Raw genomic sequence first — 226,986 nt, 5'->3', positions numbered from 1 at the left:
CGCGCGCCGCACCCAGCTTCGGCGTGCCCGGAGACCTGTGACAGCGCTTGCGCGAGCATGCAGGGCCACCGGAGAAACACTGAGTGACATCGCGCCCCGTTACACGGGCATCGTGAATACACTGCGGGATCACGGATCCGCGCGGCACCGTCGACACAGACATCGCCTTCGCACGTCCGATTCGCCAGCCCCAGGCTGCCAATCGATCCCGCTTTCTCTCATCGGACCATGCTCAATCGCATTTCGCTGCGCCAGATGGAGTACTTCGTCGCCACTGCCAAGCACGGCAGCATCGCGTCGGCCTCCGCCCAGATCCATATCTCCCCGCCCTCCATCTCGGCAGCGATCGCGCACATCGAAACAGAACTGGGCGTGCAGTTGTTCGTGCGCCATCCCTCCAAGGGGCTCGCGCTGACGACGCTCGGCACGCAGGTCATGCAGGAATGCGAAGACCTGCTGGAACGGGCCTCGCGCCTGTACGAAGTCGCCTCGGTGTCCAGCGACACCATCCAGGGCGTGCTGCGCGTGGGATGCTTTCACCCGCTCGCGGCCATGATCGCGCCCGAGGTCATCTTCGGTTTCTCGCGCGCCTTCGACAAAGTGGAACTGCACATGATCGAGGGCGACCAGCAGGAGCTGATCGGCAAGCTGCAAACGCTCGAGATCGACGTCGCCCTCACCTATGACCTGCAGCTGGGCGACGAGATCGGCTTCGAGATGCTGGCGCACCTGCCTCCGCACGTGCTGGTCAGCGAGCTGCATCCACTTGCCCAGCAGCTTGCCGTCACGCTGGACGAACTGGCGCCGCAGCCCATGGTGCTGCTCGATCTGCCGATGAGCCGCGAATACTTCATGTCGATCTATGCCAAGGCCGGGGTGGAACCCAACGTCGTGGCACGCTCGCGCTCCGAGGACGTCGTGCGATCCATGGTGGCCAACGGCATCGGCTACACACTCTTCAACGTGCGGCCGAAATCCAATCAGTCGCTGGACGGCAAGCGGGTGGTGCGCCTGAGACTGGCCGGCGAACACCGCCCCATGCTGCTGGGCATCGCCACGTACAAGCCCATGAAACCCTCACGCCTGGCCCAGGCATTCATGCAGCGCTGCCGCGCCTATATCTCGGATCAATACATCCCGGGCATGAGCGCCGCCAGCTTCTTCGACCCCTACATGGCCGGCATGTCGGCCGATTCCTCGTCCTGACTGCAGCCCTCCCGAGTCCTCATGAGCCAAGCCTGTCCTTCGTCCAGTCTCGACCTGCTGCGCGAGCTGATCGCCTTTCCCTCGGTCACGCTGAAGCCCAACGCCGGCCTGATGGCCCGCGTGCAAGAGCTGCTGGAACACGCCGGCATCGCTTCCATGCTGGTTCCCGATCCGCAGGACGCGTCGCGCTGCAACCTCCACGCCTCGGTCGGCCCGACAGATGTGCCCGGAGTGATGCTGTCGGGCCACACCGACGTGGTGCCCGTCGAAGGCCAACCCTGGACCGTTCCGCCCTTCGAGGCCACCGAACGCGACGGCCGCATCTACGGCCGCGGCAGTTCGGACATGAAGGGCTTCGTGGCCTGCGCCGTCATGGCCATGATCCGCGCGGCGCGCCAGCCGCTGAGGCGGCCGCTGCAACTGGCGCTGTCGTTCGACGAAGAGATCGGCTGCGTGGGCGTGCGTCACCTGATCCGCGCGCTGGCGGACATGCGGCCCGCACCGTCGCTGTGCCTGGTGGGTGAACCCACCCTGATGAAGATCGGCACCGGCCACAAGGGCAAGGCGGCCTATCGCGCCCTATGCTGCGGCCAGGCCGGGCACTCGGGCCTGGCGCCCCGCTATGTGAACGCCATCCACACGGCGTCCGACCTGATCGACGCGCTGCGCGACGTGCAGCAGGACCTGGCCAGCCACGGCGCGCGCGAAGAAGGCTATGCCGTGCCTTACACCACGGTGCATGCCGGCACCATACGCGGCGGCACGGCGCTGAATATCGTGCCGTCCGACTGCGAGGTGAACTTCGAGATCCGCAACGTGGCCGGAGACGAGCCCGCGCAGATCCTGGACCGCATTCTCGAACTGACCAGGGCGCGCATGCGCGATGCGCAGGCGCTGCCCGACGCCGTCCCGCCCCAGGTGCAGCTGGTCAATGCGTATCCGGGTCTGGCCACGCCGGAAGACTCCCCGGCCGTCAGCCTGCTTGCGTCGCTGCTGCCGGCCGACACGCCCCTGACCAAAGTGGCCTTCGGCACCGAGGGCGGGCTGTTTCGCCAGCAATGGAACCAGACCGCCGTTCTGGTGTGCGGGCCGGGCAGCATCGAAGTGGCGCACAAGGCGGACGAATATGTCGAGGTGTCGCAGATAGAGGCCTGCGACCTGATGCTGGCGCGGCTGACGGAGTATCTCTGCCAAGTCTGAGCGCCTCGCGCGCGGCCCGCGCCGGGCAAGCGACTCGGCCCAACAGCCTACACCTCTCCATCGTCCTTTTTAGGCCCCTGGACGCCGTCGCCTTCGACGTATGATCACTCCGCAGCAGACCTCGTATTCCAATAGTCGTCACCCACCGACCCCGCGAGCGGAAAGATCATGGACACTTCTCCGATATCGGCAGGCGACGCGGCAACCGTACTGTCCGCCATTGCCGCGACCATCGCCATCGTCGTGGCATACCAGGTATACCTGGGCCAGAAGCAGCTGCTGCAGCGGCAGCTTCTGGTTCCCTTGTGGGACCACGTGGCCGCCTTGAAATCGATCGATCCCGTCCGGCCTGTCACCTACGACATCATCAAGACCGTCAACACGCTCGAGCTGGTGGCGCGATGCTGCGAACGCGAGATGATCGACGCCAACATCATCAAGCGCACGTTCGGAGACCAGTTCGTCACGCATTATGAAGACGTGCAGCGATGTCACCGCATACCAGGGCTGCTGCAGGACGGCAACACGCTGCTCAAGCAGAACAAGGCGGCCACGGACTTCTACAACGCCCTGCTGAACGAACGGGTGTCGTACCGTCGCGCTGCGTGAGCCTCATGGAAATCGCGCCTCACTGGATGTGGAGGCCGGGCATTTCAGTTCTTCTTGCCAGCGGCACGGATTGCCGCCTCTGCGCCATGCATGGGCCGACGCTCGCCACTCACCAGTTGCGCGGCGGGCGCCATCCAGGGATGGGCAAATGCCACCACGTCAGCCCCGTGTTCATAGGCGTCTTGCGCGGCCTGCGCACACGCTTGAAGGCATGCCTGGGCTTGGCCGCGCTGAAACAGGTCCCAAGCCTCGGGAACCAGTAGCACCGTCACGCGGGATCCGGTCTGGGCGGCGTAGCGTCCGAACAGCGCTTCATTGGCCTCGATGGTCGACTCGACAGCGCAGAGGACGACAATGTCCTTGCCCCCGCGGGCTGCCGCGTCGGCCAGCGCGATATCGGCCCGGATGACAGGAGTTGGAAAATCCTGGATGGCATCGACCGCGGGACCCAGGATGGCGCACGAGACGATCACAGCGTCGGCGTCCATCGCCAGCGCCCCCAGCGCATCTTGAATCTGGCGCCGTATGTCGGCGCTCGGCGTTGACTGTTGAACGATGGCCTGCCGCAAGTCAGCGCGCACGGCATGGCGCGTCGCAGTCAATCCCTCTTGCAAGGCCACGGCGTCGAATACGGCCTGATTGCTTTCGATTGTGTGCAGAAACGAAATTCGCATGGACGTGCTCCTGTCGGGATGAATGCAGGCCGCATTGTTGTGCTGCCCTGGCGCCCCAACAAGTCCACTGCGGATACGGGTACTGGCGATACCATGAAGTCGCGCCTGTCGTTCGGGGCGACAGGCCGCTGTTCCACAACGTATCAAGTCATGTTCCTCCGAGGGCGTTTATCGCCCGCGCGCCGCCTCCTATAGTTCGTCTCACTGTCTGAGCGCGCAGGCAACCCCCAAATGCCAAACCGGAGAATTGAAATGTCGAACAAGACTGTAGTGATCACGGGCGCGTCCAGCGGAATCGGATTTGCCCTGGCGCAGGCCTACCTGCGCCGCGGCGACAACGTCGTGGGCAATGCCCGCAGCCAGCAAGGCCTCGATGCGGCGGCCGGGCGCTTGCGCCAGGACGACCTCGGCCTTCCCGACCGCTTCCTTGCGGTTGCCGGCGACATCGCCCTGGCCAGCACCGCCCGCGAGATCGTGCGCCAGGCCACCGAGCGTTTCGGCCGCATCGATGTGCTGATCAACAACGCCGGCATCTTCATCCCGAAGCCCCTGGGCGAGTACACCGGCGATGACCTGGACCGCATCATCGACACCAACCTGAAGGGCTTTTTCCACATCACCCAACAGGCCGCCGCACATATGGCGGACCATCGCGACGGCCATATCGTGAACATCACCGCCAGCATCGCCATGCAGCCCAGCAGCCGCGTGCCGGCGCTGCTGCCCGTGCTGATCAAGGGTGGCCTGAATCACGCCACGCGGGCGCTGGCCATCGAACTGTCGGACAAGAACATCCGCGTCAATGCGGTGGCGCCCGGCATCATCGAGACGCCGATGCACGATCCCGCCACGTTCGGCTTCCTGAATTCCCTGCAGCCGGCGGGACGCATGGGCAAGGTGGAAGACATTGTCGGTGCGGTCACCTACCTGACCGATTCGGCCTATACCACCGGCGCGATCCTTCCGGTCGACGGCGGCGCCGCCGCCGGCCATTGGTAGCGCCCAGACGGAACGCCCCCCGCGGCGTTCCGCGCACCGGGATACCCATCATGTCCATTGAAGCCAAATTGGCCGAACTCGGCCTCAGCCTGCCGTCCGCGCCCCAGCCCCTGGGGCAGTACACCGCCGCGAGCCAGGCGGGCGATCTGCTGTTCATCTCGGGCCAGTTGCCGCTGCGCGACGGGCGGGTCGTCTGGCAGGGCCGCGTCGGCGCGGAGCTGACCGTCGACCAGGGCCGGCAGGCCGCGGAACTGGCCGCGCTGAACGTGTTGGCGCAGATCCGCCAGCACGCCGGCGGCTTCGACCGGCTGGATCACCTCGTCCGCGTCGAAGGCTACGTCGCCAGCGCGCCTGGCTTCCTGGACCAGCCCGCGGTCCTGGACGGCGCATCGGGCCTGTTTGCCCGTGTGCTCGGCGACAAGGCCGGCCATGCGCGCACCGCCAATTCGGTCGCGCAACAGCCGGGCAATGCGGCGGTCATCCTGGTGGCGATCGCGCAGCTCAAAGGCGTCTGAGCGCGCGCTCAGTCCCCCAACTGGTCGACCAGGAAATCGACGAACGCCCGCACGCGGCGCGACACGTGCCGGGCGTGCGGGTACAGCAGCACGAACGGCCGGGTACTGCCGCCATGCTGCTGCAGCACCTCGGTCAGCCCGCCCTCGCGCAGATCGGCCTCGACCACGAAGCGATACGTCTGGAAGAGCCCCGCGCCCGCCCGCGCCAGCGTGACGCCGCCCAGCACGTCCTCGCCCGTGCCATAAGGCCCGTCGGTCAGGATGTCGGCGGATTCGCCATCGACCCGGAAGGTCCACGGAATGCGGCGCCCGCTGCTCGGCCGGTCGAACTGGATGCAGTCGTGCGCGGCCAGATCCTCGAGCGTCTGCGGCGTGCCGCGTCTGCGCAGATAGTCCGGAGCCCCGACCACCACCAGTTCCGCATCCTCCAGCTTGCGCGCGATCAGCGCCGAATCGTCGGGCGCTCGCCCGCGCACCGAGAGGTCATAGCCGTCGTCGGCGAAATCGACATTGCGGTTGCTGATATGGACATGGACGTCAACGTTGGGGTGCTTGTCCCGAAACGCCGGCAACAGCGGCAGGACGCGGTAATGCGCGTAGGGCGTAGGCAAGCTGATGCGCAGCCTTCCGGCCGCGTCCTGCCCGCCCACCTGCCGCTCGGCGTCGACCAGCTGCGCGATGGCGGGTCGTACCTGATCGAAGTAGGCGCGCCCTTCGTCGCTCAACCGGATATGCCGCGTGCTGCGCACGAAAAGCCGTATGCCCAGCCGCGCCTCCAGCCGCGACACGCTGCGGCTGACGGCCGCCGGCGTGACACCTGCCGCGTTCGCGGCCGCGGTGAAGCTGCTGAGTTCCGCGGCCAGGCAGAACATCTCGATGCTGCCCAGTTGCAGATCGTCAAAGTGGCGGGTCATGCGGGCTCCTGCGTGAAAGGCCGGATGGCCGGCCTCGGTCGCAGCCATCCAGCCCCCGGTCAAGAACTCAAAAGAATTGAACCTGGGCACCTCAGTTGCTTAGATCGTGCTGCTCCTCACCGCAGTGCCGGGACAAGGGCAGCCACAACTTGAACAGGGTACCGCCAGACAGCGGCTGCCAGGCGCACCGCGCGCCCAGTACCGCCACGCGATTACGTATATTGGCCACGCCCCGGCGGCCTGGCAATGCCACCTCCGGAGGCGGCGGCATGAACGGTCGGCCATTGTCCTGTACGCACACCCACACACCGGTCACCACGCCACTCGTGGCCGCCTTAGCTTCGGCGGCGGTCACGGTGATATCCGTCGCATCGCTGTGCTTGACGATATTGGTCAGCACCTCCTGCAGGATACGCAGCACATGCAGGGCGCTTTGCGCGTCGAGCCACTGCAGCGGCGGCAGGTCGCTCATCCGCCAACGCAGCGCGATCCCGGCTCCTGTCAGCCTAGGTCCCATTCGAAAGCGCAAGGCCCCCAACAAGGCCAACAGGTCGGCATCGGTGCTTTCCAAGGAATCGATGGCGATCTTCAGATCGTCGATGCATTCCCGCAGAACCTGAGCGATATCGAGCGGCGTGCGCCCCAGCTCCACCTGGCGCAGCGCGCTCATCAGAGAAGACCCCACGCCATCATGCATCTCGCGCATCAGGCGTTGACGCTCGTTCAATAGTGTCTGCTCGCGCTCGGCGACGCGCAGCCGCTCATGCGCCTGGACCAGTTCGCGCTCCTGCGCGGCCAATTGCTCGGCCAGCACGGCGCGGGCGCGCGCAGCCACGGCCAGCGCACGGGTGTAGCGCGTGAACGCGACATACACGAACAGGGTGAGCAAGCCGAGATTCACATAAGGCGTCAGGTAAATGCCTTCCACGTCCGCCTTGTAGCTCTGCATGCGCAGGTCATGCCACGCCATCAGCAACGACACGGGCCCCCATGCGGCCAGCAGCATATTGGCGCGGCTGCGTTCATGCCAGGCGTTGGCCATGGCTGCATAAATCTGCGCCAGCACCGGCGGCAAAATTGCCAGGCGCTGCACCGCCAGAATCCCAGGACGCTCTGTCCACCAATAGGGCAGCGTCGCGACTACGACAATGGCCCAGTACACCACCAAAGCGCGGCCCAAGCGCGGGCGCGGACGATGCTGCACCATGCCAAGAAAATGAAACCCGCAGACGGGTACGGTGAGCATGCCCACCAACGTCATCCAGGAGAACCAGGCGAAGCTCATGGCCAGGCCCGCGTCGTCCACCAGGAACAGGAATGCCGCCAGCGCCTGCGCGACCGCCATGCAGAAGAAAAGCGCGAACGGCCACGCGCCGCCGGCCGGCGCCAGGCTGGCATCGCGACGGCGGTTCGTGCGCAGCCAGACGGCGATGCCCAAGGCAAAGAATCCCAGCAGCAGGAAAGAGCCACGCCAATAGGTCGGCAGCGCCGTCTGCAGAAAAGTGCGCCAGCGCCAGGACGGCAACAAGTCGGCCGTCGGTCCGACCCACATCGACGACAACGCGCCGCCCGTGTTCGGCTGGTTGGCCATGCGCACATACACCCACGCATCCTTGCCCGGCTGCAGCAAGCCGCCCACATCGACCCATAAAGGATGATTGAAATTGTTCCAGGCGCGGTCGCCACGCGATTGCCAGGCGCGCTGTCCGTTCACGTATACCGCCAGCGTGCCGGTCGCCTGCCAGCGTGCTGCGTATAGCCGCAGCTGCGGCGTCATGAAGGCCGTGGCAGGAATGTGCATGCGGTACCACTGCACCTCGGCACGGTGCGCCAATCCCTGCGCAGCCCGCGGCCACGACGCTCGCGGCCGGGCATGCGGCAGCCGTATCGGCTGCCAATCGGCGTCGGCAGCATTCATGGCGCTGTCCCCGGCGTCCAGTTCAGCCATCGAAGCCGGCTGCATCCAGGTGGTGCTCGATGACGACCACATCTGCGCTTCGGTGATATGGAGCACGGGCGACTGGGCTCGCGCCAGTCCGCAGACAGCGAGCAGAAAAAAGCCAAGCATGGCCTTGAGCACGGCGCCCCAACTGCCAATGGCCAGCCCAGGCCACGCCGCCCTAGTCAGCTCAATCCTCACTCAGCCACCCGTGTCGCGCGCCCTCGCGCACCGCTTCGGCCCGCGATTTCACTTGCAGCTTGGTATAGATACGCCGGACAAAGGTCTGCACGGTGTGCGGCGAGACGCCCAAAGCGCTGGCGACTTCGTCCACCGTATAGCCGCGCGAGACCAGGCGCAGCGTCTCGGCTTCGCGCGCCGACGGCGATACAACGGGCGCGCAAGCCGGGACGGCGACGGCCTCGACGGCCTCGACGGTTTCGACGGGCGACGCCTGCGCGCTGTGTCGCAACAGCAGCTTCCTGGCCACCATCGGGTTGATCGGGCTGCCTCCCGCATGCAGGCTGCGGATTTCCGCGACCAGTTCCTGCGCGCTCAAGTCCTTCAGCACATAGCCCATCGCGCCCGCTTCGATGGCGCGCAGAACGTGCGTCTCATCCCCGAAAATCGTGCTTACCATCACCGCGCAGTCAGGCCACGCTTGCCGCGCCGCGGCAATCACATCCAGGCCGGAGCCATCCGGCAAGCCCAGGTCCACCAGAAGCACGTCGAGCGGCTGGCGTGGCAGCAGGGACAACGCCTGGCGCCGGTTGGCTGCCATCCACACCATGCTCAATCCCTGCGCGGTCTCCACGGCGTGCGCCAACGCCTGCAGGCAAACCGCATCGTCTTCGACCGTCGCTACACGTATAGGCTTGCCTTCGGCTGCCGGTGCGCTGCTCGCAAGCGGCGACGCTTCGTTCGTGTCGGGAGTTCGCGCCGCCGGTTCAGACCTTTGTTGAGTGTCTTTTTTTCGCATCGAATGATCGTCGGACGGCTTCGGTCCATATCCAACATGGCGCACCGGCTCTCTGGAATGAGGCCCGCTGCGGGCATGAGCGGGGAGTCTGCCTTCATCGGCCCGCTCCGTCATGTCCTCAGTTCTGGGGACATACAGTGTTGCACAAGTTTTTTATGCTGCGTCAGCCTACCTCAACGCTCTCTTGATAACCGGAAGACTGCATGACCAACCGCCGGGCTTACCTTCGCGTGACCACTCTCTCAGCCGCGATTGCCGGCGCCTTTCTGGGAGCCGCGGCGTCTGGCCAGACATACAACTGCGGCGGCAGCAGTGGCGGGTTGTCCTGCAGCACGTCAGGCACATCCCAGGAAACGGTCATATTCCAAGCCGGATCCTACAATCCCGTGCCGCCCATGAACGCAAGTTCCAGCGCGGACATCACGGTGACGGTCGGGTCTTCAACGAAGGCCGCGCTGGAGGTCTTGTCGATAGGCGGCAGCGGCAATCCGGACGGCACGCTGACCGGTATCGATACGCAAGGCCTGACCGTGCTCAACACGGGCAACCTGACGCTGCAGTCCGCGGGCGGTTCGATCGTCAGCGGCGGCAGCCTGTACGGGCTTTTCGCCCAGATGCAGGGCGGCAATGCCGCCAGCAGCAGCAACGGCGACTATGGCGGCAACGGCGGCGTGGCTGGCCGATCGCAGACCGAGATCCTGTCGGTGACCAATCATGGCGACGTCAGCATCAATCTGGCCAACGTCACGGTTGCGGGCGGCGCGGCCGTGGCCGCGCTAAGCCAGGGCGGCGCCGGTGGTGGCACCACGGACGACCATAACCCTGGCGGGGCCGGCGGCCAGTCGGCGGGGGCATCCATCGTCAATACGGGAAACATCAAGGTCAACCTCGCTGGAACGGGACGCTACGCAGGCATCCTGGCGTCCAGCAGCGGCGGCAATGGCGCCGATCAATACGACGGCGGCAACAACATGGGCGGCGGCGGCGGCAATGTGTCAGTCACGAATTCCGGCAATGTCGCATTGGATTGGACCTGGGCCGACGGCTCGACCGCCTCGTCCGCGCTGTATGGCGTCCTGGCCCAGTCCACGTCGGGCAAAGGCGGCGATTCGACTGAAAAGGGCCTAGGTAATGGCGGTGCGGCCGGTATCGGCGCCGCGAGGGACCTCACCGCCAGGGTCACTTTGCTGAGCGGCGGCAACATCACCGTCACCCAGGGCGGCACGCCGCCAGCTCCCGGGGCAGGCGTCGCAGCCATCATCCTGGCAGGCAATGGCGGCAATGGCCTGGCCGACGAAGACGACACCTTGGGCGGCAATGGCGGCAACGCGGGCAGCATCAACGGCTCGCAGGTTCCCTTGCAGATCAACGTGACGGACGCGAGCGTTTCAACGGCGGGAAGCCAGTTGCCGGCGTTGCTGGTTTCAGCGCGCGGCGGCGCCGGCGGCGGCACGTTCAACAGCGGCAGTTATCACGATCGTAATGGCGGCCTTGGAGGTCAGGCCGGCGACGCGGGCGTATGGGTCACCACGGACAATGTCCCCATCACCTTGTCCACCACAGGCGACCATGCTTCGGGCATCCAGACCTCGCAAGTCGGCGGTGCGGGCGGCGCGGGCGGTTACTACGGCGGCGATGCGTTGGGGTTGGGCAGCAGCAACGCGGGCAATGGCGGCAGCGGTGGCGATGCCGGCAGCTTGACGGTCAAGTTGACGGGCAGCAAGGCCCTGCCCATTGCCATCACCACCACGGCGAACGACTCCCATGGCATCTATGCGGTGTTGCAAGGCGGACTGGGGGCCGACGGCGGCACGCTCACCGGAACGATCGGCGGCGGTTCGGGAGGCGATGGCGGCGCCGGCGGCTCCACCGGAACGATGAACGTGACCCTCGCCGGAACATCGATCTCCACGCGGGGCGCAAACGCCTTCGGCATCCTTGCGCAGAACCTGGGCAATGATGGCGGCACAGCCGCGTCCGCTACAGGGACGGACGTCAAGGGGGGCAACGGCGGCAATGGCGGCTCGACGGGCGCGGTGACGATATCGACGGACTCGAACACGTCCATATCGACGCAGGGGCAAGGCTCCGTCGGCATCCTGGCACAAACCGCCAGCGGCGCCGGCGCCAACGGCGGCAATGGCAACGGCCAGTTGAGCGGCGTCGACGGCAGTGGCGGCAACGGTGGCTCGGCAGGCTCGATAACGGTGGCCAACGCCGGCACGATAACGACCGCCGGCACGGACTCGGTGGGCATCATGGCGCAGTCCCTGGCGGGCGCGGGCGGCGCCGGGGCGGTCGATTACGGCATTTTCTACAGCAAAGGCGGCACGGGCGGCGCCGCCGGTTCATCCGGCGTCATTACCGTGACGAACACCGGCGCCATTCGCACCAGCGGCACCATGGCGATGGGCATCCTGGCACAGTCCATAGGCGGCAGCGGCGGCGCGGCGGGAAGCGCCGGCGGCCTGGGCGTTTCGCTGGGTGGCGATGCCGACACCAATCCGTTCCAGTCCAATGCCAACAACGTGAACATCAATGCATCCGGGGCCATCACCACCACGGGGCTGTCCGCGATAGGCGTCCTGGCGCAATCGATCGGTGGCGGCGGCGGCGCGGGCGGCGCTACGCAAGGGTTGATCAGCGTCGGCGGCACCGGCGGCAAAGGCGGCTCAGGCGGCGAAGTGATCGGTACGCCCACCAACATGGCCCTTACTACCGGCGGCGACAACGCGCACGGCTTCGTCGGCCAATCCATCGGCGGTGGCGGCGGCAATGGCGGCAATGCCAGCAGCCTTGGCATTTTCCATTCGGTCGCCATTGGCGCAACGGGCGGCGACGGTGGCACGGGCGGGTCCGTCGTGCTGAACCTGGACAATTCCAATATCGTCACGCAGGGAACGAAGGCGGCAGGCCTGGTCGGCCAGTCCATCGGCGGTGGCGGCGGCACGGGCGGGCAGGCGTTCGCTTACAGTGTCGGCCCGCTGGAAACGGTCGCCGTCGCGGTGGGCGGACAAGGCGGCAGCGGGGGCCACGGCGGCATCGTCAGCTCTCAAATGTTGGGCGGCAGCATCAGGACTGGCCAGACCTCGCGGCTGGTCAACGGCACCTGCGCCGACCCGTGCCTGGCGGCGAACGCGCAGCCCATCGATTCGTTCGGCGCCCTCATCCAAAGCATAGGCGGCGGCGGGGGGTTAGGCGGTAATGCCACGGCGAAGGCGGCGGCAATCGGGATCCCGGTGAATGAAGCCGGCACACAGGTTTCGATTCCTGTTTCGGTCGCGGTCGGCGGCACTGGCGGTATCGCCGGTGATGGCAACTACGTGACCTTTGCCGCCGCGGATGGCGCACAGATCGAAACCCGGGGCCAGGGCGCGCATGGTGTGTTGATCCAGAGCATCGGCGGCGGCGGCGGCGCGGGCGGCGACTCGTCGTCGCTGGCCGCTGCGCTGGATTACGGCGGTACGGTGCCCGAAGGAGCGAGTTCCTTATCCCTCAATGTGGCCGTGGCCGTGGGCGCGGACGGCGGCGCCGGCGGCAACGGCAATTCCGTCTGGAGCGCCCTTGGGGGATTGATCAATGTATCCGGCGGGCAAGCCACGTTCATGGCTGATGCGGCCGGCACCCCGAACAGCACTATCGCGACCTACGGCGATTATGCCAACGGGATAACCGCGCAATCGATCGGTGGCGGGGGCGGCAACGCCGGCTTCGGCAGTGCAAACACACAGGATTTCGGCACCGGCTCCATCCTGACGGTGGGCATCGGCTTGGGCGCTACGGGCGCCGCAGGCGGTGATGGGGGCCTGGTTCAGGTGAAGGTCTTGCCCACGGGACAGATCCAGACCGCGGGATCCGGCGCCATGGGCGTGCTGGCGCAGAGTATCGGCGGCGGCGGAGGTGCGTCACAAGGCGGCTCGTATAACTTCGTTGGCATAGCGAAGCACGTGTCGCCCTCGATCGACATCAAAGTGGGCAAGACGGGCGGAGCCGGCGGCGCGGGAGGCGCCGTTGGCGTGACGGTCGGCGGCGCCATCGCCACTTACGGCGGCGACGCCGCGGGCGTGCAGGCACAATCCATCGGCGGTGGCGGCGGGCAGGGTGGATCGGCCGGGTCGGATGGCTCTGCGGACAATCCCATCGTGTCCATCCTCGATGGGCGGGTCGACGCCAATGACGTGCTCCAGGATGTTTACCAAAAACTCCTGGGTGAGACGCCGCCCAACTATCAGCTCAACCTCAATCTTGACGTATCGGTCGGGGGGGCGGGCGGCCCCGGCAATACCGGTGGCTCGGTGACGGTGAACCTGGATCCCACGGGCACGATCACCACCGCGGGCGATTGGTCCACGGGAATATTTGCCCAAAGCATCGGCGGCGGCGGCGGTAAAGGAGGCGGAGCCTTCGCCACCGGCTCGGGCTGGGCCGATCCGACAAAAGTCGACCTGAATGCCAACTACAGCGTAGGCGGCGATGGTGGCGAGGGCTCGACCGGCGGCAGCGTGACGACGGCGCTCAATGGCGGATCGATTGCCACCAGCGGATATGGCGCGGCCGGCATCTACGCGCAGAGCGTGGGCGGTGGTGGCGGCCATGCCGCGGATGGCTCAGACGGCTTTTTCGGCACCCTCGCCGTCGGCGTCGGCTACGGTGGATCGGGCGGGGGCGCCGGCAATGGCGGCTCGGTCCTCCTCTCCACCGCTGCAGGCTCCCCGGCCAATATCACGACCATCGGCACGCGGGGCGAAGCGGCGTTCGGCACGGTGCTGCAATCGGTGGGCGGTGGCGGCGGCTTCGCGGGTGCGGGAACCAGCGTGCGGGTCGCCGTTGCCGACGATCCCATACCGGCCATCAAGCTGTCGACCGGCCAAGCCCGGAATACGAGCCAAGGCAACGGCGGCGCCGTGACGCTGCAAGACAACGGCGCCCTGCGCATCACGACGCAGGGCAATAACGCCTTCGGGGTGCTCGCGCAAAGCGTGGGCGGCGGCGGCGGGATCGTGATCAACTCGCAAAATCAACAGGCGACCGCCGGGATCGACACCAGCATTTTCGGCAGTACACCGGAGCCCGGCGCGCAGGCTGACGGCGGCACGGTGACCGCGAGTCTTGGCGCACAAAGCTGGATCAAGACAACCGGAACCGGATCGCATGGCCTGGTCGCCCAATCGGTGGGCGGAGGCGGCGGCCTGGTCGGCCTGCCAGGCACCTCGCCCACCCTCACCGTCGATGCGAGCCAGGCCGGTTCCATATCCCGGGGCAACGGGCAAGGCGGCAACGTCTCGGTGACCAACAACGGCATCATCGCCGTTTCGGGCGCCGGCGCGATCGGCATCCTGGCGCAAAGCGTCAGCGGCGCCGGCGGCCTGAAGCTGGCGGCGGATGGGAATACCGTCTATGCGGGATCAGGCGTTTCGGAATTCCTCAGCTACGCCACTGTCGATGTCACTGTCGGCGCCAATGCGATCGTCTCGTCAACGGCGGTCAATGGCATCGGCATCTTCGCGCAGAGCGCGAACGGAAACGGTGTGACCCTCGCCATCGACGGCAGCGTCACCGGCGGATCCGCCACCGAGGCAGGAACCGCCATATGGACGGACAGCGCGGCCGATAGCATGATGACCATCGCCAGCACCGGCTCGGTGACCGGCGACACCGCGGTCTGGGCCACCACCGGCCTGCTCAATATCGACAACGCCGGCCTGTTGATGGGCAACGTCTACCAGAACGGCGGCGGGATGACGAATACCGGCACCTTTTCGTCCGGCCGGGAATACGTAGGGGCATCGCTGCAGAACAACGGCCTGGTTGCGCTGGGCGGACGCGAAGGCACTCACTGGGGTTATGACCGTACCCGTTTCATCGCGACGACCTTCGACACGACTTACACGCAATCCGCGCAAGGCACCCTCAAGGTGGGGGCGGACTTCGACAAGATGGCATCCGATTTCCTCACCATCGACGGACCTGCCGCCCTGGATGGAAAGTTGCTCGTGGCGCCGCTCGCGCTGTTGCCGAATCGGGAGCTGGCCGTAATGAACGTCAACGGCGTCCAGACCGGCGCCCTGGTCGCATCGGACTCCCCCGTGGTCGACTACGAGACGCGCCAGGATGGCGGCACGACCTATGTGCGCTCCGTCGGCGCCGACTTCAACGCGGATTCGATGCAGTTGAAGCGCAACGCGACGAACCTGGCGAGCCACCTGCAACGCGACTGGGATCAAGGCGGGTCCGCCGAGCTTGCCAAGCTGTACGCGGTGCTGGACGCGGCCTCGCGGCAAGGGGCTCGCTCGTACCAGGATCGCCTGTCGGACCTGTCGCCCGGCGTCGCGCTGGCGCCCGCCGCGCAAATGCAGCTGGGCATGGCGCGCTTCACCGGCGCGATGATGTCCTGCCCGACGTTCGTGGGCGACGGCCCGATGACCAAGGAGCAAGATTGCGTCTGGGGGCAGATCACAGCGCGCAATTCGAATCAAGACGGCGGCAACGGGGCGTCGGGATTCTCGCTGGACAGCGTCACGTACCAGCTGGGCGGCCAGCGGCGGATTGCGCCGGACTGGTATCTGGGCGGCTCATTCGCCTACCAGAACTCGCATCTTCGTGGCGACGATCGTCGCGTCACCGGTTCTGGCGACACGGGGTATGCCGGTCTGGTGCTCAAGCGCGAAGCCGGACCCTGGACGATTTCGGGCGCGCTGGGCGGCGGCTATGGGTCGTACGACCTGAATCGCAATCTGGCGATTCCCAATTTCAAGTCGCGAGCCACGAGCAAGCCCGATGTGTACAGCTTCGGCGCGCGTATACGCGTGGCCAGGACCTTCACCGACGGCAACGTCTACGTGAAGCCCTATGTGGATCTGGACGCGGCTTACTCGAGGATGTCGAGCTATGAGGAGTCGGGTGACGCCCTGCATCTCAAGGTCGCCAGCAGCGATCAGATGGTGTTCGGCCTTGCCCCCACTTTGGAAGTCGGCGGACGCAGCGAGCTGCCGCGCGGCGCCGTGTTGCGGCCGTTTGCCTACGCAGGCGTGTCTCTGCTTTCGGAGGATGGCTGGAAAACCAGGTCCAGACTCGCGGGCGCCCCGGACAGCGCGGGAAGCTTCACCACCACGATGCCCACCGACAATGTGGTCGGACGCATCGGCGCGGGCTTCCAGGTGACGCACGCCAATAGGCTGGACTTCAGGCTGCAGTACGACGGCGAGTTGGCGTCCCGAGGCAGCAGTCATTCGGGATCGCTGAAGATGGCCTATCGGTTCTAGGGGCCGGTGACCTGCTCCACCTGATAGTTAATTGACCCAGCAGAACCTGCTCTCGAAGCGGTGCCGATGCACGCATTGGCGTTCGTACTGTTCGCGCACATCGAGAGCAGTCGTATTGCGGCAGCAACGAGTTTCGCGACTTGACCATCCACCGTGCCCGCCGTGCTAGTGCCGGGACGGCAGCGGGCCGGCTACTTCGCCAGCGCCCCCATCGCCTGCCGCATGAACGCCAGCGTCGCGTCGTCCGCCCATGTGCCGGCGGCCAATTCGGGCTCTGCCATCAGTGCCTGCCGGAACTTGGCGTGTGTCGCCGGGTTCTTGCCCGCATACGAACTGAACAGTTCCAGCCACTGCCGCGCCAGCGCCCGGCCGGTTTCCGAGTCGGGCGCCACGCCCGCATCAATGGCGTTCCGGACCTCTGCGATCAACGGCGGCCATTCCGAGATCCGGTCGCCGTAATGCTCGCGCATGAACCGGACTTCGTCCGGCGTCAGATACTTTTCGTAGATAAGCAGTTTGCTTTCCGAGAAGGCGCGCAGCACATAATCGCGCATGGCTTTGGAAATGCCGACGTGCTTCTGCATGCCGGGCTCCTGCTCGTGCATGTGATTCAGCTTCACCAACAAGCGCGGATCGCCGTTGGTATCGCGCAGCAGCAGTTCCATCCAGCGCTGGGCGAGCTGGCGCGGCTTGATCTCCTCGGGCGCCACGCCCTGCTCCATCTGCTGTCCCACTTCGTGAACCAACGCAAGCCAGTCCGGGTCGCCGTCCGGCCCACGGGTGTATAGGGGCAAACGTGACAGTTCTTCTGGCGAAAAATATTTATCGTACATAGTCATCATTTCCAAAGCGTTCAGCCAATCGGCCAGCTCAGGCTCCGTGCCGTCCGCCAGTTGCTCGTGCAGTTGCGCCAAGCGTTCGCGCAGGCGCGCGGCCTGCTGCATCTGGCGGTCCAGCATCGCGATCTGCCGGGCGATCACGTCCGCCAAGCGAGCGCCGGGCTGGTCCAGGTAAGCGCCAATTTCCGCCAACGCCAGTCCGAAACGACGCAATGCCTGGATCTGATGCAGACGGGCAATCTCGTCGCGACCGTACAGGCGATAGCCGTTTTCGGCGCGCGCTGAAGGGGTCAACAAACCAATCGCGTGATAGTGGTGAAGCGTGCGGACGGTCAGCCCGGTACGCTTTGCCAGTTCTCCTACGGTCAGTCGCATGTTTCCTCCTTCGAATACGCTGGCCAAACTTTGGGCCATCACGTTACGTGAGGGTCAAGCGGTGCTACAAGCCCTGTGGGCGGCCAGAGTTCAATGCGATGTCGGCCGCCGAAGCGGGCTGGAAGTGACACACGTGGGTTGACCGCTCAAACCGTTGTCCGAGCGCAGCAGAAACGGCATCGGCACGCGACCCAGCGTTCCGAAGCGAGGGGTCGAGCTGCGCGCCCTAAAGGCCGATGCGTGCAGCGCACCGCGCCCGACCCGCTTGCGCGTTGATGTCCAGACCCTGATCAGCAAGGTGCTGGTCCCCGTCCCATGTCCCCGCCCACCTCTTCGAGCTTATCGAACACGAGTTGTTTCGCGGCTTTGGGTGGCAGTCGCGCGCTCTGGGTCCTTGTGCCACAAGTTGGCCAGCGCCTGATGCTGTGGAGGGACGATGCCACATCGCTTACGTTATGTTATAACATTGCGCTTTCTCTAGGGATCGAGACATGTGGGCGGTACGGCGAGAGGCGTGGGCAGGCTACCTTGCGTTGCTGGCAACGATCGGTGACTTCGGCATCGCGGAGGCGGCAGAGGGTTCGGAAACAGTCAGGGCGGCCCGCGATGGCGCGCATACCTTGCCGGCCGTCGTGGTGACCGCCACGGCATCCGAGCGCAGCGAGGCAGATGCCCCGGCCAGCGTATCGGTCATCGATGGCGAGGCACTGCGCAACCGTCCCGTGAACGATCTGGCCGACGCGGTGCGCGGCACGCCGGGCATCGGGCTCGACGACAGCGTCGGGCTGGGCCGGCGCGGCATATCGGTGCGCGGCATGAGCCCCGAACACACCTTGATCCTGGTCGACGGCCAGCGCATCAATGCCTCGTCATCGGCCATTGCGCACTCTGACTTCGAATTGGGTTGGGTGCCAACGGAGGCCATCGAGCGGGTGGAAGTGGTGCGCGGACCGATGTCGTCGCTTTACGGCTCCGAGGCGCTGGGCGGCGTGGTGAACGTCATCACCCGCAGCGCGACGGAAAACTGGCAGGGGTCGTTCAGCAGCTACGGCATGTTCAACGATCACGGCCTGGACGGCGACCAGTACAAGACAGGCTTTTACGTGGGCGGGCCGCTGTTGCCCGGCATACTGGGCATGAATGCCTGGGGCGAATTCAGGCGCCGCGATGCGCTGCGCGACGCGGGCAATACTGCGTTGACGGCATTGGACGACCAGCGCGCATTCAGCGGCCACGTCGGCCTGAGCTGGACGCCGGATGCGCGCCAGCGCATCGATTTCGCGGTGGATGCCGGCAACGAGGACCAGGAAGGCTGGCGCGGCGGCACGGGCAATGCCATCTATCGCGCCGAGTACTTTGCGCAGCGACGCCGCTACTCGCTGTCGCATGCTGGAAACTGGGATTGGGGCACGAGCCAGGTACGGGTCTATCGCAGCACCTTCAATCGCGAGTCATACCGCAGCGACGGCGGGGACGCAGCGGGCCCGAACCGCTTCATCGACACGGTGGTGGACGGCAAGGTGAGTTTCGCCGTCGGGCGGATGCACAAGCTCACCGTAGGCGCCGAGACGCGCCGCGAGACCCTGGAAGATCCGACGGTGAACCTGGAAGGCAAGAAATCGCAGGATCACTACGCGCTGTTCGCGCAGGACGAGATCGTGCTGGGCGAAAAATGGGAACTGGTGCTCGGCAGCCGCTTCGACCACCACGAGGATTTCGGATGGGAAACCAGCCCGCGCGCCTACCTGCTGTTCCATCCCGCCGAAGCATGGACCCTGAGGGCAGGCGTGGGACGGGGCTTCAAGGCGCCGACACTCAAGCAACTGTCGCCGGAATATGAATCGCGTGCGGCCATGGGCGGCCGGGGCATCATCCGCGGCAATCCCGACCTGGCTCCCGAAACGAACCAGTCGTTCGAGCTGGGCGCGGCCTACGAGAAGGCGGGCTGGTCGGCCGGGGCGACATTCTTCCACAACGACGTCCGCAATCTGATCGAGACGGTGCGGCAATCCACCTGCGACGTGCGCGGCCGTGTCTGCCTGGCCTACGAGAACGTCGCTCGTGCCCGTCTGCAAGGCCTGGAACTGACCGCGGGCGCGCCGCTGGCCGACCGCCTGAGACTGACAGCCAACTACACCTACCTGGACGCACGCGATCGCACGACGGACGAACGCCTCGCAGACCGCTCGCGGCACCGCGCCAATGCGACGCTCACCTGGGACGTCCTGTCGCGCCTGAGCACGCGTCTGCGCGCGGAATACATCGGATCGCAATATCGCTCGGCCACCGAGAGCGAGCGCCCGGGCTACACGCTGCTGCACTGGTACGTCGACTATGACGTGAGCCGGAACCTGAGCCTGCATGCGGGCATCGAGAACTTCACCGACAAGCGTCTGGCCAACGACGACGCGGGCGTGTATGGCCGCGCCGATGAAGGGCGCAGGTTCTTTGCCGGGTTGAATGCGAGGTTCTGATGCGGAAGCGACGTTGGGCCTGGTTGTGGTGGCTGGGCGTGTCGATGTGGGCGATGATGACGGCTGCGCAGGGCGAGCCGGTGGTGCAGGTACTGCACAACAGTTTTGTCTCGGTCGAGAAGTTCCAGCGCCTGCAGGCCTACGCGCAGCATCAGAACCTGCAATTGCGGCACCTAGACGTCGAACGTGCCTCGCCGCAAGCATGGCGACAGGCCCTGCAGGACGCCGCGCTGCTGCTGCTGGATGTGCCCCGCCCGAACGACCGGGCCATGGTCGTGCACGCGCTGGAACAACAGCTTGCACAGGCCACGCCGCAGGCTGGCACGGCGGACGGGCCACCTCGCCTGGTGGTGGGCGGCGGCCGGCCGGAGTGGCAAGGCCTGCATGCGCAACATGGCGCCGCGCTGGCCGCGCTCTATGCCGCGGGTGGCCAGGAGAACTTCGTCCGCTTCTTCGCGCTGTCCAGCGCGATACAGGCGCGGCGCGAGCCGGCGCCAGCGCTGGTGGCGCCGCCCGTCCGCCTGCCTGCCACGGGCTTCTATCATCCCGCGGCGCCACGTGTGTTCGAGACACTGCCCGACTATCTGGCCTGGCACGACAGCCACAGAGGTGCTGCCGGATCGCCGCCGCCCACCGGCCGCATCGCCTTCCTGTCGCACCAGGGCATGGTCGGAGACATGCTGACGCGCGAGCTGGACACGCTGATCGCCCGCAGCGAGGCGGCCGGCCTGACGCCTGTGGTGTTCTGGTTCGATGCCAGCCAGCCTGGCGGGCTGGTGCGGGTCTTGGGCAAGGGGCAGGTGGACGTCCTGGTCAACCTGACGCATATGCAGGACGGTGCGGCGCGAAGCCGCGACTTCCTGGCACTGGACGTCCCCGTGATCCAGACCCTGAACTTTCGGGAAGGCGAGGCGAGCGACTGGCCGCAGGCCGTCAGCGGCGTGTCCGCGCGCACTACAGCGGTCTTCCTGGCGGGCCCGGAAGGATGGGGCATCAGCGATCCGCTGGTGCTGTCGGCATCGACGGCCGGAGTGTCTGACCCGTTGCCGGCCCAGCTCGATGCCTTGTTGGGCAAGCTGCAAAGCCTGGTGGCGCTGCGCAGGACGCCGCCGGACGCGAAGCGACTCGCCCTGATGTTCTGGAACTATCCGGCGGGCGAGACGAACCTCGGGGCCTCGAACCTGAACATTCCCCGCAGCGTCGTATCGATGCAGGCCGCGCTGGCCTCCGAGGGATATGCGGTGGGCGATCCGGTCGATGAGGCACAGGTCATCGCGGCAGGCCAGCGCATGCTGGGCGCCTTGTACGGCAATGAGCCGCTGGAGGCGCTGCTGAAGGAGGACATGGCCGCGCTGTACCCCGTGGCGGACTACGAACGATGGCTGGCGGGGCTGCCTGCCGGACGGCAGGCCGAGTTGCGCCATGGCGGCGCGCCGGAGCGGCACCGTGCCGTTCGGGAAATCGATGGCAAGCGCTATTTCGTAGTGCCGCGCTGGCAGCTGGGCCAACTTCTGGTCATGCCGCAGATGCCGCGATCGAGCGAACCGCACGGGCACTATCACGATACCGCCAGCGCCCCCGATCACCTGTACATGGCAGCATATCTGTATCTGCAGGAACAGTATCGGGCGCACGCCCTGATCCACCTGGGTACGCACGGCACGCAGGAGTGGCTGCCCGGCAAGGACCGCGGACTGGCCGCCACCGATTACCCATGGCTGGCCGTCGGCAGCCTTCCGGTCTTCTATCCATACATACAGGACAACGTGGGCGAGGCCATCCAGGCCAAGCGGCGCGGCCGCGCCGTAACCATCAGCCACCAGACGCCGCCGTTTGCGCCGGCGGGGTTATACGACCAGCTGCGCGATCTGCATCACCTGATCCACGAGTATCAGCAGCTGGAAGAGGGCGGCGTGCGCGAGCGCGTGGCCGGACAGATCCGTGCACAGGCCGTCGCGTCTCACCTCAACGATGACCTGGGCTGGACCGCCGCGCAGGCGGAGCAAGACTTCGACGGTTTCATGCAGGCCATCCACGATCACCTGCACGAGCTGGCGCGAACCGCGATGCCCCTGGGCCTGCATACCTTCGGCCAGCCGGCCACCCCGGAACATCGGGCCAGCACGATCATGCAGCAGCTGGGGGATCCCTTCCAGAAGGCATTGGGCATGAATGAAGAAGCCATGCTGGTGCCCGATCCGCAGGCCTTGTGGAAGAACCCGGCCTATCTCGCGGTGCGGCAGCTGCTGGCGTCCGATGGCAACGGCAATCCGGCTTTGCCGGCCGGCGCCCAGGCCTTTGCCCAGCGCGCGGCAGAGCTGGATCGTCATCTGGTGGATACCCAGGAGAACGAATCATTGCTGGCCGGCCTGGCAGGACGCTTCGTGGCGCCGGGCTCCGGCGGCGATCCGGTCCGCAACCCCGAGGTGCCCAGCGGCCGGAACCTGTACGCCTTCGAGGCCGACAAGATCCCCGCGCGCGCCGCGTATGCGTCGGCGGAAACGGCCTACGCGCAGCTCTTGGAGTCGTTTCGTGCCGCGCACGGGGGACGATGGCCCGAGAAGCTGGCCTTCAGCCTGTGGTCGTCGGAAGCGATCCGTCACCTGGGCGTGACCGAGGCGCAGATCCTGCATGCGCTGGGCCTGCGGCCCGTGTGGGATGCGGGCGGGCGCGTGACGGCGCTGCAGATCATTCCCGCCGCCGAGCTGGGGCGGCCCCGCAGCGACGTGGTAGTCCAGGTTACCGGGGTCTACCGCGACCAGTTCGACAGCTTCATGCGGCTGCTGGACGATGCCATGCAAAGGCTGGCCGCGCTGGACGAGCCGGGCAACCCCATCGGCGCCAACAACCGGCGGATTGCCGCGAGGCTGCAGGCCGAGGGCCTGTCCGCCGACGCGGCAGCCGCCGCTGCCCGCTTGCGCATCTTCAGCAATGCGCCTGGCGAGTACGGCACGGGCGTGCCCGATCTGGCGCTGCGCTCGACGGAATGGGAAGACCCGGCCACGCTGGGACGGCAGTTCCTGTCGAGCAGCCGCTACGCCTACGGCGGCACAGCCCGGGGTGAAAGCCCGACGCAGGCCAACGTGCTGGCCGAGCAGTTGCGCGGCACGCAGGCGGCCATCATGTCGCGTTCCTCCAATCTTCATGGCGTCCTGTCGACCGACCATCCCTTCGAGTTTCTTGGCGGCCTGTCTGCCGCCGTCCGGCATCTCGACGGACAGGCGCCGCAACTGCTGATTTCGGACCTGCGCGGCAGCCAGCCACGCACTGCGGGACTGGAGCGCTTCCTGTCCGACGAGTTGCGCACGCGCTACCTGAATCCGCAATGGATCGGCGCCATGCAGCAGGAGGGCTATGCCGGCACGCTGCAGGTGCTCAATGCCGCCAACAATCTGTTCGGCTGGCAGGCCGTCGATGCGGACACCGTGCGTGCCGATCAGTGGCAGGCGATGTTCGATACCTATGTTGCCGATACCCGCGATCTGGGCACTACTGAATGGTTCGAGCAGCACAACCCGACAGCCCAGGCTCAGGTGATCGCTCGCATGGCCGAGGCCATACGCAAGGGCTACTGGGATGCGCCCGAGCAGACGCGGCGCGTACTCGCGCAGCGCTGGCAGGAACTGGCCCGGCAGCATGGCGTGGAGACCGGCGCGGAGACGACGCGGCGGTTCATCGCAGACATGGCCCAGGGCTACGGGCTGCAGGCTGCCGCCGCGCCGCAGTCCGCCGGCAACCATGCCGCGCCCGGGCAGCCGGCGCAAGGCGAGTCCGCGGCTCGGGCCAATGCGCTGCAGGCTGTGCAGGGCCAGGTCCTGGCCCGCACGCAAGACGCGCCTGCCGAGGACCCCCATCGGGTCTGGGTGCTGGCGTTCATGCTGCTGACGATCGGCGCCGGGGCGCTCGGGCAGGCAGTCGCTTCCCGTCGCCTGCGGCAATAGCGCGACAACTTCATTCCAACTGGATCACATGGCTTTCTTCTCTGAAATCGAAACCCTGCTCTATGCCGTCTCACGGATTTTTCTGGCGCCGGTGATGCTGCTCATCGCCGCCGCACTGGTCTACGCGCTGTTCGTGCTGGGGGCTTTCCTGGTCGAGGCGTGGCAGCGCCGGCGGGACTCGCATGTGTCCGCACTGTTTGCGTATGCGGGCCAGGCAGCCGATCGCCCGGGTGTGCGCAAACCGCCCGCCAGCGACGACCTTGAACTCTGGATCATGAAGCGGCTGGAATGGCTGCGCATCGTATCGCGCACAGCACCCATGCTGGGGTTGATCGCCACGATGATTCCCATGGGGCCCGCGCTGCTGGCCTTGGGCAGCAGCAATGGCGCAGCGGTCGGCAAGAACATGGTGGCGGCTTTCTCGGCGGTGATCCTGGCGCTGCTGGCGGCCAGCATCTGCTTTTTCATCCTGACGGTGCGGCGGCGCTGGCTGTTGCAGGACCTGCGCCGGATTGAACGCCAACGGCAGGAGGTTGCGTGATGCGTTTCCTGGACGAGGACGAAGCCAACGATCCAATGCTGTCGGTCGTCAACCTGATCGATCTATTCCTGGTCATCATCGGCATGCTTATGGTGGTGATCGCCCAGAATCCTCTCAACCCCTTCTCGCAGGACAAAGTCGTGGTGGTGGAGAATCCGGGCGAAGCCGACATGCGCATCACCATCAAGAACGGCCAGGAACTGACCCGTTACGAAGCCAGCGGCGAAGTGGGCGAGGGACAAGGCGCGCGAGCAGGCGTGACCTACAGGCTGGAAGACGGCCGGATGATCTATGTCCCCGAAGACTGATGGTTGCCGCGCAAGCGCGTTGTTCGACGGCGTCGGCATCGGCATGGCGCATCCGACCATGCGCTCGATTATTGGTCGCGTGGGCTCACGCTCAAACGTGGACGCAGACACCGCGAGGTGTCCGAACTAACCCGTCCGCGGAAGTGGGGCGAATCCAGATCCAGTCACCACGTCGAGCATGATCGCGGCCGCATTATTGGCGGCAGGCAGCCCCGCATACAGTTGCACGTACAACAGCACCTCGGCTAGCGCTTCGCGGGACACGCCTTGCTCCAGCGCCACCCGGCTGTGAAAGGCAAGCTGCCTGTGGGCGGTTCCCATGGCGCTCAGCACGGCCACTGTGGCGATCTCGCGCTCGCGCACGGTAAACGACTCGCGACCGAAAGTGCAGCCGAACATGCCCATTACGTGCCGATAGTATTCCGCCGACAAGTCGCTGTAGTAGGCCAGCTGCGCCTGCGCACGTGGCCCGTCCAGCTGCGCATACTGGGCAATGCCCTGCTCGAACCGGTCGGCCAGCGGCATCGACGCCAAGGCGCTGCGCGATGTGCCGATGCCGTCGGCGCGGCCGCGCGCGCGCAGTACGGTATGCAACACCGCCATGGCGTCGAACGCGCGCGCCAGGCCCACATACGAAGCCAGATGAATGATCAGGTCTTCGGCCGCCACCGCGCTCAACCCATCTTGCAGCGCGGCCTCGACGGCTTCCTGGTAAAGCACGCCCGTATGTCCGGCGCCCAGCACTGCCGGGATGCGCATCAACAGCTTGTCCTGGGGCGACACCACCGTTCGGTGGAAGATGTCGTTTTCTCCCAGGCCGGCGTAGATATCGCCCAGTGCCCCGAAATCTGCGGTCTTTTCTCTCATTGCAGTGCCAGGTTGATGTTGCGGCTCAGGCCCATCCAGCGCGCGCGGTCCGATTGCACTCGCTGCTCGAACTGCTCCGGCGTCAGCGGGGTGTCGGCGCGAATGAATTGCTGGGCGAGTTGTTCGGTAAACGCCGGCGAACGCAGCAGTACGCCGATTTCCCGGTTAAGACGAGTCACTACCTCGGCGGGTGTGCCGGCGGGTGCGAACAGGCCGGTCCAGACGGTGACTTCGAAGTCGGCCAGGCTGTCGTCAGCGCTTTCCACCATGGTCGGCACGTCCGGCAGGAAGGGCGAACGTTGAGGCGAAGTGACCGCCAGCGCCTTCACCCGCCCCCCTTTAAGCAAGGCGTTGGACGATGCCACACTGTCGAACATGAAATCGACTCGCCCGCCTATCAGGTCCAGATGAGCAGCGCTTGCGCCCTTGTATGGAGAATGCGTCAAATCCAGTCCCGCAGCGCGCGTGAACAGCTCCATACCCAGGTGCGTGAACGTCCCCTGGCCGACCGAGGCGTACGTAAGGCTGAACTCGTTCTGGCGCGTGTAGCTCAGAAATTCCGCCATCGAATTCACGGGCAGGCTATTGCGCGCGATCAGTACCATGGGAATGGAACCGATGATCGCCACCGGCGCGAAATCCCGCTCGGCGTCGAAAGGCAGATCGCGGTACAGCGCGGGGTTGATCACCAGTGGCGATCCAGTCGTCAATAGCAGCGTATAGCCGTCGCTGGGCGCGCGCGCGACGTTCTGCACGGCGATATTGCCGCCAGCTCCCGGCTTGTTATCCACGATGATGGCTTGCCCCAGCGCCTTGCCCAACGGATCCTGCAGTGCGCGGGCAACCAGGTCCGCCGTGTTGCCAGGTGGGAACGGAATAACCAGGGTTACCGGTTTGGCGGGCCAATCCTGCGCCGGAGCATGCCCGGGCGCCAGCCCGATGGCCAGGCCGAACAAGGCCAGCAGTATGCGGAAGGGATTCGTCATGGCGTGTCTCTCTCGTTGTCTCTCTCGTTATGGGTGCGAAGATCATGCGGGTTTCAGGGTATGGCGCGAAAAGGGCATCGACCGCATCCGCACGCCCGTCGCGGCAAACACCGCATTGGCCACGGCGGGTGCCACGCAGGGCACGCCGGCAGGTTCGCCCACCGACAGTGGCGGCATTTCGCTGGGCATCAAGTGGAACTCCACTACAGGCATCTGGCTCATGCGCAGGGTGGAATACTGGTGAAAATTGCTCTGCTCGACCGCGCCGCCCTTGATGGTGATCGCCTCGCTGAGCGCCGCCGATAAGCCAAACATGATGCCGCCTTCCGCTTGCTGGCGGACGAGATCGGGGCTGGTGACCCAACCGCAGTCCAATCCGGCCACGATGCGGTGTACGACGATCTGGCCATCGCCCGACACCGAGACTTCCGCGACTTGAGCGGCATAGGCTCCGTAGCACTGAACCGCGGCAATCCCTCGATGCCGGCCCGGGGGCAAAGGGGTGCCCCAGCCAGCCTTCTCGGCCACCATGTCCAGCACGGCGCGCAATCGCGCTGCGCCCGGCTTGTCGCCAAGGTGAGAGCGGCGGAATTCCAGCGGATCGCGTCCGGCGGCATGGGCAAGTTCATCGATGAACGACTGCGTAACGAACGTGTTCTGCGAATCGCCGACCGACCGCCAGATGCCCACGGGCACCGGCGATTCGGTTGGAACCCAATCGAATCGGTAGTTGGGAATGTCGTAGAGCAGATTGGCCGCCTCGTGGCCGGCGGTCGCGTCAAGGCCCGTCTTGGGGTTGATGCGCTCGGGCCACAAGCGCTTCAGGATCGAACTGGACACCGCCCGATGGTGCCACGCGGCGATGCGGCCGTCCGCGTCCAGGGCCGCGGAAATCCGGTTGTAGCTGGCGGGCCGGTAGAAGCTGTGGGTCATGTCATCTTCGCGGGTGCGCATGACCTTCACCGGCCGACCCACGGCCTTGCTCACCTCGACCGCCTCATCCACATAGTCGTGATAGAACCGCCTGCCAAAGCCGCCGCCCAGGTAGGTGGTGTTGATGGTGATGCGATCCGCAGGCAGGCCGGTGATGCGCTGTGCCGCACTCAGCGCGCGGGACTGGAACTGGGTGGGAGCCCAGATCTCGCAGCGATCGTCTTGCACCCATGCGGTGCAGTTCATCGGCTCCATGGGAGCAGGGTCGAGGTACTGCGATTCGTAGACCGCATCCAGCCGGGTCGGCAGCTCGGCGAGCGCGCGTTCGACGTCGCCTTCGTCGCGCGCGGAGATGCCAGGCATCGTCGCCAGTTGCTCGAAAGTCCGGGAAAGCTCGTCCGAATCCCAACGTGGATCGGGGGTGGCGTTCCAACTGATCTGCAGCGCGTCGCGGCCCTTTTTGGCATGCCAAAAGGAATCGGCCACGACCGCCACGCCAGAGGTGATCGGCACCACTGCCAGTACGCCAGGCACCTTGCTCGCTGCGTCGGAATCAAGCTGACCAAGCGTGCCGCCAAACACCGGACAGCGCGCGACCAGCGCGACCAATGCGCCAGGCACTTTGACGTCGAGGCCAAACACGGCCTGGCCATTGATCTTGGCCGGAATATCCCGTCGCGGCACGACGGTGCCCAACAGCTTGAACTCTTTCGGTTCCTTCAGGCGAGGCTGATCCGGCAGAGGCAGCCTGGACGCAGCCTGCGCCAGCGCGCCATAACCCACGCGTCGTCCAGATGGCGTGTGGATGACAAAGCCCGCGTCGGTCTGGCACTCTGCTGCCCGAACCTGAAGCTGCTGTGCTCCCGCGCGCAACAAGACGTCGCGAACCGAGGCGCAGGCATGACGGAGCACGGGCGCCAACTGGCTGATCGATGAACTGCCGCCCGTGCCCTGCCCACCATTCGCGCCAATGTAGCGAGGGTTGAAGAACGCATCGGTGACGGGCGCCTGCTCGAAGTGCACCTGGTCATACCGGGCGTCCAGCTCTTCCGCTACGATCATGCTCAGTCCGGTATGAACGCCCTGACCCATTTCGGATTGGCTCATCATGAAGGTCACGCGCCCCTCATTGTCCAGTCTCAGCCATGCAGTGAATGGCGTACCGGCCTCCCGGTGCGGATCGGCCCCAGGAACGCCGTTGCGCGGCGCGGTCACGCCCGTCGCCGAGAGCAGCATGCCGCCGCCTGCGGCTACGGTTAACTTCAGGAATACCCGTCGCGATACGCTGGGCGCGGTTGGCATCATCATCATTAACCTCCCGCGGCAACGCGCTTGACCGCGGCTTTCACTCGCGGATACGTTCCGCAGCGGCAAAGATGGGCGTTCATGACAGCTTCGATCTGTTCATCGCTGGGCTTGGGGGTGTTGCGCAACAGCGCCGCCGCGCCCATGATCTGCCCCGATTGGCAGTAGCCGCACTGCGGCACCTGCTCGGCGATCCAGGCCTGCTGGACCGGGTGGGAATTGTCTTGCGACAAGCCTTCGATGGTCACGATGCGACGCCCGGCAACGGCCGACACCGGCGTGATGCATGCGCGCATGGCCTGGTCATCCACATGGACTGTGCAGGCCCCGCACAGCGCCATGCCGCAGCCGAATTTGGTTCCGGTCAATCCCAGTTCATCCCGCAGCACCCACAGCAAGGGGGTGTCTGCGTCGGATGTCACGCGGACGGGTTGGTTGTTTACGACGATTTCGATCATGCGGCGGCTCCGGGGCGGGTGGAAGCTGTTGCAGGGGCCGCCGCGGGCCGGCGGCCGGGCGAAGGGCTCACTTCAAGAAGCTGAAACCTATCGTCTCGAGCTTGTCCGCGACGTCTGAGCCGAAGCGTTCCTTGAACCTTCTGGATTCTTCGGGGGCAAAGCCGATATCGTTGTAGTCGGCTTCTCCCTTGCCGGTAATAAAGACCAGCAGATGCGCAGTCTGGTCCGTTACGTTGGTGAAGTCGCGGCACACGCCAGGGGGCACACGGATCATGTCGAAGGGCTCGAGCATCAGCTCGTTCTCGCCGGCATCGCCCCAGCGCACCTTGAACCGCCCGTTCAGGCAGAAGAAGTGCTCCACGGTGAAGAAATGCGCATGCAGCATCGGCTTGTCGCCCGGCGGGCACTCGGCAATGATTACCGATAGATTGTCCTGCGACAGCACCGCCGGTGTGGCCGACATCGGGCCGGCAGTATTGGACGGTGCCATCAGCGTGTACAGCGTCTTTGCCGTCACGGTCTCGTAGGCTTCATGCGGAATCCCCTGATCGTGCTTGTAATAGCTGGACTGCGGCTTCAGCTCGCAAAAGCGGGCAAGATTCTTCTGCATCTCGGCGTCCGAAATCGAGACGGTCTTAAGTTGCTTGACGGCACTCATGGTCGTTGGATTCCTAGGAATGAGTTGTTGGTTTATTTCACGGGTGATATGCCGATCGGCAGCAGCATGGTCGATTCCACGTGCTGAAGCAGGGCGGCGTGCTGGCTCAGCCAATCGCGTTGCGGCGCGGCGGTCGTCCGATCCGCCAGCCGGCTGTGAAGATCGGGATATGCAACGATCTCGACGACCTCGTTGGGCTGTGGCGATTCACTGATCCACACTCCGAACAGCGATGCGGCGGGATCGCGGGGTCGACCTTGTACCGCCAGGCCCAGGTCGGTGAACTTGCCTGCCGGGCAGCGATAGATCCGCCGCTCGTAGAACGCGCTATGCGAGGCGATCTGGCCTAGCTGCCCCTGAGGCCGCATGAACCGCACTTCCTGGGTTTGCATGGTGGGCCAGGCGCCCGCAAGAAATTCATCGCACCAGCGGCGGTTCTGCGCCAACTCGTGGCGCAGCTGCTGGCGGTGGTCGACGGACTGGTATTCCCAGATATGGTGCACCTGGTTCAGCACGCCGAATTCGCTGGTCCAGAATGCCGTCAGCAGGCCATAGTCGTCATTGCGGATCGGCACGACTTTGCTTTCGGCCAGCGCCAGATAGGTGTCGAGCTGACCGGGCTCGATGGTGTAGGTACGGTATTCATGAATCATGGGGGCGCCCTCCTTTCCTGGCACGATAGTGGAGGTGCACCCTTACGACAAACGTATAATTCTCATCCCTGATATTCCTGGATTAGATGGGTCGGTATTGCCCTCCACCGCCGATGGACCTTCGCCAGCTACGCTACTTCGTCCACGTCGCGCATACGCGCAGCCTGACCGCTGCCAGCGCCAAGGCCTGGATCACGCAATCCGCGCTAAGCCGGCAGATCAAACTGCTGGAAGAAGAGTTGGGGGTGGACTTGTTCGAACGCCAGGCAAGGGGCGTGAACCTGACCGAGGCCGGCGAAGTCTTGCTGACGCGCGCTTCGATGCTGTTGCACCTGGCCGATGAAATAAAGGGCGCCGTCACGGCCGTTGGCGAGCAGCCGACCGGCCCGCTGCATATCGGGGCACCCCCGTCATTGCGGCAGATGCTGGTTGCGCCCGTCATCGCGCAATACCATGCCCTATACCCGAATGTGCGCCTGTCTGTGCACGAAGGCACGTCTCGCTCGATGCGCGACGCATTGGCTGCAGGCGATATCGATATCGCCGTGGTCTCCAGCCTCGAAGCGCTCGACCCGTTCGAGGTGCACCCCCTTGCCAACGAATGCCTGTGCTGGGTGGGTCCGCCCGAGGCCAGACTGGATCCGCGCCGTGCGGTGGACATCGCCCGGCTGGCAGACCGGCCGCTCATCCTTACCGCTTATCCCAACAGTCTGCGGCTGATCGTCGATCGCGCAATGGCCAAACGCAATCTGTCTGTCGAACCCGTCTTGGAAGCGGACATGATCGCCATGATGTTCGACTTGATCCGCCGTGGCGTCGGCTACACCGTGCTGCCCTATTCGGCGGTGCACGAGCCGCTGATGCAGCGCTACGTATCGGCCTGCCCGATCCGCGACCTGCGCATCGAATGGGTGACGGCGCGCTCGCGCGAGCGCAGCAGCACGGCGGCGGTACTGCATGCCAAAGAGACCTTCGCGGCGATAACCGATCGGATCATCGCCGCGGGAGACTGGAAAACCGCGCGCCGAAAGAATTGAGACGGGACAACGCCTCGAGAACAGACTGAGCCTCCGGCGCTAACCTGCCAGTTTGTCGGCAGCATCTTGGAGGCCGTTGAGGATGCAGTCGGCCACGTGCATGGGGAATCCAGCCGGCAGTAGCGCGCGGACGGTCTTCACGACCCCGGGCGTGCGCGCCACTAGGTCGTCGAGGACATGCTCCACCCCCTGACCGTCGTGATTCACTACGCCATGCTCGGTACCCACGGCAATCCAGTGCCGACGCAGGATGTCGCGCATGACCCAGTGGGGGTTTTTCGAGCGCACGGCCATGGCCATCCTGGCGTCGTACTGAGACAGCTGATTCGCACCCTTGCCGATGATGGGGTAAGCCGACAGCACGTCGTACAGCGGGGCGAGTTCGTAGGTGCCACCCTGGCGCAGGAAAATGCTGAAGTTCTTCGCGTGGCCATCCGTGGCACGCAGCATCCAGAAGAGGACCTGGGCCTGGAAGAACGTGCGGCGGTCGCGGTCAGGAGCGCGCGACGTGCCCAACAGCTTCATGATTTGGCGCACACCCGGTCCGCCGTCGGATTCGTACTTCAAATGCGGCGGAGTTCCCGTCGCCTGGCACATGTCTTCCTGCGGCAGCCGGATGAGCCAGCGCTTGCCCTCGAGGTTCTCCCACCACATCCGGTCGAAGCGCTCGACCGCCAGCACCTTCATGTCCTCGAACGTCAGGGGCTCGGTGCGCGCCACAGGCATTTGGTAGGCGCGCAGGACTTCGGAGCACAGCCACTCGTTTTCGACCGACTCGCTCATGTTGAACTTCATGTTTGCGACCAGGCCCAGTGGCAGCTTGAAGATGTGAGTGGTCGGTGTCGCGCCATGCGGCCGGCACCACCGACCGTCGTACCAGAGCAAGGCCGACTTTTCCTGTGCTCCGGCAATGGAGATGCGGATGTCCTCATCCCCGGCGGCGTCCCGGCCCAGAGGGCCTGGCGCAAGGGTGTTGCGAAGCAGCTGGGCAATCTCGGCGTCGGTCATCGGAACCGCGTTCACCTCTTGAACGCCGTCCGGCGCTTCGGGGCCCGGCACCACCTGCAGCGCGCCGACGCAGTCCCGACCGATTTCAGCCAGCAGGGCGAACGCGTTGGTCGAGCCGGCCTGGTACCGACGTGCGACGCGCTCGCGGATTTCTTTGCTGTCCGGCAGCAGGTTTTCGAAGTAGGTGCGCACGGCTTCGCCACGGTGCGGCGGATTGCCCGGGGTGAAGGGGAGGGACAACGACAGCGGCCGTCCCTGGTCGGAAGCCACCCAGCCGTCGGCATACTGCAGGACTTCTCCGGCATGCGGTTGCACACTCCAGGTGCCAACGAATTCGCCGTTCATCCAGAGATTCTGGGTACGGGTGTGTGAGCGTCGACCCATGCGCTCACCAGTTGGGGCCAGCCGACGCCCTGGGCGACGGCGATTCGCTGCCGGTCTTGCGCAGCACGAGCTCGACGCCCAGGATGCTCAGGAGCTCCAGCAGGCGGTCGGCGCTAACCTTGTCGGCATGGCGCTCAAGATTAGACAAGGCCTGCTGGCTGATGCCCAGGCGCATAGCCGTATCCGCCTGGGTCAGGCCAGCCTGTCTGCGAAAGCCCTGAAGCAGTGCTGGCAGTTGCTCAGCCGTGCGGACGGTGAAGTCGGACATACAAGGCTCACGTTGTTTTTCTGATTTACAAATTATACTTAGTAAAACCGAAATACGCAATGTAGATTGTAAACTCAAACCACAAGTCTGAAGTTGTATTCGAGATCTACAACCTATAACTTGTGAAACGTCCTGCGCACGCCACGCGCGCCGCGCTCCGGGCGGAAGTTGCACGAGCCCTCGGTCTCAATACACCGGAGCGCAAAAAAGGGCCGCTTTGACGGCCCGTTCCATTTCGAAGTTGAAGCAGTGAACTGGGAGACAAAAATCGCGAAAAGCCGGCCGGTAGCGCTGAGACCGACTTTATTCCGCGCGGCCGACTTTATTTCTCGTTTTCAAAGCCTTCTACCGGCGCTCCCTTACTCCACCGTCACGCTCTTCGCCAGATTCCGCGGCTTGTCCACATCGGTCCCCCGCGCGCACGCCGTGTGATAGGAAAGCAACTGCAGCGGGACCGTATGCAGTATCGGCGACAGCAGCCCGTAATGCTCGGGCATGCGGATCACATGCATGCCTTCGCCATTGACGATCTTGCTGTCCGCGTCCGCGAACACATACAGCTCGCCGCCCCGCGCCCGCACTTCCTGCATGTTCGACTTCAGCTTCTCCAGCAATGCATCGTTCGGCGCAATGGTCACCACGGGCATGTGCTCGGTCACCAGCGCCAGCGGCCCGTGCTTCAGCTCGCCGGCGGGATAGGCCTCGGCGTGGATATAGCTGATCTCTTTCAGCTTCAGCGCACCTTCCAGGGCGATGGGGTAATGCATGCCGCGCCCCAGGAACAGCGCGTTTTCCTTGGTGGCGAAGCGGTCCGCCCAGCCCATGATCTGGGGCTCGAGCGCCAGCACCGAACCGATCGCCGCCGGCAGATGGCGCAGCGCCTTCAGGCACGTGGCCTCTTGCTCGTCCGTCAGCAGTCGGCGCGTCTGGGCCAGCGCCAGCGTCAGCAGGAACAGCGCGGTCAGCTGCGTGGTGAATGCCTTGGTGGACGCTACGCCGATCTCCACGCCGGCGCGCGTGATGTAGGCCAGTTCGCATTCGCGCACCATGGCGCTGGTGGCCACGTTGCACACGGTCAGCGTGTGCTTCATGCCCATGGAACGCGCATGCTTCAGCGCGGCCAGCGTATCCGCCGTTTCGCCGGACTGCGAGATGGTCACCACCAGGCTCTTGGGATTGGGCACGCTGTCGCGATAGCGATATTCGCTGGCAATCTCGACCGACACCGGAATGCGGGCCACGGACTCGATCCAGTATTTCGCGGTCAGGCCGGCGTAGTAGCTGGTGCCGCAGGCCAGAATCAGCAGCGAGTCGATTTCCTTGAACACCTTGTAGGCGTTGTCGCCGAACAGTTCGGGCGTAACGGTCTCGATGTCCTGCAGCGTGTCGCCCACGGCGCGCGGCTGCTCGAAGATTTCCTTCTGCATGAAGTGGCGATAGGGGCCGAGTTCGGCCTCGCCGGTGTGCACCTGCACCGAATGCACTTTGCGCTCGACCTGCCTGCCGTCGGCGTCGATGACCCACACGCGCGACAGCTGCAGGTCGACGACGTCGCCGTCTTCCAGGTACAGGATCTGGTCGGTGGTGCCGGCCAGCGCAAGGGCGTCGGAGGCCAGGAAGTTCTCGTTCTGGCCGATGCCCACCACCAGCGGCGAGCCATGGCGCGCGCCCACCACGCGGTGCGGCTCGTCGCGGCAGAAAACGGCAATGGCGTAGGCGCCCTGCAGGCGACGCACGGCCTGCTGCACGGCGTCGAACAGATCGCCCTGGTACAGGTGGTTGACGAGGTGGGCGATCACCTCGGTGTCGGTCTGGCTTTCGAAGACGAAGCCCACGGCTTGCAGTTCGGCACGCAGTTCATCGTGGTTCTCGATGATGCCGTTGTGCACCAGCGCGATACGCGCCTCGTCCTTGCCGATGGCCGAGAAATGGGGATGGGCATTGTGCGTGGCCGGGGCGCCATGCGTGGCCCAGCGCGTGTGGGCGATGCCGGTGAAGCCCGACAGCTTGTCCTGCGCGACCTGTTCGGCCAGTTCCGCCACGCGCTTGGTGCTGCGCGTGCGGCGCAGGTTGCCGTCCATGTAAAGGGCTACGCCGCAGGAGTCGTAGCCGCGATACTCCAGGCGCTTCAGGCCTTCGATGAGGATGGGGGTGATGTCGCGCTGGGCGACGGCGCCGACGATGCCGCACATGGAATATCTCCTGGAAAGGACTTTGCCGGCATTGTGCCTGCACGATTAAGAAATCGGATTTCTTAATCGGCGGATATTTGGAAGTTTATTTTCTTACACAATCGTGATCAAATATTCTTCCATTTCATTGCACATAAATGGATGAATCATGCAGACATCGCCCTCTGTCATCGCCCTCGACGACCTGGACGTGCGCATCCTCGAACTGATGCAGCAGGACTGCTCGTTGACGAATCAGGAACTGGCCGAGCGTGTGCATGCCTCGCCCCCCACCTGTCTGCGCCGCGTGCGACGCCTGGTCGAGTCGGGCGTCATCGCGCGGCAGGTGGCCATTGTGGATCCGGCGCGGCTGGGCAATGCGCTGACGGCCATCGTCGAGATCACGCTGGACGTGCAGGCGGCCGAAGCGCTGGATGTCTTCGAAGAGCTGGTGCAAGCCGAACCGGCGGTCATGCAGTGTTATCGGGTGTCGCCGGGCCCGGACTTCGTGCTGATGGTGCAGGTGGCCGACATGCCGGCCTATCATGCCTTGGCCCACCGGGTATTTGCCAGCCATGCCAACGTGCGCAATGTGCGTACGTTCTTCTCGATTCATCGGGCGAAGTTCGAGACGCGCGTGCCGGTGGGTCCGGGCCCCAGTCCGGCCTAGAACTTCTCGCCCGTCTCGGCGCGCCGCTGCAACGCCATAAGCTTGGCATAGCGAAAGAAGCTGCCCGACGCGCCGGCACACGCCACGATCAGCCCCTGGCGGCCATCCAGAAAGCCGCGGCGCATCACGTAGATGCGCACGAAGGTCCAGAAGCCATGGCCGAACGCGCCCAGCGGCGTGGTGCGCTTGCCGCGCCGGTACATCATCAGCGCGGCGTCCGACGAATACCGGTTCACCTTGGCCAGCAGGGCCTCGATGCTGGCGTACGGATAATGCAGCAGGTGCCCCCGCAGCACGCCGGGCTTTGCGTCCGTCTTCACCTTCTCGTGCACGGCCGCATCGGTGAAGCGCGCACTGCCGCGGCGGAACAGCCGCAGCACGTGATCGGGCCACCAGCCGGAATGGCGCATCTGGCGGCCTTCGAATTCGGACAGGCGCGCCACGTTGTAGGCCTCGCTGTTGGGCGCGGCCATGGTGGCCTGGATCTCCGCCGCCAGTTCCGGCGTGACCCGTTCGTCGGCATCCAGAGACAGCACCCAATCTCCGGTGGCCAGGTCCAGCGCGCGGTTCTTCTGCGGGCCGAAGCCGGGCCAGTCAGCCGTGACGTGCACGTGGACATGCCCGCCGCGCGCCCGCGCGATGTCGCAGGTGCCATCGGTGCTGCCGGAATCGACCACGATGATCTCGTCGGCGAAGGCAACCGAGTCGAGGCAGGCGCCGATGTGGCGGCTTTCGTTCAGGGTGATGATGATGACCGACAGGCGCGGCCGGGTGGTGGACTCAATGTCGGCCATCTTTGCTCTCCAGCAGTTCCTGGTACAGCGACAGATAGCGCCGGCCCATCTCGCGGATGCTGTGCTCGCGCTGCGCGTAATCGCGTGCGCGCAGCGCGGCCTCGCGCCGCAGCGCCTCGTCGCGCAGCATGCGGTCGATGCCCGCCGCCACGGCCTCGTGGTCGCCGATGCGGCACAGGATCCCGCGGCCGTCGGCCAGGCTTTCCTTCTGGCCTCCGGCATCGGTGGAGACCACGGGCACTTCGCGCAGGAACGCATCGAGCACGCTGGTGCTCAGGCCTTCCTCGCGCGAGGTCAGCACGAACACGTCGGCCAGCGGATACAGGCCCTCGGGATGATGCTGGAAGCCGACATAGCGGTAATACGGTTGCACGCCCAGGCTGTCGACCAGGCGTTCGGCGGCCGGACGCAGGGGACCATCGGCCCCCATGTGTACCAGCACGAAGTCCTGCCGCCGCTGCGCCAGCGAAGCCACGGCGCGGATCAGCGTCTCGGGGTCTTTCTCGCGCGTCAGCGAGGCCGCGGTCATGATGACGCGGCGACCCGCCAGCCCATGCTCGGCGGAGAACGCGGACAGCCGCGCGGGATCGGGCGGCAGCGGGTCCGGCACGGCGCTGTGCACGACGATGGGATGCGCGCCCAGGCGCCGCGGCTCTTCGGCGGCGCTTTCGCTGACCGTGGCCAGCAGGTCGGCATGCCGCCATTTGAACGCCGTGGCGGCCTGGCGCCGCACCACGGGCATGGCAGTGCGGCGCGAGAATGCCAGCGGCCGGCGATACAGCCATTTGGCGCCCACGGCCCAGCTCAGCGTGTTGGCCGTCTGGCAGTGCAGGATGTCGTAGCTGCGCCCATGCAGCGCGAGGAAAGCGCCCATGGCGATGGGCTTGCGCCGGGTATGGACGGTGAAGCCATCGGCCGCGGCGCGTTGCGCCAGCGGGAAGCCCTCGCGCGCCAGCAGCTCGACCTGGTGGCCGGCCTCGCGGAAGGCATGCATGCAGAACATGGTCTGGCGCTCGCCGCCGCGCCAGTCGCGCTCGAAGTTGAGCTGCAGGATTCTCATGCGCGGCCGATGCCCCGGTACTCGAAGTCCTGCTCGGCCATGTCCAGCGGTTCGTACAGGTTGCGGCCGTCGAAGATGACGGGGGCTTTCAGCATCGCCTTGATGCGGCCCATGTCGGGCGCGCGGAACACCTTCCACTCTGTGACGATGAGCAGCGCGTCCGCGTCCTGCAGCGCCTGGTACATGTCGTCCACCAGCGTGACCGAGGCGTTGCCGTCCAGCGACCGCGCGGCCTGCGGCATGGCCACGGGGTCGTATGCGCGCACGCGCGCGCCGCGCGCGGTGAGGTCGGCGATGGTGACCAGGCTCGGCGCCTCGCGCATGTCGTCGGTGTTGGGCTTGAACGCCAGGCCCCACAGCGCGAACGTGCGGCCGGACAGGTCTTCGCCGAAACGCGCCACCACCTTGTCGGACAGCCTGTGCTTCTGCACGTCGTTGGCCTGCTCGACCGCGCTGATGACGCGCATGGGCACGTCGTGCTGGGCCGCCATGCGTTCGAGCGCCTGCACGTCCTTGGGGAAGCACGAACCGCCATAGCCCACGCCAGGGTACAGGAAGTGATAGCCGATGCGCGGATCGGCGCCGATGCCGCGGCGCACGTGTTCGATGTCCGCGCCCAACGCTTCGGCAAGGTTCGCCATCTCGTTCATGAAAGAGATGCGGGTGGCCAGCATGGCGTTGGCGGCGTATTTGGTCAGTTCGGCGGAGCGCACGTCCATCACCATCAGCCGCTCGTGGGTGCGCTGGAACGGCGCGTACAGGCGGCGCATGATGCCGATGGTGTATTCGTCATCGGCGCCGACGACGATGCGGTCGGGCCCCATGAAGTCCTTGATCGCCGCGCCTTCCTTCAGGAACTCGGGATTGGACGCGACGCTGAACGGAATGTCGACGCCGCGCGCGGCCAGCTCTTGCGCGACGGCCTCGCGCACCTTGTCGCCCGTGCCCACGGGCACCGTGGACTTGTCGATCACCACCTTGCGGCCGGTCATGTGGCGCCCGATGTTGCGCGCAGCCGCAAGCACATAGCTCAGGTCGGCGGAGCCGTCCTCGCCCGGCGGGGTGCCGACGGCGATGAATTGCAGGTCGCCGAAGGCCACGCTCTCCGCCACGTCGGTCGTGAAGCGCAGCCGGCCGCCCGACGCGTTGCGCGAGACCAGCTCGTCCAGCCCGGGCTCGTAGATAGGGATGGATCCCTGGCGCAGCATTTCGACCTTGGCTGCGTCGGTGTCCAGGCAGAGCACCTGGTTGCCCATTTCGGCCAGGCAGGCGCCGGTGACCAAGCCCACGTAGCCGGTACCGATCACGGTGATTTTCATGCGAGGAACCCTAGAATCGGCAGGCGCGACAGGCGCCGCCGTGGCGCCTGATTATAGAAGGCGGTGCTGACAGCGCCGAGTCATCACCGCGCCTCGGACAGCCGGGCCGACCTTACCGTATTTACCGCCACCGCGGCCGCGGCGCATAGGGCCGCCATCGCCAGCGCGATGGTCGGCCCGTGCGCCGGCAGCACCGCGAAGGCCACCGCCACCATTGCCGTGCCGAAGCTCTGGCCGAACACCCGCGTGGTGGCCTGCAGCCCGCCCGCCGCACCGCTGCGCCGCAGGGGCGCCGAGGAAAGCAGGGCGCGATTGTTGGGCGTCTGGAAAAGACCGAAACCCAGCCCGACCACGAACATGCCGGCCATGATCCAGGCATTGGGCGACTGCAGCGGCAGCATCGCCAGCCACACCAGGCCCACCACCATGGCGGCCGCTCCGGCGCCGCTGAGGTTCGCAGCGGAATAGCGATCGGACAGCCGGCCCGCGATGGGCGCGACCAGGACCGTGCCCGCCGGCCACGCCGCCATCAATATGCCGACTTCGAGGTGCGGCTTGCCCAGCACCTGCTGGAAGTAGAACGGCAGCGAAACGTACGCCGCCATCTGCGCGGCGAAGGTGGAGGCGGAGGCCGCCACCGCGAAGGCGATGGTGCGGATGCGCAGCAGGTCCACCGGCACCAGCGGCGCCTCCTGGCCGCGCGCCCGGCGCAGCAGCAGCAGGCCCGCGGCGATGGAGATGGCGACCAGCCCAATGCCGCCCAGCAGGTCATGGCCCAGGTAGTCGATGCCCAGGATGAAGACGCCCAGCGTCGGCATGACCAGCAGCGCGCTGATCCAGTCCATCGGCGCGCGATTGCGCGGCACCTCGGGCAGGAAGCGCAGGCCGAACATGATGGCGATGCCGATGGGCAGGTTGACCGCGAAGATCCAGCGCCATGGCGCAACGGTCAGTATCAGCGAGCCGATGGTGGGCCCGACGACCGACATGACCGCGACGGTGATGGAATTGAAACTGATGCCCCGCCCCAACATGTGGGCCGGATAGATGTTGCGCACCATGCCGCCGAACATGCACATCAGCGTGGCGGCCCCGATGCCCTGCACGACGCGGGCCAGGCTGAGCTCCCACAGCGAGCCGGCCAGTGCGCAGCCCAGCGAGGCCAGCGTGAACATCACCACGCCGAACGCGTACATGCGGCGGAAGCCGACGCGCTCGGCGATGGCCGACATGGGCAGCAGCAGCATCACGATGGAGACGCTGTAGGCGTTGGAGACCCATACCGCGCGCGACGGCGGCGCATCGAGGTCGACCGCGATGCTGGGCAGCGCGACGTTGACGATGGAGGCGTCCAGCACCGCCAGGCTGAGACTGATCAGGATGGTGGCGGCCGCCCAGTAGCGGCGCGGCGCCGGCAACCCATCGGGCGCCGCGGCGGCGGACGAAGCGGAATCGGAAGAGGCGCTCATTGCCGCGCCCGCCGCCATGCATGGTCGGACCGACCCGATGCCGCGCCCCGGCATGCGCCCCATGGACGCCCCTGCCGCCTCATGACTTCTTCTGCTTGACGGGCCGCTGCCAGCCTTCGATGGTGGTCTGGCGCGCACGCGAGACGGTCAGTTTGCCGGCGGGCGCATCGGTGGTCAGGGTAGTGCCGGCGCCCAGCGTGGCGCCGCGGCCCACGCGCACCGGCGCCACCAGCTGGGTGTCCGAGCCGATGAACGCGTCGTCCTCGATGACGGTGCGATGCTTGTTGGCCCCGTCGTAGTTGCAGGTGATGGTGCCCGCGCCGATATTGACACGCTCGCCCACGTCGGCATCGCCCACGTAGGCCAAGTGGTTGGCCTTGCTGTCCGCGGCCAGCACACTGTTCTTCACTTCGACAAAATTGCCGACGTGCACGCGGTCGTGCAGCTGCGCGCCGGGGCGCAGGCGGGCATACGGGCCGATGCGCGCATCGCCGCCCACCGCGGCTTCCTGCAGATGACTATAGGCCTCGATGTGCGTGCCGGCCTGCACCGTGACGTCGCGCAGCACGCAATGCGGGCCCACGCGCACGCCATCCGCCAGCTCGACCTTGCCCTCGAACACGCAGCCCACGTCGATGAACACGTCGCGGCCGCAGCGCAGCGTGCCGCGCACGTCGAAGCGTTCCGGATCGGCCAGCGTGACGCCGGCCTCGAGTTGTCTGCGCGCCTGTTCGCGCTGCCAGCTGCGCTCAAGCGCGGCCTGCTGCACGCGGCTGTTGACGCCCAGGGTCTCCCACGATGCGGACGGCTGGGCCGCGCCGACCGGCACGCCGTCGGCCACGGCCAGGCCGACCACGTCGGTCAGGTAATACTCGCCCTGCGCGTTCTTGTTGTCGATGCGGCCGAGCCAGTCTTTCAGGCGCGCGGTGGGGGCGGCAAGAATGCCCGTATTGACTTCGCGTATCAGCCGCTCGCCTTCGGTGGCGTCCTTGTGTTCGACGATGCGGTGCACGTTGCCCTGCGCGTCGCGCACGATGCGTCCGTAGCCGGTGGCGTCTTCCAGCACTTCGGTCAGTACGGCCGCGCCCTGGCCGCGCGCCTGCAGCAGGCGCTGCAGCGTGTCGGGCTGGACGAGAGGCACGTCGCCGTAAAGCACCAGCGTGACGTCATCCTGCCCGTCGCCTTCCAGCAATTGGGGCACCGCCTGCTGCACGGCGTGGCCGGTGCCTTGCTGCGGCTGCTGCAAGGCGAAATGCACGCCGGGATGGCCTTCGAAGGCGCCGCGCACGCGATCGGCGCCATGGCCGACCACCACGATGATGCGCGCCGGATCGAGCTGTCGCGCGCTGTCCAGTACGTGGGCCAGCATCGGCTTGCCCGCCAGCGTGTGCAATACCTTGGGAAGATCGGACTGCATGCGTTTGCCCAGTCCGGCGGCGAGGATGACTACGTTGAGCATGGGGATGTAATACCGAGAAAGGAAAGACTGCGGGCGCCCGGGGCGCCCGCTTGCGGAGGATACAGGGTCAGGATTTGTCGGCCGGGGGCTTGGGCGTGGCCGCCTTGCGCGCCGTGGGGGCGCGCTTGGCGGCGGCTTTCTTCGCGGTCTTGGCAGGCTTGGCGGGTGCGCCGGCCGAGCGGCTTTGGGCGGCGCGCGACGGCGCATCCGGCGTGGCGGCATGGCCTGGCGCGGCCGCCTGCGACGGCTCGCCCGCGCGGGCGTCCGCGCCACCCGGCGCCGCACCGGGCATGCCCGGCATGGCCGGCATGCTGGCGGCCGTGGCGGCGGCGATGTTGTTGAACTGCTGCTGCAACAGGCTCCACCATGCCTGGGACGCCGAGAGCGCGGCGTTGTCCAGACCCTCGTGCGCGCCGGGCTCACCGGCCTGCGCGGCTTCGGGTTTGGCCGACGGCGCGTCGGCAGAGGAGTCGCGGGACACCGGGGCGGTACTGTCCTTCGGCGCGGGCTTCAGGCCCAGCGCGATTTCCAGCGGAGTGGGTTGCCCGGCCTCCGGCGCCGCGCCGGTGTCCATGGAAGACACCCTGTCGACGAAGGAGCGCAGCGTAGCGATGGTGGAACGCTGCACCTCCATGCCCTGGATGGTGCTGCTGAGCATGGACAGATTCATGCGCAGCCAGCTTTCGACTGCGCGCAGTTCGGCGATGCGGCGTTCGAACTCTTCGAGGTTCATCGGCAGCGCGGTGGGCAGCGACTGCGCGAGGCCCCCGGGCCCGGCCAGTCCGGCCCAGGCCTGACGCATCATTTCCATGCTGGCCAACAAGGGGTTGCCGGACAGATCGGAGCTTTGGCCCATGCCTGGCAGGACGAACGGATTGGTGGTCGAGTCGGTCATGCGGTCTCCTTCGGCAGGTGCGGGTCAGCGCGGCAACACTTGATCGTTCTCGACGCGCACCGGATCGCCGGATGCATACGGGAAAGGCTGCGCGCTGCGGAACACGCGCCTGCTGCCGTCGCTCATGCGCACAGTCAGCTCGTGGCGCGTCACCGTCTGTTGCGACCTGATATTACGCTCGATTTCATGACCTGCCAAAGCGCCCCCCACGGCTCCCAAGACCGTCAGCGCATCGCGTCCGCTGCCGCCGCCGAACTGGTTGCCCACCACGCCGCCGACCACTCCTCCGGCCACCGTGCCGACGATGTTGCTGCCGCTGCTTTCCGCGGGCACCTGCACCGCGCGCACAGACTCCACCGTGCCGCACGTCGCGCACTGTGCCGGCGCCGCGGACGGCGGCGCGGGTTGCGACACCTGCGCCTGTTGCCGCGGCTTGGCGCCCACCGCCGGAGCCGGCGCCTGCTGCGGCCCTGCCGCCCCTGCGCGCGCCTCGGGCGCGGTCTGTTGCGCATCCTCGCGCTCGGCCAGTGCGGGCGCGGTGTCGGCCGACGTGCCGGGCAGCCAGCCCAGCATGGCGGCCACGGCAACGGCGCAGAGCACGATGACAGAGACCGCCGCGGTGGCGATCAGCGGGTGCAGGCCGCGGCGCGGCGCGGCATTCCGGAGGCTCGTTTGCGAAGGGTTCATGCAAGGGTTCCCACGATACATACGGGAAGGTGGTATAGCACCCACTCGCCATTTCGGCGTGTTGCGATAGTGACCCTTTGCAAGGCTGTCCGGCCGCGCGGCGCATTCTGGGACAATGGGCCATGGACCAGCCCATCACACTGCCCCAGTTGGAAGAGGCCATCAACTATTGGCGGGCGCGCTCGCCGTCGCAGGGCGACGAGCATCGCCTGTGCCCGCAGGCGGCCGCCCTGGCCAAGCCTTATGCGTTGATGATCTTCAGGCGCCGCAAGGAAGTGGCCCCGGGCGAATTGCCGCCCGATGCGCTCGACGCCTACCTGCAGTGGCGCGCGGCTACAGCAGCGCCTTGATGTCGTGCGCCAAGTTGTCGGCGCCGATGTTGTTGTTGGCCAGCACGCGGGCTTCGCCCTTGACGTCCAGCAGATAGAAGGCAGCCGTGTGGTCCATGGTGTAGTCGCCGTCGGGCCGGGGCACCTTGGCGTAGTACGCCTTGAACGAAGCGGCCGCCTGGCGGATCTGGTCGGGCGTGCCGGTCAGCGCCAGGAAACGCGGATCGAACGTGGTGACGTACTGCTTCAGGATCTCGGGCGTGTCGCGCTCGGGATCCACGCTGATCAGCAGCACCTGCACGCGCTCGGCGTCGGCCCCCAGCTTGGTCATGACTTGAGACAACTCGGCCAGCGTCGTGGGGCACACATCGGGACACTGCGTGAACCCGAAGAACACCACCTGCACCTTGCCCGAGAAGTCCTGCAGGGTGCGCGCCTGGCCGTTATGGTCGGTCAGCGCCAGGCCCTTGCCCAGGTGCGTGCCCGTGATGTCGCTGCCCTTGAATTTCGGCGGGCTCTCGCCGCAGGCGGCCAGGGCCACGACGGCCGCGGCGGCGGCGCATCCGCGCAGCAGGCGGCGGCGGGTGAATGACGCAGACATGGAAAACGAACCTCCGGGCAATGGCCGGATCAGCGCAGCAGGCCGATCCAGTGGTCCACCAGCAGGGCGCCGAACAGCAGCGACAGGTAGACGATGGAAAAGCGGAACATGCTGCGGGCCAGCGCGTCGCTGTACTGGCGGTACAGGCGCCACGCATACGACAGGAACACGAGGCCCAGCGCCAACGCGCTGACCAGGTACACCACGCCGCTCATGCGGATGACGTAGGGCAGCATGGTGGTGGCCAGCAGCGCCACGCTGTACAGCAGGATCTGCAGTTGCGTGAAGGCCTGCCCGTGCGTGATCGGCAGCATCGGCAGGCCGGCCTTGGCGTAGTCGTGATTGCGGTAAAGCGCCAGCGCCCAGAAGTGCGGCGGGGTCCAGACGAAGATGATCAGCACCAGCACCCAGGCCTCGGCCGGAACCGAGCCGGCCACGGCCGCCCAGCCCAGCGCCGGCGGCATCGCGCCGGACAGCCCGCCGATGACGATGTTCTGCGGCGTGCGCGGCTTGAGGATGACGGTGTAGACGATGGCGTAGCCCACGAAGGTGGCGAAGGTCAGCCACATGGTCAGCGGGTTGACCAGGTGATACAGCACCAGCATGCCGGCGCCGCCCAGCAGGCCGGACAGGCCCAGCACCTGGGCCGACGAGATGGTGCCCTGCGCGGTGGCGCGGCGGGCCGTGCGCAGCATGCGCGAATCCACTTCCTGCTCGATAAGGCAGTTGATGGCGAAAGCGGCGGCGGCCAGCAGCCAGATGCCCAGCGTGGCGAACGCCACGCGATCCAGCGGCGGCAGGCCCGGCGTGGCCAGGAACATGCCGATGACCGCGCAGAAGACAGCCAGCTGCGTCACCCGCGGCTTGGTCAGCACGAGGTATTGGCGCAGCAGTCCGGGGGAGGAAGCGACAGCGATACTCATAGGCGGCATTTTACCTGCTCACGGATTGCCCGCCGGGGTCGACCCGGCGCGGCGTGAATGCGCCGCGAGGCTGGCCGGCATGGGGCGGCGCTGGCCGGCATGGGCCGGCGCAGGGGCGGCCCGCCCGTCATGCCGCCTCCACCGGCCGGCCTCCGGCCGAGCCCAGGCGCACCAGGATCACCACGCTGGCCAGGGCCAGTCCCGCCGCGCCGCCGTTGTGCAGCACCGCGATCAGCAGCGGCCACTGGAAGAAGATGGTGGTCAGGCCGGTCACCAGTTGCGCCAGCAGCAGCGCCAGCAGCAGGGTCGCGGGCCCGCGCAGGCCGGGCTCCGCCCGCAGGCGCGACGCCAGGATACCCATGTACACGAAGACCACGAACGCGAAATTGCGGTGCACCCAGTGGATGGCCGTCAGCGCGTGCTGCGAGATCATCTCGCCGGAAGGCAGCTCGCCCAGCCCGCGGATGACCGAGAAGCCGCCATGGAAGTCCATCTCGGGAATCCACACGCCATGGCAGGTGGGGAAATCCATGCAGGCCAATGCGGCATAGTTGGTGCTGACCCAGCCGCCCAGCGTGACCTGGATCAGCAGCAGCAACAGGCCGCCCCGCATCCATGGCCGCCAACGGGCGGCGGCGGCGCTGAGGGCGGCGTGCGGCCGTTCGCGCGCGGCCAGCCAGGTCATGAGGCCCAGCACGAGCAGCCCGCCCACCAGGTGCGCCGTCACCACCGCGGGCATCAGGCGGTGCGTGACGGTCCATGCGCCGAAGGCGCCCTGCACGCACACCGCCACCAGCGTGCCGATGGCCAGCGCGGGCGAATGGCCCAGCCGAGCGCGATGCCGCCAGGCCATGTACACGATGGCGATGATCAGCATGCCCAGCGCCGCGCCCACGTAGCGGTGGATCATCTCGATCCAGGCTTTGGACAGCGTGACGGGCCCGAACGGCATGGCCTGCGAGGCTTCGTGGATGTCTCCCATCGCGCCCAACGGCGTGATGCTGCCATAGCAGCCCGGCCAGTCGGGGCAGCCCAGGCCCGAATCGGTGAGGCGCACGAACGCGCCGAACATGATGAGGTCCAGCGTCAGGAACCAGGTAAGGAATACCAGCTTGCGATAACGCAGCGTGATGCGGTCGTGTGACATCTATTCAGCCGATGCGCGAGTTGTACAGAAGCTTGCTCAAGTCCTTGCGAACCTGGACGCCATCGGCATCGGCCGGGAACTGCATCATCAGGTTGCCCAACGGGTCCATCATCCAGATCGGCGCCCGCAAGGCATCTGCGTCGGCCGCCTGGTTGCCCAGCAGAAAGCGGCGCAACTGCTCGGGCTGGCCGCGCACCATCACCGTGCCCTTGTAGGCTTCGAGCACCTTGTCCGGAACCGGAGCGTCGTCGGTGATGAACCACACGCGCGCGACGCGGTCGACGTTCCTGCCCTGGCTGGCGTGGCTGTTGCGCGCCACGAAAAGCTTGCGCGCGCACGACTCGGGACACTGGGCCTGGTCCACGCTCATCAGCACCCATTTGCCGCGCAGGCTGCGCAGGTCGAAGGGCTGGCCGTCCAGCGTGGTCAGCGTCAGTTCGGCCGGCGGCGGCGCGGGCCGTTGCGGCTCGAGCAGCGCGCCGTAATTGCTAGAGTCCTGCGGCCACCACTGCGGGTTGTAGTACACGACGAAGGCCGCGACGATGGGCGCCAGCGCGCACAGGAACACGAGCACGAGCGGCAACAGCGACCGCTTGCCGGCGGGACGGGGAGATTGAGAACTTGTCGTCATCGTTGAAGACCCGGTTTCAGGATTGGGAGCGCCGCGCGGGCCGCCCCGCGCGCCGCCAGGCGCGCACGGCCACCACCAGCCACGCGATCGCCGCGATGGCCGCGAACGAAAACCACTGCATGGCGTAGCCCAGGTTCTTGTCGTAGTCGGTGGAAGGTTGCGGCCAGTCGCGCACCAACGCGTCGTCGCCCCGGGTCTGCATCAGCACGGCCGGCAGCAGCGCCAGGCCCGTGGCTTGCGCATAGGCGTCCAGGTCGAGATTCTGCACCGCGGGCGTGAGGCCGTCCGCCGGCAGCGCGGCGGGCAAGGCGGCGCGCGGCTGGCCGAACGACCACAGTTCGAACAGACGCGGCACGCGGGTCGCCAGTTCGCCGGCGACCTGCTGCACGCCGGCGGGGGTCGCGGGCAACACGGGCGGACTGCCATCCAAGGGGCGCGGCAGCCAGCCGCGCAGCACCAGCACCGCGCGGCGCGAGGCCGGCTCGAGCAGCAGCGGCGTGGCCAGCCAGTAGCCGGGACGCCCGCCCTGGTTGCGGTTTTCCAGCAGCACGTTCAGTCCAGGCAGCCAGGTGCCCCGGGCCTGCGCCGGACGCCACGCAGCCAGTTCTCCGACGGGCGTGTCACCGGCCAGCCGCACCGGCGCGCGGGCCCGGCCGGCCTCGATCGCCGCCAGCGTGGCGCGGCGCTCGTCGGCGCGGTGCAGTTGCCAGCGTCCCAGCGAGGCCAGTATCGCCACGGCGACGCCCAGCAGCACCAGGGCCGCCACGGTCAGCCGGAGAGAATGCGGTCGCGCCATGTCTGCAATAATTTCCGTTCAACGGAGGAGGAGACTAAAAATGCGCATCATCGTCGTGCTGGCCTTCATCGGCATATTGGCAAGCCTGGGCTCGGCCCTGGTGTACCTGATGAAGGACAAGGGCGGCACGAACAGGACGGTCAATGCCTTGACCGTGCGCATCGGGCTGTCGGTCGCCCTGTTCCTGTTCGTGTTGTTTGCCCATCACATGGGCTGGATAGAAAGCACCGGGTTCAGATGAGGCGGGCGGGCCGAAGTTCCGCGCCCGCGCTGCCGACCCACACAAGGCAATGCCCCCGGACGGGGGCATTGTCGCATGGCGCAAGGACGTGCCCCGCGGCGCAGCCGCCCTCCGCGCTACAGCCAGTACACGAACAGGTACAGGCCCAGCCACACCACGTCGACGAAGTGCCAGTACCACGCGGCGCCTTCGAAACCGAAGTGATGGTTGGCGGTGAAGTGGCCGCGCATCAGACGGAACAGGATCACCGTCAGCATGGTGGCGCCCATGATGACGTGAAAACCGTGGAAGCCCGTCAGCATGTAGAACAGCGAGCCGTAGGCGCCTGAGTCGAAGCGCAGGTTCAGTTCGGTATAGGCGTGGATGTATTCGGCGGCCTGGCAGCCCACGAAGATGAAGCCCAGGACGATGGTGGCGGCCAGCCAGATCATCGCCTTGCGGCGATGGTCCTCGCGCAGGGCGTGGTGAGCGATGGTAAGCGTGACGCCCGACGACAGCAGCAGCGCCGTGTTGATGGTGGGCAGCCAGAACGGGCCGACGGTCTGGAAGTGCTCGACGACGCCGGCCGGCCCGAAGTTGGGCCACACGGCCTGGAAGTCGGGCCACAGCAGCAGCCGGTGATCCAGGTCGCCCAGCCACGGCGTGGTGACGGTCCGGGTGTACCACAGCGCACCGAAGAAGCCGGCGAAGAACATGACTTCGGAAAAGATGAACCAGCTCATGGCCCAGCGGTACGACACGTCGATCCGCTTGCTGTTCATGCCGCTTTCGGATTCGCGGATGGCGTCGCCGAACCATTGATAGAGCACGATCACCAGGCCGATCAGGCCCACCAGGACCGACCACTTGCCCCAGCCCACGCCGTTGACCCAGGCCGCCGCGCCGCCGCCCATGAACAGCAGCGCCACCGCGGTGCGCACCGGGTGCTTGGAATCGGCCGGCACGTAGTAGTACGGCGCCTCTTTACCCTGAACCGAGTGGCTTGCACTCATGGTCTTCTCCCTGGTACTTGCGAATTCTGATTTGTCGGATGATCTATGAAAACCGGCCTCAGGAACCTGCCACGACCCACCGCACGATCGTGACCAGCACGATCACGAACACCGCCGCCGCCAGCACGCCCGCCACGATGACGTAGACCGGGTTCAGGCGCGCCGCATCTTCCTGGTAGCCCGCCCCCCGGCGCACGCCGAGAAATGCCCACAACACGGCCTTGAGCGTCTGGAAGAAGCCCGCCTTGCGCGGTGCGGGCTGCGAGGGCCGCGACGGTTCCGCCATGGCCTATCCCAGCTTGCCAGCCAGCAGGACGGCGCCGCGGAAGACGGTCCAGGCAAACACCGCCGCCACGAAGACCAGCAGGATGATGCCGGTCTTGCGGTTGCGGCGTTGTTGCTCGGGCGTCGTCATGGCGGGTGTCCGTATCTGCCGTTGGCGCTTACTTGACCTCGGGCGGCGTCTCGAAAGTGTGGAACGGCGCCGGCGACGGCACGGTCCATTCCAGCCCTTCGGCGCCTTCCCACGGCTTGGCCGCGGCGGGCTCGCCCTTGCCGGCGAAGCTGCGGACCGCGACGTACAGCAGGATGAGCTGCGACAGGCCGAACCAGAAGGCTCCGATGGTGGCGATCTGGTGGAAGGTGGTGAACTGGGCGGCGTAGTCGGCATAGCGGCGCGGCATGCCGGCCAGGCCCAGGAAGTGCATCGGGAAGAACGTGAGGTTGAACGACAGCATCGACGACCAGAAGTGGATCTTGCCGAGCTTCTCGTTGTACATCACGCCCGTCCACTTGGGCAGCCAGTAGTAGGCGCCGGCGAACAGCGCGAACAGCGAGCCCGCCACCAGCACGTAGTGGAAGTGCGCGACCACGTAATACGTGTCGTGGACCTGGATGTCGATGGGCGCCACCGACAGGATCAGGCCCGTGAAGCCGCCCATGGTGAACACGAAGATGAAGCCGATCGCGAACAGCATGGGGGTTTCGAAGGTCATGGAGCCGCGCCACATGGTGGCCACCCAGTTGAAGATCTTCACGCCCGTGGGAATGGAGATCAGCATGGTGGCGTACATGAAGTACAGCTGCGCCGTCACCGGCATGCCGGTGGTGAACATATGGTGCGCCCACACGATGAACGACAGCACGGCGATGGCCGCGGTGGCATACACCATGGACGCGTAGCCGAACAGCTTCTTGCGCGAGAAGGCGGGCACGATCGCCGACACGATGCCGAACGCCGGCAGGATCATGATGTAGACCTCGGGGTGCCCGAAGAACCAGAACACGTGCTGGTACAGCACCGGGTCGCCGCCGGCGGCCGCGTTGAAGAAGCCGGTGCCGAAGTGGCGGTCGGTCAGCACCATGGTGACCGCGGCGGCCAGCACCGGCATCACGGCGATCAGCAGGAAGGCGGTGATGAGCCAGGTCCAGCAGAACAGCGGCATCTTCATCAGCGTCATGCCGGGCGCGCGCATGTTGAGGATGGTGACGATGATGTTGATGGCGCCCATGATGGACGAGGCGCCCATGATGTGGACCGCGAAAATGGCGAGATCCATGCCGGGCCCCATCTGCGCCGACAGGGGCGCGTACAGGGTCCAGCCGGCGGCAGTGGCGCCGCCCGGCACGAAGAACGAGACGGTCAGCAGAAGGCCCGCCACGGGCAGCAGCCAGAAGCTGAAGTTGTTCATGCGCGCGAACGCCATGTCGGACGCGCCGATCTGCAGCGGGATCATCCAGTTGGCGAAGCCCACGAAGGCCGGCATGATGGCGCCGAACACCATGATGAGGCCGTGCATCGTGGTGAACTGGTTGAACAGCTCGGGGCGGAAGAACTGCAGGCCCGGCTCGAAGAGCTCGGTGCGCAGCAGCAGCGCGAGGGTGCCGCCCTCGAGCAGCATGACGAACGAGAAAATGAGGTACATCGTCCCGATGTCTTTGTGGTTGGTCGCGAACAGCCAGCGACGCCAGCCGGTGGGGACGCCGTGATGGTGCTCGTCGTGACCGTGGCCGTGATGGCCGGGCAACGCGTGGTCTGCGGAGACGCTGCTCATGGTGGACTCCTTCCTGCGTTTCGCCGGCCTCGGTCCAGAAGGCCGGCGGAATGTCTCTGTCTCGGGAAACGGTGTTGTATTGCCAGGAAAGCCGGGGCGCTCAGCGCGCCGCCGCGACGTCCTTGGGCGAAACCACCGGATCCTGCCCCTTGCCCGCGTTGCTCCATGCGTGGCGCGTGTAGGTGATGACCGATGCGATCTCGACGTCGTTCAGCTGCGGGCCGAAGGCCGCCATCGCGGTGCCGGGACGGCCCTTGAGCACGGTCTCGATCTGCTTGGCCTTGGGCCCCAGCACGGTGGGGTCGGCATCCAGCGCCGGGAAGGAGCCGGGCACGCCCTTGCCGTTGGCCTGGTGGCAGGCCACGCAGTTGCCCGCGTAGACCTTTTCGCCGCGGGCCATCAGTTCGGCCTGCGTCCACTCTTTGTTGGGATCGTCGGCGTTGGCGGCGAGCTTCTTCTTCTGCTCGGCGACCCAGCCATCGTAGTCGGCCTGGGACTTGACCTCAACCACGATGGGCATGAAGGCGTGGTCCTTGCCGCACAGTTCGGCGCACTGCCCGCGATAGATGCCGGGCTTCTCGGCGCGGAACCAGGTGTCGCGCAGGAAGCCGGGAATGGCGTCCTGCTTGACGCCGAAGTCGGGCACCATCCAGGAGTGGATGACGTCGGCGGCGGTGAGCACGATGCGGACTTTCTTGTCGACCGGCACGACCAGATGGTTGTCGACTTCCATCAGGTAGAACTGGCCCTTGGGCTCGCGGCCCTCGATCTGCGCGCGCGGCGTGGACAGGGTGGAGAGGAACTTGACTCCCGCCGCCTCGCCGTCGAGGTATTCGTAGCCCCACTTCCATTGGTAGCCGGTGACCTTGACGGTAAGGTCGGCGCCCGAGGTGTCTTTCATGGCGACCACCGCGCGCGTGGCGGGCAGGGCCATGGCAATGACGATGACGAAGGGGATGACCGTCCAGGCCACTTCGACGCCGAGGTGCTCGTGGAAGGTGGCCGGCTGGTGCCCGCGCGACTTGCGATGGGCCCAGATGGAATAGAACATGACGCCGAAGACGCCGATGAAGATCACGATACAGATCGTGAGCATCATCCAGTGCAGCCACATCACGTCTCGAGCCATCTGCGTGACGCCTTCGTGCAGATTCAGCTGATTGACCTTGGGACCGCCAGGCATGTCCTGCACCTGGGCGCTTGCCGCAGTGCCGATCAGCATCGCACAGGCGCCCAGTAACCTCCCTCTCCACTTCTTCATGCTTACCTCGAGATACGGCGCACAGATTCCGGAATCTCCTCTTCAGCCGCGTGGCGACTGCCGGACCTGTTGACTGCGCATGTTATTAGACGTCGGGTACTCGCAAAGGGATAGACTACCCCATTACACCCATGCGAGTTCATAAAGAAACCGCGGAATTATAGCGGACACCTCCGTGCCTGGGCCGCAGGGGCGGGATTGCCACACTTTCCGGCTGGCCCGGGCAGATGCCTGAACTAAAATCCGCGGCATGCAGACCATCGCCGTCACGGACCCGACCGAACAGGCCTCGCGCCTGGCTCAACTGTATGACCGCCTGGGCGCGCGCGCCCACGAGCTTCCCCCGCAATTGGCGCGCCCGCTGTATCTGGCCGGCCATTGTTGCGGATGGATGACGCACGCCGCATGCGACGCCCTGCGAGGCACGGGGCTTGCCGAGATCGAACCCGACGCCGTGCGCCTGGCTCCCGGCCTGCAGCCCGGGCCGCGGCTGGACGCCGTTCTGGCCGACGTTGCGCAAATCCTGCGCGATGCCAATTGCCTGCGCGGCTGGCGCGACGAACTGCTCGACGTGATGGCGGGGGACGTGCGACTGGGCGCCATCGAGCGCGCCGCCGTGCGGCCGCTGGGACTGGCCACAAAGGCCGTGCATCTCAATGCCTGGACGCCCGATGGGCGTTTGTGGATCGCGCGCCGGTCGCTCAGCAAGTCGACGGATCCCGGCATGTGGGACACGCTGGTGGGCGGGCTGGCCGGCAGCAACGAAGACCTCGATCTGGCGCTCGAGCGCGAATGCGCGGAAGAAGCCGGCCTGGATCCGCATCATCTGCACGCCCGCGAGCCGCTGCGCACCATTCTGCGCATGCACCGCCGCCTGCCCGAGGGCTATCAGGTGGAAGACCTGCTGGTCAGCACCTGTGTGCTGGACGAAGGCGTGCGGCCGGCCAACCGCGACGGCGAAGTGATGGAGATCGTCGCCCTGCCGGTGGAGGACGTGCTTCGTTGCGTGGAGGCCGAGGAGTTCACGCTCGAGGCCGCGCTGGTCGTGGTCGAGGACATCATCCAGCAGCGCGCGCGCGGCCGCATCCGCTGAACGCCGCGCGGCAGGCCGGCGTTGCCCGCCTGCGCTTGCCAGGCGCGCCGCCGACATGCCGGCGCGCCTTCGGTCTTCAGTGCGAATGCCTGGGATCGCCGCGCGTCTCGACCACGCGCAGGTACAGCGTGGCAGGCTCCAGGCACGCGCCGGTCGACAGCTGGCCCACCATGCTGCGATAGATCTCCTGCCAGGGCGTCTGCGACTCGGGCGGCACCGTGCGCATCTGCTCGCCGCGCCGCTTCAGTTCCTCGTCGTCCACCTGCAGGGTCACGGTGTGCCGCCCGAGGTCCACGCGCAGCCGGTCGCCCGTCTTCAGCAGCGACAACCCGCCGCCCACCGCCGCCTCGGGCGACATGTTGAGTATGGACGGACTGGCCGACGTGCCGCTCTGGCGCCCGTCGCCCAGACAGGGCAGCGAATCGACGCCGCGCTTGATCAGCGCGGCCGGGGGCGCCATGTTCACGACCTCGGCGCTGCCCGGATAGCCCACCGGCCCGCAGCCGCGTATCACCAGGATGCAATGCTCGTCGATCTCGAGCGAAGGATCGTCGATGCGGGCGTGATAGTCCTCGGGACCGTCGAACACCACCGCGCGCGCCTCGAAGGCGTTCTCGTCGCCGGGCTTGCACAGGTAGGCGCGGCGGAACTCTTCGCTGACCACCGACATCTTCATGATGGCGCTGTCGAAGAAATTGCCGGACAGGACCATGAAGCCGGCCCGCGGCATCAGGGGCTGGTCGTGGCTGTACACCACCTTGCGGTCGCCGGTGGGCGAAGCCGCCGCGATCTCGCCGATGCGCTGTCCCGAGACCGTCAGGCAGTCCTCGTGCAGGCGCCCGGCGGCCTGCAGCTCGTGCAGCACGGCCGGCACGCCGCCGGCGCGGTGGAAACTCTCGCCCAGGTACTCGCCGGCCGGCACGCAGTTCACCAGCAGCGGCACATTCTCGCCCAGGCGGTGCCAGTCCTCGAGCGTGAGCTCGACGCCCATGTGCCGCGCAATGGCGATCAGGTGCCACGGCGCGTTGGTGGAAGCGCCCAGCGCGGAGGCCGCGACGATGGCGTTCTCGAACGCCTGCCGCGTCAGGATGTGCGAGGGCCGCACGTCTTCGCGCACCATGTCGCAGATGCGCTTGCCCGTGGCGTAGGCCATCTGGCCGCGCTCGCGGTACGGCGCGGGAATGCTGGCGCAGCCCGGCAGAGACATGCCCAGCGCCTCGGCCAGGCAGTTCATCGACAAGGCCGTGCCCATGGTGTTGCAGTGGCCCACCGACGGCGACGACGCGGTGGCCAGGTCCATGAAGCCCTCGTAGTCCAGCTTGCCCGCCGCCATCAGGTTGCGCGCATGCCAGATCACCGTGCCCGACCCGACGCGCTGGCCCTCGTACCAGCCATCCAGCATGGGCCCGCCCGACAGCACGATGGCGGGCAGGTCGACGGTGGCGGCCGCCATCAGGCATGCGGGCGTGGTCTTGTCGCAGCCGGTGGTCAGCACCACGCCGTCCAGCGGATAACCGTGCAGGATCTCCACCAGGCCCAGGTAGGCCAGGTTGCGGTCCAGCGCGGCGGTGGGGCGGCGGCCTTGCTCGGCGATGGGATGCACGGGAAATTCCATGGGAATCCCGCCTGCGTCGCGTATGCCCTCCTTCACCCGCACAGCCAGCTCGAGATGATGACGGTTGCATGGCGCCAGGTCGCTGCCGGTCTGCGCGATGCCGATGATGGGCCGGCCCGACTGCAGTTCGGCGCGCGTCAGGCCGTAGTTGAGATAACGCTCGACATAGATGGCGGTCATGTCGGCGTGCGAGGGGTCATCGAACCATTTCTGGCTGCGCAGCCGGCGCGGGGTATCTGACATGATGAAGCTCACTGCTGGGTTTCAAGGAATGCCGCCCGCGGCCGCGGCGGCCTGCGGGCATGCCGTCAGCGCCGGGCCTTCTGGATTTCCTGGTTCAGTTCCTGCACCAGTTCGGGCCCCAGGTCTTGCGTGGCCTTGTCGACCACCGGCTGCACCTTCTGGCGCATGCGCTGCAACTCCGCCTCGGGGACGGTATTGATCTTGACGCCGGCCTTCTCGATGATGGCCATGGCCTTGGTGGAGTCGGCCCGGCTGTCCTTGCGTTCGAAATCGCGGGAATTGATGGCGGCCTGCATGATGAGCTTCTGCTCATCCGCGGACAGGGTCGACCACCACTTCTTCGAAGCCAGCACTACCCAGGGAGTGTACACATGCCGCGTCAGCGTCAGGTACGGCTGCACTTCGTAGAACTTGCTGCTCTGGATGGTGGTGACGGGATTCTCCTGGCCATCGACCGTGCGGGTCTCCAGCGCGGTGAAGAGTTCGGAGAACGGCATGGGCACGGCATTGGCGCCCAGCGCGTTGAACACGCCCAGCGCGACCTGGTTCTGCATGACGCGCAGCTTGATGCCTTGCAGGTCGTCGGCGCGCTCGATGGCGCGGCGCGAGTTCGTCATGTTGCGAAAACCGTTCTCCCAGTACACCAGACCGACCAGGCCCTTGTCGTCCAGCTTCTTCAGCAGCTTCTGGCCCAGCGGGCCGTCCAGCACCGCATCGGCTTCCTTTTCGTCGTTGAAGAGGAACGGCAGGTCGAACACGCCGAACTCCTTGACCATGGTCGCCAGCGGCGCGGTGGAGCCCACCATCATCTCCTGCGCGCCGCCGACCAGCGCGTTCTGCATCTGCTCGTCCGAACCCAGGCTGGCCGAACCGAACGTGCGCATCTTCATCTTCCCGCCGCTCAGCTTCTGTACTTCTTCGGCCAGGTACCGCGCGGCGCGGCCTTGCACGCTGTCGTCGTTCAGGCCATAGCCGAAGCGGATGATGCGCGGTTTGATGTCCTGCGCCGCGGCCACGCCGCTGGCCATGCAGGCCGCCACGGCGGCCACGGTCAACAGCGTTTTCTTCCAGGTCTGCATCATGATGTGTCTCCTTCCGGGATAGTCGGGAATCAACCTGCGCGGCTCGTGCCGCGCATGGACCGGGACGCGGCGCCCGCCGCGCCCCCGGGACTTAGTGCATCCAGCTTGCCGGCACGGTGATCAGGCCGGGGAAAATCACCAGCAGCGCCAGCAGCACCGTGTAGGCCACCACATAGCGCCAGGCGCCGCGGCAAACGGACTCGAAACTGATGCGCGCCACGCCGCACACGACGTTCAGCACCGTGCCCACCGGCGGCGTCAACAGCCCCACGCAGCCGGTCATCACGAACATCACGCCGAAGTAGATCGGATCGATGCCGGCCTTGACGACAACGGGCATGAGCACCGGCGCGAGAATCAGGATGGTGGGAGTGAGGTCCATCACCGTGCCGACCAGCGTCAGGATCACCAGCAGCGCGAGCATCAGCAGGCGCGGCTGGTCCATCACCGGCTCGAGCAGGCCAACCAGATCCGCGGGCAGATCGGCCAGCGTGATCATGTAGGACGACACCATGGCCGCCGCCACCAGGAACATCACCACCGCGGTGGTGCGCGCGGCACTGACCATCAGGCGGCCGAGGTCGCGCACCTTCAGCTCGCGGTAGATGCACACGCTGACGAAGATGGCGTATACGGCGGCCACCACCGCGGCCTCGGTGGGCGTGAAGATGCCCCCGCGCAGCCCGCCGATGATGATGACGGGCAGCATCAGCGCCCAGCCTGCCTCGCGCAGCGCCCGCAGGCGCACGCTCCACGGCTGCCGCGGACTGGGCGTGACGGGCCCGTGCCGGCGCGCCACCCAGGTCCACACCGCCACCAGCGTCAGCGCCATCATCAGGCCGGGCGCGATGCCCGCGAAGAACAGCTTGGTGATGGATACGTTGGTCGCCACGCCGAAAATGATGAAGGAGATCGACGGCGGGATGATGGGCGCGATGATGCCGCCCGCGGCAATGAGGCCCGACGCCTGCCCGGCGTCGTAGCCCTTGTCGCGCAGCATCGGAATCAGCAGCGAGCCCAGCGCCGCGGCGTCTGCCACCGCCGAGCCGGACAGCGCCGCCAGCATCACGCTGGCGCAGATCGCCACATAGCCCAGCCCGCCGCGCACGTGGCCGACGAAGGTGGCGGCCAGGTTCACGATGCGCCGCGACAGCCCGCCGGCGTTCATGACCTCGCCCGCCAGCATGAACAGCGGCACGGCCATCAGCGCGAAGCTGTTCGCGCCGGACAGCATGTTCTGGCCGATGATCTGCGAATCGAAGAAATCCAGCTGGAACATCAACGCCACCGCGGAAAGCAGCAGCGAGAAGGCGATGGGCATGCCGAGCATGATCAGGCCCAGCATCACCCCGAGGAATATCGTCAAACTCATGGAAGCTCCGTCCGTGCGAGGTCAGGCGGCGGTCTCGCCGTCCAGGGTGTCGGACGGCAGCGGAGCGCCGGACAGCAGGCGGACCAGCTCCACGCAGGTCAGCAGGCCCATGCCCACCGCCCCATAAAAGGCCGCGGCGTCGAATACCGCGCCGGGCAGGCCGGTGACCGGCAGGCGCGAGCCCAGGCCGATCTGCACCTGCTGCCAGCTGCCGTCGGCCATCAGCCACAAGGCCCACAGCACGAGCGCCTGGCAGACGACGTGCACGGCGCGCCGCGCGCCGGCGCCCAGGCGCGCCACCAGCATGGTCACCGCGATGTGCTGGCGATCGCGCAAGGCCAGCACCGCTCCCAGGAAGATGAGCCACACGAAGGCCAGGCGCGAGACCTCATCGGAGATGTTGATGCCCGAATTGAACAGGTAGCGCAGCGCGACGTTGCCGAACAGCAGCACCACCATGACTGCCAGGCAGCCCGCCATCAGCACGGTCTGCAGGCGGATACAGGCATCGGCGAGGCGGGCCAGCGCGCGCAGGCGCGCCCCGCCCCCGGAGGGCGTATGGGGTGTGGACAAGGGAACGTCTCCGTACTTTCTTGGTGTTTGATGCCGCGTATGTTAGCGATATCATGCGGGGTATGTAAAGATGTCCCGAGCGTCCGGCGACCCGGTACTTCCCCGGGTATGCTTGCGTCGTACTCGGCCCCTCGCCGCCACGCAAGATCTTTCCTTCATGCCCACCAGAAAGCCCCGCAGTACCCGTGACGGCCGTGTGACCATGCAAGACGTCGCCCTGCGGGCCGGGGTGAGCGCCATCACGGTCTCGCGCGCGCTGCGCTCGCCGGAGAAGGTCGCGCCCGCGCTGCGCGCACGCATCGAGCATCTGTGCAGCGAGATGGGCTACGTGATGAACCACGCGGCCAGCGCACTGGCATCGGCCCGGTCGCGCACCATCGTCGTACTGATTCCGTCGCTGTCGAACGTCGTGTTCGTCGACATCATCACCGGCATCAAGGAAGTGCTCGACGCCAGCGGCTATCACATGCTGCTGGGCGTGACGGGGTATTCGCAGGACGCCGAGGAAACGCTGCTGCGCACGTACATGCAGCATGCCCCGGATGGGGCGATTCTTACGGGCGTGGACCACACCGATGGCGTATGGGAGCTGCTGCGCAGCCGTCGCCTGCCGGCTGTCCATACGATCGAGACGCTACCTGCCGAGGACGCGGGCATGAGCGTCGGCTTCTCGCAGTTCGATTCGGGATACGTGGCGGGCCGGCATCTACTGGAACGCGGCCATCGCCGCATCGGCATCGTCTGCGCGCAGCTGGACCCGCGGTCGTTGCGGCGCAGCGAGGGCTGCCGCCACGCCTTGCGGGAGGCCGGCGTGTACGATCCCGCCCTCGAGATCATGACGCCGCAGAAGTCGTCCATCGCCTTGGGCGCCGAGCTGCTCGAAAGCCTGGTCGCGGCGCATGCCGACTGCGATGCGGTGTTCTTCTGCAACGACGACCTGGCGCACGGCGCCGTGTTCCGGTGCGCGCAGCTGGGCATAGCGGTGCCCGGCCGACTGGCGATCATCGGCTTTCACGACCTGTCGGGCAGCGCCTGGACCACCCCGCCGCTCACCTCCATCGCCACGCCGCGCTATCGCATCGGCGTGGCCGCCGCCGACATGCTGATGCGACACCTGGCAGGCGAGCCGGTTGCGCAGCGGCACGTCGACCTGGGCTTCGAGCTGGTGCATCGCGCCACCAGCTGAGCGCGGACCATCAAGGCAGCTGCTGCGCCTGCTGCGAAAACTGCTTCCATACCTCGATGGCGCGCATGCGCTGCTTGGCCACCGTCTGGATGCGGTCGCGCAGGTCCGCGTCGCGAGCCAGCAGCGCATGGAAGTCGCGCGCCGACAGCATCAGCAGCTTGCTGTACCCCAGCGAGGTCACGTCGGGATTGACCTGGCGCTCGCCCAGCAGGGCCAGCTCGCCGAAGAACTCGCCGCTGCCCAGTTCGATGGCGGTGCCGTCGGGCAGGTGCACCGCAACGGCGCCGGACGCCACGATGCACATCTCTTCGCCATGCCGCCCGGCGCCCAGCACGGGCTGGTCGGGCAGCGCCAGTCGCGGCCGGAGCAGGCGGCAGATCGCGCGCAGCGAATCGGCACTGAGGCCCTCGAACAGCGGCACGCGCTTGATCAGGTCGGCAGCGGCCATCTCCATGTCGAGCCCCGGGTGGCGGTCGATATGTTGCCAGCGCCCTTTAAGCTGCCCCATCAGGTCCGCGTAGACCTCGCCGCTGATCAGGAACTGGTCGAGCATGCTGCGATAGCGCATGCGCTCGAGCTCGCGCGCGACGCGGCCCAGATAGCTTTCCTGCAGCCACAGGGCATAGGACGGATACTGCAGGTTCAGCGCCTGCAGCGACGCCTCGATCAGGTCGAGCCTGCGCTGGTGCGCGCCCACGATGCGCTGCGCCGCGTCCTCGCCCAGCAGCGGCCCGATCTGTTCGCTGGCGAACTGGATCAGCCGCTGCGCGACCGAGCGCTTGGTCATCAGATTGGAGAAACGCTGCGCCAGTTCGCGCGCCAGCCACGACTGGAATCCGAAGGTGTAATGCACCCGCAGCGCCATGCGGAAGCCGGGCGAATAGCGCACGTCGGCCTCGATGGCGGCCTCGAATCCCTTCAGCCCGCCCGTGCGCACGGCGTCCTCGAGCCGTTCGGCGCGCGCCAGCAGCGCCTCGGCCATGCGCCAGTCCACGATCTGCGCCTTGAGAATGTCGAAGAACATTTCCTCTTCGCGCCGCGCCACGATGCCCAGCCCCACCGCCACGCGCTGTTCCAGGCTCATCTGGCTGACCTGGCTGTCGTGCACGCTGGCCAGGCTGCCGTCGAACACCGCGTGGATGCGCTTGCTGGCCTCGGGACTGATGTGGTCGGTTTTGGCGATCTCGTCCGTCTTCTCCTGCAGGTCTTCGAGCGCAATGGTCAGGGCCTGGTTGCGGATGGTGCGCTCGACTGGCGACAGCTGGTTCAGCCCCAGCATGCGGATCAGCGGCCGCAGGCTGATGCCGTTGATGAACAGCGTCATCAGCACGAAGCCGGTGGTGGCCACGGCCACGAACTGGCGCGCCTCGGGCGGCACCGAGTCCTGCTCGGTGACGGCCAGCGCCAGCGCGAGCGAAACCGCGCCGCGCAGTCCGCCCCACAGCATCACGGTCTTGTAGGGATTGCTGACCTTCGTGCCCAGCCGCGTCAACCCAAGCAGCGGCAGCAGCCCGAACACCACGATGGCGCGCGCCACCAGCGTGACCACGAACAGCAGCAGCACCAGCAGCAGCTCGGTCCAGTCCGCCTCGTCCATCATGCGCGGAATCAGCATGGAAGCGAACAGGAAGATCAGCGAATTGGCCCAGAAGCCGAACTGTTCCCACGCGCTGGACAGGTGTTCGAAAGTGGCGGGCGACATGCGCGTGCGGCCCGCGGATCCCACGACCAGGCCCGCGATGACGGTGGCCACCACGCCCGACACTCCCAGGTAATGCTCGGAGATGAAGAACGACAGGTAGGCCAGGGTCAGCGTCAGCGTGATCTCGGCGGTGGGAAAGCCGCGCAGCCACGCGAACAGGTAGCACGCGGCGCGGCCCATCAGGTAGCCGGCCAGGCCGCCCCCCAGGAAGGCGTACAGGAAATCGCCCAGCACGCTGCCCGCGCTCAGCCCGTCTCCCACTCCGCCTATGGCCGCCAGCAGCACCGAGTACAGCGCGATGGACGCCGCGTCGTTGAACAGGCTTTCGCCCTCGACCAGCGTGGTCAGCCGCTTGGGCGCGCCCACCTCGCGGAAGATGCCGACCACCGCCACCGGGTCGGTGGTGGCGACGATGGCGCCCAGCAGCAGGCAGACGATGAGGCCATACGATGACACTGCGTTCAGCGAGAAGCCCACCACCACGGTGCAGACCACCACCGCCACGATCGCCATCATGAGAATGGGGCCGATGTCGTCCATCAGGCGCCGCACGTTCATGGACAGCGCCGTCTCGAACAGCAGCACCGGCAGGAACACCATCAGGAAGGTATCGGATGAAATCTCGAAGCGCTCGATGCTGTCCAGCAGGTCGCGCAGCACGGGCGGCGCCCAACCGTGCAGGTGCACCACTATGCCCAGCAGGCACCCCACGATGGCCAGCAGCACCGAGTACGGCAGCTTCAGGCGGCCGGCGAGCGGCGGCATGAAGCACACCAGCGTCAACAAGCCGGACAATCCGAAGACGAGCAGACCGACATCCATGTGTGAATTCTTTTCCGGGTAGCCATGCGCAAGGCACAAGGATAGCGGGTTTTGTCCAGGCGCCGCCCCGCCGGGGCGAATTGCAACTCGCGGACCGCGGCACACTTTGGTTACCGCTGCGCACACCCGGGGAACTCCATTGCCGCGGTTTTTGGCTAAGGTGCGAGGACCGCCTCGAAAACCGCTGGAGAAGGCCATGAGCGCCGCCCATGCATCCCACGCCGACGAGCAGCCCGCGCTGCTGCTGCACCTGACCGACACCCACCTGCTCGACGAACCGCATGCCGAAATGCTGGGCGTCGACACCGAGGCCAGCCTGAAGGCGGTGCTGCGCCAGGCCATGCGAGAGACCCCGGGCGCGCAGGTGCTGCTGGCTACCGGCGATCTCGCCCAGGACGGCAGCCGCGCGGCCTACGCACGGCTGCGAGGCGTGCTGGGACCCGTGGCCTCGGCCGTGCGCTGCCTGCCGGGCAATCATGACGACCCCGCGGCCATGCACGCCGTGCTGCCGGATTGGACCACGCCCATCACCGACGTCGGCGCCTGGCGCATCGTCATGCTGGACTCGACGGTGCCTGGCTCGGATGCGGGCCATCTGGACGAGCGCCAGCTCGAGCTGCTGGAGAGCGCCGCCAAATCGGCAGGCGACCGGCACGTGCTCGTGGCGCTGCATCACAATCCCGTGCAGATCGAAAGTGGGCGCCACGACGCGATGATGGTCGACAACCCTCAGGCGCTGTTCCAACGCTTGGCCGACCTGCCCCAAGTGCGTGTCGTGCTGTGGGGCCACGTGCACCGCCAGTTCGACCGGCGCCGCCACCATCTGCGCCTGCTGGCCACGCCTTCGACGTGCTTCCAGTTCGCGGTGCACAACGGCCGCCATACGCTGGACGGCGCCGCGCCGGGCTATCGCTGGCTGAAGCTGTACCGCGACGGATCGCTGGCGACGAGCGTGCGGCGCTTGAATCCCGCTACGTGGCACGCGCTGTGCGCGGCCGCGCAGCCGCGCGCCGCCTGACGCACAAAAGTTCTCTGAACCGCGCGAGCGCGCAAAAAAATCGGGGCACCGGATTACCGATGCCCCGCAAGCGTTCGTCTCATAGGGGAGGGGAAAGAGGAGAAGCCGAGACGAACGACAAGACAGCAAGCGAAGCGTGCTCCGGGCCTCGCTGTCTACATGAAGTTAGTCCGTACGCCGCGAGTAAAGTTTCCCGCGCCGGGGAAAAAATCGTGGCCGACTTTGTATCAATCCATTAACCCGGATGGGCGGCTTCAAACAGGCTGCAGCGTGCCGCGCATCTTCTTCAGCGCGGCCGATTCGATCTGGCGGATGCGCTCGGCCGACACGCCGAATTCTTGTGCCAGCTCATGCAGGGTGGCGCCGCCGTCGTCCTGCAGCCAGCGCGCCTCGATGATGCGGCGCGAACGCGGATCGAGCGCTTCCAGTGCGCTGGTCAGGCCCGCGCCCTGTTGTTCGTCGCGGGCCATGCGAGCCAGCACGCGCGTGGGTTCCTGGCGACCTTCGTCGGACAGGTAGGCGATGGGCGCGTAGCTGTCGTCGTCCTCGTCCTGGTTCTCGAGCGAGAGGTCGCGGCCGGACAGGCGCACTTCCATTTCGCTGACGTCTTCGCGGCGAACGTTCAGTTCGTTGGCGATATGGTCGACCTGTTCGGGGTCGAGCGTATGCCCGTCGGGACGCATGCTGCGCAGGTTGAAGAACAGCTTGCGCTGGGCCTTGGTGGTAGCCACCTTGACCAGGCGCCAGTTGCGGATGATGTATTCGTGGATCTCAGCCTTGATCCAGTGCACCGCGAACGACACCAGGCGCACACCGCGTTCGGGATCGAAGCGCTTGACGGCTTTCATGAGGCCGACGTTGCCTTCCTGGATCAGGTCGGCGTGCGGCAGGCCATAGCCGAGATACTGGCGTGCGACGGACACGACCAGCCGTAGATGAGACAGCACGAGTTCGCGGGCGGCCTCGAGGTCTTCCTGGTCGCGCAGGCGGCGCGCCAGTTCGGTCTCGCGTTCGGGCGTCAGCACCGGCAGGCGATTGACGGTGGAGATGTACGCGTCGATCGTGCCGAGGGCACCCGGATTGGCCACGGCCAACGCCAGGGCGTTGCCGGAATAGGCCAACGAACTACTGGGTTGTTTCATGATTGCGGCCTCCAGGGACGATGGGACAGTTGCTTTGATGTTAGCACTCTGGTTCATTGAGTGCTAATTCGACCGGGAGCTGTAGTCCAAGTTCCGGACATCCGCCCGCTTTGATGCGTCCCTTTTACCAACCCTGCTGCTTGATCGCTTCCTCGGTGGCCGTGTCGGCCGGCCGGATGAACAGCGCACCACGCGGGTCCAGGAGCACGTCGTAGCGTGCCCCGTCGAGCATCGGCATATAGGCGGCGCTGCCGAACTGCACGTCGACGAAGGGCAGCCAATTGGGGAACGTGCGCTTGAGTTCGCCCAGGTCGGGGGCCGGCCAGTCGTCCAGCCTATGGACCGAGCGCGTGGCGGCACGCTCGCGCTCGACGTCGCGGTAGCGGCCGGACAGGCGCTCGAGCCGGTAAAGGGGCTGCGCACCGGCCAGCAGGGCAGGCAGACGCCAGCGCACCACGCGCGCGTCGATCTGCCACTGGTCGCCGTACAGGGTGAACTCGCGAGGCTCGCCGCCTTGCGGCTGCAGGCTCAGCAGGAAGGTCTGTTCCGACTGCCGCACCATTTTCACAGCCGCGACCGGCTGGTCGGTGGTAAGTCGATAGAACTGCACCAGCGATACGGCCAGCACGCCCGACACGCAGGCCAGCATTACCAGCAGCAGGCCGAACAGCCGCCGCACCGGCCGCAGGCGAAATACTTTGCGGCCCATTTCATCGCGCGGGCCGCCTCGGCCCAGCAGCAGGCCCAGCCCGACCAGCAGGGCGACGATGGCGCCCAGCGCGAACCAGGCAAAAGGAGCGAGCGTATCGATCACAGTGCGGGAACTCCTTATACCGCGACGCGCCCGGAGGCCGCCGCCAGGGCTACACAGTATAAGAAGAGAGCCGGTCGCGAAACGCTATCCCAGCCGTTCGGCGTGAAACCGGATGTGATCTTCGATGAAGGTGGAGATGAAGTAGTAGCCGTGGTCGTAGCCCTCGTGCCGGCGCAGCGTGAGCGGCTGGCCCGCCTTGCGGCATGCCTCCTCGAAGGCCTCGGGATGCAGCTGCTCGGCCAGGAAGCCGTCGGCCAGACCCTGGTCGACCAGGATGCCGTCGGGGAACGGGTTCCGCCGCTCGCTCATCAGGGCCGTGGCGTCATAGGCCGCCCATTGCGCGCGGTCGTCGCCCAGGTAGCCGCCGAAAGCCTTGCGGCCCCACGGGCATTGCGAAGGCGCCGCGATCGGCGCGAAGGCCGAGACCGAGCGGAATTTCGCGGGATTGCGCAGCGCCAGCACCAGCGCGCCGTGCCCGCCCATCGAATGGCCGAAGATGCCGACGTGGCCGGCATCGCCGGGCAGTTCGCCGCAGGCGATGTCGTACAGCTCTTCGACCACGTAGCTGTACATGCGATAGTGCGTCCGCCAGGGCTCGGCGGTGGCGTCCAGGTAGAACCCGGCGCCCGTGCCGAAGTCCCAGTCCGCGTCTTCGCCGGGCACGCCGGCGCCGCGCGGGCTGGTGTCCGGCGCCACCAGCATCATGCCGTGGCGCGCCGCGAACCGCTGCGCGCCGGCCTTGATCATGAAGGTCTCTTCGGTGCAGGTCAGCCCCGCCAGATAGAACAGCACCGGCAGGCGGGCCTGCGGCGCGCTGTCGCCCTGATCCGGCACGAACACCGAGAAGCGCATCGGCAGGCCGATCTGCGTGGACGCGTGACGGTAGTAGCGCTGCCAGCCGCCGAAGCAGCGATGCTGCGACACCAGCTCGAGCGCGCCCATCAGTACATCACCACCGAACGGATGGACTCGCCGCGCTTCATCAGGTCGAAACCTTCGTTGATGCGGTCCAGGGGCAGGGTGTGCGTGATCAGGTCGTCGATGTTGATCTTGCCTTCCATGTACCAGTCGACGATCTTGGGCACGTCGGTGCGGCCGCGCGCGCCGCCGAACGCCGAGCCCTTCCATTCGCGGCCGGTGACCAGCTGGAACGGGCGGGTGCTGATCTCGGCGCCGGCCTCGGCCACGCCGATGATGATGGACTGGCCCCAGCCCTTGTGGCAGCACTCGAGCGCCTGGCGCATCACCTTGGTGTTGCCGATGCACTCGAACGAGTAGTCGGCGCCGCCATCGGTCAGCTGGATGATGTGGTCGACGACGTTCTCGACTTCATTCGGATTGACGAAGTGCGTCATGCCGAACTTGCGGGCCATGGCTTCGCGCGCGGGGTTCAGGTCGACGCCGATGATCTTGTCCGCGCCCACCATTTTCGCGCCCTGGATGACGTTCAGGCCGATGCCGCCCAGGCCGAAAACCACGACGTTGGCGCCCGCCTCGACCTTGGCCGTGAACACCACGGCGCCGATGCCGGTGGTGACGCCGCAGCCGATGTAGCAGATCTTGTCGAAGGGCGCGTCCGAACGCACCTTGGCCAGCGCGATCTCGGGCACCACGATGTGATTGGCGAAGGTGGACGTGCCCATGTAGTGGAAAAGCGGCTTGCCGTCGAGCGAGAAGCGCGAGGTGCCGTCGGGCATCAGGCCCTTGCCCTGCGTCGAGCGGATGGCCTGGCACAGGTTGGTCTTGCGCGACAGGCAGAACTTGCACTGGCGGCATTCCGGCGTGTACAGCGGAATGACGTGGTCGCCGGGGCGCAGCGAGGTGACGCCGGGGCCGACGTCGGTGACCACGCCGGCGCCTTCATGGCCCAGGATCGCCGGGAACAGGCCCTCGGGGTCGGCGCCCGACAGCGTGTAGTAATCGGTGTGGCAGATGCCGGTGGCCTTGACCTCGACCAGGACTTCGCCCGCCTTGGGGCCTTCGAGATCGACCTCCTCGACAGTCAGCGGTGCGCCGGCTTTCCAGGCGATGGCGGCTTTGGTCTTCATGCAAGGCTCCTGTAGGTATATCTGCGGGGTACTGTATCGCTGCTGAGGATGTTAACCTGACCGGCGTGGCGCCTGTGCCCACTGCCGGCGTGGCGCCTGCGCCCAGGCCGTCCCCGTCGTATTTTGCTGCTGCCGCTCGGCCGTCAAAAACGACACTATTTATATATAGCAAGTCCGCGACAACCTATATATAGTCAACGAACAGCAACCGTTCTTGCGTACGCAAGCTCATAGCTCATGGCCCGTCTGCCCCGCCTGTACGCCCCCGGGCTGCCCCAACTGGTGCAGGCCAACTTCGTTCAGCCGCTCGCGGCGCCTTCGCAACCCGCGCCGCAAGACATCCTGAATCAGCTGGCCACCTGGCTGGGCGATTCCGCCCAACGCCACCGCGTGGCCGTGCATGGCTGGGTGCTGGCCAATGACCGCATCCTCCTTTTGGCCACGCCCGTCGACGAAGACGGCCTGCCTCGGCTCATGCAAACGCTGGGCCGCAACCTTGCCGCCCGCCTGCGCGGCGGCCGGGTCTTCGCCGGCCGCTATCGCTCCGCGCTGCTCGAACCGGGCGCTTGGGTGCTGCGCGCCCTGATCTGGCTCGAAACCTATCCCGTTCGCAGCGGCGGCGCATCCGATCCCGATGCCTGGCCGTGGTCCTCAGCCGGCAGCCATACCGGCAACAGTCGGCAGCAGCCGGCCCAATGGCAGTCCGACCACGCCGACTACTGGGCCTGCGGCAACACCCCTTTCGACCGCCAGGCCAACTACCGCCGGCGCCTGCAAGAGGGGCTGTCGCGCGAAGAGGCGCAGCGCATCGAACAGGCTGTGTCCGGCCAATGGGCGCTGGGCGGTCCGTCGTTCATCGCCAGCCTGGCGCACACCGCAAGCCGTCGGGTGGCGCCGGGCCAGCGGGGCCGGCCGCGGAAAAAGCCGGCTTCGCCTGTTTCCGCCACGGGCGCCCCGCCCGACCCCAGCAGTCAGACGCCTTGACGCAACACCGCGCGGCGCCAGGCCGCGCAGGCTGAACACCCCTTTCAAATAATGGGGACAACCCAAAACACACATGCCGCGGGTGGTGACAGGCGCCGTGCGCCTAGCGTAACGGCCGCTGTTTCGCGCCGGCGATATATGTCCCCAATATATTCCAGAGTAGAAATGTACCGTTTTATTTAGGGACGCACCCCTATTGTTTGGCTTGCTCCGCATACCGTCCCGCAGTATCGTCGCTCCCTGCACTGCAACATTCCGACGCAGACCCCTGCGGAGCGCGCTCATGCCCCATACCTCTTCCTCCGATTCTTGTCGCCCCGCCGCCCCGACGGCGCCCATCGATGCCACCCGCATCGGGCTGCCCGCGGCGCAGGGCCTGTACAACCCGGCAAACGAGCACGACGCGTGCGGCGTGGGCTTCGTGGCCCACATCAAGGGGCGCAAGAGCCACTCCATCATCCAGCAGGGCCTGAAGATCCTCGAGAATCTGGATCACCGGGGCGCGGTGGGCGCCGACAAATTGATGGGTGACGGCGCCGGCATCCTCATCCAGATTCCCGATGCCCTGTACCGCGACGAGCTGGCGCAGCAAGGCATCGTGCTGCCGCCTCCGGGCGAGTACGGCGTGGCCATGGTGTTCCTGCCCAAGGAGACCGCCTCCCGCCTGGCCTGCGAACAGGAACTCGAGCGGGCCGTGCGCGCCGAAGGCCAGATCGTGCTGGGCTGGCGCGACGTGCCGGTGGACGTGGACATGCCCATGTCGCCCACCGTGCGCGCCATGGAACCCGTCATCCGCCAGCTGTTCATCGGCCGCGGTCCCGACGTCATGGTGCCCGACGCGCTCGAGCGCAAGCTGTACGTCATCCGCAAGACCGCCAGCCACGCCATCCAGCACATGCAGCTGGCGCACGGCAAAGAATATTTCGTGCCCTCGGCGTCGGTGCGCACCGTGGTGTACAAGGGCCTGCTGCTGGCCGACCAGGTCGGCCGCTACTACCGCGACCTGGCCGATACCCGCACGGTGTCCGCCCTGGCGCTGGTGCACCAGCGCTTTTCCACGAACACGTTCCCGGCTTGGCCGCTGGCCCACCCCTATCGCATGATCGCCCACAACGGCGAGATCAACACGGTGAAGGGAAACTTCAACTGGCTGCGCGCCCGCGAAGGCATGATGCAGTCGGCCGTGCTGGGCGAAGACCTGCAGAAGCTGTACCCCATCGTCTACGAAGGCCAATCCGACACGGCAACCTTCGACAACTGCCTCGAACTGCTGGTCAACTCCGGCTATTCGTTGTCGCACGCCATGATGATGATGATTCCCGAGGCGTGGGAGCAGCACACCGAGATGGATGAAAGCCGCCGCGCTTTCTACGAATACCACGCCGCCATGATGGAGCCGTGGGACGGCCCCGCGGCGGTGGCCTTCACCGACGGCCGCCAGATCGGCGCCACGCTCGACCGCAACGGCCTGCGTCCGGCGCGCTACCTGGTCACCGACGACGACATGGTCATCATGGCGTCCGAGGCCGGCACGCTGCAGATCCCCGAGCACCGCATCGTCAAGAAGTGGCGCCTGCAGCCGGGCAAGATGTTCCTGATCGACCTCGAGCAGGGCCGCATCATCGACGACACCGAGATCAAGGCGCAGCTGGCCAACAGCCGTCCGTACCGCCAGTGGATCACGCGCCTGCAGGTCAAGCTGGAATCGCTGCCGGCGCCGCAGACCGCCTCGCCCGCCGCGCAGTCGCCGGTGCCGCTGCTCGACCGCCAGCAGGCCTTCGGCTGGACCCAGGAAGACTACAAGTTCATCCTCGAGCCCATGGCTTCCAGCGGCGAGGAAATGATCGGCTCGATGGGCAACGACGCCCCGCTGGCGGTGCTGTCCAACCGCCCCAAGCCGTTCTACAACTACTTCCGCCAGCTGTTCGCCCAGGTCACCAACCCGCCGATCGACCCGATCCGCGAGCAGATGGTGATGTCGCTGGTGTCCTTCATCGGGCCCAAGCCCAACCTGCTGGACATCAACAACGTCAACCCGCCGCTGCGCCTTGAAGTCTCGCAGCCCGTGCTCGACTTCGCCGCCATGGCGCAGATCCGCGACATCGAGCAGGTCACCTCGCTGAAGTTCCGCAGCTGCGAACTCGACATCACCTATCCGGCCGCCTGGGGCTCGGAAGGCATCGAGGCGCACGTGGCAGCGCTGTGCGCCCGCGCGGTCGACGCCGTCAAGAGCGGCTACAACATCCTGATCGTGTCCGACCGCCTGGTCGACGCCGAGCGCGTGGCCATTCCCGCGCTGCTGGCCACCTCGGCCGTGCACCAGCACCTGATCCGCGCCGGCCTGCGCACCAACACCGGCCTGGTGGTGGAAACCGGCTCGGCGCGCGAAGTGCACCACTTCGCGCTGCTGGGCGGCTATGGCGCCGAAGCCATCCACCCCTACCTGGCGCTCGAGTCGCTGGGCCGCATGGCCGACCCCGAGAAGGCGGTCAAGAACTACATCAAGGCCATCGGCAAGGGCCTGAACAAGGTCATGTCCAAGATGGGCATCTCGACCTACATGTCGTACTGCGGCGCGCAGATCTTCGAAGCCGTCGGCCTGCAGCGCGAGCTGGTGCAGAAATACTTCACCGGCACGGCCTCCAACATCGAGGGCATCGGCATCTTCCAGGTGGCCGAAGAGGCGCTGCGCCTGCATCGCGCCGCGTTCAGCGCCGACCCGGTGCTGGCTCAAGACCTCGACGCGGGCGGCGAGTACGCGTTCCGCGTCCGCGGCGAAGAGCACATGTGGACGCCCGACTCCATCGCCAAGCTGCAGCACGCGTCGCGCGCCAACAACTACCGCACCTACAAGGAATACGCGCAGATCATCAACGACCAGAGCCGTCGCCACATGACGCTGCGCGGCCTGTTCGAGTTCAAGGTCGATCCCAGCCGCGCCATTCCGCTGGACGAGGTCGAACCGGCCAAGGAAATCGTCAAGCGCTTCGCCACCGGCGCCATGTCGCTCGGCTCCATCTCCACCGAGGCGCACTCGGTGCTGGCCGTGGCCATGAACCGCATCGGCGGCAAGTCGAACACGGGCGAGGGCGGCGAGGACGAACTGCGCTACCGCGCCGAGATGCGCGACGGCGCCAGCGGCATCAAGGACGGCGACACGCTGGCCTCGGTGCTGGGCAGCGAACGCATCGCCGCCGACGTCGAGCTGAAGGCGGGCGACTCGCTGCGCTCCAAGATCAAGCAGGTCGCATCGGGCCGCTTCGGCGTCACCGCCGAATACCTGTCGTCGGCCGACCAGATCCAGATCAAGATGGCCCAGGGCGCCAAGCCCGGCGAGGGCGGCCAGCTGCCCGGCCACAAGGTTTCCGAGTACATCGCCAAGCTGCGCTATTCGGTGCCGGGCGTGGGCCTCATTTCGCCCCCGCCGCACCACGACATCTACTCCATCGAAGACCTGGCCCAGCTCATCCACGACCTGAAGAACGTCAACAGCAAGGCCTCCATCTCGGTCAAGCTGGTGTCGGAAGTGGGCGTGGGCACGGTGGCGGCCGGCGTGGCCAAGGCCAAGGCCGACCACGTCGTCATCGCCGGCCATGACGGCGGCACCGGCGCCTCGCCCGTGTCGTCCATCAAGCACGCCGGCACGCCCTGGGAACTGGGCCTGGCCGAAACGCAGCAGACGCTGGTGCTGAACCGCCTGCGCAGCCGCATCCGCGTGCAGGCCGACGGCCAGATGAAGACCGGCCGCGACGTCGTCATCGGCGCGCTGCTGGGCGCCGACGAGTTCGGCTTCGCCACGGCGCCGCTGGTGGTGGAAGGCTGCATCATGATGCGCAAGTGCCACCTGAACACCTGCCCGGTGGGCGTGGCCACGCAGGATCCGGAACTGCGCAAGAAGTTCCAGGGCAAGCCCGAGCACGTGGTCAACTTCTTCTTCTTCGTCGCCGACGAAGTGCGCGAGATCATGGCCCAGCTGGGCGTGCGCACCTTCGACGAACTGATCGGCCGCACCGACCTGCTGGACATGCGCGCCGGCATCGACCACTGGAAGGCCAGCGGGCTCGACTACTCGCGCATCTTCCATCGCGTGCAGAGCGACGCCGACGTGCGCCAGACCGAAACGCAGGACCACGGCCTGGCCGGCGCGCTCGACCACCAACTGATCGAGCGCAGCAAGCCCGCCATCGAACGCGGCGAGAAGGTCTCGTTCATCACCCCCGTGCGCAACCGCAACCGCACCATCGGCGCCATGCTGTCCGGCGCGGTGGCCGCGCGCTACGGCCATGACGGCCTGCCCGACGACACCATCCACATCCAGTGCAACGGCACGGCCGGGCAGAGCTTCGGCGCCTTCCTGGCGCACGGCATCACGCTCGACCTGGTGGGCGAAGGCAACGACTACGTCGGCAAGGGCCTGTCGGGCGGCCGCATCGTGGTGCGCTCGCCGAACGACTTCCGCGGCTTCGGGCCCGAGCACATCATCGTCGGCAACACCGTGCTGTACGGCGCGCTGTCGGGCGAAGCGTTCTTCAACGGCGTGGCCGGCGAACGCTTCGCCGTGCGCAACTCGGGCGCGGCCACCGTGGTCGAAGGCACCGGCGACCACGGCTGCGAATACATGACCGGCGGCACGGTGGTGGTGCTGGGCGGCACAGGCCGCAACTTCGCGGCCGGCATGTCGGGCGGCGTGGCCTACGTCTGGGACCCCGACCGTACGTTCAAGCATCGCTGCAACCTGTCGATGGTCGAACTCGAAACCATCCTGCCGCATGCCGAGCAGCAGGCGCAGAACGCCATGGACACGTGGCACAGCGCCCAGCGCGGCGGCGAGCGCAACACCGACGAGGCCATCCTGCGCCGCCTGGTCGAGGATCACTTCCGCTACACCGGCAGCTTCCGCGCCCGCGAGATCCTGGGCGACTGGGAGGCCGCGCGCGGCAAGTTCGTGAAAGTCATGCCCACGGAGTACCGCCGTGCCCTGGGCGAAATGTGGCGCGCCGCCAACCCGCAACAACTGGCCGCCTGAGGAAGAACATGGGAAAGATCACTGGCTTCATGGAATACCAGCGCCTGCAGGAAGCCTCCGAGGCTCCGCAGAAGCGGCTGAAGCACTGGCGCGAGTTCGTGGTGCGCCTGAACGACGAGCAGTCCAAGCAGCAGGCCGCGCGCTGCATGGACTGCGGCATTCCGTTCTGCAACAACGGCTGCCCGGTCAACAACATCATCCCGGACTTCAATGATCTGGTGTTCCGCCAGGACTGGCGCCGCGCGCTGGACGTGCTGCATTCCACCAACAACTTCCCCGAGTTCACGGGCCGCATCTGCCCGGCGCCGTGCGAGGCGGCCTGTACCCTCAACATCAACAGTGATGCGGTGGGCATCAAGTCGATCGAGCACGCCATCATCGACAAGGGCTGGTCCGAAGGCTGGGTCACGCCGCAGCTGCCCGCGCGCAAGACCGGCAAGAAGGTCGCCGTGGTGGGCTCCGGCCCCGCGGGCATGGCCTGCGCCCAGCAGCTGGCGCGCGCCGGCCACGCCGTCACCCTGTTCGAGAAGAGCGACCGCATCGGCGGCCTGCTGCGCTACGGCATCCCCGACTTCAAGCTAGAGAAGTCGCAGATCGACCGCCGCATCGCGCAAATGGAAGCCGAAGGCGTGGAGTTCGCTCCTTCCACCTACGTGGGCAAGGCCACCGACGCGGCCGCCGACGGCCTGACCGTGCGCACGCCCGAATCGCTGCAGGCCGAGTTCGACGCCATCGTCATGACCGGCGGCGCCGAAACCCCGCGCGACCTGCCCGTACCCGGCCGCGAACTGGACGGCGTGTATTTCGCCATGGACTTCCTGCGTCCGCAGAACAAGGCCGTGGCGGGCGATCGCCTGAAGGACCAGCCCAATGCCAAGGGCAAGCACGTGGTGGTCATCGGCGGCGGCGACACCGGCTCTGACTGCGTGGGCACCAGCAACCGCCACGGCGCGGCCTCGATCACCCAGTTCGAGCTCATGCCCCAGCCGCCCGAAACCGAGAACAAGCCGATGGTGTGGCCGTACTGGCCGCTGAAGCTGCGCACCTCGTCGTCGCACGACGAAGGCTGCGAGCGCGACTGGTCCGTCACCACCAAGGCCCTGGTCGGCGCCGACGGCAAGGTGCAGAAACTGGTGGCCGCCCGTGTCGAATGGGTCAAGGACGAAGCCACCGGCCAGATGAAGATGCGCGAGGTCGAGGGCTCGGAGTTCGAGATCAAGGCCGACCTGGTGCTGCTGGCCATGGGCTTCGTCTCGCCCACCGCCACCGTGCTGGACGCCTTCGGCGTGGACCGCGACTCGCGCGGCAACGTACGCGCCAACACCGACGACTACCGCACCAGCGTCGACAAGGTCTTTGCCGCCGGCGACATGCGCCGCGGCCAGTCGCTGGTGGTGTGGGCGATCCGCGAGGGGCGCCAGTGCGCCCGCTCGGTGGACGAGTTCCTGATGGGCTCGAGCGACCTGCCGCGCTGACGGCGGAGCGCGATGCACGCGCCGGCCAATGCCGGCCGCGCCTTATCCGGCCAGGGCGGCGATGACCGCCGCATTGAAAGCCGGAATGTCATCGGGCATGCGGCTGGTGATGATGTTGCCGTCCACGACGACGGCTTCATCCACCACGACCGCGCCCGCATTCTCCATATCCTTGCGCACCGAGTACCAGCCGGTGGCCCGGCGGCCGCGCAGCAGGTCCGCCTCGATCAGCAGCCACGGCGCGTGGCAGATGGCCGCCACCGGCTTGCCTTGATCGGCGAACGCCGCGACGATCTCGATCGCCTTGGGCTGCATGCGCATCTTGTCCGGGTTGACCAGCCCGCCCGGCAGGACGATGGCATCGAACTGCGCGGTATCCACGTCGCCCAGCGTCATGTCGGGCGTGATGGACTGCTTCGACTCGGGCGACTTGCCCGTGGCGGCATCGTAGACCACGCCCACGATGGGCTGGGTGTCGACGGAAGCCAGCACCACCTGGGCGCCGGCCTGCAACAGCGCCTCGCGGGGCGCGAACAGTTCCGCTTCCTCGTAGCCATCGGTGGCGATCATCAGCACGCGGACGTTGTCGAGCTTGGTCATGGCGAACTCCTTGCGTATGGGTTGAATGGGCCGCCCGGTACCCGTGCGGACAAGACGGACTCTACGCGTGCGCCCGGCCCCTGGGCAGTCCTGTTTCGCTCCAATCAGTAGCAACCAACGGTTGCTTGTCGACCTCGCCGCCATGTGCGCCGGCGAACATCTCCCAAGCTGGCACACGCAACCTTCAGTTGATACTGATCTCACCTGTTGCTTACTACCGGGCCATCGTGCCGATGCCTAGAGTGGACCCCGTCGACTTCCCGACGCCACCTCACTATCGGAGAAACACGATGTCCCTCGCCTCTACCCAAGCCACCCCCCTCGACAAGAACCTGCAAGGCCGCGTTGCCGTCGTCACCGGCGCATCCAGCGGCATGGGCCGCGCCACGGCGGTGCTGCTGGCCGCGCGCGGCGCGAAGGTCGCCCTGGTGGCCCGCCGCCAGACGCAACTGGAAGCAGTCGCCGCCGAGATCCGCGCGGCGGGCGGCGAAGCGCTGGTGCTCGTCTCGGACGTCACGGACCAGGCCTCCATGCAGGCCGCCGCCGACGCCGTGCGCGACGCCTATGGCGATGCCGACCTGCTGTTCAACAACGCCGGCCTGATGCTGCCGGGCGCCATCGGACTACAGCCGCAGCGCGAGTGGGAGTCGCAGATCGACCTGAACGTCACCGGCGCCATGCGCGTCATCCAGGCCTTCGTCCCGCAGCTGGAGGCGGCCGCCGCGCAAGGCAGGACCGTCGACCTCATCAACACGTCGTCTATCGCCAGCCAGTACGTCTACGGGTATTTCGCGGTCTACTCGGCCACCAAGGCGTTCGTCAGCCACCTGGTGCGCCATCTGCGCCTGGAGCTGGGTCCCAAGAACATCCGCGTGTCCGTGCTGGAGCCCGGCATCACCGAGACCGAGCTGCAGGGGCACTTCACGTTCCAGGGCGCCATCGACTGGATCGCCAACGCCTCGAAGTCCATCGACTTCCTGAAGGCGGAGGACATCGCGGCAACGGTAGGCTTCATCGTCTCCCAGCCGAAGCACGTGAACCTGCAGCAGGTCGTCATCATGCCCACCAAGGAAGGCATCTGACCCCGCGTTGCGGACATTCAGCGCCCCGTGGCCTGCTGCGCGCCCTTCGCCAGGGCGCGCAGTTCCGTCACGGGAACGTGGAAAGCCTGGCTCGATCGCAGCCGCTCCGCCGCGAAATCGATGAAGCGCCGCACCCGCGAGGGCATGTCGCTTCTTTGCGCATAGAACAGGTGCAGGCCCATGCGGTCGCTGGTATGCCGCACCAGCAGCGGCACCAGGACGCCCGACCGTATGGGTTCCGTCGCGTTGATGCTGTCGATCTGGCCGATGCCCATGCCGCTGATCACCGCGTGCATCTCGGCCTCGGGATCGCTGCAGCACACCCGGTAGTTCATGGACCGATACACGGTCTCGCCCTGGACATGGAACTCCCACGGCATGGGCCGGGGTGCGCCGGGCTGCCGATACCCCACGCAGCTGTGCCTGGCCAGATCCTCGATGCTGTCCGGCGCGCCATGTTCGGCGAGATAGCCCGGCGTCGCGCAGACGATGAGCTGGATGGGAAAGAGCTGCCGGGAGACGACCTGGACCGTCGGAGCGTTGCCTGCCTTGAAGCCGAGATCGATGCGTTCGCCTACCGTATCGGTCGCGCGGTCTTCCAGGACGAGGTCGAACGTCACGGCCCCATGCGTCCGGCTGAATTCGGCGAGCACCGGCATCAACACCTTGCGGCCCACCGCGCCGCCGGCGCTGATGCGGATCAGCCCTTCATCGTCGCGCGCCGCGCTCTTGACCTTGTTCAGCGCGCTGGTCACTCCTTCGAGGCTTTCGCGCACCGAATCGAAAAGGCGCTGGCCTTCCTCGGTGAGCGAGCTTTTGCGCGTGGTGCGATGGAACAGCCGGACGCCCAGATGACGTTCCAGCTGGCGGATGTTCTTGCTGACGGCCTGGGGCGTCGTGCCCTGGACCTGGGCCGCCCTGTTGAAACTGCCCAGCTCGGCAGCCCGGATGAAGGTAGAGATCGCGCGAAGTTCGTCCAAGGTCGCTCGGAAAAGTCACCAGCGTTGATAATGACGGCGAGGGCGCCAGCCCGTGCGGATTTTACCGGCACGGCCTGCGTACCGGCCGGGACCGATCGCTACACGGTGCTCGCTGCGCGGTACGACAAGCCCGGCCGCCCCCGCTTCAAGGAGACACTCTATATGCATGCCCCACGTTACCTTCTGGCCGGCCTAGTGGCCGCCGCCTCGCTGCTCGGCGCCGCCGCCCAGGCCCAATCGAGCGACAATTGGCCCAGCAAACCCATCACCATGGTCGTGCCGTACGCCCCCGGCGGCTTCGCCGACACCCGGGTGCGCCTGCTGGCCCGCAAGCTGAGCGATTCGCTGGGCCAGCCGGTGGTCATCGAGAACAAGGCCGGGGCCGGCGGCGTGATCGGCACGAACCTGATCGCCAAGGCATCGCCGGACGGCTACACCATCGGCACCGGCAACCTGGCGCCCATGGCGGTCAACCCGACGCTGATGAAGGACATTCCCTACGACGCGCGCAAGGACCTGGCGCCCGTCATCCTGATCGAGAACAGTCCTTTGGTGCTGAGCGTCAGCAATACCGTGCCGGTGACGAATCTGCAGGAGCTGATCGCCATGGCCCGGAAAGACCCCGGCAAGCTCACGTTCGGATCGTCCGGCGTGGGCGGCGCGCACCACCTGTCGGGCGAGATGTTCCGCGAGCAGGCCGGCATCGACATCGTGCACGTGCCGTACAAGGGCGGCAGCCTGGCGGCCACGGACCTGATGGGCGGCCACCTGACCATGATGTTCGAGATGGGCTATTCGGCGCTGCCCGCCATCCGCGGGAAGAAGATCCATCCCATCGCGGTCACCTCGGCCAAGCGCCTGGACGTGCTGCCCGACCTGCCCACCATGGCCGAGGCCGGACTGCCGGGATTCGAGTCGTATAACTGGCAAGGCATCGTCGCCCCGGCCGGCACGCCCGCGCCCATCATCGCCAAGCTGAACGCCGAGTTCAACCGCATCCTGCAGGAGCCCGACGTGAAGAAGGCCATCGCCGACACCGGCAGCCAGGCCGGCGGCGGCACGCCCGAGGAATTCGGCGCGTTCATCGCCAGCGAGACCGAGAAATGGGCAAAGGTCATCAAGGACGGCAACATCTCGCTGCAGTAGCGGGGACGAGGGCGGACGCGCGCAAGCCGCGCCGCCCTTTAACGCCGTTTTAAAGCGCTGCGGCTAGGCTCGAAACCGTCCGCGCAGCCGGCCGCCCGGCCGTACGCATTTTGTCACCGTTCCATTATCGACACGTTTGCCGGGCGGTTCCGAGGTACCGGCTACAATGGCGCTCGCCATGGCCGGGCCAGCGCCACGCGGCCCCGCAAAACCCATATTGCCTATGCCCCCTTCGATCCGCAGCAGTTCGGAACTTGTCCTGTCCCTGAAAAATGTGGACCTGGGCTACGGAGACTTCACCGTCCTCCGCGACATCAGCATGCAGGTGCATGCGGGTCAGGTGGTGGCGGTCATGGGCGGTTCCGGCTCGGGCAAGACCACACTGCTGCGGGCGGCCACCGGCCAGATCTCGCCCCGGTCGGGCTCGGTCCAGGTATTCGGCCAGGAACTCGCCGGCCTACCCGCCGCGCGCCTGCAGGAGCTGCGCAAGCGCATGGGCGTGCTGTTCCAGCAGGGCGCGCTGTTCACCGATCTCGACGTGTTCGAGAACGTGGCGTTTCCGCTGCGCGAACACACCACGCTGGGCGAAGGCCAGATTCTCGAGAAGGTCCTGGAAAAGCTGGAAGCGGTCGGCCTGCGCACCGCCGCGCATCTGCGGGTATCGGAAATCTCCGGCGGCATGGCGCGGCGCGTGGCGCTGGCCCGCGCCGTCGTGCTCGAGCCCGAACTCATCCTGTACGACGAGCCCTTCGCCGGACTGGACCCCATCTCGCTGGGCATCACCGCCCGCCTGATCCGCGACCTGTCCGACCGGCTGGGATGCGCCTCGGTGCTGATCACGCACGACATCCAGGAATCCTTCGCCATCGCCGACCAGGTCTATCTGGTGGGACAGGGACGCCTGAAGGCGTCGGGCGAACCGGCCAGCCTGGCCGCCTCGCAGGATGCCTACGTGCGCCAGTTCCTGGACGGCGCCCCCGACGGGCCGGTCGCATTCCACTATCCCGACACTCCCGCGTTCGAGGCGTGGCTGGCGCGGCAGCGCAAAGGCAACCCATGAGCAACCCCATCAGCGCCGTCGGCGGCTGGGCGCACGACGTCATCAGCGGCGTCGGCTACTTCACGCGTTTTCTGTGCGCACTCGTGGCGCGCAGCGGCATCGCCCTGCGCCGCCCCCGGCTGGTCTCCCAGCAGGTGCACTTCATCGGCAATTACTCGCTGCTGATCATCGCCGTATCGGGCATGTTCGTCGGTTTCGTGCTGGGGCTGCAGGGCTACTACACGCTCAACCGCTACGGCTCCGAAGAAGCGCTGGGCCTGCTGGTGGCGCTGTCCCTGGTGCGCGAACTGGGCCCCGTGGTCACGGCGCTGCTGTTCGCCGGCCGGGCCGGCACCTCGCTTACGGCAGAAATCGGCCTGATGAAGGCGGGCGAGCAGATCGCGGCCATGGAGGTCATGGCGGTCGATCCCATGCGGCGCGTGCTGGTGCCGCGTTTCTGGGGCGGCATCATCGCCATGCCCATCCTGGCCGCCGTATTCTCCATGGTGGGCATCCTGGGCGGCTGGGTGGTCGGCGTGCTGCTCATCGGCGTGGACGCCGGGGCGTTCTGGTCGCAGATGCAAAGCGGCGTGGACGTCTGGAAGGACGTGGCCAACGGCGTGCTGAAGAGCCTGGTGTTCGGCATCACGGTCACCCTGGTCTCGCTGTACGAGGGCTGGCAGGCCCGGCCCACGCCCGAAGGCGTGGCGCGCGCCACCACCCGCACGGTCGTGGTGGGCTCGCTGGCAGTGCTGGGCCTGGACTTCCTGCTCACCGCGCTGATGTTTGGCGACTGAACGTTTGGCAACTGAACTTACGGATTCCCCGATATGTCTCGTGCAAGAACCGATTTCTGGGTAGGGTTGTTCGTGCTGCTGGGTGCGGCCGCGCTGGTCTTCCTGGCCCTGCGGGCCGGCAATCTCAGCAGTTTCTCTTTCGCGCCCACCTACCAGCTGACGGCCGACTTCGACAACATCGGCGGGCTGAAGGTGCGCGCGCCGGTGAAAAGCGCCGGCGTGGTGGTGGGCCGGGTGTCGAGCATCGGCTTCGACAACCAGACCTTCCAGGCGGTGGTCACCCTCGACATGGACACCGGCTTCCAGTTCCCCAAGGATTCGTCCGCGTCCATCCTGACCTCGGGCCTGCTGGGCGAACAATACCTGGGCATTGTCCCTGGCGCGGAAGAGGAGAATTTTGCGGACGGGGGCAAAATCCGCTATACACAAAGCGCTGTCGTGCTGGAGCAGTTGATCAGCAAATTCCTTTACGGCACCGCCGAACGACAGGGTGAGGCGCCGCCCCCCGCTACGCAGTCGCCCGCTCCACAGAACTGATCGCTCCGGCCGCGCCCGCCGATGCCAACGGCGGGCCAGCGAGATCCAAGAAAAACCGAAGAACCCGACGCTGTGACCATGACCCGAACCTCCTATTCCCGCTTTGCCGCCGCCGCCCTAGCCACCGCCGCGCTGGCCGGCTGCGCCACCCCCAAGAGTCCGGATCCGCGGGACCCATGGGAGGGCTTCAACCGCGGCGTCTACCAGTTCAACGACACCGTCGACCGGGCCCTGTTCAAGCCGGTCGCGCAGGCGTACGACTACGTCACGCCCGATCCGGTGCAGAGCTGCGTGCACAACATGTTCAGCAACCTGGGCGACGTCTGGTCCGCGGCCAACAGCATGCTGCAGGGCCGCGGTCACGATTTCGTCAACACGCTGGGCCGCTTCCTGTTCAACACCACCATGGGCGTGGGGGGCTGTTTCGACGTGGCATCGGCCAACGGCGCGCGCAAGATCCCCAACGACTTCGGTGTCACGCTGGGCGTGTGGGGCTTCGACCAGGGTCCGTACCTGGTGCTGCCCATCCTGGGCGCCAGCTCGGTGCGCGACGGCCTGGGCCGCGTCGTCGACGTGACCGGGAACGTTGTGTCGGTCCGCGAGATCGAAAACGTACGCCTGCGCAATTCGCTGTGGGGCCTCGAGATCATCGACACGCGGGCCAGCCTGCTGACGGCCACGGATACCGTGGATCGTGTCGCCCTCGATCCCTACAGCTTCGTGCGGGACGCGTACCTGCAACGCCGTGCCGCGCAGGTGCGGGGGGCCCGGCCGGGCGGCGACTCCGACCTGCCGGACTACAGCATCGACGAAGACGCCGGCGCGGGCGCCGACACGGTGCCCGCGCCGGTGCCCGCGTCGGTGAAGTAACACCCGGGCGGCTTGCCGCCCGCAACCAGGAGTATCCATGTCGCTTTCTCTTCCCCGCCTGATGCAGCGCCTGTTCCTGGCCTGCACCCTGCTCGTCGCCGCGGCCGCGCAGGCCCAGGGCACCGGCAAGCCCGATCCCAACGGCGCCCCCGACCAATTCGTGCTGGCCGCCGCCAACCAGGCGCTGGCCGTGCTGAAATCCGACAACCACGTGAAGTCCGGCGACCTGACCCGCATCAACCAGGTGGTGGACCAGTACGTCCTGCCGTACGTCGACTTCCAGAAGACCACCCGCCTGGCGGCTGGCCGCTACTGGCGCCAGGCCACGCCGCAGCAGCGCACCGCGCTGGCCGACGCGTTCCGCGGCACGCTCATCCGCACCTACAGCGGCGCGCTGGCCAATGTCGACAACAACACCACCATCAACCTGCTGCCGTTCCGTGGCGACGCCAAATCGGACGACGTGGTCGTGCGCTCGACCATCAGCCAGTCCAATGGCCAACCGGTCCAGGTCGACTATCGCCTGGGCAAGGAGGCGCAAGGCTGGCGCATCTATGACCTGAACGTCGAAGGCATCTGGCTGATCGAGAACTACCGCAACCAGTTCGCGCAGCAGATCAACCAGAACGGCATCGACGGCCTCATCGCCGCCCTGAATCAGCGCAACCGCTGAGGAGGGCGCGTCCACGACGCGCAGGCGCGCCGCCCTCGGGCGGCGCTTTCTTTATAATGGACGGCTTGCCCAGGCCACTTCCCCGGCCCGATCCGCCTTATGCCAGCCGTCAGCCTCGACCACGTCTCAAAGATCTACGCCGCGCGCCCGCGCGGCTGGAAGAAGTTGCTCGGCCGCCCCGCGGGGCCAGGCTTCCAGGCCCTGGATGACGTCAGCCTGCACGTCGAGCACGGCGAGTTCTTCGGTCTGCTGGGTCCCAACGGCGCGGGCAAGACCACCATGATCTCCATCCTGGCCGGGCTGGCGCACGCCACGCAGGGCCGCGCCAGCGTGTGCGGCTACGACGTGGTGGCCGACTACAAGGCGGCGCGCCGCTCGCTGGGCGTGGTGCCGCAGGAACTGGTGTACGACCCGTTCTTCACGGTGCGCGAAACTCTGCGCATCCAGTCCGGCTATTTCGGCCTGCGCCGCAACGACGACTGGATCGACGAGATCCTGTACAACCTGGGCCTGGCCGACAAGGCCGACAACAACATGCGCGCCCTGTCCGGCGGCATGAAGCGCCGCGTGCTGGTGGCGCAGGCGCTGGTGCACCGCCCGCCGGTCATCGTGCTGGACGAGCCCACCGCCGGCGTCGACGTCGACCTGCGCCGCACCCTGTGGGAATTCATCTCGCGCCTGAACCGCGCCGGCCACACCATCATGCTGACCACGCACTACCTCGAAGAAGCCGAGGCGCTGTGCGGCCGCATCGCCATGCTCAAGGGCGGGCGCATCGTGGCGCTGGACACCACGCAGGCGCTGCTGGCCCGTGTCGGCGGCGTCGACCTCGAAGACGCCTTCGTGCGCATCATGCACCAGGACGATCCGGCCCGGCCCGTCACCGCCCTGCCTCCCGAAGGATTGACCACGTGACCGCGCCCGTGCCCTCGCAACCGCTGGTCCAGCCGCGCCTGGACGCAGGCTCGGGCTTTCCGACCCTGCTGCGCAAAGAACTCCTGCGCTTCTGGAAAGTCAGCTTCCAGACCATCGCCGCCCCCGTCATCACGGCGCTGCTGTACCTGCTGGTGTTCGCCCACGTGCTCGAAGACCGCGTGGTGGTGTATGGCACCGTGCCCTACACGGCCTTCCTCATCCCCGGGCTGATGATGATGAGCATGCTGCAGAACGCCTTCGCCAACCCGTCGTCGTCGCTCATTCAAAGCCGCATCACCGGCAACCTGGTCTTCGTGCTGCTGCCGCCGCTGTCGCACCGCGAGATCTTCTCGGCCTACGTGCTGGCCGCGGTCGCGCGCGGCCTGGCGGTGGGCCTCTGCGTATGGCTGGTAGCGCTGTACTTCGTGCGGCTGATGCCGGCGCATCCCGGGTGGGTGCTGGTGTTCGCGGCGCTGGCCTGCGGCATCATGGGCGTGCTGGGCCTGGTCGCAGGGCTGTGGTCCGAGAAGTTCGACCAGCTCGCGGCCTTCCAGAATTTCCTCATCATGCCGGCCACCTTCCTGTCCGGCGTGTTCTACTCCATTCATACCCTGCCGCCCTTCTGGCAGGCGGTGTCGCACTGGAATCCCATCTTCTACACCATCGACGGCTTCCGCTACGGCTTCTTCTCCGTTTCCGACGTCTCGCCCTGGCGCAGCCTGGCAGTCGTCGCCGCGGTATTCGCCGCGCTGTCGATGTATGCGCTGCGCCTGCTGGCCAGCGGCTACAAACTCAGGAATTGACCCCATGCTTCCCACCCCGCAACAGGTGCGCGACTACATCGCCCAGGGGCTGCCCTGCGAGCATCTCGACGTGCAGGGCGACGGCTCGCATTTCGATGCCGTCATCGTCAGCACCGCTTTCGAAGGCAAGCGCCTGATCGCGCGCCACCAGCTGGTCTACGCCGCGCTGGGCGACCGCATGAAGGCCGAGATCCACGCGCTGTCGATGCGCACCCTCACTCCAGGCGAATACGCCAAGGCAGGCGCCTGATGGACAAGCTGCGCATTACCGGCGGCAATCCGCTGCACGGCGAAGTCACCATCTCGGGCGCCAAGAATGCGGCCCTGCCCATCCTCTGCGCGGGCCTGCTGACCGCGGACGCCGTACAGCTGCACAACGTGCCGCGCCTGAACGACATCCACACCACCCTGAAGCTGCTGCGCCTGATGGGCGTGCGCGCCGAGCGCGACGAGAACGGCGGCGCGGTGGTGCAGGCGGACAAGGTCGAGAAGGTCGAGGCGCCGTACGAACTGGTCAAGACCATGCGCGCCTCGGTGCTGGTGCTGGGTCCGCTGCTGGCGCGCTTCGGCGAGGCGCGCGTCAGCCTGCCGGGCGGCTGCGGCATCGGCCAGCGCCCGGTCGACCAGCACATCAAGGGCATGGCGGCGCTGGGCGCCGACATCAGCATCGAACACGGCTTCATCGTGGCGCGCGCCAAGCGCCTGAAGGGCGCTTCCATCCGCACCGACATGGTCACCGTCACCGGCACCGAGAACCTGCTGATGGCGGCCGTGCTGGCCGAGGGCCGGACCGTGCTGGAAAACGCGGCGCGCGAGCCCGAGGTCGTCGACCTGGCCGAGCTGCTCATCAAGATGGGCGCCAACATCCAGGGCCACGGCACCGACCGCATCGTCATCGAGGGCGTCGAGCGGCTGCACGGGGCCGAGCACAGCGTCATTCCCGACCGCATCGAGGCCGGCACGTTCCTGTGCGCGGTGGGCGCCACGGGGGGCGACATCACGCTGCGCAACGCCGCGCCCGAGACCATGGGCGCCACTCTGGACAAGCTGGTCGAGGCCGGCGTGCAGATCGAGACCGGCCCGGACTGGATCCGCGGCGTGATGCAGGGCCGCCCGCGCGCCGTGGGCGTGCGCACCCACGAATATCCGGGCTTCGCCACCGACATGCAGGCGCAGCTGATGGCGCTCGACACGGTCGCCGAAGGCACCGCCGTCATCGTCGAGAACATCTTCGAGAACCGCTACATGCACGTGCAGGAACTGCGCCGCATGGGCGCCGAGATCGACATCGACGGCCACACGGCCGTGGTGCGCGGCGTGAAGCGCCTGTCGGGCGCCGCCGTCATGGCCACCGACCTGCGCGCCTCGGCCAGCCTGGTCATCGCCGGCCTCGCCGCCGAGGGCGACACCGTGGTGGACCGCGTCTATCACCTGGACCGCGGCTACGACCGCATGGAAATCAAACTGCGCGCCCTGGGCGCGCGCATCGAGCGCCTGGACGGCAAGGAAGCGAAACAATGATGGCCCCCGGTTCGCCGCTGACCCTGGCGCTTTCCAAGGGTCGCATCTTCGAGGAAACCCTGCCGCTGCTGGCCGAGGCCGGCATCCAGGTGGGAGAGAACCCCGAAAGCTCGCGCAAGCTGATCCTGCCGACCAGCGATCCCGGCCTGCGCCTGATCATCGTGCGGGCCAGCGACGTGCCCACCTATGTGCAGTACGGCGCGGCCGACCTGGGCATCGCGGGCAAGGACGTCCTGCTCGAGCACGCCGACCAGCAGCCCGGCCGCCTGTACCAGCCGATCGATCTCGACATCGCGCGCTGCCGCCTGTGCGTGGCCGTGCGCAACGGCTTCGACTACCAGGCCGCCGTGCGCCAGGGCGCGCGCCTGCGCGTGGCCACCAAGTACGTGCGCGCGGCGCGCGAGCACTTCGCCAGCAAGGGCGTGTACGCCGACATCATCAAGCTGTACGGCTCGATGGAACTGGCGCCGCTGGTCGGGCTGGCCGACTGTATCGTCGACCTGGTGTCCACCGGCAGCACGCTGCGCGCCAACGACCTGGTCGCCGTGGAAGACATCATGCCGATCTCTTCGCGCCTGATCGTCAACCAGGCGGCCCTGAAGACGCGCGGCGAGCGCCTGCAGCCCCTGCTGGACGCCTTCGAGCGCGCCACGGCCCGCAACGCCTAGCATGCCGCTTCATTCCGCCGCGCCTGGCGCGCGGCCTCCTTGCAGTACCATGACGCCATGGCCTTGATCAATCGTCTCGATTCCCGCGATCCCGGGTTCTCTTCCGCCCTGTCCAAGCTGCTCGCCTTCGAGGCCGGCGAGGACGAATCCATCGACCGCGCCGCCGCCGGCATCCTGGCCGACGTGCGCAGCCGCGGCGACGCCGCGCTGCTCGAGTACACCCACCGCTTCGACCGCGTGCCGGCGGAGTCGGTGCAGGCCCTCGAAATTCCCAAGTCCGAGTGGCAGGCCGCCCTGGCCGCGCTGCCGGCCGCTCAGCGCAACGCGCTCGAAGCCGCCGCCGACCGCGTGCGCGCCTACCACGAACGCCAGCGCGGCGAGACCTGGACCTACACCGAAGTGGACGGCACCATGCTGGGCCAGCAGATCACGCCGCTGGACCGCGTGGGCCTGTACGTGCCGGGCGGCAAGGCCGCGTATCCGTCGTCGGTGCTGATGAACGCCATTCCGGCCAAGGTGGCCGGCGTGCCCGAAGTCGTCATGGTCACGCCCACGCCCGACGGTGTGCGCAACCCCATCGTGCTGGCCGCGGCCGCCATCGGCGGCGTGGACCGCGCTTTCGCCATCGGCGGCGCGCAGGCGGTCGGCGCACTGGCCTACGGCACGGCCACCGTGCCCGCCGTGGACAAGATCGTGGGGCCGGGCAACGCCTACGTCGCCGCCGCCAAGCGCCGCGTGTTCGGCGTGGTCGGCATCGACATGATCGCCGGGCCCAGCGAGATCCTGGTCATCTGCGACGGCAAGACGCCCGCCGACTGGATCGCCATGGACCTGTTCTCGCAGGCCGAACACGACGAGCTGGCGCAGTCCATCCTGCTGTGCCCGGACGCCGCCTTCATCGACGAGGTCGAGGCCGCCATCGCGCGCCTGTTGCCCACCATGCCGCGCGTGGACATCCTGCGCGCCAGCCTGGCCAACCGCGGCGCGCTGATCCTGGTGCGCGACCTCGAAGAAGCCTGTGCCATCGCCAACGACATCGCGCCCGAGCACCTCGAGATCTCCACCGAGCAGCCCGAGACGTGGACCGCGAAGATCCGCCATGCCGGCGCCATCTTCATGGGCCGCTACAGCTCCGAGGCGCTGGGTGACTATTGCGCCGGCCCCAACCACGTCCTGCCCACCTCGCGCACCGCGCGCTTCTCGTCGCCGCTGGGCGTGTACGACTTCCAGAAGCGCTCCAGCCTGATCCAGGTGTCGCGCCAGGGCGCGCAGACGCTGGGCAAGATCGCGGCCGAACTGGCGCTGGGCGAAGGCCTGCAGGCGCACGCCGCCAGCGCGCAGTACCGGCTCGACCAGGAATGACTTCCAACGACTCCGCGGACGGCCGCATCGCGCAGACGGTGCGGGCCCACGTCCGCGCGCAGCAGGCCTATGCGGTGCCCGACGCCACCGGCTTCATCAAGCTAGACGCGATGGAGTCGCCTTATGCGCTGCCCGACGAGGTGCGCGCGGAAGTCGCGCGCGCCGTGGCGGCCGCACCGCTGAACCGCTATCCCGAGGGCAATCTGTCGGCGCTGCGCGCGCTGGTCCGGCAGGCCTTCGGCGTGCCGGCCGAGGCCGGCCTGCTGTTCGGCAACGGCTCGGACGAACTGATCCACCTGGTCATCCAGGCCTGTTGCGAACCGGGCGACACGGTGCTGTCGCCCTGGCCGTCGTTCGTGTATTTCGACATCACGGCGCGCCTGTCGCACGCGCGCTTCGTCGGCGTGCCCCTGACGGCGGAATTGGGTCTGGACCTGCCCGCCATGCTGGCCGCCATCGCGCAGCACCGCCCCAAGGTGGTGTTCCTGGCGCTGCCCAACAACCCCACCGGCGGTCTGTGGCGCGACGAGGACGTGCAGGCCATTCTGGACGCCGCCCCCGGCCTGGTCGTGCTGGACGAGGCCTACCAACCCTTCGCCGGCAGCACCTGGATGCCGCGCGCGGCCGACCTGCCCAACGCCGTCGTGCTGCGCACGGTGTCCAAGATCGGCCTGGCCGGGCTGCGCTTCGGCTACCTGGCCGGCCCGGCCGCGTGGACGGAACAGATCGACAAGGTGCGCCCGCCGTACAACCTGGGCGTACTGGTGCAGGCGGCGCTGCACGCCGTGCTGCCGCACAAGCCGCTGCTGGACGAACAGGCCGCGCGGCTGCGTGCCGACCGCGGCCCGCTGGCGGCCGCCCTGGCCGCACTGCCTGGCGTACGGGTGCACGACAGCGCCGCAAACTTCCTGCTGGTGCGCTTTTCCGGCGCGAAAGACGCGAACGCCGTGCATCTCGAACTGAAAACGCGCAAAATACTGGTAAAAAACTTCTCGTCGATGCATCCGCTGCTCAGCGGCTGCCTGCGCATCTCGATAGGCGCTCCCGACGAGAACGCGGCCTTGCTGGCCGCCCTGCACGACATCCTGAGTACTTGACATGCGCACCGCAGAAATCACCCGCAACACCAACGAGACGCGCATCCGCGTCGCGATCAACCTCGACGGCACGGGCAAGCAGAGCATCGCCACGGGCGTGCCTTTTCTCGACCACATGCTGGACCAGATCGCGCGCCATGGCCTCGTCGACCTGGACATCCAGTGCGAGGGCGACCTGCACATCGACGACCACCACACCGTCGAGGATGTCGGCATCACGCTGGGCATGGCCATCGCCAAGGCCATCGGCGACAAGAAAGGCCTGCGCCGCTACGGGCACGCCTACGTGCCGCTGGACGAGGCCCTGTCGCGGGTGGTCATCGACTTCTCCGGCCGTCCGGGCCTGGAATACCACATCGACTTCACGCGCGCGCGCATCGGCACCTTCGACGTCGACCTGACGCGCGAGTTCTTCCAAGGCCTGGTGAATCACGCCCTGATGACGCTGCACATCGACAACCTGCGCGGCTTCAACGCCCACCATCAGTGCGAAACGGTCTTCAAGGCCTTCGGCCGCGCGCTTCGCATGGCCGCCGAGGTCGACCCGCGCATGGCCGGCGTGGTGCCGTCCACCAAGGGCGTGCTGTAACGCGCCCCCGCGCCCGCCGCCCATCCCCGACTTCCACCGTACGCAACTGAACCCGTGAGCACTATCGCCATCGTCGACTACGGAATGGGCAACTTCCATTCCGTGGCGCGCGCCCTGAAGTACGCGGCGCCCGACGCCGACATCCGCATCTGCAACCAGGCCGCCGACATCGACGCCGCCGACCGCGTCGTATTTCCCGGCCAGGGCGCCATGCCCGACTGCATGCGCACCCTGAACGAGTCGGGGCTGCGCGATGCCGTGCTGCGCGCCGCTCGCGACAAGCCGCTGCTTGGCGTCTGCGTGGGCGAGCAGATGCTGTTCGACCTGAGCGAAGAGGGGGACACGCCCTGCCTGTCGGTGTTCCCCGGCACGGTGCGCCGCTTCGCGGGCCCGCAGTTCGCCGCGCCGGTCACGGGCGAAGGCGAGGGCAGCGCCGCCCCCGATGCGCGCGAACACCTGAAAGTGCCGCACATGGGCTGGAACCAAGTGCGCCAGACTCGCTCTCATCCGTTATGGGAAGGCATCCCCGACCGGACGCATTTCTACTTCGTGCACAGCTACTACGCGGCGCCGGCCGACCCGGCGCTGACGGTGGGCGAAAGCGACTACGGCCTTGCCTTTACCTGCGCCGTGGCGGCCGCTAACATTTTCGCGGTGCAGTTCCACCCCGAGAAGAGCGCCGAGCATGGTTTGCGGCTGTATCGCAATTTTGTAGACTGGAAACCCTAAAACCGGCCCCGGACGAGCCCCGGACCGGATCTTTCAACCGCTTCATTCAACGCTCGCATATATCCACCACCATGCTGCTGATCCCCGCCATCGACCTCAAAGATGGGCGCTGCGTGCGCCTGCGCCAGGGCGACCTGGACGATGCAACGGTGTTCTCCGAAGACCCTGCCGCCATGGCCAGCCACTGGCTCGAACGAGGCGCGCGCCGCCTGCATCTGGTCGACCTCAACGGCGCCGTCGCGGGCAAGCCTCGCAATGAAGCCCCCATCAAGGCCATCCTGGACGAGATCGGCGGCGACATCCCCGTGCAGATCGGCGGCGGCATCCGCGACCTCGACACCATCGAACGCTATCTCGACGCGGGCATCTCGTACGTCATCATCGGGACGGCGGCGGTGAAGAACCCCGGCTTCCTGCACGACGCCTGCGGCGCGTTTCCCGGCAACATCATCGTCGGCCTGGACGCGCGCGACGGCAAGATCGCCACCGACGGCTGGAGCAAGCTCACGCGCCACGACGTGCTCGATCTCGCCAAGAAGTTCGAGGACTACGGCTGCGAGGCCATCATCTACACCGACATCGGCCGCGACGGCATGCTGTCGGGCGTGAACGTCGAAGCCACCGTGCGCCTAGCGCAGCACGTGCGCATCCCCGTCTACGCCTCCGGCGGCATCGCCGGCATGGCCGACATCGAGGCCCTTTGCGCGGTCGAGTCCGAGGGCGTCGAAGGCGCCATCCTGGGCCGCAGCATCTACGAGGGCGCGCTCGACTTCCAGGCCGCGCAGGCCCGCGCCGACGAACTTGCAAAATGAGCACTTCCAACGCACTTACCCGCAGAATCATCCCCTGCCTGGACGTCACCGCCGGGCGCGTGGTCAAGGGCGTGAATTTCGTCAACCTGGCCGATGCCGGCGATCCCGTCGAGATCGCGCGCCGCTACGACGAACAGGGCGCCGATGAACTCACCTTCCTGGACATCACCGCCACGAGCGACGGCCGCGACCTGATCCTGCCCATCATCGAGCAGGTCGCGTCGCAGGTCTTCATTCCCCTGACGGTGGGCGGCGGCGTGCGCCAGGTCTCCGACGTGCAGCGGCTGCTCAACGCCGGGGCCGACAAGATCAGCATCAACAGCGCGGCCGTGGCCAACCCCGAGCTGGTGCGCGCCGCCGCCGACTATCACGGCTCGCAGTGCATCGTGGTGGCCATCGACGCGCGCCAGGTGGCCACCGCCGACGGCGAGCCTCCGCGCTGGGAAGTGTTCACGCACGGCGGGCGCAAGCCCACCGGGCTGGACGCCGTGGCCTGGGCGCGCCGCATGGCCGCGTATGGCGCGGGCGAGATCCTGCTGACCAGCATGGACCGCGATGGCACCAAGTCGGGCTTCGACTTGGCGCTGACGCGCGCGGTGTCCGATGCGGTGCCGGTGCCCGTCATCGCCTCGGGCGGCGTGGGCAACCTGCAGCACCTGGCCGACGGCGTCACCACCGGCCGCGCCAGCGCCGTGCTGGCCGCCAGCATCTTCCACTTCGGCCAGCACACCGTGGGCGAGTGCAAGCGGTACATGGCCGAGCGGGGCATCACCGTGCGGCTGGATCAACCATGAGGCCCCCTCGATGAACACCTCCCCAGCCTGGATGGCTGAAGTCGTCTTCGACGACAACGGACTCGTTCCCGCCATCGCCCAGGACGCCGAGAACGGCCAGATCCTGATGGTGGCCTGGATGAACAGCGAGGCCCTGGCCGAAACCGCCGCCACCGGCCGCGCCGTCTACTGGTCGCGCTCTCGCCGCCGCCTGTGGCGCAAGGGCGAGGAATCGGGCCACGTGCAGCACGTGCACGACCTGCGCCTGGACTGCGACGGCGACGTCGTGCTGCTGAAGGTCCACCAGGACGGCGGCATCGCCTGCCACACCGGCCGCGCCAGCTGCTTCTTCCGCCGCCTCGAAGGCACGTCCGACCATGCCGAATGGAAAACGGTCGACCCCGTGCTGAAAGACCCCGAGCAGATCTACAAATGACCGACCTCCCAAGCGCCGCAGACATCCTGGCGCGCGTCGCCGACACCATCGACACGCGCCGTCCCGACCGCGGCGGCGATCCCGCGGCGTCGTACGTGGCCAAGCTACTGGCCAAGGGACCGGATTCGTTCCTGAAGAAAATCGGCGAGGAGGCCACCGAGCTGGTGATGGCGGCCAAGGACGGCGTGCCCGACCGTATCGTCGGCGAGACGGCCGACCTCTGGTTTCATTGCTTGGTCATGCTGGCTCACTACAATTTGCGCCCCGAGGACGTACTGGCCGAACTGGCCCGCCGCGAGGGCCTGTCAGGCCTGGAAGAGAAAGCGCGGCGTCCGGCGGACTGAACGGCCATCCGATGAGCAACACCTGTTTTTCCCGCAACACCGTGCAAGGCGACATTCCGGCGAAACACACCCGCCAGGCCGGCGCATTCGCCGGCTCGCGCGGCGACGCCCCGGCACTGCCTGCGCAGTCGACGCCAAACAGGTCGCGCCATCGGGTTTCCCTGCAGTCCGCCAGTCCGGACAGCGCGGCTTCGTTGGGTAAAATGATCGGATTGGTCCCCCGGCTGGCGGCGAACAAGGGCTGCCGGCCCGGGTCCGGAAACGGATTCCGGCTGGCGGCCAATTCCGTCGCGGACGGCGGCCAGGAAGTCCCGCATCTGCATTTCCACATCATCGGCGGCCCGCGGCCCAGGCAACGGCGCGTGGCTGCCACCGCATAAATTCACGGAGAACTTCCATGGGTAGCTTCAGCATCTGGCATTGGTTGATCGTTCTGGTCATCGTGGCGCTCGTGTTCGGCACGAAGAAACTGCGCAACATGGGTTCCGACCTGGGCGGCGCGGTCAAGGGTTTCAAGGACGGCATGAAGGACGCCTCCAGCGAGCCCACCACGCAGGACAAGGTCACGCAGAACCGCGTGTCCGACGACACGATCGACGTGCAGGCCCGCGAAAAGACCAACTCCTGATCCCGTCGGCCTGTCTGCACCACACGCCGGCCGGGCCCTGGGCCTGGCCGTTTCCATTTCCATCAACCAATCGGCTGCCGCATGTTTGATGTGAGCTTCACAGAGCTGCTGATCATCGGCGTCGTCGCGCTGGTGGTCCTTGGTCCCGAGCGTCTGCCCAAGGTGGCACGCACCGTCGGCCATCTGCTGGGCCGCGCGCAGCGCTACGTCAGCGACGTCAAGTCGGACATCCAACGCGAGATCGAGCTCGAGGAACTGCGCAAGTTCAAGGAAAACATGGACACGGCCGCCAGCGAGATGCAGACCTCGCTGCGCGAAACCGAAAGCTCGCTGCGCGCCGATCTCGACGCCACGGCGCGCGAAGCCAAACAGGCAGTAGCCGCCACGGCGCAGAACGCCCAGGCATCGCTGTCCACGGCCGCGCAAGAGGCCAAGGACGCGCTTGCCGAGCCGCAGGCCGCGCCATCGGCCACCGCGCCCGCCGGGCCGACCACCTCGGCCGCCGTGCCGGCCGCGTCCGCCTCCGCCCCCGTGCCCGACGACCACGCCTCGCGCACCATCGCGCCGCCCGTGCCCGCGCCCGCTTCGGAGCCCGCCGCGGCGCCTAAGCAGCATTCACCGTCTTCTACCGGTACCCTCTCGTGAGCCAGGACGCTTCCAACACAGAACCGGAACAGCCCCAGGAAAGCTTCATGTCCCACCTGGTCGAGCTGCGCAGCCGCCTGCTGCGCGCGGCCGGCGCGGTCCTGGCGGTGTTCATCGTGCTGTTCATCTATCCCGGCGCCTCGGCCATCTACGACGTGCTGGCGCAACCCATGCTGGCCTCGCTGCCGCAGGGCACCCGCATGATCGCCACCGGCGTCATCACGCCCTTCATGGTGCCCGTCAAGGTCACCATGATGGCGGCGTTCGTGCTCGCGCTCCCCGTCGTCCTGTACCAGGCCTGGGCTTTCGTGGCGCCGGGCCTGTATCGACACGAAAAGCGGCTTGCCATGCCCCTCATCGTGTCCAGCACGCTGCTGTTCGTGCTGGGCATGGCATTCTGCTACTTCTTCGTGTTCCGCACGGTGTTCCACTTCATCGCCACGTTCGCGCCCGCTTCCATCACGCCGGCGCCGGACATCGAGGCCTATCTCAGCTTCGTGATGAGCATGTTCCTGGCGTTCGGCATCACCTTCGAGGTGCCGGTCGTCGTGGTGCTGCTCGTACGCATGGGCATCGTCGAACTGGCCAAGCTGCGCTCGTGGCGCGGGTATGTGGTGGTGGGCGCCTTCGTCATCGCCGCCGTGGTCACGCCGCCCGACGTCGTCAGCCAGTTCATGCTGGCGGTGCCGCTGTGCCTCTTGTACGAAGTCGGACTGTTGTGCGCCCGCCTGGTCACGCCGCGCGGCACAGGGGACGACCCGGAAACCTCCGATGCCCTGACCGAGCGGCACTGACGCTCGTACGCCGGATGCGCCATGCCGTTGGCGCGCCCAGGTTTTCGCGGCCAGGTCCTGGCAGAAATTAGACCCTTTCACCCTTGCCGCACGGTATGCGCAACCGTACATTGCAAGGATGTCGCTCGCCCACCGCTTGCGCGCCCAGATGCGGTGGCGCGGAATCAAAAGCCAGAACCAGCTGGCGCGCATCTCCGGCGTCCCGCAATCGTCTATCCACCGCATTCTCACGCGCGACGACGGCTACTTTCCCACGCGGCGCACCATCCAGCGCCTGGCGCGGGCGCTGGGCACCACCGCCGCCTGGCTCGAGGGCGATGCCGATGCGGCGCCCGCCTGCACGGCCAACGCTTCCGATGGCTACGATGCCGAGATCCAGGCCCTCATGTCGCGCCTGCCGGCCGATGCGCGCCGCAAGATCGTGGCCGTGGTGCGTCTCATCGCCGGCGATCCGCCGCAGCACTCGTAAGCCTGCCGCGTCATCATGCGGCAGCGCTCATGGGCTTTCTCAGCGCGGCCGCACCGGCCGCGTGCCCACTTTCACCTTCACCGCCACGTTCTTGCCCGCGCGCAGCACATCCAGGGTCGATGTCTCGCCGGGCGGCAGCGCCGCGATCATCGCCAGCATGGCGGCGGTGTCGGTCACCTGCGTGCCGTCGATGCGCCGCACGATATCGCCCACGCGCAGCCCGCTGCGTCCCGCCGGGCCATCGCGCACCACCCCCGCGATGATCACCCCGCGCGTGTCGCGCGGCAGATTGAAGGCCCGCGCCAGCTCGGGCGTGATGTCCTGCGGTTCCACGCCCAGCCAGCCGCGCTTCACGCTGCCGGTGCGGATGATCTCGTCCATCACGCGGCGCGCCCCTTCGATGGGGATGGCGAACCCGATGCCCAGCGACCCGCCCGTTTCGGAATAGATCGCCGTATTGATGCCGACCAGGTTGCCGCGCGCGTCGATCAGCGCGCCGCCCGAATTGCCGGGATTGATGGCAGCGTCGGTCTGGATGAAATTCTCGTAGATGTTGATGCCCAGGCCGTTGCGGCCCAGCGCCGACACGATGCCCTGCGTCGTGGTCTGGCCCACGCCGAACGGATTGCCGATGGCCAGCACCACGTCGCCCACGCGCAGCGCCTGCGTGGCCGCGATCTCGGCCACGGGCAGGTTGCCCAGCTCGCCGGCAAGCTTCAGTACCGCGAGGTCGGTATCCGGATCGGCGCCCACCACCTTGGCCACCACCTTGCGTCCGTCGGCCAGCGCCACCTCGATGGCGTCGGCCGCCTCGACCACGTGATAGTTCGTCAGCACATAGCCGCCCGCGCTGACGATCACACCCGAACCCAGACTGGACGCGGCCTGGCGGCGGCTCATGCCGGGCACCTGTCCGAACAGTTCGCGCAGCACGGGGTCGTCCGGCAGCGGCATCAAGGGCACGTTCACGTGCTTGGACGTGTATACGTTGACGACCCACGGCACTGCCCGCGCGACCGCATCGGCATACGACGGCGGCGGCGCCGGCTGTGCCGCCTGGGGTGCGGTTGGCGGGGCGGCGGGCGGCACGGGCGCGACAGCGGGCGACGTCAGACGCAGCCAGTCGGGTCGCAGCGTGGTCACGACGAATAAAATGGCCAGGCTGACGGTAACGGCCTGGGCGAATATCAGCCAAAGGCGGTGCATGATCCCCACAGGGCTAATGACATGACGAAATCAATCGGGACCCGCGAACTGGCCGACTGGCTGGACGGCACGCTGCAGGCAACGCGGTTCAAAGACTACTGCCCCAACGGCCTCCAGGTCGAGGGCCGCGAGCGCACGGGCCACATTATCACCGGCGTCACGGCTTCCGAGGCGCTGTTGCGCGCAGCCATCGAGCGTAATGCCGATGCCGTGCTGGTCCACCACGGCTGGTTCTGGAAGAACGAGGATCCGCGTGTGCGCGGCCCTCGCCGCACCCGCCTGGCCCTCACGCTGGCGCACGGGCTGAACCTCTTCGCCTACCACCTTCCGCTGGATGCGCATCCTCAGCTGGGCAACAACGCGCAGCTGGCGCGCGTGCTTGGCCTGGAACCCGAACGGGTCGACGGCGCGCCGCGCACCTGTGGCCCCGATGGCCTGGTATGGCTGGGCGCCGCGCCCGGCGTGGCCACACTGGGCGACCTGGCCCGCCGCATCGCCGAACGTCTGGGCCGCGAACCGCTGGTGGTGGGAGATGCGCAACACCCCCTGCGCCGCGTCGCCTGGTGCACCGGCGCCGCGCAGGGCATGCTCGGCGATGCGATCGATGCGGGCGTCGATGCCTACATCACGGGCGAAGCCTCGGAACCCACCGTGCATCTGGCGCGCGAGACCGGCACCGGCTTCATCGGCGCCGGCCATCACGCCACCGAGCGCTATGGCATCCAGGCGCTGGGCGAGGCGGTGGCTCGGCAGTTCGGCATCCGCGTCGACTTCATCGACATCGACAATCCGGTCTGACTCCACGCGGACCGCGGCGCCTGCCACCGACTCAGCGCTTGAGCAGGTCGCGGATCTCGCGCAGCAGGGCGACGTCCTCGGGCGGCGGCACGGGCTTGGCCGGCGCGGGTTCGGCTTCCTGGCGGCGACGCGCCGAATTGATCGCCTTGACCATCAGGAAGATGATGAAGGCCAGCAGGATGAAATTGATCAGGATGGTGACGAAATTGCCCCATGCCAGAACCGTGGCGCCGGCACGCGTGAGATCGGCATACGTCTGCGGGCCGGTGTAGCCCTCGGGCGCCGACAGCACCAGGAACTTGTTGGTGAAGTCCACCGAGCCGCCCACCAGGAAGTTGACCAGCGGCATGATGATGTCCTTCACCATCGAGTCGACGATCTTGCCGAACGCGGCGCCGATGATCACGCCGACGGCCAGGTCGACGACGCTGCCCTTGATGGCGAATTCGCGGAATTCCTGAAAGAAACCTTTGGACGAGCTCATGCTTACTCCTCGAGATGACGTGCCAGAAGAAAGTACCGCCGGGCGCCCCTTCAGCAAGGGCTGTACCCGGTGCGCCCAGGGTACTTGACAGGGATCAACTTATTATGGGCGGTGCGGGATATAATAAGCGGTTGCTGTGTTGTTCCATGATCCGCAGAATCGATTGCAGCCTGAACCTAGCGTATAAGAAAACAGGCGCATCCACTTGGAAGGGAAGAGATGAGTCAGGATACGTTGGTACACGATGACAATGGCGCGGTAGATCCCACTTTGCCGCCCGACCCATCGCGCCGCTTTTGGGTAACAACAGCCTGTGCCGCCGGCGGCGTCGCAGGCGTCGCCGCCGCAGTGCCGTTCGTCAGTACTTTCGCGCCATCCGAGCGGGCCCGCGCGGCGGGCGCCCCGGTCGAAGTCGACATCGCAGACCTCGCTCCCGGGCAGCTGCGAACCGTCGAGTGGCGCGGCAAGCCCGTCTGGATACTGCGCCGCTCCGAAGAGCAGATCAAGGCGCTCGCTTCGCAAGACGCTCAGTTGGCCGATCCCAACTCCGATCGTCCCGGCTACACCCCCGAATACGCCAAGAACACCACCCGCTCGCGCAAACCCGAAATCTTCGTCTGCGTCGGCATCTGTACCCACCTGGGCTGCTCGCCCACCCCCCACCTCGAAACCGGCGGCGCCGGCGGCATGCCCGCCAACTGGGAAGGCGGCTTTCTCTGCCCTTGCCACGGCTCCACCTTCGATCTGGCCGGCCGCGTGTTCCGCAACAAGCCCGCGCCCGACAATCTTGAAGTCCCCCCTTATCAGTACCTGAGCGATACCCGCATCATCGTCGGCGTGGACGAGGACAACAAGGCCTAGCGCCTCGCGCAGCCGCTCGTCCCCCGCGACGCACAGAACGCCACGTATAGAAAAAGGAGCCGCCATGGCTGGCGAAAAGATTGTCGAGACAACAGGATTGCTGGGTTGGGTGGATCGCCGTTTTCCGGCGTCCAAGTTGTGGAAAGAGCACCTTTCCGAGTACTACGCCCCCAAGAATTTCAACTTCTGGTATTTCTTCGGATCGCTGGCGCTGCTGGTGCTGGTCATCCAGATCGTCACCGGCATCTTCCTGGTGATGCACTACAAGCCCGACGCCACCCGCGCGTTCGAGTCGGTCGAATACATCATGCGCGAGGTCCCGTGGGGCTGGCTGGTGCGCTATATGCACTCCACCGGCGCCTCCATGTTCTTCGTGGTGGTCTACCTGCACATGCTGCGCGGCCTGTTCTACGGCTCGTACCGCAAGCCGCGCGAACTGGTGTGGATCTTCGGCGTGGCGATCTTCCTGTGCCTGATGGCCGAGGCCTTCTTCGGCTACCTGCTGCCGTGGGGCCAGATGTCCTACTGGGGCGCGCAGGTCATCGTGAACCTGTTCTCGGCCATCCCGTTCATCGGGCCCGAACTGTCCATCTGGATCCGCGGCGACTACGTCGTGTCCGATGCCACGCTGAACCGCTTCTTCTCGTTCCACGTCATCGCCATTCCGCTGGTGCTGGTGGGCCTGGTGGCGGCGCACATCGTGGCGCTGCACGAAGTCGGTTCCAACAACCCCGACGGCGTTGAGATCAAGCAGGGGCCGAAGGACAAGTATGGCCGTCCCATGGACGGCATCCCGTTCCATCCCTACTACACGGTGCACGACATCGTGGGCGTGGCGGGCTTCCTCATCGTGTTCTTCGCCATCGTGTTCTTTGCCCCCGAGATGGGCGGCTACTTCCTCGAGTTCAACAACTTCATCCCCGCCGACGCGCTGAAGACGCCGCCGCACATCGCGCCGGTGTGGTACTTCACGCCGTTCTACTCGATGCTGCGCGCCACCACCGACGAGTTCACGTGGGTCCTGGCCGCCGCGGCGGTGCTGGGCGCCATCGCGCTGTTCCTGCGCGGCGGCCTCAAGGGCATCCTGCGCATCGCGGTGCCGGTCTTGCTCATCGTCATCGCGGTCCTGCTGCGCAGCATCGACGCCAAGTTCTGGGGCGTGGTCGCCATGGGTGGCGCGGTGGTCATCCTGTTCTTCCTGCCGTGGCTCGACCATTCCCCGGTCAAGTCCATCCGCTACCGTCCGGGCTGGCACAAGACGCTGTACGGCATCTTCATCGTGAACTTCCTGGTGCTGGGCTACCTGGGCACGCAACCGCCCAGCGATGCGTTCAACCTCATGTCGCAGATCGGAACGGTGATCTACCTGGGCTTCTTCTTCCTGATGCCCCTGTGGAGCCGGCTGGGCACGTTCAAACCCGTGCCCGACCGCGTCACCTTCCTTCCCCACTGAGCCCGCCACTGAACGGAATGACCATGATCAAGAAACTGATCGGTGCCGTAGCGTTGATGCTCACGTGTACCGCCGCCTACGCCGCCGAGAGCGGCTATCCGCTGCAGAAGGCGCCCGAGCGCATCAACGACCTGGCCGCCCTGCAAAATGGCGCCAAGCTATTCGTCAACTACTGCCTGAACTGCCACAGCGCCAACTCCATGCGCTACAACAAGCTGGCCGAGATCGGGCTCACCGACGACCAGATCCGCGCCAACCTGCTGTTCACCGGCGAGAAAGTCGGCGACCTGATGCACATCGCCATGACCCCGGCCGACGCCAAGCGCTGGTTCGGCACCACGCCGCCCGACCTGTCGGTCATCGCGCGCGCCAAGTCGATCAACGCCGGACCCACCGGCGCCGACTACATCTACACCTACCTGCGCACGTTCTATCGAGACTCCAGCAAGGCCAGCGGGTGGAACAACCTGGTGTTCCCCAACGTGGGCATGCCGCACGTGCTCTGGGAACGCCAGGGTCCGCGCGAACTGACCACGGTCGCCATGCATCAGGCGCAGAGCAAGGACGGCGCGCCGACCTGGGAGCGCGTCACCACGGTGTACGACGCCCAGGGGTTCGCCGACGTCAAGACCGAGCCCGTCGCCAATTACCATGGCCACGGCGGGGTCGAAACGCGTTTCAAGGCGCTCAACCCGGCCCAGGCGGCCGTCTACGACCGCGACATGGCGGACCTGACCGGTTTCATGGCCTGGATGGCCGAACCGGCCCAGCGGCAGCGCCGCGAACTAGGGGTCTGGGTGCTGCTGTTCCTGGGCGTTTTCTTCGTGATCGCCTGGCAATTGAACGCTTCCTACTGGAAACACGTGCGATAACCTGCTAAAACATCTGGTTTGGCCCCAACCGGCCAGGCCCTGTGGGCCTGGTTCGGTTGCCCGAACCGGACGCAATGCGGGCCTGATGCGGGCGTTTCATGCCTGACGCAGCAACGGCCCCCGCGCCCCGCCTGGAATTCCGGGCCAGCGCCCGCTAGACTGGCGGCGCTGGCCTTTCGCTTTTCATACAAGGACTTACCACCATGATGGTGCTCTACTCCGGGACCACGTGCCCCTTTTCGCAACGCTGCCGCTTCGTGCTTTTCGAAAAGGGCATGGATTTCGAGATCCGGGACATCGACCTGTACAACAAGCCCGAAGACATCTCGGTGATGAATCCCTACGGCCAGGTTCCCATCCTGGTCGAGCGCGACCTGATCCTGTACGAGTCGAACATCATCAATGAGTACATCGACGAGCGCTTCCCCCACCCGCAGCTGATGCCGGCCGATCCGGTCATGCGCGCGCGCACCCGCCTGTTCCTGTACAACTTCGAGAAGGAACTGTTCGTCCACGTCTCCACGCTGGAAGATCGCTCGGCCAAGCCGGACGACAAGAAGATGGTCGTTGCGCGCCAGCACATCCGCGACCGCCTGGCCCAGCTGGCCCCCATGCTGCTGAAGAACAAGTACATGCTGGGCGAAGAGTTCTCGATGCTGGACGTGGCCGTGGCCCCGCTGCTGTGGCGCCTGGACCATTACGGCATCGAGCTGCCCAAGAACGCAGCTCCCATCCAGAAATATGCCGAACGCATCTTCTCGCGTCCGGCCTACATTGAAGCGCTGACGCCTTCCGAGAAGGTCATGCGCCGCTAACCATGGGCGAAACCTCGACCAAACCCTATCTGATCCGCGCCCTGCACGAATGGTGTACCGATAACGGCTACACGCCGTACATCACCGTGCAGGTCGACGCGCACACGCTCGTGCCGATGGCGCACGTGCGCGACGGCCAGATCACCCTCAACGTGGGCACGCTTGCCACCAACAAGCTGGTGCTGGGCAACGAGTTCATCGAGTTCCAGGCCCGCTTCAGCGGCGTGACCGAGAACGTCATGGTGCCGATCACGGCCGTCAGCGCCATCTATGCGCGCGAGACGGGCGCCGGCATGGGCTTCGAAGTGCAGCCGTACGAGCCTTCGGCGACCGAGGGCGAAGGCTCGCCCGCCGAGCCCGCCCTGGCCGACGACGCCGACGGCGACGGCCCCGACGACGACGAGCCCAAGCGTCCGCGGCTAACCATCGTCAAATGACGCAAGGCGCCCCGCCTGTGGCGCCGCGTTTACCCTACAATGCAGTCCCCCTGCCTCGCATCCCTGCGAGGCGGGTTGTTGCCGGTGTAGCTCAGTTGGTAGAGCAGCTCACTTGTAATGAGAAGGTCGAGGGTTCGATTCCTTTCACCGGCACCATAAGAACAAGGGCTTGGCCAACCTCCAATAGCAGCCCCGACGACGCGCAAGTTGCAACAGCTCCACGCCGCGGTGGATCTCACCTTTCTGCGCGTCCCACCCGGCAACCGTTTGGAAGCCCTGCAGGGCAATAGCAAAGGTCAGTACAGCGCCCGTATCAACGACCAATGGCGCGTCTGCTTCCGGTTCCAGGGAAGCAGCGCGCTCGACGTAGAGATCACCGATTACCACTGACCGGAGTATCGCCATGACCCGACAAGTACCGCTTGCCACTACCGGCGAAGTCCTGCTCCACGACTGGCTGGAGCCGCGGGGCATTTCGCAGTACGCACTGGCCAAGGCCATCGACGTGCCGCCCCGGCGTATCAACGAGATTGTCAAGGGCGAGCGCGCCATCTCTGCCGACACCGCCGTGCGGCTGGGCATTTTCTTCAACACCAACGCGCAGAGTTGGATGAACCTGCAGACGCATTACGACACTGAAACTGCCCGAGAAAAGATCGGTGCCCCCAAGCTCGCCGAGATTCAGCGCCACGCCCTGGCCGCTTGAGTCGGCGATATGACCCGCGTTTCGCTGTCCATGTCGGACCTGCATCCGCCCGTGCTGAGCGGCACCCCGCGCAAATTCCATGGGCGCTTTCCGGATGGCGGCGAGGACGACGTTTATTCTTCGGTGTGCCGGCTCCTCCATGAGTACGGACCTGATGCCATGGCCGCCGCGCTCCTTGGCGAAGCGAAACGTATCCTGACCGACGCGGACTCGCAGGAAAGCGACAGTCGCCTGGACGAAGCCGACGATCTTTCATATCTCGCTCGTAACCTGCAGTGCAGCTCGCTTCGTCCGGACTGGCTGAAACGGGTCGAAGCCTCCCGGGACTTTCAATCGAAGGGTAAGGCGCTCGATGCGAGGTTGGACGACTGCGACGCGACGCGGCATACCGTTGCGACTCTGCTGCAGCCGATCGTCGACATGACCGGTCGACTCAACAGCGTCCTGGAAGACTGGCGGCAGATCAGTCTGAAGACTTGGCTTGCTCAGAACATGCCGAAGGACGACGCAATTGGGTGTGGCAGGGCGGCACGCGCGCAGATTCATCGACAGGCCAGCGAGGTACATTGCAAGACCGCCCAGCTGGTCAAGCGCGCGCTGGACTGCCGAGGAAAGTATCGTGACAATTGGTTCGCTGACACCACGCATTCCTCCGACATCGACGAGCGATTGACGACCTGCGTCGCGTTCGAGATCTTGCCCGGAAAGTACGTTCAAACGTGGGAATGCTGGCAACGTTATGACGACGCGCTCGCCGATTATGCAGGCAAAGTAGCGACGCTTGCCAAGATGCCCTGGCCGACAAGCGAGGCGAGCCAGCTATATCTCATCGTTCAAGAGAAGATCGAAAGCTTCGCCGACCTGTTCTGCAAACTGCTCGGCGAATCCAATCTGGATTCGGTCAGATCGATCCGTCGGTATCTGCAAGCCGCAACCACCGAGTCCTCGACCGGCTGATTGCAGTAGCGCTTCTGCAGAGCGGTCAAACCGCGATCCAGCGGGCCAACGCCTGAAGGACCAGCGCGTTCGATGAGGCGGGAATGCGGTTTGCGGCGCGGGCACTTCATCCCTGCCCAACGGAAACCCAGACCATGACCCATACCGCCTTGTTTCCAGCGCTTGATCGTGGGCCCGGGGTGGCGCGTCTGCACGTGCCCATGCCGCCCACACCGTCTCCGCCCACGACCATACCGGGACACGATCCGACGATGCCTCCCGAGCCGGACGTCGTCCCCGACCCCGCGCCGGAGCCGGAGATTCCCCCTACTGACCCGGACGTCGTCCCGCCCCCGTCACCCGGCGAGGGACGGCTGACCCGGCGCCGCCGCACCCCACTGAATTCGTCTGGCCGCCAACCCATGGCGCGAGCGTCCGCATAGCATCGCCGCGTCGCCATTGCTCACCTGCGGCCCGCGCGATGCGCGAGCCCGACCGGAGGCTCCGATGACACGAACATATATCGCTTGCCTGGTCATTCTTACGCTCGGCGCCTGCAAGGGCGGCGACACCGAGTCGCCCGTGAAGGCGCCCGGCGAGGACAAGAGCGCGAAGACCGCCACGCTTGAAACAGGGGCTGCGGCGCTGCAGAGCAAGCCCCCTGTCGACGCTCTCAACGCCTACCTGGACGGCTTCCATTTCTACAACGGACGCCCGAACATGCAGATGGAGGCGCACCACTATTGCTCCATCCTCAATGACGAAGTGATCCAGTGCGTCATCTACGACGGCAACGTCGGCGACGCGAAGCTGATGGGCGTGGAGTACATCATCAGCGAGAAACTGTTCAAGGAATTGCCCGAGGCGGAGAAGCCGCTGTGGCACAGCCATGTCCACGAGGTGAAGTCGGGGCAACTGGTGGCGCCGGGCATTCCGCAGGTCGCCGAGCATGAGCTGATGGAAAAGCTGGTCAGCACGTACGGCAAGACCTTCCACACCTGGCATACCGATCTCGACAAGACCCTGCCGCTGGGGCTGCCGCAGCTGATGATGGGATTCACCAAGGACGGGCAGGCGGACCCGACGATGGTCGAGGCGCGCAACCGGCGGCTGGGTGTAGACAGCGAACAGAAGCGCAAAAACCGGGAAGACATTCCCGCACCCCCTATCGCTGCCGGCGCCAATGCCTGGGAATCGGGAACCATCATCCAGATCGAGGATCCGACGCGCTCGCCGGACGCCCACGGCCATCACGGGTTCTCACCCGCGCCGCAGAACAACGCCAGGTCGGTGCAGCCCAAGTGACGCCAGACGCACGGAATGCGGCTTGCTGACCAGGGGTGATGGAACGCCGCCGTGCGAGCGGCATGACCTGAGGAGGTCGACATGCAGAGACATCCCACACCGGCGCCCGAGGAAAAGCGGGACGCCGCAGCCAAGCCTTCCGAGTCCGACGAGGCGCCGTCGGACTCGGGCGAGGAGTCGGTCTACAACCAGCCGCACTCGGGGCGCAGGGCCGCGGGGCACGGCGGCGGATCGCTGGATCCCGGCGAAGAGGGCGTCGATGACTCGTCGGCGCCCGGCTCGGTCTTCAGCGGCGCGGGCCGCAGTCACACGCATCAGGAGTCGCTGCAGCGGGAGACGGCGGAGGAACTGGAAAGCCGCAGCGGCCCGTACGTGCGCAGCGGACAGCCTGCGAATGGAGCGGTGGAAGAGCGGCAGGCGGCAGACGGGAACCAGTCCAGGCCGGACAGCCCGGAGTCGGATGACCAGGACTCCGGACCTCCGCGTACGGGAGGCGCGCGCAGGCCGCCTGAGTGAGGCTACTAGAGCTCACCTCTCTCCGAACGCATCCAGCAACCGCGCCACCAGCGGATTGTCCGCGTCCCGCCTGCTGACGCCGTACGACTCCGATCGTGCCGCCCCCGACGTCAGCGGCCGGAACACCGCGCCGCGCAAGGCCGAGCGCTCCAGCGCCTGCGGCACCAGCGCCACGCCCAGCCCCTGCGACACCAGCGACACCACGGCCAGCCAGTGCCTGACCTCATGCCGCACGTCCGGCCGGAAACCCGCTTCGGCGCAGATCGACAGCACCCGATCGTGATAGTCGGGCGACACGCTGTGCGCGAACAGCACCAGCGGCTCGGAGGCCAGATCGGCGGGAGCCACGGCACGCTTGCCGGCCAGGCGGTGCCTGGTGGGCAGGCAGCACACGAAAGGCTCGGACAGCAGCAGCCGGCTTTCCAGTTCATCGGGCAGGCGGCTGGTATGCACGAAGCCCACGTCCAACCTGTCGTGCATCAGTTCGGCGATCTGCTCGCCTGAGTTCAGCTCGGTAAGCTTGATGCGCACGCCGGGGTAGCGCGCCTGGAAGCTGCGCAGGGCCTGCGGCAGGCCGCGGTACAGCATGGCGCCCACGAATCCGATGCGCAGGTGGCCCGCCATGCCGGCCGCGGCATCGCGAGCCTCCAGCGCGGCCTCTTCGGCCTGGGCGAGGATCTTGCGCGCCGACACCTGCATGGCGCGGCCGGCGGGCGTCAGCCGCACCTCTTTGTTGTTGCGTTCGAACAGTCGCGCGCCGACGCTGTCTTCGAGCTGCCGGATGGCCACCGACAGCGGCGGCTGCGAAATGGACAGGCGTGCGGCGGCCCGGCCGAAATGCAATTCTTCGGCCAGCACGGAGAAATAACGCAGGTGGCGCAATTCCATGATCGCCCGAGGCTGCCTATCAACGATACGAATCAAGAATCGTACAAGACTAAATCAATATTGGATACCTATCGTCTACGCGCCTAGAATTTTCAGAAAAAAGGACAGACACGAGGAGACGACGGCATGGCCGACACCACGCAGCACCCCGTTCCCGACCGCCGCGGCGAGAACTTCTACACCACCGACCGCGAACTGCAGGCGCTGCTGCCGCTGTACCTGCCGGCCGACCTGTTGCAGCACATGGCGCCCCACTTCAGCCGGCTCGGCGAACTGGCGGGCGGCCGTCTGGACGAACTGGCCGGCATCGCCGACCACAATCCCCCGACACTGCAGCACCGGTCACGCAGCGGCCTCGACGAACAGCGCGTACTGAAGCACCCCGCCTACGTCGAGATGGAGCGCCTGGCCTTCAGCGAGTTCGGCCTGGGCGCCATGTCGCATCGCGACGAAACGCTGGGCTGGCGCGGCAAGATGCCGCCCGCCGTGAAATACGTGCTGACCTACCTGTTCGTGCAGTCGGAGTTCGGGCTGTGCTGCCCGGTGTCGATGACGGACTCGCTCACCCGCACGCTGCGCAAGTTCGGCAGCCCCGAACTGGTCCAGCGATTCCTGCCGCGGCTGACCTCGCTGGACTTCGACGAGCTGGCGCAGGGCGCCATGTTCATGACCGAACAGGGGGCCGGCTCGGACATCGCGGCCACGGCCACCGAGGCGCGCCGCGACGAAGCCGGCAACTGGCGCCTGTATGGCGACAAGTGGTTCTGCTCCAACCCCGACGCGGAGTTCGCGATGGTGCTGGCGCGGCCCGACGACGCACCGGCCGGCATGAAGGGCATCTCGCTGTTCCTGCTGCCGCGCCACCTGGAAGACGGCAGCGCCAACGCCTATCGCATCATCCGCCTGAAGGACAAGCTGGGCACGCGTTCGATGGCCAGCGGCGAGATCCGGCTGGAAGGCGCCGTGGCCTACCTGGTGGGAGAACCCGGCCGAGGCTTCGTGCAGATGGCCGACATGGTGAACAACTCGCGGCTGTCCAACGGCGTGCGTGCCGCCGGCCTGATGCGGCGCGCGGTGGCCGAGGCCGAGTTCGTGGCGCGCGAGCGCCGCGCCTTCGGCAAGTCGCTGCAGGACATGCCGCTGATGCGCCGCCAGCTGGACAAGCTGCGCGTGCCCGCCGAGCAGGCGCGCACGATGCTGTTCCAGACCGCGCAGGCGCTGGCCCGTTCCGACGCGGGCGAGCCGGGCGCCTACGCGCTGCTGCGCATCCTGACGCCGCTCATCAAGTTCCGCGCCTGCCGCGATGCCCGCAAGGTGACGGGCGACGCGATGGAGGTGCGCGGCGGATGCGGCTACATCGAGGAGTGGAGCGACCCGCGCCTGCTGCGCGATGCGCACCTGGGCTCGATCTGGGAAGGCACCAGCAACATCGTGGCGCTGGACGTGATACGCGCGATCAAGCGCGAGGACTCGCTGCCCGTGTTGCGCGCGCACGCAATGTCTCTGCTGGAACAGGCCGACCTGGCGCCGGCGTTCGCCGATGCGCTGCGCGGCGCGCTGGATGGCGCATGCGCCCTGGCGCAGACTGCTGCCCGCGACGGCGGCGACGCGCTTGCGCGCCAGGCCGCCTCGGCGCTTTACCACTGCACCAGCGCCATCGCCATGAGCTGGGAAGCGTCGGCGACCGGCTCGGCCGACCGGCTTCGCTGGGCGCAGCTGGCGCTGCGGCATCGCGTGCTGCCGCGCGACCCATTGGCGCCCGACGAGCTTCCCGCGGCCTGGAACCGCGCCGCCGAGCCCGCCGCGGCCACGATCTGATTCACCCCCACAACCACAACAGCACCATCGCGTCCCGCGGCGCCTGAGCCGCGCGGAACGCGACATGCACCCGGAGACACCACCTATGAAAAAGCGCATCTTCCTGTCCGCCCTGGCCGCCACCGCCGTGCTCGCGGGCCTGCCGACACTGTCGGCGGCCGCCGAGTCGTTTCCGTCCAAGCCCTTGACGCTGGTGATTCCCTATCCGCCGGGCGGTCCGACCGACGCGATGGCGCGCACGCTGGCTTCCGAGATCTCGAACTTTCTCACCCAGCCGATGATCGTGGAGAACCGCGCCGGGGCCAACGGCAACATCGGCGCCGAGCACGTGGCGCGCGCGGCGCCCGACGGCTACACGCTGATGTTCGGCACCTCCGGCCCGCTGGCCATCAACGCCAGTCTGTACCGGAACCTGAACTACGACCCCATCAAGAGTTATGCGCCGGTGGTGAACGTGGGCTACCTGCCCAACATCCTGGTGGTCCATCCCAGCGTGCCGGCCAAGACCGTGCCCGAGCTGGTGGCCTACTCGAAGAAGAACCCCGGCAAGCTCACCTTCGCCTCGTCGGGCAGCGGCGCGTCGTCGCACTTGGCCGGCGTGATGTTCAACGGCCTGGCAGGCACGGACTTCATGCACGTGCCATACAAGGGCACCGGCCCCGCGCTCAGCGACCTGCTGGGCGGCCACGTCACCATGAGCTTCACCGACGTGCTCACCGCCAAGCCCTACGTCGAAAGCGGCAAGCTGCGCGCCCTCGGCGTCACCACCGCCAAGCGGTCGCAGGCCCTGCCCGACGTGCCCACCGTGGCCGAGCAGGGCTATGCGGGCTATGACGTGAGCGTGTTCTTCGGCATCGTCGCGCCGGCGGGCACGCCTGCGGACCGCATCGCCACGCTGCACAAGGCTTTCGCGCAGGCGCTGCAGTCCGAGAAGGTGAAGGCCCTGTTCGCGTCGCAAGGCCTCGAGGCCGCGCCCGACAGCAGCCCGCAGGCGCTGGGCAAGTTCATCGCGCAGGAAAAGGCAAAGTGGGCCACGGTGGTGGAAAAGTCCGGCGCGCAGGTCAACTGACACTCACGGAAACAGCGGCAATGAGCATTGCGATGAATCGTGGATCCCTGGCCGGCCTGCGTGTGCTGGACCTCTCGCGCATCCTGGGCGGGCCGTACTGCGGGCAGATCCTGGGCGATCACGGCGCCGACGTGCTGAAGATCGAGCCGCCGCAGGGCGACGACACGCGCACCTGGGGCCCGCCGTTTCGCGACGGCGTGGCCTCGTACTACTTCGGGCTGAATCGCAACAAGCGCATCCAGCACCTGGACCTGGCCACGGAACAGGACCGCGAGCGCCTGCTGGAGCTGATCGCGCAGGCCGACGTGCTGCTGGAGAACTTCAAGATCGGCACAATGGAGCGCTGGAACCTGGGCTACGACGCACTGTCGCAGCGCTTTCCGCGGCTGATCTGGTGCCGCGTGTCGGGCTTCGGCGCGGACGGTCCGCTGGGCGCGCTGCCCGGCTACGACGCCGCCATCCAGGCCATGAGCGGCATCATGAGCGTGAACGGCGAGGCCGGCGGCGACGCGCTGCGCGTGGGCCTGCCCGTGGTGGACATGGTGACCGGCCTGAACGCCGTCATCGGCATCATGATGGCCCTGCAGGAACGGCAGCGCAGCGGCATGGGCCAGTTCGTGGAAGCCGCGCTGTACGACAGCGGCCTGTCGCTGCTGCATCCGCATGCGGCCAACTGGTTCATGGACGGCCGCGTGCCGCAGCGCACGGGAAATGCGCATCCCAACATCTATCCCTACGACACCTTCCGCACGGCCACCGAGCCGCTGTTCCTGGCCGTCGGCAACGACCGGCAGTTCACCACGCTGTGCGGAGTGATCGGTCGCCCCGACCTGGCCCAGGACGAGCGCTTCACCAGCGCGGGCGGGCGCTCGACGCATCGCGCGGCGTTGAAAGAGGCGCTGGAGGCCGCGCTGTCGGCCTTCGATGCCGAAAGCCTGGTGGACCGGCTGATGGCCGCCAACGTGCCGGCCGCGCCGGTGCTGCCGGTGGACGCGGCGCTGACGCATCCGCACACGGTCCACCGCGAGATGGTGGTGAGCCTGGGCGAAAACTACCGCGGCCTGGCCGCGCCGGTGAAACTGAGCCGCACGCCGGCAACGTATCGCCACGCGCCGCTGACCCCGGGCAGCGAGTTCGAGCCGCTGCCGCCGGCGCTCGATGCCGATTGACGTACGCCTGCGGCCCGTTGGCCGCGGTGCGACGGGAGGCGCAAGCGCGCACCCGCGTTTTCGTGCATAATCGCGGGCCTCTGCCTGTTCCCCGATAGCTCAGTCGGTAGAGCGACGGACTGTTAATCCGCAGGTCGCTGGTTCGAACCCAGCTCGGGGAGCCATCTCTTTCGGCTCACAGCCATCCCCCCCATCGCGTGTCCGCACCGCACTCAATCGTGCGGATCGTCGTGCGTGCATGCGTGCCATCAGCCCAGGCGGCGGCGCGCCCCGATGTCCTCACCGCGGGGAACATCGAGACCGCGTGGGACTCAAACACAGAGCCACTACAATGTCCCATCGCCCGCCGGCCTCCCGGGCCGCGAGCCGCCTTGCAGGAATGCCGCCATGCCAGTCGCCGACGCAACCTACGAAAAAGCCTATTCCGACCGCCGCTTCTGGCGCAAGGTGTCCGGCCATGCCTCGGCAGCCGGCCGCCAGGCGCTCGAGAAAGCGCTGTGGCTCTATTACGGCGTGAAAAGCCCCGACACCCCGAAGTGGGCGCGCCGCGTCATCTACGGCGCGCTGGGCTATTTCGTGCTGCCGCTGGATGCCATCCCCGACCTGGCGCCCCTGGTCGGCTACACCGACGACCTGAGCGTGATGGCCGCGGCCGTGGCCGCCGTGGCCTTCGCCATCACCGACGACGTCAAGCAGCAAGCCAACGACACGCTGACGCGCTGGGTGGGCGACAGGCCCGCCGAGGCGCCGGCCGCGGACGCCGATGCCGCCTCCACCCGCGCCGTCTGAGGCGGGACAGTCGCCGCTGGACGGCGCCGGCGGGCATTGGCTTGCTGAAGCGGTCCGGCTGCGCGAAGCGCACTGGGGACCGCTGGAAGACGCCGACGCGGTTCGCCAGGCGCGCCTGCACGGCGGCGAGCTGACTTCCCGGATCCTGCTGCGCGCGCATTTGCTGGCGCGCCGCGAGGGCCTGGACGCCTTGCTGGCGCGCTGGCGGCAGGGCGCCGCCATGACCTTCGTGATCCTGGTGCTGGCCACGCTGCTGGCCGGCGCCGGCGCGGCATTGGGCGCCTTGGGCGACGGCAGCCGCCCCGTCAATGTGCTCTGGGCCATCGGGGCGCTGCTGGGCCTGCATGCGCTCACCTTCCTGATCTGGCTGGGCAGCTTCCTTATCCGTCCCGCCCATGTCACGGGCCTGGGCCGGTTGTGGCTGTGGGCCACGCGCAAGCTGGCGCGCGGCCCCGATGCCGCGCTGGTGCCGCAGGCCCTGCTGAATCTGCTGGCTCGCGCAGGCGCCCTGCGCTGGCTGTTCGGCTCGGTCAGCCACCTGCTGTGGCTGGCCGCCCTGTGCACGGTTCTGGCGGCGCTGTTGACGGTGCTGTCCACCGCCAGCTACCGCTTCGTCTGGGCCACCACGCTGCTGCAGCCCGAGACCTTCGTGCGCCTGGTGGCTGTGCTGGGATGGCTGCCGGCCCAGCTGGGCTTTGCCGCGCCCGATCCCGCCGTGGTGCGCGCCAGCGACGGCGCGCAGGCCCTGCCGGCCGGCGCCCAGGCTCAATGGGCCATCTGGCTGCTGGGGCTGGTCATCTGCTATGGCATCGTGCCGCGCCTGCTGGCGGGCCTCGCCTGCGTAGTCATGAGCGGACGCGCGCTGCGCGGCCTGCGCATCGATCCGGAGCTGCCCGGCTATGCGGCGCTGCGCGGCCGCCTGCAGCCGCCCGCCGAATCCATGGGCGTGGACGAGCCGGCGGGGCCGCTGCGCACGCCGGCCGTGGTCGCGGCCCAGGTCTTGCAAACCCTGTCGGGCCAGGCGGTACTGGCCGGCATCGAACTGCCGCCCGGTGCCGATTGGCCGCCGTCCGAACTGCCGGCCCAGGTGCACGACGCCGGTGTTCTCGATACGCGCGAGCAGCGCAATGCGCTGCTGGATGCCTTGGCCCGCACGCATGCGCCGCGGCTGCTGCTGGCCTGCGACGCGCAGCAGACGCCCGATCGCGGCAGCCTGGCGCTGATCGCCGACCTGTCGGGCAAGGCCGCGCAAACTCGCGTGTGGCTGTCGGCGCGGTTCGGCGATGCGGCCGCGCCAGACCGCGCCGCCGTCTGGCGCACTCGCCTGCAAGAGGCCGGCCTGCCGGCCGAGGCCATCCTGCACGACGCGGACCGGCCGCTCGAGTGGCTGGCGGACGTGTCCCAGCCCGCTTCCGCGGGCCGCAGCGGGGTCTGAGCCGAGCCAGGGTCGTACCGCTACCCGGAGAAAAATCGGGCGGCATTGAGCAAAATCAATATCCCGGCGGGTGGGCGGACATACGATGGGCGCACATTCAACGCCCCATCAGGCCCGCCATGCTTACCATTCCCATCGCCGCGTCCACCACCGCCATCCCACGGACGGCCGACCACGTCTCATGCTCGAACTGCGCGCTGCGCGACGTCTGCATGCCCGACGACCTGACGCCGGCCGACTACCAGCGTGTGGACGCCCTGATCTGCGCCTCGCGCAAGGTCTCGCGCGGAGACACGCTGTACCGGCGCGGCGACGCGTTCCGCAATCTGTACGCAATCAAGGCGGGCGCCTTCAAGACGGTGATCACGCTGCGCGACGGCCGCGAACAGGTCACGGGCTTCCAGATCGCCGGCGAGCCGCTGGGTCTGGAGGGCATCCATGCCGGAGAGCACACCGCCGACGCGGTCGCGCTGGAAGACGGCGTGGTCTGCATCATCCCGTACGGCAGGCTCGAACGCCTGTGCGGCGAGGTTCGCGCCATGCAGCGCCACCTGCACCGGGTGATGAGCGGCGAGATCGTTCAGGCCTCGCAGCTGATGGCCCTGCTGGGCAGCATGCGCGCCGAAGAGCGCGTCTCGGCCTTCCTGCTGAACCTGTCGCAGCGGCTGCGGGCCCGGCGCCATGCCGACACCGAGTTCAAGCTGCGCATGTCGCGCGAGGAAATCGGCAGCTACCTGGGCATGAAGCTGGAGACCGTCAGCCGCATGCTGTCGCGCTTCCAGGAAGACCGCCTCATCGACGTGCGCGGCAAGCTGATCCGCATCCTGGATGCCGGCAGGCTGCAGCGCATCTGACCTTGCGTCGCCGCGCCCGCGAGTCCCGCGGGCGCATTCCACAGGCCGCGCTCAGACGGTCCCGGCCAGCCAATCGCGCCGCACCAGGAAGTCGGCATACAGACGCGCCTCGGCCGAGCCGGACTTGGGCTGCCAGGCGTAGCGCCAATCGGCGCGCGGCGGCATCGACATAAGGATGGACTCGGTACGGCCGCCGCTTTGCAGACCGAACAGCGTGCCGCGGTCCAGCACCAGATTGAACTCGACGTAGCGGCCGCGGCGATAGGCCTGGAAGTCGCGCTCGCGCTCGCCATAGGGAATGTCACGGCGCAGCCGGACGATGGGCAGGTAGGCATCCAGGAACGCATCGCCCACGCTGCGCAGCAGCGCGAAATCGCCTTCGAAGCCGAATTCGCAGAAATCGTCGAAGAAGATGCCGCCGATGCCGCGCGGCTCGCCGCGATGGGGCAGATAGAAGTAGTCGTCGCACCACAGCTTGAAGCTGCGGTACAGGTCGGACCCGAACGGCGCCAGCGCATCGCGGCAGACTCGATGGAAATGCCGTGCGTCGTCCTCGAAGCCATAATGCGGCGTCAGGTCCATGCCGCCGCCGAACCACCAGACCGGCGCGTGGCCTTCGGACTTCGCGCAGAACAGGCGCACATTCATGTGCACGGTCGGGCAGTACGGATTGCGCGGATGCAGCACCAGGGACACGCCCAGCGCCTCGAACGCGCGGCCGGCAAGGTGCGGGCGTCCCGCGCTGGCGGATGCCGGCAGCGAGTCGCCCTGCACGTGCGAAAAATTGACTCCGCCGCGTTCGAAGAAGCCGCCGTCCTCGATCACGCACGACCGTCCCTGGCCGCGCAGCGCTTCACCGCCCGGACGCGCCCATTCGTCCACCTGGAACCGGTGGCCGTCGAACTCGGACAAGGCGGCGACGATGCGCTGCTGCAGCTCGACCAGATAGCGGCGCACGGCCAGCACGTCGATGGATTCGTCCGCGGCGATGGAAGGCGGCGGCAGCCGCCGGCCCGGCGCGCGGCGGGCCTGTTCAGGTCGTGGGTATGCCATGGAAGTCGGTCCATTGGTGAGTACGGAAGTCGTACAGCTTGCAGCGCCGGGCGGTGTCCCGGTACCAGCGCCACGAAAAGGGCTGGATGATGATGCGGCCCGGCAGCATGCCTTCGAGGCTGCGCTGCGCCGCGGCGAGGCGGTACAGGGGAATGCTCATGTCCACGTGATGCGCCGTGTGCTCCATGATGTGATGCAGCAGCGCGCCCAGGCGCCATGGAAACGTCAGATGCACGGTGGTGGAGATGAACGGCTGTGCCTGGGCCCAGGCCATCTGGTCGTCATACCAGTGCACGCGCACATGGGTGTGATGGGCGTACACCACGAGACCCATCAACGTGCACCACACGAGAAAGGGCAGCAGCGCGCCGACGGCCAGCACGAGCGCGACGGACTGCTGCGTGGCCACCGCGGCCCACCACAGCGCGCCTGTCACGGCCGCGCCATAAGCCGAGATCAACAGGCAATCCAGCGTGAACACGCGGCGACGCGTCGGCATGGCGGCCTTGCCGGGGAAGAACATCCGGTACCACCAGATCTCGATCATGTAATACAGGCCCGCGCCCCAGCCGCTGCGATAGATCCGCTCCATCCACCGACGAGGCCCGGACAGCGCGCGGAATTCCTCCAGCGTCATCGGCGCCCAGATGAAGTCGAAGCCCTTCAGGTTGGTGTAGCCGTGGTGCACCACGTTGTGGCCCACTTCCCACAGGCTGTACGGCGTGAGCGACGGCAGGAAGGCGATGCGCCCCAGCCACCGGTTCAGCCGGCGCGACGGCGTCAGGCTCTGATGGCAGGCATCGTGGCCGATGATGAACAGGCGCCCGGTGATCAGGCCGGCCGCGACGCCGCCCGCGACCTTCAGCAGCAGGCTGTCGGCCAGCACCGCTGCGGCAAGCGCCACGGCCAGCAGCACATAGTCCAGCAGCAGCAGAAGCACCGGGCGCACGTACGTGCGCACCGCCATGGGCGCCACCCAGGCGCGCACCACCTTGCGGTGCGGCAGCGGCGCATCGGACGCGATGGGCTCGCGAGGAGGCATCATGACGCGAGACCTCAGAAGCGGCGGCCCACGCCCACGCCGAAGATCCACGGATCGATCTTCAGCGTGCCCAGCTTCGTGCCGGCCAGCGTAGCGTCCGTACGGATCCACAGCTTCTTCACGTCGACGTTGAAGAACCAGTTGTCGTCCAGCCCGATGTCCATGCCCAGCTGCAGCGCAGGGCCGAAGCTGTGACGGTCGATGCGGATGTCCTGGCCGCCGGCCGACAGGCTGTTGTCGTAGAACATCGTGTAGTTGATGCCCGCGCCGGCATAGGGCCGATAGCGGCCGTTGGGATTGAAGTGATACTGCACCGTCAGCGTGGGCGGCAGCAGGCTGACCTTGCCCAGGTTGCCGGCGGCCGACGTGACGCGATTGCGCGTGGTGCCCAGGATCAGTTCGGCGCCGATGTGATCGGTGAACATGTAGGTCAGGTCGAGCTCGGGCACGGTGGACTGCTTCACGCCCACGTCCAGCGACGACAAGGTATCGTTGGTGGATACGTCCGGCGTGACGTGCAGGGCGCGCACGCGGACCAGGACGTCGCCGCCCGCCGCTGCGGCCGTGCCGGCGGCAGAAGTCAACGCGACGGCTGCAAGAGCACAAATTATTCTGATGTTCTTCTTCATGACTACTCTCTCGTTGAGGATGTAGCCATCATTCCATCGGCGCCCCTGTGCCGCCTTGCGAAAGATCAAAATTTCACCGGCACGCCCGCGCTCGAACCGCGCGCGGCGCGACGCCTGCACGCCCGACGACTTGACGCCGGCCGACTACCAGCGAGTGGACGCGCTGATCTGCGCCCCGCGCAAGAACCGCGGCTATCGCATCCTGCCGAACCGGCTTGCCATGTAGATCGCGTAAAGCGCGGCCAGGCCGACCAGCACGTAGACGATGCGGCTGACCGGCGACATCGGGCCGAAGATCGCAGCCACCAGATCAAAGCTGAACAGGCCCACCAGGCCCCAGTTCAAGCCGCCCACAATCAGCAGCACCATGGCGATCCAATCGAGCGTGTTGAACGTGCTGCGGGTGCGCACACCCAAGCCGTTGGTGTTTGCGGTTGTCATCGTGGCTCTCCTTGACGGCGCTCAAGCGGCTGCGCGGTGGGACCTGCATTGCCAGCCACTGTCTGCGCCAGACTAACTTGCCCCCAAACGCGCCAAGCTGGCAAGCCTATAAGACGGCGCTGCCGGCAGGCTGCCGGGTGGCACTAGGGGTAAACGCGTGTCGCTGGCGAGCAACGCCATCACCGACGAATCCGGAAGTATGGCTGCATGGCCGCTGAACGACTTCTGCAACTGCCTGGAAGCCCGCCGCTACGACCCTGGCGTTCGCAAGTGCCGTGCCCGCGACGATAGTCAGCACGACGGCTGCAACGGCTCAAGCTATTCTGTTGGTCTTCTTCATTGATGGTCTTCTTCATGACTACTCTCTCGTCGAGGATGCAGCCACCATTCCCTCGGCGCCCCTGCGCCGCCCTGCGAAAGACCAGCTTTCCACCGGCACGCCCGCGTGCGGCGCGGGAGACTCGGCATGGCTGAAGCGCCGTTGAAGATCGCCGTGGTCGGCCATACCAACACCGGCAAGACATCACTGCTGCGCACGCTCACCCGCGATCCCTCTTTCGGGCAGGTGGCCGATGCGCCCGGCACCACGCGGCATGTCGAGGGCGTGCGCCTGGCTGCCGGCCACGATGCGATCGTCGAGTGGTACGACACGCCCGGCATGGAAGACAGCATCGCGCTGCTCGAGTACCTTGACCGCCTGGATGAACCCGGCGCGCGCCTGGACGGCCCTGCGCGCGTGCGCCGGCTGCTGGATTCGCCCGAGGCCCGCGGCCGCTTCGAACAAGAGGCGCGCGTGCTGGCCAAGCTGCTGGACTGCGATGCGGCGCTGTACGTCATCGATGCGCGCGATCCCGTGCTAGGCAAGCACCGCGACGAGCTGTCGCTGCTGGCCGCATGCGGACGGCCGCTGCTGCCGGTGCTGAACTTCGTGCAGGCGCCCGCGCATCGCGCGCAGGCCTGGCGCGACGCCATGGCGCGGTTGGGTCTGCACGCGGTGCTCGAGTTCGACACGGTGGCGCCGCCGCTGGACGGCGAACAGCGCCTGTACGGACGACTGGGCATGCTGCTGCACAGCCATTCCGCGACGCTGGAGCGCATCGCCGACGCACTGGGCCAGCAACGCTCGCAGCGCCGCATCGACGCGTGCCGCGTGGCGGCGGATCTGTTGATCGACGCCGCCGCGCTGCGGCTGACGGTGGCGAACGATGCGGACGCATTGGCCGCGGCCACGGAAACGCTGCGCGAACAGGTAAGGCTGCGCGAGCAGGCCGCGGCGCAGGCGCTGCTGGCGCTGTACAACTTCCGGCCGGGCGACTATGCCTCGGACGCGCTGCCCCTGTCGGGCGAGCGGTGGAACATGGACCTTTTCCATCCCCATGCCTTGAAGGACATGGGGGTGCGACTGGGCATGGGCGCGGCGGCCGGCGCCATGGCCGGCGGCGCCGTCGATCTGGCGGTGGGCGGCCTGAGCTTCGGCGCCGGCATGCTTATAGGCGCCGCCGCGGGCGGGCTTTGGCAGGGCGTGGGCCAACTGGGCCAACGCATCGCCGGCCGCCTGCGCGGCCATCGTGAACTCAGCGTCGACGACGCCGTGCTGCGGCTGCTGGCGCTGCGGCAGCGTCAATTGATCCAGGCGCTCGAGCGCCGCGGGCATGCGGCGCGCGAGCCGCTGCGCCTGGACCAGCCGGCGGACGACGCATGGCGCAAGGCGCCGCTGCCGGACGCGCTGGCCGAGGCGCGCAGCCGGCCGGCGTGGTCGGCGCTGAACGCGCATCACGACGACGACGATCGCCGCAAGCAGAAGGTGGCCGAACTGGCCCAACGCCTGGCGCAGGGCATGGAGACCGGCGCGCCAACCGAGTGATAACCCCAATCCAAAATCGTTGACGCTTAAACGTAAGATGCGACGTGCGTCGGCGCGGCCCCACCCCGGCCCGCCGGAAATCCTTGATACGTCATGCCCCGGCCTGATGAACGCGATCGGGGCTCGGGGCCCTGTCACTTCTGTCGCGCCGCCGCGCGCATCGAACGGAGCAAAGGGCTATGCGCATCACACCCGCCTTCAAACTGTCGGCATGTGCACTGGCCTTCGCGGCCGCGATATCGGCCGCCGACGTCGCCAGCGCCAAGACGCTGCGCTGGGCCTACCAGGGCGACGCCACGTCGCTCGATCCGATGGCCCTGAACGAGACCTTCACGCTGGGCTTCCAGGGCAACATCTATGAAACGCTGGCCGGCTACGACGGCAACCTGAAGCTGGTGCCGGTGCTGGCCGAAAGCTGGGAAAACCCCGAGCCCACCAAGTGGATCTTCAAGCTGCGCAAGGGCGTCAAGTTCCATGATGGCTCGGCCTTCACTGCCGAAGACGTCATCTTCTCGTGGAAGCGCAGCCTGACGCCGGGCTCGGACATGAAGGGCTACGGCGCCAAGGCCAGCGACGTGAAGAAGATCGACGATTTCACTGTCGAAGTCACCACGCCCACCCCGAACCCCATCCTGCCGCGCGAGTGGTCGTTCCTCTACATCATGAGCAAGTCATGGTCCGAGAAGAACAACACCACCGAGGCCACCAATGTGAAGGGCGGCCAGGGCAACTACGCGAACCTGCACGCCAACGGCACCGGCCCCTTCATGGTGGCCGAGCGCCAGCCCGACGTGAAGACGGTCCTCAAGCGCTTCCCCGACTACTGGGACAAGAAGGTCAAGACCAATGTCGACGAAGTCATCTTCCAGCCCATTTCGCAGGAAGCCACGCGCGTGGCCGCCCTCATCTCGGGCGAGATGGACATCGTGCAGCCCGTGCCCGTGCAGGACTGGCAGCGCCTGGAAGACGCGCCGGGCGTGAAGCCGCTTACCGCTCCCGAGGCCCGCGCCATCTTCATCGGCATGGACCAGGCGCGCGATGAACTGCTGTACTCCGACGTCAAGGGCAAGAATCCCTTCAAGGATCCCAAGGTGCGCGAGGCGGTGGTGCTGGCGGTCGACACCAACGCCATCAACGCCAAGATCATGCGCAACGCGGCCAAGCCGCTGGGCTCGCTGGTGGCCACGGCCATCAACGGCTACGCCGATTCGTACGGGGCCCCTTACAAGCCCGATCCCGAGCGCGCCAAGAAGCTGCTGGCCGAGGCCGGTTACCCCAATGGCTTCACGGTCACGCTGGACTGCCCCAACGACCGCTACGTCAACGACGAGAAAGTCTGCCAGGCGGTGGCCGGCATGCTGGCGCGCGTGGGCATCAAGATCAACCTGCTGGCCCAGAGCAAGTCCAAGTACTTCGCCAAGGTGCTGCTGCAGGCCGGCAACGAAACCAGCATGTACATGCTGGGCTGGACCCCCAGCTCGACCGACGCGCACAATGCGCTGCTGAACCTGGCGGCGTGCCGCGACGCGAAGACGGCAAGCGGCCAGTTCAACCTGGGCGGCTACTGCAACAAGCAGGTCGACGAGCTGACCACCAAGGTCGGCACCGAAACCGACCAGGCCAAGCGCAACGAGATGATCAAGCAGGCCTTCGAGATCGTGCGCAAGGATTACGGCTACCTGCCGCTGCACCAGCAACCCATGTCCTGGGGCGTGAAGGACAACATCCAGGTCATCCAGCGCGCCGACGACGTGCTCGACCTGCGCAACGTCGTGATGCCGTAACGTGGGGCCAGGGGCGGCCGTCCGCCCCGCCCGCGCGCACCTTTACAACCAAGCTCCCTCTGCCGACACATCGGCTTCGGGCGGCCCACAGGCCAACCGCATATGCTTTCCTTCATCGCGCGACGACTTTTGCAGTCGCTGATCGTCATGCTGGTGGTCGCGCTGATCGCCTTCTCGATGTTCCGCTACGTGGGCGACCCCGTCGCCGGCATGGTGGGACAGGACACCACCGAAGCGCAGCGCGCGCAGCTCCGCGCCGACCTGGGCCTGAACGACCCGTTCCCGGTGCAGTTCGCGCGTTTCGTCGGTGATGCGCTGAAGGGCGACTTTGGCGTGTCGTACCGGCAACGGCGACCGGTGAGCAGCCTGATCGAAGAACGCCTGCCCGCCACGCTCGAGCTGTCCTTCGTGTCCGCGCTGATGGCGCTGGCCTTCGGCATTCCCATGGGCATCTACACCGCGCTGCGCCGCCGCGGCGTGGTGGCCAAGAGCTTCATGGCGCTGTCGCTGGCGGGCATCTCGCTGCCCACCTTCCTCATCGGCATCCTGCTCATCCTGGTGTTCGGCGTGCAGCTGCGCTGGCTGCCCAGCTTCGGCCGCGGCGAGGTCATTTCGCTGGGCGGCTGGAGCACCGGCCTGCTCACGCCGTCAGGGCTGGCCGCGCTGATCATGCCGGCCATCACGCTGGCGCTGTTCCAGATGACGCTGATCATGCGCCTGGTGCGTGCCGAGATGCTCGAGGTGCTGCGCACCGACTTCATCAAGTTCGCCCGCGCGCGGGGCCTGCCCGAGCGGCTCATCAATTTCCGTCATGCGCTGAAGAACACCATGGTGCCCGTCATCACCATCACGGGCCTGCAGCTGGGCTCCATCATTGCCTTCTCCATCATCACCGAGACGGTGTTCCAGTGGCCGGGCATGGGTTTGCTGTTCATCCAGGCCATCAGCGCCGTCGACATCCCCGTGATGGCCGCCTATCTGGTGCTGATCGCATTCTTCTTCGTCGTGATCAACCTCGTCGTAGACCTGCTGTACTTTGCCGTCGACCCGCGACTGCGCGTGCAAAGCAGATAACCAAGGACGCGCGATGCATGCCCGCCTGAACCTGCTGTTCACCCGCGCCGCCGACAGCGATCTGTGGCACAGCTTCAAACGCTCGCCCGGGGCCATGGTGTCGGCTCTCGTCACCCTGATCATCGTGGCGGGCGCCGTGCTGGCCCCGGTGATCGCGCCGCACAATCCCTTCGACCTGGCCTCGCTCAGCATCATGGACGCCAACACGCCGCCATCCTGGAGTCCGGAAGGCAACGCCGACTTCCTGCTGGGCACCGACGACCAGGGACGCGACGTACTGTCGGCCATCCTGTACGGCGCGCGCGTGTCGCTCACCGTGGGCGTCTGCTCGGTGCTGTTCTCGATGGTGCTGGGCGTGTCGCTGGGGCTGATCAGCGGTTACGCGGGCGGCCGCGTGGACAGCATCATCATGCGCATCGCCGACGTGCAGCTGTCGTTTCCGGCCATCCTGATCGCGCTGCTGATCGACGGCGTGGCGCGCGGCCTGCTACCGCGCGACCTGCACGACCAGCTGGCCATGTACGTGCTGATCTTCGCCATCGGCATCTCGGGATGGGTGCAGTACGCGCGCACGGTGCGCGGCTCTACGCTGGTGGAGCGCAACAAGGAATACGTGCAGGCCGCCAGGCTGATCGGCATCGGGCCCATCACCATCCTGCGCCGCCACATCCTGCCCAATGTGCTGGGCCCCGTGCTGGTCATCGCCACCATCCACCTGGCCGTGGCCATCATCACCGAAGCCACGCTGTCCTTCCTGGGCGTGGGCGTGCCGCCCACCGCGCCTTCGCTGGGCACCTTGATCCGCATCGGCAACAGCTACCTGTTCTCGGGCATGTGGTGGATCTCGATCTTCCCCGGCATCGCGCTGGTGGCGCTTGTGCTGTCGGTGAACCTGCTGGGCGACTGGCTGCGCGACGCGCTCAACCCCAAGCTGCGCTGAGGACGACGCCATGGCCCTGCTAGACATCGACGCCATCCGCATCGAGTTCCCCAGCCGCCGGGGCAACCAGGTCGCCGTCGACGGCGTCTCGCTGTCGCTGGACCCGGGCGAGATACTGGGCGTGGTGGGCGAATCCGGCGCCGGCAAGTCCACCATCGGCAACGCCGTCATCGGCCTGCTCGAGGCGCCCGGACGCCTGGCCGGCGGCGAGGTGCGGCTTGAAGGGCGACGCATCGACACGCTGCCGCCGCACGAGCAGCGCAAGGTGCGCGGCCGCCGCATCGGCATGATCTTCCAGGATCCGCTGACCTCGCTCGACCCGCTGCAGACGGTGGAAAGCCAGTTGGTCGAGACCATGCAGGTGCACCTGCACGTATCACAGGCCGAGGGACGGCGCCGCGCCGTCGACTTGCTGAAGCAGGTGGGCATCGACGAACCCGAGCTGCGCGTGAAGCAGTATCCGCACCAGTTCTCGGGCGGCATGCGGCAGCGCGTGGTGATCGCGCTGGCGCTGTGCTGCGAACCCGAAGTCATCATCGCCGACGAGCCCACCACGGCGCTGGACGTGTCCATCCAGGCCCAGATCCTGGACCTGCTGCGCAGGCTGTGCAAAGAAAAGCGCGTCGGGATGATCATCATCACGCACGACATGGGCGTGATCGCCGACGTGACCGACCGCGTGGCCGTGCTGTATCGCGGCCGGCTGGTCGAGCAGGGCCCCACGAAGAAGATCCTGGGCGACCCCGACCATCCCTATACGCGCAGCCTGATCTCGGCGGTGCCGAGACCCGACGTGAAGCTGCGGCGCTTTCCGCTGGTCACGTACATCGAAGACGTGCGCACGCCCGTCGCGCCGATGGACGTCGCCACGCACTGGCTGGGGCAGCGCCGCGATTTCGCAGGCGCAGGCCGCGGCGGTCCCCTGGTGCAGGCGCGGGGCCTGGGCATGCAGTTCGTGCTGCGCAACGCGTTTTTCAAGCGCAACCGGCGCACGCTGGATGCGGTGAAGCAGGTGGACCTGTCCATCGCCGAAGGCGAGGTCTTCGGCCTGGTGGGCGAATCGGGATCGGGCAAGTCCACCGTGGCGCGGCTGATCGCGGGCCTGTACACGCCCAGCTCGGGCTCGGTCACGTTCGCCGGCACCGACCTTACCGCCATGCGCGGCAACGAAAAGGCGCTAAATCCCTTCCGCCGCCAGATACAGATGGTGTTCCAGGACCCGTATTCATCGGTCAATCCGCGCATGCGCGTGCTGGACATCGTGGCCGAGCCCATCCGCTTCCACCGGCTGGCCGACAACGAAGAGCAGGCCCGCCGCATCGTGGCCGACCTGCTCGACGTGGTGGGCCTGGGCGCCCAGGCCGCGCAGCGCTATCCGCACGAGTTCTCGGGCGGGCAGCGGCAGCGCATCTGCATCGCCCGCGCGCTGGCCACGCGTCCGCGCTTTTTGATCTGCGACGAACCCACTTCGGCGCTGGACGTGTCCATCCAGGCGCAGATCCTGAACCTGCTGAAAGACTTGCAGGAGCAGTTGCGCCTGACCATGCTGTTCATCAGCCACGACCTGCCCGTGATCCGCCAGATGTGCGACCGCGTCGGCGTGATGCGGCACGGACAACTGCTGGAGGTGGCGGATACCGAGACGCTGTTCCGCACGCCCCGGCACGAGTACACGCAGCATCTGCTGGGATTGATGCCAAGGTTGCAGGCGATGTCGAGGGAGGGTTTGGAGATCGAGTCGGCAACCGCAATGGCGCGGTACGCCCGCTAGACTGCCTACGCTGCGGTCGAGATATTCGCCGTCGCACTGCGGCCGGCGCCGGCGCCACATTCCCATGTGTCTGCCGGCATTGCGGTCTACTCCCTTTGGATCAGCTACAATGCGCGGCGTGCATCCCCAATCAGCACGCCGCTGCAGGCGCCATCGCCGCCTCGCGCCGGGCCAACCGCTCCGATAACCGGCAGTACCGGCCCCTTTCTCCTCACTTGCATGCCTGGATTGGTGTCTCTCAACTGAGCGACAGGCTTGCCGCTGGAGTAGTCTTGAATACCACTGTTTCCTTTGCCGACCTCGGACTGGTCGACACGCTGTTGCGCGCCATCGCCGAAACCGGCTACACCGCGCCCACTCCCATCCAGGCTCAGGCCATTCCGCAAGTGCTCAAGGGCGGCGACCTGCTGGCCGCCGCGCAGACCGGCACGGGCAAGACCGCCGGATTCACGCTGCCCATCCTGCAACGCCTGTCGCAGACCAAGCCCGCGCTGAAGAAGCCCGGTCGCCCCCGCTGCCTGATCCTGACCCCCACGCGCGAACTGACCGCGCAGGTGGCCGAGTCGGTGCAGACCTACGGCAAGTACACCGGCCTGTCGGCCATGGTGATGTTCGGCGGCGTCAACATCAACCCGCAGATCACGGCGCTGAAGAGGCCGCTGGACATCCTGGTGGCCACGCCCGGCCGCCTGCTGGACCACGCCGGCCAGAAGACCATCGACCTGTCCGGCGTCGAGATCCTGGTACTGGACGAAGCCGACCGCATGCTGGACATGGGCTTCATCCGCGACATCCGCAAAGTCTTGGCGCTGTTGCCGAAGCAGCGCCAGAACCTGCTGTTCTCGGCCACGTTCTCGGACGAGATCCGTACGCTGGCGCGTGGCGTGCTGCACGACCCGGGCGAAGTCTCGGTCACGCCGCGCAACACCGCCACCGAACTGGTCACGCAGACCATGCACCTGGTCGCCCAATCGCACAAGCGCGACCTGGTCAGCCACCTGATCCGCGAGAACGGCTGGCATCAGGTGCTGGTGTTCACGCGCACCAAGCACGGCGCCAACCGCCTGGCCGAGAAGCTGGTCAAGGACGGCCTGTCGGCCGCCGCCATCCACGGCAACAAGAGCCAGTCGGCCCGCACCCGCGCGCTGTCGGGCTTCAAGGATGGCAGCGTCGCCGTGCTCGTGGCCACCGACATCGCCGCGCGCGGCCTGGACATCGATCAGCTGCCGCTGGTCATCAACTTCGAACTGCCCAACGTGCCCGAGGACTACGTGCACCGCATCGGCCGCACCGGCCGTGCCGGCGCCACGGGCGCGGCGATCTCGCTGGTGGACGACAGCGAGATCAAGCTGCTGAAGGCCATCGAACGCCTGATCAGCAAGACTATCGAGCGCAAGCCCGTCACGGGCTGGACGCCCCCGGCGCGCAGCGCCGCGGACGAACGCGAGGACGAGCGCGACGACGACGACCGTCCGCGCGGCGGCCGCCGCCCGCAGCGTTCCGACGGCCGACCGGGCCAGGGCGCGGCGGGCCGCGGCGGCAACGGCGGCCGTCCCGGCCAGGGCAATGCCGCACGCGGTCATGGCGCAGGCCAGGGCGCCGGCCAGGGCCGCCCGGCGCAGCAGCCCGCGCGCGCCGCGCAACCACGCAACGGCGACCGCCAGCCGGCGGGAGGCGACCGTCGGGATGCCGGCCGTCCGCAGACGGCGCATCGCACCGAGGGCGCCCCGCAGCGCAGCGGCGCGCCGCGTCCTGCGGGCGGCAACCCGCGTGGCGGCGTGCTGCTGGGCAAGTAAACTGCTCGTCCGATCCACGCCACCGCATCCGCCATGCAACTCTCCACCTGGTTGACGTTCTTCGTGGCCGCCTGGGCCATCTCGTTCTCGCCCGGCGCGGGCGCCATCTCGGCCATGTCGTCGGGCCTGAAGTACGGATTCGCTCGCGGCTACTGGAACACGGCGGGGCTCATCATGGGCATCCTGCTGCAGTTCGTGATCGTGGGCGTGGGCCTGGGCGCGGTGCTTGCCGCCTCCGAAACGGCCTTCACCATCGTCAAGTACCTGGGCGTGGCTTACCTGGTCTACCTGGGCGTGCGCCAGATCCGCACCGATGCCGCCCCGGTGGCCGTGGACAACGGCGATCCCGGCAAGGCGTCGATCCGCGAGCTTGTCGTGCGCGGCATGCTGATTAATGTAGTCAATCCGAAGGGCACGGTATTCCTGCTGGCCGTGGTGCCGCAGTTCATCGACCCTTCGCAACCGCTCACGATGCAGTACGCGGCGCTGGCCGGCACGCTGGCCTTCACCGACCTGGTGGCGATGGGCCTGTATACGCTGCTGGCCGCCAAGGTGCTGCGCCTGCTGCGCGACGCCCGCCACATACGCTGGATGAACCGCGTGTTCGGTTCCCTGTTCATCCTGGCAGGCGTGTTCCTGGCCACGTTCCGGCGCCACGGCTGACCACGCCCGGCCGCCCTTCGGCGGCCCGGCATGCTGGACGCGGCGCCTCCGGACGCCGTCTGTAAAATCCCCGCACCATGAACATCTCCCAAGAAGTCGCGCGGCGACGCACCTTCGCCATCATCTCCCACCCCGACGCCGGCAAGACCACGCTGACCGAGAAGCTGCTGCTGTTCGCGGGCGCCATCCAGATCGCCGGCAGCGTCAAGGCCCGCAAGGCCTCGCGCCACGCCTCGTCCGACTGGATGGAGATCGAGAAGCAGCGCGGCATCTCGGTGGCCTCGTCGGTGATGCAGATGGAGTACCGCGACTGCGTCATCAACCTGCTCGACACCCCGGGCCACCAGGATTTCTCCGAAGACACCTACCGCGTGCTCACGGCGGTGGACGCGGCCCTCATGGTCATCGACGCGGCCAACGGCGTCGAGCCGCAGACCATCCGCCTGCTGCAGGTCTGCCGTGCGCGCAACACGCCCATCATCACGTTCATCAACAAGATGGACCGCGAGGTGCGCGAGCCGCTGGACCTGCTGGCCGAGATCGAGTCGCACCTGGGCATGGACGCCGTGCCTTTTTCGTGGCCGGTGGGCATGGGCAAGGCGTTCGGCGGCGTGTTCGACATCCGCCGCGACCGCATGCGCCTGTTCCGTCCGGGCCAGGAGCGCCGCTCGGATGACGACGACATCATCGCAGGCCTGAAGAATCCCGAGATCGCCCAGCGCTTCGGCGCCGCCTTCGAACAGGCCAGCGGCGAAATCGACCTGATCAACGAGGCGGCCCCCGCCTTCGACCGCGACGCCTTCCTGGCCGGCAAGCAGACGCCGGTGTTCTTCGGCTCGGCCATCAACAACTTCGGCGTGCAGGAAGTGCTGGACGCGCTGGTCGACCAGGCCCCGCCCCCCGGCGCCCGCCAGGCCATGGAGCGCGTGGTGCAGCCCGAAGAGCCCAAGTTCACCGGCGTGGTGTTCAAGGTGCAGGCCAACATGGACCCGGCGCACCGCGACCGCGTGGCCTTCGTGCGCGTCAGCTCGGGCCGGTTCGAGCGCGGCATGCGCCTGAAGGTGGCCCGCACCAACAAGGAAATGCGCCCGAACAACGTGGTGTCATTCCTGTCGCAACGCCGCGAACTGCTCGACGAGGCCTATGCCGGCGACGTCATCGGCATTCCGAACCACGGCGTGCTGCAGCTGGGCGACGTGCTCACCGAAGGCGAATCGCTGCGCTTCACCGGCCTGCCGTTCTTCGCGCCCGAACTCTTTCAGGCGGTAGAGGTCAAAGATCCATTGCGTACCAAGCAGCTGCGCGTCGGCCTTACCCAATTGGGCGAAGAGGGCGCCATCCAGGTGTTCCGGCCCGAGGCGGCCGGCGGGGCGCTGCTGCTGGGTGCGGTGGGGCAACTGCAATTCGAGGTGGTGGCGCATCGCCTGAAAACGGAGTACGGCGTGGACGCCCGCATGATGCCTTCGCGCTACACCATGGCGCGCTGGATCACGTCGGACGACCCCAAGGCGCTGCGCAAGTTCATGGATGCCAATGCTGCCCATATCGCCTATGATGTGGTGGACGCGGTGGCCTTCCTGATCGGCTCTCCTGCCCAATTGCGCGTAGCCGAGGAGCTGTATCCAAATGTCAAATTTCACGCCATGCGCGAGCATGGCGGCAAGGTCTTCGCAGACAAGGTCTAGCCTGCCCAGGGCAGGCGCAAGAGGTTAGCAATGTCGTGGCGTGTATTGTTCGCAACGCTTCTGCTGGCGGTCGGCGCGGCCGCCTGGGGAGGCATCCAATTGGGTGACTGGCTGGTGGCGCATGCCCCGCAGGCCAGCCCCGCCCCCGGCCAGGAAGAAGGCGCGGCCTCGCAGCAGCCGGTGCTCGATGCCAATGGCCGCCCGTACGTCGCGCAGCCTCCGCAGCCGCGCGTAGACGGCACGCTGGGTGTGCCCGAGAAGCCCACCGGCTCCGAATGGACCATCCCCACGGTGTCGCTTTTCGAGACGGTCACGGATCCGTCCGTGCAGATCTCGCGCACCAACGTCACCATGGACGAGGCGCAGCAGCTGGCCGCCAATTCCGACGTGCCGCTGCCCAGCGGCGGATCGGATGTCACCACCCTCGACCTGCAGTCGCTGGGCAGCCAGGGCACGGGCGTGCAGCCCACCGCCACGCCGATCCGCCCTGCGCCGGGCGTGTCGATGAACCAGCAGCCTCTCGTGGGCCAGGGTCCGCCGGTCACCATGGCGCAGGCCCCGCAAGCGCAGCCCGCGCCGCCGCAGAACAACCCCGGCAACTGGCAGGACGCGCTGCGGCGCGAACTGGCGCAGTGCGCCGACCGTGGCTTCTTCGAGCGGCCCACCTGCTCGTGGAACGCCCGCAACAAGTACTGCGCCCCCAACCGCGCATGGGGCGCCATCGCCGAGTGCCCGCAGCGGCCCTAGACGCATCACATCGAAGCCATCAGTCTCGTCGCGATCGGGGCAAAAGAACAGGGGCGCAGAAATGCGCCCCTGTTCTTTTTGCGAAAGCCGCGCGTGCGACGCGAAGCGCGCGCCGCGGCCACGGACCGGTCAGCCCTCGACTTCCATCTGGCTTTGCAGGTAGTTCTGCAGGCCGACCTGATCGATGAGTCCGATCTGGGTTTCCAGATAATCGATGTGTTCTTCGGTGTCGTCCAGGATGTCCTGGAACAGGTCGCGCGAGACGTAGTCGCGCACCGATTCGCAGTGGGCGATCGCGTCCTTCACGGTGGCCTGGGCCGCCTGTTCCAGCTTCAGATCACAGGCCAGCAGCTCGGGCACGTCCTCGCCGATCAGCAGCTTGTGCAGGTCTTGCAGATTAGGCAGGCCGTCGAGCATGAAGATGCGTTCGATCAGGCGGTCGGCGTGCTTCATCTCGCCGATGGATTCTTCGTATTCGTGCTTGCCCAGCTTGTTCAAGCCCCAATGATTCAGCATGCGCGCATGCAGGAAGTACTGGTTGATGGCAGTCAGTTCGTTGGTCAGCTGCTTGTTCAGGAACTGGATGACTGTCTTGTCGCCTTTCATGATGAACTCCTATTTCATTCACGCGATGCCCGTAGACATGCCGCGCTGGGCGTCATGCGAATGACCGCAGACTAACACTTGCCGTATTGACGCGACTACCCTTTGCGTGCATTTGGTAAACGGCTTTGCTAGTGCAATGCGAAAGCGTGAATCGAATGAGAATGAGTATGCATGCGCGACAGCCCGCACGTTGCGGCACGCCGCCATGCGGGCTGGCGAGCCGCGGCCCGGCCGGTTCGTGTCGAGAAAGACAGGGTTGCGAATCGCGATGGTCGGTGGCGTCGCACCGCAAGCGTCGCGAACAACGCGATGGCGGCGTCGTTGGCCTGTTGCAACAATACGGGACGATGCCCCGTAAAGCAGACGCACGGCCTGATGCGTTCGCCCCTCAGGCGTTGCGCGTGGCGAGCCAGATGCCCAATGCGATGGGGACGATGCCGACCATGTCGAGCCAGGAGACGGCCTCGCCCAGCACGGCCCAGCCGAACAGCAAACCCAGCGGCGGCATGAGGAAGTGCAGGGCGCTGGCCGAGGTGGCGCTGGTGCGGTTGAGAATCGAGAACCACAGGGCATAGCAGCCCATCGATACCAGCACGATGCTGTATGCCACGCTGCCGAACAGGCTGGCGGTCAGGCGCACCTGCTCGATCGATTCGTAGTGCAGCGCAAAGGGCATCAGGGCCAGCGAACCGGCCAGTGCCTGTACCCCCGTCGCACTCCACAGGCTGGCGCGAGGCTTGAGCCGCTTGTAGGCAAGCGTGCCCGCCACCAGCCCCAGCAACCCGATGGCTACGTAAAGCGTGCCTTGCAAGTCTTCCTGCATGCCCGTGAGCCGCGACCGCAGCACCAGCACCACGCCCAGCAGCCCCAGGCACAGCCCCGCCAACTTGCGCCAACCCAGCCGCTCGCCCAGCACCGGCCCGGCCAGCAGGCCGATCAGCAGCGGGTTCGTGCTGACCAGCACCGAGGTGAACGCGGACGACACCGTCTCCATGCCGGTCCAGCTGAAACCCAGGTACATCGCGTTGTTCAGCACGCCCAGGCCCGCCAGGCACAGCAGTTCGCGCGGCGGGATGCGGCGCAGCCCGCCCGTGACCGCCGCCATGCCCAGCATCAGCACGCCGGCGATGAGAAACCGCACGGTCAGCAGAGTCAGGGGCGGACAGTCCCGCAAGGCGATCTTGGCCGCCGCGAACGCCGAACTCCACAGCACGCAGAACAGTGCGATCGAACCCCAAGGAGTGGATCCCGCGGTGGTCGGGGTTGCGGCGGCTGCGGGCAAGGCCAACGACGATTTCATGGCTGCGATACCGATTCAGGAACTCGATCGCCGAAACGTCGGCGCACGCAGCATTCTCGGCGAGGCCATCATCCATTGACAAATTCTTTATTCGGATCAAAAGTATTCGAAATTCCACTGGATTGGCCGCCATCATGGACCTGGATCTCCTCCATAGCTTCGTTTCCGTCGTCGACGCGGGCGGCTTCACTCGTGCGGGAGAACGCGTCCATCGCACGCAATCCACGGTCAGCCAGCAGATCCGCAAACTCGAATCGGCGCTGGGCTGCGAACTGTTCGTGCGGGAAGGCCGTCAGGTCCGGCTGACCGAAGACGGCGAGCGGCTGCTGGGCTATGCCCGCCGCATGCTGGCGCTGTCCACCGAGATCCGCGAGGCCGTCAGCGGTGCGCAGGGCGTGGAGATGGTAAGAGTCGGCGTGCCGGACGATTTCGCGGTGGAAAGCATCACGCGCCTGGTGGCCCGCTTCGCGCGGGCCCATCCCGCCGTTCGCGTGACCATGCGCGCGGACCTGAGCGCCGTGCTGGCGCGCAGCCTGGCGCGCGGCGAACTGGACATCGCCTTGTTCAAGCGTGAACCCGGCGCCGGCGACTGCGTGGACGCCTGGCCGGAACGCCTGAACTGGCTATGCCGCCACGATTGGGCGACGACGCTGCCCGACCCCGTACCGCTGGTGGCCTTTCCGCAGGGCTGCATGTATCGCAATCGCGCCATTCACGCCCTGGAAAGCGCCGGGCGGCGCTGGCGCATCGCATACGAAAGCCCCAACATCGGCGGCCTGCAGGCGGCGCTGGAAGGCGGGCTGGGCATTGCGCTGATGGATCGCCGCTGCCTGACGCCGGCCATGCGCACCTGCGACGACCTGCTGCCGCGCCCGGCCCCCAGCGAACTGGCGTTGTGCCTCAACCCCACCGCGTCGGGGGCGGCGCGCGACCTAGCGCTGCGAATGCGGGAATTCTGCGCCGAGGCGGCGCAGGCAAGGCCGGCGGACGTCGAGTCCCCTGGCCACGCCATGGCGGATTGAGCGACAACAGGAAAGGCTGCCGCGGCGGCAGCACTATGCGGACGCGCCTGGAAGGGATCAGGCGGCGCGGGTGACCGCGGGGGTATTGGCGGCGGGCTGGTCGTTGTCGACCCGGACCGCGGGCATGTTCACCGGAACGGCAATCGAACGGACGTCGCAGACGGTGGAGCAGCGTCCGCCCGGCAGATATTCGGCCGCCGTGTCGGCGCAGCAGCCGCAGCACGAGGCCACACCCAGTTCGAATTGCAGATCGCCGAGCGACGTGGCGCCCGCGTCTACGCAGGCGCGGACTTGGCGTTCGGTGACAGCGTTGCAGATACAAACGTACATGAGAACAATTATCGTCAATTGTTCGGGGGAGTGCAAGTGCCGCGTTGCGAACGCGCCTCAGTATTTATTCCCCTCGGCCTGACGCAGCGCAGATGCCTTACCGCACCGCCGCGTGCGCCTTGCGCACGGCCGCCGGCGCGATGCGCAACGCCTCGCGATACTTGGCCACGGTGCGTCGCGCGATGACGATGCCCTGATCCGCCAGGCGCTGCATGATCTGGCTGTCGGACAAAGGCTTGGCGCGGTTCTCGCCCGCCACCATCTGGCGGATGTGTTCCTGCACGGCCGTGGCCGACGCCGAGTCGCCGCTGTCCGTGGCGACCCCGGTGCCGAAGAAGCGCTTCAGCTCCAGCGTGCCATAGGGGGTAAGCATGTACTTCTGCGTGGTGGCGCGCGAAATGGTGGATTCGTGCAGGCCGAGCTCGCCCGCGATGTCTTTCAGGATGAGCGGCCGCATGGCCGCGGGCCCCTGGCTGAAGAAGGCCGACTGCCGCGCCACGATGGCCTGCGACACCCGCAGGATGGTGTCGAAGCGCTGTTCGACGTTGCGGATCATCCAGCGCGCCTGCTGCAGCTGCGCCTGCAGCCCCGCATGGCTGGACTCGCGCTGGTTGCCCAGCATCTGCGCGTACAGGCCGTTGATATGCAGACGCGGCACCACCGCGCTGTTCAGCACGGCCTGCCAGCCTTGCCGCGTCTTGCGGACGATGACGTCCGGAATCGCATAATCGGCCGCGGGCACCGTCCAGGCGCGGCCGGGCCGCGGATCGAGCCGCTGGATGAGCGCGTGCGCCGCCCGCAGCGTGGCGTCGTCGCAATGCAGCGCCTCGCGCAGGCGCGCCGGATTGCCGCTGGCCAGCAGCGGCAGGTGATTCGCGCAGATCTGCCGGGCCACCGCCAGCACGCCCGGCTGCCCCGCCTCGGGCAGGCGAGCCGGATCGGGATGGCGCAGCTGCAGCAGCAGGCAGTCCGCGGTGTCACGCGCGCCCACCCCCGATGGGTCGAACGACTGCAGCAGGGTAAGCGCCGCGCGCAGTTCGTCCAGGTCGACCTCGAGCTCGGCTGGCAGCCAGGTCAGGATTTCGTCCAGCGGCGAGCCCAGATAACCGTTCTCGTCCAGCTCGTCGATCAGCAGCGCCGCCAGGGCCGCATCGCGCGGCGCGGCACGCGTGAGGATCAGCTGGCCCAACAGGTGCTCGCGCAAGGTGTCCGTGTGCGCGGTCTGCTGGGTTTCGCCATCTTCGTCGGGATAGACGCCCCCCGAGCCGGGCATCTCTTCCAGTCGCGACTCGGTATCGGGCGCGCTGTCGTCGTTGTCGACCGATGCCTCGCGCTGCGGATCGGCGTTGTCGGCCTGTGCCGGATCCTCGTCGCGCTCGAGCAGGGGGTTCTCGGACAGCGCCTGCGAAATCTCGGCTTCGAGCTCCAGCGATGACAGCTGCAGCAGCCGGATCGACTGTTGCAGCTGCGGGGTCAGCGTGAGGTGCTGGCCGGGACGAAGTTCTAAAGCAGGACGAGTCATAGGTACAATATTTTGCATGATGAATCCCACTTCGCCCGAACGCATTCGCCAAGACAGCCGCATCGTCGGACAAACCCTGGTGAAACTTGCGGCCCCCCGGCTGGTCGTCCGGGCCCTGGTCATCGTTGCCGCCATCATCATCTGGCTGCTGGTGGCGTCGAAACTGCAGGACGTGGGCCGCTCCATCCGGTTCGACGGCATGCAGGCCCTGGGCCAGCAGACAATCGACCTGCTCTCGCGCATCAATCCGTATTTCTGGTGGGGCGTGGTGATCATCTGGTCGATCATCGTGTTCTTCCTGGTGCGCTCGTGGCTGTATGCCAACATGGCCTCGGCGCGCGCCCGCCCGCTGGACGTCAACACCCTGGCCAGCCTGCGCGCCTCGCTGTCCGACGAGTCCATCGACGTGCTGCGCTGGGTGTGGGCCGACCGCGACGAACCCTTCACCATCGGCGACCTGCAGCGCACGCACCAGGAACTGCGCCACAACCGCATCGGCAAGATCGCGCTGGTGCGCGAGCAGTCCGCTGTCCTCGACGAACAGGCACCGGTGCCCACGCGGCCCACCGCCGTGCCCGCAGCCCCTGCCGCGACGGCCGGCCAGCGCCATGCCGAGCCCACCATCGGGCCGTTCCGCTAGGCCGCCGCAATTGCGCCTCGGCGCAAAATATGTTTGACTACGGGTTATGGTCGCCTTTTGCACCTCCTACGCAATCGCTACCGAGCGCTCCGACGCCTCGGTGGCCGGCTTGCGCCCGTCCGCTGCCCGCGGCGCGCTTCTACTAGCGCTATCGCTACACCTACCGATCGGTTGCCGGGCCTAGGGTCCGTGGTAGCTCGGCAGCCTGGGTCCCCGGACCGTACGCTCGCCACGCGTCCTCCTTCCGCTTTCTCCGATTTGAAACCGAATCCGGCCACTATCCTGGCCTGAAGCCTGCAAACAGGCCGCCGCCGCCGAATGCGCGTACGCGCTGCGGCCGGTGGCCTCCGGATTCCCAGTTACCGAGGTGTACCGATGATGCTCGCCAACCCCGCCGCCAAATACGTTCCCTTCCGCCCGTTCGCCCAGGACTTCGCCGACCGCACTTGGCCCAGCCGCCGCATCACCGCTCCGCCGATCTGGATGAGCACCGATCTGCGCGACGGCAACCAGGCGCTGATCGAGCCGATGAGCGTGGAACGCAAGCTGCGGTTCTTCGACCAGCTGGTGAAGATCGGTTTCAAGGAAATCGAGGTGGGCTTTCCGTCGGCCTCGCAGACCGACTTCGATTTCGTGCGCAAGCTGATCGAAGAGCGCCGCATTCCCGATGACGTCACCATCATCGTGCTGACCCAGGCGCGCGAAGACCTCATCAGCCGCACGGTGGAATCGGCCGCGGGCGCCAAGCGCGCCATGGTGCACCTGTACAACGCCTGCGCGCCCGCGTTCCGCAAGATCGTCTTCAACATGAGCAAGGACGAGATCCGCAACATCGCGGTCACCGGCACGCGCCTGGTCAAGAAGTACATGGCCCAGCACCCCGAAACGCAGTGGCTGTACGAGTACTCGCCGGAGGTCTTCAGCACCACCGAGCCCGAGTTCGCGCTGGAAGTGTCCAACGCCGTGGCCGAGGAATGGGACGCCACGCCGCAGAAGAAGCTCGTGCTCAACCTGCCGGCCACCATCGAGGCCACCACGCCCAACCTGTACGCCGACCAGATCGAATGGATGCACCGCAACCTGGCGCGCCGCGACAGCATCGTGCTCAGCGTGCATCCGCACAATGACCGCGGCACCGCGGTGGCGGCGGCCGAGTTCGCCGTCATGGCCGGAGCCGACCGCATCGAGGGCTGCCTGTTCGGCAGCGGCGAGCGCACCGGCAACGTCGACCTGGTGACGCTCGCGCTGAACCTGTACACGCAAGGCGTGCACCCTGGGCTGGACTTCTCGGACATCGACGAGGTGCGCCGCTGTGCCGAGTACTGCAATCAATTGCCCGTGCATCCGCGCCATCCCTACGCTGGCGATCTCGTGTTCACCGCCTTCTCAGGCTCGCACCAGGACGCCATCAAGAAGGGCTTCGCGCAGCAGGCCCCGGACGCCGTCTGGGAAGTGCCCTATCTGCCCATCGACCCGGCCGACCTGGGCCGCAGCTACGACGCCGTGATCCGCGTCAACAGCCAGTCGGGCAAGGGCGGCGTATCGTACCTGCTCGAACAAGAACACGGCCTCGAACTGCCGCGCCGTCTGCAGATCGAATTCAGCCGCGCCATCCAGCGCGTCACCGACGAGACCGGGCGCGAAGTCACGGCGGCCGACGTCTACACCATCTTCAACGAGGAATACCTGCAACAGCACTCGCCGTGGACGCTGATCCGCCATCGCATCGACGGCGACCCTTCGGCCGGCGAAGGCAAGCAGTTCACCATCACGGCCGAACTCGAGTACGAAGGTGTACGCCGCACCGTGACCGGCAGCGGCGACGGCGCGATCTCGGCCTTCGTGGCGGCGCTGGACGTGCCGGTGCGCATCATGGACTACCACGAGCACGCCATCGGCACGGGCACCGACACCCGCGCGGCCAGCTATGTCGAGGTGCGCGTGGGCGATTCGCCCACCGGCTTCGGCGTGGGCATCGACCGCGACATCGTGACGGCGTCGTTCCGGGCGGTGCTGAGCGCCGTGAACCGGCACCTGGCCGCCGGCAAGACGGTGGATGCCGACGAGGCCGTGGCGGCCTGACGGGCGCGTCCGGGGCGATCTGCCCTGGAGCGCTCGCTTCGGTGACTAGCGGGCATCAATTGCCATGAACACCCCCGACAGTTGGACAGGCGTCCGACGTCGGGGGTTTTTTCATACATGCGTGTGGGTATGAGGACCAAGATGTCCCTGGCGACGTCGGACATGGCCGATTTGTTGAAGGAAAGCCATTGCACTTCCCAAGCTGATGCAGACTGCAGGCTTACAGTGACATCAGAATGGAAGAAAGCGTCATGAACGTGGATATTGCAAACGGCATGAACACCGGGCTGGTGCGGAGCAGGCCGCAGGCATTCCGAACGCCCACCACCCTGGCACTTGACAACGAACTTCCGGCAAAAGCGAGGTCCTACACCGGAATCCATGAAGCCTCGGCACTGGTAGACCGTGCACTGAAGTATCTCATCGAACTGGAAGCATCCCGGCAGCTGGCTCGTCTTCATGGCGTCGCCCCTGGTCTGACGGACAAGGCGTGGCGGCAACCGAGGCGCGACAATGATGCTCGTTGACTCCGCGATCTGGGTCGATCATTTCGCAGGAAAGAACGCTCACTTGCGAACCTTGCTGGAAAGGCGCGACATTGCATTTGCTCACCGCCGTCGCTCTACGTCCTGGTACGCGCTTATGGACCCGCGACAAGCGGTTGAACCATGCAGCCGACAAGCTGGGGCTGGCCGCACATCCGGCACCGGCCTGATTCCCACCGGCCGGTGCTGGCCAACACGCGCTCAGTCGTGCTTGATCGATATCGTCTTCAGCACGGTGAAGCCATACAGGGCTTCGAACCCCTTCTCGCGCCCATGGCCGCTGGCCTTCACGCCGCCGAAAGGCAGTTCGATGCCGCCGCCCGCGCCATAGTTGTTGATGAACACCTGGCCGCTGCGCAGTTTGCGGGCCAGTCGCAGCTGGCGTGCGCCGTCGCGCGTCCAGATGCTGGCGGCCAGGCCGTATTCGGTGGCGTTGGCGATGCGCGCGGCGTCCGCCTCGTTGTCGAACGGCATGGCGGCCAGCACCGGCCCGAACACTTCTTCCTGCGCCAGCTTGTGGGTCACGGGCACGTCGCGCAGCAGCACGGGCGCCTGGTAATAGCCATCGGCCGGCGCACCGTCGACGACGGCGCCGCTGGCTACCGTGGCGATGCCGTCCTGCTCGGCGGCCTGCAGGAAGCCCTGCACGCGCTGCAGCTGGGTCTTGCGGATCAGCGGACCGCAGTCCAGGTCCATCTTCCCGGGCCCCGTGCGCAGCGCGGCAAAGGCGGCGCCCAGGCGCTCCAGCACGGCCTCATACGCGCTGCGCTCCACCAGCAGGCGGCTGCCCGCAGAGCAGGTCTGTCCGGCGTTCTGCACGATGGCGTTGACCGCCACGGGCAGCATGGCGTCGATGTCGGCGTCGGCAAACACGATCTGGGGCGATTTGCCGCCCAGCTCGAGCGTCACCGGCACGTGCCGCTCGGCCGCGGCCTGCGTGACCAGCGCGCCGATGCGCGGCGAGCCCGTGAACGAGATGTGGTCGATGCCGGGATGGCGGGCCAGCGCGTCGCCGGCCTCGTGGCCATACCCCGTGACGATGTTCAGCGCACCGGCCGGGAAGCCCACCTCGGCGGCCAGCTCGGCCACGCGCAGCAGCGACAGGCAGGCGTCCTCGGCCGGCTTGACCACGCAGGCATTGCCCGCGGCCAGCGCGGCGCCGACGCTGCGGCCGAAGATCTGCAGCGGATAGTTCCAGGGCACGATGTGGCCCGTGACGCCGTGCGGCTCGCGCAGGGTAAGCACGGTGTAGCCCTGCGTGTAGGGCAGCGTCTCGCCATGCAGCTTGTCGGCCGCGCCGCCGTAGAACTCGAAGTAGCGCGCGATGGCGGTCACGTCGGCACGCGCCTGTTTGGTCGGCTTGCCGCAGTCGCGCGATTCGATCTCGGCCAGCTCGTCGAAATGGTCCAGCACCTTCAAGGACAGTTTCAGCAGCAGCCTGCCCCGCTCGGCGTGGCTCAGGCGCCCCCAGGCGCCGTCGTAGGCGCGCCGCGCGGCCTGCACGGCCGCATCGACATCGGCGGCGGTGCCGCGCGCGATGCTGTCGTACTCCTGCCCGCTGGACGGGTCTATGACCGGAATACGCTCGCCCGAAGCGCCTGCCGCCGGACGATTGTCGATGAAGTGCTGTCTCATATCCACCTCTGCTAGAAATGCTTTGGGAAGGGCGCGCCCGTACGACCGGGGCGCCTGCCGTGGGCGCGCCGCCGCGCCGTGCGGCCTGGCGGCTTCCAATGTGGGCAGGCCTTCAGTGTAAACAGCCCGTCAGAACTGCACGGACAAGCCCCCGTCGACGACCAGGACGTGTCCGTTGACGTACGAGGCGGCGGCCGAGGCGAGGAACACCGCGGCGCCGGCGATCTCGTCGGGCCGGCCCCATCGCCCCATGGGATTGCGCGCGGCCAGCGCGGCGCCCATCACGGGGTCCGCGACGATGGCGGCATTCGTCTCGGTGGCGAAGGTTCCGGGCGCGATCGCGTTGCTGGTGATGCCCAGGCCGCCGTATTCCATGGCCAGCGCGCGCACCATGCCGGTCAAGCCCTGCTTCGCCGCGGGATACACCGAGTCGCCGGCCCGGGCCAGCTCGCCCGCCACTGAGGTGATGGCGATCAGGCGTCCATGGCGGTGGCGCGCCATGCGCTCGGCCGCCAGCTTGGCCAGCAGTATGCCCGCCACCAGATCGGTGTCGATCAGGGCCCGGATCTCGGCCGCGGTCATCTCGTGCAACGGCTTGCGGTTGCGCGCCCCGACGTTGTTGACCAGGATGTCCAGCCTGCCGAAGTCGGCATCGATGCGCGCGTATGCCCGCTCCACCGCGGCATCGTCAACCACATCGAAGGGCAGGGCCGAGGCCGCCAGCCCGTCGGCCCGCATGTCATCCACGGCATCCCGCACGGCCTGCTCGTTGCGGCCGTTGACGAGGACATGGGCGCCGCAACCGGCCAGCGCGCGGGCAATGCACGCGCCCAGGCCCCGTGCCGATCCGGTCACCAGGGCGACCTGCCCCGCCAGGGAAAACTGCTGCAGATATGCGGATGCGCTCATGCGGTTTACTCGAAACAGGAACGTGGGACAGCGGCGCCGACAGCGGGCCGCAAAGCCACGGAGCCACGAGCGGCGCTAGGGCCTGTTAACAGGCCCTAGGCGTCGCGGAACTCCGGCGCCCAGTGCAGCAGCCTGCGTTCCAGCCAGGTCACGGCGTAGACCAGCACAATGCCCACGACGGACAACAGCGTCACGGCCGCGAACATGTCGGTTGCGTTCAGCGTGGCCAGCGCGGTGATCATCAGGTAACCCATGCCGGTGGTGGAGCCCACGAACTCGGCCAACACCACCCCGATCAGCGCGAAGCTGATGGCGTTGGGCAGCGCCGCGAAGGTCCAGGCCGCCGCGGTGGGAATGCGCACGCGCCACAGGATCTGCCGCGGCGAGCCGCCCAGCGTGCGGCAGAAGTCGACCAGTTCGCGCTCGACGCTGCGTCCGCCCTTGTAGGTGTTGAAGAACACCAGAAAGAACACCACGAACCACGAGGTGACCACCTTGGACGCCAGCCCCAGGCCGAAGAACATGGTGATGAGCGGCACGAACGCGATGCGCGGCATCGAGTTGAAGGCCACGATGAACGGGTTGCACACCTCGGACAGCATGCGGCTGCGCGACAGCGCCAGCCCCACCGCGAACCCGCTGCCCACTCCCGCCAGCAGCCCCAGCAGCGTGGCCTCCAGTGTGAGCCACAGGTGCGGCCACACCGAGCGCGGCCCGGGCTGCAGCCACTGCCAAAGCCGCAGCGCCACGCGCGAGGGCTGGCTGATGAAGAATGGGTCGAACAGCGTGTTCTGCACGAACCAGGGAATGCGGGTCAGCCCTTCCCACGCGCCCAGCAGCACGGCAAGAATCAACAACTGCCACGCGCCGACGCGCAGGCGGTGGCGCAGGCCGGCGCGTCGGCCGTGGCGCAACTGGTCTTGCAGGGCGGCGGCCGCCTCGGGCGGCAGGCCGGCGGCCGAGGCATCGGCAGGCAGCGCATGCCGCCGGATGGCGGTGTGCAGGAATCGGAAATCACGTGCCATGTCGTCGTCGCTAGCTCAGGCGGCCACGCGGAACTGCTGGCCCAGCACCGACCACAGGCTTTGCACGTGGGCGGTGAACTGCGGTGTCTCGCGCAGCGCGAATACATCGCGCGGGTGGGGGATATCGATGCGCTCGTCGCGCAGCACGCGGCTGGGCGGCCCCGACAGCACCACCACGCGGTCGGACAGCGTGATGGCCTCGTCCAGGTCGTGCGTGACCATGACGATGGTCTGGCCCAGCTTGCGCCAGATCTCCATCAGTTCGCGGTGCAGGTGAGTCTTGGTATGCGTGTCCAGCGCGCCGAAGGGTTCGTCCAGCAGCAGGATGCGCGGCTCGACGGCCAGGCTCATCAACAGCGCCACGCGCCGGCGCATGCCGCCGGACAACTGGTGCGGATACGCGTCGGCAAAGCCCGAAAGATGGCCCAGCTCCAGCAGTTCGGCCACGCGCGGCGCGATACGCTGGGCGGGCACGCCCTGGAACCGCAGGCCCAGCGCCACGTTCTTGCGCACGCTGTACCAGGGCAGCAGCGTGTCCTTCTGGAAGATGTAGCCCAGGGCCGGCGGCACGCGGCCCTGCACCGGCTGCCCGGCCACGCGGATACTGCCCGTCGTGGGCGGCAGGAAGCCCGCGATCATGTTCAGCAGCGTGCTCTTGCCGCATCCCGACGGGCCGACGATGGAAACGAACTCGCCCTCGGCGATGTGCAGGTCCACCTGGCCTACGGCGTGCACGATGCCCGTGCGCGACATGCCCGACTGGGACTGGTAGGCCTTGCCGACCTGCGCCAGTTCTATCATCGTCACAGGCCCCGCGCGCGACGCACGAAGCGCATGTCCACGCAGCGGTCGTAGGGCGCGTTCTTCAGCTCTTCGTTGCTGTACTGGCGGCCGTCGCCCATCACGGCGGTCATGCGCGCATAGGCGTCCTGCGTGATGATGTTGTCGTTGAGGAACACCGTCTGCTTGTACACGCCCAGCGTCTTCTCGATGGCCTGGCGCGGAAAAGCGCTGAGATAGTCGTCGTAGATGGCGTCGGTGATCTGCGCGGCGCTGTGGGCCGTGATGTAGTCCTGCGCCTTCACCAGTCCGCTGACGAAGGCCTGCACGACCTCGGGCCGCTTCTCGATGGTGTCGCGCAGCGTCAGCGCGGCGATGCCAGGCACGTCGCCGCCCATGAATTCCTGCCAGGAGGCTTCGGTGGTGGCGTCGAAGATGGGCACGCCCCAGCCTTCCTGCTGGGCCTGCTCCATCATCGACATGGTGGCCATGCTGGCCGACACCGAACCCGTCTTCAACGCGCCCAGCATGGTGGCCAGGTCGCCCAGCGGCCGGATGTCCACCTTGTCGCCCACCCCGGCCTTCTGCATCAGGTACACGGCCATCAGCCAGGTGCTGGACTGCGGCTGCGTGGCGCCCACGCGCTTGCCCGCCAGGTCTTGCAGGGTACGCACCTTGCCGCTGTCGTAGTCCTCGCGGCGCACGATGAGGTTGGCATAGGTGAGCTTGCGGTCGAAGCCGAACACCAGCGCCGCGGGCTTGCCCGACAGTGTCAGCGCGGGCGCGGCCGTGGCCGCCGTGGCGCCGAACAGGATCTGGCCAGCCGCCAGCAGCTGATTGGTGCGCGGCCCGCTCTGCGAATTCAGGTACTCGACCTCGAGCCCGTTCTCGCCGAAGTAGCCCAGCTTCAGCGCCACGTAGCCGGCTGCGAAGAAGGGATCGATACTGCCCTGGCCGTAGGCCACCTTGCCCAGCTTCTGGGCGCCGAACGCCGCGGTATACGGAGCCAGCAGCCCGGTTGCGGTCAGGCTGGCCGATGCGGCCAGGAAGCGGCGCCGCGACGCCGCCGTGCCGTGCGATGGTGAACCCATGTCGTCCTCGCTTGGTGTCGTTGTGATACAGCAATTTTGGCCACAACGATACCGCACTCGGGCGGGCTTGCTAACCGTGGCCTTTGGATGCGCCGGTATGGCGGCGCGAGATCAGCGTGCCGCCGACCGCCCAGTCTTGCGGCGCGACGTCCTGGAAGACGACGAAAACGCTCTGCGGATTGGCGCCGGCATGCTCCACCAGCGCCTGCGTCACCGAGGCGGCGATGGCGGCCTTCTGGTCTTCGGTGCGGCCTTCCAGGATTTCGATACGGATATAGGGCATGGAGGTTCCTTCGAGTGTAAAGATGGCGCCGGACAGTCTACGCGCCCAACGTGCCCAACGTACCGGTTCTTTCCATTATGTTGCCCTCGCAGACGAAAGGCACTTCGACGCGAGCCGCGCTGCGCACATCGTCGACGATCTCGGCCAGGGTCGCGCCCACGGGCTCGACGCCCGCGGCCGCGCATGCCCCGGCCAGCGCCTTCAACGATTGCTGGAGGCGCTGGCGCGCCGGGTCTCGCGGATCACGATAGTCGTAATGGTTGTGCGACACCACGTTGATCACCGGCACCTGCGGCGCTCGCGCGAGCACCTGGCCCACGATATTGGCGGCGATTGTGTCGTAGCTGAGGCCGTACTGGGCTTGCCAATCGGTGTCGGGGCGCAGGTCCGGATGCAGGCGGCGGCCGATGCGACCCTCGAGCGCCAGCGAGAAGTCGGCCGACAGCGGCATGTTGACGAATTCCAGGTCGCCAGCCAGTTGGCGGAAATAAGCGTGGCCACGATGCGGATCCGGCTCAGTGCCGTTCCACACCGCCTGCATCTCGGGCATCTGGCGGCCCGGCACCGAGCACGAGCCTCCGTCGAAGCCAAGGTCGTCGAGTACACGGAAGATGGCATCGTTGGCCGAGAAGGTTCCCGGTCGGAAGTACCTGGGCCATTCGCCAAGCATCTGCTGCCACAGGGCGCCGGCCTCGGCCAGAAGGGCCCGCTGATCGGACTCGCTCAGTCCGCCATAGTGAGCCATGTAGCGCTTGCTCTGGTGCCGCCACATGGCGTACTTCCATGCATGGATATGCAGGCCCAGGCAGGCGCCCCGGGCGCGCAGTTCGTCGAACATGTCGGCCTGCGCCAACGCCGCTTCGGGGTGAATGAAATAAGTGACCGGAAAGCCGTGGTCCCCGGCCAGTTCCGCATATCCGCGCACCGCGCGTTCGCCCAGGCCCCATTCCGCGGGACCGGTGGCGGTGGGATGCGTGGTGGCGGTGGTGGGTTCGACGTCCATAGTGACGACGATCTTGATCTTCTTCATGCACAGCTCCTCAATGGTGGAGACCGGCCGCCGCGGGCCGGGATATGCGGCAGGCGCCGCTTCAGTTGCCGGCCGTGGCGCCGGACGCCGCGACGATCCGCTCGTTGCGTTCCAGATCCTGGCGCCAGAACGCCTTGAAGGCGTCGGGCGACAGCCCTTCCTTCAGCTGCGAACCGTTCGACAGGAAGTAGTCGCGCACCTTCTGCGAGGACACGACTGCGTTGATGTCTTTGTTCAACCGCTGCACCATGGACGCGGGCAATCCCTTAGGGCCGGCCACGCCGCCCCAGAACGAGTAATGAACGCCGTTGATGCCGGCCTCGTCGAACGTCGGCACATCGGGCAACGCGGCGATCCGCTCCTGCGCCGCCACCGCCAGCGCCCGCAGTTTGCCGGCGCGCACGTGGCCCAGCTGGCTGCCCGTGTCCACCGAAAAATCGACCTGCCCGCCCAGCAGGTCTGCGATGGCGGGCGCCGCGCCCTGGTAGGGCACGTGCACAGCCACCACGCCGGCCTTCTCTACGAACAATGCGCCCGCCAGGTGGCTCGATGCCCCGACGCCTCCGCTTGCATAGGTCAGCGCACCAGGGCGGGCGCGACCGGCATCGACCAGGTCCTGGACTGTCTTGTAGGGGGAGTCCGCCCGCACGAAAAGAATGTTGGGCGACTCGGCTACGAACGCGATGGGCGTGAAGTCGTCCAACGGTGCGAACTTCAGGTCTTTGAACAGATACGGCGCGGTGGCGTTGGTGGCGCCCGTGGCCATGATGAGCGTGCAGCCGTCGGGCTTGGCACTGTTGACGAAGCCGGTGGTGCCGACCACGCCGCCGGCGCCGGCACGGTTGACGACCACCACCTGTTTACCGAGGCGTTCCGCCAGAGGCGGCGCGATCATGCGCGCCTGAGCATCGGTTCCACCGCCCGCGGCCCAGGGAACCACCAGTTCGATGACCGGCCGGTTGCACAACTCGTCCGCGGCCATGGCGGCCTGGAAAGGCGTGCTGGCAAGAACGAGAAGGGCAGCGCGCACGCCGGCCGCCGCGAAGTGTGACTTGATCATGGCATTCCCCTTGTCGGCACTCCCGGTTGCGGCGCGCCGGTTTGTCGTTACGAGCATGTTTACTGCTGTCGATTGTCGACAATACAAGCTATCATGTTGTCGACAGTCGGACAATCAAGGGATATCCAGAAGCCCGAGGCTAAAATCCCGGATTTCGCGCCCTTCCCGGATTCGCATGCCCTATCCCGCCCCCTTGCGCGACCAATCGCAGGAGCTCCGCGTGCCCGTCGGCCGCACCGCCCAATCTCTGCCGGCCCAGGTTGCTGAGCGCCTGCTGCAAGCCATTCTCGATGGCGAACTGGCGCCGGGCGCCCGCTTGCTCGAGATTCAGTTGGCCGAGGAACATGCGGTCAGCCGCGCCACGATCCGCGAAGCGCTGGCCCACCTCGAACGTGGCCATTTCGTCGAGCGTGTGCCGCGCTACGGCGCGCGGGTCATCGAAGTCGACTTGGCGGAGATCAATGAACTGTACGAATTGCGCGGCGTGCTGCTGGGATTGGCGTCCGAGCGGGCTGCCCGGCTGGGCGAGACGGCCGCGATCGGACGATTCGACCTGGCCGTACGCGCGCTGGAAGAGCTGGCCGCGCAGGGCGTGGATGCCCCAGCCTACACCCGTGCCGTGCTGGACGTACAGGACCTGCTGATCGAAATGGCGTGCAGCAAGTGGGTGCGCATGACGTACGACCAGATTTCGAACCAGGCGCTGTGGCGCATCATGGTCCGCAACAACGGCATGGTGTTCGCATCGGACGAGCGCCGCAAGGCTTCCGCCCACGATTGGCGCATGCTGGCCGATGCGCTGGTGGCGCGTGATCCGGCGGCCAGCGAGGCGCAGGCGCGCCAGTTGATCCGCGCCTCGGGCGCCTTCCTCCAGCAACTGTACGAACGCAAGACGCCTTAGACCTTCTCGACGAATGGCGGCGTACGCACGGCCATGCCGGCATCGGGCTCTCGGCCCAGGGCATGAGGCCGCCGACACCACGCAGCGGTCTTCGAGCGAAGGAACCGCTGCGGGCTGGCACCGAGTCCGCTTGCGCCTCAGCCGGCGACCTTGGCCGCCTTCTTGGCAGCAACCTTTTTCACGGCCTTCTTGGCGGCGGTCTTGGACGCGGTCTTCTTGACTGCCGTCTTGGCAGCCGCCTTCTTGGCCGCCGTCTTGCCAGCCGCCTTTTGGACTGCCGTGCCGGCCGGCGCCGCCCCCGCGGCCGCCTTGGCGGGCGCGCGGCCCTTGGCGCCCGGCTTCTCGGGCCGCGGTTCGAATTCGAAGCCTACCTTGCCGTCGGGCTGGCGCACCAGGAAGGCCTTGAACTTGCGATTGGTGCGGCTGGACACGAAGCCGTCCAGCAGGTCGGTGCGGCCGTCGGACAGCAGCTTCTCCATCTGCTCGCGGGAAATCTCCTGCTGCAGGATGACCTTGCCCGACCGGAAGTCGCAGCTCTTGGCCGGGCCCACGGATTTCTCGCAGACGTAGCTCATGCCGTGCTCGAACACGCGAGATTGGCACTTGGGACACGGACCCACCGGCGTGTGCCCGGAGAAGTCCACCTCTTCGCCGTCATCGTCGTCGCTCTGGCCGAAGTCGAACTCCAGCTTGAACTCGTCGCTGATGCGCAGGATGGCCGCGAAGGGCCGGCCCATCTTGCTGATGAAGCCCTGCAGCGGACCGATCTCGCGCTTGCCCAGCAGTTCCTCGACCTCGGGCAGCTCGAAAGTGCGGCCGCCCGGATGCTTGCTGATCGAGAAGTCGCATTGCGTGCAGGCGTAGCGGCGGTAGTTCTCCTTCACCACGCCGCCGCACTTGGGACACGGCGTGCGCAGCGTGGCGTAGTCGCCGGGCACCGTATCGCGCTCGTACTCTTTGGCGCGCTTGACGATGACCTGCGTCATCTGCGCGATCTCGCGCATGAAGGCTTCGCGGCCCAGGCCGCCCTGCTCGATCTGCTTGAGCTTGTGCTCCCACTCGCCGGTCAGTTCCGGCGAGGTCAGTTCGCTGACATCCAGGCCGGACAAAAGCGTCATCAGCTGGCGCGCCTTGGCGGTGGGCACCAGGTCGCGGCCCTCGCGGCGCAGATAGCTTTCGTTGAGCAGGCCTTCGATGATGGCCGCGCGCGTGGCGGGGGTGCCCAGCCCGCGCTCGGACATGGCCTCGCGCAGTTCTTCGTCGTCCACCAGCTTGCCGGCGCCTTCCATGGCGGACAGCAGCGTGGCTTCGTTGTAGCGTGGGGGCGGCTTGGTGGACAGGCCCACCGCATCGACGTCTTCGGTGCGCACGATCTCGCCGTCGGCCACCGGCACCAGATTGGCGTCCTCGCCCTGGGCTTCCTTGCCGTACACGGCCAGCCAGCCGGGCGACACCAGCACCTTGCCGTCGGTCTTGAAGCGATGGCCCTGCACCTCGGTCAGGCGCGTGGTGACGCGATATTCCGCGGAGGGGAAGAACACCGCCAGGAATCGCTTGAGCACCAGGTCGTACAGCTTGCCCTCGGCCTCGCTGAGGTCGCGCGGCACCTGCAGCGTCGGGATGATGGCAAAGTGGTCGGACACCTTCTTGTTGTCGAAGATGCGTCGGTTGGGCTTGACCCAATCGTTCTTCACGACGGTGCCCGCATGCCGCGCCAGGGCGCCCACCGCGGCGGAATCGCCCTGCGCCAGCACCTGCATGGTCTGGCGCACGGTGCCGATATAGTCTTCGGGCAGGTAGCGCGAATCGGTACGCGGATACGTCAGTGCCTTGTGCCGTTCATACAAAGTCTGCGCCAGCGCCAGCGTGGTCTTGGCCGAAAAACCGAAGCGGCCGTTGGCCTCGCGCTGCAGCGAGGTCAGGTCGTACAGCGCGGGCGAGGCCTGCGACGAGGGCTTGGATTCTTCGGTGACGCTGCCGGACTGATCGCGGCAGGCAGCCACCACGCTCTGCGCGGCGGCCTGCGACCACAGGCGCGACTCGCGCTTCTCGGGATCGCGCTCGTCCTTCTTGAAGTCGGGGTCGATCCAGCGGCCCTGGTACAGGCCCGCCGCGGCCACGAACGTGGCGTGCACTTCCCAGTAGTCGCGCGGCACGAAACGGCGGATGCGTTCCTCGCGCTCGTGCACGATGGCCAGCGTGGGCGTCTGCACGCGGCCCACCGGCGTCTTGAAGAAGCCGCCATCCTTGCTGTTGAAGGCCGTCATGGCCCGCGTGCCGTTGATGCCCACCAGCCAGTCGGCCTCGGCGCGCGAACGCGCGGCGGCCTCGAGCGGCTTGAGCTGCACGTCGTCGCGCAGGTTCTGGAAGGCCTCGCGGATGGCGGCCTGCGTCATGGACTGCAGCCACAGCCGCTTGATGGGCTTGTTCACCCCGGCGTACTGGATGATGTAGCGGAAGATGAGCTCGCCCTCGCGGCCCGCGTCACAGGCGTTGATCAGCGCGGTGACGTCCTTGCGCTTGGCCAGGCGCACCAGCAGCTTGAGCCGTTCCGACGAACGCTTGTCCGTCGGCCCCAGCTCGAAGGCGGGCGGAATCACCGGCAGGTGCGTGAAGCTCCACTTGCCCTTGACCGGATCGTTGGGCGCAACAAGCCCCAACAGATGGCCGATGCTGGACGCGAGGACGTAACTTTCACTTTCAAAATAATCCCCCTCTCGCGCAAAGCCTCCTAGGGCGCGTGATATATCCAGGGCTACCGAGGGCTTCTCGGCAATAATCAGCGTTTTGCTCATGGGTATCCATTGGCGGCAGACCCGCCTCGATTAGCGCGGATGATAAGAGGGGAGATTCGCGGCATGCAAGTCGATACTCAGAAGCGGGCAGGATCGGAATTGCACACATGGCGCCAGTTCCTTGCTCGCGCCACACTGGGATTGGGTGTGCTGCTGCTGGGCAGCGGCGTCATATGCTGGGTCGCGGCGAACTGGCCGGCGCTGGACAAGGTACAGCGTTTCGCGGGCGCGCAGGCTCTGCTCGCGGTGTGCGCGCTGGCCGCCGCGTGGCTGGGCTTGCGCCTGCGCGCCGACGCCGAGGTGCGGCGCCGCACCGCGGGCGCGGTACTGGCGCTTGCAGGGCTGCTGCTGGGCGCGCTGCTGGCGCTTGTTGGCCAGACCTACCAGACCGGGGCGGACACATGGGAACTGTTCGCCGCCTGGGCCGTGCTGTTGCTGCCATGGGCATTGGCCGCGGCCAGCCAGGCGGTCTGGCTGCTGTGGGTGCTGGTGCTGAACGTGGCGGCCGCGCTGTGGCTGGGCGAACACCTGTTCACGTGGTGGGTGGCCTTCTCGGGTCCCGGCTTTCCCAGCCTGATGATCGCGGCCATGAACCTGCTGCTGCTGGCTGCATGGGAACTGGCCGCGCGCCACTGGCATGCCGGTACGCGCGTCGGACCGCGCGTGCTGGTCGCGCTGGCGCTGGGCGTACTGGTACTGGCCCTGATGGTGGGCGAATACATCATCATGGGCCTGGGCACCTATACCGGCCTGGCCTGGCTGGCGACCACGCTGGGATTGGGTCTGTATTACCAGCGCGCGCGCCGCGACCTCGTCATCCTGGCCATGCTGGCCGCGGGCGCGATCTGCGTGTCGCTGCGTGTGGTCGGAGAATGGCTGCTGCGGCTCGAACCCGGCATCTGGGCCGCGTTGCCATTGGCCGCGCTGCTGATGGGCGAGGCGGTCCTCGCGGCGCGCTGGCTGCGGCGCGTGGCCGGCACGACGGCCCGGCCGGCCGATCCCGAACCCGCCGGCGTGTCGGCCGGCAACGCGGTCGAGCCCGCGGAGGGCGCGGCGCCTGTGATTGCGCTGGCCGAGCCGGCGGGCACGCGCCGACCCGAGACCCCCTGGTACATCTATGGCCTGCTGGGACTGAGCGCGTGGCTGGCCACGCTGTTGCTGCTGCTGTTCCTGGGCGTGTCCGGCCTGATCGAATCGCGTGAAGGGGCGCTGGTGGTGGGCCTGGTCATGTGCGCGGGCGCCGTTGCCGTGCTGCGCTCGGCGCGCGCGCCGTTCTGGCGACAGTGCGCAACCGCGCTGGGCTTCGCCGGACAGATTCTCGTGGCCTTCGGCCTGTACGACTCGGCCTCGCTGGGCGGAGCCAGCCTGTTCGTGCTGGTGCTCGGGGTGGCGGTCTATGCGCTGGCCCCGGATACGCTGCTGCGCTTTCTCAGCGGGTGGATGATGGCGCTGGCCGCCGCCGGCCTGGTGTGGCGGGCGCTGGTGCCCGACGTGGGCCCGGGCAACGATATGTTCGAGCTGTTGCTCGACGTCGACGTGCTGCGCGCGACATTCGTGTGGCTGCCGGTGGCGGTGGCGGGCGCCTGGACCGCCGCGGCCGCGTTCTGGACCGGCCATCGGCTCGCGCCGCCCAGGCAGCGCAAGCTGGACCCGCTGGGCTGGTCCTTCGCCATCGCCGTACAGGCCATGGTGTGGATGGCGGGCGGCGTGACGGTCATGCAATTGCCGGTGTTGTGGAGCCTTCATCCCTCGACCGCCGTGCTTACGGTGGCGGGCGCATTGCTGCCGGCCGTGGCCGCGCTGCTGGTGCTGTGGGAACGCCGCGCCCTGCTGACCCGCACGCTGGTATGGGGAGTGCCGCTGGCATTGCTGGTTCTGGCGCTGTTCTGGCTGCCCAGCCCCGGCATCGCCTTCGCGCTGACGTGGATGCTGCTGGGCTTCGGACTCGCCAAGCCGCGCCTGGCGATCTTCGGCGTGCTGGCCCTGCTGTCCTACCTGTTGATCTATTACTACCAGCTCGAGGTGCCGCTGCTGCAGAAGGCCGGCTGGCTGGCCACGGCCGGGCTGATGATGTTCGCGCTGCGCGGCATGGTGTGGCTGGTACCGCACGTGATGCGCACGCAAACCACCGCGCCGCCCGCCATGCAGCGTCCCACGAGCGCACAGCGCTGGCGCGCCGCCGCGGTGCTCGGCGGCCTGATGCTGGCGCTAGCCGCGGCCAATGGCAACATCTGGCAGCGGGAACGCCTGCTGGCCTCGGGACGCGTCGCCATCCTCGAACTCGCCCCGGTCGATCCGCGTTCGCTGATGCAGGGCGACTATATGGCCTTGCGCTTTGCCGCGGGCAGCGAGATAGACCGGCTGCGCGACGCCGACTTCGCGCGCTCGATGGAAGAGGGAACCCGGTTCGTGCGCACGGAAGGCTACGTGGTGCTGGCGCCGGATGCGCGCGGCGTGGCCCAGGCAGTACGCATCCAGGACGAGACGCAGCCTCGCGCGGACCACGAGCTGGTGCTGCGCTACCGCGTGCGTCCGGAGGGCGTGCGCATCGTCACCAACGCGTATTTCTTTCCCGAGGGCCAGGCCCGGCATTTCGAGGCCGCGCGCTATGGCGAGATCCGCGTGGACGAGCATGGCACCGGGCTGCTGGTGCGCATGCTGGACGAGCAGTTGCAGCCGCTGTAGCCAGCGGCCGGCAAGGCCGCCATGGGGCCGATTCCCGGGTCGGGCTCTGCGCAACGGGGGCCGAACCGATGTTCGATAAGGCTCACGCCCCCGGAAAACGCCGCGCCCAGCGCGCGGTGGCCTCGGCCAGGAAGCCCGGCACGTCGCGGACCGCGATGGGATCGAAGCCCAGATCGCGCCATGCCTGCTGCAGCGTGTCCAGCGGCCGTGCGGTATCCAGCGCCGCGGCGCCGTTCTGCTTGGACAGCTTCAGCCCGCTGGTCGGATCCACCACCAGCGGCACGTGCATGACGCGCGGAACCGGCAGGTCCAGCAGGCGGGCCAGCACACGTTGCCGCGCGGTCGAACTGAGCAGGTCCGCGCCGCGCACGACGTCGGTCACGCCCTGTGCACCGTCGTCCACCACCACGGCAAGCTGATAGGCCCACAGCCCGTCGGCGCGTCGCAAGGCGAAGTCGCCCACGGCCTGCGCCACGTCCTGCTGCTGCGGGCCCAGCCAACGGTCATGGAAGTGCTCGACGCCCGGCGGTACGCGCAGGCGCCAGGCGCGCGCCTGGCGGCCCGGCTGCAATCCGTTGCGGCATGTGCCGGGATAGGGCCGCTCGCCGTCGACGCCGGCCTCGCCGCCACGCGGCTGCGAATCCGCGATCTCGCGGCGCGTGCAGCCGCAGCCATAGACCAGGCCGCGCGCCGCCAGCGAATTGAACGCCTGCTGATAGGCCGCGCCGCGCCGCGACTGCCACATGACGTCGCCGTCCCAATGCAGACCCAGCTCTTGCAGCTGCGCCATGATGCGCTGCGCCGCGCCTTCGACGGTACGGGGCGCATCGACGTCTTCGATGCGCAGCAGCCAGCGTCCGCGCTGCGCGCGCGCGTCCAGCCAACTGGCCAGCGCGGCCACCAGCGAACCGGCGTGCAGCGGGCCGCTGGGGCTGGGGGCGAAGCGGCCGATGTAGGAAGTCACGAAAGCAATGCGGTGAAGGGAAAGCCGGCAACCCGGGATGCGGAATGTGGACCAAGGCAGTCGCCACGGTCAACGTGACGGCGCCGCCTGGGACTGCACGATAGAATGCGACTCATTCTACATATAGCCATAACAACCCATGCAGACGCGCACTTACCGCTACTGGTACATCGTCCACAAATGGAGCAGCCTGGTCTGCATGGTGTTCCTGTTGATGCTGTGCCTGACGGGCCTGCCGTTGATCTTCGGGCACGAGATCGACCATCTTACCGGCAATGACATCGACGTGGCCCCGGTGGCCAGTCCGCAGCCGCGCGCGCCTGTGGATGCTCTGGTGGCCGACGCGATGGCGCGCCATCCCGGCATGGCGGTGCGCTTCGTCACGGCGGACGACGAAGCGCCGGTATGGTTCATCTCGCTGTCGGCGCAGTTGTCGCCCGCCGCCGGCGGGGCGCTGCTGACCTATGACGCGAGAACCGGCGAACTGCTGCGCCAGACGCCCTTGTGGTCGGGCTTCATGCTGCTGATGCTCAAGTTGCACACCGATCTGTTCGCCGGCCTGCCGGGCGCGCTGCTGCTCGGCTTCATGGGATTGCTGTTCCTGGTGTCACTGGTGTCGGGCGCGGTAGTGTACGGACCATGGATGAAGAAGCTGCCCTATGGCACCGTCCGCCGCAACAAGTCGCCACGCTTGAAATGGCTGGATCTGCACAACGTGCTGGGCATGTCCACGCTGTCGTGGGCGCTGGTCGTCAGCGTGACAGGCGTGCTGCTCACCTTGTCCAAGCCGGTGTACGGGCTGTGGCAGAAAACCGAGTTGCGGCAGATGGTGGCGAGCGCCGGCGATCTGTCGCCACCCACCGCATTGACGTCCCTAGACGCCGCCCTGCGCACCGCACAGGCGGAGGAGCCGGACATGGTGACGGCCTTCGTGGCATTTCCCGGAACGCCGTTGGCGGGTCCGCGCCACTATGCCGTGTTCATGCGGGGCGACGAGGCCATTACCGCGCGCCTGATCAAACCGGTGCTGGTCGATGCGCAGACGGGCGCGTTCTTCGACAAGCGCAGCATGCCCGGCTACGTCGCGGCGCTGCGCATCTCGGGACCGCTGCACTTCGGTGACTACGGCGGCATGCCCTTGAAACTGCTCTGGGCGGTGCTGGACGTGATCGCCATCGTGATCCTGGCCAGCGGCATCTACCTGTGGCTGCGGCGCAGCCGGCAGGACGGCGCGCGGCCGGCGCGCCATGCATCGGCCATGGCCATGGCCGATCAACCCCGTACGGAAGCGCGCTCATGATGCAGGCAGGCGGTTTTCTATGGATCTACGGCGCGCCCCTGGCACTGGGCGTCTGCGGCCTGCTGGGCGTGGGGTTCGCACTGTTCGGCGACGCGGGCTGGGACGCCGTTTCCTGGCTTGCGCTGGGCGCCATGACGGCTGGCGGCCTGTGGCCCGCACTGGTACGTACCGGCAAGGCGCGGGCGAACGCGGTGTCTGATTCGCAACACTGATTGCGCGCCGCGTCTTGCGCGGAAGGTTCGGAGTCCCTAATATCTGGCGCGCAATTACGATTGATTGCCATTTGTATTTCAATTCAACTCCGAACAACCGCCCCACTGCCAGTAAAGGATCCGCCGTGAAGCACGCGTCGAACCGTCGCGCCCGTCTGTTTCAAATAGCCGCCATGACGGCTGCCGTATCGTCCGCCGCCCAGGCCCAACAGGCCGATGGCCGCACTGAACCCGGCGTGGCGCAACTGCCCGGCATCGTCGTTACCGGCGCCGCGGAATCCCCGACGGGGCCCGTTCAAGGTTATGTGGCCTCGCGCAGCGCCACAGCAACCAAGACCGATACCGCCCTGGCCGACACGCCGCAGTCGATCAGCGTGGTGACGCGCGCGCAGATGGAAGATCGCGGCGTGCGCAACCTGTCGGACGCGTTCGCCTATTCGGCGGGCATCATCGGCGACAACGTGGCCGAGGCGCGCTATGACAAGCCCGTGGTGCGCGGCTTCTCGGCCCGGCAGTACCAGGATGGCCTGTACGTGAATTACTACGCCAGCGGCTACCTGATGCCGCGCGTCGAAACCTACGGCCTCGAGCGAGTCGAGATCCTGCGCGGGCCGAGTTCGGTGCTGTATGGCGCGAACGCTCCCGGCGGCCTGGTGAACCTGGTCAGCAAGCGGCCCACCACGCAGGCGCTGCGCGAGATCAACGTGCAGTACGGATCCTTCGACAGCAAGCAGGCCGCCTTCGATCTGGGCGGCGCCGCCAACGCTGGTGAAACCGTGCTGTATCGCCTGACCGGGCTGTGGCGGGATGGCGGCACGCAGACGAAGTACGCCGACGACGACCGCATCTTCATCGCCCCAGCGGTCACTTTCCGTCCTTCGGCCGACACCTCGTTCACCCTGCTGACCCACTACCAGCACGACCGCCAGGGCACCGCCATCAACTTCCTGCCGCGAGAGGGCACCATCGTTCCCACGGTGAACGGCCGCCGCATCCCCACCAAATTCTTCTCGGGCGAACCGGATTTCAACACCTTCGACCGCAAGGAATACGCGCTGGGCTACGAGTTCGAGCACCGGTTCAACAGCACGCTGCGCATGCGTCAGAACCTGCGCTACACCCATGCGGAGCTGGACTACACCGGCGTGTATGGCGTGGGTTGGGCCTCGGCTGCGCAGCAATTCCTGCGGCGCGGCGCGCTGGACGCGGGCGGCGAGCTGGACACGCTGGGCGTCGACACGCAGCTGCAGGCCGACTTCGCCACCGGGCCGCTGCGCCACACCTTCCTGGTCGGCATGGATTACCAGAACGGCCACTTCGACGACAAGCAGGGCTTCGGCACCGTCGGCAGCGGCCTGGGCCTGATCGATCCCTTCGATCCCGTCTACGGGTCCACCATCAACCCGATGGGCTCGTACCTGTACGCGCGGCAGAAGCAGAAGCAGATGGGCCTGTACTTCCAGGACCAGATCAAGCTCACCGACAGCGTCAGCTTCGTCGTGGGTGGACGCAAGGACTGGGCTCGGGCGAACACCACGTCCACGCGAGCCCTGACCGCCACGGGCGCCAGCACCGTCACGCGTAGCGCCATCGAGCAGGACGACTTCACTTACCGCCTGGGCCTGCTCTATCACGCGCCGTATGGGTTCACCCCTTACGTCAGCTACTCGACTTCGTTCCAGCCGCAGGCCGGCACCAATGCGCAAGGCCAGGCGTTCGACCCCACGACCGGCAAGCAGGTCGAGGTGGGCGTCAAGTTCCAGCCTGAAGGCAGCAACAGCTTCGTCACCGCGGCGCTGTACGACCTGCGTCAACAGGACGTGCTTACCGCGGACAGCGCGAACCCCACGTTCCAGGTGCAGACCGGCGAAGTGCGTTCACGAGGACTGGAGCTGGAAGCGACGCTGGACTTCGAGAACGGCCTGAAGGCGATCGGTTCGTACACCTTCATGGACCTGGAGGTGACGAGCAGCAATGGCCCCGACCTGCACAAGGTGCCCACCAACCGTCCGCGCCATACCGCGGCCCTGTGGCTGGACTACACGCAGCGCACGGGGGCGCTGGAAGGCTTGGGATTCGGCATGGGCGGCCGATACATCGGCACCAGCTGGGGCGACTCGACGAACACCTTCAAGGTGCCCGCGGTGTGGCTGGCGGACGCCGCGCTGCACTACACGCTGGACAGGAACTGGCGCTTCGGCCTGACGGCGAACAACCTGTTCGACAAGGAATACGTCGGCCAATGCGGCAGCGCGACCACGTGCTACTACGGCTACCGCCGCAACGTCATCGCCAGCGCGACCTACCGCTGGTAGTCAGTGCAGGCGGCGCGCGCCTTCGTCTTCCAGCAGTTCTTCGAGGACCAGGTTGTCGATCTCGGCTTCCTGGCTCCAGAGGACCATGAGGGCGATGATCTTGATGCGCGACAGCGATACCGGCGTTTCGGGCGCCGCAAGCGCCCGATCGATGACGATTTCGCGCAGCGGGGCCGGCAGAACGCCCGCGGACTCCAGGAAGGTGATGAAGCCGATGGCTTCAGTGCCGAGCTGCTGGTATTCGGAATCGGTGTAGATGCGAATGCCGCTGCTGGGAACCTGGGCAAGCTCGACGCAACGCTCGGTGGTTTCGGCCAGGCCATATAGCCAACCCAACGCGTCGTCGATGTCTTCGTGTTCGAAGCCGGCGGCGGCAAGCCGCTTGGCCAACACGTCAGCCGCAGGACAGGCTTGCGGCGTGTAATAGTTTTCGAACAGATAAACCAGGATATCGAACATATGGCGGCGATAAGGTGCCTGTTTGCACAGTCGGCCCGCATATCGGCAAACCAGCAAACGTAAATTTACTTTACGCCGATTTGTCTGACGGGGCAACTTGACCCAGGGCCCGCGCAGGGGCGGCTCGCCCCATGCGCGTATCGCGGATACCACACCTTCCTGCGGCGCGTCAGGCCGGGGCCGCGCCCCTGGGCGTGCGCGATTGCAACACCTGATTGATCAGCGCGGGGGCCGCCACGGCCAGTCCCACCAGTCCGCTGGTCAGCCCCGGGGCGATCGTCAGCAGCGCTCCTATCGTGCACAGCCATCGTTCCCACGCCTTCATGCCGACCAGCATGTAGCGGGACAGCGCCGCCGACAGCAGCACCAATCCCACCATGCAGCCCAGCAGGGTCACCCAGAAGTCGTACCACGTGAATCCCTGCACCGAGATGAGCAGGGACGGCGAGAACACGAAGACGAATGGCACCAGCAGCTTGGTAATGCCCAGCCGGAACGCCGTGTTGCCTGTCCTGAAGGGATCGCTGCCCGCCATGCCCGCCGCGGCATAGGCGGCCAGCGCCACCGGTGGCGTGATGTCCGCCAGGATGCCGAAATAGAACACGAAGAAGTGGGCCGCGATGGGCTGCACTCCCAGCTGCACCAGCGTGGGCGCCGCCACCGCCACCATGATGAGATAGTTGGCGGTGGTGGGCACGCCGCAGCCCATCAGAATGCATACCAGCCCGGTCATGAGCAGCGCCGCCATCAGCGTCAGCGACTGCGCGCTGGCCAACGCGTCGGGGATCAGCGCGCCGGCGCCCGCCGCCATCCACTGGGCCGCCGAGATCACGATGTACGAGATCTTGAAGCCCACGCCGGTGAGGGTGACCACGCCGATGATCAGGCCCACCGTGCCGGCCGCCGCCCCGACGGCCAGCGCATACTTGGCGCCGGTTTCAAAGGCCTCGTACAGGTCGCGCCATCGCAGGCGCTGCGCCGGATTCAGCAGCCCCACGAGGACGCAACCGGTGATGCCCGCGAAGGCCGCCAGATAGGGCGTGCGGCCGCTGGCCAGCACGCCGATCAGCAGCACCAGGGGCAGCAATGTCGGCCAGCGCTTGCGGAAGGACTCCTTCAGGCGTGGCATTTCTTCGGGGGTCAGACCCCGGAGCCCCTCGCGCTTGGCCTCGAAATGCACCTGCATGAACATGCCGAAGAAGTACAGCGCGGCGGGGAAGATGCCCGCAATGGCGATCTGTTGGTAAGGGATACCCAGGAACTCGATCATCAGGAACGCCGCCGCGCCCATGATGGGCGGCGTGATCTGGCCGCCCGTGCTGGCGGCCGCCTCGACGCCGCCGGCGAAATGGCGCGGATAGCCCACCCGGATCATGGCGGGTATGGTGAGCGAGCCCACCGTGACCGCGTTGGCCACCGACGAGCCCGACAGCATGCCGAACATGGCCGAGCCGAATACCGAAACCTTGGCCGGGCCGCCGGCGTATCGGCCAGCCACGGCCGAGGCGGTGTCCAGGAACAGCTGCCCCAGTCCGATGCGCGTGGCCAGCACGCCGAACAGCACGAAATGGAACACGTAGGTGGCCACAACGCCCACCGCCACGCCATAGACGCCCTGGCTGGTCAGGTACATGTGGTTGACGATCTGCGGCCAGTTGTTGCCGGCGTGCTTCAGCAGACCCGGGAACGCCGGGCCGAAGGCGGCGTATGCCATGAAGATCAGGGCAATGATCGGCAGCGGCCAGCCCATGGCGCGGCGCGTCCCTTCGAGCAGCCCGATGATGAGCACCGTGCCCATGGCCACGTCCATGGGCATGGGGTTGCCTACCCGGTACGCCAGGTCTTCGAAAATGTAGGGGATGTACAGCACGCTGAGCGCCAGCACGACGGCGATGAGCCAGTCGTACAACGGCACGCCGCCCGGCGCGTACCAGGTCGAGCGCGGCTCGCGCCGGTAGTGGGCCTTGCTGAAGCCGAACACCAGAAAGATGAGGGACAGCACGAAGGCCAGGTGCACGCCGCGATGCGTAGCCTCGCGCAGCAGGCCGAAGCCGGCGGTGTAGTAGTGGAACAGCGACAGCGCCACCAGCAGGAGCGACACGATCCACGTGGCCGCCTTGTTCAGTGGGCGAAAGCGGATTTCCGAGTCGTAAGTCTCCGCGAGCCGCTGAGTCTTTTCGTGGTCGATCTGCATGAGGAGAGAGTCCCGCTGGGATACGGCGTGCGGCAGCCGCCCCCGAGCCGGGAGCGGCGTGTGCGTTCGCTAATGAGAATGGCGGCCGCTTATTTCAGCAGCGAGGCTTCTTTGTAGAACTTCTCGGCGCCCGGGTGGAACGGAATGCCCGCCCCCTTCACGGCGTTCTGCAGCGTGATCATCTTGCCCTTGGCATGGCCGCTGTCCAGCGTCTTGCGGGTGGCATCGCTGTAGAGCTTCTTGGTCAGCTCATAGACCACGGCCTCGGGCAGCTTGTCGGAGGTGACCATCTGCGCGTTGACGGAGATGGTGCGCACCTCGGCCACGCCCTGGTACGTGTTGGCCGGAATGACGTCGGGCGTGAAGAACTGCTGCTGGCTGCGCAGCTTGTCGATCTCGGGCCCGACCAGCGGCACCAGTTCGATGCCGCTGCCGCTGGAGGCCAGTTCGGCGATGGCGCTGGCGGGCGCGCCGCCGACGAAGAAGAACGCATCCAGGCCGCCGTCGCGCATCTTGTCGCCGGCCTGGTTGGGCTTGAGATACTCCGCCTTCACGTCCTTGTCGGCCATGCCGTATGCGCCCAGGATAAGCCTCACGTCGACAAGCGTGCCCGAACCGGGCTCGTCCATGGAAACGCGCTTGCCGCGCAAGTCCGCCACCGACTTGATGCCCGAGCCCTTGCGCGCCACCAGATGGATGCTTTCCGGATACAGGGTGGCGATCAGGCGCAGGCCCTGTGCCTTGGGCTTGCCCTCGAAGGTGCCGGTACCGCTGTACGCCCAGTACGCCACGTCCGATTGCGTGAAGCCGGCCTCGAGCGAACCGCCCAGGATGCCGTTGATGTTGGCGACCGAGCCGTTGCTGGCGACGGCGGTGGCGATGAGCTTGCCGGGTTCGGAAATGGAGTTGGCGATCATGCCGCCGACGGGATAATAGGTGCCGGCCGTGCCGCCGGTGCCGATGCGAAAGAACTGTTGGGCTTGCGCCGATGCGGCGGCGCCGGCCAGGGCCATCGCGATGGCCAGGGTCTTGATCCAGGTGGTGGGTTTCATGGCTTCTCCGGAGTGATAGGTGCGCAGCGTTGCGCCGGCCGCTCCCGACCGGCTTTTTGTCAACAAATTCTCACACGCGGCCCGACGCGCGCCAATGCTCGTGAGACTATCGTTTACCTGGGGGTCGACGCCGCACATGGCCGCTGCCCAGCCTCATCGAACAAGGGAAAACATGCATACCGACACATCGCCCGTTACGCCCGCGGCAAGGCCGGGCGATGCGCTGGCCACCGTGGACACGCCCGCGCTGGTGCTCGACCTCGACGCGTTCGAGGCCAACCTGCGCGTCATGCAGGGCTGGGCCGGGCGCCACGGGGTCGCCCTGCGCCCGCACGCCAAGGCGCACAAATGCCCGCAGGTGGCGCTGCGCCAACTGGCGCTGGGCGCGGGCGGCATCTGCTGCCAGAAGGTCAGCGAAGCACTGCCCTTCATCGAGGCCGGCATCCGCGACATCCACATCAGCAACGAGGTCGTGGGCCCCGCCAAGCTGGCGCTGCTGGCCAACCTGGCGCGCGAAGCCTCGCTGAGCGTGTGCGTGGACCATCCCGACAACGTCGACGCCCTGTCCGCCGCGATGACGCGGGCCGGCGCACAGCTGACGGTGCTGGTCGAGGTGGACGTGGGCCAGGGACGCTGCGGCGTGGCCGACAGCGACGCGGCGGTGGCGCTGGCTCGCCGCGTGCAGGCCGCGCCGGGGCTGCGGTTCGGCGGCCTGCAGGCCTACCATGGGGCGATGCAGCACCTGCGTACGCGGGCGCAGCGCGCCCAGGCCGGCGCCGAGGCGGCACGACGGGCCGCCGCCCATGCCCAGGCCCTGCGGCGTCATGGCATCGCTTGCGACCGCATCACCGGCGGCGGCACGGGGAGCGTCGAGTTCGATGCCGCCAGCGGCGTCTATACCGAATTGCAGCCCGGCTCGTATGCGTTCATGGACGTCGACTACGGCAGCAACGAATGGAACGGCCCGCTGGCGTTTCGCCACAGCCTGTTCCTGCTGTCTACCGTGATGAGCGCGGCGGCGCCCGGACGAGCCGTGGCGGACGCGGGCCTGAAATCCGTCACCATCGAATCGGGGCTGCCGTCCGTGCACGGCCGCCCGGGACTGCGGTACGTGGCCGCCAATGACGAACACGGCGTGCTCGCCGTGGACGACGGGGCGGAACCCGTGCTGGGCGAAGTGCTGAAGCTGGTGCCCTCGCACGTGGACCCCACCTTCAACCTGCACGACGAACTGGTGGTTTACCGGGGCGACACCGTGGTCGGGATATGGCCGATTTCGGCGCGGGGCTTGAGCCGCTGATGCCGGCGCGGTCCGGCCTCTATTCGCGACCAGCCACTTGCCGGCCATGACCGCATGTGAGGCTCGGTCATGCCCTCATTCGGAGCAACATGCTTCACATTGGCGCATTCACGCACCAGGGCAGATCATCCCCTGCCCCCTGTCGGTGACCACGCCATACCACCCCAGCCCTCTGTAGGTCTCATAACCCGGCGTCACGGCATAGCCAACCATGCCGTTGGCATCGGAGTAGAAACCGCCGGCCTGGCCCGCAGGCAAAGGCAGCGACTCGGGCACGTCGTCGGCGCTGGCGGCGATGACGCGATGGCGCGCGTCCACCACCAGGCAACGCATGGTGGCGGCCTCTTCTGGCGACAGCCGGATGCCGTTCACCACAGCGGCCGCCTGCTTGGTCCAGTCGAAGAACACAGCCAGTACGCCGCGCGGCTTCTCGACGCACTGCGCGTCGGGATGGATGGCGGCTGCGTACACGGCGCATTGCGCGCCTTCCAGCGCCGCGATCTCCTGCACGTCGCCGGCGGCATAGGCATCCAGCCCCCGGCCCGCCAGCGCCTGGCGGAACCAGGCCTCGCCGCTCACGTCCAGCCCCGCCGCGCGCGGATACCGATCGGGACGGCCATCGCACAGCACCTTGCCGGACGGGTCGATGACCCAGATGTCCAGGTATACGGTGTAGGTGTCCAGGATCACGCCCAGCCGGCGTTGGGCGGCGGCGGCCAGCCTCGGCTGGGGCTCGGCGGCCAGGGCCTGCACCGCGGCCTCGGTGGCCCACCAGCGCACGTCGCAGGTGCGCTCGTACAGATTGCGGTCGATCGTCTCGATCACGTTCAGCGCCATGTCGGCCAGGCGCTGGCCCCGCGCCAGCTGCAGGGCGCGCTGCATGCGCGCGCCCACGTCGCGCAATTCCTCCTGCAGCGAGCTGGCCAGCGCCTCGACCCGATCCGACACCTCGCGCACGCGGCCAGCCACCACGGCGAAGCTGCGGCCCAGTTCCCCCACGTGCGACGCCTCGATGGCGGCATTCAGGCTGAGCAGCCTGGTTTCCAGCGTGATCTCCTTGATCTCGCGGATTTTGACGGACGTGATGTGCTCGATACGCAACGACAGTTCGGCTACGTTCTGGGGGGCATTCATGGCGGATGAGGTGACAGAGGGATGACAGCGATATGCAGTGAATGGAGGCTTTCCAAAATATAGAAAGCAAATTCCGTGCCGTTGCGCAGACGCTCGCAAGGGATGGCTTTACCGTGACCGGCGACGCATCGTTTCGGCGCCGCCGCGGGCCGCGGGAAACCCGTCACGCTCCGTCAGCCCGCCAGTGCTACATTTCGAGTTTTCCCCTGTTTTCCCATCGCCAGGAACCGCTCATGGACTTCAGCCAGTTCAACGTCAACGCCCTCATGGAGATCACCTCCCGCCCCGAACTGGTGTTCGTGCGAGGCGAGGGGTCGTGGCTGGAAGACCATGCGGGCAAGCGCTACCTCGACTTCGTGCAGGGCTGGGCGGTGAACACGCTGGGCCACTGCGCCCCCGAAATGCGCCGCGCCCTGGTCGAGCAGTCCGAAAAACTGATGAACCCCTCGCCGGCGTTCTACAACCTGCCTTCGATCGAGCTGGCCACCCGCCTGACCGCCTCGTCGTGCTTCGACCGCGTGTTCTTCGCCAACAGCGGCGCCGAGGCCAACGAAGGCGCGATCAAGCTGGCGCGCAAGTGGGGCCAGGTGCGCCGCAACGGCGCGTACAAGATCATCACCATGGACCATGGTTTCCATGGCCGCACGCTGGCGACGATGTCCGCCTCGGGCAAGCCGGGCTGGGACAAGATGTTCGCCCCGCAGGTCGAGGGTTTTCCCAAGGCCGACCTGAACGACCTGGAGTCGGTGCGGGCGCTGATCGACGACAAGACCGTCGGCATCATGCTCGAGCCCGTGCAGGGCGAGGCGGGCGTGTTCCCCGCCACCCGCGAGTTCATGCAGGGCCTGCGCAAGCTGGCCGACGAGCACCAGCTGCTGCTGATCGTCGACGAAGTGCAGACCGGCATGGGTCGCACCGGCACCATGTTCGCCTACCAGCAGTTCGACGTGGTGCCCGACATCATGACGCTGGCCAAGGGCATCGGCGGCGGCGTGCCGCTGGCGGCGCTGCTGGCGCGCCAGGACGTCTGCGTGTTCGCGCACGGCGACCAGGGCGGCACCTACAACGGCAACCCGCTGATGGCGGCCGTGGGCGTCGCGGTGTACGACACGCTGATGTCGCCGGGCTTCATGGAGTCGGTGCAGGCCCGCGCCACGCAGTTGTCCGAAGGCCTGCTGGCGCTGTCGGCCAAGTGGGGCATGAAGGGCGAGCGCGGCATGGGCCTGCTGCGCGCCCTGCTGCTGGACCGCGACGACGGCCCGGCCATCGTCGAGGCCGCGCGCAACCTGCCCGAGGGCCTGCTGCTGAACGCCCCGCGCGCCAACCTGCTGCGCTTCATGCCCGCGCTGAACGTCACCGAAGCCGAAGTGGCGCGCATGCTGGAGCAGCTGGACGGCGTGATCGCGGCGGTGCGCAAGTAGCGGGCGCGGCGGCCCGGCGCCACTGCCGGGACTGATCGGCAAGAACGGGGCGGCGTGCACATCACGCCGCCCCTTTCGTTTTGCCGCCCGCCGTCAATCAGACTCGCCGCCGCGCTCCATCTCGGCCAGCCGCTTGTACAGGTACGAGCGCGAAATGCCCAGGACTTCGGCGGCCTTCTTCTTGTTGCCCTGGTATCGCTGCATGACGTCGGCGATCAGTTCGGCCTCCATGCGATCCTTCACCGCCTTCATGGGCAGGTCGGACTGCGCCGCGCGCGCAGGCAGCGCGGGACGGCCCGCGACGCTGGCGGAGTCCAGGTGGTACGAGCTCTGGATGTCGCCGGCCATCTCGAAGTCGGCCACGCGTATCGCCTCGCCTTCGCAGAAGATGGCGGCCCGCTCGACCGCGTGCTGCAGTTGCCGCACGTTGCCGGGCCACGGCAGGGACTGCAGGAAGCGCACCGCCGCGGGCTCGATTTCTTTCACGGCCTTGCCGTGCCGGTCGGCGAACTGCTTCAGAAAGGTGGCAGCCAGATCGGGAATGTCTTCCAGTCGATCTCGCAGCGACGGCACGCGCAGCGTGACGGCGCTGATGCGATAAAAGAGATCGAGGCGGAAGCTGCCCTTCTCGATCATGCTGTTGAAATTGCGATTACTGGCCGAGATCAGGCGGAAGTCGGAACGCCGCAATGCATCGCCGCCCACGCGCTGGAACGAGCCGTCCTGCAGCGTGCGCAGCAGCTTCACCTGTATCTCGAGCGGCATGTCGCCGATCTCGTCCAGGAACAGCGTGCCGCGGTCGGCCTGCTCGAACTTGCCGCGCCGGCCCTTGCGCTCGGCGCCCGTGAAGGCGCCGCCCTCGTAGCCGAACAGCTCGCTTTCCACCAGCGACACGGGCAGGGCCGCGGCATTGATGACAACCATGGGATCGCGCGCACGCGGACTCAGCATGTGGATGGCATGCGCCACCATGTCCTTGCCCACGCCGCTCTCGCCCAGCAGCAGCACGGGCACGTCCAGCGGCGCGATCTTGATGATCTGCTCCTTCAGCCGGGTGACGGGCTCGCTGGCGCCCACGATGGATTCCAGCCCCCTGCTCTGCCGCTCCAGGCCCGACAGCTCGCGCTTGTAGAAGTCGACCTCTTTGCGCAGCCGCGAGATCTCCTCGCTCATCTTCTGCATGGCATCGGGGCTCTTGAACATCACCTGCCCGATGGCGCCGACCACGCGGCGCTGGCGGTTGAAGATGGGAGTGCGGCTGACCACGCGCGTGGTGCCGTGCATCTCCTGCGTCTGGCCTATCTCGGCCTTGCCGCTGCGCAGCACGCTGTCCAGGCGGCTGTTCTCGATGACCTCGCGCGCCGGCCTGCCCACGCCGCCGCCGCGCGACAGGTTGAAGAACTTCTCGTGCACCGGACTGAGGTAGCGCAGCGTGCCTTCCGTATCGACCACAGTGATGGCGCCATACGGATTGGTGATGAAGTGACGCAGGATGTCTCCTGCGAAGTCCACGCTGCCCACGAACTCGAACAACGGGTCGCCCGCCTCGTGCTGGTACACCAGGAAGCACACGCTGTCCTGCAGCGTCGTGCTGAACACGCTCAAAGGCTCGTCCAGGTGCTCTAGTGCGAACAGCGGCGGTACCGGCCGCACGGCCCGGGCGCACCAGCGCCGCGAGAGGTCCTTCAGCAACACGGGATCCGCACCGATCCCCGAGGTAAAACGCACATCGCCGTTGGTGTCCAGTACCGCCACACCCCTTACATCGTTTTCCATGCAAGTGTCTCCTGCATTGTTGTGTGTCTTTCGGGAAAGTGTACGCGTGGCAGACACGGGATGTCTTCCGCCGTGCACCGCGGCACTGGTCTTCCCCGTGCGCGTCCCGTGAAATGCCCATGGCATAGATCTTGCAATTGACCCATCCAGGGAGACGTTCGCCATGGATGACCGATGACACCACTCGAATCGCTACCGCACGTCGACGTGCGCACAGGCGGGCTGACGCTGCTTTCGTCGCTGCGCGTACTCGACCTGACTACGTCGATCGCCGGGCCATATGCCACGCAGCTGCTGGCCGACCTGGGGGCGACGGTGCTGAAGGTGGAGAAGCCCGGCGTGGGCGACGACACGCGCGCATGGGGGCCGCCGTTCCTGCATGGCGTATCGCTCTGGTACCTGAGCGTCAATCGCAACAAGCATGGGCTGACGCTGGACGTGACCGCGCCGGAAGGCCGCGAGGTGTTCGACGCGCTGCTGGAGCACTGCGACGTGCTGGTGCTCAACATGGTGCCGGGCACGCAGCGCAAGCTGGGACTGGACTACGCCAGCCTGCGCGACCGTCATCCGCGCCTGATCCACGCATCGCTGACGGGCTTCGGCCTGACCGGCATGCGCAGCGAGTCGCCATGCTACGACCTCATCGCGGAAGGCTACGCGGGCATCATGGACCTGACCGGCGAGCCGGACTCGGCGCCGCAGAAGGTGGGCACGCCGGCCGCGGACCTGCTGGCGGGCCAGGATCTGGCGCTGGCCGTGCTGGCCGCCTACGTGGCGCGCGCAAGGACGGGACAGGGCACGCACATCGACATCTCGATGCAGTCGAGCATGACGCGCTTCGTGGCGCCGCGGCTGCTGCCCTACCTGGGCGCCGGCGAACTGGCGCGGCGCTCGGGCGGCCGGGATTCGGTCATCGCCATCTACCAGGTGTTCGACACCGCCGACGACCCGCTGTCGCTGGGACTAGGCAACGACCGCATCTGGCAGCGCTTCTGGAAGGCCGTGGGCGATCCCGACATGGGATTGCGGCCTGAGTACGCCACCAACCAGGACCGCCGCGAGCACCGCGCCGAGATCGTCGCGCGCATTGCCGCGCTGCTGGCCACGCAGCCGCGCGAGCACTGGCTGGCGCTGTTCGCGCAGCACCGCATTCCGGCCGGTCCCATCAATCGCCTGGACCAGGTGGCCCAGGATCCCGACCTGCTTCAGAAGGAACTGCTGTACCGCGTGGACGCAGCCGAAGGCCCCATCCCGCAAGTGGGGCTGGGCATCGGCTTCGACGGCTCGCAGCACATACACCGCAAATCGCCGCCCTCGCTGGGAGAGGACACCGATTGCGTGCTGCGGGACTGGCTGGGCTATGCCCAGCCTCGCATCGACACGCTGCGCCGGCAAGGCGTGATCTGAACCCGACTTTCGACACCGCAGACCAAGGACACACCATGGCATTCCAGGAGATTCTGTACGAAGAGCACGGCCCGGTGGGCGTGCTGACGCTGAACCGGCCCGACGACGGCAACATGTTCACCGAGACCATGTGCCACGAGATCCGCGACTGCATCAACGAGGTGCGGCGCGAGACGCGCACCCGTGTGCTGGTGCTGACGGGCGCGGGCGACCGCTTCTTCTGCCTGGGCGGCCGCAAGGACGGCATGCAGGACAGCACGCTGTACGCGGGCGTGCTGCCCACGCTGGAGATGTACGAAAGCATCGACCGCCTGCAGAAGCCCGTGATCGCGTCGGTGAACGGCTACGCCGTCGGCGGCGGCAACGTGCTGCAGATGGTGTGCGACGTGACCATCGCCTCGGACAAGGCCATGTTCCGCCAGGTGGGCCCCATGGTCGGCAGTTTCGACGCCGGCTACGGCACCTGGTACCTGGAAGACCTGGTGGGCAAGAAGCGCGCCAAGCACATCTGGTATGCCAATCCCAAGATCTCGCCGCAGGAGGCGATGGAGATGGGCCTCATCAACCAGGTGGTGCCCGCGGCCGAGCTGCGCCAGGCCACCATGGAGTATGCGCTGACCATCGCCGACCGCGGCGCCTTCGCGCTGGCCTCGATCAAGGCCGCGTTCAACGCCCGCCACGGCGGCGTGGGAGGATTGTCGCGCATGGCGCACGACCTGCTGCTGCGCGGCTACCTGGACAGCGCGGAACACGATGAACTGGCCGCCGCCTTCGCCGAGAAGCGCAAGCCGGACGCCAGCAAGTTCGGCCACTGAGCCGATCGCGCGGGTAGGAGGAAGGCAATGAACACGCTATTGACGCTGCACGATCCCCAGGCCGCCCGGCAGCATTACCTGGCCGGGATCTGGCAACAGGACACGCTGTACACGCTGGCGCGCCATCATGCGCGCGAGCGGCCCGAGGCCTATGCGGTGCGCGATGCCCATCGACGCCTGCGCTGGCGCGAACTGCTGCAGCATGCCGACAGCGTGGCCGAGGCCTTGCACCGCGCGGGGCTTCGTCCCGCCGACCGCGTCGCGGCCTGGCTGCCCAGCAGGGTCGAGACCGTGATCCTGTTCCTGGCGTGTTCGCGCGGCGGATATGTCTTCTGCCCGTCGCTGCACCAGAACTACACGGTCGCCGAGGTCATCGAACTGGCGCAGCGCATGCGCTGCCGCGCCCTGTTCGCCACGCAAGGCTATGGCGCCGACGCCGACCGGCACGACGTCTTCGAACGGGCCGCCGAGATCGACACGCTGAAGTGCCTGTACGCGCTGCCGCGCGCAGACCGGCCGCTGCCAGCGCGCGCCCAACCGTTTCCGCGCGCGGCGGACCTGCCGGCCGTTCGCGGCACGCCCGTGCTGAGTCCCGACAAGATCACCTACCTGGCCTTCACCTCGGGCACCACGGGCGTGCCCAAGGGCGTCATGCACAGCGACAACACCCTGCTGGCCAACGGCCGCGCGCTGGTGCGCGACTGGCATCACACCCACGAGACCATCGCGCTCACCTACAGCCCGATGAGCCATCACATCGGCACGGTGGCGCTGGAACAGATGCTGGTGGCCGGCATGGAACTGGTGCTGCACGACGCGGAAGCCGGCTGGCATCCGCTGGACTGGCTGCTGGAATGCAAGGCGAGCTACGTCATGGGCGTGCCCACGCACGCCATGGACTTGCTGGCCGAGATGCGCCGCCGCGGACTGACGTCGCTGGGCGAGGTGCGCTCGTTCTACATGGCGGGCTCGGCCATTCCGCAGGAGCTGGCCGAACAGTTCGTGCGCATCGGCATCACACCGCAGAACATCTACGGCATGACCGAGAACGGCTCGCACCAGTACACGCTGCCCGACGACCCGCCCCAGGCCATCGTCGCCACCTGCGGACGCGCATGCCACGGCTACGAGATCCGCCTGTGGAAGCAGGACGATCCGGACGCCGAGGCCGACCCCGGAGAAGTGGGCGAGATCGGCGGCCGCGGCGGGCTGCTGATGCTGGGCTACTACGGCAACCAGGAAGCGACCGAGGCCTCGTTCAACGCCTCGGGCTGGTTCATGAGCGGCGACCTGGGCGTGATGGATGGCGATGGACGCATCCGCATCGTGGGCCGCAAGAAGGACCTGATCATCCGCGGCGGACACAACATCCATCCCGCGCGCATCGAAGACCTGGCCCATCGCCATCCCGACGTGCTGAAGGCGGCCGCCTTCGCGGTGCCGGACGAGCGCCTGGGCGAGAAGGTGTGCCTGGCCATCATCCCGCAGCCCGGCAGCGAGCCGGGGGCAGACGACATCCTGCGCCACCTGCACGAGGTCGGCCTGTCGAAGTACGACATGCCCGAATACTTCATCCGCCTGGACAGCTTTCCCATGACGGCCAGCGGCAAGATCCTGAAGCGCGGACTGGTGCAGTGGGTGAAGGAGGAACGCATCGAACCCATCCCCGTGCGCTGGACCGGCGCGGCGACCCACGCCGGATGAGACGACCATGATCCAAGAATCGATGCTCGAGGGCCGCATCGCCCTCATCACCCTGGACCGCCAGAAGGCGCTGAACGCGCTGAGCTTCCAGCAATTGCAGAATCTCGACCAAGCGATCGACCGCGTCGTGGCCAAGCGGGCGCGAGGCCTGGTCATCACGGGCGCGGGCGACAAGGCCTTCTGCGCCGGCGCGGACATACCCGAACTGATCGGCCGCACGCTGCGCGAAGAACACGACGGCGCGCGCATGGGGCAGGAGGTATTCCAGCGCATCCACCAGCTGCCTGTTCCATCGGTGGCGGTGATACACGGCTATGCCTTCGGCGGCGGACTGGAACTGGCGCTGGCCTGCACGTTCCGCGTGGCTACGGCGGCGGCGCGCATGGGGCTGCCGGAAATCAAGCTGGGCCTGATCCCGGGCTATGGCGGCACGCAGCGCCTGCCGCGGCTGGTGGGCGAAGGACGGGCGCTGGAACTGATTCTGTCGGGCCGCACCGTCAAGGCCGACGAGGCCGAACGCATCGGCCTGGTGAACCAGGTGGTGGAAACCGGCGCGCCCGCCGAGATCGGCGCGGCCTATCTCGCCCCGTTCCTGCAGTACGGCCTGAATGCGCTGGACTTCGCCCGGCAGGCCGTGCAGCGCGGCATGCAGACCACGCTGGAGGAGGGGCTGCGCATCGAGCGCGACCTGTCCACGCTGGCCTATCGCACCGCCGACGCCGCGGAAGGCATGCAGGCCTTCCTGGACAAGCGCGGCCCCGTTTTCAAGGATGCCTGACCATGACCCCACCCACCATCGTCGTCACCGGCGCCAGCCGCGGCATCGGCGCGGAGATCGCCGTCTCGCTGGCCCGCGCCGGCTTTCACGTGGCCTGCCTGTCGCGGTCGGGCCAGATGCCCGCCGTGGCCGACGTGCCGTCCGAGCTGCGGGCCCGCTGGCATGCGGTGGCCTGCGACGTGGGCGAGGCCGCGCAGATCGCCACGGCGCTGGCCACGGTCGCGGAGCGCTGCGGCGGCCGCATCGCCGGCCTGGTGAACAACGCCGGCCAGCATACCGACGGCGCCGCGGCCACGCTGGATCCCGCCGACTTCAACGCGCTGATGCACGCCAACGCCACCTCGGTGCTGATGGTCAGCCAGGCCGCGTATCCGCTGCTGCAGGCCAACGGCGGCGGCCTGGTGCTGAACATGGGCTCGTTCTACGACAAGCTCGGCGTGAAGAAGAACACCGCCTATTGCGCGTCGAAGGCCGCGGTGGGCGCGATCACGCGCTGCCTGGCGGTGGAATGGGCGGCCGACGACATCCAGGTGATCAACCTCGCGCCCGGCTACGTCCTCACCGACCTGAACCACGACTTCATGACCAGCGGGCCACTGGCCCAGCACCTGCAGAAGCGCATCCCGCGCCGCAGTCCCGCGCAGGCCGCCGAGGTGGCCGACATGGTGACGTCGCTGTTCGCGCTGCGCTCGCGCTTCCTGACGGGCGAGACCATTTACCTGGACGGCGGGCAGAGCCTGGTGGTGTAGGCCGCCGTCCGCAAGCAGACAAGGAGTGACCGATGAACGTGCTGCAACGCCTGGATGCCTCGCTGCCCTGGAGCGAAGAGGAGTCCATGCTGATCGAGTCGGTGCGCGCGCTGGCGCGGGACCGCATCGCGCCGCGCGCGGCGGAACTGGACCGCAGCGGCGAGTTCCCGTGGGACAACGTGGCGGACATCAACGCCCTGGGCCTGAACGCCATGTTCATCCCGGAAGCGTATGGCGGATCGCCGCTGTCCTATTCGTGCTACCTGGCCTGCGTGCGCGAGATCTCGGCGGCGTGCGCCTCCACCGGCATCGTGTGGGCCACCAACTTCCACGCCATCAAGCCGGTCATCGAGTTCGGCAACGAGGCCCAGAAGGCACGGCTTCTGCCCGTCATCGTGCAGGGCGGCCTGGCCTCGCTGGTCATCACCGAACCCTCGGCGGGCTCCGACGCCACCGGCATGCGCACCCGCTTCGAGGAGCAGGGCGACGAGATCGTCATCAACGGACAGAAGACCTTCATCACCAACGGCGACGTGGCCGACGTCTACCTGCTGTTCGGCAAGTGGGCCGGCATCGACGATCCCAAGCGGGCCATCAGCGCGGTGGTGGTCGAGAAGGGCGCGCCCGGCCTCTCCGTGGTCGGGGTGGAAGACAAGATGGGCACGCGCGCTTCCAGCACGGCCACGCTGTCGTTCGAGAACTGCCGCATCCCGCGCGCCAACCTGCTGTGCGAGCCTGGTGATGGCCTGCGCATCCTGCTGACTTCGCTGAACCGCTCTCGTCCCAGCGTGGCCGCGCATGCGCTGGGCATCGCCCGCGCGGCCTTCGAGGACGCCATCGCGTACATCAACGAGCGCCGCCAGTTCAAGCGCCGCGTACTGGAATTCCAGGGCGTGCAGTTCATGGTGGCGGATCTGGCGGCGGAACTGGCCACCTGCGAATCGTGGCTGTGGCGGGTCGCCGGCATGGTGGACGCGCAGGCGGAGGACATCGGCATCGAGGCGTCCATCCTGAAGCTGCGGGCCACCGATCTTGCCATGCGCATGAGCACCGAGGCCGTGCAACTGCTGGGCGGCTACGGCTACTGCAAGGACTACCGTGCCGAGCGCCTGATGCGCGACGCCAAGATCACGCAGATCTGGGAAGGCACCAACCAGATCCACCGCCAGCTGATCGGCCGCAGCTTTCTGAACAAGGAATGAATCCATGACCAACATCAAGACCGTCGGCGTCGTCGGATGCGGCACCATGGGCACGGGCATCGCCATCGTGGTGGCCCGCGCCGGTTTCAAGCTGCGCGTCTACGACACTCGCGCCGACCTGCTGGAACAGGGCCGCAAGCAGGCCGCGGCCTTCCTGCGCAAGTCCGTGGAGCGCGGCAAGCTGGCGCCCGGCCAGGACGAAGCCATCCTGGCCAACTGGCACGTCAGCGACAGCCTCGAATCACTCGCCGACTGCGACATCGTCATCGAGGCCGTGTTCGAGGACATACGCGTCAAGCACGAGCTGTTCGGCAAGCTGGACAGGATCTGCGGCCCGCACACGCTGTTCGCATCGAACACGTCCACGCTGTCCATCACCGAGATCGCGGGCGGCAGCGGCCGCGATGGCAATGTGGTGGGCATGCATTTCTGCCTGCCGGCGCAGCTGATGAAGCTGGTGGAGATGTCGCCGGGCCTGAGCACCACCGAGGACACGCTGCGCCAGGCCTGGGCGTTCTGCGAGGCGCTGGGGCAGAAGCCGGTGCTGACGCGCGACACCCCGGGGTTCATCCTGAACTACTTCCTGGTGCCCTGGCACAACGACGTCATCAATCTGGTGGATCAGGGCGTGGCGGAGCCGGCCGACATCGATACCGCCGTGAAGACCGCGCTGGGCTATCCGCTGGGACCGCTGGAACTGCTGGACATGGTGGGCATGGACACGCAGAAGCTGCTGTGCGAGGCCCTGCACGGCAGCACGCACGAACCGCGCGCGGCCTGCCCGCCGCTGGTGAAACGCATGATCGGCGCCAGGCGCCTGGGCCGCAAGAGCGGCGCGGGCTTTCACCGCTACGACAGCGACAAGATCTTCGGAGCATGACGCACATGAGCTACCGCATCGTCCACGGCGGAGACAGCCCGTCTTTTCCGCAATCCCATTCTTTCCTGCAGCAGGCCGACGACGGCGGCGCGGGCCGCGTCTATCTTGGCCGCGACGCCGGACGCCGGTACCGTCAGGACCGCGCGGCGGCGGCGCAGGCCGCCTTCGTCGCCATCGAGCTGGACCTGGAGTGCCTGGGCGTGCACATCGGCGACGATGACGACGGCCAGGCTCGCAACGTGGTGGGCTTCGCGCGCTTTCGCCTGGGCGACGCCGATCCCACCGCGCTGGTCGAGCTGGTGCGCAAGCCCTACACCTCGCCAGAGGCCTTGCAGGCGGCGCGCCAGGCCTTCGAATCCGCGGGGCTGGTGGTGGCCGTGTGCAACGACTTCCCGGGCCGCATCCTGAACCGCCTGGTCCGCCCGTACTACAACGCCGCCCTGCGCCGCCTGGACGAAGGCCTGGCCAGCGCCGAGGACATGGACACGACGCTGCGCCTGGGCCTGGGCTACCCCGAGGGACCCATCGCGCTGCTGCGCCGCACCGGCCTGCACCACCACTATCGCGTGACGCAGGCGCTGTACGAGATGCTGGGACAGGAGCCCTACGCCCCGGCGCGCCGTGCGAGCGTCGCATGGCAGCGCCATCTGCAGGAGCGCGACGATGCAGCCGCTCAGTGACATTACCGTTCTGGACTTCAGCACGCTGCTGCCCGGTCCGCTTTGCACGCTGCTGCTGGCCGAGGCGGGCGCGCGCGTCATCAAGATCGAGCGTCCGGACGGCGACGAGATGCGCGGCTACGTGCCGCGGCTGGGCGAGGACAGCGTCAATTTCACGCTGCTCAATCGCGGCAAGACCTCGGTCGCCGTGGACCTGAAGGATTCCGACGAGCGCGCGCGCGTGCTGCGCCTGGTGGAAGAGGCCGACGTGCTGGTGGAGCAGTTCCGGCCCGGCGTGATGCAGCGGCTCGGGCTGGACTACGACAGCGTGGCGCGCATCAATCCGCGCATCGTCTATTGCTCGATCACGGGCTACGGACAGACCGGCCCCAAGGCGCGGGTCGCGGCGCACGACCTGAACTACCAGGCCGAGACCGGCATGCTGGCCCTGGCGGGCGATGCGCAGGGTCGCCCCGTGGTGCCGCCGGCGCTGACCGCCGACATCGCGGGCGGGGCGTATCCCGCGATGATGAACATCCTCCTGGCCCTGCGGCAGCGCGAACACAGCGGGTCGGGATGCCACCTCGACATCTCCATGGCCGACAACCTCTTCACGATGATGTACTGGGGGCTGGGCAACGGCTGGGGCCATGGCGAATGGCCGCGGCCCGCGGGCGACATGGTCACCGGCGGCAGCAGCCGCTATCAGGTCTACGAGACCGCCGACGGCCGCTACCTTGCTGCCGCGCCGCTCGAAGAGAAATTCTGGCGCGGCTTCGTGGATGTAATCGGCCTGCCTCAGCTGGCGGATGAGCCGGACGGCGAGGCGGTGCGGCAGCAGGTGGCGGCCGCGGTACGGCGGCGCACCGCCGACCAGTGGATGGCGGCATTCGAAGGCCGGGACACCTGCGTGAGCGTGGTGGCGAGCCTGGAAGAGGCCGTGCGCGACCCGCACTTCCAGGCCCGCGGCATCTTCGAGCACGAGGTCGCCAACCGCGACGGGCAGGCTCTGCCGGCCCTGCCCGTGCCCATCGCCGCCTGCCTGCGCATGCCGGCCCACCGCGGCCGCGTGCCGGGGCTGGGCGAGCACACGCGCCAGGCGCTGCCCAGGAAGGAGACCAGGTCATGAAAGCGCTCGTGGTAAGGGCCTTCGCACCTGTGGACCAGCACCGCGTCGAGATCCTGCCGGACCCCGAGCCGGGCGCCGGCGAAGTGTTGATCGAGGTGGCGGCCGCGGGTGTGAACTATCCCGACACGCTGGTGGTGTCGGGCAAGTATCAGGTGCTGCCGCCGCTGCCCTTCGTGCCGGGCAAGGACGCCAGCGGCACGGTGCTGCGCGTGGGGCCCGGCGTGACCACGCCGCGGCCGGGCGACCGGGTGGTGGCGCACATGGAGCACGGCGCCTGGGCCGGCCGCGCCGTGGCCCCGGCCGCCAACTGCTGCGTGCTGCCCGACAGCGTCGGGTTCGACGATGCCGCCGCGATGGGCCTGGTGTACCAGACGGCCTACTTCGCGCTGGTCGAGCGCGGCGGCTTCAAGGCCGGCGAGATCGTGCTGATCAACGGCGCGGCCGGCGGCGTGGGCGGCGCGGCGGTGCAGCTGGTGAAGGCCCTGGGCGGCGTGGCGCTGGCGGGTGTGAACACGCCGCGACAGGCCCAGGCCGCCCGTGAGATGGGCGCGGATCACGTCATCGACCTGGCCGCCGAAAACCTGCGCGACAGCCTGCGCGCTCAGGTGCACGACGTGACCGATGGCCATGGCGCAGACGTCATCCTCGACCCGCTGGGCGACGAGGTGTTCGCGGCCTCGCTGCGCGCGCTGGCCTGGTGCGGCAGGCTGGTCGTCATCGGCTTCGCGGCGGGCGACATCCCGACGCTGAAGGTGAATTACCTGCTGTTGAAGAACATCGCGGTCAGCGGCCTGCAATGGAGCGATTACCGCGACCGCCAGCCCGAGCGGGTGGCCGAGGTGCAGCGCCATCTGATGCGCCTGCACGAGGAAGGCCGCATCCGGCCGCGGCTGGCCGCCGTGCTGCCGCTGGAGCAGGTAGGCATCGCCCTCGAGGCCTTGGCGCAAGGACGCGCCACGGGCAAGTACGTGGTCAGCATGGAATGACCCGAGCTGGCCGCGCCAGCACCCATCGCCGCGCATGCGCGAGCGCATACGCGAACGCAACGACATCCCACAAGAGAAGGCAGGAGACTCACCATGAAACATGCAACTTCGACCCTGGCCGCGCTGCTCGGCGGCTCGCTGTTCGCTTTTTCCGTCCATGCCCAGAACCCGGCGCCGTTCCGCCTGGGCGTCATCGTGGACATGACGGGCGTGTACTCGGCGCACGGCGGGCCCGGCGTGGTCACGGCCGTGAAGATGGCGGCGGAAGACTTCGGCGGCAAGGTCCTGGACCGTCCGATCGAAGTGCTGTCGGCCGACTACCAGAACAAGGTGGACATCACCGCGACGCGCGCGCGCCAGTGGTACGACCGGGACGGCGTGAGCGCCATCATCGAGTCGACCGACTCGGCCTCCGCGCTGGCGCTGCAGGCGTTGGGAACGGAGAAGAAGCGCATCACGCTGTTCGCGGGCTCGGCCTCGTCCAACCTGACCAACGCGGCCTGCACGCCCTATGGCGTGCACTATGTCTACGACACCTACGTGCTGGCCAACGGCACCGGGCGCGCGGTGACGCGGGCGGGCGGCGACAGCTGGTACTTCATCACCGCCGACTATGCCTTCGGCCATTCGCTGGAACGCGACACCAGCAACGTCATCAAGGCCAACGGCGGCAAGATACTGGGCAGCGTGCGTGCGCCGTTGTCCAGCCCGGACTTCTCTTCGTACCTGCTGCAGGCGCAGGCCAGCAAGGCCAAGGTGATCGGCCTGGCCAACGCCGGTTCGGATACGCAGAACGCCGTGCGCCAGGCCTCGGAGTTCGGCATCACGCAGGGCGGCCAGGCGCTGGCGACGCTGCTGGTCTTCCTGCACGACATCAAGGGACTGGGGCTGCAGGCCGCGCAGGGACTGCAGTTCACCACGGGCTTCTACTGGGACCGCAACGACGAGACGCGCGCGTGGTCCAAGCGCTACTTCGAGCGCCAGAAGTCCATGCCGTCGATGGTGCAGGCCGGCGCCTATTCGGCCACCATGCACTACCTGCAGGCCGTCAAGGCCGTGGGCCGCGACGACCCCGATGCCGTGGCCGCGAAGATGAAAGAGACGCCCATCAACGACTTCTACGCGAAGAACGGGCGCATCCGCGCGGACGGCCGCATGGTGTACGACATGTACCTGGCGCAGGCGAAGACGCCCGCCGAGTCCAAGGGCGACTGGGATCTGTTGAAGATCCTGGAGACGATCCCGGGCAACGAGGCCTACCGACCCCTGTCGCAAAGCGAATGCCCGCTGGTGAAGCAGAGCGGCTGATCACAGGGCATAAGCCAGCCGCGTTCCTTCGTCGATCGCCCGCATCGCATCCAGGCCGGTGGCGATGCGGGCGCCGCCGATCAGGTGCGCGGCGACGCCCAGCCGCTGAAGTTCGACGGCCAGGTCCTGCACGGGCTCCTGGCCCGCGCACACCACGATGGTGTCGACCTCGGCCAGTTGCGGCTGGCCATCGATGCTGTAGTGCAGGCCACGGTCGTCCACCTTGTGGTACACGCAGCCGGCGCGCAACACCACCCCGCGGCGCGCCAGCCGCGCGCGATGTATCCAGCCGGTGGACTTGCCCAGCCGGGGTTTGGACAGGCCGCGCTGGAACAGCGTGACGTGGCGCAGGCACGGCTCTTCCTCGGTTTGCGCCAGGCCGCCGGCGGTACGGATCTCGGCGTCCACGCCCCAATAGCGCAGGAAACCGTCCGCCTCCAGCGGCCTCGGCGCGGTCAGCCACTCGGCCACGTCGTGCCCGACGCCGCCCGCGCCGATGACGGCCACGCTGTCGCCTGCTTGCGCCCGGCCCAGGATGAGGTCGGGATAGCTGAGCACCTTGGCGTGGTCATGCCCTTCGAAGCGCACGCCGCGCGGGCGCGTGCCGGTGGCCACGACGACGTGGTCGTAGCCGCACGCGGCCAGCATGCCGGCCTCGGCCATCGTGTTCAGGTGCAGCGCGACACCGCTTTGCCCCAGGCGCAGGCGGTAATGGCGCAGTAGCGCGTCGAACTCGCGTTCCTTGCCGGGAATGCGCCGCGCCAGGTCGAGCTGGCCGCCGACGTCGGGCTGTGCTTCGTACAGGTCGACGCGGTGGCCACGCTGCGCGGCCGCGATGGCGCAAGCCATGCCCGCCGGGCCGGCGCCCACTACGGCGATGCAGAGCGACCGCGCCGCGGGCGCCTCGTCGAACTCGGTCTCGCGGCAGGCCTTGGGATTGACCAGGCAGCTGGCGACCCGATCCGAGAAGATGTAGTCCAGGCAGGCCTGGTTGCAGCCGATACAGGGAGTGATCTCGGCCGCGCGGCCCTGCGCGGCCTTGCGCACGAACTCCGGATCGGCCAGGAAAGGCCGCGCCAGCGACACCAGGTCGGCCTGTCCGCTGCTGAGCAGTTGTTCGGCGGTGTCGGGCATGTTGATGCGGTTGGACACGACCACCGGCACGGACACGGCGGCCTTGATGCGCGCCGCCGCGAAGGCGTAGGCCGCGCGGGGCACGCTGGTGGCGATGGTGGGCACGCCCGACTCGTGCCAGCCTATGCCGGTGCTCAGCACGTCCACGCCGGCGGCTTCCAGCGCCCGGGCGAACAGCAGAATCTCGTCGCCCGTCATGCCGTCTTCCACCAGGTCGATCGCGGACAGGCGGTAGAACATCAGGAGGTCGCGGCCCACGCGCTCGCGTATGCGGCGGACGACGCGCAGCGGCATGCGCATGCGCTGGTCGAAGCTGCCGCCCCACTCGTCATCGCGGCGGTTGGTGCGGCGCACGAGGAACTGGTTCAGCAGATAGCCCTCCGAACCCATCAGTTCGATGCCGTCGTAGCCCGCCTCGCGCGCGAGTTCGGCGCAGCGCGCGTAGTCCTCGATGGTCTGCAGTATCTCGTCCGCGGTCATGGCGCGCGGGATGCGCGGGTTGATGGGCGAGCGCACCGCGCTGGGCGCCACGATCTCGTCGTGCTTGGCATAGGCGCCCGTATGCAGCACCTGCAGGATGATGCGCGAGCCGTGCTCATGCACGGCCCGCACGATGGGCAGATGCTCGGCGATGCGCTCGGCGCGGTCCAGCACCTGTGCGCCCGGTTCGACACGCCCCGCGACATTGGGCGAGCACCCGCCCGTGGTGATCAGCGCGGCCTGCCCGCGCGCGCGGGCCGCATAGAAGGCGGCCAGCCGCCGCGCGGCGTCAGGCTCGTTTTCCAGCCGCGTATGCAGCGAGCCCATGACGATGCGATTGGGCAGCTCGATGCGGCCCACGCGGATGGGCGACAGCAGGGTCGGATAAGGCGTACTCAAGGCGTCTCCTGGTCATGGTCGTTGTTGTGGTCGCCTGCATGCGATGCAAGAAATATGCCATGCACGCGCGTGCGCGTGAACCGCGTCGCTGTCCTCGACGAAGACATTGCTGTGCGCGCGACAACACATTGCACACCTGCCGACAGGCCGCAACGTCGCGTGCGCCCTGGACACCGCGATATGGCACAGGTTTTGCTTGATGACATGGAACTCCATTCCATCGCATTCCCTGGACCTCATGAAACTGAATTACCGCGCCGAAGACGAGCGCTTCCGCGAGACTGTCATGCAGTTCCTGAAGCACGCGCTGCCGGACGACCTGCAGCACAAGGTGCGCAATCACCTGCGGCTGGGCAAGGAAGACTTCCTACGCTGGCATCGCATCGTGCACGCGCAGGGCTGGGCCGGCGCCAGCTGGCCCGTCGCCTTCGGCGGCACGGGCTGGACGCCGATGCAGCAGCATATCTGGCAGGAGGCCTGCGCGCTGGCCGGCGCGCCCATCATCCAGCCCTTCGGCATCGACATGGTGGGCCCGGTGATCATGGCGTTCGGCAACGCGCGGCAGCACGAGCGCTTCCTGCCCGGCATTCTGTCGGGCGAGGACTGGTGGTGCCAGGGCTATTCCGAACCGGGCGCCGGCTCGGACCTGGCGGCGCTGTCCACGCGCGCCGAACGCCACGGCGACCATTACGTCGTCAACGGCCAGAAGGCCTGGACCACCTTCGCGCAGCACGCCAACTGGATGTTCTGCCTGGTGCGCACGGACCCCGCCGCGCCCAAGCAGAAGGGCATCTCGTTCCTGCTGATCGACATGGCCACGCCGGGCATCACCATCCGTCCGGTCACCATGCTGGACGGCGAACAGGACGTGAACGAAGTCTTTCTGGACAACGTGCCGGTGCCTGTCGAGAACCTCATCGGCGAAGAGAACAAGGGCTGGACCTATGCCAAGTTCCTGCTGAGCCATGAACGCACCTCGATCGCCGGCCTGGGCCGCTCCAAGCGCGAGCTGGCCTTCCTGAAGCGGCTGGCCGCGGCGCGCGAACGCGATGGACAGCCGGTGCTGCGGCAGGCGCTGTTCAATGCGCGCGTCGCCGAGGTCGAGATCGACCTGATGGCGCTCGAGCTGCTGGTGCTGAAGAGCCTGACGCAGGCCGAGGACGCGGACGCGCTGGCATCGATCCTGAAGCTGCGGGGCATCGACATCCAGCAGGCGCTGACCGAACTGATGCTGGACGCGGTGGGCTACGGCGCGGCGCCGCTGGACATGGCGTACCTCGACGGCGCCACGGATACCAGCGTGTTCGGTGACGACGACGCGGCGCCGCTGGGCCGCCAGTACCTTACCTACCGCAAGCCGGCCGTGTACGGCGGCGCCACCGAGATCCAGAAGAACATTCTGGCCAAGATGATCCTGCAGATGTAAGAGGCGCGGCAATGGACTTCCGCTACACCGAGGAACAGACACAATTCGCGGACGCGCTGGGGCGCTGGCTGCAGAAGAACTACGGTTTCGAACATCGCCAGCACGTGGCGCGGGGCCGCGACGGCGCCAGCCTGGAAGACTGGCACGAGCTGGCGGAACTGGGCGTGTTCGCCCTGACGGCGCCGGAACGCGTCGACGGCTTCGACGGCGACAGCGCCGACGTGGGCCTGATCATGCGGCTGATGGGACGCCATCGCGTGCTGGAGCCCGTGCTGGACACACTCATGGGCATCGCGGCGTTGAAGGCCGCTGACGGTCACGACGTGCTGCTGGGCCAGCTGGCCGCGGGCCAGCGCCGCCTGTCCTGCGCCTGGTACGAACGCAGCGGCGAATACCGGCCCGCCGCCGCCGCCACGCGACACGAGGCCGGATGGCGCCTCGACGGACAAAAAAACATGGTGCTGCACGCCGCCATGGCGGACGTGTTCCTGGCCAGCGCGCGCCTGCCGGACGGCAGCCCTGCGCTGTACGCGGTGCCTGCCCGCACCGAAGGGCTGAGCCTGCGGCCCTATCCCATGCTGGACGGCACGCGCGCCGCGGACCTGCTGATGCAGGGCGTGGTGCTGCCCGACGACGCGCTGGTGCTGAGCGGCGAAGACGCGCTGCAGGCCCTGCTCGACCTCGCCACCGCCGCGCTGTGCGCCGAAGGCGTGGGCGTGATGGAGTCGATGAACGAGGCCACCTTCGAGTACATGAAGACCCGCAGGCAGTTCGGCGAGGCGCTGGGCAGTTTCCAGGCGCTGCGGCACCGCTGCGTGGACATGCACATCGCCGCGGAGCAGGCGCGCGTGCTGACGCATCTGGCGCTGCAACCGCACGTGCATGAGGATCCCGCCGCGCGCGCGCAGGTCGTGTCGGCAGCCAAGGTCAGCGTCAACAAGGCGCTGCGGTTCATCGGCCAGAACGCCGTGCACCTGCATGGCGGCATCGGCCTGACCGACGAACTGCCGGTATCGCACGACTTCCGGCGCGCCACGCTGATCACCAAGCAGTTCGGCGACACCGACCGGCATCTCAGCCGCTTTGCCACACAGCCGGCCTTCATGGCCGCGGCGTGATTACCACCAGGAGAATGTCTTGACGCAGAAACCGGATGACTTCACCGAGATCGGGGACAAGACCCGGCGCACCATCATCGGCGACGAGTATGTCGACCCCATGCTGGCCAGCCTGTCGCCCTTCGACCGGGAATGGCAGAAGTACCTGAACAACGAGTTGTGGGGCCGCACCTGGGCGCGCGGCGTGCTCTCCCACCAGCAGCTCAGCCTCATCAACCTGGGCATGCTGGCCGGCCTGGGGCGGATGGAAGAGTTCGAGCTGCACTTCCGCATCGCGCTCAAGCGCACCAAGGTACCGCTGGCGCAGCTGCGCGAAGTCCTGATGCACCTGTCCTTCTATTGCGGCGTGCCCGTCGGGCGCGACTGCTTCGCCATCGCGCGGCGCATCCTGAAGGAAGAGAACATCGACCTCACCGAGCTCGAAGGAACGCCATGACGGCCAGCCACGCACCGACCGGCGCCGTCCCGGTGGGATTCGTGGGCCTGGGCGACATGGGCAGGCCCATGGCCCTGCGCCTGCTGCGGGCCGGACTGCCGATGGTGGTCTGCGACCGCAATCCCGCCGCGCTCCAGCCCTTCGTGGCCGGCGGCGCGCAGGCCGCGTCCACCCCGCGCGAGGTCGCCGACCTCGCCGAGCTCGTCGTGATCTGCCTGCCCGCGCCCGAGATCAGCCTGGCGGTCGCGCTGGGCGAAGACGGCCTGCGGCAAGGCGCGCGCATGCGCTGGATGATGGAGACCTCGACCGTGGGCCAGTCCACGCTGCACGCGCTGGCCGACGGCCTGCGGCCGCGGGGCATCGAGGTGCTGGACGCCCCGGTCAGCGGCGGCCCGCGCGGCGAGGCAGCGGGCAGGTTGTCCTGCTTCGTGTCGGCCTCTCAGGCCGCGTTCGACGCGGCGCGTCCGGTGCTGTCCGTCCTGGCCGATCGCCTCTTCCACATCGGCACGCAACCTGGCCAGTCGCAGGTGCTGAAGCTGGCCAACAACATGCTCAACGCCGCCAACCTGACGCTGGCCTGCGAAATGATGCACATGGTGCGGTCGGCGGGCATCGAGCTGAAGACCGCGCTCGAGGTCATCAACGCCAGCACCGGCCGCAGCCGCGCCACGGAAGAGACGCTGCCCGCGCAGGTGCTGAGCGGCGCGTTCGACACCGGAGCGCGCCTGGACATCCTGCACAAGGACGTGCGGCTGGCGGTGGCGGAAGCCGCCAGGCAGCACACGGCCTGCCCCGCCGCCACGGCCGCCGCGGCGGTCTGGGACCGGGCCATGGCGGCCGGCCTGGGCGCGGCGGACCTGTCGCGCATCTACGAATTCATCGCCAATGACACCCAGGCGGCGAAGGCCGATTGAGCCGTCCCGCCCTTACCACCAAAGGAGACACATCTCATGTTCGCGACATCCATCACGAAGCAGGGCCGCACCCTGCTCGCAGCACTGGGCGCCGGCATGCTCATGCACGCCATGCCCGCCGCCGCCGACAACTATCCCAGCCGCGCCGTCACGTTGGTTTCGCCGTACCTGGCGGGCGGCGCCGCCGACACGGTGGCCCGCGCCATCGCGGCAGCGGCGGCCAGGCAGCTCGGCCAACCGGTGGTGGTGGAGAGCAAACCCGGCGCCGAAGGCCTGATCGGATCCACCGACGTGATGCGCGCCGCGCCCGACGGCTATCGAGTGCTGTGGGGCGGGGCGGGCTCGATGATGATCGTGCCGGCCCTGCGCAACAAGGCGCCCTTCGATCCGGTGACCGCCTTCACGCCGATCGCCGGCACGGTGGACTTCTCGTTCTACCTGTACACGCCCAAGGACTTTCCGGCCGACAACATCGCCGAGTTCATGGACGTGGTGAAGAAGAATCCCGCCAAGTACAACTACGGCACGGGCAACAACCAGGGTCGGCTGACCTTCGCGTACATGAACAAGCAGTACGGCCTGGAGATGCAGCACGTGGCGTATCGCGGCGAGACGGCGGTCATCAACGACCTGCTGCCCGGCCGCATGCAGGCGTTCTTCGGCACGACCGCGGCCATTCCATACGTGAAGACGGGCGAACTGAAGGCGCTGGTGACGACCCTGCCGAAGCGCAGCCCGCTGCTGCCCGACGTGCCCACCATGAAGGAAAGCGGCCTGACCGAAGTGCCGTTCTCGCCGGGCGGCGGGTGGCTGGCCATCTACGGCCCGGCCGGCATGAAGCCGGAAATCGTCAAACGCCTGAACGAAGCGTTCCGCGCCGCGTTCACCGATGCGGACGTGCAGAAGGCCATGCATACGGCCGGCGTGTCCTACAACCCCATGAGCAGCGAACAGCTTGCCGAGTTCACCCGCAGCCAGCGCGACCTGTACATTCGCGCGGTGGACGAACTGGGGATTCCGAAGGCCGACTGAAGGAGCATGCCGAGGACGGGCCGGCGCCCGTCCTGCCACGTTCCTCACACCGCGCAATAGCCGCCGTCGACCAACAGGTCCGCGCCCGTCATGTACGACGACGCGGGACTCGCGAGGAACAGCGCGGCCGCCGCGATCTCGGACGGATCGGCGAAGCGGTCCAACAGGTACTTGGACTCGGCCTGGCGGCGCGCCTCGGGCGACAGGGTGCCGTAGCGGAAGGTGATGCGGCGCGTCTCCACCGCGCCCGGCGACAGCGTATTCACGCGTATGCCCTGGGCCGCATGATCGATGGCCATGGTCTTGGCCAGTTGCAGCAGCGCGCCCTTGGCCGAGGTGTAGCTGACGCGCCCGCCGCGCCCCACGCGCGCGTGCATCGACGCGATGTGCACCACCGAGCCGCCGCCCGCCTCGATCATCGCCGGCAGCACCGCGCGCGACATCAGGTAGACGCCCGTCAGGTTCACCTTCATCACCTGTTCCCACTCACGCGGGTCGATGTCGAGGATGGTGCCCGACCGGTCCAGCATGGCCGCGCCGTTGATCAGCACGCGCGGCCCGCCCAGTTCGCGCCGCACGTCCTCCGCCACCTTCAGGGTCTGCGCCTCGTCCGACACGTCGCAGGCCATGCCGATGGCGTGGCCGCCGGCCTCGCGTATCGCACGGGCGCAGGCCTCGGCCGCGTCGCCGTCGTGGTCCACGCAAGCCACGCGCGCGCCCACGTTGGCGAACATCTCGCAGATGGCGCGGCCGATGCCGCCCGCTCCGCCCGTCACCACGGCAACCTGGTCGTCCAGGCGGAATATGCGTTCATCCTTCATCACTCGGTTCTCCGGATCGCACGCCGCCAAAGGGCTGGCGGCCTCGCGCCTACCCAAAAAGCAATAACGGTGCCACCGCGGCCCGCGCCGTCGCGGCCGCCGCCGGCACGCGCGCGACTGTCCTCGGCGAAGACAGATGCGTCCTGCATGGACATTCCGTCGCTTCTTTGAAGGCCCGTTGGCCAGGGAAGCGCCTTGGCATGGATCTTGCAAGTTGCTTCCGTGTTCGCCGAACTCAGGAGACAGGATATGTTGGGGCTCATGCAAGCGTGGCCACTGCTGTGCCAGCGCGTCATCGAATACGCCGCCCGCGAGCATGGCCAGCGCCGCGTCGCGACGCGGCTGGCCGACGGCAGCGTGCAGGCCAGCGACTACCGCCAGGTGCACGAGACGGCCCTGCGCATTTCCAAGCGGCTGCTTGCCGACGGCATCCGGGCCGGCGACCGCATCGGCACGGTCGCCTGGAGCACCGCCCGCCACATGGAATGCTGGTATGGCATCGCGGGCATCGGCGCCGTCTACCACCCGGTCAATCCGCGCCTGTTCTCCGAGCAGATCGTCCACATCGTGAACGACGCCGCGGACCAGCTGATGTTCGTGGATCCGGGCTTCGTCGCCCTGCTGGAACCCCTGGCCGCGCAACTGCCCACCGTGCGGCGCTACATCGTGCTGGCGGACGAAGCCGACATGCCGGCCACCAGCCTGCCCAACGCCATCTCGTTCGAAGCCTGGCTGGGCGATACCGACGCCGATTTCCATTGGCCGGACTTCGACGAGAACACCGCGGCGGCGCTGACCTATACGTCCGGCACCACCGGCAACCCCAAGGGCGTGCTGTACTCGCACCGCTCGATCATCCTGATGTCGCTGACCGGCTGCGCGCCCGACATGTACGGGTTCTCGGCCCGCGACAACGTGATGGTGCTCGTGCCGATGTATCACGCCAATGGATGGACCTGGCCGTTTTCGGCGCCGATGACGGGCGCCGGACTGGTGTTTCCGGGCCAGCACATGGATGGCGCCTCGGTGGCCGACCTGCTGGTCGACGAACAGGTCACCGTGACGGGCGGCGTGCCCACCATCTGGCAGACGGTCCTGGACCACCTGCGCGGGCAGGGCAGGCGCCTGACCGCGCTGCGGCGCGTGTACGTCGGCGGCTCGCCTTGCCCGCGGCCGGTGCTGGATGCGCTGCAGGAGATACACGGCGCGGAAGTACGCGCCTCGTACGGCATGACCGAAATGGGTCCGCTGGGATCCATCTGCACCATGCGCGTCGAGAACGACGGTCTGCAAGGCGACGAGCGCGCGCATCTGCAACAGTCGCAGGGCCGCCCGCCGTTCCTGGTCGAGACGCGCATCGTGGACGAAGGCAACGAACTGCGTCCGCGCGACGGCAAGACCATCGGCCACCTGCAGGTGCGCGGGCCGTGCATCGTGCGCGCCTATTTCAACCAGCCGGCCGACAGCGTCACGGACGACGGCTACCTGGACACCGGCGACATCGCATCGATCGACTCGCTGGGCTACATCCGCCTGGCCGACCGCGCCAAGGATCTGGTGAAGTCGGGCGGCGAATGGATTTCCTCCATCGACATGGAACACGCGGCCACCATGCATCCCGCCGTGCAGGAGGCCGCCGTGATCGGCGCCCGGCATCCCAAGTGGGACGAGCGGCCGCTGCTGTTCGTGGTGCCCAAGGCCGACATGCGCATCGACAAGGCCCAGCTGTACGACTTCCTGGCCGGCAGGATGGCGAAGTGGTGGCTGCCGGACGACATCCTCTTCGTAGACAGCATTCCGCACACCGCCACCGGCAAGCTCAACAAGGCGGCGCTGCGCAAGCAGTACGGCGACTACCTCGTCGACCATCCGGAAGGCAGGCAGGCGTCATGAGCAGCCCTTTGCGCATACACCGGCAAGCGGGCGTGACCCTGCTGGAAATCGACAATCCCCCCGTCAACGCCGCCTCGGCGGCGCTGCTGCGGCAGTTGCGCGAGGCCCTGGCGCAGGCCGCCGCGGACGCCGCCTGCCAGGCCGTGGTGCTGTATGCCGCCGGCCGCAGCTTCGTGTGCGGCGCCGACATCGCCGAATTGCAGGGGCCTGCCGCCCAGCCGCGCGTAGACCTGTTCAATCCGGTGATGGACGCGCTGGAATCGCTGCCCAAGCCGGTGGTGTGCGCCATGCACGGCATGGCGCTGGGCGGCGGCCTGGAGCTCGCGCTGGCCTGCCATTACCGCGTGGCGCATCCGGACAGCCAGGTGGGCCTGCCCGAGGTGCAGCTGGGCATACTGCCGGGCGCGGGCGGCACGCAGCGCCTGCCCCGATTGGTCGGCGCCCGCCACGCGCTGGAGATGATCTCCAGCGGCAAGCGCGTGGGCGCGCAAGCCGCCCTGGACATGGGCCTGCTGGATCGCCTGAGCGCCGACCCGCCCCGGGCCGCGGGCCTGGCTTATGCGCTGGACCTGCTGCGCGAGGGCGCGGGGCCGCGCCCGACGTGCCTACGCCAGGTGGACAGCGGCGGGCTGGATGCGGCCGCGCTGCGGCAGGCCCGCGCAGACGCTGAAGCCAGGCCGCAGTACCCCGCGCGCCTGGCCATCGTGCAGTGCATCGAAGCCGCGCTGACCCAGCCCTTTCGCGCGGGGCTGGCCGAGGAACGGCGGCTGTTCGAGCAATGCCGGCTGTCGCATACCTCGCAGGCGCTGCGTCATCTGTTCTTCGCGCAGCGCCAGGCCGCCAAGCTGCCCGGCCTGCCGGCCGACACGCCGCTGCGGCCGATCCGCAAGATCGGCGTGATCGGCGCGGGCACCATGGGCCGCGGCATCGTCACGAACTTCCTCGGCGCGGGCATACCCTCGGTACTGCTTGAAACGCGCCAGGAAGCGCTGGACAAGGGCGTGGAACACATACGCAGGACCTACGACGGCCAGGTCGCCAAGGGTCGGCTTTCCGACGAGCGGGTGCGGGCAGCGCTCGATTGCCTGCGGCCCAGCCTGGACCCCGCCGACCTGGCGGACTGCGACCTGGTGATCGAGGCCGTGTTCGAGGACATGCAGATCAAGCAGGATGTCTGCCGCATGCTGGGCGTACGCTGCAAGCCGGGCGCCATCCTGGCAAGCAACACCTCCACGCTGGACATCGACGTGCTGGCGCAGGCCAGCGGCCGACCGGCGGACTTCGTCGGCATGCATTTCTTCAGTCCCGCCAACATCATGCGGCTGCTGGAAGTGGTGCGCGGCAGGGAGACCGCGCCCGACGTCCTGGCCACCGTCATGCGGCTTTCGAAGACCATCGGCAAGACCGCCGTGGTGTCGGGCGTCTGCTACGGCTTCATCGGCAACCGGATGCTGGAAAGCTACCTGCGCGAAGCCGATTTCCTGCTCATGGAGGGCGCCAGCCCGCGCCAAGTGGACCGCGCCATCGAAAACGCCGGGCTGGCCATGGGGCCGTGCCGCATGCTGGACATGGCGGGCACGGACGTGGCGGCCAGGATCGTCATCGAGCAGGAGAAGAACGGCCTGCGCCCCGATGACCCCGCCTATCGCGCCGTGGTCGGCAGGCTTCTGGAAACCGGCCGCCTGGGCCAGAAGGCGGGCAAGGGCTACTACCGCTACGAGGGCCGCCAGGCCGTCGACGATCCCGAGGTGCAAGCGCTGTGCGAGGAGCTGGCGCGCCGGCACGGCATCGCACGCCGCGACCGCATCGCGGACCAGGAAATCGTCGAACGCTGCCTGTATCCGCTGATCAACGAAGGCGCCCGCATCCTGGAGGAAGGCATCGCCTACCGCCCCGGCGACGTGGACGTCGTCTGGACGCACGGCTACGGATTCCCGGACTACCTGGGCGGTCCGATCTTCATGGCCGACCACGTCATAGGCCTGCCCGTTGTGCGGGACCGGCTGACGCACTACGCTGACGTCAAGGGCAACGCGCAGGGCTACTGGACCTTGTCGCCGCTGCTCGAGCGCTGCGCCGCGCAGGGCACGACGCTGTCGGACACCCACACGAACCGAACCTAGGATCTCGACATGAGAGAAGCAGTCATCGTCTCCACCGCCCGCACGCCCATCGGCCGCGCCTTTCGCGGGTCGCTGAACCACATCAAGTCGCCCACCCTGATGGGGCACGCCATCCGGCATGCCGTCGAACGCAGCGGCGTCGCGCCGGACGAGGTGGACGACGTCGTCGTCGGCACCGTGCTGACCGCCGGCACCGCCGGCATGAACATCGGCCGGCACGCGGCGCTGGCGGGCGGCCTGCCCGTCAGCGTGGCGGCGCAGACCATCGAACGTCAATGCGCGTCGGGCCTCATGGCGATCGCCACGGCCGCCAAGCAGATCATGGTGGACGGCATGCACGTCGTGGTGGCGGGCGGGCAGGAGAACATCTCGGCGGTGCAGAAGGTGTTCTACAAGCTGGCCTCCGAGGCGCAGGACCCCAACGTGATCGCGGCCGCGCCCGCGATCTACATGCCCATGCTGCAGACCGCCGAGATCGTCGCCAGGAAATACGGCATCTCGCGCGAGGCGCAGGACCGCTACGCGCTGTCTTCGCAGCAGCGCACGGCGGCCGCGCAGCAGGCGGGCCGCTTCGACGCCGAGATCGTGCCCATCCAGGCCACCATGCAGGTCACGGACAAGGACAGCGGCGAAGTCAGCTACCGCGAGGTCGAGCTGGGCCGCGACGAAGGGAACCGGCCGCAGACCAATTATGAGTCGCTGGCGCAGCTGGCGCCCGTGATCGAGGGCGGCACCGTGACGGCGGGCAACGCCAGCCAATTGTCCGACGGCGCCAGCGCCTGCGTCGTCATGGACCGGCAATTGGCCGAGCAGCGCGGGCTGCAGCCGCTGGGCATCTACCGCGGCATGGCCGTGGCCGGCTGCGCGCCCGAAGAGATGGGCATCGGCCCGGTGTACGCCGTGCCCAAGCTGCTGCGGGCCCACGGACTGAAGGTGTCGGATATCGGGTTGTGGGAACTGAACGAGGCGTTCGCGTGCCAGGCGCTGTACTGCCGCGACCACCTGGGCATCGACCCCGAGCTGTTCAACGTGGACGGCGGCGGCATCTCGGTGGGCCATCCCTATGGCATGACCGGCTCGCGACTGACAGGCCATGCGCTCATCGAGGGCAAGCGGCGCGGCGCCCGATATGTCGTGGTCACCATGTGCATCGGCGGCGGCATGGGCGCGGCCGGGCTGTTCGAGATCGCGTGAAGCCAACGGCGTCCGCACAAAATAAAAAATAAAAAGGCGCTTCCCTCCGCGCACGCGGCGGGAAGCGCCTGGACCGACTCACACGTCTTTTAGGTTTGCGCGGACTCTATCGCCACCAGTTCGGCCCCTTCCGTCACCTGGTCACCGACCGCATAGAACACCTCGCGCACCTCGCCGTCGGCTGGCGCCGAAATGGTGTGCTCCATCTTCATGGCCTCCATCACCAACAGCGGCTGCCCCTTGCGCACCGTGTCGCCGACCGCCACGCTGATCGAGATGATCTTGCCGGGCATGGGAGCGGTCAGGCCGCCGCCGTGCGCGTGCTCGTCGTCGGCGGCATGCCGCAGGGCATCGTGCTGCTCCAGCACGTGCACGGTATCGCCCCGAAACACATGGAACTGCTCGCCGTGAACCACCACGGTCCCGCCGGTCTCGCGGCCGTCCAGCGAGATGCGCACCTCGTACGCATCAGAACCGGCGGACTGCGCGCGCCAGCTCCACGCATGCGAGCCCTGTCCGCAATCGAGCTGCCATCCATCAGGCACGCGCGTGGCCATGACCGTGCGCATGTCCCCGCCGTCGATCCATACCAGCTGCTGCGGCAGGCGGCCGTTCACGCGCCACCCATCGGCCACGCTCCACGGATCGGCGGACGCTGCCCCATCCGCGGCGCCCATGCCCTGACGCGCCAGCAGCGCGGCGCTGGCAAGGGCCAGCGTGTCGGCGTCGGCAGGGCGCGCCGGCGGCAGCAGCGTGTCGCGGCGCCGCTCGATGAGCCCGGTGTCCAGGTCCGCTGCGGCGAAGGCCTCGTCGCGCATCAGTCGGGCCAGGAAGGCCGCGTTGGTCTGCACGCCCACCACGCGCGTCTGCGCCAGCGCCTGCAGCATGCGCAGCCGCGCCTGGTCGCGATCCGCCCCGTGCACGATCAGCTTGGCGATCATGGGATCGTAGAAAGGCGTGATGGCGTCGCCCGCGCGCACGCCGCCGTCCACACGGACCTCGCCATTGACGAAGGCGGCGTGCGGCGGCAGATCCAGGTGGACCAGCTTGCCGATGGACGGCAGGAAGCCGCTGTCAGGGTTTTCGGCGTATAGGCGCGCCTCGATGGCATGGCCCGAGATGCGCAGATCCTGCTGTCGTGCCGGCAGCGGCTGGCCGGCGGCCACGCGCAGCTGCCATTCGACCAGGTCGTGCCCCGTGATCAGTTCGGTGACCGGATGCTCGACCTGCAGGCGCGTGTTCATCTCCATGAAGTAGAAGCGGCCATCGGGCTCGGCGATGAATTCCACCGTGCCCGCGCCTACGTAGCCTACGGCCCGCGCGGCCGCCACGGCCGCTTCGCCCATGGCGTGCCGGCGCTCGTCGGTCATGCCCGGCGCGGGCGCTTCCTCGATGACCTTCTGGTGACGTCGCTGCACCGAGCAGTCGCGCTCGAACAGGTAGACGCATCCGCCCTGCGTGTCGGCGAACACCTGGATCTCGATGTGGCGGGGCTTCTGCAGATAGCGCTCGATCAGCACGCGATCGTCGCCGAAGCTCGAGGCCGCCTCGCGACGGCACGAGGCCAGCGCATCGGCGAAGGCCGCGGCGCTTTCAACCACGCGCATGCCCTTGCCGCCGCCGCCGGCGCTGGCCTTGATCAGCACCGGATATCCGATGGCATCGGCCTGCGACTGCAGGAAGGCCGCGTCCTGGTTGTCGCCGTGATAGCCGGGCACCAGCGGCACGCCGGCCTTCTCCATCAGCGTCTTGGCGGCCGACTTGCTGCCCATGGCGGCGATGGCCTCTGCCGGCGGGCCCACGAACACCATGCCGGCCTGGGCAACGGCGCGCGCGAAGTCTTCGTTCTCGGACAGGAAGCCATAGCCGGGATGGATGGCCTGCGCGCCGGTGTCGCGCGCGGCCTGCAGGATCGCATCGGCGCGCAGGTAGCTGGCCCGCGGCTCGGGGCCACCGATGCGCACGGCCACGTCGCAGGCGTCCACGTGGCGCGCCTGCGCGTCGGCATCGGAATACACGGCGACAGTGCGTATGCCCATGCGGCGGGCGGTGGCCGCGACGCGGCAGGCGATCTCGCCGCGGTTGGCAATCAACAGGGTGTGGAACGTTTTGCTCATCTCGCTCGTCCGAAAGAAGTACATCTACAACGGCAGACACCGCCACCGAAGACACCGCGGATCGGGCTCCGCCGGACCGCCGGTGTCGCCCCCTGAGGGGCGCGCGAAGCGCGTAGGGGGTGGACCCTCCTACATGCGGAACACGCCGAAGCGCGTGTCCTCGATCGGCGCGTTCAGCGCGGCCGACAGGCCCAGGCCCAGCACGCGGCGCGTGTCCGCCGGCGCGATGATGCCGTCGTCCCACAGGCGCGCCGTGGCGTAATAGGGATGGCCCTCACGCTCGTACTGTTCGCGGATCGGCGCCTTGAAGGCGTCTTCTTCGTGGGCCGGCCATTCGCCACCCTTGGCCTCGATGCCCTCGCGCCTCACGGTAGCCAGCACGCTGGCGGCCTGCTCGCCGCCCATGACCGAGATGCGCGCATTGGGCCACATGAACAAGAGGCGCGGCGAATACGCTCGTCCGCACATGCCATAGTTGCCGGCGCCGAAAGAGCCGCCGATGAGCACGGTGAACTTGGGCACGGCCGCAGTCGCCACCGCGGTCACCATCTTGGCGCCGTGGCGCGCGATGCCCTCGTTCTCATACTTGCGGCCCACCATGAAGCCGGTGATGTTCTGCAGGAACACCAGCGGGATCTTGCGCTGCGCGCACAGTTCGATGAAGTGCGCGCCTTTCTGCGCGGACTCGGAGAACAGGATGCCGTTGTTGGCCACGATGCCGACCGGCATGCCGTGTATGTGCGCAAAGCCCGTTACCAGCGTGGTGCCGAACCGCGCCTTGAATTCGTCGAACTCGGATCCGTCGACGATGCGCGCGATGACCTCGCGCACGTCGTACGGCTTGCGCGTGTCGGCCGGAATGATGCCGTTCAGCTCGGCCGGGTCGTAGCGCGGCTCGCACACCGGCTGCAGCGCCAGGGGCTGCGGCTTGGTGCGATTGAGGCGGGCCACGGCGCCGCGCGCCAGTTGCAGCGCGTGCAGGTCGTTGGCGGCCAGGTGATCGGCCACGCCCGACAGCCGCGTGTGCACGTCGCCGCCGCCCAGGTCTTCGGCGCTGACGATCTCGCCCGTGGCCGCGCGCACCAGCGGCGGCCCCCCCAGGAAGATGGTGCCCTGGTTGCGCACGATGATGGACTCGTCGCTCATGGCCGGCACATAGGCGCCCCCGGCCGTGCACGAGCCCATCACCACGGCGATCTGCGCGATGCCCTGCGCGGACATGTTGGCCTGGTTGTAGAAGATGCGGCCAAAGTGGTCGCGGTCGGGAAACACCTCGTCCTGCCGCGGCAGGTTGGCGCCCCCCGAGTCGACCAGATATACGCACGGCAGGCGGTTCTGCGCGGCGATCTCCTGGGCGCGCAGATGCTTCTTCACCGTAAGCGGATAGTAGGTGCCGCCCTTGACCGTGGCATCGTTGCACACGATCACGCATTCGACGCCTGCCACGCGCCCGATGCCGGTGATGATGCCGGCGCCGGGCGCCTCGCCGTCATACATGCCGTGCGCGGCCAGCGGCGACAGCTCCAGGAACGGGCTGCCCGGATCCACCAGCCGCTCGACACGCTCGCGCGGCAACAGCTTGCCGCGCGCCGTGTGCTTGGCACGCGCGGCCTCGTTGCCGCCCAACGCGGTACGGGCCATCTGCTCGGCCAGATCATCCAGTTGCGATTGCATGGCACGCGCATTGTCGGCGTAGTCCTGCGAACGCGGGTTGATGCGTGATTCGATAATCGGCATGGGGTGTTGTCTCGTCTGCGGGCGGCACTCGAAGGCGCCTTGTTCGTGGTGTTTGCCTCTGGTCGCTGCTTTGCACGCCTTGCGGTGGCTTTGCAGTATTTCCTTTTTTCAGTTCTTTCGCAGTCTTTGCTGCGTTGGGGTTTTGCTGCGTTTGGACCAGTATGTGTTCTTGAGGCGTCCTTCATGCGTCTTGCGCAGCCGTGCCGGCCAAGTCGCTCGGCTCGGGCGCGCCATCAGGCGCCCTCGGCCCCCTGACGGGGGCTTCCCTCCCTCCAATTGGCCGGCACGGCTGCGCAAGACGCATGAAGGACTCAAGCCAATGCTGGTTCGTGACGATGTCAATCCAATGCTGCGAAGGGTCGATGCTGAGAAGGTGATGATGCTGCGACGGCGATGACGCATTCAGAAGCCATACATCTCTGACGCCGAAGCGCCGCCACATTCACCGCCCTCTGCATGCAGACGCAGCCCTCCCACTCCCCAAGACGCGATGACGACATTCACCGCATCCGCTTTTGCGGGTGACGGGCATTGCTCTGATGCAGCATCGTCGGGGCGGGGCGGGCTGGAGGGAGTGGCCCGGCCAATTGGAGGAGGGGAAGTCCCCGAAGGGGACCGAGGGCGCCTGATGGCGCGCTCGAGCCCGACGACTTGGCCGCGGCCGCTTCCTCCAGCCCGCCCCGCCCCAACGATGCGCCTCAAGAACCCAACTACCCACCCCCAAAAGAACCACCGTAACGACCAGAGCCCGTCACACCATCTCGATGGCCATGGCGACGGCTTCGCCGCCGCCGATGCACAGGGTGACGACGCCCTTCTTGCCGCCGGTCTTGCGCAATGCGCCGATCAGGGTGGCGACCAGGCGTGCGCCCGAGGCGCCGATGGGATGGCCCAGCGCGGTGGCGCCGCCGTGGATGTTGACCTTGTCGTGCGGCAGGTCGAAGTCTTTCATGGCGGCCATGGTCACCACCGCGAAGGCCTCGTTGATCTCGTACAGATCGACGTCGGCGGGCTTCCAGCCAGTCTTGGCGTACAGGTTCTTCAGCGCGCCGACCGGGGCGGTGGTGAACCAGTTGGGCTCCTGCGAATGCTGCGTGTGGGCCACGATGCGGGCCAGCGGCTTGCAGCCCAGCTTCTCGGCCGTCGAGGCGCGCATCAGCACCATGGCGGCGGCGCCGTCCGAGATGGACGACGAGTTGGCGGCCGTGACGGTGCCGTCCTTCTTGAAGGCCGGCTTCAGCGTGGGGATCTTCTCGGGCATGGCCTTGGTGGGCGCCTCGTCGGTGTCCACCACCACGTCGCCCTTGCGGCCGGCGACCGTGACGGGCGCGATCTCCCACTTGAACGAGCCGTCTTCCGAGGCGGCGCGCGCGCGGCGCAGTGACTCGAGCGAGAAGGCGTCCTGCGCTTCACGGGTGAACTCGTACTTGGCGGCGCAGTCTTCGGCGAACACGCCCATGGCCTTGCCGCGATCGTAGGCATCTTCGAGGCCATCCAGCGCCATGTGGTCATAGACCGTGGCGTGGCCGTAGCGATAGCCCTGGCGGCCCTTGAGCATCAGGTAGGGCGCGTTGCTCATGCTTTCCTGGCCGCCGGCGACCACCACATCGACCGTGCCGGCCGCCAGCAGGTCATGCCCGAACATGGCCGCCTTCAAGCCCGAGCCGCACACCTTGTGTATGGTCGTGCACGACACGCCCAGCGGCAGACCCGCGCCCAGCGCGGCCTGGCGAGCAGGCGCCTGGCCCTGGCCAGCCTGCAGCACGTTGCCCATGATGACTTCCTCGACCTGCTCCGGCTTGAGGCCTGCGCGCTCGACGGCCGCCTTGATGGCGACGGAGCCCAGCTCGTGCGCGGCCAGGCCGGACAGGCTGCCCAGCATGCCGCCCATGGGCGTGCGGGCGACGGAAACGATGACGATGGGATCTGACATGATGGAACTCCTGAAAATCGGGACGAGGCGGGGGCCAGCGATAAGGGACATCGGGCGCCGCCGCATGGTGGCAATCGTAAGGGATAAAGCCTTTCAGCCGGTGATGGGAGCACGCAGGCCGACGGTCCGCCGGAACGTGCGCGGCGTCGAATGCGTGCCCTGCGAACGCGTTGCCTCAGGCCGTCTCATTGAACAACTCGCGGCCGATCAGCATGCGCCGGATCTCGCTGGTGCCCGCGCCAATCTCATACAGTTTGGCGTCGCGCCACAGGCGGCCCACCGGGTATTCGTTGATGTAGCCGTTGCCGCCCAGGATCTGCACGCCTTCGCCCGCCATCCACGTGGCCTTCTCGGCGGTATACAGGATCAGCGCGGCGCAGTCCTTGCGCACCTGGCGCACGTGCTCGCGGCCCAGGCGGTCCAGGTTCTTGCCCACGGCATAGCAGAAGGCGCGGCTGGCCTGCAGCACGCTGTACATGTCGGCGATCTTGCCCTGGATCAGCTGAAATTGCCCGATGGGCTGGCCGAATTGCTTGCGGTCGTGCACATACGGCACGGTCACGTCCATCACCGCCTGCATGATGCCCAGCGGCCCGCCCGACAGCACGGCGCGTTCGTAGTCCAGGCCGCTCATCAACACCTTGACCCCGCCGTTGACCTGTCCCAGCACGTTTTCTTCGGGCACCTCGCAATCCTCGAACACCAGCTCGCCGGTGTGGCTGCCGCGCATGCCCAGCTTGTCCAGCTTCTGCGCCACCGAGAATCCCTTGAAGCCCTTTTCGACCAGGAACGCCGTGATGCCGCGCTGATGCGCCTCGGGATCGGTCTTGGCGTAGACCACCAGCGTGTCGGCGTCGGGGCCGTTGGTGATCCACATCTTGGTGCCGTTCAGCACGTAGCGGTCACCCTTCTTGTCGGCGCGCAGGCGCATGCTGACCACGTCAGAGCCCGCGCCCGGCTCGCTCATGGCCAGCGCGCCCACGTGCTCGCCCGATACCAGCTTGGGCAGGTAGCGCTCTTTCTGCGCATCGTTGCCATTGCGGAAGATCTGGTTCACGCACAGGTTGGAATGCGCGCCGTACGACAGCCCGATCGAAGCGCTGGCGCGCGAGATTTCTTCCATCACCACCAGGTGCGCCAGGTAGCCCATGGCGGTGCCGCCGTAATCTTCGCTGACCGTCATGCCCAGCACGCCCAGGTCGCCGAACTTGCGCCACAGGTCCATGGGGAACTGGTCGCTGCGGTCCACTTCGGCGGCGCGCGGCGCGATCTCTTCCCGCGCGAAGGCGCGCACGGCGTCGCGCAGCATGTCCAGGTCTTCGCCCAGATCGAAACTTAGGCCGGGAATATCCATGGTTGTCTCCGTGTGAGTAGGCGCTTACTTGGTGTAGGCTGGGTCGCACGTGCGCCGAGTTGCGGCCGGCTGCGTCATCATGCGCGCGGCGGCGATGCGGGGCAATGATGCAGCGCAACTATAACGTTTACGTAAACGTAAAGTAGTCAGGGATAACCCGCATTTTCCGGGTCGCCACGGGTCAGCCGCGCTGCGCCAGCAGCTCGTGGCACTGGCGTTCCTGGTCGCCGATTTCCTGCAGGGTTTCCTCGATGTCGCGACGCTGCTGTTCCAGGGCGGCGCGGTGCCGGCCCAGCACGTTCAGGTATTCGCGCAACTGCGCGGCCGTGTCGACCGGACTGTCGTACATGTCGATGAGCGCGCAGATCTCCGACAACTGCAGCCCCAGCCGCTTGCCGCGCAGGGCCAGCTTCAGCCGCGTGCGGTCGCGCGCGCTGTAGACGCGGTTGCGGCCGTCGCGGGCCGGACTGACGATGCCCTGATCTTCGTAGAAGCGGATCGTGCGGGGCGTGATGGCGAATTCGCGGGCGAGTTCGGAGATGGTCCAGGTTGACGGCGGCATGCGATGTGTGGCAGTTTACGTAAACGTAAATTATGCTGGCCGGCCTGCTCCGTCAAGCCGGCAATACCCACGCAGATGAATCCCAACGAACACCAGCTCCAGTATCCCTGGGGCGACGCCCAGCCCGAACCCGGCACGGCGCAGACCGTGGCCGACGGCGTGAAGTGGATCCGCATGCCGCTGCCTTTCGCGCTGGACCACATCAATCTCTGGTTGCTGCGCGACGAGATCGACGGGCGCCATGGCTGGACCGTCATCGACTGCGGCATCTCGCGCGACGAAGTGAAGACGCTGTGGGACCAGGTGTTCGAGCGCGAACTCGAGGGCCTGCCCGTGCTGCGCGTGCTGGTCACCCACATGCATCCCGACCACATGGGCCTGGCCGACTGGATCTGCCAGCGCTGGCAGGCGCCGCTGTGGATGAGCATGACCGATTACGTCACCGCCGCGCTGTGGTCGTCGAACCAGAGCGGCGCGGGCCCGAACGGCGAGGCCGCGGTGCGCCACTTCGCCGCCCACGGCATGACCGACCCCGAGTCGCTGGAACAGATCCGCCAGCGCGCCGGCTACTACCCCAACCTGGTGCCGTCGGTGCCGCGCAGTTTCGTGCGAGTGATGCATGGCGACCTCGTGCGCATTGGCAAGCACGAATGGCAGGTCATCGTGGGATATGGGCATGCGCCCGAACACGTCTCGCTGAACTGCGATGCGCTGCGCGTGATGATTTCCGGGGACATGGTGCTGCCGCGCATCTCCACCAACGTCAGCGTGTTCGCCTACGAGCCCGAGTCCAATCCCCTGCCGCTGTACCTGGACTCGCTGGACGGCTACAAGGACCTGCACGCCGATACGCTGGTGCTGCCGTCGCACGGCCGGCCCTTCAAGGGCCTGCACCAGCGCATCGCGCAGCAGCACAGCCATCATGCCGATCGCCTGGCCGAGGTGCTGCAGGCCTGCGCCACGCCGCAATCCACTTCGGACATCGTGCCGGTGCTGTTCAAGCGCAAACTCGACCTGCACCAGATGACGTTTGCCATGGGCGAAGCCCTGGCGCACCTGCATGCACTGTATTTCGACGGCAAGCTGACGCGGTCCACCGGATCGGACGGCATCGTGCGCTTCGTCGCGGCCTGACGTTTCCCGCGGCAACGGCACACTCGGGCGCCGCCATGCGCCGCCGCGGCGTGCCCATCACCGAACGGTCATCGACCTATCAGCGGCTCGACGTGGCGAGCCGCAACGCCAATCCCACGAACACCATCGCCGCCAGCCGATTCAACGCGCGCTGCGCCGCGGGGGATCGCTGCAGCAGCTGGCCGAACGTGCCCGAGAACATGGCGATGGCGCTGAACACCAGCAAGGCCGCCACCATGAAGACCACGCCCAGCGTGACCAGTTGCCATGCGACGGGACCGGCGTCCGGCCGCGTGAATTGCGGCAGGAAGGCGAAGAAGAACAGCAGCACCTTGGGATTGGTCAGGCTCATGAACACGCCGCGCCGATAGAGCGCGGGGATGGGCAGGCGGTCGGAGCGCCCCATCGCGCCAGCCGCCACGGGCGCGCGCCAGGCCTGCCATGCCAGATAGACCAGGTATGCCGCGCCCGCCAGCTTCAGCGCGGTGAAGGCGGCCGGCGAGGCCGCGAACATTCCGGCCAGCCCCACCGCCACGGCCATGGTGTGGCCCAGCACACCGGTGCACAGCCCCAGCACGACGGCCATGCCCGCGGCGCGCCCCGAGATGGCCGACTGCACCAGCACGAACAGATTGTCGGGCCCAGGCGCCAGCGCCAGCAGCACCGCGATGCCGAAGAAGGCCGTCAAGGTATCGATAGGAAGCATGCGCAGCGCCGCCGTTTCAATAGAACAGGAGGGAGGCCCGCGACAAACACACGCCGGCCGGTGCCCGATCATACGGGACGCCCGCCGGCCACGCGAAGAAGTCCGTTCGCGACCGGTATAAGATGGCCGCTACCCGGATATCCGTTTCCGACACACGCCGCACCGAATCCATGTCCGACTCCCAGCACATCGACACCATCCTGCAGCACGCGGGCACCGCCCGATTCGATCCCGAGACCGGCGTCGCGCCCGTCAACCAGCCTGCGGTGCGCGCCAGCACCGTGCGCTTTCGCGATCTGAGCGCGCTGGAAGACGCCTATCGCCGCAAGAGCGCCGGCGAACGCGCCATCACATACGGCCGCGCCGGCATGGAGACGCACCTGGCGCTGGAAACCATCTTCAAGCAGCTGGAAGGCGGCACGCATTGCTACCTGTCCTCGTCCGGCATGGCGAGCAACACGCTGGTATTCCTGGCGCTGCTGTCGGCGGGCGACCATGCGCTGGTGGCAGACTGCGTGTACGGTCCCGTGCGCGAACTGCACGACGCCGTGCTGTCGCGCATGGGCATCGAAATCACGTACTTCTCGCCCGAGGCCGACCTGGAATCGCTGGTGCGCCCCAACACGCGACTGCTGTATGTCGAGTCGCCGGGCTCGCTGCTGTTCCAGATGCTGGACATGCCCGCGCTGGCCGACTTCGCCCGGCGCCACGGCCTGGTGCTGGCCACCGACAACACCTGGGGTTCGGGTTATGTGTACCGGCCGCTGCAGCTGGGCGCGCAGGTATCGGTGATCGCCGGCACCAAGTACGTGGGCGGGCATTCCGACCTGATGCTGGGCGCCGTGATCACCAATGACGATCAGTTGGCCAAGCGGCTGAGCCGCACGCAATATGCGCTCGGCTATTCGGTCAGCGCCGACGACGTGTGGCTGGCGCTGCGCGGCGTGCGCACCATGCCGATCCGCATGACGCAGCATGCCCGCAACGCCATGGCCGTCTGCGAATGGCTGGCCACGCGTCCCGAGGTATCGCGCATCTATCACCCGGCCTGGCGCCACGACCCCGGCCACGCGCTGTGGCAGCGCGACGCCACGGGCTCGAACGGCATGCTGGCCGTGTCGCTGAAGCTGGCGCCCGCCGCGGCGCGGCGCTTCGTCGAGGCCTTGCAACTGTTCGGCATCGGCTTCTCGTGGGGCGGATACGAGAGCCTGGTGCAGCTGATCACCCCGGGCGAGCTTTCCAAGCACACCTATTGGCAGGAAGGCGACCTGGCCGCGGTGCGGCTGCACATCGGCCTGGAAGATCCGAAGGACGTCATCGCGGATCTGGAGCAGGCGCTGCGCGCGGCGGCGTCAACCTGATCTTGGCCCGATAGACGCTCGGATAAAAAAGCCGGATGTGAATCGACCCCCGAAGACCGGACCTGCGTCCGAACCGCGGGGGTCGATACGGGCTGACGCCCTTGCTTGCGCTATTGCGTCGGACGCTTATCGGGACGCGCTGCGCGCCATCGGGATCAGCTTGTTCACTTCCTGCAGGGCGCCCTCGTAGCTGTTGCCGGCCATCACGGGCGAGGTGAGGAAGCGGCCGCCCACCGTGAACGACGGGGTGCCGTCGACCTGCGCCGCCTGGGCGAGCTGGTCGGCGCGCTGCACCTGGCTGGTGACGCTGAACGAGTCGAACACCGATTCGAACTTGGCGCGGTCCACGCCCTGTTCGACGACCCAGTCGGTGATGGCGGACTTGGTGAACAGGCGCTTCTTCTCGACGTGGATGGCGTTGAAGACCTTGGGATGCAGGTCGGCGCGGTTGAGCGCCTGAAGCGTGTAGTACAGCTGCTGCATGGGCTTCATGCTGGCGTTGAAGGCGATGGGCACCTGCTTCAGGACCACGTCGGGCGGGGTCTTCTTGGCCCATTCCTCGACCATGGGTTCCATGGCGGCGCAGTGCGGGCAGGTATAGGCGAAGTACTCGACGACCTCGATCTTGCCCGGGGTGTCGGACGGCAGCGGCGGGTTCACGGCGCGGTACGGCGCGGTGCCCTGGGCCTGGCTGGCGCCGGCGAAGAAGCTCATGGCAGCCAGCGCGGCAGCGGCGACGAAACGGGTGAAGGTATGGGACTGCATCAGTCGTCTTCCTGAGTGATTGAGTTGCTGACTGCGGATGGGTTAAAGACCGCGCGCGCGGCCCGGAAGTTCCATCCGCGCTATTGCTGGCGCACCACCGTGGATTCGATCTTGTTCTCGCTCAGGCGCACCCGCGCGCGATTCATGTCGTCCAGCTTGGCGAACGGGCCGACCCGCACGCGGTTGATCTGCACGCCGTTGCTTTCGGCACGCTGCACGGCCACGGGCAGGCCCAGCAGCAGGATGCGGGCGCGCAGCGATTCGGCATCCTGCTGCCCACGGTACGCGCCGGCCTGCAGATAATAGTTGCCGGACTGCTGCGAAGGCGTGGCGGTGGGCTTGGCCGCGGGCTGGGTGGCGGGCTTTGCGTTCGGCGCGGGCCCGGGGGCCTCGGCCGGCGCCGGCTCGCTGCTGGGCGGCAAGGTGGCGATCAGCGCGCCCAGGTCATCGGGCGGGCCCGAGGGCTTGCCGGGCTGCGGCTGCAAGCCCGGCAGCGGCGCGGACGGCGCATCGGCCGTGGGGCCGGTGGGCACGTTGCCCGCCGGGCCGTCGCGGCCGTACAAGGCCTGGTTGGGATCGGCCACCTGGCGCGGATCCGAAGCCTTGCCCTGGTCGCCCTGGCGTGTGGCGCGGTCGACGAAGGGCATGGGCGCATTGGTGACGTAGAAGGCAACCACCGCGGCCACCACCAACCCGATCAGCAGACCGGCCAGCACGCCGTACATGGTGCTGCCACCTTCACCGGATCGGCGGCTGGATTTGCGCTTGGTGGCCATTTATTCGCGATCCAGCCGCTCGGGCGCGCTGACGCCCAGAAGGGCAAGGCCGTTGGCGAGCACTTGGCGCGTGGCGCCGGCCAGGCGCAGGCGCGCCAGCCGCAGGCCCATATCATCGACCAGCACGCGTTCAGCGTTGTACCAGGCGTGCAGGTCGGCCGCGCAATCGCGCAGCCAGAAGGCGATGTGATGCGGCGACAGCTCTTGCGCCGCCAGCTTCACCACCTGCGGGAATTCGGCCAGCCGCTGCATCAGCGCGAATTCGGTGGGGGCGGTCAGCAGCGCGGTGTCGGCCGACGCGATGGCCGCGGCGTCGGCGCCCGAAGCGGCGGTCATGGTGCAGATGCGCGCGTGCGCATACTGGATGTAGTAGACCGGGTTCTCGTCGCTCTTGGACAGCGCCAGGTCCACGTCGAACACGAACTCGGTATCGGCGCGGCGCTGCGCCAGGAAGTAGCGCACCGCATCGCGACCCACCCATTCGATCAGGTCGCGCATGGTGACATAGCTGCCGGCGCGCTTGGAGATCTTCACCTCTTCGCCGCCGCGCATCACCTTGACCATCTTGTGCAGCACGTAAGCCGGGAATTCCTTGGGAATGCCCGCCTCGAGGCCTTGCAGGCCCGCGCGCACGCGCGCCACCGTGCCGTGGTGGTCGCTGCCCTGGATGTTGACCGCGTGGTGGAAGCCGCGCTCCCACTTGGCCTTGTGGTAGGCCACGTCGGGCACGAAGTACGTATAGCCGCCCTCGCTCTTGCGCATGACGCGGTCTTTGTCGTCGCCCGTGCCCAGCTCGGTGGTGCGCAGCCACAGCGCGCCGTCCTGCTCGTAGGTATGGCCGCCCGCGATCAGCGCCGCCACGGTCTGCTCGACGCGGCCGGACGTGTACAGCGAGCTTTCCAGGTAGTAGTTGTCGAACGCCAGGCCGAAGGCCTGCAGGTCGAGGTCTTGCTCGCGGCGCAGGTAGGCCACCGCGAACTGGCGGATGTCGTCCAGGTTGTCGATGTCGCCGCTGGCCTGCACGGGCTCGCCGTCGGACGCCTGCACCGAGGCGCGCGCCTGGAAGTCGCGCGCGATGTCGACGATGTAGTCGCCCTTGTAGCCGTCGGTGGGCCACTCGGGCGCATCGGGGGCGATGCCGCGCGCGCGCGCCTGCACGCTGATGGCCAGGTTCTGGATCTGGTTGCCGGCGTCGTTGTAATAGAACTCGCGCGTGACGTCCCAGCCGCTGGCGTCGTACAGGCGGCAGATGGCGTCGCCCAGCGCCGCCTGGCGGGCATGGCCCACGTGCAGCGGGCCGGTGGGATTGGCCGACACGAATTCCACCAGCACCTTCTCGTTGTTGCGAGGCGCGCGGCCGTAGTCGGCCGCCTGCTGCGCCACCACCTCGATGACGGCCTGGCGGGCCGCGGCGGTGAGCCGGAAATTGATGAAGCCAGGACCAGCGATCTCGGCCGCCTCGATCAGCGCTCGCGCCTGCGGCTCTGCCAGCAGCCCGTCCACCAGTTCCTGGGCCAGTTCACGAGGATTGCGCCGCGCGGGCTTGGCCAGCTGCATCGCCACGTTGGTGGCGATGTCGCCGTGCGCGGCGACCTTCGGGCGCTCGAGCTGCACGTTGGGCTGGGCGTCGGGCAGCGCGCGCGCGACCGCGGCCTGGATCAGGGATACGAGTTGTTGTTGTTGCTCGAGGAGCATGGATGACCGGAGAATGATTCAGTGGAAGCACGTGCGGGCGGGATATTCCCATGCGCCCGCGGGCCCTTTGGCCGGGGCATGCCGGCGCTGGTGCGGCACGAGGCGGCAGGCCGGCAAATCGCCTAGATCATAGCTGAATTGAGGCCGAATCCGGCGTTGCGACGCCGCGGCGGGCCTGAGGCCGCGCGGGGATCCGGCCCGCGATGCCGCGGCGCGGCCCGTCGCAGGCTGGCAGCACGCTGCGGGGTGCGGTAGTGTATGGAATTATCCTTTCAGGAGACGACGACATGCTGGTCACTTTTCATTCCAAGGTAACGGCGGACATCCTGATGCGCAGCGACGATGTCCATGGCCTGCTGCGCGCGGCAGGCAAATCGTACGGAGACAAGATTCCCGAGCGCGGCGTCTTCACCCGCGAACAATTGGCCAGCGCCATCGCCGGACTCGAGCGCGTCATCAAGGCCGAAGACCGCCACAACCCCGACGAGGACGAGCACGACCCCGACAAGCCGCCGGTGCACCCCATCGACCAGCACGTCGGCCTGCACCAGCGCGCCTTCCCCCTGCTGGACATGATGCGCAGGTCCCTGGAAGCCGGCGAGGACGTCACCTGGGAAACCTCGCGAGGCTGGTAGCGGCGGCACACGCCGCAGATCGCGCGGCGCTGCGCGAGGCACGGCGCGCGCCGCGCAATGTCGCACGACCGACATTCCCTCCGCCGCTTTTGCCGCATACTCTCAGCCGCCCGCCGGCACCGCGACATCCCAGGAGACAAGCATGCGCACCGACGTTACCGTGATCTTCGACGCCCGCCACACGGTCGACCTCTCGGTCGACGTAGACCCCACGCCCCAGCACGCCGCCCAGGCGCGCGACTGGTTCGACAGCGCCTGGAACACCCTGGGCTGCGAACCCCTGCGCCCCAGCGGCAAGGTCCTGCTGCTGGACAAGATCATGGGCGTAGCCGATGCCCTGGGCCATGACCTGCTGTCCACCGACGCCAAGCAAGCCAACGAATTCGCCCAACAGGCCGCCCTGGCCCTGGGCAAGCCCCGCATCACGGTAGACCTGCCGGGATTGACGGTCGGCTATTGAGCTCTGAAGCCGCTCCGTCCGTCTGCGGAGGCGGCCATCCAATCAACGACCGCTGCCGGCCCACCTGCCAGCCAGACAGTGACCGGGGCCGCGCGCATGCCGCTGGTGTGAGTCCTCGTTGAGAGTTGAGCGCGCGGGACGGGCAATTGGAAGGAGGGCAGCCCCCCGCAGGGGGGCCGAGGGCGCCTGATGGCGCGCCCGAGCCGACTGACTTGCCCGGCACGCGCGCTCAACTCTCAACGAGGACGCCTTCGAGCGACACACGCCCCGATCACTGGATTCAGCGTATCCCCGCCCGCATGAACGACTGCACGAACTGACGCTGGAACAACAGAAACGCCACCAGCAACGGCCCCGCGGACAACAACGTGGCCGCCGTGATCACCGACCAGTCGATCCCCTGGTCGGTGGAAGAAAACACCTGCAACCCCACGGTGAGCGGCCGCGACTCCACCGAATTCGTGATGATCAGCGGCCACAGGAAGTTGTTCCAGTGATGGCTGACCGACACCAGCCCGTAGGCCACGTACATCGGCCTGGCCATCGGCACGTAGACCTTCAGCAGCACCTGCAGCGGCCCCGCGCCCTCGACGCGCGCCGCATCCTCAAGTTCGCGCGGCACCGTCTTGAACGTCTGGCGCAGCAGGAATATGCCGAACGCCGACGCGAAATACGGCAGCCCCACCGCGAACACCGTGTCGCGCACGCCCAGCTGGCTCATCGTGCGGTAGTTTTCCACGATCAGCATGTCCGGCATCACCATCAGCTGCACCAGCACCAGCAGGAACAGCGCGTCGCGCCCGCGGAACGCGAAGCGCGCGAACGCATACGCGGCCAGCGTGCACAGCACCATCTGCGCCGCCAGCACCATCGTCACCAGCGCGAAGGTGTTCAGCAGATAGCGCGGAAAGGGCGCCGACTGCCAGGCGCGCACGAAGTTGTCCAGCGTCAGCGGCGCCAGCAGGTCGAAGCGCGTGGCATACGCCGCGGGGTGGAAGGCCGCCCAGGCCGCATAGGCCAGCGGCAGGATCCAGATCAGGCCCAGCAACCAGGCGGCCAGGGTGTCGAGCGTGCGGCTCATTGGTAGTGCGTCCTGCGGTCGAGCCAGCGGAACTTCAGCAGCGTGACCAGCGCCAGCACCGCCAGCAGCACCACGGTCAGCGTGGCGGCATAGGCGCTGTCCCAGAAACTGAACCCGACCTGGTAGATGTAGTACAGCAGCAGCGTGCTGGCGTTGTCCGGACCGCCGCGCGTCATCACCACCACGTGGTCGACCATGCGGAACGCGTTGATCAGCGCGTTGACCAGCACGAACAGCGTGGTGGGCATCAGCAGCGGCCACAGCACGCGGCGAAAGTACTGCCAGCGCGACGCGCCCTCGAGCAACGCCGCCTCGCGCAGCGCGGGCGACATGGACTGCAGGGCCGCCAGATAGAAGATCATGAAGAAGCCCGCTTCCTTCCAGACCGTGACGGCCATCATCGCTGGCAGCACGGTCTCGCGGCTGCCCAGCCAGTTGACTCCGGGCAGGCCCACGGCCTGCATCGCCTGCGCGATCAGGCCGTACTGCGGCGTGTAGAAGAACAGCCAGATGTTCGCCACGGCCACCATGGGCAGCACCGTGGGCGTGAAGTACGCCATGCGCAGCAGGCCGCGGCCCGGCAGCCTGCGGTCGACCCACAACGCCATCGCCAGCGAGATGGCGATGGACAGCGGCACCGTCACCAGCGCCACCCACAGGTTGTTCCACAGCGCCTGCCAGAAGACGGGATCGTCCAGCAGCGCGGCGTAGTTGTCCAGGCCGGCGAAGCGCGCCGGCCGGCTGCCCTTGGGCGTGGTGTAGAAACTGTGCCATATCGTGGCCAGCGCGGGATAGTGCGTGAACGCCGCCAGCAGCGCCACGGCGGGCAGCAACAGCAGCCAGGCATAGACCTGCGTCATGCCGCTGCCCGCCCGGGCGCGCCAGCCAGCGGTGGCCCGGCCGGCCGCCGCGTCGCGGGACGTGTGCGTTGCCATGACCGGGCCCGCGACTTACTTGTAGGGCCGCAGGACGCGCTCGGCCTCGCGCTGCGCATCCGTCAGCGCCTGCTTGGGCGTCTTGGCCCCGGTCAGCGCGGCCTGCAGGGCGTCGTTCAGCACTTTGGTGACGCGCTGGTTCTCGTGCGTGGAGAATTCGGCCACGCTGACGGCCAGCTGGTTGCGCGCCACTTCGGCGGCGGGCACCTCGGCAACGTACTTCTTCATCTTCTCGGTCTGCCAGGCGGCCGGCGTCACGGCCACATAGCCGGTGGCGATGCTCCAGTCGGCGGCGCGCTCGGGCGTGGTGGCCCACTTCGCGAATTTCAGCGCGGCCTGCTGCTGCTCGGGCGTGGCCTTCTTGAACACGTAGAAGTTGCCGCCGCCGGTGGGACTGCCGCCGCGCGTGCTCTTGGGCATCATCGCCACGCCGAACGGGAAGCTGGCGTTGCTGCGGATGTTGGTCAGGTTGCCCGTGGTGGTCCATACGATGGCGGCCTTCTTCTCGAGGAAGTCCTTGGGCGTGGTGCCCCAGTCGATGGTGCCCTTGGGCATGACGCCGTGCTTGTAGGCCAGGTCGTGCCAGAACTCGGCCGCCTGGATCACCTCGGGCTTGTCCAGGTACACCTCGTTGCCGGCCTCATTCATCAGGATGGCGCCGTTCGGGGTGGTAAGCGCCTGGAACAGCCAATAGGCGAACGCGCCGCCCGAGGGAATCTCGATGCCCCATTGCGTGACGTTGCCCGACGCGTCCTTTTTGGTGAGCTTGCCTGCGTACTCGACCAGCTCGGCCCAGGTGGCCGGCGCGCGCTCGGGATCCAGGCCGGCCTGCTTGAACAGCGCTTTGTTGTAGTACATGACGATGGTGGAGCGCTGGAAAGGCACGCCCCACACATGGCCGCCGGTGCGGCTGTTCTGCATGAAGGCATCGTAGAAGCCGCCCAGCCACTGCTTGTCCTCGGCGGACGTGGCCAGCGTGTCGATCGGCACGATGGCGTCTTCGTCGATCAGCGTGTACATGTCGGTGGACAGCAGCACGGCCAACTGCGGCGGGTTGCCGCCTTTCTGCGCCGTCAGCGCCTTGGCCACGGAATCCTGGTACGACCCGGCGTACACCGGCTTGATGCGGATGTCGGGGTTCTCGCGGTTGAACTGCTCGGCCATGCCGTCCACGATCTTCGTGACCGGGCCGCCGACCGCGACCGGGTAATAGAACTCGACTTCCACCGGAGGCTTCTGCGCATGGGCGGGCAGCGCCAGCGCGGTGCAGGCCAGGACGGCCGCCAGGGTCTTCAGTACGATGCGTCGCATGGGGTCTTTCCTCTTTCCGTGGTGATCGCCGTGGCCGGCCTGGGGTCAGTGAGCCGCCTGCTCGGCGGTGAAGAAATGCTGGTGGCTGGCGTCCCACGCCAGGCCGATGTGCGAGCCGCGCGGCAGCTCGGGGCGTCCCGCCATGCGCACGGCCACCAGGCTGCCGCCCAGGCGGCATTGCACGATGGAGTCGGCGCCGAAGTACTCGACGTTCTGTACCGAGGCGGCATGGCCCGCGGCATCCACGCGCAGGTGCTCGGGCCGCACGCCCAGCAGGGCCGCGCCCGCGGCGGCGCGGGCGATGGCCGGCCCGTGCGTGCCCGAAACCACGGTCTGCCCGTTCAACGTGTCGAGCTTGATCAGGTTCATGGGCGGCGTGCCGATGAAGCGCGCGGCGAACGGCGTGGCGGGACGCGCATACAGGCCCGCGGGCGTGTCCAGCTGCTCGATGCGTCCGGCGCGCATCAGCACGACCTGGTCGGCCATGCTCATGGCCTCGGTCTGGTCGTGCGTGACGTAGACCATGGTGATGCCCAGCTCGCGCTGCAGGTTGCGGATCTCGCGCCGCATGTCGTGGCGCAGTTGCGCATCGAGGTTGGACAGCGGCTCGTCCATCAGGCACACAGGCGCCTCGGAGATGACGGCGCGGCCCAGCGCCACGCGCTGCTGCTGGCCGCCCGACAATTGCGCCGGCTTGCGATCCAGCAGCGGCTGCAGGCCCAGCAGGCCCGCCACGCGCTGCAGGCGGCGCGCGTAGTCCTGCGCGGGCTCGCGGCGCACGCGCAGGCCGAACAGCAGGTTCTCCCGCACCGACAGGTGCGGGAACAGCGCATACGACTGGAACACCATCGAGATGCGTCGCTGCGCGGGCGGCAGATGCGTGACGTCGCGGTCGCCGATGAGGATGCGGCCGGAGGTCGGCTCATCCAGTCCCGCAATCATGCGCAGCGTGGTCGACTTGCCGCAGCCGGAAGGGCCGAGCAAGGCCGTGAAGCTGCCGGCGGGCGCGCTGAAGCCGACGTTGTCGACGGCGGTCGCATCGGCATATCGCTTGGTGAGGTTTTCCAGGACGAGCATGGGATCTGGGATGAGGCGCGGCGATGACGGCGGCCTCGAATGAAATCCTTTTCATTCTGGCCGCTCAACATGACCGCCCTATGTCAGATCGGGCCCGCCTCGTGCCTGCGGCAGGACCGCACTGCGCTCGTCACTCGTCGATCAGCGCGCCGTCTTCGTGAAACGGATACGGGCCGGGGAAATCCCCGATGTACGCGTGGTGGGTCACGAGCGCCCCGTCGCGCCACTCGTGCAGGTGGTAGCCCGGGGGCTCCATCTTGAAAGCCGAAGGACCATCGGGACGCAGGTCCAGCGCGACCTGGTGCGCCGTGCTGGGCGCGGTGGACGCGACCGTGCCGGCATAGCGCCGGAAGATGGTGCGATGCAGATGGCCGCACATGATGCGTTCGATGTTGCGATGCCGGCCGACGATGGCCTCGAAGCGCTCGGCGCCCTGCAGCAGGCCGATGGCGTCCATGTGCGCAATGCCGGTGCGAAACGGCGGGTGGTGCATGACGATGACGGTGGGCCGCTCGGGCTGTTCGTCCAGGCGGTCGGCCAGCCAGTCCAGGCGGCGCTCGCACAGCTCGCCATGGCTTTGCATGGGTACGACGGTGTCCAGCACGACCATCCGCAGCGGATAGTCCTCGATCGTGTACTGCACGAAGCCGTCCATGCTGCCGAGGTACGCATGACCATCGAAGACGCGCTGCAGTTCGGCGCGCGCGTCGTGGTTGCCCGGCAGCAGGTAGTACGGCGCGGCCAGGCGGTCCAGCATGCCCTTCAGGTGGGCATACTCGGCCTCGCGGCCGAAGTCGGTCAGGTCGCCGCTGATCATCACCACGTCGGGCGCAGGGTCCAGCGCGTTCAGGGCCGCCACGGCGGGCGGCAGGTAGCGGTCGGTCTCGACCACGCGGTAGGCCTTCTGGCCGGGCATGCGGATATGCAGGTCGGTAATCTGCGCAATAAGCATCTCGCGCTCCATCAGTATCGATCGGTCGATCAAAGAATCAGTCGTACGCTGACCGGTTGCCCGGGCTGGTAGGCGCTGTCGGGCGCCGCGACGACGGCGAAGCGCTGGCCATCGTCCAGTCCGATCTCGTAGCGCACCGACGCGCCCAGGAAAAACCGCGCCAGCACGCGGCCCTGCAGGGCATCGGGATGCGGCGGCTGCAGCACGGCCTGGTGCGGGCGGAAGGACACGCTCTCCACGCCCGGCACCAGCATGCTCCCCTGCGTATCGGCGCGCAAGCGGCACAGGGTTCCGAGGAAATCGGCCACGAACGCGGTGTCCGGCCGGCGATACAGGACCTCGGCGGTGCCGATCTGCTCGATCCGGCCGGCGGACATGACGGCGATGCGGTCGCCCAGCATCATGGCCTCGTCCTGGTCATGCGTGACGATCAGCGTGGTGATGCCCAGATGGCGCAGCATCTGCGACAGCTCGACGCGCAGGTGCTCGCGCAGCTTGGCGTCCAGCGCCGTCAATGGTTCGTCCAGCAGCAGCACGCGCGGCTCGATGGCCAGGGCGCGCGCCAGCGCCACGCGCTGGCGCTGGCCGCCGGACAACTGCGTGACGGCGCGGCCGGCGTACTCGTGCATGCGCACCAGCTCCAGCATCTCGCGCACGCGGCGCGCGCGCGCGGCCGCATCGTGGCCGCGCACACGCAGGCCATAGCCCACGTTGTCCGCCACCGTCATGTTGGGAAACAGCGCGTAGTTCTGGAACACCACGCCCACGCCGCGCGCCTCGGGCGGCTGCGCGGTGACCTCCTCGTCGCCATACACGATGCGGCCGCCGGCATCCGCCTGCTCCAGGCCGCATACCAGGCGCAGCAGCGTGGTCTTGCCGCAGCCCGAAGGGCCCAGCAGCGCCAGGATCTCGCCGCCGGGCACGTGCAGGTCCAGCGGCTGCAGCGCACGCGTGCCGTCGGGCCACGTCTTGGCGCACTGCTGCAAGGTGATTGAAACGGTGTTGCTCATCGGGACGATCCAGGTTCGCCGGCGCGCGGCTCGCGCTGCCGGCCTTGTCTGGCCAGCCACTGCAGGCCGACCAGCAAGGGCATCAGCATCAGCAGGAAGACCAGGGTGTAGGCCGATGCGACCTCGAGCCGCATCGACGCATAGCTGTCGGCCAGGCCCACGGGCAGGGTCTTGGTAAGAGGCGTGTGCAACAGCCAGGTCAGGTTGAATTCGCCAATGGAAAGCGTCAGCACCGTCAGCCCGCCCGTGACGATGCCGGGCGCCGCATTGGGCACCACGATGTCCATGAAGCGGCGCATGCGCGATGCGCCGAGCGTGGCCGCGGCCTCGTCCAGGGCGGCCAGGCCGGCGCCCGCCATGCTGGCGCGCGCCGCGCGCACCATGAACGGCAGCGTGAACAGCACATGGCCGATGACGATGAATGCCGTGCTGCCGCGCAGGCCGGGCAGCGTGCCCCACGACACGATCAGCGCCAGGGCCGAAGCCAGCCCCGGCACGGCCACGGGCAGCGTCAGCAGCTCTTCCAGCGCGCGCGCCACGCGGCCGCGATGCAGCGTAAGGACCCAGGCGGCGGGCACGCCGACCAGCGTGCACACGACCAAGGTCAGCACCGCCACCGCCAGCGAACGCCAGATGGTGTCGGCATACAGGTCCCACACCTGCGCCACCCAGCGCAGCGTCAGGCCGCTGGACAGGCCGACGAAGTAATTGCGCGTCAGCCCGGCCAGCACCGACAAGACCACCGGACCGATGAGAAAGGCGGCCACGGCCAGCGTAACGGCCAGGCCAAGACGCATATCGGTTTTCGAATGCAGCGAAGTCGTGGACATGATGTTGCCTTCGCGGGTCAGGCCGCCGCGCCGGCGCGCGCGCCGGCCAGGCTGTGCGCCACATACAGCACCGCCCAGGTCGCCAGGCCCAGCACCACCGACAACGCGGCGGCCACGGGGATGTTGGCGTAGTTGGTGAACTCGTTGTAAATGGTGAGCGGCAGCACGTCGATGCGCGTGCCCAGCGTGAACACGGTGCCGAAGGCGCCCATGCTGGTGGCGAAGCTCATCGCGCCCGCGCCGATCAGCGCGGGCGCCAGCGCGGGCAGCTCCACGTCCGCGAAGCGGCGCCACGGCGAGGCGCCCAGCGTGCGGGCGGCCTCGAGCAGGCTGGTGTCGATCTGCTCGGCCGCGGCCGAGATCATGCCGATGGTGCGCGGCAGCGAGAAATACAGGTACCCCAGGAACAGTCCGCCCATGCCATAGGCGAACACCACCGGTTCGGCCCCCACCCACTGGCTGACGGTGCCGAACACGCCCTGGCGTCCCGCCAGCAGGATGATGAGAAAGCCGACCACCACGCCCGGAAAGGCCAGCGGAAAAGCCAGCAACGCCACCAGCACGCGGCGCCCGCGGAAGCTGCGATGCCACGCCAGGAAACGCCCCACGGGCAGCGCGATGAGCAGCGTGGCCAGCGTGGCACCCAACGACAGCGCCGCCGTGTTGAACAGGCTGCGCCAGTAGCGCGGGCTTGTCAGCACCGCGACGTAGGCCGATTGTCCGTCGACGGTGCGCCCGCCCATCACGGCGAGCCCCGCCATCGGCAGCAGCCAGAACGCCAGGAAGAGAGCCGCGGCGGGCGCGGCGAACGCTATCCAGCCGCGGCTTGCCATCGTCAGTTGACTTCCTTGGTGTAGCGCTCGGCGAAGGCGCGCTGCACCGCCGCCATTTCGGCGTAGTCCACCGTGCCGGCGCGCGCGTATTCGGCGGCGGGCAGGAACTTCTTCTGGGCCTCGGCCGAAATGGTCTCGGGGCGCACCGGACGCAGGAAGGCATTGGCCCAGATCGCCTGGCCTTCGTCCGACAGCGTGAAGTCCAGCACCTTGCGGCCGTTGTCGGCGTGCGGCGCATCGGCCACCAGGCTCATGGTGTACGGCACGGCGATGGTGCCCTCGGCCGGGATCACGAACGCCACGTTGGCGCCGTCCTTGTACCTGGCGCGGTAGGCGTTGAAGTCGTAGTCGACCAGGATGGGGATCTCGCCTGACAGCACGCGCGCGTAAGCGGTCTGCTTCGGCACGATGGGGCTGTTGGCCTGCATCTTCTTGAACCACGCGATGCCCGGGTCGAAGTTCTGCAGCGTGCCGCCCAGCGCGCGGTTGACCGCCACGGCGCCGACGTAGCCGACAAACGCAGAGGCCGGATCCAGGTAGCCCACCATGCCGCGGTACTCGGGCTTGGCCAGGTCTGCCCACGACTTGGGCACGGGCTTGCCGCGCAGCGCGTCGACGTTCACCATGAAGCCCAGCGTGCCCGAATGGATGGCGAACCACTTGCCCGAGGGATCCTTCATGCCTTCGGGAATGCGGTCGAAGTTGGCGGGCTTGTAGGGCTGAACCAGCCCGTCCTTGTCGGCCTGGATGCCGAACGTGACGCCGTAATACACGACGTCGGCCACCGGATTGGCGCGCTCCGCCGCCATCGACGCCAGCGCCTGGCCGGAGTTCTTGTTGTCCGGCGGCACGGTGATGCCGGTGGCCTTCTTGATGGCCTGGATCTGCGCGGCCCAGTCGGCCCATTCGGGCGGACAGTTGTAGCAGACGGCGGTCTGGGCTTGCGCGGCGCCGGCGCCGATCGCCAACGCGGCCAGCGTGCAGCGCAGCGCGGTTTTCAGTAAGCGTTTCATTTGCGGGATTTCCTCGTGGGACGCGTGATCGGGGCCGGCGCGGCGACCGTGCCCCCGGGGAGAATGCGGTGCGGCAGCCGCACGGATTCGGTGGGCCGGCCCTCCAGCTGCGCCAGCAGCTGCGCGCAGGCCGTGGCGCCGATCTGCCGGCTGGGCTGCTCCACCGACGTCAGCGGCGGCACCATCAGCGCGCCGATGGCCACGCCGTCGAAGCCGCACACCGATACGTCCTGCGGCACGCGCAGGCCCAGCGCCACCAGATGCGAGATCACGGAGGTGGCCAGCAGGTCGTTGGAACAGAACAGCGCGGTGGGCGCCGCGGGACCGGCCAGCGCCTCGCGCAGGATGTCCGCGCTGGCGGCCGTATGGGCGGGCATGATGAGATGGCCGAGCGGCTCGAGCTCGTGCTGGCGCGCCGCGGCGCGCGCGCCCTCGAGCCGGCGTCGCGCGCGGTCGGATGCGGCCAGCGGACCGGTGACGATGGCGATGCGGCGATGGCCCAGCGCGGCCAGGCTGCCCACCATCTCGCGCGCCGCCGCGCGGTTGTCGACCGACACGAAAGAATGGGCCGAAGACTCGTTGTAGGCCAGCACGTGCGGCATGCCGGCATCCTGCAGCGCGGCCAGCGTGGCGTTGCGCGCGGGGGTGCCCACCGTAAGAATGAGACCATCCACCTGATGGTCGATGAGCCCCTGCACCATCCGGGCTTCGGTAGCCGGGACGTAACCCGTGGTGGCTACCATGACGCTGTAGCCGGCCTCGCGCGCATGCTGCTCGGCGCCCTCGAAGCAATCCGCGAACACCGGGTTGGTCAGCGTGGGCAGCAGCAGTCCGATCGTGCGCGTGCTGCCCGCCCGCAGGCTGCGACCTACGCGGTTGGGACGGAAGCCATCCTGGCGCGCCACCGCCTCGATGCGCGCCAACGTGTCCGGCCTGAGCAGCCCCGGCTGGTTGAATGCGCGCGAGACCGTGGCGGGCGAAACGCCGGCCTTGCGGGCCACTTCTACAATGGACGGACGGGGGGATGTTTTGCGGGTCACGGCGGCAGCCCATATGAAAACGTTTTCAAATTTAATGGCCCAGCATGACAAGCGCGTGTCAGTATGGCGCGGCATCAGGTACGGCGTTTGCTTGACCGAAAAGCCGATACGGCATGTCGACATGCCGTCGTATGCTTTGCGCAACATAGTGCTTGCTTCTACACTGGAGTCACATACGACCGGTATGGACGGCACGCCATGCGCCCGCATCCGTATCAGCACGCGAAATAGAACAGAACACTCGTTGGGGAAAACGGGATGGCCGCTGTACTGAACAAGCTGGGCGCGCTCGAAGCGGCGCGCCTGCTCAACCGCCGCGAACTCAGCGCCGAGCAGCTCGTGCGCGCCTGCCTGGCGCGCATCGAGCAGCGCGAGCCGCAGGTGCAGGCATGGGTTGTGGTGGATGCGCCAGCGGCCATCGCGCAGGCCCAGGCGCTGGACCGCGGGGCCGTGCGCGGCGTACTGCACGGGCTGCCCTTGGGCGTGAAAGACATCTTCGACACCCACGACCTGCCGACCCGCTACGGATCCAGCATCTACGACCGCCACCAACCCCATGCCGACGCGGCGTGCGTCGCGCTGTGCCGCGATGCCGGCGCGCTGGTGCTGGGCAAGACCGTCACCACCGAATTCGCCACCTACACGCCCGGCCCCACCCGCAATCCGCGCAACCCGGCGTACACGCCCGGCGGCTCGTCCAGCGGCTCTGCCGCGGCGGTGGCCGACGACATGGTGCCTCTGGCCCTGGGCACGCAAACGGCCGGCTCCATCATCCGCCCCGCCGCGTATTGCGGCATCGTGGGCTTCAAGCCCAGTTTCGCGCGCGTGCCGCGCGCCGGCATGAAGAACCTGGCCGACACCCTGGACACCATCGGCGGCTTCGCGCGATCGGTGGAAGACATCGGCCTGCTGGCCTCGGTGCTGCTGCGCGACGAACGGCTGCGCCAGCTGGACTACGACGCGAAGCCGCGGATCGGCATGTTCCGCACGCTGCAATGGCGCCACACGCTGCCCGAAACGCGCACGGCGTACGAGCATGCCGCGCGCGTGTTGTCGGCCGCCGGGGCGCGCGTGGAGGAAATGGCGCTGCCCGCGGAAGACTGCGCGATCGTGCAGCTGCACGCCGACATCATGGCGTTCGAGGCGTCGCAGTCATTGGCCTATGAGCGCCGGGCCTATGGCTCGCAGCTCAGCACCAAGCTGCAGGCCGTGCTCGAGGCCGGCATGCGCATCTCGTCCGCCGACTATCTGACGCTGCGCGCACGCGCCGCCCAGGTAACCGCGCGCATCCACGCATGGTTCGATACGTACGACCTGGTGCTGGCTCCCAGCGCGGCTGGCGAAGCGCCGTTCTTCGAGCAGGGCACCGGCGATCCGCAGTTCTGCCGCGGCTGGACGCTGGCAGGGGTGCCCACGGTGCACCTGCCGTTCGCACAGGGGCCACAGGGCCTGCCGGTAGGCCTGCAGGCCATCGGCAATATCAACCATGACCACGGCCTGCTGGCCATGGCGGGGTGGGTGCAGCGCGAGCTGGCCGAACACCCGCCCGAACTCTAGGTCGGCAACGGACGCCAGGGCCCTTCAACAGCCCCTAGGCGTCGAACTCATCAGGCTCGTACCACACCCCTTCGGCCAGCATCATGCGATGGTGGCCGTGTCCGGCGGGCATCATCGGAAAGCAGTTCTCCTGCCCGTGCACCACCACGTCCAGGAAGAACGGGCCGTCGTAGGCCAGGCATTGCGCCAGCGCGGCGTCCAGCTGCGCCGGATCCTCGACACGGGCCGCGCCCCATCCGAATGCCCTCGCCAGCGCCACGAAATCGGGCAGGGCCTCGTTGTAGCTGTGGCTGTAGCGTCCGCCGTGGATCAGCTCCTGCCACTGGCGCACCATGCCCATGTAGCCGTTGTTGCACAACACCACCTTGACCGGCGCACGGTGCTGTACCGCCGTGGAAAGCTCCTGGATGTTCATCAGCACCGATGCATCGCCGCTGACGCAGGCCACGGTGCGGCCGGGATGCGCGATCTGCGCGCCGATGGCGGCCGGCACGCCATAGCCCATCGTGCCCGCGCCGCCCGAGGTCAGCCAGCGGTTGGGACGATCGAAGCGCAGGTACTGCGCGGCCCACATCTGGTGCTGCCCCACGTCGGTCGAGACGATGGCGTCGCGGCCGGCCAGCGCCGCGTCCAGGCGCTGCATCAGCTGTTGCGGCAGGATGGCCGTGGCGCTCGGGGGGTAGTCCAGGCAGCGGCGCGCGCGCCAGCCCTCGATGCGGCGCCACCAGTCGTTCAGACGGCCAGGCGGCAGGGACGGCATGTCCGCGCTCAACGCCTGCAGCATCGGCAGGCAATCGCCCACCAGCGCCACGTCCACGCGCACGACCTTGTTGATGGAGGTTGGGTCGATGTCGATGTGGATCTTGCGCGCATGCGGGCAGAACTCGGCCAGCTTGCCCGTGATGCGGTCGTCGAATCGCGCGCCGACGCACACCACCAGGTCAGCCTGGTGCATGGCCAGGTTCGCTTCCAGCGTGCCGTGCATGCCCAGCATGCCGACGAACTGCGGGTCCGAGGCCGGGAAGGCGCCCAGTCCCATCAAGGTAAGCGTGCACGGCGCGCCGCTGGCGCGCACCAGCGCGGTAAAGGCCTCGCAAGCCGCCGGGCCGGCGTTGACCAGCCCGCCGCCGCCATAGAACACGGGCCGCCTGGCCTGTTCGATCAGCGTCAGCGCGCGGCGCAGCGCTCCCTGGGGCAGCCGGTTGGCGCTCTTGCCGCCCTGCCGGCGCGCCCGCAGCTCCGCCTCCTCGCGGCGCTGCCGAGCCGCCGCGCTGTCCGCGCAACCAGGCTCGGGCATGGCCAGCTGCACATCCTTGGGCAAATCCACGAGCACGGGGCCGGGGCGGCCCTCGCGGGTCAGCCCGAACGCGCGCGCGATCACCGCGCCTACCTCGCCTGCGCTGCGCACCTGCGTATTCCACTTGGTGACCGAACGCGAGATGCCCAGCGCATCGCATTCCTGGAATGCATCGGTGCCGATGGCCGCCGTGGCCACCTGGCCGCTGATGCACAGCACCGGAATGGAATCGCACATCGCGTCCAGCAGCCCCGAGGTGGTGTTGGCCATGCCCGGACCCGACGTGACGAACACGACGCCGGGCCGGCCGGTGCTGCGCGCGTAGCCCTCGGCGGCATGCACGGCGGCCTGCTCATGGCGCACCAACACGTGGCGCAGCCGCGGCTCGGCATGCAGCGCGTCGTACAAAGGCAGCACGGCGCCGCCTGGGTAGCCGAACACCGTATCGACCCCGCAGGCGATCAGGGTGTCGAGAAGAATCTGCGCGCCGTTGCGCGGTTGGTCGGCGGCGTCGAGAGCGGCGAGGGCGGAGGTGGAGAGACGATCGTTCATGCTGACCATCTTATGGGGATTAGGGAAGAATTTTTATCTTCTTTTCTGCTGTTCAGCCCGGATTGCAGTAAATTCTTCTTTACTTGCACGAAAGCCAAGAAAATGAATCTCGACAAGTTCGACCTCGCCATTTTGAAGGTCCTGCAGGACAACGCCCGCGCCAGCCTCAACGACATCGGCACGGCCGTCGGGTTGTCGCCGACCCCCTGCTGGAACCGCATCAAGCGCATGGAGAAAGCGGGGGTCATCCGCGGCTACACCGTCGACATCGACCCCGCCAGCCTGGGCTACACCGACACGGTCATCGTCCACGTCACGCTGGAAAGCCACAGCGAGGAGACACTGTACGAGTTCGGCCGCGCGCTGGCCGAGATTCCCGAGGTGCTCGAGGCCTTTCTGGTGTCGGGCGACTACGACTACTACATCCGCATCGCGGTGCGCGACACGCGCGACTATGAAAGGCTGCTGCGCGAGCGGCTGTATCGCATCCCCGGCATCCGGCACAGCAAGTCGGGCTTCGTGCTGCGCAGCCTGAAGGAATCGCGGCTGCCGTTGACGCCGCCGCCCGCGCGCGAGTCATAAGGCGCCGCATCACGGGCGCGGATTGCAATACGACCGGCGGATGACGTGCGCGATACGCCTGGGGCCGCGCGAAGCCGGCCGATATAATGGCGCTCGCTTCCGCCCACCGCTTCCGCCTCACATGACCTCCGACATCGTCCAACCGTGGCACGTCGTGCGCCGCTCCAAGCTGCATGGCAACGGCGTCTTCGCCGCGCGCAAGATCCCCGCGGGCACGCGCATCATCGAATATCGCGGCCGGCGCATCACGCCGGAGGAAGCCGACCGCCGGCATCCCACCAACCCCGACGATCCGTTCCACACCTTTTTCTTCGCGCTCAGCTCGGGCAAGGTCATCGACGGCGGCGACCGCGGCAACGACGCCCGCTGGATCAACCACGCATGCGAACCCAACTGCGAAGCGCAGGAAGGCTCCGCGGGCAAGCGCGTGTACGTCGTGGCGCTGCGCGACATCAAGCGCGGCGAGGAACTGTTCTACGACTACGGCCTCGTGCTCGACGGCCGCATCACCAAGGCCCTGAAGGAAGGCTATCGCTGCCTGTGCGGCGCGGCCTCCTGCCGCGGCACCATGCTGGCGCTGCCCAAGAAGAAAAAGAAAAAGAAGCAAGCCTGACGCGCCCGGCGGGCCCGCCGCGCGACAGGCGTACAATGCCGTGCAGCCGCGTTCGTTCGCGGCCATGCAGTACGTCTTCAGGGCGGGGCGAAATTCCCCACCGGCGGTATGCCGCGCAATGCGGCGAGCCCGCGAGCGCCCGTGGTCCTTCGGATCGCGGGGTCAGCAGATCTGGTGCGATGCCAGGGCCGACGGTCACAGTCCGGATGAGAGAAGATGTGCCGGCACGCCATTACATGGCACGGGCTCGCGGATTGGCCGCGTGCCTCGCGCTCCGCATGCGTTCTTGCGGGCGGTCCAGCGGGTAACCGCACCGTTGCATGGCGTACGGCTATTCGTAGCCCTGAAACGTTTTTCGCCACTTTTTTCGCGAGAGCGTTTCAATGTCCACTACCGTTTCCTCCGTATCTCCCCTCTACGCGCAGCCCTTCGCCATGCGGCTCGAGCGCGCGCTGCAGCACCTGCGCATCGGCCGTCCCGTCATCCTGATGGACGATGCCGACCGTGAAAACGAAGCCGATCTCATCGTCGCAGCCGACAAGCTCACCGTGCCCGTGATGGCGCAACTGATCCGCGACGGCAGCGGCATCGTGTGCCTGTGCCTGCCCGGCGAGGCGCTCGACCGGCTGGGCCTGCCACCCATGGTGTCCAGCAACGGCAGCCGCAACGGCACCGCCTTCACGGTATCCATCGAGTCGCGCGAGGGCGTCAGCACCGGCGTGTCGGCGGCCGACCGCGTCACCACCATCCGCGCCGCCATCGCACCGCACGCGCAGCGCACCGACCTGGTCAGCCCGGGACACGTCTTTCCGCTGCGCGCGCAGCCGGGCGGCGTGCTGACGCGGCGCGGCCATACCGAAGGCTCGGTCGACCTGGCCACACTGGCCGGCCTGCGCCCGGCCGGCGTGCTGTGCGAACTGATGAACGCCGACGGCACCATGATGCGCGGCGCAGCGCTGGAACGCTATGCGGCCATGCATGGCCTGGTGGCGCTGCATATCGCCGAGCTGGCCGACTATCTGCGGGCCCGCAAGCCGGCCGCGGAATCGGCCGAGGCCGTGCTGGCCTGAATACGGGCATCCACCTCGCGCACATGCGCGGGGGCATGCCGCTACGAAGGACCCGGCTGCCGGCTGCCGGCGGCCGCGCCCGGCCGTGGGAGCCTCAACGCGGCCGGGACATCTCGCGCAGGCACTGCGCCGCGTCGCCCACCACGATGCGCGCGCTGCAGGCCAGCATCAGGTTGAGGTTCATGCCGAAGTCTTCGACGGTATATCCCTGCGCGTCCAGCGAGCGCGTGGGCTCGGCCGGGTCCGGGCCCACGGCGACCTGCTCGATCAACGTGCCCGCGTGCCGGGTATAGCCCCACACCGGCTTGCCCAGCGCCACGGCATAGCCCACTTCGAACGCGGTGCCCGAATCGGGCTCGGCGCCGCGGAAGGGATTCAGGTTCGCCATAACCACGTCGGCCTGGCGGATCAGCGCCGTGTTCTGGCGATAGATCCATTCGGCCAGCGCGCGGCCGGACATGCCTTCGGGCGCCTGCTTGTCCAGCGGGAACAGCCCCTCGTGGCCATGCTCGCGGCACAGCGCCTTCAGGCGCTCGCCGTGCTGCACGGCGTCGACGCGGAACACATCGAAGCCGGCCAGATAGATGCGGTACATGGCAGCTACTCCTTGCCGGGCACGACGAAGCCCGGTCCGGTTGCGAAGAACGAGCCGCCCGCCACGTAGTGGACCGAGCGCCGCCCGTCGCTGGGAAAGTGCCAGCGGTTGCCCGAGAAGGCCTGCGGGTCGGCCCAGGCGGCCACCACTTCACCGATGAAAAGGTCGTAGCGCTGTTCGTTGTGCGGCTCGGGCAGCACGCGGCATTCCAGGCACGCCAGGCTGCCCTGCACCAGCGGCGCGCCCACGCGGCTGGCGGACTGCAGCTGCAGGCCCGAGACCTGCAGCTTGTCCTGCCGGGCACTGGCCGAATGCGAGCCCACGAACAGCACGGCCTCGGCCTGTTCGCGAGGCGGCACGCACAGGGTGAACTCACCCGAGGCCTCGACCAGCGCGCGCGTGCGCGTGCTCTTGTCGATGACGACCAGCACCTTGGGCGGGTCGAAATCCAGCGGCATGGCCCAGGCCGCGGCCATCACGTTCTGCTCGCCCTCGTGCGCGCTGGAAACCAGTACGGTCGGGCCGTGGTTGAGCAGCAGATAGGCCCGCGTCAGTTCGACGGGTTCGAAACCGTTCATTGATTCGCGGCGCGGCGCGCCTGGTAGACCTGCAGGTGGGTGTTGGCCACGCGCAGATAGGGGGTGTCCAACCCCAGCGAGGCGGCGCGCCGGACCATGTCGCCGATCAAGTGTTCGGCCTCGACCTTGCCGCCCTGGCTCAGGTCGCGGAACATCGAAGCGGTGACGTTCGACGATGCGTCGGTCAGCGATTTCAGGGCGGCGGCATCGGCCGCGGCGCGCACGGGATGGCCGTTGGCCGCGGCCACCTGCTGCGTCTCGCGCAGCAGCGCGCGCATGAAGGCTTCGCCATCGTCGGACGAGACGATCTGGCCGACCGTGCCGCGCATCAGGCAGGTCGAGGCCGCCAGCGCGGTCAGGAAGACGTACTTTTCCCAGATGTCCTGGTAGATGGCGTCGCTGAGGCGGGCGGAGAAATCCACGCCGGCCAGCGCCTGCTCGATCGCGACGCAGCGCTCGCTGCGCACCTGCCCGGCGCGCTCGCCGTAGACCAGGTTGGCATGCTGGCCCATGTGCACGATCTCGCCCTCGGGCCCGATGGTGGCCGAGATCTGGCACAGTCCGCCCAGCACGCGCTGCGCGCCGAAGGCCGAATCGAGCACGTCGTACTGGCGCACGCCGTTCATGATGGGCAGCACCACGGTGTGCTCTCCCATCGCGGGCCGGATCGCCTCGATGGAGCTGTCCAGGTCATAGGCCTTGCAGCTGAGCATCACCACGTCATACGGGCCGCCCACCGCGTCGGCCAGCACCAGCTTGGGCTGCAGCGTGGCGTCGCCGCGCGGGCTCTTGATGCGCAGCCCGTCGCGCCGCAGCCGCTCGGCACGCGCCTCGCGCACCAGGAAGGTCACGTCGGCGCCGGCCTGCGCCGCGCGTCCGCCGAAGTATCCGCCGGTGCCGCCAGCACCCAGGACCAACATCCGCATTGTCTTCTCCGTAAAGGCGCGGCCGCGTCGTCCCGGCCGCGCCGCCATTATGCGCCGCGCCGGGCGGGCGCCGCGTCGGGATGGGCAGCAGCGGAATGCGCCGCGCGCTCCCACGCCTCGTAGCCGCCGCGCAGCGCCCAGATGTGGCGGTACCCCGCCGCGCGCAGCCGCGCGGCCAGGCGCGCCGCGGAGATCTCGTTGGGACACGCGCAATAGATGACGATGCGGCCTTGCGCCGGGTCCAGATCCAGGTCGGCCAGCTGCGCCTCGGTGTCCAGGATGAGGGCGCCGGGTATGCGCGGCGTGGCATCCGCCAGGCCGGCACGCACGTCGATGACCACGGGGGTCCGTCCGTCGGCCTGCCATTGCAGCAGCTCGTCGACCGACAGCCGCGGCACACTGCGCAGGCTGCGCACCAGCACCCAGCGGCGCAGTCCGCGCACGACGACGTACAGCGCCAGCGCCGCGGCAATCAACAGCAGCCCGTACGCGCCATAGCGGTCGAGCAGGTCCAGCAGATCGTTGACCAGGTCCTTGAACAGCGCGCCGGCCAAGAGGCCGGAGGCCGCCCAGATCAGCGAACCCGCCAGGTCGTACGCCAGGAACCGGCGATACGGCGTGCCGGTGAGCCCGGCCATGATCGTGGACAGCGCGCCCGCCCCCGGCAGGAACTTGCAGACCAGCAGCGAACGCACGCCCACGCGCAGGTACAGCTTCTGGGTCTGGCGGATGCACGAGTCCTGCGACAGCGAGACCTTGCAGGCCAGCCCCAGCAGGCGGCCGCCATAGCGCTGGCCGGCCAGGTACCAGGCGCTGTCGGCCAACAGGCAGGCCAGCGAGGCCAGCAGCCACACGGCCAGCCAGCCGCCCACGCTCTGCGCCGCCGCGCCCGCGGCGATCAGCATGGGATAGGCCGGAATGGGCAGGCCCGCCTGCTCGACGAGCACGTTGAAGAAGACCAGCCAGCCGCCGTACAGCTGCAGCAGGGTTTGGATGTCTTGCATGGAAAGGCCACGGCACTCGCGAAGGGAATCCGCATTCTAGGTCCGATGCCGCATGCGTAGACGCATAGGCCCTGGGCGCGGCGTGGGTACGAGCCCGCACCATTCGTTTCACCACCAGGGTGCCGACATGCACACCCGTGGGGCGGCGACAGGCGTATCATTCGCCGCCGCGGTGCATGCCGTCGTTTGCCGTCGCGCCGGCAGCCCGGAAACGGGACAGCGCGGATGGCATACAACTTGCTTTTTCATGCGGACGGGCACTGGGCCCGCTATCCCATCGAATTCCTAGGAGCCTCCTTCCATGACAACCCGGTTCTCCTCTTCCGTGCCCGGATCCGCTCGCCGCGCCCTGCTCAAGCTGGGCCTGGCCGCCGGCGTCGTCCTGGCCGCCTCGGCCGCGCACGCGCAGGCGCCGGCCAAGGTCAAGGTGGCCGCGGTCTACACCGTGCCGGTGGAGCAGCAGTGGGTGTCGCGCATCCACAAGGCGCTGAACGCCGCCCGCGACCGCGGCGAGATCGAATATGCGTTCTCCGAAAACGTCAGCAACGCCGACTACGAGCGCGTGCTGCGCCAGTACGCCGAGCAGGGCAACAAGTTCATCGTGGGCGAGGCCTTCGCGGTCGAGTCCGCCGCGCGCAAGGTCGCCAAGGACTATCCCGCCACCGCCTTCCTGATGGGTTCCTCGGGCAAGCCGCAGGCGCCCAACTTTTCGGTGTTCGACAACTACATCCAGGAACCCGCCTATCTCACCGGCATGATCGCCGGCGGCATGACCAAGACGCATCGCATCGGCCTGGTGGGCGGCTATCCCATCCCCGAGGTCAACCGCCTGATGCAGGCCTTCATGTCCGGCGCCAAGGAAATCGATCCGCAGGTCGAGTTCACCGTCAGCTTCATCGGCTCGTGGTTCGATCCCCCCAAGGCCAAGGAAGCGGCCTTCGCCATGATCGACAAGGGCGCGGACGTGCTGTATGCCGAACGCTTCGGCGTATCGGATGCCGCGAAAGAGCGCGGCAAGCTCGCCATCGGCAACGTCGTCAACACGCAGTCGCAGTATCCCGACACCGTGGTGGCATCGGCCCTGTGGAACATGGAGCCGACCATCGCGCAGGCGCTGTCGCAGGTGAAGGCCGGCACGTTCAAGGCCGAAGACTACGGCCACTACTCGATGATGAAGCACAAGGGCTCCGAGCTGGCGCCGCTGGGCACGTTCGAGGGCAAGGTGCCCGCCGAGGTCATGGCCAAGGTGCAGGCCAGGCAGCAGGCCATCCTGGACGGCAGCTTCGTCGTGAAGGTCGTCGACAGCGAACCCAAGTCGACCGCCAAATGACGCAGCAGCCCGCCGCGCTGCGCCTGACCGGCATCACCAAGCGCTTCGGCAGCCTGACCGCCAACGACGACGTGTCGCTGTCGCTGGCGCCGGGCGAGGTGCTGGCCCTGCTGGGCGAGAACGGCGCCGGCAAGTCCACGCTGGTGTCCATCCTGTTCGGCCACTATGTGGCCGACGCCGGCAGCATCGAGGTGTTCGGGCAGTCGCTGCCGGCGGGTCGCCCCGACGCCGCGCTGGCCGCGGGCATCGGCATGGTGCACCAGCACTTCACGCTGGCCGACAACATGACGGTGCTGGACAACGTGATGGTCGGCACCGAATCGCTGTGGCGGCCGGCCTCGCGCCGGCGCCAGGCGCGCGCCAGGCTGGCAGAGCTGGGCCAGCGCTTCGGCCTGTCCGTGGCTCCGGACGCGCGCGTGGGCACGCTGTCGGTAGGCGAGAAACAGCGCGTCGAGATCCTGAAGGCGCTGTACCGCGGCGCGCGCGTGCTGATCCTGGACGAGCCCACCGCGGTGCTGACGCCGCAGGAATCGCAGGCACTGTTCGCCACGCTGCGCGAGTTCGTGGCGCAGGGCCTGGCGGTGATCTTCATCTCGCACAAGCTGGACGAGGTGATGGCCGTGTCGCAGCGCGTGGCCGTGCTTCGCCAGGGCAGGCTGGTGGCGGAGCGCGCCACCGCGGGCACCAATGCGGCAGAGCTTGCCGAACTCATGGTGGGCCGCAAGGTGGTGCTGCCGCGCGCGCAGGCCGCCACGGCCGCGCAGCAGGCCGCGCCGGTGGTGCGTCTGTCGCAGGTGGGTGTACGAGACGGGCGCGGAGGCGTGCCGCTGCTGCATCCGCTGGACCTGACCGTGCACGCGCACGAGATCGTGGCGGTGGCAGGCGTGGCGGGCAACGGCCAGCAGGCGCTGGTGTCGCTGCTGACGGGGCTGCGCGAGCCTTCCGAGGGCGCCATCCGGCTGGGACCCGAAAGCGCCTTGGCGCCATCCACGCCCGCGGGCTGGACCGTGGCCGGCGTGGGCCGCATCCCCGAAGACCGCCACCATGAAGGCGTGATCGGCGACAACCCCGTGTGGGAAAACGCCATCGTCGAGGACCTGCACGATCCGCGCTATGCGCGCTGGGGCCTGGTGCGCGCACGTGCCGCCCGCGAACATGCGAAGCGCCTGGCCAGCCGTTTCGACGTGCGCGCCGCCTCGCTGGACGTGCGCACCCGCAGCCTGTCGGGCGGCAACATGCAGAAGCTGGTGCTGGGCCGCGCGCTGCTGCGCGAACCGCGCCTCATCGTGGCCGACCAGCCCACCTGGGGCCTGGACATCGGCGCGGTGGCCTACGTACGCGAGCAGCTGCTGGCCGCCCGCGAACGCGGGGCCGG

206 protein-coding genes, 2 tRNA genes and 1 riboswitch (2 of these 209 cut by a window edge) are annotated in these 226,986 nt (G+C 67.5%); of the genes, 114 read left to right on the top strand and 94 right to left on the bottom strand.

Annotation, left to right across the window (positions count from 1 at the left end):
* The 4 genes from CAL15_RS01285 to CAL15_RS01270 form a co-directional block, all read left to right on the top strand.
* Positions 1-41: the final stretch of a DUF1028 domain-containing protein gene (locus CAL15_RS01285; RefSeq protein WP_086076973.1), read on the top strand. 631 nt of this gene lie to the left of the window's left edge; 41 of the gene's 672 nt are visible here — the last part of the coding sequence; the start codon falls outside the window, past its left edge; its stop codon occupies positions 39-41.
* 187 nt (positions 42-228) lie between these two features.
* A complete protein-coding gene (locus CAL15_RS01280) occupies positions 229-1,206 on the top strand; it encodes a LysR substrate-binding domain-containing protein (RefSeq protein ID WP_086076972.1) in 978 nt (325 codons plus the stop codon).
* Between the two features lie 21 nt (positions 1,207-1,227).
* Positions 1,228-2,406: an acetylornithine deacetylase gene (argE, locus tag CAL15_RS01275; protein WP_086076971.1), complete on the top strand. Its 1,179-nt coding sequence runs from the start codon at positions 1,228-1,230 to the stop codon at positions 2,404-2,406.
* 168 nt (positions 2,407-2,574) lie between these two features.
* A complete protein-coding gene (locus tag CAL15_RS01270) occupies positions 2,575-3,015 on the top strand; it encodes a hypothetical protein (protein WP_086076970.1) in 441 nt (146 codons plus the stop codon).
* A 44-nt stretch (positions 3,016-3,059) separates the two neighbouring features.
* Here CAL15_RS01270 and CAL15_RS01265 read toward each other — a convergent pair whose 3' ends face one another.
* Entirely contained in the window at positions 3,060-3,689 is a 630-nt protein-coding gene (locus CAL15_RS01265; protein WP_086076969.1) for a hypothetical protein, read from the bottom strand.
* A 252-nt stretch (positions 3,690-3,941) separates the two neighbouring features.
* Here CAL15_RS01265 and CAL15_RS01260 point away from each other — a divergent pair, with 252 nt between their 5' ends.
* Positions 3,942-4,688, top strand: coding sequence for an SDR family NAD(P)-dependent oxidoreductase (locus CAL15_RS01260; protein WP_086076968.1), 747 nt, complete (start codon positions 3,942-3,944; stop codon positions 4,686-4,688).
* A 50-nt stretch (positions 4,689-4,738) separates the two neighbouring features.
* On the top strand, positions 4,739-5,203 hold the full coding sequence (locus CAL15_RS01255; protein WP_086076967.1) for a RidA family protein: 465 nt from the start codon (positions 4,739-4,741) through the stop codon (positions 5,201-5,203).
* 8 nt (positions 5,204-5,211) lie between these two features.
* On the opposite strand, the gene CAL15_RS01250 is transcribed toward CAL15_RS01255, so the two are convergent.
* From CAL15_RS01250 to CAL15_RS01240, 3 genes are all read right to left on the bottom strand, one after another.
* On the bottom strand, positions 5,212-6,117 hold the full coding sequence (locus CAL15_RS01250) for a LysR family transcriptional regulator (protein WP_086076966.1): 906 nt from the start codon (positions 6,115-6,117) through the stop codon (positions 5,212-5,214).
* Between the two features lie 91 nt (positions 6,118-6,208).
* Positions 6,209-8,197, bottom strand: a complete 1,989-nt coding sequence (locus CAL15_RS01245) for a sensor histidine kinase (RefSeq protein WP_232468090.1) — start codon at positions 8,195-8,197, stop codon at positions 6,209-6,211.
* Positions 8,198-8,246: 49 nt separating this feature from the next.
* Positions 8,247-9,035 carry a response regulator gene (locus tag CAL15_RS01240; RefSeq protein WP_086076965.1) on the bottom strand — a complete coding sequence of 263 codons (789 nt, stop codon included), beginning with the start codon at positions 9,033-9,035 and terminating at the stop codon, positions 8,247-8,249.
* Between the two features lie 395 nt (positions 9,036-9,430).
* On the opposite strand from CAL15_RS01240, the gene CAL15_RS01235 reads away from it, so the two are divergent.
* Positions 9,431-16,297: an autotransporter outer membrane beta-barrel domain-containing protein gene (locus CAL15_RS01235; protein ID WP_157666568.1), complete on the top strand. Its 6,867-nt coding sequence runs from the start codon at positions 9,431-9,433 to the stop codon at positions 16,295-16,297.
* A gap of 191 nt (positions 16,298-16,488) precedes the next feature.
* Here the strand turns inward: CAL15_RS01235 and CAL15_RS01230 are convergent, their stop codons facing one another.
* Positions 16,489-17,511 carry a MerR family transcriptional regulator gene (locus CAL15_RS01230; RefSeq protein ID WP_086076963.1) on the bottom strand — a complete coding sequence of 341 codons (1,023 nt, stop codon included), beginning with the start codon at positions 17,509-17,511 and terminating at the stop codon, positions 16,489-16,491.
* Positions 17,512-18,044: 533 nt separating this feature from the next.
* Between CAL15_RS01230 and CAL15_RS01225 the strand changes: the two genes are divergently transcribed.
* The 4 genes from CAL15_RS01225 to CAL15_RS01210 are packed head-to-tail and all read left to right on the top strand — an operon-like array spanning position 18,045 to position 24,775.
* Positions 18,045-19,985 carry a TonB-dependent receptor domain-containing protein gene (locus CAL15_RS01225; protein ID WP_232468089.1) on the top strand — a complete coding sequence of 647 codons (1,941 nt, stop codon included), beginning with the start codon at positions 18,045-18,047 and terminating at the stop codon, positions 19,983-19,985.
* Positions 19,985-23,926 (top strand): cobaltochelatase subunit CobN, encoded by a 3,942-nt coding sequence (gene cobN, locus CAL15_RS01220; protein ID WP_086076961.1) that lies wholly within the window; start codon positions 19,985-19,987, stop codon positions 23,924-23,926. Before CAL15_RS01225 ends, cobN begins: the two co-directional genes overlap by 1 nt.
* 28 nt (positions 23,927-23,954) lie before the next feature.
* Entirely contained in the window at positions 23,955-24,467 is a 513-nt protein-coding gene (locus tag CAL15_RS01215) for a MotA/TolQ/ExbB proton channel family protein (protein WP_086076960.1), read from the top strand.
* A complete protein-coding gene (locus tag CAL15_RS01210) occupies positions 24,467-24,775 on the top strand; it encodes a DUF2149 domain-containing protein (protein WP_086076959.1) in 309 nt (102 codons plus the stop codon). The genes CAL15_RS01215 and CAL15_RS01210 overlap by 1 nt, the downstream gene beginning before the upstream one ends.
* A 126-nt stretch (positions 24,776-24,901) precedes the next feature.
* Here the strand turns inward: CAL15_RS01210 and CAL15_RS01205 are convergent, their stop codons facing one another.
* The 6 genes from CAL15_RS01205 to CAL15_RS01180 form a co-directional block, all read right to left on the bottom strand.
* Positions 24,902-25,642: a carboxymuconolactone decarboxylase family protein gene (locus CAL15_RS01205; RefSeq protein WP_086076958.1), complete on the bottom strand. Its 741-nt coding sequence runs from the start codon at positions 25,640-25,642 to the stop codon at positions 24,902-24,904.
* Positions 25,639-26,628: a Bug family tripartite tricarboxylate transporter substrate binding protein gene (locus CAL15_RS01200; protein WP_086076957.1), complete on the bottom strand. Its 990-nt coding sequence runs from the start codon at positions 26,626-26,628 to the stop codon at positions 25,639-25,641. Before CAL15_RS01200 ends, CAL15_RS01205 begins: the two co-directional genes overlap by 4 nt.
* Before the next feature lie 42 nt (positions 26,629-26,670).
* Positions 26,671-28,797, bottom strand: coding sequence for a xanthine dehydrogenase family protein molybdopterin-binding subunit (locus CAL15_RS01195; protein WP_198299122.1), 2,127 nt, complete (start codon positions 28,795-28,797; stop codon positions 26,671-26,673).
* A gap of 74 nt (positions 28,798-28,871) precedes the next feature.
* Positions 28,872-29,324, bottom strand: coding sequence for a (2Fe-2S)-binding protein (locus CAL15_RS01190; protein ID WP_086076955.1), 453 nt, complete (start codon positions 29,322-29,324; stop codon positions 28,872-28,874).
* A gap of 67 nt (positions 29,325-29,391) precedes the next feature.
* Positions 29,392-29,982 (bottom strand): cupin domain-containing protein, encoded by a 591-nt coding sequence (locus tag CAL15_RS01185; protein WP_086076954.1) that lies wholly within the window; start codon positions 29,980-29,982, stop codon positions 29,392-29,394.
* Between the two features lie 32 nt (positions 29,983-30,014).
* Entirely contained in the window at positions 30,015-30,635 is a 621-nt protein-coding gene (locus tag CAL15_RS01180) for an NIPSNAP family protein (protein WP_086076953.1), read from the bottom strand.
* Positions 30,636-30,748: 113 nt separating this feature from the next.
* On the opposite strand from CAL15_RS01180, the gene CAL15_RS01175 reads away from it, so the two are divergent.
* Positions 30,749-31,672 carry a LysR family transcriptional regulator gene (locus tag CAL15_RS01175; RefSeq protein WP_198299121.1) on the top strand — a complete coding sequence of 308 codons (924 nt, stop codon included), beginning with the start codon at positions 30,749-30,751 and terminating at the stop codon, positions 31,670-31,672.
* Positions 31,673-31,711: 39 nt separating this feature from the next.
* Here the strand turns inward: CAL15_RS01175 and CAL15_RS01170 are convergent, their stop codons facing one another.
* The 3 genes from CAL15_RS01170 to glmS form a co-directional block, all read right to left on the bottom strand.
* Positions 31,712-33,064 carry a type II toxin-antitoxin system HipA family toxin gene (locus tag CAL15_RS01170; protein ID WP_086076951.1) on the bottom strand — a complete coding sequence of 451 codons (1,353 nt, stop codon included), beginning with the start codon at positions 33,062-33,064 and terminating at the stop codon, positions 31,712-31,714.
* A 4-nt stretch (positions 33,065-33,068) separates the two neighbouring features.
* A complete protein-coding gene (locus CAL15_RS01165; RefSeq protein ID WP_086076950.1) occupies positions 33,069-33,332 on the bottom strand; it encodes a helix-turn-helix domain-containing protein in 264 nt (87 codons plus the stop codon).
* Positions 33,333-33,691: 359 nt separating this feature from the next.
* On the bottom strand, positions 33,692-35,524 hold the full coding sequence (glmS, locus tag CAL15_RS01160; protein ID WP_086076949.1) for a glutamine--fructose-6-phosphate transaminase (isomerizing): 1,833 nt from the start codon (positions 35,522-35,524) through the stop codon (positions 33,692-33,694).
* Between the two features lie 148 nt (positions 35,525-35,672).
* On the opposite strand from glmS, the gene CAL15_RS01155 reads away from it, so the two are divergent.
* Positions 35,673-36,173 carry an Lrp/AsnC family transcriptional regulator gene (locus CAL15_RS01155; RefSeq protein WP_086076948.1) on the top strand — a complete coding sequence of 167 codons (501 nt, stop codon included), beginning with the start codon at positions 35,673-35,675 and terminating at the stop codon, positions 36,171-36,173.
* Here CAL15_RS01155 and CAL15_RS01150 read toward each other — a convergent pair.
* From CAL15_RS01150 to CAL15_RS01120, 7 genes are all read right to left on the bottom strand, one after another.
* Positions 36,170-36,967: a glycosyltransferase family 2 protein gene (locus CAL15_RS01150; protein WP_086076947.1), complete on the bottom strand. Its 798-nt coding sequence runs from the start codon at positions 36,965-36,967 to the stop codon at positions 36,170-36,172. The genes CAL15_RS01155 and CAL15_RS01150 overlap by 4 nt on opposite strands.
* Entirely contained in the window at positions 36,954-38,027 is a 1,074-nt protein-coding gene (locus CAL15_RS01145) for a glycosyltransferase family 4 protein (RefSeq protein ID WP_086076946.1), read from the bottom strand. Before CAL15_RS01145 ends, CAL15_RS01150 begins: the two co-directional genes overlap by 14 nt.
* Positions 38,024-39,346 (bottom strand): UDP-glucose dehydrogenase family protein, encoded by a 1,323-nt coding sequence (locus CAL15_RS01140; RefSeq protein WP_086076945.1) that lies wholly within the window; start codon positions 39,344-39,346, stop codon positions 38,024-38,026. The genes CAL15_RS01145 and CAL15_RS01140 overlap by 4 nt, the downstream gene beginning before the upstream one ends.
* Positions 39,347-39,429: 83 nt before the next feature.
* Positions 39,430-40,815 (bottom strand): MFS transporter, encoded by a 1,386-nt coding sequence (locus CAL15_RS01135; RefSeq protein ID WP_086076944.1) that lies wholly within the window; start codon positions 40,813-40,815, stop codon positions 39,430-39,432.
* A gap of 79 nt (positions 40,816-40,894) precedes the next feature.
* Positions 40,895-42,274, bottom strand: a complete 1,380-nt coding sequence (gene glmU / locus CAL15_RS01130) for a bifunctional UDP-N-acetylglucosamine diphosphorylase/glucosamine-1-phosphate N-acetyltransferase GlmU (protein ID WP_086076943.1) — start codon at positions 42,272-42,274, stop codon at positions 40,895-40,897.
* 67 nt (positions 42,275-42,341) lie between these two features.
* Positions 42,342-43,169: a PhaM family polyhydroxyalkanoate granule multifunctional regulatory protein gene (locus CAL15_RS01125; protein WP_086076942.1), complete on the bottom strand. Its 828-nt coding sequence runs from the start codon at positions 43,167-43,169 to the stop codon at positions 42,342-42,344.
* A gap of 24 nt (positions 43,170-43,193) precedes the next feature.
* Positions 43,194-43,856, bottom strand: coding sequence for a glycine zipper 2TM domain-containing protein (locus tag CAL15_RS01120; RefSeq protein ID WP_086076941.1), 663 nt, complete (start codon positions 43,854-43,856; stop codon positions 43,194-43,196).
* 122 nt (positions 43,857-43,978) lie between these two features.
* Between CAL15_RS01120 and CAL15_RS01115 the strand changes: the two genes are divergently transcribed.
* Entirely contained in the window at positions 43,979-44,206 is a 228-nt protein-coding gene (locus tag CAL15_RS01115) for a DUF3717 domain-containing protein (protein WP_086076940.1), read from the top strand.
* On the opposite strand, the gene CAL15_RS01110 is transcribed toward CAL15_RS01115, so the two are convergent.
* The 5 genes from CAL15_RS01110 to CAL15_RS01090 form a co-directional block, all read right to left on the bottom strand.
* Positions 44,190-44,786, bottom strand: a complete 597-nt coding sequence (locus tag CAL15_RS01110) for an SCO family protein (protein ID WP_086076939.1) — start codon at positions 44,784-44,786, stop codon at positions 44,190-44,192. The two genes, CAL15_RS01115 and CAL15_RS01110, sit on opposite strands and share 17 nt — an antisense overlap.
* A gap of 29 nt (positions 44,787-44,815) precedes the next feature.
* Positions 44,816-45,709, bottom strand: coding sequence for a heme o synthase (cyoE, locus tag CAL15_RS01105; RefSeq protein ID WP_086076938.1), 894 nt, complete (start codon positions 45,707-45,709; stop codon positions 44,816-44,818).
* Between the two features lie 127 nt (positions 45,710-45,836).
* The gene (locus tag CAL15_RS01100) at positions 45,837-46,856 is read right to left on the bottom strand and encodes a COX15/CtaA family protein (protein ID WP_086076937.1); all 1,020 of its coding nucleotides are present in this window, start codon (positions 46,854-46,856) and stop codon (positions 45,837-45,839) included.
* A gap of 4 nt (positions 46,857-46,860) precedes the next feature.
* Positions 46,861-47,487: an SCO family protein gene (locus CAL15_RS01095; protein WP_198299120.1), complete on the bottom strand. Its 627-nt coding sequence runs from the start codon at positions 47,485-47,487 to the stop codon at positions 46,861-46,863.
* Positions 47,488-47,503: 16 nt separating this feature from the next.
* Positions 47,504-48,283, bottom strand: a complete 780-nt coding sequence (locus tag CAL15_RS01090) for an SURF1 family protein (protein ID WP_086076935.1) — start codon at positions 48,281-48,283, stop codon at positions 47,504-47,506.
* Positions 48,284-48,323: 40 nt separating this feature from the next.
* On the opposite strand from CAL15_RS01090, the gene CAL15_RS01085 reads away from it, so the two are divergent.
* Positions 48,324-48,524 carry a twin transmembrane helix small protein gene (locus tag CAL15_RS01085; RefSeq protein ID WP_086076934.1) on the top strand — a complete coding sequence of 67 codons (201 nt, stop codon included), beginning with the start codon at positions 48,324-48,326 and terminating at the stop codon, positions 48,522-48,524.
* Positions 48,525-48,640: 116 nt separating this feature from the next.
* Here the strand turns inward: CAL15_RS01085 and CAL15_RS01080 are convergent, their stop codons facing one another.
* The 5 genes from CAL15_RS01080 to coxB all read right to left on the bottom strand — a co-directional run bounded on the left by CAL15_RS01080 (position 48,641) and on the right by coxB (position 52,831).
* Positions 48,641-49,516: a cytochrome c oxidase subunit 3 gene (locus CAL15_RS01080; RefSeq protein ID WP_086076933.1), complete on the bottom strand. Its 876-nt coding sequence runs from the start codon at positions 49,514-49,516 to the stop codon at positions 48,641-48,643.
* Positions 49,517-49,574: 58 nt separating this feature from the next.
* Complete coding sequence (locus tag CAL15_RS01075) at positions 49,575-49,802, bottom strand: DUF2970 domain-containing protein (RefSeq protein WP_086076932.1); 228 nt, start codon at positions 49,800-49,802, stop codon at positions 49,575-49,577.
* Between the two features lie 3 nt (positions 49,803-49,805).
* Positions 49,806-49,931 (bottom strand): cytochrome oxidase small assembly protein, encoded by a 126-nt coding sequence (locus CAL15_RS24565; protein WP_232468087.1) that lies wholly within the window; start codon positions 49,929-49,931, stop codon positions 49,806-49,808.
* Between the two features lie 28 nt (positions 49,932-49,959).
* Entirely contained in the window at positions 49,960-51,570 is a 1,611-nt protein-coding gene (gene ctaD, locus CAL15_RS01070) for a cytochrome c oxidase subunit I (protein ID WP_086076931.1), read from the bottom strand.
* 100 nt (positions 51,571-51,670) lie between these two features.
* Entirely contained in the window at positions 51,671-52,831 is a 1,161-nt protein-coding gene (coxB, locus tag CAL15_RS01065) for a cytochrome c oxidase subunit II (RefSeq protein ID WP_086076930.1), read from the bottom strand.
* A 250-nt stretch (positions 52,832-53,081) separates the two neighbouring features.
* On the opposite strand from coxB, the gene CAL15_RS01060 reads away from it, so the two are divergent.
* Positions 53,082-53,924, top strand: a complete 843-nt coding sequence (locus CAL15_RS01060; protein ID WP_086076929.1) for an NUDIX hydrolase — start codon at positions 53,082-53,084, stop codon at positions 53,922-53,924.
* 76 nt (positions 53,925-54,000) lie between these two features.
* On the opposite strand, the gene CAL15_RS01055 is transcribed toward CAL15_RS01060, so the two are convergent.
* The 4 genes from CAL15_RS01055 to CAL15_RS01040 all read right to left on the bottom strand — a co-directional run bounded on the left by CAL15_RS01055 (position 54,001) and on the right by CAL15_RS01040 (position 58,809).
* On the bottom strand, positions 54,001-55,782 hold the full coding sequence (locus tag CAL15_RS01055; protein WP_086080860.1) for an IlvD/Edd family dehydratase: 1,782 nt from the start codon (positions 55,780-55,782) through the stop codon (positions 54,001-54,003).
* Between the two features lie 65 nt (positions 55,783-55,847).
* The gene (locus CAL15_RS01050; RefSeq protein WP_420042547.1) at positions 55,848-56,861 is read right to left on the bottom strand and encodes a TRAP transporter substrate-binding protein; all 1,014 of its coding nucleotides are present in this window, start codon (positions 56,859-56,861) and stop codon (positions 55,848-55,850) included.
* Positions 56,862-56,955: 94 nt separating this feature from the next.
* Positions 56,956-58,236: a TRAP transporter large permease gene (locus CAL15_RS01045; RefSeq protein WP_086076927.1), complete on the bottom strand. Its 1,281-nt coding sequence runs from the start codon at positions 58,234-58,236 to the stop codon at positions 56,956-56,958.
* Between the two features lie 21 nt (positions 58,237-58,257).
* Positions 58,258-58,809, bottom strand: a complete 552-nt coding sequence (locus CAL15_RS01040; RefSeq protein ID WP_232468086.1) for a TRAP transporter small permease — start codon at positions 58,807-58,809, stop codon at positions 58,258-58,260.
* Positions 58,810-58,966: 157 nt separating this feature from the next.
* On the opposite strand from CAL15_RS01040, the gene CAL15_RS01035 reads away from it, so the two are divergent.
* Positions 58,967-59,995: a LacI family DNA-binding transcriptional regulator gene (locus CAL15_RS01035; RefSeq protein WP_086076926.1), complete on the top strand. Its 1,029-nt coding sequence runs from the start codon at positions 58,967-58,969 to the stop codon at positions 59,993-59,995.
* 10 nt (positions 59,996-60,005) lie between these two features.
* Here the strand turns inward: CAL15_RS01035 and CAL15_RS01030 are convergent, their stop codons facing one another.
* The gene (locus CAL15_RS01030) at positions 60,006-62,519 is read right to left on the bottom strand and encodes a cation:proton antiporter (RefSeq protein WP_086076925.1); all 2,514 of its coding nucleotides are present in this window, start codon (positions 62,517-62,519) and stop codon (positions 60,006-60,008) included.
* Between the two features lie 196 nt (positions 62,520-62,715).
* On the opposite strand from CAL15_RS01030, the gene CAL15_RS01025 reads away from it, so the two are divergent.
* Entirely contained in the window at positions 62,716-63,537 is an 822-nt protein-coding gene (locus tag CAL15_RS01025; protein ID WP_086076924.1) for a phosphodiesterase, read from the top strand.
* A 254-nt stretch (positions 63,538-63,791) separates the two neighbouring features.
* Here CAL15_RS01025 and rpoH read toward each other — a convergent pair whose 3' ends face one another.
* The 4 genes from rpoH to CAL15_RS01005 all read right to left on the bottom strand — a co-directional run bounded on the left by rpoH (position 63,792) and on the right by CAL15_RS01005 (position 67,541).
* A complete protein-coding gene (gene rpoH, locus CAL15_RS01020) occupies positions 63,792-64,679 on the bottom strand; it encodes an RNA polymerase sigma factor RpoH (RefSeq protein WP_086076923.1) in 888 nt (295 codons plus the stop codon).
* A gap of 124 nt (positions 64,680-64,803) precedes the next feature.
* Positions 64,804-65,493 (bottom strand): hypothetical protein, encoded by a 690-nt coding sequence (locus CAL15_RS01015; RefSeq protein WP_086076922.1) that lies wholly within the window; start codon positions 65,491-65,493, stop codon positions 64,804-64,806.
* 84 nt (positions 65,494-65,577) lie between these two features.
* Positions 65,578-66,435 carry an S-formylglutathione hydrolase gene (gene fghA, locus CAL15_RS01010; protein ID WP_086076921.1) on the bottom strand — a complete coding sequence of 286 codons (858 nt, stop codon included), beginning with the start codon at positions 66,433-66,435 and terminating at the stop codon, positions 65,578-65,580.
* The gene (locus CAL15_RS01005; RefSeq protein ID WP_086076920.1) at positions 66,435-67,541 is read right to left on the bottom strand and encodes an S-(hydroxymethyl)glutathione dehydrogenase/class III alcohol dehydrogenase; all 1,107 of its coding nucleotides are present in this window, start codon (positions 67,539-67,541) and stop codon (positions 66,435-66,437) included. Before CAL15_RS01005 ends, fghA begins: the two co-directional genes overlap by 1 nt.
* Before the next feature lie 237 nt (positions 67,542-67,778).
* Here CAL15_RS01005 and CAL15_RS01000 point away from each other — a divergent pair, with 237 nt between their 5' ends.
* The 3 genes from CAL15_RS01000 (at position 67,779) to CAL15_RS00990 (ending at position 75,026) form a co-directional block, all read left to right on the top strand.
* Complete coding sequence (locus tag CAL15_RS01000) at positions 67,779-68,525, top strand: hypothetical protein (RefSeq protein WP_086076919.1); 747 nt, start codon at positions 67,779-67,781, stop codon at positions 68,523-68,525.
* 283 nt (positions 68,526-68,808) lie between these two features.
* A complete protein-coding gene (locus tag CAL15_RS00995) occupies positions 68,809-73,551 on the top strand; it encodes a glutamate synthase-related protein (RefSeq protein ID WP_086076918.1) in 4,743 nt (1,580 codons plus the stop codon).
* Positions 73,552-73,559: 8 nt separating this feature from the next.
* On the top strand, positions 73,560-75,026 hold the full coding sequence (locus CAL15_RS00990) for a glutamate synthase subunit beta (RefSeq protein ID WP_086076917.1): 1,467 nt from the start codon (positions 73,560-73,562) through the stop codon (positions 75,024-75,026).
* A gap of 42 nt (positions 75,027-75,068) precedes the next feature.
* Here the strand turns inward: CAL15_RS00990 and CAL15_RS00985 are convergent, their stop codons facing one another.
* Entirely contained in the window at positions 75,069-75,626 is a 558-nt protein-coding gene (locus tag CAL15_RS00985; RefSeq protein ID WP_086076916.1) for a type 1 glutamine amidotransferase domain-containing protein, read from the bottom strand.
* Positions 75,627-75,916: 290 nt separating this feature from the next.
* Here CAL15_RS00985 and CAL15_RS00980 point away from each other — a divergent pair, with 290 nt between their 5' ends.
* A complete protein-coding gene (locus CAL15_RS00980; RefSeq protein WP_086076915.1) occupies positions 75,917-76,708 on the top strand; it encodes an SDR family oxidoreductase in 792 nt (263 codons plus the stop codon).
* Positions 76,709-76,725: 17 nt separating this feature from the next.
* Here CAL15_RS00980 and CAL15_RS00975 read toward each other — a convergent pair whose 3' ends face one another.
* Positions 76,726-77,688: a LysR family transcriptional regulator gene (locus CAL15_RS00975; protein WP_086076914.1), complete on the bottom strand. Its 963-nt coding sequence runs from the start codon at positions 77,686-77,688 to the stop codon at positions 76,726-76,728.
* Positions 77,689-77,850: 162 nt separating this feature from the next.
* On the opposite strand from CAL15_RS00975, the gene CAL15_RS00970 reads away from it, so the two are divergent.
* The 24 genes from CAL15_RS00970 (at position 77,851) to CAL15_RS00855 (ending at position 95,335) form a co-directional block, all read left to right on the top strand.
* Complete coding sequence (locus CAL15_RS00970) at positions 77,851-78,834, top strand: tripartite tricarboxylate transporter substrate binding protein (RefSeq protein WP_086076913.1); 984 nt, start codon at positions 77,851-77,853, stop codon at positions 78,832-78,834.
* 223 nt (positions 78,835-79,057) lie between these two features.
* A complete protein-coding gene (locus tag CAL15_RS00965; RefSeq protein WP_086076912.1) occupies positions 79,058-79,894 on the top strand; it encodes an ABC transporter ATP-binding protein in 837 nt (278 codons plus the stop codon).
* Positions 79,891-80,670 (top strand): lipid asymmetry maintenance ABC transporter permease subunit MlaE, encoded by a 780-nt coding sequence (gene mlaE, locus CAL15_RS00960; protein ID WP_086076911.1) that lies wholly within the window; start codon positions 79,891-79,893, stop codon positions 80,668-80,670. The genes CAL15_RS00965 and mlaE overlap by 4 nt, the downstream gene beginning before the upstream one ends.
* Positions 80,671-80,703: 33 nt before the next feature.
* On the top strand, positions 80,704-81,207 hold the full coding sequence (gene mlaD, locus CAL15_RS00955) for an outer membrane lipid asymmetry maintenance protein MlaD (protein WP_086076910.1): 504 nt from the start codon (positions 80,704-80,706) through the stop codon (positions 81,205-81,207).
* Between the two features lie 78 nt (positions 81,208-81,285).
* Complete coding sequence (locus CAL15_RS00950) at positions 81,286-82,077, top strand: MlaA family lipoprotein (protein ID WP_086076909.1); 792 nt, start codon at positions 81,286-81,288, stop codon at positions 82,075-82,077.
* A 37-nt stretch (positions 82,078-82,114) separates the two neighbouring features.
* On the top strand, positions 82,115-82,750 hold the full coding sequence (locus CAL15_RS00945) for an MlaC/ttg2D family ABC transporter substrate-binding protein (protein WP_086076908.1): 636 nt from the start codon (positions 82,115-82,117) through the stop codon (positions 82,748-82,750).
* A 99-nt stretch (positions 82,751-82,849) separates the two neighbouring features.
* Positions 82,850-83,665, top strand: a complete 816-nt coding sequence (locus CAL15_RS00940) for an ABC transporter ATP-binding protein (RefSeq protein WP_086076907.1) — start codon at positions 82,850-82,852, stop codon at positions 83,663-83,665.
* Positions 83,662-84,468 (top strand): ABC transporter permease, encoded by an 807-nt coding sequence (locus CAL15_RS00935; protein WP_198299119.1) that lies wholly within the window; start codon positions 83,662-83,664, stop codon positions 84,466-84,468. Before CAL15_RS00940 ends, CAL15_RS00935 begins: the two co-directional genes overlap by 4 nt.
* A 4-nt stretch (positions 84,469-84,472) precedes the next feature.
* Complete coding sequence (locus CAL15_RS00930; RefSeq protein WP_086076906.1) at positions 84,473-84,718, top strand: BolA family protein; 246 nt, start codon at positions 84,473-84,475, stop codon at positions 84,716-84,718.
* Positions 84,718-85,989: a UDP-N-acetylglucosamine 1-carboxyvinyltransferase gene (gene murA, locus CAL15_RS00925; protein ID WP_086076905.1), complete on the top strand. Its 1,272-nt coding sequence runs from the start codon at positions 84,718-84,720 to the stop codon at positions 85,987-85,989. The genes CAL15_RS00930 and murA overlap by 1 nt, the downstream gene beginning before the upstream one ends.
* Positions 85,986-86,657 (top strand): ATP phosphoribosyltransferase, encoded by a 672-nt coding sequence (hisG, locus tag CAL15_RS00920; RefSeq protein WP_086076904.1) that lies wholly within the window; start codon positions 85,986-85,988, stop codon positions 86,655-86,657. Before murA ends, hisG begins: the two co-directional genes overlap by 4 nt.
* 57 nt (positions 86,658-86,714) lie before the next feature.
* On the top strand, positions 86,715-88,019 hold the full coding sequence (hisD, locus tag CAL15_RS00915) for a histidinol dehydrogenase (RefSeq protein WP_086080857.1): 1,305 nt from the start codon (positions 86,715-86,717) through the stop codon (positions 88,017-88,019).
* Positions 88,016-89,116, top strand: coding sequence for a histidinol-phosphate transaminase (gene hisC / locus CAL15_RS00910; RefSeq protein WP_086076903.1), 1,101 nt, complete (start codon positions 88,016-88,018; stop codon positions 89,114-89,116). The genes hisD and hisC overlap by 4 nt, the downstream gene beginning before the upstream one ends.
* A 1-nt stretch (position 89,117) precedes the next feature.
* Positions 89,118-89,705: an imidazoleglycerol-phosphate dehydratase HisB gene (hisB, locus tag CAL15_RS00905; protein ID WP_086076902.1), complete on the top strand. Its 588-nt coding sequence runs from the start codon at positions 89,118-89,120 to the stop codon at positions 89,703-89,705.
* A 54-nt stretch (positions 89,706-89,759) separates the two neighbouring features.
* On the top strand, positions 89,760-90,434 hold the full coding sequence (gene hisH / locus CAL15_RS00900; RefSeq protein ID WP_086076901.1) for an imidazole glycerol phosphate synthase subunit HisH: 675 nt from the start codon (positions 89,760-89,762) through the stop codon (positions 90,432-90,434).
* Positions 90,435-90,505: 71 nt separating this feature from the next.
* Positions 90,506-91,246, top strand: coding sequence for a 1-(5-phosphoribosyl)-5-[(5-phosphoribosylamino)methylideneamino]imidazole-4-carboxamide isomerase (hisA, locus tag CAL15_RS00895; protein ID WP_086076900.1), 741 nt, complete (start codon positions 90,506-90,508; stop codon positions 91,244-91,246).
* Positions 91,243-92,040, top strand: a complete 798-nt coding sequence (gene hisF / locus CAL15_RS00890; RefSeq protein ID WP_086076899.1) for an imidazole glycerol phosphate synthase subunit HisF — start codon at positions 91,243-91,245, stop codon at positions 92,038-92,040. The genes hisA and hisF overlap by 4 nt, the downstream gene beginning before the upstream one ends.
* Before the next feature lie 10 nt (positions 92,041-92,050).
* Positions 92,051-92,455: a phosphoribosyl-AMP cyclohydrolase gene (gene hisI, locus CAL15_RS00885; RefSeq protein WP_086076898.1), complete on the top strand. Its 405-nt coding sequence runs from the start codon at positions 92,051-92,053 to the stop codon at positions 92,453-92,455.
* Positions 92,452-92,799: a phosphoribosyl-ATP diphosphatase gene (locus CAL15_RS00880; RefSeq protein WP_086076897.1), complete on the top strand. Its 348-nt coding sequence runs from the start codon at positions 92,452-92,454 to the stop codon at positions 92,797-92,799. Before hisI ends, CAL15_RS00880 begins: the two co-directional genes overlap by 4 nt.
* Positions 92,800-92,810: 11 nt before the next feature.
* Positions 92,811-93,179, top strand: a complete 369-nt coding sequence (locus CAL15_RS00875) for an HIT domain-containing protein (protein ID WP_086076896.1) — start codon at positions 92,811-92,813, stop codon at positions 93,177-93,179.
* A gap of 17 nt (positions 93,180-93,196) precedes the next feature.
* Positions 93,197-93,427, top strand: coding sequence for a Sec-independent protein translocase subunit TatA (gene tatA / locus CAL15_RS00870; RefSeq protein WP_086076895.1), 231 nt, complete (start codon positions 93,197-93,199; stop codon positions 93,425-93,427).
* Between the two features lie 81 nt (positions 93,428-93,508).
* Entirely contained in the window at positions 93,509-94,072 is a 564-nt protein-coding gene (gene tatB / locus CAL15_RS00865) for a Sec-independent protein translocase protein TatB (RefSeq protein ID WP_086076894.1), read from the top strand.
* A complete protein-coding gene (tatC, locus tag CAL15_RS00860; RefSeq protein ID WP_086076893.1) occupies positions 94,069-94,866 on the top strand; it encodes a twin-arginine translocase subunit TatC in 798 nt (265 codons plus the stop codon). Before tatB ends, tatC begins: the two co-directional genes overlap by 4 nt.
* Positions 94,867-94,984: 118 nt before the next feature.
* Positions 94,985-95,335 (top strand): helix-turn-helix domain-containing protein, encoded by a 351-nt coding sequence (locus CAL15_RS00855; protein ID WP_086076892.1) that lies wholly within the window; start codon positions 94,985-94,987, stop codon positions 95,333-95,335.
* A gap of 39 nt (positions 95,336-95,374) precedes the next feature.
* On the opposite strand, the gene CAL15_RS00850 is transcribed toward CAL15_RS00855, so the two are convergent.
* Positions 95,375-96,541, bottom strand: a complete 1,167-nt coding sequence (locus tag CAL15_RS00850) for a trypsin-like peptidase domain-containing protein (RefSeq protein WP_086076891.1) — start codon at positions 96,539-96,541, stop codon at positions 95,375-95,377.
* 21 nt (positions 96,542-96,562) lie between these two features.
* Here CAL15_RS00850 and CAL15_RS00845 point away from each other — a divergent pair, with 21 nt between their 5' ends.
* A complete protein-coding gene (locus tag CAL15_RS00845) occupies positions 96,563-97,339 on the top strand; it encodes a Nif3-like dinuclear metal center hexameric protein (protein ID WP_086076890.1) in 777 nt (258 codons plus the stop codon).
* A 31-nt stretch (positions 97,340-97,370) separates the two neighbouring features.
* Here the strand turns inward: CAL15_RS00845 and mscL are convergent, their stop codons facing one another.
* Positions 97,371-97,823, bottom strand: a complete 453-nt coding sequence (mscL, locus tag CAL15_RS00840; RefSeq protein ID WP_086076889.1) for a large conductance mechanosensitive channel protein MscL — start codon at positions 97,821-97,823, stop codon at positions 97,371-97,373.
* Positions 97,824-98,042: 219 nt separating this feature from the next.
* Between mscL and petA the strand changes: the two genes are divergently transcribed.
* The 11 genes from petA (at position 98,043) to CAL15_RS00785 (ending at position 105,724) form a co-directional block, all read left to right on the top strand.
* Positions 98,043-98,684 carry a ubiquinol-cytochrome c reductase iron-sulfur subunit gene (gene petA / locus CAL15_RS00835; RefSeq protein ID WP_086076888.1) on the top strand — a complete coding sequence of 214 codons (642 nt, stop codon included), beginning with the start codon at positions 98,043-98,045 and terminating at the stop codon, positions 98,682-98,684.
* Between the two features lie 64 nt (positions 98,685-98,748).
* The gene (locus CAL15_RS00830) at positions 98,749-100,137 is read left to right on the top strand and encodes a cytochrome b (protein ID WP_086076887.1); all 1,389 of its coding nucleotides are present in this window, start codon (positions 98,749-98,751) and stop codon (positions 100,135-100,137) included.
* Positions 100,138-100,154: 17 nt separating this feature from the next.
* Positions 100,155-101,009, top strand: a complete 855-nt coding sequence (locus CAL15_RS00825; RefSeq protein ID WP_086076886.1) for a cytochrome c1 — start codon at positions 100,155-100,157, stop codon at positions 101,007-101,009.
* A gap of 203 nt (positions 101,010-101,212) precedes the next feature.
* A complete protein-coding gene (locus tag CAL15_RS00820) occupies positions 101,213-101,824 on the top strand; it encodes a glutathione S-transferase N-terminal domain-containing protein (RefSeq protein WP_086076885.1) in 612 nt (203 codons plus the stop codon).
* 2 nt (positions 101,825-101,826) lie between these two features.
* On the top strand, positions 101,827-102,261 hold the full coding sequence (locus tag CAL15_RS00815) for a ClpXP protease specificity-enhancing factor (RefSeq protein ID WP_086076884.1): 435 nt from the start codon (positions 101,827-101,829) through the stop codon (positions 102,259-102,261).
* A gap of 80 nt (positions 102,262-102,341) precedes the next feature.
* Positions 102,342-102,417 (top strand) — tRNA-Thr (locus CAL15_RS00810).
* 51 nt (positions 102,418-102,468) lie between these two features.
* A complete protein-coding gene (locus CAL15_RS00805; protein WP_332455554.1) occupies positions 102,469-102,651 on the top strand; it encodes a type II toxin-antitoxin system RelE/ParE family toxin in 183 nt (60 codons plus the stop codon).
* 13 nt (positions 102,652-102,664) lie between these two features.
* Positions 102,665-102,967 (top strand): HigA family addiction module antitoxin, encoded by a 303-nt coding sequence (locus tag CAL15_RS00800; protein ID WP_086076882.1) that lies wholly within the window; start codon positions 102,665-102,667, stop codon positions 102,965-102,967.
* 9 nt (positions 102,968-102,976) lie between these two features.
* Complete coding sequence (locus CAL15_RS00795; protein WP_086076881.1) at positions 102,977-103,924, top strand: hypothetical protein; 948 nt, start codon at positions 102,977-102,979, stop codon at positions 103,922-103,924.
* A 486-nt stretch (positions 103,925-104,410) separates the two neighbouring features.
* On the top strand, positions 104,411-105,208 hold the full coding sequence (locus tag CAL15_RS00790) for an OBAP family protein (protein ID WP_086076880.1): 798 nt from the start codon (positions 104,411-104,413) through the stop codon (positions 105,206-105,208).
* Positions 105,209-105,289: 81 nt separating this feature from the next.
* The gene (locus CAL15_RS00785; RefSeq protein WP_086076879.1) at positions 105,290-105,724 is read left to right on the top strand and encodes a hypothetical protein; all 435 of its coding nucleotides are present in this window, start codon (positions 105,290-105,292) and stop codon (positions 105,722-105,724) included.
* Between the two features lie 12 nt (positions 105,725-105,736).
* On the opposite strand, the gene CAL15_RS00780 is transcribed toward CAL15_RS00785, so the two are convergent.
* Positions 105,737-106,612: a LysR substrate-binding domain-containing protein gene (locus tag CAL15_RS00780; RefSeq protein ID WP_086076878.1), complete on the bottom strand. Its 876-nt coding sequence runs from the start codon at positions 106,610-106,612 to the stop codon at positions 105,737-105,739.
* A 126-nt stretch (positions 106,613-106,738) separates the two neighbouring features.
* On the opposite strand from CAL15_RS00780, the gene CAL15_RS00775 reads away from it, so the two are divergent.
* From CAL15_RS00775 to CAL15_RS00745, 7 genes are all read left to right on the top strand, one after another.
* A complete protein-coding gene (locus CAL15_RS00775) occupies positions 106,739-108,430 on the top strand; it encodes an acyl-CoA dehydrogenase family protein (protein WP_086076877.1) in 1,692 nt (563 codons plus the stop codon).
* Positions 108,431-108,515: 85 nt separating this feature from the next.
* Entirely contained in the window at positions 108,516-109,499 is a 984-nt protein-coding gene (locus CAL15_RS00770; RefSeq protein WP_086076876.1) for a Bug family tripartite tricarboxylate transporter substrate binding protein, read from the top strand.
* Positions 109,500-109,531: 32 nt separating this feature from the next.
* Entirely contained in the window at positions 109,532-110,668 is a 1,137-nt protein-coding gene (locus CAL15_RS00765) for a CaiB/BaiF CoA transferase family protein (protein WP_232468085.1), read from the top strand.
* An 88-nt stretch (positions 110,669-110,756) separates the two neighbouring features.
* Positions 110,757-110,832, top strand: a tRNA-Asn gene (locus CAL15_RS00760).
* Positions 110,833-111,055: 223 nt separating this feature from the next.
* The gene (locus CAL15_RS00755; protein ID WP_086076874.1) at positions 111,056-111,457 is read left to right on the top strand and encodes a YkvA family protein; all 402 of its coding nucleotides are present in this window, start codon (positions 111,056-111,058) and stop codon (positions 111,455-111,457) included.
* Entirely contained in the window at positions 111,432-112,892 is a 1,461-nt protein-coding gene (locus CAL15_RS00750) for a DUF2868 domain-containing protein (protein WP_086076873.1), read from the top strand. Before CAL15_RS00755 ends, CAL15_RS00750 begins: the two co-directional genes overlap by 26 nt.
* A 119-nt stretch (positions 112,893-113,011) precedes the next feature.
* Complete coding sequence (locus CAL15_RS00745) at positions 113,012-113,746, top strand: helix-turn-helix domain-containing protein (protein WP_086076872.1); 735 nt, start codon at positions 113,012-113,014, stop codon at positions 113,744-113,746.
* A gap of 51 nt (positions 113,747-113,797) precedes the next feature.
* Here the strand turns inward: CAL15_RS00745 and hemF are convergent, their stop codons facing one another.
* The 4 genes from hemF to CAL15_RS00725 all read right to left on the bottom strand — a co-directional run bounded on the left by hemF (position 113,798) and on the right by CAL15_RS00725 (position 116,911).
* Positions 113,798-114,799 carry an oxygen-dependent coproporphyrinogen oxidase gene (gene hemF / locus CAL15_RS00740; RefSeq protein WP_086076871.1) on the bottom strand — a complete coding sequence of 334 codons (1,002 nt, stop codon included), beginning with the start codon at positions 114,797-114,799 and terminating at the stop codon, positions 113,798-113,800.
* Positions 114,780-115,844 carry a fatty acid desaturase gene (locus CAL15_RS00735; RefSeq protein ID WP_086076870.1) on the bottom strand — a complete coding sequence of 355 codons (1,065 nt, stop codon included), beginning with the start codon at positions 115,842-115,844 and terminating at the stop codon, positions 114,780-114,782. The genes hemF and CAL15_RS00735 overlap by 20 nt, the downstream gene beginning before the upstream one ends.
* An 11-nt stretch (positions 115,845-115,855) precedes the next feature.
* The gene (locus CAL15_RS00730) at positions 115,856-116,470 is read right to left on the bottom strand and encodes an OmpW/AlkL family protein (protein WP_086076869.1); all 615 of its coding nucleotides are present in this window, start codon (positions 116,468-116,470) and stop codon (positions 115,856-115,858) included.
* 192 nt (positions 116,471-116,662) lie between these two features.
* Positions 116,663-116,911 carry a DUF378 domain-containing protein gene (locus CAL15_RS00725; protein ID WP_086076868.1) on the bottom strand — a complete coding sequence of 83 codons (249 nt, stop codon included), beginning with the start codon at positions 116,909-116,911 and terminating at the stop codon, positions 116,663-116,665.
* Positions 116,912-117,377: 466 nt separating this feature from the next.
* Between CAL15_RS00725 and CAL15_RS00720 the strand changes: the two genes are divergently transcribed.
* From CAL15_RS00720 to CAL15_RS00680, 9 genes are all read left to right on the top strand, one after another.
* Positions 117,378-118,775 (top strand): GTPase/DUF3482 domain-containing protein, encoded by a 1,398-nt coding sequence (locus CAL15_RS00720; RefSeq protein WP_086076867.1) that lies wholly within the window; start codon positions 117,378-117,380, stop codon positions 118,773-118,775.
* 179 nt (positions 118,776-118,954) lie between these two features.
* Positions 118,955-120,559, top strand: coding sequence for an ABC transporter substrate-binding protein (locus CAL15_RS00715; RefSeq protein ID WP_086076866.1), 1,605 nt, complete (start codon positions 118,955-118,957; stop codon positions 120,557-120,559).
* 102 nt (positions 120,560-120,661) lie between these two features.
* Positions 120,662-121,633: an ABC transporter permease gene (locus tag CAL15_RS00710; protein WP_086076865.1), complete on the top strand. Its 972-nt coding sequence runs from the start codon at positions 120,662-120,664 to the stop codon at positions 121,631-121,633.
* A 13-nt stretch (positions 121,634-121,646) separates the two neighbouring features.
* Positions 121,647-122,573 carry an ABC transporter permease gene (locus CAL15_RS00705; RefSeq protein ID WP_086076864.1) on the top strand — a complete coding sequence of 309 codons (927 nt, stop codon included), beginning with the start codon at positions 121,647-121,649 and terminating at the stop codon, positions 122,571-122,573.
* 10 nt (positions 122,574-122,583) lie between these two features.
* Positions 122,584-124,344 carry a dipeptide ABC transporter ATP-binding protein gene (locus tag CAL15_RS00700; RefSeq protein ID WP_086076863.1) on the top strand — a complete coding sequence of 587 codons (1,761 nt, stop codon included), beginning with the start codon at positions 122,584-122,586 and terminating at the stop codon, positions 124,342-124,344.
* A gap of 272 nt (positions 124,345-124,616) precedes the next feature.
* Positions 124,617-126,140, top strand: coding sequence for a DEAD/DEAH box helicase (locus tag CAL15_RS00695; RefSeq protein WP_198299118.1), 1,524 nt, complete (start codon positions 124,617-124,619; stop codon positions 126,138-126,140).
* Between the two features lie 33 nt (positions 126,141-126,173).
* Entirely contained in the window at positions 126,174-126,803 is a 630-nt protein-coding gene (locus CAL15_RS00690) for a LysE family transporter (protein WP_086076862.1), read from the top strand.
* A gap of 77 nt (positions 126,804-126,880) precedes the next feature.
* Positions 126,881-128,488, top strand: coding sequence for a peptide chain release factor 3 (locus CAL15_RS00685; RefSeq protein ID WP_086076861.1), 1,608 nt, complete (start codon positions 126,881-126,883; stop codon positions 128,486-128,488).
* A 30-nt stretch (positions 128,489-128,518) separates the two neighbouring features.
* On the top strand, positions 128,519-129,235 hold the full coding sequence (locus tag CAL15_RS00680; RefSeq protein ID WP_086076860.1) for a hypothetical protein: 717 nt from the start codon (positions 128,519-128,521) through the stop codon (positions 129,233-129,235).
* 129 nt (positions 129,236-129,364) lie between these two features.
* On the opposite strand, the gene bfr is transcribed toward CAL15_RS00680, so the two are convergent.
* The gene (bfr, locus tag CAL15_RS00675) at positions 129,365-129,841 is read right to left on the bottom strand and encodes a bacterioferritin (protein WP_086076859.1); all 477 of its coding nucleotides are present in this window, start codon (positions 129,839-129,841) and stop codon (positions 129,365-129,367) included.
* A gap of 388 nt (positions 129,842-130,229) precedes the next feature.
* The gene (locus CAL15_RS00670) at positions 130,230-131,141 is read right to left on the bottom strand and encodes a DMT family transporter (protein ID WP_086076858.1); all 912 of its coding nucleotides are present in this window, start codon (positions 131,139-131,141) and stop codon (positions 130,230-130,232) included.
* A gap of 134 nt (positions 131,142-131,275) precedes the next feature.
* On the opposite strand from CAL15_RS00670, the gene CAL15_RS00665 reads away from it, so the two are divergent.
* Positions 131,276-132,163, top strand: a complete 888-nt coding sequence (locus CAL15_RS00665) for a LysR family transcriptional regulator (RefSeq protein WP_086080855.1) — start codon at positions 131,276-131,278, stop codon at positions 132,161-132,163.
* 57 nt (positions 132,164-132,220) lie between these two features.
* Here the strand turns inward: CAL15_RS00665 and CAL15_RS00660 are convergent, their stop codons facing one another.
* Entirely contained in the window at positions 132,221-132,493 is a 273-nt protein-coding gene (locus tag CAL15_RS00660; RefSeq protein WP_232468083.1) for a (2Fe-2S)-binding protein, read from the bottom strand.
* A 97-nt stretch (positions 132,494-132,590) separates the two neighbouring features.
* A complete protein-coding gene (gene rpoN, locus CAL15_RS00655; RefSeq protein ID WP_442857420.1) occupies positions 132,591-134,015 on the bottom strand; it encodes an RNA polymerase factor sigma-54 in 1,425 nt (474 codons plus the stop codon).
* A 16-nt stretch (positions 134,016-134,031) separates the two neighbouring features.
* Here rpoN and CAL15_RS00650 point away from each other — a divergent pair, with 16 nt between their 5' ends.
* The 3 genes from CAL15_RS00650 to CAL15_RS00640 all read left to right on the top strand — a co-directional run bounded on the left by CAL15_RS00650 (position 134,032) and on the right by CAL15_RS00640 (position 137,264).
* The gene (locus CAL15_RS00650; RefSeq protein WP_086076855.1) at positions 134,032-134,655 is read left to right on the top strand and encodes a hypothetical protein; all 624 of its coding nucleotides are present in this window, start codon (positions 134,032-134,034) and stop codon (positions 134,653-134,655) included.
* A gap of 375 nt (positions 134,656-135,030) precedes the next feature.
* Positions 135,031-136,737: a 2-isopropylmalate synthase gene (gene leuA, locus CAL15_RS00645; RefSeq protein ID WP_086076854.1), complete on the top strand. Its 1,707-nt coding sequence runs from the start codon at positions 135,031-135,033 to the stop codon at positions 136,735-136,737.
* 251 nt (positions 136,738-136,988) lie between these two features.
* Complete coding sequence (locus CAL15_RS00640; RefSeq protein ID WP_232468082.1) at positions 136,989-137,264, top strand: type II toxin-antitoxin system VapB family antitoxin; 276 nt, start codon at positions 136,989-136,991, stop codon at positions 137,262-137,264.
* A 219-nt stretch (positions 137,265-137,483) separates the two neighbouring features.
* Here the strand turns inward: CAL15_RS00640 and CAL15_RS00635 are convergent, their stop codons facing one another.
* The 8 genes from CAL15_RS00635 to CAL15_RS00600 all read right to left on the bottom strand — a co-directional run bounded on the left by CAL15_RS00635 (position 137,484) and on the right by CAL15_RS00600 (position 145,095).
* The gene (locus CAL15_RS00635; RefSeq protein WP_086076853.1) at positions 137,484-138,917 is read right to left on the bottom strand and encodes an aldehyde dehydrogenase family protein; all 1,434 of its coding nucleotides are present in this window, start codon (positions 138,915-138,917) and stop codon (positions 137,484-137,486) included.
* 129 nt (positions 138,918-139,046) lie between these two features.
* A complete protein-coding gene (locus CAL15_RS00630) occupies positions 139,047-139,826 on the bottom strand; it encodes an SDR family oxidoreductase (RefSeq protein ID WP_086076852.1) in 780 nt (259 codons plus the stop codon).
* A gap of 95 nt (positions 139,827-139,921) precedes the next feature.
* Entirely contained in the window at positions 139,922-140,851 is a 930-nt protein-coding gene (locus CAL15_RS00625; protein WP_232468081.1) for an ABC transporter permease, read from the bottom strand.
* A 15-nt stretch (positions 140,852-140,866) separates the two neighbouring features.
* The gene (locus tag CAL15_RS00620) at positions 140,867-141,652 is read right to left on the bottom strand and encodes an ABC transporter ATP-binding protein (protein WP_086076851.1); all 786 of its coding nucleotides are present in this window, start codon (positions 141,650-141,652) and stop codon (positions 140,867-140,869) included.
* A gap of 2 nt (positions 141,653-141,654) precedes the next feature.
* Entirely contained in the window at positions 141,655-142,722 is a 1,068-nt protein-coding gene (locus tag CAL15_RS00615; RefSeq protein WP_086076850.1) for an ABC transporter substrate-binding protein, read from the bottom strand.
* 70 nt (positions 142,723-142,792) lie between these two features.
* Complete coding sequence (locus tag CAL15_RS00610; RefSeq protein ID WP_086076849.1) at positions 142,793-143,005, bottom strand: 2-hydroxymuconate tautomerase; 213 nt, start codon at positions 143,003-143,005, stop codon at positions 142,793-142,795.
* A 37-nt stretch (positions 143,006-143,042) separates the two neighbouring features.
* Positions 143,043-144,035, bottom strand: a complete 993-nt coding sequence (locus CAL15_RS00605) for a polysaccharide deacetylase family protein (protein WP_086076848.1) — start codon at positions 144,033-144,035, stop codon at positions 143,043-143,045.
* A gap of 61 nt (positions 144,036-144,096) precedes the next feature.
* A complete protein-coding gene (locus CAL15_RS00600; protein ID WP_232468080.1) occupies positions 144,097-145,095 on the bottom strand; it encodes a Bug family tripartite tricarboxylate transporter substrate binding protein in 999 nt (332 codons plus the stop codon).
* A gap of 175 nt (positions 145,096-145,270) precedes the next feature.
* Between CAL15_RS00600 and CAL15_RS24295 the strand changes: the two genes are divergently transcribed.
* Positions 145,271-145,996, top strand: a complete 726-nt coding sequence (locus tag CAL15_RS24295; RefSeq protein WP_198299117.1) for a GntR family transcriptional regulator — start codon at positions 145,271-145,273, stop codon at positions 145,994-145,996.
* A gap of 137 nt (positions 145,997-146,133) precedes the next feature.
* On the opposite strand, the gene CAL15_RS00590 is transcribed toward CAL15_RS24295, so the two are convergent.
* Complete coding sequence (locus CAL15_RS00590) at positions 146,134-148,791, bottom strand: DNA topoisomerase III (protein WP_086076846.1); 2,658 nt, start codon at positions 148,789-148,791, stop codon at positions 146,134-146,136.
* 63 nt (positions 148,792-148,854) lie between these two features.
* Between CAL15_RS00590 and CAL15_RS00585 the strand changes: the two genes are divergently transcribed.
* Complete coding sequence (locus tag CAL15_RS00585; protein WP_086076845.1) at positions 148,855-151,476, top strand: GDYXXLXY domain-containing protein; 2,622 nt, start codon at positions 148,855-148,857, stop codon at positions 151,474-151,476.
* A gap of 82 nt (positions 151,477-151,558) precedes the next feature.
* Here CAL15_RS00585 and gluQRS read toward each other — a convergent pair whose 3' ends face one another.
* A complete protein-coding gene (gene gluQRS, locus CAL15_RS00580; protein WP_232468079.1) occupies positions 151,559-152,440 on the bottom strand; it encodes a tRNA glutamyl-Q(34) synthetase GluQRS in 882 nt (293 codons plus the stop codon).
* 139 nt (positions 152,441-152,579) lie between these two features.
* On the opposite strand from gluQRS, the gene CAL15_RS00575 reads away from it, so the two are divergent.
* The 3 genes from CAL15_RS00575 to CAL15_RS00565 all read left to right on the top strand — a co-directional run bounded on the left by CAL15_RS00575 (position 152,580) and on the right by CAL15_RS00565 (position 156,267).
* A complete protein-coding gene (locus CAL15_RS00575) occupies positions 152,580-153,740 on the top strand; it encodes a PepSY-associated TM helix domain-containing protein (RefSeq protein ID WP_086076843.1) in 1,161 nt (386 codons plus the stop codon).
* Complete coding sequence (locus tag CAL15_RS00570; protein WP_086076842.1) at positions 153,737-153,952, top strand: hypothetical protein; 216 nt, start codon at positions 153,737-153,739, stop codon at positions 153,950-153,952. Before CAL15_RS00575 ends, CAL15_RS00570 begins: the two co-directional genes overlap by 4 nt.
* Positions 153,953-154,125: 173 nt before the next feature.
* Positions 154,126-156,267: a TonB-dependent siderophore receptor gene (locus CAL15_RS00565; protein ID WP_086076841.1), complete on the top strand. Its 2,142-nt coding sequence runs from the start codon at positions 154,126-154,128 to the stop codon at positions 156,265-156,267.
* On the opposite strand, the gene CAL15_RS00560 is transcribed toward CAL15_RS00565, so the two are convergent.
* From CAL15_RS00560 to CAL15_RS00550, 3 genes are all read right to left on the bottom strand, one after another.
* Positions 156,268-156,726 (bottom strand): DUF494 family protein, encoded by a 459-nt coding sequence (locus tag CAL15_RS00560; RefSeq protein ID WP_086076840.1) that lies wholly within the window; start codon positions 156,724-156,726, stop codon positions 156,268-156,270.
* A 169-nt stretch (positions 156,727-156,895) separates the two neighbouring features.
* The gene (locus CAL15_RS00555) at positions 156,896-158,920 is read right to left on the bottom strand and encodes a TRAP transporter permease (RefSeq protein WP_086076839.1); all 2,025 of its coding nucleotides are present in this window, start codon (positions 158,918-158,920) and stop codon (positions 156,896-156,898) included.
* An 89-nt stretch (positions 158,921-159,009) separates the two neighbouring features.
* Positions 159,010-159,972 (bottom strand): TAXI family TRAP transporter solute-binding subunit, encoded by a 963-nt coding sequence (locus CAL15_RS00550; RefSeq protein ID WP_086076838.1) that lies wholly within the window; start codon positions 159,970-159,972, stop codon positions 159,010-159,012.
* Positions 159,973-160,144: 172 nt separating this feature from the next.
* On the opposite strand from CAL15_RS00550, the gene CAL15_RS00545 reads away from it, so the two are divergent.
* Positions 160,145-161,272, top strand: coding sequence for a DSD1 family PLP-dependent enzyme (locus tag CAL15_RS00545; protein WP_086076837.1), 1,128 nt, complete (start codon positions 160,145-160,147; stop codon positions 161,270-161,272).
* Between the two features lie 108 nt (positions 161,273-161,380).
* On the opposite strand, the gene CAL15_RS00540 is transcribed toward CAL15_RS00545, so the two are convergent.
* Positions 161,381-162,406, bottom strand: a complete 1,026-nt coding sequence (locus CAL15_RS00540; protein ID WP_086076836.1) for a methyl-accepting chemotaxis protein — start codon at positions 162,404-162,406, stop codon at positions 161,381-161,383.
* A 233-nt stretch (positions 162,407-162,639) separates the two neighbouring features.
* Between CAL15_RS00540 and CAL15_RS00535 the strand changes: the two genes are divergently transcribed.
* On the top strand, positions 162,640-163,827 hold the full coding sequence (locus CAL15_RS00535) for an acetylornithine transaminase (RefSeq protein WP_086076835.1): 1,188 nt from the start codon (positions 162,640-162,642) through the stop codon (positions 163,825-163,827).
* Between the two features lie 93 nt (positions 163,828-163,920).
* Here the strand turns inward: CAL15_RS00535 and CAL15_RS00530 are convergent, their stop codons facing one another.
* On the bottom strand, positions 163,921-165,603 hold the full coding sequence (locus tag CAL15_RS00530) for a sigma-54 interaction domain-containing protein (RefSeq protein WP_086076834.1): 1,683 nt from the start codon (positions 165,601-165,603) through the stop codon (positions 163,921-163,923).
* Between the two features lie 174 nt (positions 165,604-165,777).
* Here CAL15_RS00530 and CAL15_RS00525 point away from each other — a divergent pair, with 174 nt between their 5' ends.
* The 11 genes from CAL15_RS00525 (at position 165,778) to CAL15_RS00475 (ending at position 177,220) form a co-directional block, all read left to right on the top strand.
* Complete coding sequence (locus tag CAL15_RS00525) at positions 165,778-167,010, top strand: CaiB/BaiF CoA transferase family protein (protein ID WP_086076833.1); 1,233 nt, start codon at positions 165,778-165,780, stop codon at positions 167,008-167,010.
* Positions 167,011-167,045: 35 nt separating this feature from the next.
* On the top strand, positions 167,046-167,825 hold the full coding sequence (locus CAL15_RS00520; protein WP_086076832.1) for an enoyl-CoA hydratase-related protein: 780 nt from the start codon (positions 167,046-167,048) through the stop codon (positions 167,823-167,825).
* A 27-nt stretch (positions 167,826-167,852) separates the two neighbouring features.
* Entirely contained in the window at positions 167,853-169,529 is a 1,677-nt protein-coding gene (locus CAL15_RS00515) for a class I adenylate-forming enzyme family protein (RefSeq protein ID WP_086076831.1), read from the top strand.
* Between the two features lie 7 nt (positions 169,530-169,536).
* Positions 169,537-170,307: an enoyl-CoA hydratase/isomerase family protein gene (locus CAL15_RS00510; RefSeq protein WP_086076830.1), complete on the top strand. Its 771-nt coding sequence runs from the start codon at positions 169,537-169,539 to the stop codon at positions 170,305-170,307.
* 2 nt (positions 170,308-170,309) lie between these two features.
* Positions 170,310-171,056 (top strand): SDR family NAD(P)-dependent oxidoreductase, encoded by a 747-nt coding sequence (locus tag CAL15_RS00505; RefSeq protein WP_086076829.1) that lies wholly within the window; start codon positions 170,310-170,312, stop codon positions 171,054-171,056.
* Positions 171,057-171,088: 32 nt separating this feature from the next.
* Complete coding sequence (locus tag CAL15_RS00500) at positions 171,089-172,258, top strand: acyl-CoA dehydrogenase family protein (protein ID WP_086076828.1); 1,170 nt, start codon at positions 171,089-171,091, stop codon at positions 172,256-172,258.
* Between the two features lie 4 nt (positions 172,259-172,262).
* The gene (locus CAL15_RS00495; protein ID WP_086076827.1) at positions 172,263-173,138 is read left to right on the top strand and encodes a 3-hydroxyacyl-CoA dehydrogenase family protein; all 876 of its coding nucleotides are present in this window, start codon (positions 172,263-172,265) and stop codon (positions 173,136-173,138) included.
* 5 nt (positions 173,139-173,143) lie between these two features.
* Positions 173,144-173,818 (top strand): 3-hydroxyacyl-CoA dehydrogenase family protein, encoded by a 675-nt coding sequence (locus CAL15_RS00490; protein WP_086076826.1) that lies wholly within the window; start codon positions 173,144-173,146, stop codon positions 173,816-173,818.
* Positions 173,802-174,926 (top strand): CaiB/BaiF CoA transferase family protein, encoded by a 1,125-nt coding sequence (locus CAL15_RS00485; RefSeq protein WP_086076825.1) that lies wholly within the window; start codon positions 173,802-173,804, stop codon positions 174,924-174,926. The genes CAL15_RS00490 and CAL15_RS00485 overlap by 17 nt, the downstream gene beginning before the upstream one ends.
* Positions 174,923-175,912: an NADPH:quinone oxidoreductase family protein gene (locus tag CAL15_RS00480; protein ID WP_086076824.1), complete on the top strand. Its 990-nt coding sequence runs from the start codon at positions 174,923-174,925 to the stop codon at positions 175,910-175,912. Before CAL15_RS00485 ends, CAL15_RS00480 begins: the two co-directional genes overlap by 4 nt.
* 93 nt (positions 175,913-176,005) lie before the next feature.
* A complete protein-coding gene (locus CAL15_RS00475; RefSeq protein ID WP_086076823.1) occupies positions 176,006-177,220 on the top strand; it encodes an ABC transporter substrate-binding protein in 1,215 nt (404 codons plus the stop codon).
* On the opposite strand, the gene CAL15_RS00470 is transcribed toward CAL15_RS00475, so the two are convergent.
* A complete protein-coding gene (locus CAL15_RS00470) occupies positions 177,221-179,233 on the bottom strand; it encodes an NADPH-dependent 2,4-dienoyl-CoA reductase (protein WP_086076822.1) in 2,013 nt (670 codons plus the stop codon).
* 238 nt (positions 179,234-179,471) lie between these two features.
* Between CAL15_RS00470 and CAL15_RS00465 the strand changes: the two genes are divergently transcribed.
* The 5 genes from CAL15_RS00465 to CAL15_RS00445 are packed head-to-tail and all read left to right on the top strand — an operon-like array spanning position 179,472 to position 184,159.
* Complete coding sequence (locus CAL15_RS00465) at positions 179,472-180,659, top strand: acyl-CoA dehydrogenase family protein (RefSeq protein WP_086076821.1); 1,188 nt, start codon at positions 179,472-179,474, stop codon at positions 180,657-180,659.
* Between the two features lie 11 nt (positions 180,660-180,670).
* Complete coding sequence (locus tag CAL15_RS00460) at positions 180,671-181,777, top strand: acyl-CoA dehydrogenase family protein (protein WP_086076820.1); 1,107 nt, start codon at positions 180,671-180,673, stop codon at positions 181,775-181,777.
* A gap of 19 nt (positions 181,778-181,796) precedes the next feature.
* The gene (locus tag CAL15_RS00455) at positions 181,797-182,213 is read left to right on the top strand and encodes a carboxymuconolactone decarboxylase family protein (protein WP_086076819.1); all 417 of its coding nucleotides are present in this window, start codon (positions 181,797-181,799) and stop codon (positions 182,211-182,213) included.
* Positions 182,210-183,127, top strand: coding sequence for an NAD(P)-dependent oxidoreductase (locus tag CAL15_RS00450; protein WP_086076818.1), 918 nt, complete (start codon positions 182,210-182,212; stop codon positions 183,125-183,127). The genes CAL15_RS00455 and CAL15_RS00450 overlap by 4 nt, the downstream gene beginning before the upstream one ends.
* A gap of 36 nt (positions 183,128-183,163) precedes the next feature.
* A complete protein-coding gene (locus CAL15_RS00445) occupies positions 183,164-184,159 on the top strand; it encodes a Bug family tripartite tricarboxylate transporter substrate binding protein (protein ID WP_086076817.1) in 996 nt (331 codons plus the stop codon).
* Positions 184,160-184,203: 44 nt separating this feature from the next.
* On the opposite strand, the gene CAL15_RS00440 is transcribed toward CAL15_RS00445, so the two are convergent.
* Entirely contained in the window at positions 184,204-184,980 is a 777-nt protein-coding gene (locus CAL15_RS00440; protein ID WP_157666566.1) for an SDR family NAD(P)-dependent oxidoreductase, read from the bottom strand.
* Positions 184,981-185,241: 261 nt separating this feature from the next.
* On the opposite strand from CAL15_RS00440, the gene CAL15_RS00435 reads away from it, so the two are divergent.
* From CAL15_RS00435 to CAL15_RS00425, 3 genes are read left to right on the top strand one after another with little or no spacing between them, the layout of a single operon-like run.
* The gene (locus CAL15_RS00435) at positions 185,242-186,873 is read left to right on the top strand and encodes a long-chain-fatty-acid--CoA ligase (RefSeq protein WP_198299116.1); all 1,632 of its coding nucleotides are present in this window, start codon (positions 185,242-185,244) and stop codon (positions 186,871-186,873) included.
* Positions 186,870-188,996 (top strand): 3-hydroxyacyl-CoA dehydrogenase NAD-binding domain-containing protein, encoded by a 2,127-nt coding sequence (locus CAL15_RS00430; protein WP_086076815.1) that lies wholly within the window; start codon positions 186,870-186,872, stop codon positions 188,994-188,996. The genes CAL15_RS00435 and CAL15_RS00430 overlap by 4 nt, the downstream gene beginning before the upstream one ends.
* A 9-nt stretch (positions 188,997-189,005) precedes the next feature.
* Entirely contained in the window at positions 189,006-190,190 is a 1,185-nt protein-coding gene (locus CAL15_RS00425) for an acetyl-CoA C-acyltransferase (RefSeq protein WP_086076814.1), read from the top strand.
* Positions 190,191-190,279: 89 nt separating this feature from the next.
* Here the strand turns inward: CAL15_RS00425 and CAL15_RS00420 are convergent, their stop codons facing one another.
* The 5 genes from CAL15_RS00420 to CAL15_RS00400 all read right to left on the bottom strand — a co-directional run bounded on the left by CAL15_RS00420 (position 190,280) and on the right by CAL15_RS00400 (position 197,893).
* Complete coding sequence (locus tag CAL15_RS00420) at positions 190,280-192,307, bottom strand: acetyl/propionyl/methylcrotonyl-CoA carboxylase subunit alpha (RefSeq protein WP_086076813.1); 2,028 nt, start codon at positions 192,305-192,307, stop codon at positions 190,280-190,282.
* A gap of 129 nt (positions 192,308-192,436) precedes the next feature.
* Positions 192,437-194,044, bottom strand: a complete 1,608-nt coding sequence (locus CAL15_RS00415; protein ID WP_086076812.1) for a carboxyl transferase domain-containing protein — start codon at positions 194,042-194,044, stop codon at positions 192,437-192,439.
* 751 nt (positions 194,045-194,795) lie between these two features.
* Complete coding sequence (locus tag CAL15_RS00410) at positions 194,796-195,977, bottom strand: acetyl-CoA C-acetyltransferase (protein WP_086076811.1); 1,182 nt, start codon at positions 195,975-195,977, stop codon at positions 194,796-194,798.
* A gap of 175 nt (positions 195,978-196,152) precedes the next feature.
* Positions 196,153-197,331, bottom strand: coding sequence for an isovaleryl-CoA dehydrogenase (locus CAL15_RS00405; protein WP_086076810.1), 1,179 nt, complete (start codon positions 197,329-197,331; stop codon positions 196,153-196,155).
* Positions 197,332-197,512: 181 nt separating this feature from the next.
* A complete protein-coding gene (locus CAL15_RS00400) occupies positions 197,513-197,893 on the bottom strand; it encodes a MerR family transcriptional regulator (RefSeq protein WP_086076809.1) in 381 nt (126 codons plus the stop codon).
* A gap of 75 nt (positions 197,894-197,968) precedes the next feature.
* On the opposite strand from CAL15_RS00400, the gene CAL15_RS00395 reads away from it, so the two are divergent.
* Positions 197,969-199,027, top strand: a complete 1,059-nt coding sequence (locus tag CAL15_RS00395) for an MBL fold metallo-hydrolase (RefSeq protein ID WP_086076808.1) — start codon at positions 197,969-197,971, stop codon at positions 199,025-199,027.
* 79 nt (positions 199,028-199,106) lie between these two features.
* Here CAL15_RS00395 and CAL15_RS00390 read toward each other — a convergent pair whose 3' ends face one another.
* Positions 199,107-199,733 carry a LysE family translocator gene (locus CAL15_RS00390; RefSeq protein WP_086076807.1) on the bottom strand — a complete coding sequence of 209 codons (627 nt, stop codon included), beginning with the start codon at positions 199,731-199,733 and terminating at the stop codon, positions 199,107-199,109.
* A gap of 170 nt (positions 199,734-199,903) precedes the next feature.
* Between CAL15_RS00390 and metC the strand changes: the two genes are divergently transcribed.
* Positions 199,904-201,094, top strand: coding sequence for a cystathionine beta-lyase (metC, locus tag CAL15_RS00385; protein WP_086076806.1), 1,191 nt, complete (start codon positions 199,904-199,906; stop codon positions 201,092-201,094).
* A 126-nt stretch (positions 201,095-201,220) separates the two neighbouring features.
* Here metC and CAL15_RS00380 read toward each other — a convergent pair whose 3' ends face one another.
* The 3 genes from CAL15_RS00380 to argS form a co-directional block, all read right to left on the bottom strand.
* A complete protein-coding gene (locus tag CAL15_RS00380) occupies positions 201,221-201,859 on the bottom strand; it encodes a thiol:disulfide interchange protein DsbA/DsbL (protein ID WP_086076805.1) in 639 nt (212 codons plus the stop codon).
* 80 nt (positions 201,860-201,939) lie between these two features.
* Positions 201,940-202,635: an SPOR domain-containing protein gene (locus CAL15_RS00375; protein ID WP_086076804.1), complete on the bottom strand. Its 696-nt coding sequence runs from the start codon at positions 202,633-202,635 to the stop codon at positions 201,940-201,942.
* Positions 202,636-204,330, bottom strand: a complete 1,695-nt coding sequence (argS, locus tag CAL15_RS00370) for an arginine--tRNA ligase (RefSeq protein ID WP_086076803.1) — start codon at positions 204,328-204,330, stop codon at positions 202,636-202,638.
* 287 nt (positions 204,331-204,617) lie between these two features.
* Here argS and CAL15_RS00365 point away from each other — a divergent pair, with 287 nt between their 5' ends.
* The gene (locus tag CAL15_RS00365; RefSeq protein WP_086076802.1) at positions 204,618-204,965 is read left to right on the top strand and encodes a DUF1840 domain-containing protein; all 348 of its coding nucleotides are present in this window, start codon (positions 204,618-204,620) and stop codon (positions 204,963-204,965) included.
* Between the two features lie 142 nt (positions 204,966-205,107).
* Entirely contained in the window at positions 205,108-205,425 is a 318-nt protein-coding gene (locus tag CAL15_RS00360; protein WP_086076801.1) for a hypothetical protein, read from the top strand.
* A 280-nt stretch (positions 205,426-205,705) separates the two neighbouring features.
* Here the strand turns inward: CAL15_RS00360 and CAL15_RS00355 are convergent, their stop codons facing one another.
* The 10 genes from CAL15_RS00355 to CAL15_RS00310 all read right to left on the bottom strand — a co-directional run bounded on the left by CAL15_RS00355 (position 205,706) and on the right by CAL15_RS00310 (position 215,507).
* Positions 205,706-206,506, bottom strand: coding sequence for a carbohydrate ABC transporter permease (locus CAL15_RS00355; RefSeq protein ID WP_086076800.1), 801 nt, complete (start codon positions 206,504-206,506; stop codon positions 205,706-205,708).
* A complete protein-coding gene (locus CAL15_RS00350) occupies positions 206,503-207,366 on the bottom strand; it encodes a carbohydrate ABC transporter permease (RefSeq protein WP_086080850.1) in 864 nt (287 codons plus the stop codon). Before CAL15_RS00350 ends, CAL15_RS00355 begins: the two co-directional genes overlap by 4 nt.
* A 90-nt stretch (positions 207,367-207,456) precedes the next feature.
* The gene (locus CAL15_RS00345) at positions 207,457-208,752 is read right to left on the bottom strand and encodes an ABC transporter substrate-binding protein (protein ID WP_086076799.1); all 1,296 of its coding nucleotides are present in this window, start codon (positions 208,750-208,752) and stop codon (positions 207,457-207,459) included.
* Positions 208,753-208,797: 45 nt separating this feature from the next.
* Positions 208,798-209,829 carry an ABC transporter ATP-binding protein gene (locus CAL15_RS00340; RefSeq protein WP_086076798.1) on the bottom strand — a complete coding sequence of 344 codons (1,032 nt, stop codon included), beginning with the start codon at positions 209,827-209,829 and terminating at the stop codon, positions 208,798-208,800.
* Between the two features lie 130 nt (positions 209,830-209,959).
* Complete coding sequence (locus CAL15_RS00335) at positions 209,960-210,781, bottom strand: phosphodiesterase (RefSeq protein ID WP_086080849.1); 822 nt, start codon at positions 210,779-210,781, stop codon at positions 209,960-209,962.
* A 29-nt stretch (positions 210,782-210,810) separates the two neighbouring features.
* Positions 210,811-211,791, bottom strand: a complete 981-nt coding sequence (locus tag CAL15_RS00330; RefSeq protein ID WP_086076797.1) for an ABC transporter ATP-binding protein — start codon at positions 211,789-211,791, stop codon at positions 210,811-210,813.
* Positions 211,788-212,621, bottom strand: coding sequence for an ABC transporter permease (locus tag CAL15_RS00325; protein WP_086076796.1), 834 nt, complete (start codon positions 212,619-212,621; stop codon positions 211,788-211,790). The genes CAL15_RS00330 and CAL15_RS00325 overlap by 4 nt, the downstream gene beginning before the upstream one ends.
* Before the next feature lie 17 nt (positions 212,622-212,638).
* Positions 212,639-213,454, bottom strand: coding sequence for an ABC transporter permease (locus CAL15_RS00320; protein WP_086076795.1), 816 nt, complete (start codon positions 213,452-213,454; stop codon positions 212,639-212,641).
* 2 nt (positions 213,455-213,456) lie between these two features.
* A complete protein-coding gene (locus CAL15_RS00315) occupies positions 213,457-214,467 on the bottom strand; it encodes an ABC transporter substrate-binding protein (protein ID WP_086076794.1) in 1,011 nt (336 codons plus the stop codon).
* A complete protein-coding gene (locus CAL15_RS00310) occupies positions 214,464-215,507 on the bottom strand; it encodes a LacI family DNA-binding transcriptional regulator (RefSeq protein ID WP_086080848.1) in 1,044 nt (347 codons plus the stop codon). Before CAL15_RS00310 ends, CAL15_RS00315 begins: the two co-directional genes overlap by 4 nt.
* A gap of 258 nt (positions 215,508-215,765) precedes the next feature.
* Here CAL15_RS00310 and CAL15_RS00305 point away from each other — a divergent pair, with 258 nt between their 5' ends.
* Positions 215,766-217,064 (top strand): amidase, encoded by a 1,299-nt coding sequence (locus tag CAL15_RS00305; protein WP_086076793.1) that lies wholly within the window; start codon positions 215,766-215,768, stop codon positions 217,062-217,064.
* Positions 217,065-217,098: 34 nt separating this feature from the next.
* Here CAL15_RS00305 and ilvB read toward each other — a convergent pair whose 3' ends face one another.
* Positions 217,099-218,922, bottom strand: coding sequence for a biosynthetic-type acetolactate synthase large subunit (gene ilvB, locus CAL15_RS00300; RefSeq protein WP_086076792.1), 1,824 nt, complete (start codon positions 218,920-218,922; stop codon positions 217,099-217,101).
* A 93-nt stretch (positions 218,923-219,015) separates the two neighbouring features.
* On the opposite strand from ilvB, the gene CAL15_RS00295 reads away from it, so the two are divergent.
* From CAL15_RS00295 to ribB, 3 genes are all read left to right on the top strand, one after another.
* Positions 219,016-219,495 (top strand): Lrp/AsnC family transcriptional regulator, encoded by a 480-nt coding sequence (locus CAL15_RS00295; RefSeq protein WP_086076791.1) that lies wholly within the window; start codon positions 219,016-219,018, stop codon positions 219,493-219,495.
* 121 nt (positions 219,496-219,616) lie between these two features.
* Positions 219,617-220,108: an SET domain-containing protein gene (locus tag CAL15_RS00290; protein WP_086076790.1), complete on the top strand. Its 492-nt coding sequence runs from the start codon at positions 219,617-219,619 to the stop codon at positions 220,106-220,108.
* 69 nt (positions 220,109-220,177) lie between these two features.
* A riboswitch (FMN riboswitch) is annotated at positions 220,178-220,330 on the top strand.
* A 161-nt stretch (positions 220,331-220,491) separates the two neighbouring features.
* Positions 220,492-221,178 (top strand): 3,4-dihydroxy-2-butanone-4-phosphate synthase, encoded by a 687-nt coding sequence (gene ribB, locus CAL15_RS00285; RefSeq protein WP_086076789.1) that lies wholly within the window; start codon positions 220,492-220,494, stop codon positions 221,176-221,178.
* A gap of 94 nt (positions 221,179-221,272) precedes the next feature.
* On the opposite strand, the gene CAL15_RS00280 is transcribed toward ribB, so the two are convergent.
* Genes CAL15_RS00280 through CAL15_RS00265 form a run of 4 tightly spaced genes read right to left on the bottom strand, consistent with a single transcriptional unit; the run spans position 221,273 to position 224,281 of the window.
* Positions 221,273-221,773, bottom strand: coding sequence for a nucleoside 2-deoxyribosyltransferase (locus tag CAL15_RS00280; RefSeq protein ID WP_086076788.1), 501 nt, complete (start codon positions 221,771-221,773; stop codon positions 221,273-221,275).
* Between the two features lie 5 nt (positions 221,774-221,778).
* Positions 221,779-222,351 carry a flavin reductase family protein gene (locus tag CAL15_RS00275; RefSeq protein WP_086076787.1) on the bottom strand — a complete coding sequence of 191 codons (573 nt, stop codon included), beginning with the start codon at positions 222,349-222,351 and terminating at the stop codon, positions 221,779-221,781.
* Positions 222,348-223,277: a 2-dehydropantoate 2-reductase gene (gene panE / locus CAL15_RS00270; RefSeq protein WP_086076786.1), complete on the bottom strand. Its 930-nt coding sequence runs from the start codon at positions 223,275-223,277 to the stop codon at positions 222,348-222,350. Before panE ends, CAL15_RS00275 begins: the two co-directional genes overlap by 4 nt.
* Positions 223,278-223,324: 47 nt before the next feature.
* On the bottom strand, positions 223,325-224,281 hold the full coding sequence (locus tag CAL15_RS00265; RefSeq protein WP_086076785.1) for a VTT domain-containing protein: 957 nt from the start codon (positions 224,279-224,281) through the stop codon (positions 223,325-223,327).
* Positions 224,282-224,582: 301 nt separating this feature from the next.
* On the opposite strand from CAL15_RS00265, the gene CAL15_RS00260 reads away from it, so the two are divergent.
* The gene (locus CAL15_RS00260) at positions 224,583-225,611 is read left to right on the top strand and encodes a BMP family protein (RefSeq protein ID WP_086076784.1); all 1,029 of its coding nucleotides are present in this window, start codon (positions 224,583-224,585) and stop codon (positions 225,609-225,611) included.
* Positions 225,608-226,986: the 5' portion of an ABC transporter ATP-binding protein gene (locus tag CAL15_RS00255; RefSeq protein WP_086076783.1), read on the top strand. 169 nt of this gene lie beyond the right edge of the window; the window shows 1,379 of its 1,548 coding nt (coding positions 1-1,379); the start codon lies at positions 225,608-225,610; the stop codon falls past the right edge of the window. Before CAL15_RS00260 ends, CAL15_RS00255 begins: the two co-directional genes overlap by 4 nt.

The sequence above is a fragment of the Bordetella genomosp. 13 genome (genome assembly GCF_002119665.1).
In the GTDB taxonomy this organism is placed as follows: domain Bacteria; phylum Pseudomonadota; class Gammaproteobacteria; order Burkholderiales; family Burkholderiaceae_B; genus Bordetella.
This window is presented reverse-complemented; position numbering and strand designations above follow the sequence as displayed.

What these genes read in the sequence shown, in the direction of transcription:
- CAL15_RS01280 (WP_086076972.1), top strand. Translation starts at nt 229, where the DNA reads ATGCTCAATCGCATTTCGCTGCGCCAGATGGAGTACTTCGTCGCCACT.
- argE (WP_086076971.1), top strand. Translation starts at nt 1,228, where the DNA reads ATGAGCCAAGCCTGTCCTTCGTCCAGTCTCGACCTGCTGCGCGAGCTG.
- CAL15_RS01270 (WP_086076970.1), top strand. Translation starts at nt 2,575, where the DNA reads ATGGACACTTCTCCGATATCGGCAGGCGACGCGGCAACCGTACTGTCC.
- CAL15_RS01265 (WP_086076969.1), bottom strand. Translation starts at nt 3,689, where the DNA reads ATGCGAATTTCGTTTCTGCACACAATCGAAAGCAATCAGGCCGTATTC.
- CAL15_RS01260 (WP_086076968.1), top strand. Translation starts at nt 3,942, where the DNA reads ATGTCGAACAAGACTGTAGTGATCACGGGCGCGTCCAGCGGAATCGGA.
- CAL15_RS01255 (WP_086076967.1), top strand. Translation starts at nt 4,739, where the DNA reads ATGTCCATTGAAGCCAAATTGGCCGAACTCGGCCTCAGCCTGCCGTCC.
- CAL15_RS01250 (WP_086076966.1), bottom strand. Translation starts at nt 6,117, where the DNA reads ATGACCCGCCACTTTGACGATCTGCAACTGGGCAGCATCGAGATGTTC.
- CAL15_RS01240 (WP_086076965.1), bottom strand. Translation starts at nt 9,035, where the DNA reads ATGCGAAAAAAAGACACTCAACAAAGGTCTGAACCGGCGGCGCGAACT.
- CAL15_RS01235 (WP_157666568.1), top strand. Translation starts at nt 9,431, where the DNA reads ATGAACGCAAGTTCCAGCGCGGACATCACGGTGACGGTCGGGTCTTCA.
- CAL15_RS01230 (WP_086076963.1), bottom strand. Translation starts at nt 17,511, where the DNA reads ATGCGACTGACCGTAGGAGAACTGGCAAAGCGTACCGGGCTGACCGTC.
- cobN (WP_086076961.1), top strand. Translation starts at nt 19,985, where the DNA reads ATGCGGAAGCGACGTTGGGCCTGGTTGTGGTGGCTGGGCGTGTCGATG.
- CAL15_RS01215 (WP_086076960.1), top strand. Translation starts at nt 23,955, where the DNA reads ATGGCTTTCTTCTCTGAAATCGAAACCCTGCTCTATGCCGTCTCACGG.
- CAL15_RS01210 (WP_086076959.1), top strand. Translation starts at nt 24,467, where the DNA reads ATGCGTTTCCTGGACGAGGACGAAGCCAACGATCCAATGCTGTCGGTC.
- CAL15_RS01205 (WP_086076958.1), bottom strand. Translation starts at nt 25,642, where the DNA reads ATGAGAGAAAAGACCGCAGATTTCGGGGCACTGGGCGATATCTACGCC.
- CAL15_RS01200 (WP_086076957.1), bottom strand. Translation starts at nt 26,628, where the DNA reads ATGACGAATCCCTTCCGCATACTGCTGGCCTTGTTCGGCCTGGCCATC.
- CAL15_RS01195 (WP_198299122.1), bottom strand. Translation starts at nt 28,797, where the DNA reads ATGCTGCTCTCGGCGACGGGCGTGACCGCGCCGCGCAACGGCGTTCCT.
- CAL15_RS01190 (WP_086076955.1), bottom strand. Translation starts at nt 29,324, where the DNA reads ATGATCGAAATCGTCGTAAACAACCAACCCGTCCGCGTGACATCCGAC.
- CAL15_RS01185 (WP_086076954.1), bottom strand. Translation starts at nt 29,982, where the DNA reads ATGAGTGCCGTCAAGCAACTTAAGACCGTCTCGATTTCGGACGCCGAG.
- CAL15_RS01180 (WP_086076953.1), bottom strand. Translation starts at nt 30,635, where the DNA reads ATGATTCATGAATACCGTACCTACACCATCGAGCCCGGTCAGCTCGAC.
- CAL15_RS01175 (WP_198299121.1), top strand. Translation starts at nt 30,749, where the DNA reads ATGGACCTTCGCCAGCTACGCTACTTCGTCCACGTCGCGCATACGCGC.
- CAL15_RS01170 (WP_086076951.1), bottom strand. Translation starts at nt 33,064, where the DNA reads ATGGGTCGACGCTCACACACCCGTACCCAGAATCTCTGGATGAACGGC.
- CAL15_RS01165 (WP_086076950.1), bottom strand. Translation starts at nt 33,332, where the DNA reads ATGTCCGACTTCACCGTCCGCACGGCTGAGCAACTGCCAGCACTGCTT.
- glmS (WP_086076949.1), bottom strand. Translation starts at nt 35,524, where the DNA reads ATGTGCGGCATCGTCGGCGCCGTCGCCCAGCGCGACATCACCCCCATC.
- CAL15_RS01155 (WP_086076948.1), top strand. Translation starts at nt 35,673, where the DNA reads ATGCAGACATCGCCCTCTGTCATCGCCCTCGACGACCTGGACGTGCGC.
- CAL15_RS01150 (WP_086076947.1), bottom strand. Translation starts at nt 36,967, where the DNA reads ATGGCCGACATTGAGTCCACCACCCGGCCGCGCCTGTCGGTCATCATC.
- CAL15_RS01145 (WP_086076946.1), bottom strand. Translation starts at nt 38,027, where the DNA reads ATGAGAATCCTGCAGCTCAACTTCGAGCGCGACTGGCGCGGCGGCGAG.
- CAL15_RS01140 (WP_086076945.1), bottom strand. Translation starts at nt 39,346, where the DNA reads ATGAAAATCACCGTGATCGGTACCGGCTACGTGGGCTTGGTCACCGGC.
- CAL15_RS01135 (WP_086076944.1), bottom strand. Translation starts at nt 40,815, where the DNA reads ATGAGCGCCTCTTCCGATTCCGCTTCGTCCGCCGCCGCGGCGCCCGAT.
- glmU (WP_086076943.1), bottom strand. Translation starts at nt 42,274, where the DNA reads ATGCTCAACGTAGTCATCCTCGCCGCCGGACTGGGCAAACGCATGCAG.
- CAL15_RS01125 (WP_086076942.1), bottom strand. Translation starts at nt 43,169, where the DNA reads ATGACCGACTCGACCACCAATCCGTTCGTCCTGCCAGGCATGGGCCAA.
- CAL15_RS01120 (WP_086076941.1), bottom strand. Translation starts at nt 43,856, where the DNA reads ATGAACCCTTCGCAAACGAGCCTCCGGAATGCCGCGCCGCGCCGCGGC.
- CAL15_RS01115 (WP_086076940.1), top strand. Translation starts at nt 43,979, where the DNA reads ATGGACCAGCCCATCACACTGCCCCAGTTGGAAGAGGCCATCAACTAT.
- CAL15_RS01110 (WP_086076939.1), bottom strand. Translation starts at nt 44,786, where the DNA reads ATGTCTGCGTCATTCACCCGCCGCCGCCTGCTGCGCGGATGCGCCGCC.
- cyoE (WP_086076938.1), bottom strand. Translation starts at nt 45,709, where the DNA reads ATGAGTATCGCTGTCGCTTCCTCCCCCGGACTGCTGCGCCAATACCTC.
- CAL15_RS01100 (WP_086076937.1), bottom strand. Translation starts at nt 46,856, where the DNA reads ATGTCACACGACCGCATCACGCTGCGTTATCGCAAGCTGGTATTCCTT.
- CAL15_RS01095 (WP_198299120.1), bottom strand. Translation starts at nt 47,487, where the DNA reads ATGACGACAAGTTCTCAATCTCCCCGTCCCGCCGGCAAGCGGTCGCTG.
- CAL15_RS01090 (WP_086076935.1), bottom strand. Translation starts at nt 48,283, where the DNA reads ATGGCGCGACCGCATTCTCTCCGGCTGACCGTGGCGGCCCTGGTGCTG.
- CAL15_RS01085 (WP_086076934.1), top strand. Translation starts at nt 48,324, where the DNA reads ATGCGCATCATCGTCGTGCTGGCCTTCATCGGCATATTGGCAAGCCTG.
- CAL15_RS01080 (WP_086076933.1), bottom strand. Translation starts at nt 49,516, where the DNA reads ATGAGTGCAAGCCACTCGGTTCAGGGTAAAGAGGCGCCGTACTACTAC.
- CAL15_RS01075 (WP_086076932.1), bottom strand. Translation starts at nt 49,802, where the DNA reads ATGGCGGAACCGTCGCGGCCCTCGCAGCCCGCACCGCGCAAGGCGGGC.
- CAL15_RS24565 (WP_232468087.1), bottom strand. Translation starts at nt 49,931, where the DNA reads ATGACGACGCCCGAGCAACAACGCCGCAACCGCAAGACCGGCATCATC.
- ctaD (WP_086076931.1), bottom strand. Translation starts at nt 51,570, where the DNA reads ATGAGCAGCGTCTCCGCAGACCACGCGTTGCCCGGCCATCACGGCCAC.
- coxB (WP_086076930.1), bottom strand. Translation starts at nt 52,831, where the DNA reads ATGAAGAAGTGGAGAGGGAGGTTACTGGGCGCCTGTGCGATGCTGATC.
- CAL15_RS01060 (WP_086076929.1), top strand. Translation starts at nt 53,082, where the DNA reads ATGCAGACCATCGCCGTCACGGACCCGACCGAACAGGCCTCGCGCCTG.
- CAL15_RS01055 (WP_086080860.1), bottom strand. Translation starts at nt 55,782, where the DNA reads ATGTCAGATACCCCGCGCCGGCTGCGCAGCCAGAAATGGTTCGATGAC.
- CAL15_RS01050 (WP_420042547.1), bottom strand. Translation starts at nt 56,861, where the DNA reads ATGCAGACCTGGAAGAAAACGCTGTTGACCGTGGCCGCCGTGGCGGCC.
- CAL15_RS01045 (WP_086076927.1), bottom strand. Translation starts at nt 58,236, where the DNA reads ATGAGTTTGACGATATTCCTCGGGGTGATGCTGGGCCTGATCATGCTC.
- CAL15_RS01035 (WP_086076926.1), top strand. Translation starts at nt 58,967, where the DNA reads ATGCCCACCAGAAAGCCCCGCAGTACCCGTGACGGCCGTGTGACCATG.
- CAL15_RS01030 (WP_086076925.1), bottom strand. Translation starts at nt 62,519, where the DNA reads ATGGATGTCGGTCTGCTCGTCTTCGGATTGTCCGGCTTGTTGACGCTG.
- CAL15_RS01025 (WP_086076924.1), top strand. Translation starts at nt 62,716, where the DNA reads ATGAGCGCCGCCCATGCATCCCACGCCGACGAGCAGCCCGCGCTGCTG.
- rpoH (WP_086076923.1), bottom strand. Translation starts at nt 64,679, where the DNA reads ATGAAACAACCCAGTAGTTCGTTGGCCTATTCCGGCAACGCCCTGGCG.
- fghA (WP_086076921.1), bottom strand. Translation starts at nt 66,435, where the DNA reads ATGGGCGCGCTCGAGCTGGTGTCGCAGCATCGCTGCTTCGGCGGCTGG.
- CAL15_RS01005 (WP_086076920.1), bottom strand. Translation starts at nt 67,541, where the DNA reads ATGAAGACCAAAGCCGCCATCGCCTGGAAAGCCGGCGCACCGCTGACT.
- CAL15_RS01000 (WP_086076919.1), top strand. Translation starts at nt 67,779, where the DNA reads ATGGCCCGTCTGCCCCGCCTGTACGCCCCCGGGCTGCCCCAACTGGTG.
- CAL15_RS00995 (WP_086076918.1), top strand. Translation starts at nt 68,809, where the DNA reads ATGCCCCATACCTCTTCCTCCGATTCTTGTCGCCCCGCCGCCCCGACG.
- CAL15_RS00990 (WP_086076917.1), top strand. Translation starts at nt 73,560, where the DNA reads ATGGGAAAGATCACTGGCTTCATGGAATACCAGCGCCTGCAGGAAGCC.
- CAL15_RS00985 (WP_086076916.1), bottom strand. Translation starts at nt 75,626, where the DNA reads ATGACCAAGCTCGACAACGTCCGCGTGCTGATGATCGCCACCGATGGC.
- CAL15_RS00980 (WP_086076915.1), top strand. Translation starts at nt 75,917, where the DNA reads ATGTCCCTCGCCTCTACCCAAGCCACCCCCCTCGACAAGAACCTGCAA.
- CAL15_RS00970 (WP_086076913.1), top strand. Translation starts at nt 77,851, where the DNA reads ATGCATGCCCCACGTTACCTTCTGGCCGGCCTAGTGGCCGCCGCCTCG.
- CAL15_RS00965 (WP_086076912.1), top strand. Translation starts at nt 79,058, where the DNA reads ATGCCCCCTTCGATCCGCAGCAGTTCGGAACTTGTCCTGTCCCTGAAA.
- mlaE (WP_086076911.1), top strand. Translation starts at nt 79,891, where the DNA reads ATGAGCAACCCCATCAGCGCCGTCGGCGGCTGGGCGCACGACGTCATC.
- mlaD (WP_086076910.1), top strand. Translation starts at nt 80,704, where the DNA reads ATGTCTCGTGCAAGAACCGATTTCTGGGTAGGGTTGTTCGTGCTGCTG.
- CAL15_RS00950 (WP_086076909.1), top strand. Translation starts at nt 81,286, where the DNA reads ATGACCCGAACCTCCTATTCCCGCTTTGCCGCCGCCGCCCTAGCCACC.
- CAL15_RS00945 (WP_086076908.1), top strand. Translation starts at nt 82,115, where the DNA reads ATGTCGCTTTCTCTTCCCCGCCTGATGCAGCGCCTGTTCCTGGCCTGC.
- CAL15_RS00940 (WP_086076907.1), top strand. Translation starts at nt 82,850, where the DNA reads ATGCCAGCCGTCAGCCTCGACCACGTCTCAAAGATCTACGCCGCGCGC.
- CAL15_RS00930 (WP_086076906.1), top strand. Translation starts at nt 84,473, where the DNA reads ATGCTTCCCACCCCGCAACAGGTGCGCGACTACATCGCCCAGGGGCTG.
- murA (WP_086076905.1), top strand. Translation starts at nt 84,718, where the DNA reads ATGGACAAGCTGCGCATTACCGGCGGCAATCCGCTGCACGGCGAAGTC.
- hisG (WP_086076904.1), top strand. Translation starts at nt 85,986, where the DNA reads ATGATGGCCCCCGGTTCGCCGCTGACCCTGGCGCTTTCCAAGGGTCGC.
- hisD (WP_086080857.1), top strand. Translation starts at nt 86,715, where the DNA reads ATGGCCTTGATCAATCGTCTCGATTCCCGCGATCCCGGGTTCTCTTCC.
- hisC (WP_086076903.1), top strand. Translation starts at nt 88,016, where the DNA reads ATGACTTCCAACGACTCCGCGGACGGCCGCATCGCGCAGACGGTGCGG.
- hisB (WP_086076902.1), top strand. Translation starts at nt 89,118, where the DNA reads ATGCGCACCGCAGAAATCACCCGCAACACCAACGAGACGCGCATCCGC.
- hisA (WP_086076900.1), top strand. Translation starts at nt 90,506, where the DNA reads ATGCTGCTGATCCCCGCCATCGACCTCAAAGATGGGCGCTGCGTGCGC.
- hisF (WP_086076899.1), top strand. Translation starts at nt 91,243, where the DNA reads ATGAGCACTTCCAACGCACTTACCCGCAGAATCATCCCCTGCCTGGAC.
- hisI (WP_086076898.1), top strand. Translation starts at nt 92,051, where the DNA reads ATGAACACCTCCCCAGCCTGGATGGCTGAAGTCGTCTTCGACGACAAC.
- CAL15_RS00880 (WP_086076897.1), top strand. Translation starts at nt 92,452, where the DNA reads ATGACCGACCTCCCAAGCGCCGCAGACATCCTGGCGCGCGTCGCCGAC.
- CAL15_RS00875 (WP_086076896.1), top strand. Translation starts at nt 92,811, where the DNA reads ATGAGCAACACCTGTTTTTCCCGCAACACCGTGCAAGGCGACATTCCG.
- tatA (WP_086076895.1), top strand. Translation starts at nt 93,197, where the DNA reads ATGGGTAGCTTCAGCATCTGGCATTGGTTGATCGTTCTGGTCATCGTG.
- tatB (WP_086076894.1), top strand. Translation starts at nt 93,509, where the DNA reads ATGTTTGATGTGAGCTTCACAGAGCTGCTGATCATCGGCGTCGTCGCG.
- CAL15_RS00855 (WP_086076892.1), top strand. Translation starts at nt 94,985, where the DNA reads ATGTCGCTCGCCCACCGCTTGCGCGCCCAGATGCGGTGGCGCGGAATC.
- CAL15_RS00850 (WP_086076891.1), bottom strand. Translation starts at nt 96,541, where the DNA reads ATGCACCGCCTTTGGCTGATATTCGCCCAGGCCGTTACCGTCAGCCTG.
- CAL15_RS00845 (WP_086076890.1), top strand. Translation starts at nt 96,563, where the DNA reads ATGACGAAATCAATCGGGACCCGCGAACTGGCCGACTGGCTGGACGGC.
- mscL (WP_086076889.1), bottom strand. Translation starts at nt 97,823, where the DNA reads ATGAGCTCGTCCAAAGGTTTCTTTCAGGAATTCCGCGAATTCGCCATC.
- petA (WP_086076888.1), top strand. Translation starts at nt 98,043, where the DNA reads ATGAGTCAGGATACGTTGGTACACGATGACAATGGCGCGGTAGATCCC.
- CAL15_RS00830 (WP_086076887.1), top strand. Translation starts at nt 98,749, where the DNA reads ATGGCTGGCGAAAAGATTGTCGAGACAACAGGATTGCTGGGTTGGGTG.
- CAL15_RS00825 (WP_086076886.1), top strand. Translation starts at nt 100,155, where the DNA reads ATGACCATGATCAAGAAACTGATCGGTGCCGTAGCGTTGATGCTCACG.
- CAL15_RS00820 (WP_086076885.1), top strand. Translation starts at nt 101,213, where the DNA reads ATGATGGTGCTCTACTCCGGGACCACGTGCCCCTTTTCGCAACGCTGC.
- CAL15_RS00815 (WP_086076884.1), top strand. Translation starts at nt 101,827, where the DNA reads ATGGGCGAAACCTCGACCAAACCCTATCTGATCCGCGCCCTGCACGAA.
- CAL15_RS00800 (WP_086076882.1), top strand. Translation starts at nt 102,665, where the DNA reads ATGACCCGACAAGTACCGCTTGCCACTACCGGCGAAGTCCTGCTCCAC.
- CAL15_RS00795 (WP_086076881.1), top strand. Translation starts at nt 102,977, where the DNA reads ATGACCCGCGTTTCGCTGTCCATGTCGGACCTGCATCCGCCCGTGCTG.
- CAL15_RS00790 (WP_086076880.1), top strand. Translation starts at nt 104,411, where the DNA reads ATGACACGAACATATATCGCTTGCCTGGTCATTCTTACGCTCGGCGCC.
- CAL15_RS00785 (WP_086076879.1), top strand. Translation starts at nt 105,290, where the DNA reads ATGCAGAGACATCCCACACCGGCGCCCGAGGAAAAGCGGGACGCCGCA.
- CAL15_RS00780 (WP_086076878.1), bottom strand. Translation starts at nt 106,612, where the DNA reads ATGGAATTGCGCCACCTGCGTTATTTCTCCGTGCTGGCCGAAGAATTG.
- CAL15_RS00775 (WP_086076877.1), top strand. Translation starts at nt 106,739, where the DNA reads ATGGCCGACACCACGCAGCACCCCGTTCCCGACCGCCGCGGCGAGAAC.
- CAL15_RS00770 (WP_086076876.1), top strand. Translation starts at nt 108,516, where the DNA reads ATGAAAAAGCGCATCTTCCTGTCCGCCCTGGCCGCCACCGCCGTGCTC.
- CAL15_RS00765 (WP_232468085.1), top strand. Translation starts at nt 109,532, where the DNA reads ATGAATCGTGGATCCCTGGCCGGCCTGCGTGTGCTGGACCTCTCGCGC.
- CAL15_RS00755 (WP_086076874.1), top strand. Translation starts at nt 111,056, where the DNA reads ATGCCAGTCGCCGACGCAACCTACGAAAAAGCCTATTCCGACCGCCGC.
- CAL15_RS00750 (WP_086076873.1), top strand. Translation starts at nt 111,432, where the DNA reads ATGCCGCCTCCACCCGCGCCGTCTGAGGCGGGACAGTCGCCGCTGGAC.
- CAL15_RS00745 (WP_086076872.1), top strand. Translation starts at nt 113,012, where the DNA reads ATGCTTACCATTCCCATCGCCGCGTCCACCACCGCCATCCCACGGACG.
- hemF (WP_086076871.1), bottom strand. Translation starts at nt 114,799, where the DNA reads ATGGCATACCCACGACCTGAACAGGCCCGCCGCGCGCCGGGCCGGCGG.
- CAL15_RS00735 (WP_086076870.1), bottom strand. Translation starts at nt 115,844, where the DNA reads ATGATGCCTCCTCGCGAGCCCATCGCGTCCGATGCGCCGCTGCCGCAC.
- CAL15_RS00730 (WP_086076869.1), bottom strand. Translation starts at nt 116,470, where the DNA reads ATGAAGAAGAACATCAGAATAATTTGTGCTCTTGCAGCCGTCGCGTTG.
- CAL15_RS00725 (WP_086076868.1), bottom strand. Translation starts at nt 116,911, where the DNA reads ATGACAACCGCAAACACCAACGGCTTGGGTGTGCGCACCCGCAGCACG.
- CAL15_RS00720 (WP_086076867.1), top strand. Translation starts at nt 117,378, where the DNA reads ATGGCTGAAGCGCCGTTGAAGATCGCCGTGGTCGGCCATACCAACACC.
- CAL15_RS00715 (WP_086076866.1), top strand. Translation starts at nt 118,955, where the DNA reads ATGCGCATCACACCCGCCTTCAAACTGTCGGCATGTGCACTGGCCTTC.
- CAL15_RS00710 (WP_086076865.1), top strand. Translation starts at nt 120,662, where the DNA reads ATGCTTTCCTTCATCGCGCGACGACTTTTGCAGTCGCTGATCGTCATG.
- CAL15_RS00705 (WP_086076864.1), top strand. Translation starts at nt 121,647, where the DNA reads ATGCATGCCCGCCTGAACCTGCTGTTCACCCGCGCCGCCGACAGCGAT.
- CAL15_RS00700 (WP_086076863.1), top strand. Translation starts at nt 122,584, where the DNA reads ATGGCCCTGCTAGACATCGACGCCATCCGCATCGAGTTCCCCAGCCGC.
- CAL15_RS00690 (WP_086076862.1), top strand. Translation starts at nt 126,174, where the DNA reads ATGCAACTCTCCACCTGGTTGACGTTCTTCGTGGCCGCCTGGGCCATC.
- CAL15_RS00685 (WP_086076861.1), top strand. Translation starts at nt 126,881, where the DNA reads ATGAACATCTCCCAAGAAGTCGCGCGGCGACGCACCTTCGCCATCATC.
- CAL15_RS00680 (WP_086076860.1), top strand. Translation starts at nt 128,519, where the DNA reads ATGTCGTGGCGTGTATTGTTCGCAACGCTTCTGCTGGCGGTCGGCGCG.
- bfr (WP_086076859.1), bottom strand. Translation starts at nt 129,841, where the DNA reads ATGAAAGGCGACAAGACAGTCATCCAGTTCCTGAACAAGCAGCTGACC.
- CAL15_RS00670 (WP_086076858.1), bottom strand. Translation starts at nt 131,141, where the DNA reads ATGAAATCGTCGTTGGCCTTGCCCGCAGCCGCCGCAACCCCGACCACC.
- CAL15_RS00665 (WP_086080855.1), top strand. Translation starts at nt 131,276, where the DNA reads ATGGACCTGGATCTCCTCCATAGCTTCGTTTCCGTCGTCGACGCGGGC.
- CAL15_RS00660 (WP_232468083.1), bottom strand. Translation starts at nt 132,493, where the DNA reads ATGTACGTTTGTATCTGCAACGCTGTCACCGAACGCCAAGTCCGCGCC.
- rpoN (WP_442857420.1), bottom strand. Translation starts at nt 134,015, where the DNA reads ATGACTCGTCCTGCTTTAGAACTTCGTCCCGGCCAGCACCTCACGCTG.
- CAL15_RS00650 (WP_086076855.1), top strand. Translation starts at nt 134,032, where the DNA reads ATGATGAATCCCACTTCGCCCGAACGCATTCGCCAAGACAGCCGCATC.
- leuA (WP_086076854.1), top strand. Translation starts at nt 135,031, where the DNA reads ATGATGCTCGCCAACCCCGCCGCCAAATACGTTCCCTTCCGCCCGTTC.
- CAL15_RS00640 (WP_232468082.1), top strand. Translation starts at nt 136,989, where the DNA reads ATGAACGTGGATATTGCAAACGGCATGAACACCGGGCTGGTGCGGAGC.
- CAL15_RS00635 (WP_086076853.1), bottom strand. Translation starts at nt 138,917, where the DNA reads ATGAGACAGCACTTCATCGACAATCGTCCGGCGGCAGGCGCTTCGGGC.
- CAL15_RS00630 (WP_086076852.1), bottom strand. Translation starts at nt 139,826, where the DNA reads ATGAGCGCATCCGCATATCTGCAGCAGTTTTCCCTGGCGGGGCAGGTC.
- CAL15_RS00625 (WP_232468081.1), bottom strand. Translation starts at nt 140,851, where the DNA reads ATGGCACGTGATTTCCGATTCCTGCACACCGCCATCCGGCGGCATGCG.
- CAL15_RS00620 (WP_086076851.1), bottom strand. Translation starts at nt 141,652, where the DNA reads ATGATAGAACTGGCGCAGGTCGGCAAGGCCTACCAGTCCCAGTCGGGC.
- CAL15_RS00615 (WP_086076850.1), bottom strand. Translation starts at nt 142,722, where the DNA reads ATGGGTTCACCATCGCACGGCACGGCGGCGTCGCGGCGCCGCTTCCTG.
- CAL15_RS00610 (WP_086076849.1), bottom strand. Translation starts at nt 143,005, where the DNA reads ATGCCCTATATCCGTATCGAAATCCTGGAAGGCCGCACCGAAGACCAG.
- CAL15_RS00605 (WP_086076848.1), bottom strand. Translation starts at nt 144,035, where the DNA reads ATGAAGAAGATCAAGATCGTCGTCACTATGGACGTCGAACCCACCACC.
- CAL15_RS00600 (WP_232468080.1), bottom strand. Translation starts at nt 145,095, where the DNA reads ATGATCAAGTCACACTTCGCGGCGGCCGGCGTGCGCGCTGCCCTTCTC.
- CAL15_RS24295 (WP_198299117.1), top strand. Translation starts at nt 145,271, where the DNA reads ATGCCCTATCCCGCCCCCTTGCGCGACCAATCGCAGGAGCTCCGCGTG.
- CAL15_RS00590 (WP_086076846.1), bottom strand. Translation starts at nt 148,791, where the DNA reads ATGAGCAAAACGCTGATTATTGCCGAGAAGCCCTCGGTAGCCCTGGAT.
- CAL15_RS00585 (WP_086076845.1), top strand. Translation starts at nt 148,855, where the DNA reads ATGCAAGTCGATACTCAGAAGCGGGCAGGATCGGAATTGCACACATGG.
- CAL15_RS00575 (WP_086076843.1), top strand. Translation starts at nt 152,580, where the DNA reads ATGCAGACGCGCACTTACCGCTACTGGTACATCGTCCACAAATGGAGC.
- CAL15_RS00570 (WP_086076842.1), top strand. Translation starts at nt 153,737, where the DNA reads ATGATGCAGGCAGGCGGTTTTCTATGGATCTACGGCGCGCCCCTGGCA.
- CAL15_RS00565 (WP_086076841.1), top strand. Translation starts at nt 154,126, where the DNA reads ATGACGGCTGCCGTATCGTCCGCCGCCCAGGCCCAACAGGCCGATGGC.
- CAL15_RS00560 (WP_086076840.1), bottom strand. Translation starts at nt 156,726, where the DNA reads ATGTTCGATATCCTGGTTTATCTGTTCGAAAACTATTACACGCCGCAA.
- CAL15_RS00555 (WP_086076839.1), bottom strand. Translation starts at nt 158,920, where the DNA reads ATGCAGATCGACCACGAAAAGACTCAGCGGCTCGCGGAGACTTACGAC.
- CAL15_RS00550 (WP_086076838.1), bottom strand. Translation starts at nt 159,972, where the DNA reads ATGAAACCCACCACCTGGATCAAGACCCTGGCCATCGCGATGGCCCTG.
- CAL15_RS00545 (WP_086076837.1), top strand. Translation starts at nt 160,145, where the DNA reads ATGCATACCGACACATCGCCCGTTACGCCCGCGGCAAGGCCGGGCGAT.
- CAL15_RS00540 (WP_086076836.1), bottom strand. Translation starts at nt 162,406, where the DNA reads ATGAATGCCCCCCAGAACGTAGCCGAACTGTCGTTGCGTATCGAGCAC.
- CAL15_RS00535 (WP_086076835.1), top strand. Translation starts at nt 162,640, where the DNA reads ATGGACTTCAGCCAGTTCAACGTCAACGCCCTCATGGAGATCACCTCC.
- CAL15_RS00530 (WP_086076834.1), bottom strand. Translation starts at nt 165,603, where the DNA reads ATGGAAAACGATGTAAGGGGTGTGGCGGTACTGGACACCAACGGCGAT.
- CAL15_RS00525 (WP_086076833.1), top strand. Translation starts at nt 165,778, where the DNA reads ATGACACCACTCGAATCGCTACCGCACGTCGACGTGCGCACAGGCGGG.
- CAL15_RS00520 (WP_086076832.1), top strand. Translation starts at nt 167,046, where the DNA reads ATGGCATTCCAGGAGATTCTGTACGAAGAGCACGGCCCGGTGGGCGTG.
- CAL15_RS00515 (WP_086076831.1), top strand. Translation starts at nt 167,853, where the DNA reads ATGAACACGCTATTGACGCTGCACGATCCCCAGGCCGCCCGGCAGCAT.
- CAL15_RS00510 (WP_086076830.1), top strand. Translation starts at nt 169,537, where the DNA reads ATGATCCAAGAATCGATGCTCGAGGGCCGCATCGCCCTCATCACCCTG.
- CAL15_RS00505 (WP_086076829.1), top strand. Translation starts at nt 170,310, where the DNA reads ATGACCCCACCCACCATCGTCGTCACCGGCGCCAGCCGCGGCATCGGC.
- CAL15_RS00500 (WP_086076828.1), top strand. Translation starts at nt 171,089, where the DNA reads ATGAACGTGCTGCAACGCCTGGATGCCTCGCTGCCCTGGAGCGAAGAG.
- CAL15_RS00495 (WP_086076827.1), top strand. Translation starts at nt 172,263, where the DNA reads ATGACCAACATCAAGACCGTCGGCGTCGTCGGATGCGGCACCATGGGC.
- CAL15_RS00490 (WP_086076826.1), top strand. Translation starts at nt 173,144, where the DNA reads ATGAGCTACCGCATCGTCCACGGCGGAGACAGCCCGTCTTTTCCGCAA.
- CAL15_RS00485 (WP_086076825.1), top strand. Translation starts at nt 173,802, where the DNA reads ATGCAGCCGCTCAGTGACATTACCGTTCTGGACTTCAGCACGCTGCTG.
- CAL15_RS00480 (WP_086076824.1), top strand. Translation starts at nt 174,923, where the DNA reads ATGAAAGCGCTCGTGGTAAGGGCCTTCGCACCTGTGGACCAGCACCGC.
- CAL15_RS00475 (WP_086076823.1), top strand. Translation starts at nt 176,006, where the DNA reads ATGAAACATGCAACTTCGACCCTGGCCGCGCTGCTCGGCGGCTCGCTG.
- CAL15_RS00465 (WP_086076821.1), top strand. Translation starts at nt 179,472, where the DNA reads ATGAAACTGAATTACCGCGCCGAAGACGAGCGCTTCCGCGAGACTGTC.
- CAL15_RS00460 (WP_086076820.1), top strand. Translation starts at nt 180,671, where the DNA reads ATGGACTTCCGCTACACCGAGGAACAGACACAATTCGCGGACGCGCTG.
- CAL15_RS00450 (WP_086076818.1), top strand. Translation starts at nt 182,210, where the DNA reads ATGACGGCCAGCCACGCACCGACCGGCGCCGTCCCGGTGGGATTCGTG.
- CAL15_RS00445 (WP_086076817.1), top strand. Translation starts at nt 183,164, where the DNA reads ATGTTCGCGACATCCATCACGAAGCAGGGCCGCACCCTGCTCGCAGCA.
- CAL15_RS00440 (WP_157666566.1), bottom strand. Translation starts at nt 184,980, where the DNA reads ATGAAGGATGAACGCATATTCCGCCTGGACGACCAGGTTGCCGTGGTG.
- CAL15_RS00435 (WP_198299116.1), top strand. Translation starts at nt 185,242, where the DNA reads ATGCAAGCGTGGCCACTGCTGTGCCAGCGCGTCATCGAATACGCCGCC.
- CAL15_RS00430 (WP_086076815.1), top strand. Translation starts at nt 186,870, where the DNA reads ATGAGCAGCCCTTTGCGCATACACCGGCAAGCGGGCGTGACCCTGCTG.
- CAL15_RS00425 (WP_086076814.1), top strand. Translation starts at nt 189,006, where the DNA reads ATGAGAGAAGCAGTCATCGTCTCCACCGCCCGCACGCCCATCGGCCGC.
- CAL15_RS00420 (WP_086076813.1), bottom strand. Translation starts at nt 192,307, where the DNA reads ATGAGCAAAACGTTCCACACCCTGTTGATTGCCAACCGCGGCGAGATC.
- CAL15_RS00415 (WP_086076812.1), bottom strand. Translation starts at nt 194,044, where the DNA reads ATGCCGATTATCGAATCACGCATCAACCCGCGTTCGCAGGACTACGCC.
- CAL15_RS00410 (WP_086076811.1), bottom strand. Translation starts at nt 195,977, where the DNA reads ATGTCAGATCCCATCGTCATCGTTTCCGTCGCCCGCACGCCCATGGGC.
- CAL15_RS00405 (WP_086076810.1), bottom strand. Translation starts at nt 197,331, where the DNA reads ATGGATATTCCCGGCCTAAGTTTCGATCTGGGCGAAGACCTGGACATG.
- CAL15_RS00400 (WP_086076809.1), bottom strand. Translation starts at nt 197,893, where the DNA reads ATGCCGCCGTCAACCTGGACCATCTCCGAACTCGCCCGCGAATTCGCC.
- CAL15_RS00395 (WP_086076808.1), top strand. Translation starts at nt 197,969, where the DNA reads ATGAATCCCAACGAACACCAGCTCCAGTATCCCTGGGGCGACGCCCAG.
- CAL15_RS00390 (WP_086076807.1), bottom strand. Translation starts at nt 199,733, where the DNA reads ATGCTTCCTATCGATACCTTGACGGCCTTCTTCGGCATCGCGGTGCTG.
- metC (WP_086076806.1), top strand. Translation starts at nt 199,904, where the DNA reads ATGTCCGACTCCCAGCACATCGACACCATCCTGCAGCACGCGGGCACC.
- CAL15_RS00380 (WP_086076805.1), bottom strand. Translation starts at nt 201,859, where the DNA reads ATGCAGTCCCATACCTTCACCCGTTTCGTCGCCGCTGCCGCGCTGGCT.
- CAL15_RS00375 (WP_086076804.1), bottom strand. Translation starts at nt 202,635, where the DNA reads ATGGCCACCAAGCGCAAATCCAGCCGCCGATCCGGTGAAGGTGGCAGC.
- argS (WP_086076803.1), bottom strand. Translation starts at nt 204,330, where the DNA reads ATGCTCCTCGAGCAACAACAACAACTCGTATCCCTGATCCAGGCCGCG.
- CAL15_RS00365 (WP_086076802.1), top strand. Translation starts at nt 204,618, where the DNA reads ATGCTGGTCACTTTTCATTCCAAGGTAACGGCGGACATCCTGATGCGC.
- CAL15_RS00360 (WP_086076801.1), top strand. Translation starts at nt 205,108, where the DNA reads ATGCGCACCGACGTTACCGTGATCTTCGACGCCCGCCACACGGTCGAC.
- CAL15_RS00355 (WP_086076800.1), bottom strand. Translation starts at nt 206,506, where the DNA reads ATGAGCCGCACGCTCGACACCCTGGCCGCCTGGTTGCTGGGCCTGATC.
- CAL15_RS00350 (WP_086080850.1), bottom strand. Translation starts at nt 207,366, where the DNA reads ATGACGCAGGTCTATGCCTGGCTGCTGTTGCTGCCCGCCGTGGCGCTG.
- CAL15_RS00345 (WP_086076799.1), bottom strand. Translation starts at nt 208,752, where the DNA reads ATGCGACGCATCGTACTGAAGACCCTGGCGGCCGTCCTGGCCTGCACC.
- CAL15_RS00340 (WP_086076798.1), bottom strand. Translation starts at nt 209,829, where the DNA reads ATGCTCGTCCTGGAAAACCTCACCAAGCGATATGCCGATGCGACCGCC.
- CAL15_RS00335 (WP_086080849.1), bottom strand. Translation starts at nt 210,781, where the DNA reads ATGCTTATTGCGCAGATTACCGACCTGCATATCCGCATGCCCGGCCAG.
- CAL15_RS00330 (WP_086076797.1), bottom strand. Translation starts at nt 211,791, where the DNA reads ATGAGCAACACCGTTTCAATCACCTTGCAGCAGTGCGCCAAGACGTGG.
- CAL15_RS00325 (WP_086076796.1), bottom strand. Translation starts at nt 212,621, where the DNA reads ATGTCCACGACTTCGCTGCATTCGAAAACCGATATGCGTCTTGGCCTG.
- CAL15_RS00320 (WP_086076795.1), bottom strand. Translation starts at nt 213,454, where the DNA reads ATGGCAAGCCGCGGCTGGATAGCGTTCGCCGCGCCCGCCGCGGCTCTC.
- CAL15_RS00315 (WP_086076794.1), bottom strand. Translation starts at nt 214,467, where the DNA reads ATGAAACGCTTACTGAAAACCGCGCTGCGCTGCACGCTGGCCGCGTTG.
- CAL15_RS00305 (WP_086076793.1), top strand. Translation starts at nt 215,766, where the DNA reads ATGGCCGCTGTACTGAACAAGCTGGGCGCGCTCGAAGCGGCGCGCCTG.
- ilvB (WP_086076792.1), bottom strand. Translation starts at nt 218,922, where the DNA reads ATGGTCAGCATGAACGATCGTCTCTCCACCTCCGCCCTCGCCGCTCTC.
- CAL15_RS00295 (WP_086076791.1), top strand. Translation starts at nt 219,016, where the DNA reads ATGAATCTCGACAAGTTCGACCTCGCCATTTTGAAGGTCCTGCAGGAC.
- CAL15_RS00290 (WP_086076790.1), top strand. Translation starts at nt 219,617, where the DNA reads ATGACCTCCGACATCGTCCAACCGTGGCACGTCGTGCGCCGCTCCAAG.
- ribB (WP_086076789.1), top strand. Translation starts at nt 220,492, where the DNA reads ATGTCCACTACCGTTTCCTCCGTATCTCCCCTCTACGCGCAGCCCTTC.
- CAL15_RS00280 (WP_086076788.1), bottom strand. Translation starts at nt 221,773, where the DNA reads ATGTACCGCATCTATCTGGCCGGCTTCGATGTGTTCCGCGTCGACGCC.
- CAL15_RS00275 (WP_086076787.1), bottom strand. Translation starts at nt 222,351, where the DNA reads ATGAACGGTTTCGAACCCGTCGAACTGACGCGGGCCTATCTGCTGCTC.
- panE (WP_086076786.1), bottom strand. Translation starts at nt 223,277, where the DNA reads ATGCGGATGTTGGTCCTGGGTGCTGGCGGCACCGGCGGATACTTCGGC.
- CAL15_RS00265 (WP_086076785.1), bottom strand. Translation starts at nt 224,281, where the DNA reads ATGCAAGACATCCAAACCCTGCTGCAGCTGTACGGCGGCTGGCTGGTC.
- CAL15_RS00260 (WP_086076784.1), top strand. Translation starts at nt 224,583, where the DNA reads ATGACAACCCGGTTCTCCTCTTCCGTGCCCGGATCCGCTCGCCGCGCC.